Raw genomic sequence first — 230,686 nt, 5'->3', positions numbered from 1 at the left:
CGTCTTCGCCGGCTCCGATGCCAGCCGTTGCGGTACGGTCTCGCTGGTGTTTGACCGGATCGCGGGCACCGGCAAGCGCGATGCGCTGGCGACATCGCTGCGCACCATCCGGCGTCTCAATCCGACGCGTCACGACATGATCTTCCTGGTCGATGGCGACACACGGGTGCCGGCGTCTCTCGTGGCCAAGTCGGCGCCTTTCTTCACCGACGAGAAGATGGGCGCGCTCACCTCCGACGAGGTCTCCGATGCCACCGGCGGCCGGCTGTTTCAGGACTGGTTCCACCTGCGCTTCGCCCAGCGCCAGCTCATGATGAGCTCGATGGGGCTCAGCGAACGCGTGCTGACCCTGACGGGGCGCATGTCGGTGTTTCGCGGCGACCTTGCGACCCAACCCGGCTTCATCAGCGGTGTGCAGCACGACTTCATCGATCACTGGCGCTTCGGGCGGGTGAATTTCCTGACCGGCGACGACAAGTCGACATGGTTCTGGCTTCTGAAGCACGGTTACAAAATGGGCTATCTGCCCGATGTGAAAACCGTGTCCGTCGAAACCCAGCCGCGCGACAGCTTTTATGATTCCGCGATCGTGCTGATGCGGCGCTGGTTCGGCAACACGCTCAGGACCAGCAACCGGGCGCTGGCGCTGCCGGCCAGCCGGATCGGCTATTTCACCTGGTGGTCGATCCTGGACCAGCGCATGTCGATGTGGACGACGCTTGCAGGTCCCTGCGGCATGCTCTTGGCGGCCTATGTCTTCAACCCCTACGTCTTCCTCGCCTATCTCGCCTGGGTCATGGCATCGCGCTATATCATGTGCACGATGATCTCGACCTTCCGGGCCGGAGGGTTTCCGGTCACTTACCCCTTCCTTCTCTATTTCGGCCAGATCGGCGGGGCGCTGGTCAAGACATATGTGCTGTTTCGCCTCGACCGGCAGAAATGGACCCGCCAGAACACAGCAACCGGAACGGCCCGGCAGAAGAAGGGCCTTCTCGGATCCGACGGATTTTCTTTGTATCTTCACGCGCTCGCAGTAGCATGGCTGATACTGGGCATGATCTGGTTCGTCGATATTTCGGGCGCTTAGGAGCTTCGCATGCTTATGGAACATCACCCGAACGCCGATACCGACCTCGAGGAATCCGCGATCGAACTGCCCGACAACGGCCATGACACCGATCACCCCTCGATCTGGATGCCGTTTTCGGTGTTCATCGATGGGCATGAATTGGAAGGCATCGGCGTTTCGCTTGTCGCTGCCTATGTCGGCGGCTGGCATGGCGGGGACATGTCCGGCCATCGCGTGATCGCCCGGTTTAGCTTCCAGTTCGAAGGCTATTCTGTCGTGCTGCCGATCGAGGTGCGCGCCGAGCTGGAATCGGCAAGCGGCGGCGTCTACAAGCTGGTCTTCCTCAATCCCACCGGCCCGCATCTGGCGCATCTGCGTTACCTGATGAACGCCTATCTGGCGGGCGATCTGGTGCAGATCAACGAATTGCTGCGCGTGCCGCCGGAAGCGCGAACGAAAAATGTGGCCGCGCCGCCGCCGCGCAGGAGTTTGCGCGAAAGGATGCGGCGGATGGCGGGCGCGGGAATGGTGGCGGCCCTGACGCTGGGCCTGATCGCGCTCACGCTCTACACCATCCATTACCACATCTTCGTCCACCGGGTGCCGGGCCTTGCCACCGTCACGCCGGCGGGGCTGCCGCTGACGGCGCCTGAGGCCGGGCAGATCGCCTATGTCGATCAGAGCGCCGGCGAGGGAGACGTGGTGTTCTCGCTGCAGTCGGCGCGCGGCGGCATGCTGAACTTCTCCAATCCCTGTGATTGCAGGATCGTGCTGACCGAAAGCGGCGCCGTCGGCGCCACCGTTCTGCCCGGAACGCCGATCGCCTATGTCAGAACCGACGATTCCGGCCCGACGATCAAGGTCACGATGCCTGACGATCTGGCGAAACTGCTGCTGTTCGGCGCGGAAGCCCATGCCTCGCTGCCGAATGGCGACGACCTGCCGCTGACCGTCAAGGACGTCAAGGCGGAGGACGGCGCTTCGGGCACGACGGCGGCGGTGACGTTCAGCGCCGCGCCCGATGCCCTCACCGCAGACGATATCGGCAAGACGGTGGCGCTGACGGTGACCAGCAAGCCCTATGCGAATTTCCTGGAGAGAATCCGGACCCGTATTTCCCGGCTCACGGCCACAAAGGAACTGAGCGAACGGGCCAAGGCCTGGCCGCTGATCGGCAACGCGCAAGCTGCGACGGAGAGGGGCCGATGAAGCCTGTCTATCCGCTCATCATGTGCGGCGGCATCGGCATGCGTCTGTGGCCGCTGTCGCGGGCGGAGACGCCGAAGCAGTTTCACCGCGTTGCCGGGCGGGGATCGCCGAGCTTCTTCCAGGCGACGGTCGAACGCCATGCCGGTGCGGGCTTTCACGATCCCTATGTCAGCGTAAACAGCCGCTACGAAACGCTAGTGCGGGCGCAGCTTCACGCGATCGGCCGCACGGGCGAACTGATGATCGAACAGAGTTCACGGCACACCGGCCCGGCTGTGCTGGCGGCCGCATTCGCCATCGAGGCCCGCGACCCCGGCGCGCTGATGGCCGTGCTGCCGTCGGACCATCTGATCGACGGGGATTTCGGCGCGGTGGTGCTTTCGATGCGCGAGGCAGCCGAGAACGGGCGCATCGTGCTTTTCGGCATCCGTCCCGCCTACGCCGAAACCGGCTACGGCTATATTGTCGATGATGGGCCGAACGATCGTTTCGAGGGCGCGCGCAATGTGTCGCATTTCATCGAAAAGCCGCCGCGCGAAACGGCCGAGACGCTGATCTCGAACGGCAACGCCTATTGGGCGTCGGGCGTCAGCCTGTTTCGCGCGGATGTGCTGATTTCGGAATATCAGCGTCTCGATCCCGAAACGACGGAGACCGTCCGGGCGGCGGTGGAGCGGGCTGCGCGGGAGCCTGGCCGCACCGTTCTCGACGACCGCTGCTTCCGCGAGGCCCATGCCGCGGCAACCGAAAGCGTCGTGTTCGAGCACAGCGACCGGGTGCTGATGGCGCCGGCTGATATATCCTGGAACGATGTCGGAAGCTGGCGCTCGCTCTACGAGATCGGCCGGAAGGACGGCGATGGCAACGTGCTGAGCGGCGATGTCGTGCCGGTGGATACCGGCAATTCCTACATCCGCGCCGAGGATGGCAAGCTGATCGCGACGATCGGCGTCGACAATCTCGCCATCATCGACACCGAGGACGTTCTGCTGGTTGCCTCGCTTGAGCGCACCCAGGACGTGCCGCAGGTGCTCTCCGCGCTCAAGGAGCACAAGGGCGAACTGACCAAGCCGAAATGGGCGCATTCGGGAACGCCGTTGAAGACCGGTCCCGGTTTTCGCCTCGCCGAACACGAGATCATACCGGGGGCGGCGCTGACGATTGCGGCAGAGGAGAGCCGCCGCCGGGTGCTGACGGTCTGCGCCGGACATCTCCACCTGGAGCAGGGCGGGAGCCGGCGAAGCGGTGAGGCCGGAGACAGCTTTGCCATTCCCGCCGGCCATGGCGGCGTGCTGCGCAATCTTGGCGATGTCACCGCGACGCTGATCGAACTGCAATATGACGCCGACGACGTGAACGACGCGCCCTTTCTGGCGTCCGGAGGCGAGGCAAGATGATCCGCGTCGGGCGCGTTTATGGATGTTGCGCGGCTTTGCTGCTGCTCGCCTTCGCGCCTGTTGCCGACGCGCATGATCATAATCGCCTGGCCGAGATCAACCGCAATGCCGACAGCCTGCTCGAGACGCTGAAGAGAGACGCGGCGGGCATCGCGCCGACGCTTGACGCGGCGCGAAAGCTGCTGGACGAGGCCGGCGTCAAGCCCGCGCGGCAGCCCTCGGAGCCGGTCACCCGATCCGCCGAAGCGGGCGAAAGCGCGGCTCTCCCCGCCGAATTCGACACGGTGCTTTTCGCGCCGCTCCTGCAGCAGGTCGCGCTGGAGACCGGCAATCTCGGTCACCGCGAACTGCTGGAGGCGGCCTCGCCTTCGGGCGGACAGGCGCTGTTGCTGAAGCGCGGGTCGTTTACGCTCGCAAGCCTTGCCGATGCCTTGGCCGGCGACAGCGACGGCAACGGGCTTGCGGCCGCAGACAATGGTTACCGCCTCACGCTGCCGCTTTTCATTTCCGAAGGTGCCGCGCTTGCTATGACGAAGGGCGACCGGCTGGAGATGGCGACGGAGAGGGGCGTCTTCATCATCAATGAGGGCCTGCTGACGATCCGCGATGCCGAGGTGAACGGAACGGATGCTGCGCCGAGGGTCGTCGATTTCCATCCCTTTATCCTGACGGTGCGCGGCGGTCGCGCGGAGATCGAAGGCAGCCGGCTTTCCGGTCTCGGCTATGACGGCCAGCCGCTGATGAGCGGCATCAGCTTCGCCTCCAGCCGCTTTGCCGGAAAACGCAGCAGCGGTCGCGTCACAGGCAATATCCTCAAGGATATCCGCTCGGTGGAAGTGACCGGCGTTGCCGATTTCCGTTTTTCCGGAAACCGGATCGATGGCGCGCGCGGCATCGGGCTCAGGCTCGAGCGGGCCGATCAGGGCGTCATCAACGACAATCTTATCGTGGCGAGCGGACAGCATGGTCTGCTGATGATCGGCGGCAAGAACACTGTGGTGAGCGGCAACGTAATGGCGGAAAACACCGGTCGCGGCATATTCGCGCGCGACGGCGTCGGCCATGCAACGATTGCGAACAACGTCCTTTTGGCAAACGGCGTTGAGGGGATTTCGGTCGCCGGCGGGGCCTGTGTCGATATTTTCTCCAACGCCGCCATTCGCAACCGAGCTGACGGCATTCGCGTGGCGCAAAGTCTCGGCGTTCGCATTTCCGGCAACCTGCTTGCCCGCAACCAGGGGGCGGGCATCGCCGTTACCGACGCGATCTCTCCCGACGACGAGACCGAGATCACCAACAATATCTTCCTCGCCAATGTTTCCGGCATTTCAGCCGAGCGCTTCTCGGGTCTGCTACTGCGGCAGAACGACTTGGCGAACCAGTTGCCGGTGATCTTCGCCGGCGCGCTGCAATATGAAACGCCGCGCTACCTCACCTTCCTGCGCGCTCTCGACAAGGCGTCCGATGCCGGTTTTCGGATATCGGCCGACGCTTCCGCGCCGCCATCGCTTTTCCGCGGCAATCGCGGCCAGTTCCGTCTTGCCGATTTCACCGGCTGCCACCCCGGGGAGGGCGAGTGATATGGCGAAGGCCCATGCGATTTTTGCCCTGTTGATGCTCTTGCCCGCCATCGCTTTCGCGGGCGACGGATCGGTCCAGACAGCGGCCTCGATCTACGACAATGCGCCGCGGCTCAAGGATATCCGGGCGCGGATCGTCGCCGATGAGCCTGTCACAATCACGGAGCTCCAGATTCTCGCCGATGTCGGCGATGGGCTGGCCGCCTACCGGCTCGCCCAGCGGCTTCTCGCGATGAACCGGCCGGAACTGAACGGCAAGGCGGCGCACTATCTTGCGATCGCGGTGAATGATGGCCGCACTTACGCCGTGCCCCCGCTGTTCGATATCCTGTCGGACCGGACGACCGATATTTCGCCGGTGCGGCTCGCCCATATCGAAAACGCGCTCAACCGCCAGGCGAAGGCCGGAGAGCCGGCATCGGTGATCGCGCTGGCGCGGCTTTATTTGCAGGGCTATCCGTTCGGCGCAAAGCCGGAGAAAGCCAAGGCGCTGTTGCGGGCCGCCGTCGACCAGCAATTTGTCGATGCAGCGCTCGCCTTGCAGATGGCGATGCTGATTGCCTCCGCTGCGCCATTGACAACGGAGGATGCAGCGGCGGTGCGCGCCTATCTGCAGGTGGCGCAGCAAAGCCCGGATATTGGAACGCGCACGGCGGCGGAAAACCTGCTGCGCGCATTTGCGGAACCGGAAGCTCTCTCGGGGGAGGATGAGCATGGATAGAGTGAAAACGATAGCGGCATTGTGTATCGCGGCCGGGCTTGGTTGCGGCATTGCCCATGCGGAAGAGGCGCAGTCGCTGTATGGCTGCACCAATCTGGCGGAGAAGGGCGAACCACAGGCGCTGGAGGGCAAGGACGGGTATTTCTTCACCGTGATGGACGATATCGCGATGAAATCAGTGGCCGATCCGGCGCTGGCGGAGAGCGTCGCGGGGTTTTCGAAGGCCCTGAAGGCGCAGGGCACCATTCTGGTGTTCGTGCCCATTCCCACGCGCAGCCAGGTGCTCGCCGACAAGGTGCCGCAATCGGCCTGGCTCTATGGCTATAAGGAAAACATAAACGCCGAAATCTATCAGGAAGCGATCAAGCGGCTGAATGATGCCGGCGTGGTCACGGTCGATCTATTGACGCCGCTGAAGGCCAAGGCCGCCGGTGACAGCCCTGTCTACCAGAAGGCCGATCCGCTGTGGACCACCGAGGGCGCGCGACTTGCCGCAGAGGCGATCGCGCAGAAGGTTACGGCCATGCCGGAGTCGCGCAAGGCCAATCTGATGACCTTCACCACCACAAAAGGCGAGGATTACACCCGCCGTTCGGACCTGCGCGAGGCGATCCAGGTTCATTGCAGCGAAAGCCTGCCGCCGGTGACCGAAACCCGCTACGAGACCGTGGGCGAGGAGGCCTTTGCCGCCGACCGGCCGTTCAATATTTTGGGGTCGGATGCGCCGGCGCCGATCGTGCTTGTCGGGTCGCGGTTTTCGGCTGATGGCCAGAGCCACTTCGACGGGTTTCTGAAACAGTTCTCAAGCATGGATGTCGATAACCGGGCGAGCGCGTCGCGCAGTCCATTCAAATCGATCACCGACTATCTCCGGTCCGGCGATTTACAGGCAAAGCCGCCGCTGTTCCTGATCTGGGAAGTGCCGCCCGGCAGCAATCTCGCAAGTTTCGGTCCCGAGCCGTGGGAGACGCTTAAGACAAGCGCTGCCAGCGATTGCGGACCGGACGGCTGCGGCGCGGCGGCGAAAGGAAACGAATGACGCGGTTCAGCATTCCCGGATTGCGATACACCGGACGCGCTCGCGCCCGGTCACTACTGTTGGCGCTTGCGCTATCGGCGGCTGCGCCGGCGGCGATGGCGCAGCAGCCCGTCATCGATTTCCGCCCGCCCGATATCGAGGCGGCTAAGGTGTGCGCCGACCGCAAGTCCAACGACGCGCTTGAGCTGCAATGGTCGAACTGGAACGGCGGCCAGTTGCCGAGCGGCGTCGAATATCGCGATCTTGACCGGGAACTGATGCGGCTTCGCAATATCGACGCGAACAAATATTTCGACACGGTGAAGGCCGCTTATGACCTGCGCCGCCAGGAAGACCCCTATTACAGCAGGGCGGCCTATCTGCTGGATGTCGTGGCGCTCTACGTCGAGGCCGAGCGGTTCGACGAATTGAAGGCGACCGGCTTCGTCACGGAACTGGAAACCATCGGGCCTTCAGCGACGCCGGGCACCATCAACTTCCTCGCCGACCTTTATCTTGAAGGCAAGGCGGTGCCGCAGGATATCGATCGCGGCATCCAGCGCAAACTTCAGGCAGCCTATAACGGCGATCCCGACGCGGTTCTCTATCTCGCCGAAAAGACCAGCAAGGGGGAGGCGGTTCCGGGCTGGGACATGGACCCGCAACTCGCCTTCACACTCGGCTTTTCCTCTCTGCTTGGCAATCTCGACAATGCGATCTGCGGTCGGGTGCGCCGCATCGCGCGAGCGTTCGAAAGCGGGGACGTGATCGCGCAGGACCATGCGCTCGCCGAGGCATGGTATCGTTTCGCCGCCGATCTCGGCGACGACCAGTCCGCCTGGCAGACGGCGCGCTATCATCTTTCCGGCGAGGGCATCGCGAAGGATAACACCACGCTTCTGCGTTACCTCCAGCAGGCCTTCGACGCCGGCATCGTTCCGGCGCAGGTCCAGATGGCGAAGCTCTACGAGGAAGGCGACCTGGTGCCGCCCGATCCCGGACGGGCGATGGCGATCTATGAGGAGCTGACTGCCGAAGGGGAGCCCGTGGGCTACGAACGCGCAATCCAGCTCCTGGCGCGCCGTGGCCTCGATACCCCGGAGGACCGACAGAAGTATCAGGACATGCTTGAGGCCCTGACGAAACTTCCCGATGCGCCGGGCTGGGCCTTTTCCAGACTCGGCGCGCTTACCCAGGAACAAAACGGCCTGTGGACGGATCAGGAAGCGAGCCGGCAATTGTTCGAGGCGGCCGCGGCGCGCGGCGATGGCGAAGGCAGGCTTCAACTCGCCCGTCTCTATCTGCGCGACGGCGACGAGCAGGATCGCCTGAAGGCCATCGGAATGCTTGAGGACCTGATCTCCACGGAAGCCAAACCGGGCGCGATCGACGCGCTGAGGAATGGGCTTCTCTGCAAGGCGCCGGATGGGCCGCAGATTGCCGCGTGGGCGCGGTGGAAATCGCTCGAAAGCGAGGACTGGTGGCGGCTGTTCGAGAACGCGACAGAAGCGCAGCTGACCGACAAGGCCGACGCCTTCGCCGATCTGCAGGCCTCCGCGATCGCTGGCAGCATGAAAGATGCCGGCGGCGTCGCAGCCATCCTGACCGAGCTTGAACCGGACCGCGTCGACGAGATCGTCGAACACTGGCGGGCCCTCATGCGCGATCATGAGGGCGGAGAGGCCAGCGTTCTGGAAGGCGCCTATACCGCGGTTGATACCGACGCCCGCCGCGAGAAGATCCGCGCCGCGCTGCAACAGCTCGCCGATGGCGGCGACATTGCCGCGATGGCGGCGCTCGCCGAAATCTACATGAATGAAGGCGATGCCGCATCGCTCACGAAAGCGACGGCGCTGGTCGAGGGCGCCGGCGGACGGATGAAGGGCTCTGCCCTCTGGCATCTCGACGATGCCTACCGGGAGGCCGGCAAGGGCCGATACCAGCCGTCCGAGACCCTGCTGAACGAGATCGCCGCCTTTGGCGATTTCGAGGCGCTTCTGTTCGCAGCCGACAGGGTGACAAGCGACGACCGGCGGGACTTCTATTACGGCCGTGCGGAAATGATCATGCCCTGCGATATCGATGCGCTCGGCGTGAAGGCCGGCTACGCGCTGGACGCGGGACGACCGGACACCGCTGACGAGGCGCTCACGGTCGCGTTGGCGCTTTCGCCTGAAGAGGGCTGGCAGCAGGTGAAGCTTGGCGATATCTACCTGACGCTCGGTTCGATTGCCGATCGCGAGGCAGCTTTCAAGCTCTACACGGAGGCCTATGAGCAGGGCTACAGGCCAGCCGCGTGGCGGCTTCTTGACTGGTATTCCGATCCGGGGAGCCGGTTCTATCAGGAAGACGACCATGTCAAGCTTCTGACCGAACTGCTCAACAGTGCTGCGCCCGACGAGCTTTACAGCATCGCCAGCCGGTTGAAGAAGGCGCCGGACAGCGTAAAGGCCAAGGTCAGCCAGGTTTTCGACTTCAAGGATGCCTATCGTCAGGCAGCAGGCACGGGCAATCCCGTCGCCATGCGCGAACTCGCCAAGCTGTTGCGCAATGACGGCTCCGTGGAAAGCGAGAAGAGCGAGGCGATCGATTGGCTGGAAAAGGCCGCCAAGGCCGGCGATGCCGAGGCAATGCTGATGCTCGCTCAGGCTTATGCCTTCGGCGTCGGCGTTGAGCAATCGGCGGAGAAGGCCAACGAATGGCTGAAGGCGGCGGCCAGCGCAGGCGACGAGACCGCCGCCAACCTGTTCTCCGGCCTGGAATCAAACTGAATACAGCCAACCGAAAGGCTTGCGATTTGCCCGAGATTTTATCGTTCCCCTCGTTTCTGCGACAGACCGGTCTTCTGCTGGCCGGCGCGTCTTTCCTGGCGCTCGCAGGGTCTACGGCCCTGGCCCAGGAGGGCGAAAAGGCGTGTCCGGACTTTCCGCGGCCCACGGTAACGCTCGATTACGGCAGCCGCTATGACGAAAGCAGCGCCGATCGTTCAGAGCTCGATGAGGAAAGCGACGCCGCAGTGGATGCGGCGCTGAAGGACGCCGATGATTTTATCCGGGAGATCGCCGTCCTTGCCAATGACGCCCAGGCCAATCCCGGCGTGGCGGCGGCCAACGCCGCCTGCGTTATCAACGGCGTTCATGCCTGGGCCGCGGCCGATGCCTTCGGTAAGCTGGAGAGCGACAACGCGAAGATGACCTATGCCGCCCGTGTCGGCGGCATTGCCAGCGCCTACCGCCAGGTGCGAGATCTGGCCGATGGCCTGACCGAAGAGAAGGCGACGATAGAGGCGTGGCTGAAGAAGAATGGCGATTTCCTGATTGCCTATTGGGACAATGATGCCCCGCCCAAGGCGAAGCTCGGCAATCTGCGGCTATGGGCCGCCTATGCGGTGACGGAAATCGCGCTGATCGTAAAAAGCCAGGATTACATCAACTGGGCCTTCGCAAGCCACCGCGCCGTGCTGGAAACGGTCGCCGAGGATGGCAGCATGCCCTATGAAATGCGCAGGGGAAAATACGCGCTGCATTATCAGCTTCATGCGCTCGCGCCGCTGTCAGCTTCCGCCGCGCTGATCTGCCACAATGATTACAGCTATACCCCGGACGAGGAAGCCGTGATTACCAAAGCTGTCGGCTTCGCGCTCGCCGGGATCGAGGACCCGTCGAAGGTTGCCGAAATCGCCGGCGTGCACCAGTCGGTGCCGCAGGGGCTTTCCGAACAGGAGCCGTTCACGATTGCATGGCTGGAGGCCTATCTGAGCCTTGTCAGCGATGGCGATCTCGACCGCAAGCTTGCACCGCTGCGCCCGCTTTCCAATTCGAAGCTCGGGGGTGATCTGACCCTGCTTTATCGCAACAACCCGGCCATGCAGCCGGGATGTTTCGGGAAGCAGAAGTGATCAGGAGCAGCGCCGAAGCTGTGCCTCGTAGATCTGGGTCATCTTCTGGGCGCGCGCTGCGCCGCTCTTGGCCACCGGCCGGTTCTTCCACACGCCGCGGGAATAACCGCTGTGGCCGGAGTGATAGGCGAGGTAGAGATTATAGGGATCGTTGAGCGCGATGCCGTTCCGGATATGGCTCTGATAGTGATACCAGGCGATGAAATAGATCGCATCGCCGAAATCCGTGCGGCTTGCGCCGCGCTGGCCGGCGCGGGCTTGATATTCCGCCCAGGTGCCGTCCAGCGCCTGCGAATAGCCGAGCGCGCTGGAGGCGCGCGGTCCGGGGATGAAGCCGAGGATTTTCTTGCGCGGCGGGCGGGCATGGGAATCGAAGGAGGATTCGACATAGATCGTCGCCATCAGCACCGACACAGGCACGCCGTAATCGCGCGAGGCCTTTTCGGCATCGCGGCGCCAGTTTTCAAAGATTCCGTTCTTCTGCGCGAAGATCGCGCAGCTGTTCCCGACATTGCTGACCGTGGTCGAGCAGGAGGCGAGCGCGGCAAGCGAAATCACCGCAAAGAGCGTGATGAGGCGACGAATAGACATGGAACCAGCATCTACCCGGCAGGATTTAAGAAAGGGTTCTTAAAAATGGTTAACGTCGAAATTGGAGGTTTTTGCCAGCTTGCGCCGCTGTCCGGAAAACGATGAACTTAGCCTTTGACAGACGGACGGCATGACGATAAGGGACCGCCTGATGCAAAAGCGCACAGGCGCTGGTGATGCCAGCCTTCAACCGCAACATGAGAGGTCGATCGTGGCGAAAGCGGAACTCGGAACCAAAAGAACATGCCCGGATACGGGCAAGAAATTCTATGACCTGAACAAGGACCCGGTGGTTTCGCCCTATTCGGGCGGTTCGTGGCCGCTTTCCTATTTCGAGGATACCGCCTCGATCGCGGTTGTCGAAAGCGAGGAAGAGGAAAACGACGTCAAGGAAGTCGATACCGAGGAGGGCGATGTCGAACTGGCCTCGATCGAAGCCTCCGACGACGACAGCCCCTCCGACAACATCCCGGGCGACGATGACGACGATGTCGACCTCGATGACGATGACGACGATACCTTCCTCGAAACCGACGATGACGAAGACGACGACGTCTCCGGCATTATCGGCGTCTCGGACGATGACGACGACAGCTGACGCGACAGCAAGCGGTCTTTGACGATACAGGCGACGCCGGGTCAACGCGACCCGGCGTTCTGTTTTTATAAGACGTGTCGGGCTTCGTTTTTAGGGCAAGTCGGGCGGCGGATCGGGCCCAAGGGATTTTTTTCAGGGCTTTGATTTTTTGGGGCTTGCATCGTGCGAAAAACCACAGTAACAAGCCGCCACCCGACGCGAAAACGTCGCTTCGCACCGCCCCGGCGGTCTCGAAGATTGGGGCTATAGCTCAGCTGGGAGAGCGCCTGCATGGCATGCAGGAGGTCAGCGGTTCGATCCCGCTTAGCTCCACCAAATTTCCTCGTTTCAGGATTTAGTCAGGCTTTTCTGCCGCCGGATGCGCGTGTTGCTTGGCGAAATCGGATTGCCCGGTCAATGCGCTCGCTGCGCAACGCTTGTCGGAACAAGCAAGCCTATCGGGCGTTTCCGTGTGCATGAAACACACAGCATATTCCGCCATATGCGCCCTCGGTCTCATCGTCATGCTTTCGGCATGTTCGCCCGGAGCAATGCCGCCGGATGATGCGGGTCAGGTTCGTCCGGCGACGGTCCCCGTCAATGCGCCGGTTTCCGGGAAGGTGCGTTCGGAAAAGATCATCGGGCTTCAGGGGCTTGGCGATCTTCGGCTCGGCGCGCCAGTGCCCGCCGGTTCCTCATTTGCCGAGCGCGGGGCTCAGACAAGCGATTCCTGCCGCACCATAACCTCTCCGGATTATCCGGGCGTCTACGCGATCGTCACCGATGGCAAGGTGATGCGCATCACGGTCGGATCGAATTCAGACGTCAGGCTCGCGGAAGGTATCGGCGTGGGCGCGAGCGAGGCGGAGGTGCGGAGCTGGTTCGGCGGCTTTCGCGAGAAACCGCACAAATACCAGGCAGCGCCGGCAAAGTATCTGACCGCGCCCAATGCCGAAAGCGGCGAGCCGGCGGTGCGTTTCGAAATAGGCAGTGACGGCGACGTCATGCTGATCCACGTCGGCATCATGCCAGTTTTGGCCTATGTCGAGGGGTGTGCCTGATGCCTCCTTGGACTTCCTGAAACGCAAAAAAAAGCCGCGGCGGGCTGCCGCGGCTCTCGTCTCCGATGATTGCTTCGAAAATCAGAAATCGCGTTCCAGACGCAGCCAGCCGAACCAGTTCTGCTGGTTCCAGTCCTCGTCGATAAAGGCATAGTTGAGGTTGGCGCGGACGTGGAAATTGTCGACCACTTGCCAGTCCGCCGTGGCGCCCGCTTCCCAGAAGGCCTTGTCGTTGCTGGCGACATTGTACTGGGTCTGCGGCGCCAGAATCAGGTTTTCCGTGACGTTGAAATAGTAGTTCGCGGCCACCGCGTATTTCATGTAGGTGCCGGCAATTGGTGAATCGTTCCAGTTGTCGGCGGTGAAGTCTGGCGCGTAGGAAATGAAGCCGCTTTCGTAAAGACCGGCGATTTCAAATGTGCCGGGGCCGATGCCGATGCCTGCCCAGGGACGGATGGCGTAGTTTTCGCTGTCGGTGTCATAGGCGACATCGAGCTTGATATAGTTCGAGTCGGAGGGCGCCCAGGCAATGCGGCCCGACAGGCCGAGCTTCGGGTCGTCGCTATTGTCCTTGGTGAGCGCATCGAGTTCGAGCGCGATCTGGAAACCGTCCGAGGGGAAGTAGCCGAGACGCATCGCATTGTAGCGGCTGACATTGTCGATATTGTCGAGTTCGCCCCACAAATCCTCGTTCCAGAAACCCTTGATGTAACCTGCCCGGAACTGAACGGCGTCGCCAATGTCGATATAGGCCTGGTCGAACTTGAAGTCGTCCCCTGACCCGTTGGAATAATAGTAGAACTCGGGTGTCATCACCGAGGTCAGCGTGCCGAGTTCGGTGTCGGTCTTGGCGGTAAACTGGAGATTGGCCTTGACGTAGGGGTACCAGTCGCTGTCATCGGCGGAGCCGGTCTGGATGCCGCCGAACTTGGTCTCGAAGCGGACATAGCCGTCGATGCTGAGGCAGGTCTCGCTGCCCGGAATGTAGAAATAGCCCTTGCCGAAAGCGTCGCAGACTTCGACATAATTGGCGGGCGCCGGCTCGATCGCCATCACGGGATCCGCGGCCCGGGCCCCGGTGGCGGAAAGCGCCAGCAGCGAAGCGGAGCCAATAAGCAATACGTTGATCTTCATGAACGGAATCTCCAACAATTGGAACGTAATGTGAATGCAGGTCGCCACGACGCACTCGTTGTTATTCGATCAACCGATTATTGGCGATTGCGTGCCCCACTATACGTTTACGAATTGTTAAGGCAACTGCCGAGCGAGGAGACTTCACACGGTTGACGCGCATTCGTCCCGGTTTCGCCTCGACTGTGTTGATTGCGCAACTTTTTGAGGCCGGTTGCTTTACAAGCGATAGCGATATCAAGCGGAAACTTTAAAAAATATATATAAAACAGTAATTTGCTTGTCATCCTGCTCCATTGCCGGATGGCTGCAATTGAGAGTGGCTGGGCCGCCCGCGGCGCAAGCAGGCATTCGCCGCGCCGCCGGACGGGCGCGGTTCAGAAGCTGGACCGTTCAAAGCGGACCGATTTGCAACCGAGAAATTCGTATCCACGACGCTTGCTCCGGGCGCTGGATTGGAGTATCAGCGCTGATGTCATTGGGGCCGTAGCTCAGCTGGGAGAGCGCTGCAATCGCACTGCAGAGGTCGGCGGTTCGATCCCGCTCGGCTCCACCAAATTTCTCCGCGATCACGAAAATTTTCCGCTCAGTTCTTGTCGTCCGGCAGGATTGGGAGCGGCATGATCTCGATGCCTTCCTCCAGAAGGTCGCGCACGTCGTCCGCATTGGCTTCGCCGATAATGCCGCGTTCCTCGCTCTCGCCGTAATGAATCTTGCGGGCTTCGTCCGGGAAGCGTTCGCCGACATCCTCGGCATTGGCGCGAATTTCGGCGACGGCCTTGCGCAGCTTGTCCATCGCCTCGCGCTGGGCCTTGTCGACCAGGGCGGCCTTGCGGCTTTCCTGCTTGCGGGCGGTGGTGACCTGCGGGGCCATCAGGCTTTTGGAAACTCTGGCGGAATTGCAGACCGGACAGGTGAGGAAACCGCTTTCGACCTGCTTGTCGAAATCGGCGCTGCCGGCAAACCAGCCATCGAAATCGTGGCCGTTGTCGCAACGGAGGGAATAGTGGATCACGGCCTTCAGACTTCCGCAACAGCCCGCGCTTCTTCCAGGGTGAAGGCGCGGATATTCTTCAGGTTCGGCACCTTGCCGCGCGCCGCCGTCACGGCGTCGGTATCGATCTCGGCAATGATTGCGGCCTCGCCCTCGTCTCCGGCCTCGGCGATGATCTTGCCCCAGGGGTCGACGATCATCGAATGGCCGAAGGTCTCGCGGCCGTCCTCGTGCGTGCCGGCCTGGGCCGCCGAAATCATGTAGGCGCCGTTTTCGATCGCCCGGGCGCGCTGCAGCACATGCCAGTGGGCAAGGCCGGTCTGCTTCGTGAAGGCGGCGGGCGCCGTCAGAACCTCGGCGCCGGCAAGCCCGTAGGCGTTGTAGAGATCGGGGAAGCGCACATCATAGCAGATGCCGAGACCGATCGCGGCAAAGGGCAGGCGGGCAAGCACGGCCTTTTCGCCGGGACGATACACCGCGCTCTCGCGCCAGCTTTCGCCATTGTCGAGATCGACATCGAACATGTGGATCTTGTCATAGCGGGCGAGAATATCGCCCTTGGGAGAAAACAGCAGCGCGCGGTTGGCGATCATGCCGCCATCAAGCGCGATCGCGGTCGACCCGATGTGGAGGTGAATGCCGTGTTCGCGGGCAAGTTCGGCCGCGGTCTTGACGATGACATCGTCCGCCTCCGGCTTCAGCACGTCCATCAGTCCCTTGCGGTTCTTCTGCACCGCGCCGGTCATCTCGGGCGTCTGGATATAGATCGCGCCATGGCCGGCGGCCTCGCGCACGAGGCGGGCAAGCGTTTCGGCGTTCTTTTCAGGATCGGTGCCCGAGCGCATCTGCAGGGCGGCGGCCTTGAAGCGGGTCATCGTGTTTTCCTATGCGGCAAGCAGCGGATCGAGCTGGCCCGCCGCGTCCAGAGCGTAAAGATCGTCGCAGCCGCCGATATGGCGATCGCCGATGAATATTTGCGGGAAGGTGGATCGGCCGCCTGCGCGGTCGATCATCTTGGCGCGGACATCCGGCGTCTCGGTGGCGTTGTATTCGGTGTAGGCAACGCCCTTCTTGTCCAGCAGCGACTTGGCGCGGGCACAGAAACCACAGAAATCGCGCGTATAGATGTCGATATTGGCCATGTTCGCTCGTGCCTCCTTGTTTCAGCGTGTCCGGTATAACCGGCTGGCCTTCATATAGTTTCATCAAGCACGCGTGCAAAGGTCAAAATGCTGACATCGGCCGCGCCCTTGCGCTTCAGGAGCCGCGCCGCCGCCGAAACCGTGGCCCCGGTTGTGTAGACGTCATCGACAAGCAGGATGCGCCGGCCAAACACCAGGTCCTCGCTGTGCGGGGAAAGCACGAAGGCGCCGCGCACATTGTCCTCGCGGGCCGTGCGCGTGAGGCCCACCTGCTGGATGGTGCGCTTCTTGCGCCGGATCAGCCCCGGCAGGAAAGGCTTGCGGGAAAGGCGGGCGAGATGGCGGGCAAGCTCTGCCGACTGGTTGAAGCGGCGCGCCATCATCCGTGTTGGATGCAGCGGCACGGCGGTGATGCCGTCGCATTCCTTCACCATGCCGTCTTCGGCGCGCAGCATCCAGTTCGCCATCATCACCGCCAGATGGGTGTTGTCGCGATATTTCAGCGCGTGGACAAGATTGCGCACCGTGCCGGAATAAAACGCCGCCGAGCGCAGCCGGTCGAAATCCGGCGGATGGGCGAGCGCCTCTGCGCTCAGGATGCCTTCGCCGAGATCATGGGAAAACGGGGTGCCGAGCACCGCGCAGAAGGGCCGCTCGATAAAGCGAATATCGCTCCAGCAGGTCATGCACAGGGCCCGGTGCGAGCCGGTATTGCGCCCGCAGGCGGCGCAGACCGGGAGATAGATCAGATTGCCGAGCTGATTGAGCGCGCCGAGCGCGATCGCCTCGGAGCGGGCGGCGAGGTTTTTCAGAAGCGAGGGTTCGGGCGCGTCCATGTGCTTGACACTAGCGCGTTTCCGGGTGCATTTCGAGGCCGATTTGCGGGAAAGGACATTCAGCCATGGAACAGGTTTTCGATACCGCCCGCGTGGCGAGAAACCGGCTGCGCGCTTTCCGGAAAGGCCAGAAGGGTGCGGATTTCCTGCTCAATATCGTGGCCGAGGAACTGGCGGACCGGCTGGCCGTGGTCGAGCGTCGTTTCGACAAGGCGGTTGAACTGCATGGCGTCACCGGCGTCGTCGCCAATGCCGCGCAGGCGACGGGCAAGGTCGGCGAGATCGCGCGGATCGAGACCGATGCGGATTTTTTCGGCGAGGGGGAGGCGTTTTCGCTTGCGCCGCTCGAGCTGCCGGGGCTGGACGACCAGTCGCTGAACCTCGTGCTCTCGCCGCTTGCGGCCCATCTCATCAACGACCTGCCTGGCTATTTCATCCAGATCCGTCGGGCACTGAAGCCGGATGGCCTGTTCCTGGCGGCCATTCCCGGCAGCGGCACGCTTGCCGAACTGCGCGACTGTCTGCTGGCGGCGGAGGTCGAGGTTTATGGTGGCGCGAGCCCGCGGGTGATCCCGTTTGCCGATGTCCGCGATATCGGCGGCCTGCTCCAGCGCGCCGGCTTCACGCTGCCGGTGGTCGACCAGGAAACCTATACGGTGCGCTACGACACACTGTTTACGCTGATGGCCGATCTCAGGGCGATGGGGATGACCAACCCGCTTCTCGGCCGTTCCAACAAACCGGTCAGCCGAAGGTTCTTCCTGCGCGCAGCTGAAATCTACGCCGAACGCTACGCCGACCCCGACGGCCGCATCCGGGCCAGTTTCTCGGTGATCTACGTTTCCGGCTGGAGCCCGCATGAAAGCCAGCAGAAACCGCTGAAGCCGGGCTCCGCAAAAATGCGGCTTGCCGACGCGCTGAACACTGAAGAGATCAAGCTCAAGCGGTGAAGCGCTATAGCAGGTCCTGCAGGATCGGGATCAGCGGTTCGTCGGCGGGGGGCATGGGATAGTCGCGCAGGTCCTTCGCGCGAACCCATTTGATGGCCTGTCCTTCCTGGCCTTTGGGAATGCCCTGGTAGCGGCGGCAGACGAAGAGCGGCATCAGCAGGTGGAAATCGTCATAGGTGTGGCTGGCGAAGGTCAGCGGCGCGAGGCAGGCCACCTTGGTGGTGATGCCGAGTTCCTCTTCCATTTCGCGGATCAGGCACGCCTCGGGCGTCTCGCCCTGTTCGACCTTGCCGCCGGGAAATTCCCACAGCCCGGCAAGCGCCTTGCCCTCCGGCCGCTGCGCCAGCAATATCCGCCCGTCGGCGTCGATCAGCGCGCAGGCGGCGACCAGTAGCAGTCTTTTCGATCCATCCGTCATTGTTGTTCCCGCCAGTACCTGTAGCGATAGGCCTCGGTAAATCCGAGGCTCTGATAAAGAGCGATTCCAGCCGTATTTTGCGCGGTCACCTGAAGCCAGGCCATGCGCGCGCCGCGCCCCTTGGCCCAGCGCAGCATCGCGGCGGCGAGCTTGCGGCCGTGGCCCTGTCTGCGGGCGTCTTCGGCAACCGCGAAGGCCTCGATGCCGGCCATGTCGAAATCATGCACCGCAAGACCGACCGCATAGGGCTTGTCGTCTTCGCGGATGAACAGGCCGTGGGCGGGCTTGATGGCGGTTACAACCTCGGCAAGCCCAGCCTTTGTCAGCCCCTCAACCGGGTTGATCGCGAGCGAGGCATCGACGAAGCGCCCGACATCCTGGCTCGGCAGTAGCTCCACGGCGTCGGCGGTCTGAAATTCATTCAGATCGAGGGTCATCACCACGCTCTCGTCGAAAGCCTCCGCGCCTTCGGCGACGAGATAGGCGCCGATCTCGGGGGGCGTCAGCGGGGTTTCGCGGATCAGGAGCGGGCGGCCGAAAGCGGCATAATGGCGCTTTGCCTTTTCCAGCCGGATTTCCATGTCGGCGATATCCGACCGGTCGAGCACGGCGAGGCTGTTGAGCCGCTTGGAGGGGTGCCCGGCCGTAATCCGAAGCTGCCACGCGCCGTCATAGAGCACGTTCTTCGCCGGCCAGGCGCGCAGGCCCATGGCTTCCAGTCTGCGGACAAGCGGAAGATCAACGTTCAAGACGATTCCGATTCAGTGACGATCCATTTCGGTGGATGTAGTCGCGGGGAGGTGGGCTGTAAACACACCGGCCCCTCGTGAAGCGGTCTGTGTTGCCCTGGGGCAACGCAGGCCTCAGCTGCGATAATCGCCGTTGATCGCGACATATTCCTTGGTCAGGTCGCAGGTATAGACGGTCGCCTGGCCCTCCCCGATGCCGAGATCGGCGCGGATCGTGATCTCGTCCTGCCGCATCACGGAGGAGGCGTGTTCTTCCGAATAGTCCGGATCGCGTTCGCCCTCAAAGGCGACTCGGATATCGCCGAACCAGATCGCAAGCCGGTCGCGGTCGGCCTTTTCGCCGGCCTTGCCGACGGCCATGACCACGCGGCCCCAATTGGCGTCCTCGCCGGCAACGGCGGTCTTGACTAGCGGCGAATTGGCGATCGAGCGGGCGATCTCGAAGGCGGCGCGGTCGCTCTCGGCGCCGGTGACGTTGACGGTCACCATCTTGCGCGCGCCCTCGCCGTCGCGCACGATCTGGAGCGCGAGGTCCTTCATCAGCGCGTGAAGCGCGGCGCGGAAATCATCGAGGCGGGGATCGGTTGCGTCGGTGACGGGGTCCTGCCCCGGGGCCTTGCCGGTGGCGAATACCAGAACGGTGTCGGAGGTCGAGGTGTCGCTGTCGATCGTTATTGCGTTGAAGCTGTTCCCGACGCCCTCGGAAAGCAGAGCCTGAAGGGCAGGGGCGGAAATCGCCGCGTCGGTGGCGATGAAGGAGAGCATGGTCGCCATGTCGGGCGCGATCATGCCGGCGCCCTTGGCCATGCCGTTCAGCGTCACCGCGACGCCGTCGATCGTCGCGCCGCGGGTGGCGACCTTGGGATAGGTGTCCGTGGTCATGATCGCCTTTGCGGCATCCTGCCAGAAATCCGGCTTTGCCTGTCCGGCCATGTCGGCCAGAACGCCGGCGAATTTGGAGGCGTCGAGCGGCTCGCCGATCACGCCGGTGGAGGCGAGGTAGACGTCGCCCGTGTCGCAGCCGGCCGCCTCGGCGGCGGTCTTGGCGGTCAGCGTGGTCGCCTCCTTGCCTTTCTTGCCGGTAAAGGCGTTGGCATTGCCGGAATTGACCACCAGCACCTTCGCCGTGCCGTTTGAAAGATTGGACCGGCAGAAATCGACAGGGGCGGAGGGGCAGCGCGAGCGGGTGAACACGCCTGCAACGGCGGCGGGCTCATCGAAGATCATCATCATCACATCGGTGCGGCCCTTGTACTTGATCCCGGCGCTGGCGGTCGCCAGGCGCACGCCGTCGATGACGGGCATGGGGGTAAGGGATTTGGGCGCGAGCGGAGATACGGCAGACGACATGATGACCCTCTTCTTTGGCCGCGAATGTTTGTCGCGGCCGGATAAGAAACCGGCCCGCAATGGCGGGCCGGAAACTGGTTATTGCTGCTGCATTTTATTGACGGCGTCGTAGCTTTCTTGCAAGTCCTTATCTTCGATAACGACGGTATCGCCCTTTTTCAGCGCGTTGACGGCTTCATTGTATTTCTCGCCGGCCACGAGCTGCTGAAGCTGCGGCTTGATCTGCTCGAAGGGAACCGGCGCCTTCTCGCGCTTGTCCTCGACTTCGATCACGTGATAGCCGAAATCGGTTTTGACCGGAGTCTCGGTATACTGGCCGGGCTCCAGCGCGAAGGCCGCTTCCTCGAACGGCGGCACCATCTGGCCCTTGGCGAAGTAGCCAAGATCGCCGCCATCGGGACCGCTCGGGCCGGTGGAGTGCTCCTTGGCGAGTTCGGCGAAATCGGCGCCGTTGTCGAGTTCCTTGATGATTTCCTTGGCCTCATCCTCGCTCTCCACGAGGATATGGCGGGCATGGATTTCTTCCTGCTTCGGCGCCTTGGCGATTTCCTCGTCATAGCGCGCCTTCAGCATCTCGTCAGTGATCTGGGCATTGATCACCTGGTCGAAATAGGCGTTGTAGAGTTCCTGCTGCTGCAACTGCTCCATGCGGGTCTTGAACGCTTCGCTCTGGTCGAGACCTTCCTCCTTGGCGGCATCCGCGATCAGCTTCATGTCCACAAGGCTCGAAAGCGCGATGGCGCGCATCTGCTCTTCCGGCATCTGGCCGAACTGGCCCTTGAACTGATCGACGGTGCTCTGAAGCTCTTCCTCGGTGATCGGGGTTCCGTCGACGGTCGCGACCACGGTCTGGCCGGCATCGGTGTCCTGCGCGAACACCGGCGCTGCAAAGCTGACGGTCGTTGCGAGCAGCACTGCGGCTGCCAGGGTTCTTTTCTGCATAAGTTCACCTTTTCTATTGTTGAACGTGATCGTTGCGGCCCGTCGATATGCGCCGGTGATTGAGCGGGAATGTGGTCGCCGCTTCTCTGTCCGTCAACGCAAAACGCTGCTTTCCGTTGCAACCTTTCCACTTTTTAATCTGAAGAGAAGCTGAACGCCGGCCGGTTTTCCTCCGGTTTGGGGCCATCGCCGCGCGGCGTTCGACGTTGACATGGCGTGCCCCCCCTCTTATCTGTCTGCCAAGCCAGCGTCCTTCGACGTCCGGGCGTGCATCTATGCGAACAGGGCGCCATGTAGAGTTTAAATATGACAACTTTCGGAAAGAGCTATTGAAATGGTCTCACTCGGTGGCGTAGCCCGCAAATTGTTCGGTTCGGCCAACGAGCGCCGCGTCCGTGCCTACAGACCCCGCGTCGTCGCGATCAATGCGATGGAAGAGCAGATTTCGGCGCTTTCGGATGAGGCGCTGAAAGCCAAGACCGACGAATTCAAGAAACAGCTCGAAGACGGCAAGACGCTCGACGATATCCTCGTTGAGGCTTTCGCGGTGGTGCGCGAGGCCTCCAAGCGGGTTCTCGGTCTCAGGCCCTTCGATGTTCAGCTTATCGGCGGCATGATCCTCCATGAAAATTCGATCGCCGAAATGAAGACCGGCGAGGGCAAGACCCTGGTCGCGACCCTTCCGGTCTATCTCAACGCGCTTGCCGGCAAGGGCGTTCACGTCGTCACCGTCAACGATTATCTCGCCCGGCGCGACAGCGAGCACATGGGCAAGCTCTACGGCTTTCTCGGCATGACCACCGGCGTGATCCATCATGGGCTCGACGACCGCCAGCGCAAAGAGGCCTATGCCGCCGACATCACCTACGCCACCAATAACGAACTCGGCTTCGATTATCTGCGCGACAATATGAAGATGCAGCGCGCCGAGATGGTGCAGCGCGGCCACAATTACGCGATCGTCGACGAAGTGGACTCGATCCTGGTCGACGAGGCGCGCACGCCGCTGATCATCTCCGGCCCGCTCGACGACCGCTCTGACCTTTACGTGTCGATCGACAAGATCATCCCGATGCTGGAAGAGGGCGATTACGAGCTCGATGAAAAGCAGCGCTCGGCCAACTTCTCCGAAGACGGGATGGAAAAGCTCGAAAAGCTTCTGACCGAAAACGGCATGATGAAGGGCGCCTCGCTCTATGACGTCGAAAACGTCGCCGTGGTCCATCATCTGAACAACGCGCTGAAGGCCCACAAGCTGTTTTCGCGTGACAAGGATTATATCGTCCGTGACGGCGAGGTCGTGATCATCGACGAATTCACCGGCCGCATGATGCCGGGCCGGCGCTATTCCGACGGCCAGCACCAGGCGCTGGAGGCCAAGGAAAACGTCAAGATCCAGCCGGAAAACCAGACGCTCGCCTCGATCACCTTCCAGAACTACTTCCGCATGTATGACAAGCTGGCCGGCATGACCGGCACGGCGGCGACGGAAGCCGAGGAATTTGCCAATATCTACGGCCTCGACGTTGTCGAAGTGCCGACCAATGTGCCGATCGCGCGTCTCGACGAGGACGACGAGGTCTACCTGACGGTCCAGGAAAAATACATGGCGATCGTCGAGGAGATCAAGGAAGCCAAGGCCAAGGGCCAGCCGGTTCTGGTGGGCACGACCTCTATTGAAAAGTCCGAGCTTCTGGCCGCCGCCCTGAAAAAGGACGGCATCACAGATTTCAGCGTGCTCAATGCGCGCTATCACGAGCAGGAAGCCTTCATCATCTCGCAGGCCGGCGTGCCGGGCGCGCTGACGATCGCCACCAACATGGCCGGTCGCGGCACCGACATCCAGCTCGGCGGCAATCTGGAAATGCGCATCGAGGCCGAGCTTGGCGATACCGAGCCGGGCACCGATATCGTGACCAATGAGCAGGGCGAGCGGGTGGAAGTCGCCCGCAAGTTCACGCCGCCCGGTCCCGAACGCGACGCGAAGGAAAAGGCGATCCGCGAGGACGTTGCCCGGTTGAAGGCCGAGGCGCTGGCCGCCGGCGGTCTTTACGTGATCGCCACCGAGCGTCACGAAAGCCGCCGCATCGACAACCAGCTCCGCGGCCGTTCCGGCCGTCAGGGCGACCCCGGGCGCTCGAAATTCTACCTGTCGCTTCAGGACGACCTGATGCGCATCTTCGGTTCCGATCGCATGGAGAGCATGCTCACCAAGCTCGGGCTGAAGGAAGGCGAGGCGATCGTCCATCCGTGGATCAACAAGGCGCTTGAGCGCGCGCAGAAGAAGGTCGAGGCTCGCAACTTCGACATCCGCAAGAACCTGCTGAAATATGACGACGTGCTGAACGACCAGCGCAAGGTGGTCTTCGACCAGCGCAAGGAACTGATGGATTCGGAAGACATTTCCGAGATCGTCAGGGAAATGCGCGAGGAAGTGATCGAAAACGCAGTCAAGCGCCGCATTCCCGAGCGCGCCTATGCCGAACAGTGGGACGTCGCCGGCCTCAAGGAAGACTGCCTGCGCATCCTCAACCTCGACCTGCCGATCGAGAAATGGGCCGAGGAAGACGGCATTGCCGAACCGGAAATCGAGGAGCGAATCAACGAGGCGGCAAAGCAGATCGAGGAAAACCGCGCAAAACAGGCCGAGCAGTTCGGTCCCGACGTGGCGAAATATGTCGAGCGGCAGGTGACGATGCAGGCGCTGGATCACCTCTGGCGCGAGCATATCGTCAACCTCGATCATCTGCGTTCCGTCATCGGCTTCCGCGGCTATGCCCAGCGCGACCCGCTTCAGGAATACAAGGCCGAGGCATTCGAGTTGTTCCAGGCGCTGCTCGGCAATATGCGCGAGGTCGCGATCTCGCAGCTTTCGCGCGTCCAGCTCGTGCGCGAGGCCCCGCCGCCGCAGCGCGAAATCAATCCCGCCGAGGTGCGCGCCAGCCATATCGATCCCGCAACCGGCGAAGACGAGATGGCCGGCGAACAGGTCGCCTCCGGCGATGCCGCTGCCATGCCGGAAGAATGGAAGCACACCGGCCGCAACGAGCCATGCCCGTGCGGCTCCGGCAAGAAGTTCAAGCACTGCCACGGGCAGTTGATTGCCTGATTTCCGATCCGCATCTGAGGGTTGCAAGGCAGCCGGTGCGCCGGCTGCCGAATCCGCGCTTGCCAGTATCTGGCGGTTGCGCTACACATCCAGCATGACGATCACGATGAACAACATTGCAAACTGGTGGTGGGCTCGCTAACGGCGGCCGCGATCACGCATGTTCAGTTGATCTGACGAAGCCGCCCTCCAACGAGGCGGCTTTTTTGTTGGGTGCCGTCTTTGCAAGGGTTGAGAATGACCAGCATGCGGCGAGGCCGCATCACCGAGGTGGAGCAAGGAATATGAGCCTTCATGAGCGGCCCGATGGCGGCGAGAGCTATCTGACCAGAGGCGGCGTCGAGATTACGCGTACACGGCGCTTCGTGCCCTATGACGACGCGATCTCGAGCTATATCGAACGGCTGGATTCGTGCCGCGGCGCGGTGCTCTCCTCCAACTACGAGTATCCGGGCCGCTATACCCGCTGGGATACCGCCGTGATCGATCCGCCGATGGCGATCTCGTGCAATGGCCGCAATGTCTGGCTCGAGGCCTTCAACGGTCGCGGCGAGGCGCTGCTCGAACTGATCCTGCCCGCGCTGGAGGCCCTCGACGCCGTCACGATCCTAGCCCGCGAGGCCCGCCGCATCGATCTCAAGGTCGCCGAGCCCGACCGGCAGTTCACCGAGGAAGAGCGCTCCAAGGCCCCTACCGTCTTCACCGTGCTTCGGGCGATCACCGACCTGTTCTTCTCCGAGGAGGATGCCAGCCTCGGCCTTTACGGCGCGTTCGGCTATGACCTCGCCTTCCAGTTCGACGCGGTCCCGTTGAAGCTCGAACGTCCGCTCGACCAGCGCGATATGGTGCTCTACCTCCCCGACGAGGTGCTGATGGTCGACAACCATGCCGCCAAGGCCTGGATCGACCGCTATGATTTCGAAAAGGACGGCATTGCGACCGAGGGACGGGACGGCGCGATCGAGTCCGAGCCGTTCCGTCCCTCCAACAGCGTGCCCCCGAAGGGCGATCACCACAAGGGCGAATATGCCGAACTCGTCACCCGCGCCAAGGAAAGCTTCGTGCGCGGCGACCTGTTCGAGGTCGTGCCGGGCCAGCAGTTCATGGAACGCTGCGCCAGCAAACCCTCGGCGATTTCCAAGCGGCTGAAGGCGACCAATCCCTCGCCTTATTCCTTCTTCATCAATCTCGGAAACCAGGAATATCTGATTGGTGCTTCCCCGGAGATGTTCGTGCGGGTCACCGGCCGCCGGGTCGAGACCTGCCCGATCTCCGGCACCATCAAGCGCGGCGAGGACCCGATTGCCGACAGCCAGCAGATCCTGAAACTGCTCAATTCGCAGAAGGACGAGTCGGAACTCACCATGTGCTCCGATGTCGACCGCAACGACAAGAGCCGCGTCTGCGAGCCAGGCTCCGTCAAGGTCATCGGCCGGCGGCAGATCGAGATGTATTCGCGCCTGATCCACACCGTCGACCATATCGAGGGCCGGCTTCGCGCCGGCATGGATGCGTTCGACGCCTTCCTCAGCCACGCCTGGGCGGTCACCGTCACCGGCGCGCCGAAGCTCTGGGCGATGCGCTTCATCGAGAACAACGAGAAGAGCCCGCGCGCCTGGTATGGCGGCGCGATCGGCATGGTCGGCTTCAACGGCGACATGAACACCGGGCTGACGCTGCGCACCATCCGGGTCAAGCAGGGCGTGGCAGAAGTTCGCGCCGGGGCAACCCTGCTTTATGATTCCGATCCCCATGAAGAAGAAGCGGAGACCGAATTGAAGGCTTCAGCCATGTTGGCCGCGATCCGCGAGGCGGATGCGGAAACCCGTGCACCAGCCGTGCGCGCCGTCGAAAAGGTCGGCAAGGGCCTGAAAATCCTGCTGGTCGATCACGAGGACAGCTTCGTGCACACGCTCGCCAATTATTTCCGCCAGACCGGCGCGGAGGTCGCGACCGTGCGGTCCCCCGTGGCCGACGAGACGTTCGACCGCGTGGCACCTGATCTGGTCGTGCTGTCGCCCGGCCCCGGCATGCCGAAGGATTTCGATTGCAAGGCGACAATCAAAAAGGCGCGCGAACGCGGCCTGCCGATCTTCGGCGTGTGCCTGGGCCTGCAGGCGCTGGCGGAAGCCTATGGCGGCACGCTCCGGCAGTTGGCGGTGCCGATGCACGGCAAGCCCTCGCGCATCCGCATTCTCGAGCACGGCCGGCTCTTCGATGGCCTGCCCAATGAAATCACCGTCGGTCGCTATCATTCGATCTTTGCCGATGCGGTGGCGCTGCCGACCGATTTCACGATTTCGGCGGAGACCGATGACGGCATCGTCATGGGCATCGAGCATGTCAGCGAGCCGGTCGCCGCCGTCCAGTTCCATCCCGAATCGATCATGACGCTCGGCGGTGATGCCGGCATGCGCATCATCGAGAATGTCGTCGGCAAGCTCGTCGGCCATGCCGATGTTTCAGGCAGGAAAGCTGTCGGCTGAGACTTGCGGACGGGGACGTGATTGAGTAGCAATGCGATGCGGGCCTTCTCCGGCCCGCTTTGCATTTGACCCCGGTGGTCTCGAAAAAGTCTGCAATTTCACATCGTCATCAAGGAAGCCTCCCGGTTTCCTGAACGGTCCTACGCTATGGGAGCGCGCAATGAGCACAGGCCATGCCCATGGATCAAGCATGCCCCGCAAGCTTGCCATCGCCACGATCCCGCTCTCGCTCCTGGTGCTCGCGATCAAGCTCGGGGCCTGGTATCTGACGGGGTCGGTCGCGCTTCTTTCCGATGCGATGGAATCGATCGTCAACGTCGTCGCCTCGGTCGCGGCCCTTGTCGCCATCATCTACGCCTCCAAGCCCGCCGATCACGATCATCAGTTCGGCCACCACAAGGCGGAATATATCTCGGCCGTCATCGAGGGCGTCGCGATCGTCGTGGCGGCGCTCCTGATCTTCAAGGAAGCGGCGGGCGAATTGCTTGATCCGACAATGCCGACCGATATCTATATCGGTCTCGGCGTCAATGTGGTTGCAAGCCTGATCAACGGCGTGTGGGCCTATGTGCTGATCCGCGCCGGGCGGGCGGCGCGCTCGCCGGCGCTGATCGCCGATGGCAAGCATATCCGCACCGACGTGGTGACCTCGATCGGCGTGGTCATCGGGCTCGGGCTGGCGCTCGCCACCGGCTATCCGATCTTCGATCCGCTGCTCGCGCTCGCGGTCGGCGCGCACATTCTCTATGCGGGCTGGGGGCTGATCAAGGAGTCGCTCGGCGGGCTGATGGATACGGCGCTCACCCAGGAAGAATCCGACATGATTCGCCAGGCGATCATGGACAATGCCGCCGGCTCCTCCGGCGTTCACGATCTGCGCACCCGCAGGGCGGGTTCGGCGGCCTTCATCGATTTCCACCTGGTGGTCAGCGAGGACATGCCGGTGGGCGAGGCCCATGATATCTGCGACCGGTTGGAGGCGGCGATCAAGAGGGCGATCCCCGGCGCCTCGCTCGCCATTCATGTGGAGCCGGAAGGCGTAAAGCCGCACGGGGTGAGGGTGCGGCTTTCATGATGCTCGGTTCGATGCGGAGGCGGCCTTTCGGCGACCGCCCCGCACGCAGAGACTATTTTAGCGAGCGCGGCTCGGTCTTCACCTCGTTGCCAGACTGACGTTCAAGCATCCAGCCCGGATATTCGCGGGGCAGGGCGGAGACGGCGTTGAGGCGCTCCATTTCCTCGGCGGTGAATTCCACCGCGGTCGAGGCGATGTTGTCCTCAAGCTGCTCCCTGCGCTTGGCACCGACGATGACGCTGGTGACGGCAGGCTGGTAGAGCAACCATGCAAGCGCGATCTGGGCGACAGAAACACCCTTGGCGTTTGCGATCTCGCGCATTACGTCGATTGTCGCGAAGCCGCGTTCCTTGTCTACGGGCGGAAAGTCGAAGGCGACGCGGCGGCCTTCGCCATCCGTCTGGTTGTCGCGGTCATATTTGCCCGACAGGAAACCGCCGGCGAGCGGCGACCAGACCATCAGCCCGACGCCTTCCGATTTCAGCATGGGCACGATCTCGCGCTCGAGGTCGCGACCGGCAATTGTGTAATAGGCCTGCAGTGACTGGAACGAGGCCAGCCCCTTGCGTTCGGAAATGCCGAGCGCCTTGGCGATCTGCCAGGCCGCCCAGTTTGAAACGCCGATATAGCGAACATGGCCGTGGCGGACGAGCGTGTCGAGCGCCTCCAGCGTTTCCTCGATCGGCGTGGTGTTGTCGAAACCGTGGAGCTGGTAGAGGTCGATATGGTCGGTCTGCAGCCGGGCGAGGCTTTTCTTGACCTGCTCCATGATGTGATAGCGCGACGAGCCCCGGCTGTTCGGCCCTTCGCCCATGCCGCCGAACACCTTGGTGGCGATGACGATCTCGTCCCGGGGAATTTTGAGGTTCTTCAGCGCCTGGCCGGTAATTTCCTCCGACAGGCCTTCGGAATAGACATTGGCGGTATCGAGAAAATTGATGCCGGCGTCGAGGGCGGCGGAGACGAGTTCCTCGGAGGCCTTCTGGTCGAGTTGGCCGATGGCCGTCCACATGCCTTTGCCGCCGAAGGTCATGGTGCCGAGGCAGAGTTCGGAGACCTTCAGGCCGGAGTTTCCAAGTCGATTGTAACGCAAGGGAGTGTCCTTTCGCGTATGCAGAGTGCCGCGAATGCGAGCGGGAGGCACGTCATGCGGCAGAATGTTTCAATGATGATTGGATTTTGACAATGATAGCGTGGCCGTTGCCGATCACACCTTTTATCTGGTGTCGCGGACTTGATTTTTCAAGTGCCGGCACCGAATCCGGGCTTCATCGCGGCCTTTGAAGGCGCGGTCATTGTATTGCCGGTTCATTGGCATTAAGTCGGGAGATAACAATCCTGATTCCCGGAGTTGCAGATGAACGACGAAGAAGACGACAAGAAGACCGAACTGCCCTTGGGCAAGGAGGCGGAAGCCAATCTGTTCAAGTCGCGCTCGATCTTCATCTACGGGCCGATTACCCAGGAACTGGCGCAGCGGGTCTGCTCGCAGCTTGTCGCGATGGCGGCGGTTTCCGACGAGGATATCCGCGTCTTCGTGAATTCGCCGGGCGGGCATGTGGAATCGGGCGATTCGATCCACGACCTGATCAAGTTCATCAAGCCACGGGTGGTCATGATCGGTTCGGGCTGGGTCGCCTCAGCCGGCGCGCTGATTTATGCCGCCGCGCCGAAGGAAGATCGCATCTGCCTGCCGAACACCCGCTTCCTGCTGCACCAGCCCTCCGGCGGCACCCGCGGCCCGGCTTCCGATATCGAAATCCAGGCCCGCGAGATCATCAAGATGAACGAGCGGCTGATCAAGATCTTCTCGAAGGCCACCGGCCAGCCCGAGGAAAAGATCGCCAAGGATATCGACCGCGACTACTGGCTCTCGGCCGAGGAAGCGATCGAATACGGCCTGGTCTCGCGCATCGTGACGAGCCAGAGTGACATCTGAGCGTTTTTGCCAGTGATGACAAAAGAGCGGGTCCGTATTTGACCGCAATGCGGACCCGCTCTTTTTTGGCTGACGCCGCTTTTCCTATTCGGCCGGCGTCTCCGGCTTCTGTTCCGCCCACGTCAACAGTGCGTCGAGCGCCGGACAAAGCGCCTGCCCCCAATCGGTGAGGCGATATTCCACCCTCGGGGGCACTTCCGGGTACACGACCCGGCGCACGATGCCGTCGTTTTCCAGCGCGCGAAGCTGCTGGATCAGCATTTTCTGCGAGACGTCGGGGATCGCCCGTTCCAGCTCCGAAAACCGCATCACCCTGCCGCCGAACAGGTGGAAGAGGATCACAAGTTTCCATCGCCCCTCCAGAAAGCGCAGCGCCGTCTCCACGCCTGCGGCGGCGGTCTGGCTCGTGTACTTACTTTTGGGTTCGTACCCTACTTTTTTGTCCGTACTTGTCATTTATTCAGATTAGCCCACATCTTGCCGGCTCGCAACGAAACCAAGGAGACCATCATGCACGATTTACCCAAGGCGATCGCAACCTATCTGGCTACCGATCCCGGCGATACCGACACCGTCGCCCACTGCTTCACGGAAGATGCCACTGTGCGTGACGAAGGCAAGACCCATTCGGGACGGGCCGCGATCGGCGCATGGCGGGCGAAGACCGCGACGGAATATCAATATACCAGCACGCCGATTGCCGCCAGAAGCGAAGACGGCAGGCTCATCGTCACGGCTCATGTCAAAGGCAATTTCCCGGGCAGCCCCGTCGATCTGGACTATGCCTTCACCCTCAGGAATGACCTCATTCATACGCTGGAGATCAGTTGATGGGCATGTTCGAAGAAAAGCGCGCGCTCGTCACCGGCGGAACGCGCGGACTTGGGGCGGCGGTGGTCGCTCATCTGGCCGCGCGCGGCGCTGATGTGGTGACGACGGCCCGGTCGAAGCCGAAGGATGCGCCAGAAGGCGTCGCCTTTATCGCGGCCGATATCGCGACCGCCGAGGGGTGTGCGAGGGTGGCCGCCGAGACGATACGCCTTCTCGGCGGCATCGATATCATCGTGCATGTCGCCGGCGGTTCATCGGCGCCGGGCGGCGGTTTCGTCGCGTTGACCGATGACATCTGGAGAAACGAGATCGACCTGAACCTGATGCCCGCGGTTCGGCTCGATCGGCAGCTTGCGCCGCAACTCAGCCAGGGCGGCGTCATCGTGCACGTCACTTCGATCCAGCGACAGCTGCCGCTGCCGGAATCGACCACGGCCTATGCCAGCGCCAAGGCCGCGCTTTCGACTTACAGCAAGAGCCTGTCGAAGGAGCTGGCGCCCAAGGGTGTCCGGGTGGTGCGGGTATCGCCGGGCTGGATCGAGACCGAGGCCTCGGTGGCCCTTGCCGAACGCATTGCCGAGAGTTCCGAGACGGACTACGAGGGCGCGAAGGCGATCATCATGAGCGCGCTGGGCGGCATTCCCCTTGGCCGTCCGGCCCAGCCCGAGGAGGTCGCCAATGTCATCGGCTTTCTTGCCTCTCCCGCTGCCTCGGCGATAACAGGCGTCGAATACGTCGTCGACGGCGGTACGGTGCCAACAGTCTGAATCACGGTCGTCCGGCGCATTTTTTTGAACCTCCCGCATATTTCGCGCGTTTAGTAAAACCTAAACAAGCCGTTAATCCTGAGTTCAGGTGACAGGTTTTATGGTTGTCACATAGCGTACGAGGCCAATCCGGGCTTCGGCCTTAAAGAAAGAACGGGAGATGCAGATGTTGAATCGGGCAAAGAAAATGGTAGCCACCGCGCTCGCCTCGATTGTCGTGGCGACAAGCGCCATCCCTGCACAGTCCATGCCGATTTCCGTAAACCCGGCCGGCGCGGATGCGAGAATCGAACGCGTCGATGGTCGGAACTGGAACGGCGACCGGGGTGGCCGCAATTGGGATCGCCGTCATGGCTATGATCGCCGTCCCGGTTATGACCGTCGTCATCACGCCTATAATGGCAGGGGCGGCTATTACAATCGCGATCGCTACTACCGCTATCCGCCGGGCTACCGCCCGCCGCGCCCGGGTCCGAACTATCGCTGGGACAATAACGACAATGCTTGGGTTCCGCTCGCGGTTCTGGGTGCCGGGGCACTGATCATCGGCGGCGCGCTTGCGGCCGGCAACAACAACCGCCCGCAGCAGACCAACGGGCTGAACCCCAAGCATTATTCCTGGTGCGAGAACCGTTATCGTTCCTATCGCAGCTACGATAACACCTTCCAGCCCTATAACGGCCCGCGCCAGCAGTGCCTGTCGCCTTACTACTGAGTGCACGCTATGGCGTGACATCGAACCCCGGCGGTTTTCCGCCGGGGTTTTATTTTGCCCGGCTGAGAAGTGCCACGGCCTCCACGTGATGGGACCAGAGGAACTGGTCGATCGGGATCACCCGCTCAATCCGGTAGCCGCCATCAACGAGAAGCCGGAGATCTCGGGCAAGGGTGGCGGGGTTGCAGGAAACAGCGGCGATCTTCGCGAGTTTCGTGCGGGCGAGCTCCTCGGCCTGCTCGCGGGCGCCGGCGCGCGGCGGGTCGAACACCGCGCCGTCGAAGTCGGCAAGTTCGCGCGCAAGCAGCGGGCGGCGGAAGAGGTCGCGCCGTTCGCTTGTCACCGGCTTCAGCCCCTGGCGGTTGCGCACCGCGATATCGAGCGCGGCGAGCGCCTTCGCGTCGAACTCGACGGCGTGAACCTTCGATCTCGCGGCCAGCCTCAAGGCAAATGTGCCGAACCCGCTGAAGAGATCGGCGACATATTTGGCGCTCTTCAGATGCTTCACCACCAGCGCCGCCATAGCCTCTTCGGCCTCGCGGGTTGCCTGGGCGAAGCCGGAGGGCGGCGGGTTGACCGTCGTTCCGGCGATATCGAGGGCAGGGCGCACCGGCTCGACGATGATTTCGTCCTCATATGTCAGGCGGGCGATGCCCTTGACCGCCATCACCGCGCGGGTCGCGGCCTGCCGGCGCTTTTCTGACGGCGGCTTGAGGCCCGAGAAACTGATGTCGAGGCCCGTCTCGGTCTCCAGCACGGCAATCCGGAACGGGTCGCTTCCGCTCGCCAGAATGCCGGCCAGAAGCCTGAGAGCCGGCAGCCGCGCAAACAGCGCCGGCGAAAGCACCGGACATTCCTCGATCTCTACGATGTGATGGCTTTCGGGACTGGAAAAGCCGAGCACGATGCCGGCTTCGGTCTTGCGCGCGGAAAAGGTCGCCCGGCGGCGCTGGCCGGGAGCCGCAACAACGAGCGGCTCGACCGGACAGTCGAGACCGTGGGCGGAAAGCGCGTCGATCACGACCTGACGCTTGAACTCCTGATAGGGCACCGGGGCCAGATGCTGGAGCGAACAGCCCCCGCAGGTGCCGTTCTTGCCGTCCGGCCCGAAATGCCTGCAGGCGGGTTCCACGCGTTCGGCCGACGGTTCCAGAAGCGCGAGCATGACGCCTGCCGATTTTTGTCGGGCAATCGTGATGCGCTCTCCCGGCAGGGCGAAGGGCACGAAGACCGGCCCCTCGGGCGTCTGCGCAATGCCATCGCCCTTGGCGCCCAGCTTTTCAATGGTCACGGTTTCGGCGGCCATGGGATTTTATTCCTCTTCTTTGCCGGGTTTGCGCCCGGCGAGCAGAAATTCGCGGTTACCGTCGCCGCCCTCGATCGGCGAGGGCGCGATGCCTAGACTGTGCCAGCCCATCTCTTCGGTGAGCCACTTCTCCAGATCGGCGGTGATCACGGGGCCGAGCGCCGGGTCCTTCAGCAGGCCCTTCTTGCCGATATTCTCCTTGCCCGCCTCGAATTGGGGCTTCACCAGCAGCACGCAGACCGCGCCCGGTTCGGCGAGATCCAGAGCGGGCGGCAGAGCGAGCCTCAGCGAGATGAACGAGACATCGGAGACGACCCACTGCACCGGTCCGTAGGTGATATCGTCGCGGCTGAGGTTTCGGGCATTCAGCCCCTCAATATTGGTGACGCGCGGATCGTCGGCGATCCGGTCCGCCATCTGGCCGTGGCCGACATCGATGGCGGTGACGTGACGCGCGCCGCGTTCCAGCAGCACCTGGGTAAAGCCGCCGGTCGAGGCACCGATATCGAGCGCATGCGCGCCCTCCGGCGACAAGGCGAAGTGATCGAGTGCCGCCGAAAGCTTCAGCGCTGCACGGGAGACATAGTGTTCCGCCGGATCGTCAATCGCGATCACGGCGTCCGGGCTGACTGTTGCGCCCGGCTTTGCCGCCTTTTTGCCGTTGACCATCACCGCCCCGCGCGCAATCGCGTCGCGGGCCCGCGAACGGGTCTCGAAACGGTTAAGCGCGACCAGCAACTGGTCAAGGCGCATGGGGTCTGAAGGAGCGGTCATGGCCGCTCCATGGACGCTTTTGGCTTTCGGCGCAAGGTAATCTATTGAATCGACGCATCGTGCTTTCCGAAAATCGTAACTGATTTTCGGGCCGATGCGGTCAGCCGACCGTGCCGGTGGAAACGCCATGACGGCCGAGCGCGCGGAACACGGTTTCCACGATCCCGTCGCGATCAAGGCCGGCCTTGGCATACATGTCCTCGGGCTTGGCCTGTTCCATCCAGATATCCGGCAGCACCATCTGGCGCACGCGAAGCCCATGGTCGAGCAGGCCCTCATTGGCGAGGAACTGAACCACATGAGCGCCGAACCCGCCGACCGCGCCTTCCTCGATCGTCACCAGTACCTCGTGATGGGCGGCAAGCTGGCGGATCAGGTCGTGGTCGAGCGGCTTGGCGAAACGGGCATCGGCAACAGTCGTCGAAAGGCCGGCGGCGTTGAGCACGGTCGCCGCCTCGCGACATTCTCCCAATCTGGTGCCGAAGGACAGCAGCGCCACCTTGGAGCCCTCGGAAATGATCCGACCCTTGCCGATTTCGAGGATTTCGCCGCGCTCCGGCAATATCACGCCGGTGCCTTCGCCGCGCGGATAGCGGAACGAGATCGGACCCTCATCGTAGGCGGCGGCGGTGCGCACCATATGCATCAGCTCGGCCTCGTCGCCCGCCGCCATCACCACGAAGCCGGGCAGGGTGGCGAGATAGGTGGTGTCGAAGGAGCCCGCATGGGTCGGCCCGTCGGCACCGATGAAACCGGCGCGGTCGATGGGAAAACGCACCGGCAGTCCCTGGATCGCGACATCGTGGACCACCTGGTCGTAGCCGCGCTGGAGGAAGGTGGAATAAAGCGCGCAGAACGGCTTGATGCCTTCGCTCGCAAGCCCTGCGGCAAACGTTACGGCATGCTGCTCGGCGATGCCGACATCGAAAATCCGGCTCGGATAGATCTCCTCGAACTTGTCGAGACCGGTGCCGGACGGCATGGCGGCGGTAATCGCCACCACATCCTCGTCGTTGCGGGCTTCCTCGATCAGCGCCTTGGCGAAGACGGAGGTGTAGCTCGGCGCATTCGGCTTGGCTTTCGCCTGGTGGCCGGTGACGACATCGAAACGGCTGACAGCGTGCAACTTGTCGGACGCTGCTTCCGCCGGCGCATAGCCCTTGCCCTTCTGGGTCACGACATGGATCAGCACAGGGCCGCGGGCATTGTCGCGGGCGTTGCGCAGCACCGGCAGGAGATGGTCGAAGGAATGGCCGTCGATCGGGCCGATATGGTAGAAGCCGAGCTCCTCGAACATGGTGCCGCCCGTGACATAGCCGCGCGCATGGCCGACGGCGCGGGAGATCGCGCTTTCGATCGATTTGCCGAGATAGGAGGTGAGCCGCTTGCCGAAATCGCGGACCTCGAGATAGGTCTTGCCGGAGGCAAGCCGCGCCAGATAGGCGCTCATCGCCCCTGTCGGGCGCGCAATCGACATGTCGTTGTCGTTGAGGATCACGATCTGGCGCGCGCCAAGCGCGCCGGCATTGTTCAGCGCCTCATAGGCCATGCCGGCCGACATCGCGCCGTCGCCGATCACGGAGATCACATTGCGGGGATGGTCCTGCAGCTTGGAGGCGACCGCCATGCCGAGACCGGCGGAGATTGAGGTGGAGGAGTGGCCGGCACCGAAGGGGTCGTATTCGCTTTCGGCGCGGCGGGTGAAGCCGGAAATGCCGTTTTCCTGGCGCAGCGTCCCCATTCGCTCGCGCCGACCGGTCAGGATCTTGTGGGGGTAGCACTGATGGCCGACATCGAAAATCAACCGGTCGTCCGGCGTATTGAACACCTTGTGGATCGCGATCGTCAGCTCGACCACGCCGAGGCCAGCGCCCAGATGCCCGCCGGTGCGCGACACCGAGGATATCATCTCCGCGCGCACTTCTTCGGCAAGCTGCGGCAGATCGCGGTCGTGGACTTCGCGAAGGTCCTCGGGCAGCCTGATCCGGTCGAGAATGGAGGTTTTTGACGGTAGCGTCACTGTGGAGCCTCTTATACCAAGGACCGATGATTAGAACCCATATGACCGGCGCGATTTTGAAAGCCGGCTAGGCGAAAGCCGCAGTCGTAGCCATAGCTACGGCGAGGATTTTCAACGACGCCGGCTTTCAAAAGCGCCCGGCCCCGAAGGGGTGCGGCTGGAATGGCCCCCGAGGGCGTCAAAATCCTCGCGCGATGCTCTGGCATCGCTCTGCGGTATTTTCCTACTCGGATGGCCATTCCAGCGCGCATCATATGGGTCCTAATCATCGGTCCTTGGTATTCCGCCCTGAAAGACGTTGTTCCTGCCTGAAGCACCTGCGGCGCAAGCCGGAAATGCTCCCTGTCCTTGTTTTCGCGCGCCAGTGACCGGAAAACCGGCAACGGCTTTAGCGCGTCCTAAATCGTTTCTAGCGAATTTCAGCGTTCGGGCAAAGGAACAAATTCCTTCTCGTCTCCCGGCACTAGTCCGAACCGGCCCTGCCGCCAGTCTTCCTTCGCCTGTTCTATCCGTTCCTTCGAGGAAGACACGAAATTCCACCAGATATGGCGCGGTTTTTCCAACGCCTCACCACCAAAAAGCATGAGACGGCATCCGTGTTCCCCCGCGCCCTCGATTGTGATCGGGTCATTGGGGGCAAGCACCAGCAATTGCTCGGCATCGAAGGTATCGCCGGCTACGCCCAACTGGCCTTCCAGAATGTAGATCGCGCGTTCCTCATGCTCGGCGGGAAAGGAGAGCCGGGCGCCGGGGCGCAGCGCGATATCGGCCAGAAGCGTATCGGTATGGGTCTTCACATCGGCCTTCATGCCACAAAAATGGCCGAGCACGAGGCGTCCGCTGACGCCGGCCTCCGAAATGGTCGGCAGCGCGTTCTTCTCGGTATGGCCGAATGTCGGGTCGATTTCCTCGTCGCGTTCCGGCAGGGCAAGCCAGGTCTGGACGCCGGACAGGGCGTGCGGGCGCAGGCGCAGATCGTCGGGCGTGCGCTCGGAATGGACGATACCGCGCCCCGCCGTCATCAGGTTGACGTCGCCGGGGCGGATGACGGTGTGGTTGCCGAGCGTGTCGCGATGGCCGATCTCGCCGGAGGTGAGATAGGTGACGGTGGAGAGCCCGATATGGGGATGCGGCTTGACGTCGAGCGCCTCGCCATGGCCGCCGAACCGGGCCGGGCCCATGCGATCGAAGAAGATGAAAGGGCCAACGAGGCGGCGCTTGATCGTCGGCAGCGCGCGGCGCACCTCGAAGCCGCCGATATCGCTGGTGCGCGGGATGATCAACTGGGTGACGGCATTGCAGCTTGCGGCATCGCCGAATTCGGGGTCCTTGCCGGGAAAAAACGACATGTCCGATACTCCGGGCGCCGGTTTGCGCCGATTGCTATTGTGGGTCCAGCGGTTCCGCTCCCGCCGGCCGGCCATCGCGATCGAGGCGGATTTTCTCGACCCTGGCTTCCGCCGCGCTCAGCAGCTTTTCGCAGTGCTTCTTCAAGGCCTCGCCGCGTTCGTAGATCTTGATCGATTCTTCCAGCGCGACATCGCCGCGCTCCAGCCGCGCCACGATCGATTCGAGTTCCTCGACCGCGCGCTCGAAGCTGAGGCCGGTCACGTCGGTCGGTTTCGTTGCTTCCGTCATGGTCTGGCCCCTCGAGTTTTCGCGCGCATTTCGTTTCGGCAAGGTAATGCGCCCCGGCGCGATTGCAAGTCAAGCCGCGCGCTTGCTAACCATCAGATAACCATATCATGGCGTTTGACTTGGAAAGGTTCTATAGAGTGCTGAGCTTTTCCGCATTGCAGCGCGGCTGCGCCCTTGCGAAGAGCCGGTGAAAACGTGCGTAACGGCGTTGCTTAGCGCCGGGAAGGTGTGGCTGATGGATGAACTTCATCCTGAAAGAACGGAACTTCGCGTTCCCTATCGCGATATCGACATGCATGGGCGCATGCACACCGCCGCCTATATCGAGCATGCAGAAGAAGCCCTTGCGCGGTTCTGGCAGTATCGCCCGGAGGTGGAAAACGAACCCGCCTATGTCGTGCGCAAGGTCGGCTGCACGTTTTATCGCGGGCTGAAGAACGGCGAGACGGCGGATCTGGTGGTGCGCGCGGCCAAGATCGGCGGCAAGTCGATCGGCTTCAACGTCGCGGTGCAGGCCGGCAATCACATCGCCGCCGAGGTCGAACTGCTGTGGACAGCCGTCAATCGCGTGAACGGAGAACCCGCGCCCCTTCCGGAAGCGACGCGGGACTGGCTGTTCTCGTTTCTGGACTGAAGCGTAAACGGCTGATGCCGGCCCCGCGATCAGGCCTCGCTCGAGAGGCTTTTCGGCAGCAGCGGATAGCCGAGCATGACCGCGCGCGCGGCGAGCGCCGCCAACACCGCCTTTATGATATCGCCCGGGATGAAACCCATCGAACCCGCGACTGCGGGGGAGATGCCCATGCCGATGCCATAGGCGAGCCAGGCGATGCCGAAGAAATAGACGACCACGATGCCGCCCGCGAAGGCCGCGATGAAGAAGCCGAAGGTCTGTCGCAGCGCATTCTCGGTCTCCGCCGCATATTCGGCAAGCGCGCCAGAGACATAGGCCGCCGGCAGCCAGCCGATCAGGAAGCCGGCCGTCGGCGCCGCGAAACTGCCAAGACCGCCGCGCCCGCCGGCAAGTACGGGAAGCCCGATCGCGACCAGCACGAACACCACCAGCACGGCGGCCGCGCCGCGCCTGCGGCCAAGGATCAGACCGGCAAGCATGACGCCGAGCGTCTGCGCGGTGATCGGCACGGGAATGAAGGCAAGCGGTATGGCCGGCAGCAGGCCGAGCGCCACGATGATGGCCGCAAACAGCGACACGAGAACCAGATCACGCGAGTTCATTTGCTATTCCTTCTGTCTTCACCGCGAATGCCGCGGGCATCGATGGCATCGGCGATACTGTCGGCGTTGCGCAGGGTCAAGATGATCAACGGCACGATTGCGCCCGTCGGACGAAACCTTATGCCCCGGGCGCGATGGGCATCGCGGATCGCGCCGTAGAAGGAGAGAATATCCGGCACGAAGCGGATGACAAGGCCGACCGCAAGCCCGATATCGGCGGCGCGGACAAGCCCGATCTTCTCCAGCGGCCGGGCGGCGCGCGTAATGGTGTCGATAAAGGCCGGAACGGGCGTGGTGGCGGTAATGGCGGCCGCCGCCAGCATCAGTGCGGAAAGTCGGAGTACGGAGACCAACGCCTGCTCCCAGGGATTGAAGATCAGGCTGAAGCCGCCGACGAGCAGGATCGCAAACGCCATCGGCACCAGCCGGACCAGCGCCGGGTGCAGGCGGATCGGCAGGGTGAAATAGACGAATGTGGCGGCGGAGGCGAAACCGGCGAGCCCCCACAGGTTTGTCGTGAGAAAGACGGCCAGCGAAAAGCCGACCAGCCCCCCAAGCTTCACGCCCGGCGACATGCGGTGGAGAATGCTGTCGGCTTCGACATAGAGCGATTGCATCAGCGGTTCATCGCCTCATATTGCGCGATCACATCATGCGGCTGGCCGTCACCGACAAGCCTTCCCTCGTGAAACAGCAGCACGCGCTCGAAATTCTCCAGTATGGCAAGGTCGTGGGAGATGATGATGACATCCTCGTCAAGCGCCGCGATCGTCTCGGCGACTCGGCGGCGGTTCTGGAGATCGAGCTGGTTGGTCGGCTCGTCGAGGATCACCAGCGAGGGCCGGGTGGCGAGCACGGCGGCAAGGGCCGCAAGCTGAAGCTCGCCGCCGGAAAGCTCATGGGCGCGGCGTCTGGCGAGGCGAGCGATGCCGAGCCGGGCAAGCGCTTCCTGCGCGCGCTCGGGCACCTCCGCCTTGGCAACGCCGCGCGCCTTCAGCCCCAGTTCGATATCGTCCTGAAGGATCGGCAGGATGATCTGGTTCTGCGGCGACTGGAACACGAACCCCGCATCCGCCATCACCGCCTGTGTATCGGTCACGGTATCGCGGCCGTTGACCGCGACAGCGCCGGTCGTGGGCTTGGTCAGGCCGTTGATCAGCCGCGCGAAGGTGGTCTTGCCGGAGCCGTTGAGGCCGATAATCCCGATACGATGCTCGTTCAGCGTCAATGTCAGCGGATGAAGCGCCATACGGCCCTCAAAACGCACGCCGGCTTCGGTGAATTCGATCTTCAAGACTACGCCCCTGGTAAAGACCGCATTCTTATAACTAGCGAATTCTTTTTCCGATAGGGCCTCAGAGGCTGGGCTGGACGGCAGAGCTTACATGATCTTTATTGGTGGCGCGTTGAGCATGCAGGGCGCCGGATTGTGCCGGCGCCACTGGGTCTGCGGGTATTCTCACGGCAACGTGAAGCGATCGGTTGGCGATGATGTAGTGCCTGGATTGCCCGCGGTATCGATCAAAGAAGCAAATGCGAACGCCTGATGGCCTGCAGTGCAACCGAATGTCGCCTGCCACGTGCCATCGCTATTGACCGGAACAGCGGGGTGGGTAAGATTATTACCGGTGCTCATGTCAAAAATTTGAATTACAACGGAATCGCCGTTCGGAAGACCGCTGAGATCTTCCGTCCCGTTGACTTGCGCTCCATGCTGTTTGAAAAAGGTGACCGGTTCAACACTTACAATTTTCGGCTGTGCCGGCACAAAATCACTTGGCATCGTTATTTCTCCTTAAAGTTTTGACGTCCTGAGTTGTACTATCTGCAACCTATGGTAGCAATATTGCTTGTCATTTTTTGATTCTCCGGGCGCGATTATGCCGATCTCAGTTGTTGGCCTTCAGTGGCTGTCTAGGAACATTTGTTCCTATTTTGTCCGAATCGCTCTACCGTTGCCTGATGGTAGAAACGATTTCCAACGCCGAAGCCCGGCGCATCTTCCTCGCCCGACAGGGCCTGTCCGCGCCGCCCGGCAGGGCGATGGACAAGGCCGGGCTTCTCGACCTTATCGAGGCGATCGGTTTCGTGCAGGTGGATTCGATCCGCACGGTCGAGCGCGCCCATGACCTGATCCTGTTTTCGCGTAACCAGACGTTCCGCCGCGAGCATCTCACGGCTTTGCTGGAGCGGGACAGGGCGCTGTTCGAGCACTGGACCCACGATGCCTCCATCATTCCGATGCGGTTCTACCCTTACTGGAAGCACCGCTTCCGCCGCGAAGAGGAGCGCCTGCAGGAACGCTGGCGCAAATGGCACGGGGAGGATTTTGCCGCCGCGTTCGAGCACACTTATGATCAGGTGCGGGCGAACGGCCCGATCTTCGCGCGCGAACTGAAGCAGGACGATCACGTGTCCGGCGGCTGGTGGAACTGGCATCCTGCGAAGACCGCTCTGGAATATCACTGGCGCACCGGCCATTTCGCGATCTGCCACAGGCATAACTTCCAGAAGGCCTATGATCTGGCCGAACGGGTGATCCCGGATCACTATCGTCTCGCCGAGATCGATCACGCGGAATTTGTCGACTGGGCCTGCAGCGCCGCGCTTTCCCGCCTCGGCTTTGCGACATCGGGCGAGCTTGCCGCGTTTTTCGCTGTCATTTCCCCGCAGGAAGCGAAGGCCTGGGTGGATGCCAATGCGGACCGGCTTGTCGAGGTGCAGGTCGAAACCGTCGACGGCGGCAGGCCGCGCGCGGCGGTGGCGCTTGCCGACGAACTGCCGACCATTTTCGATGTGCCGGAACCGCCCTCGCGTGTGCGCGTCTTGAGCCCGTTCGATCCGTTGCTGCGCGACCGGGCGCGGGCGGAGCGGTTGTTCGGCTTTTCCTATCGCATCGAGGTCTTCGTGCCGGAGCCGAAGCGGCAATATGGCTATTACGTGTTTCCGCTGATCGAGGGCGACCGCATGATCGGACGGATCGACATGAAGGCTGACCGCAAGCGGAGCTCGCTCGATGTCCGTAGGCTGTGGCTGGAGCCGGGCGTGCGGGCCTCGGCGGGCCGCTTCGAAAAACTCGACGCCGAGCTTTCGCGCCTCGCCCGCTTCACCGGCGTCGATAAGGTCGAATACCTGCCGGGCTGGCGGGGCGACGCCGGCTGATGACGGCAAAAGAAGGTGGCGACCGGCTGGGTTGCCGTCGCCGTGTGCCAGCAGTTTATAAGTACAATTAAAAGTGGTCTTTTTGCTTTCTTTTTTTCGGTTACTTCGGTTTTCAGAATCGGCAGGAAATGGTGCGGTTTATATTTGATGTAGATAAATATTTATTTTAGCATAGGTCTTCATCGTTCCGGATAATCGGGCGATTTTCGGGTGGAGGGATCTTTATGAAGAAGCTTCTGGAAATAATGTTAGCAGCGGCGATCTTCGCGCTGCCGGCCGCGGCGTTCGCGGAATCCAATGTCGCCGTCGCCTATAGCAGTTCCACCCAGGATGTCGGCTTCGCGGAGGCGGACTCCGAGTCCGCGGCCAGCGACAAGGCGATGTCGGAATGCGGCAAGGGCGGCGCCGGCGATTGCACGATCGCCTTTTCTGGCGCGGATATGTGCGTGTCGCTTGCGCGCGCGACGAGCAAGGAAGCGATGGGCATCGGCGCTGGCTCCAGCCGGCAGGCCTCGCAGGATGAAGCCATGGCCAAATGCGCCGAGGGGGGCGCTGAGGGCTGCAACATTCACGACACCTATTGCGCGCCTTTGAACCTCGAATAGGTCTGACTGGCAAATTTTGGCTTTTCCTGAGGGCGGGTGTGATGATGCCGGGCGGACGTTTCTGTTTCGGGCTCAGCGGTCGAATTTCGCGCATGGGTCTCGTGCTTGGCGGGCTTTCCGCCATACCTTCCGCCGCGTTTGCGGAGTATTGGCCGGACTACGTGGCGGGGAAGTCGAGCTATACGATCGAGGCGGCTTCCGGCAGCTCGGATTCGGTGCTGAAATTCGCGCTCGGGCTCACCACCAAGCCGGGCACGTCTGACGCGCACGCCAGCCAGCCGATCGAGTTTCTGATGGATACCGGTTCCACCGGCATCGCAGTCGATTACAAGCTTCTCGCTGACAACGAGAACCTGGTGGTCACCGACCAGCGCGGTTGGGTCTACTACAATTCGACAGGGCTTCTGGCGGTGGGCTATATCGTCGAGGCCGAGGTCGAATTTCTGGATGCCGTGGGCGCTAAGGTCACCGCCACCGTTCCCATCCTGGCGGTGGATGACAAGCAGTGCCTGGGCAGCGGCGCGAATTCGGCCGCTTGCGAAACGGCCAGGAATACGCCGATCACTATGATGGGCGTCGGCTTCGGCCGCAACACGCTCGGCGAAGACAGCGCCGCGATGCCGGTGTCGTCGCTGGTCAACGACCAGTCGCAATACACCTATCTGGCTGGCCTGCTCAACAATGCGGCCCAGACCTCGCAGGATCTCAACCCGCTGCTGCATATCGACAATGCCGGGGTGGCGTTTCAGCCTGGCTACATCATCAACTGGAACACCGCTGCTTCGGGCGGCGTGGGCGGACCCGGCGCGCAGGTGACGGTGACGGTGGGTTTGACGCCGCAAAACACCAGCGGCTTCGCCTATGGACAGCTCGCATCGGTCAACGATGCTGCGGGCCAGCCGGCCTGGACCATGGCCGCCATGGGGGTCCAACTCACCAATGGCGGCGCGGTCGCCGGGCCGCAGACCGGGATCTTCCTTGCCGATACCGGCGTTACGGATTCCTTCGTCAATGCCGCCACCAATGATCCAACCGCATTCTACACCAAGACGGTCACCGGCGATGTCGTCAAGGATCAGACCTCGGTCTATGTCCAGCTTCTCGATGCCGGCGACAATATCACGCTGGCCTATCTCTATGATTCCGCCTGCGCGGGGTCGCCGCCGCCGTCCGGCTGCAATCAGGCGACGCCCAACCCGCTCAAATGGGTCAGCCCCCATGATGGTAATGCCTTTCTCAACACCGGCCTGAATTTCTATCGTCAGTTCGCCTACATGTTCGACCCCACCAACGGGTATCTGGGGCTGAAGCCGAACAATCTCGATGCCAATTCGGGCATTGTGTTCACCCCGGTCATCTCCGCGATCGGGCAGATCAATTTCAGCGCCGACATCACGACCGACATCCCGGTCTATCTGCGCGCAACCAACGCCAACAATCCGACGGCCAACGCGACCCCATCGATCGCGGCGGCATCCGGCGTGACCGCGACCTTCAACAACGCCTTTTCGGGGCCGGGCGATCTGGTTCTGAACGGCGCCGGCAGCGTGGTGCTGAACGGCGCCAACACCTATAGCGGTGAGACCACGGTCCAATCCGGCACGTTTACGATCACACGGTCTTCGATGAGCCCGGTGACGGTGCTGGCGTCCGGCGCGTTTGCGCTTTCGGGTGCGCTTGCGGGCAATGTCGTCAACAGCGGCACAACGACCGTAACCGCGACAGGCGCAATCACCGGCGATGTCTCGACCACCGGCAGTTTCGTCCATAATGGCACGGTGAGCGGAACGGTGACGGCGAGCGGTCGGCTGTCGGGCACCGGCAGCATCGGCCGCCTCTCCATCGGCGAAAACGGCACGCTCGCCACGGGCAACTCGATCGGCACGATGACGGTTCTCGGCGACTATGATTTCGGGCCGGGCGCGACCCGCGAGGTCGAGATCGGCGCCGATGGCGCGATCGACCTGCTCCTGGTCGGCGGAACGGCCTATCTCAACGGCGGCACGGTGGAGGCGATCGGAGAGGAGGGGTTCACGCCCCAGCTCGGCGCCGGCTATGTCTTCCTTCATGCTGACGGCGGGATTGTCGGCATGCATGACACGCTGGAGGGCGGGCTGTTTGCCGACAGCGATTACCCGTTCCTGACCACCGGCCTTGCCTATGGTCCGAATGACGCGGCGCTTATCGTGGAAGGCAGCGGCATCACCTATGCCGAGGCGGGGCTGACGCCAAACGAGGTGGCGGTCGGCGCGGCGCTGGACAGCTTCGTGCCGGCAAGCGCGCTCGATCTGCCTCTCACCCAACTGACCGCCAGCCAGTATCAGGCGGCTGCCGGGCAACTCTCCGGCGAAATTTACGCCTCGGCAATGACCACGCTGCAAAACGACGCCAACATGGTGCGTTCCACGCTGCAGACCCGTCTTGTCGCATCGGGCGAAGGCGTGGCCCGCTCCGCGGCAGGCGCGGTGAATGCCGCGCCGGTGCCAGGCCTCGACGCCAGCGCCTGGATTTCGGGCTACGGCAACTGGACCACCACGGACGCCACGGCCAATACGGCCGAACTCAAGAGCAGCGTCGGCGGCATGCTGGCGGGGCTGGATATCCCGGCCAATGACTGGGGACGGGTGGGGCTTGCCGCGGGCTACGGTTCCGACAGCTTCAAGGCGACGAGCCAGTCCGCCTCGGGCACCGCCGACAGCATCACGATTGCGGCCTATGGCGGCGGCGAATTCGGCGCCTTCAGCGCCAGTCTGGGCGCAAGCTGGTCCTGGCACGATGTCAGCATCGATCGGGCGATCAGCTTTCCCGGCTATTACGCCAGCGAAAGCGCGGATTATAGCGCGACCACCGGCCAGGTCTTCGGCGAGGCGGCGGTTGATCTGGCGACCGCCCCGTTTTCTATCGAGGCTTTCGGCGGCCTTGCCTATGTCGCGACGTCGACCGGTTCGTTCTCGGAAGGCGGTAGCCTGACGGCGCTTGAGGGCGGGGACGAGAGCCAGGCCAACACGCTCTCGATGGTCGGCTTCCGCTTTGCCCAGACCTTCCCGATGGGCGAGGGGGCGCTCAGCGCCAATGCGATGATTGGCTGGCAGCATGCCTTCGGGGATATCGATCCGAGCGCTTCGCTCGCTTTTGCCCAGAGCGGCGCGGGTTTCACCGTGCTCGGCGCGCCGATTGCCGAGGATGCCGCCGTTCTGGCGTTCGGCCTCGATTTCGCGTTTACCGAACGCGCATCGCTGACGCTTGGATATAACGGTCGGATCGGCAGCGGCGTCTCGGAAAACGCCGCTTTCGCCGCCCTGTCGGTGTCATTCTGAGACGGTCGTCCGACAAGCTCTAGCGATAAGAGGAATGCCTTCCTTTGCCTTGATCAGGCCGGAGAGAGGCTGGAAAGTCGGGCGTAATAAGCCTCGAGCCGTTCGCCAAGCGGCACCTGGTAGCGGGGCTGCCAGCTCAGCACGTAATAGGCGGCGGCGTCCGGGAGGGTGAAGCGTTCGCCCATCAGGAAATTCTGGTCGCCCAGTTCCCTGTCAAGCTGCGAAAGCCCCCTCTCAACGGCCTGCCGGCCCATCGCCTTTACCTCTACCTGCGCCTCGGCGGAGCTGGCGAAAGCCGTTGGCCGCTGCACCAGCGCCGTGCCGCGCATGTGGATCGACGAGACGATGAAATCGAGCAGTTCGAGCGCCCTTGCCTCGCCATCGGCATCTGCCGGCAGCAGTTCGGCCTCGGGATATTTGCGGGCGAGCCAGAAGGCGATCGCGGGAAACTCCGTCAGCAGCCTGCCGTCGTCGCGCAGGAGCGCCGGAACCTTGCCCTTCGGGTTGATCGCGAGATAGTCGGGCTGGCGCTGATCGCCCCTTTTCACGTCGAGCTCGTGAATTTCGTAAGGCTCGCCGATGATATCGAGCAGCAGCTTGATACCGACGGAACAGGCGCCTGGCGCGTGGAACAGCTTCATGAATGTCTCCCGAAAAGCTCAGTGATCGTGATGATCATGGCTGCAATATTCGTGATGTACCGGCGGTTTGCCAAGGCTTTCGCGCATATCCTTCATCTGCTCGAAGAAGGGAATGGGCACGCGGGTGGGCCGGACCGGCGCATTGTCGAAATCGTCATAGAGCGTTCGCAGCGTCACGACAACGCGCTCTGCGTCGTTCCAGTCGCGATATTCGCCGAGATCGATCTTGTAGGCCGCATCGAGATAGTCCACGCCCTGTTCGTAGAACGGCCGGGCCTTCTCGGTGATGTCGAGCAGGTAGTCGCGCATCTTGCGCACGTCTTCCTTGGTGGACAGCGGGCCGTGGCCGGCGACGATGATCTCGACATCCATGTCCAGCACCATGTTGCAGACATTGATCCAGCGGGCGATAGGCCCGTACCAGGCGATCGGCGTGCCGGCGGAAAACAGGATGTCGCCGGTGTAGAGCACCTTGTCCTCCGGCACGTAGATCAGCGCGTCGCCGAGCGAATGGGAGGGGCCGACCTCGATCAGTTCCACCGTCTTGTTGCCGACCTTGATGGTCATGCGGTCCTTGAAGGTCTCGGTCGGCGGTGTCAGCTCGATGCCGGAGAAATCGAACGGGCGGAAGCATTCCGCCATGAATTCACCGGCGCGGCCGAATTGCGCCGGATCGTTTTGCACCGCGAGCAGAACCTTGGGGTCGAAGCGGTTGAAATCGGCGACCGTGCCCTCGGTGCCGATGATGCGCGCGCCCTTGACCAACTGGTTGCCGAAGGTGTGGTCGCCGTCGGCATGGGTATTGACCAGGACGCCTATCTTTTCCGACGCCGGCACGGCGTTGCGCATCTCGGCCAGCATGTCGCCGGTGCATTTCAGGTCGAACAGCGTGTCGACGAGCAGGGTGGCCTCGCCATCGGCGATAAGGCCTGCATTGGACCAGCCCCATGAACCGTCCGGCACCAGATAGCCCCAGCAGCCATTGCCGAGATCGTGCAGTCCCTTGGTGTATTTCCATTTGGTCATAGGTCTTCTCCTATAGTAATGCAGTGGCGATGGCGGGGAAGGCGAATACGAGCGCGAGCACGAACAGCATCATCAGCGCGAACGGGGCCGCGCCGCGGAAGATCTGCCCGAGCGTGATGTCGCTTTCCGGACCGAGCGTTGATTTGATGACGTAGACGGCGATGCCGAAGGGCGGCGTCAGGAGCCCGATCTCGACGGCGAGGATCGCGATCACGCCGAGCCAGATCAGGTCAACGCCGAGGCCGTTCAGGATCGGAACCGCAATCGGCAGCACCAGAAGCATGATCGAGGAACTGTCGAGAATGGTGCCGAGCAGCACCATCACGACGACCGTGGCCACCACCACGCCCTCGGTCGAAAAGCCGGCTTCCAGCACCGTGCGGCCCAGCCAACCGGGCATGCCGGTGAAGGCGAGCATGCGCGAATAAAGGCTCGCGCCGATGATCAGGAAACAGATCGAGGCGGTGGTGTGGCCGGTCTGGACCAGCACCTGCCAGAAATCGCGCCAGGACAGGCGGCGCTTGACGAGAGCGATCACCAGTGCGCCCGCAGCGCCTGCGCCACCGGCTTCCGTCGGCGTGAACAGGCCGCCATAGATGCCGCCGAGGACCAGCGCCACAAGGGCCGCGATCGGCAAAAGCTTTGCGGCGATCTCGCCCCAGCCCATATGCGGGGCGTCGAATTCCTGCGCCGTCTGACCGCCGACGAAGCCGGGCCTCAGATGCGCCATGGCGACGATGCCGATGCTGTAGGTCACCGCCAGGAGCAGGCCGGGCAGCACGCCGGCGATGAACAGGGAGCCGACGGACTGCTCCGTCAGAATACCGTAGAGAATGAACAGCAGCGATGGCGGGATCAGCATTCCGAGCACCGAGGAGCCGGCCACCACGCCGACCGAAAATTCCGGCGTGTAGCCCCTGGCGCGCATCTCCGGCACCGCGACCTTGGTGAAGACGGCGGCGGATGCGATCGATATGCCGGTAATCGCCGCGAACACGGCGTTTGCCGCGACGGTCGCGACCCCGAGCCCGCCGCGAATGCGCCGGAACGCCTGCTGCGCGACATCGAACGTGTCGCGCCCCATGCCGGAGATCGAGACCACCAGCCCCATCAGCACGAACAGCGGCACCACGCCGAACAACTGGTCGGTGATCGAATCCTTGAAGGCGACGACCAGCATGTTGGCGGCGAGATCGAAATTGTCCTTCAGCACCCAGACGCCGACGAAGCTGACGAGGATCAGGGCGATCGCGACATGCAGCCCGGCATAGATCAGAACCAGCATGAGTGCGACCGAGCCGAGCGCGATTTCCACGCCGCTCATACGTCTTCTCCCTTGAGCGCCGCGAGCGAGTTCGCCAGGAATTGCAGGATGGTCGCCGCCATGCCGATGCTCATCAGCCCGTAAAGCGGCCATGTCGGGATCTGGAAGAAACCGGGATTGCCCATGAAATGCCGCTCCGGTCTGTCCCAGGCGCTGAGGAATGACGGCAGGAAGTGCCAGAGCGCGATCGCCAGAATGGCAGCGCCTGCGAGATTGTAGAGCGCCAGCAGAAACCCTTTCAGCCGCGGGCTGTGGCGCTCGGCGACGATCAGCAGCAGATCGGACCGGGTCAGCGAGCCGCTACGCAGCGTGTGGGCGAGCTGCAGGAACACGATGCCGACGATGGAAAAGGCCACCATTTCGGCAACGCCGGCGATCGGCGCGTTGAAGACGCCGCGCATGATGATGTCGGCGCAGATCAGCAGCATAAGGCCGAGGATCCATGCCGAGCCAAGGGCATTGAGCCCGGCGACAACGGGGCCAAGCAGCAGGCCCGACCGGCCGCGTGCATTTGCCATGATACTCTCCAGATTGGTCTTCGGACGGCCCGGCAATGAAGGCCGGGCCGCGCGGGATTATTCGGCGAGGTAGTCGCGCGGGAAGGTGAAGCCGTCTTCGGCAAGCGTATCGCGGTAGATTTCGAGCATCTCGTCCACCGGCTCGCCGCGGGCGAGTGCCGCATCGCGCCATGCGGTCAGCGGGTTGTCCATCCCGTCGATCCAGGCCTGGCGTTCGGCCGGCTCCATCTCGATCTCCTCGCCGCCGCCCTCGATCATGGTCTTTTCGTTCGCCGCGTATTTCGCCGCCTGCTCCTCGAAGAAGGCTTTCGAATAGGCTTCAGCACCCTTGCGGAAGGCGTCCTTGGTGTCGTCGGAGAACTCGTCCCAGAGCCGTTCGGCAACGCCGAGGCCGCCGATATACATCGCGCCGAAATCGGTGCGGTTCCAGTAGGGCGCGACCTCGTAGATGCGGGCCGGCACATTGGCGGTCATCCAGCCGATATTGCCGTCGTAAACGCCGGTCGAGATGTCGTTGTAAAAGGTGACGTAGCTGCCCTGCACGCCGACCGCGCCGGTGGAATTCAGCCAGGCGAGGTTCGGCCCGGCGCCGCCGATGCGCATGCCGTCCATGTCCGCGCGGGTCTTGATCGGGCGCTTGGCGGCGATGTTGTAGCCGTCGATCGCCACGCCGCCGCCAATATAGACAACGCCGGTTTCATCCGTGAGCTGATCGATCAGGCCCTCGGTGCCGTAAAGCGCGTCCTCGACCGCCGATGTGACCATCTCCGGATCGATCGGGCCGAAGGGCATGGCGTAGGTGATATTGAGGATGCCCATGCCCGCGGGATCAAACACGCCGGAGGCCATCGCGACATCGGCGATGCCGGTTTCGAGCGCTTCCGCCTCGGAGCCGAGCTTCATCAGCGTGCCGCCATAGGCCTCGGTCCATTCAATTTGCACATCACCCTTTTCGGCAAGCGCGGCATTGACCGTGGGAATGAAGGTCTCGTGCATGTGCTTGACCCAGAGAAACACCTCCGGATGGCCGGATGCGATAGTGAGACGCAGCGTCTCCTGCGCCATCGCCGGCGAGAGCGCGGCAAGCGCGACGCCGCTTGTAAGCGCAAGTGTGGTGATAATTCGGTTCATGAAATCCTCCCTGATTGCCACCGTTGCCGGTGCCTCCAAAAAAAAGGATAATGGCACTTGAACAACTGTTCAAGCTTTTTTATTGTTTGTTCAATTCAAGTCGGGAAAGCATAGTGGAAGAGCCAAAAACGCAAGAAAAACAAGGCGCGACGTCGAAGGAGAAGATTCTTTCGGCCGGCGAGGCCGTGTTCGGCAAATACGGATATGACGCGACCACGGTGCGCAAGATCGCCGCCCGAGCGGACGTGCCGGTGGCGCTGATCAACTATCATTTCGGCTCCAAGGAAGGGCTTTACCGCGCCATCTTCGAGACCCGCTCGCCGGCGATCCGCGGTCAGCGCGTGGTCGGGCTTCAGCTCGCCCGCTCGGAGCCGGACTGGGACAGGCGTGTGGAGCTTGTGGTCAAGGCGCTGATCGTGCCGATGTTCGGCCTGCGCGACGACGCCAATGACGGCGCCTTCGGACGCATTCTGGCGCGCGAACTGTCCGATCCGAGTTCGGAGGGGCGCGGTATCTTCCGCGAAACCTTCGATCCGGTGGCGGAAATGATGCTCGACGCGCTCGCGGAATGCTTTCCGGACTGGACCCGGGCGGAGGTGAACTGGGCCTACCAGACCATGCTCGGCGCGATGATGATCGTGATGATGGACAATGGCCGCATTGCGCGGCTTTCGGGAGGGGCGGCTGATTCAGCAGATACCACGTCAGCGGCCACCCATATCGTGGCGATGCTGACTGCCGGCCTGAAGCACCGCGACCGGAGCCAGACCGCAAACAGTTAGAAGTTGTTTCTTGGGAGGAAATTCAATGAAACTGGTAACTTATGATCGCGGTGACGGCGTTGGCCGTCCCGGCGTGCTTCTCGGCGATGGCGAACGCATCCTCGATCTTGCCGCTGCCACCGATGGAGCCATTGCCTCGGTCCAGGGGCTGATCGAGGGCGGTGACGCGGCGCTTGAGCGCGCCCGAGACGCCGAAGCATCGGCATCGAACGGCCATATCGTTAACCGGAGCGCCGTTCGGCTGATGGCGCCGATCGAGCCGCCGATCCAGATGCGCGACTGCCTGTGCTTCGAAACCCATCTGAAACAGGCCTTCCAGCAGGCCCGCAAGCTGCGCGCCAGGCAGTTCGACAATCCGGAAGAGGCGGAGGCGGAAATGGCCCGCAAGGGCATCCTCTCGGTCCCGGAAACCTTTTACGAACAGCCGATCTATTACAAGGCCAACCGTTTCTCCGTCGTCGGCCACGAAACCGATGTGATCTGGCCGCGCTATTCCAAATTCATGGATTTCGAGCTGGAGTTCGGGATTTATATCGGCAAGACCGCCAAGGACGTGAAGGCGGCCGATGCCCGTCCCTATATCTTCGGCTACACGATCTTCAACGATTTCACCGCCCGCGATGCCCAGACCGCCGAAATGGGCGGCCAGCTTGGCCCCGCCAAGGGCAAGGATTTCGACACCGCCAACCCGATGGGCCCGTGCCTGGTGACGGCCGACGAATTCGGCAATCCCAATGACAAGACCATGATCTGCCGCGTCAATGGCGAGGAATGGGGCCGCGGAAATACCGGCACGATGTTCTGGAGCTTCGAGCAGGTGATCGAGCACGTCTCGGCCTCCGAAACACTGCGCCCCGGCGAGTTCCTCGGCTCGGGCACCGTCGGAAACGGCTGCGGGCTGGAGCATATGCGCTTCCTGTCGCCGGGCGATGTCGTCGAGCTGGAGGTCGAGGGAATCGGCATCCTGCGCAACCGGCTGGTCAAGGTCGACTGACATGGCGCGCATCATCGGTTGGGGCCATACGCCCTTCGGAAGGCTTGCCGAAACGTTGCCGGAACTGGTGGTCGCCGCCGGGCGGGAGGCGCTGGATCATTCCGGCGTTCCCGCCGCCGAGATCGGCGGCATCTGGCTAGGGCACTTCAATTCCGGCATGGTCGGCGACGCTTTCGCCTCTTCGCTGGCGCTCGATATCGATCCTGACCTGCGTTTCACGCCCGCGACCCGGCTTGAAAACGCCTGCGCCTCCGGGTCGGCGGCGCTCTGGGGCGCGCTCGATGCCGTCGAGGCGGGCAGGGTGGATGCGGCGCTGGTGATCGGCGTGGAGAAGATGACCCATCTGACCACGCCTGAGGTGACGGCCGGGCTTGCCGGCGCGTCCGACCAGAGGGAGGGGGCCGGCGTTTCTTTCCCCGAAATCTTCGCCCGTTTCGCGCGGGCCTATGCCGCCGCCTATGGCGACAGGACCGATGCGCTTGCCCGCATCGCGGTCAAGAACCACGCCAATGCCATGGCGAACCCGTTGGCGCAGATGCACAAGCCGCTCGATTTCGACTTCTGCCGGGAGGTTTCCAACCGCAATCCGATGATCGCCGATCCGCTGAAGGTCACCGATTGCTCGCTGATTTCCGATGGCGCGGCCGCACTCGTGATCACCCGCGACGAGGCGGCGCGGGGTGCCGCAAGGGCGGTCGCCATCCGGTCGCGCTCCCAGGTCAGCGATTTCCTGCCGATGTCGCGCCGCTCGGCGACGGAACTGACGGGTGCTGCCCGCGCGATCCGTCAGGCGCTGGAGATGGCCGGACTCGGCATTGGCGATATTGATGTCGCGGAAGTGCATGACTGCTTCACCATCGCCGAACTGATGGTCTATGAGGCGATGGGGCTGGCCGCACCCGGCGAGGGCCATCGGGCGATCGAGGAAGGCTGGGTCGCGCGGGACGGCATCCTCCCCGTCAATCTCTCCGGCGGGCTGAAGGCCAAGGGCCATCCTGTCGGGGCCACCGGGGTTTCGATGCATGTCATGGCCGCAAGGCAGGTTCTGGGCGAGGCGGGCGAGATGCAGCGTGCCGGCGCCGAGCGCGCGCTGGTCTTCAACATGGGCGGTTCCGGCGTCGCCAATTACGCCTCGGTGCTGGAGGCGGCATGAATATCGCGCACTGGCTTGATCGCGCGGCGAAGCGCTGGCCGGAAGCGCCCGCCTTGCTCGTGGGCAACGAAATTGTGGCGGATTATGCCGCGTTTGACGCGCGCGCTGGCGGTTTCGCGCGCTTTCTTGCCGAGGAGGCGGGCGTTGCGCCGGGTGATCGGGTGGTGCTGTTCATGAAGAACTGTCCCGACTATCTGGTCGCCCTCTTTGGCATCTGGAAGGCGGGGGCGGCCGCAGTGCCGGTCAACGCCAAGCTCCACCCGAAGGAGGCGAACTGGATCATCGAAAATTCCGGCGCGCGGCTGGCGCTGGTCTCCGAAAGCCTGGCGGAGGGCATCGAAGCCCCGTCAATGCTGACTGCGCCGGGCGAGATATTTGCCCGCGCGTCGCAGATGCTGGTTCTGCCGACCCAAGAACGTGGGCCCGGCGAACTGGCATGGCTGTTCTATACGTCCGGCACCACCGGCCGGCCGAAGGGCGTGATCATAACCCACGCCATGCTCGCCGACATGTCGCTCAGCTATCTCGCCGATGTCGATGATGTGACCCGCAGGGACGCAGCGCTCTATGCAGCGCCGATGAGCCATGGCGCGGGGCTCTACGCCTTGGTTCATGTGCTGCGCGGCGCGGGCCATATCTGCCCGCCCTCCGGCGGCTATGATGAAGATGAGTTTCTGGCAATCGCCGCCGCCCATGGCTCCGTCAGCGCGTTTCTGGCGCCGACCATGGTGCACCGGCTCACGCAAGCCGCCAAAGACTCTGGCAGCAGGGGCAAAGGGCTGCGTACTGTCGTTTATGGCGGCGGGCCGATGTACCGCGCCGATATCGAAGCGGCGCTCGATCACTTCGGCCCCAAATTCGTTCAGATTTATGGCCAGGGCGAATGCCCGATGGGTATCACGGCGCTTTCGCGCGCCGAGATCGCCGTCCGGGACCATCCCGACTGGCCGATGCGGATCGCGTCGGTCGGACGGGCGCAATCAGCGGTTACGGTGAATATCCTGCGCGACGACGGCACACCCGCCGCGCCGGGCGAGATCGGCGAGATCGTGGTGCAGGGCGCGCTCGTCATGCCCGGCTACTGGAACGCGCCGGAGGCAAGCGCGGAAGCCCTTGTCGGTGGCTGGCTCAGAACCGGGGATCGCGGCGCGATGTCGGCCGATGGCTACATCACCATGCACGATCGCTCGAAGGACGTGATCATCTCCGGCGGCACCAACATCTATCCGCGCGAGGTGGAGGAGGCGTTGCTGACCCACCCCGCGGTGGACGAGGTCGCGGTGATCGGCCGTCCCTCGGCGGAATGGGGCGAGGACGTCGTGGCCTTCGTGGTGACCGCGCCCGGCGCGGCATTGAGCGCGGCGGAGCTTGACGCGCATTGCCTCGCCTCGATCGCCCGCTTCAAGCGCCCCAAGGCCTATCGCTTCGTGGACGCGCTGCCGAAGAATGCCTATGGCAAGGTTCTGAAAACCGAGCTGCGGCTGCGCGAACAGGGCTGACATTCAGGGTGCTTTGGTCTCCGCCCGGCGCAAACCCGATCAGCCTTTCCTGGCCGCATCAATCGCCGCGACGTCGATCTTGCGCATCTGCATCATGGCCTCAAAAGCCCGTTTGGCCTCATCGCCGCCTGCAGCCAGCGCCTCCATCAGCGTGCGAGGCGTGATCTGCCAGGACAGGCCCCATTTGTCCTTGCACCAGCCGCAGGCGCTTTCTTCGCCGCCATTGCCCACGATCGCGTTCCAATAGCGATCGGTCTCCGCCTGATCCTCCGTCGATATCTGAAACGAGAAGGCCTCGGTGTGGCTGAAGGCCGGTCCACCATTGAGGCCGAGGCAGGGAATGCCGCAGACGGTGAATTCGACCGTGAGCACGTCGCCCTTCTTGCCCGAAGGAAAATCGCCCGGCGCGCGATTGACCCGCGTCACCGCGCTGTCGGGAAACACCTCCGCATAAAAGCGCGCGGCTGCCTCGGCGTCCTTGTCGTACCAGATGCAGATCGTGTTCTTGTGCAATGTTCTTCCTCCCGTGATTGAAATAGGTTGATATCATCCTATTGTGAGATTGCCGAAATGCAAGCCCCATGGCAATACTGTTGAGATGGAAATGCGGTGGAGCAGGGGACAGCGACATGAGAGCCGTTATTTTTCGCATTCTTTTCATTCTGACGATTGTTTTCCAGGCCGGCGCGGCATGGTCGAACTGGCTGGATTACCGCGAGGAACACGCGATCGTGCCTTATGACGAGGTGAAGGGCTGGCGGGTTTATGCCATCGATCATTCCATGTCGGGCTTTCTGGGCTGCGGCGCGGTGAAGGCGGAGCCAGCCGGGCCGCTGGTCGTCGAAAACTATCAGGACAAATGGCAACTCGTCGTGCCGACCGGGCGCAGCGATGCGGACCGTTATGATGGCGCGCTGATCTCCTTCGATGATCGCGCTATCGACTCGCAGTTCGGCTTCGAGGGTGGACACGCGGTGTCGCACCTGACCCGCGACGAGATCGGCTTTCTGATGCAGGCGTCGTCGCTGAAGGTCGCGGTCAACGATGAGAAGCCGCTCCGCTTCAACCTTTCCGGCTCGACCGCGGCGGTTCTGAAGATCCGGGAATGCCTCGAACGTCGGGGCGCGCCGCCCTCAGCCGGCGCGATGCCGCTCGCTGCCGCCGATGCCACGACCTACGTGCCTTCGGTCGAAGCCTGTCTCGGCGGCATCCGTACGGACGCGACCGGCGCGACGCGCAAGATCCGGTTCACCGCCGACCGCTCGCTCGATTTCCCCTTCGATCTCTACTGGATCGATTTCGACGGCAAGCGGCAACCCTACGCCCGCCTCGCCCCCGGCCAGTCGATCGAGATGGAATCCTATGTCGGCCACCAATGGGTCGCGGAATTGGACAAGGATGCTTGCGCCTATGCCGAGATCACGCCCGGCCTGAAAACCGTGATCTTCAGATACGAAGATTTCTGAGGCATTTCCGCGGAACCCGGTCTCTTTCACCTGACGCTTTTGGCCGCGCATTTCCGACGCATGAAAATAGTCTGGACACGACTAGACCACTGGTCTAATCGTGTCCAGACTAAAGACGGCTCTCGTGAATTCCCAGGAATCATGGAGTTCAGACCCGCACGTTGCCGGATGCGCAACGCCTGCCGTGACGGCGCCGTCGCCCGCTGTAGCGCCATCGTAAAAGGACAAATCGAATGTCATCCTCCCGCTTCGTCATCACCGCGCTTTTGGTTGCCTCCGCCTTGAATCTGGCGCTTATGGTGCCCGGAGGCTTTGTTGAAACGCGCGATTTCAGCGCCTATCCCGCCATCGTGCTTGGCGCGTTCAATATTTTCCTGACAGTGCTTGGCCTGGGAAGCTTCGTGCTTGCCTATATCGTCTCCAAAACCGGCAGAGGCTTTGGCTGGGCCGGACTCGCCGGTCTCGCCTTCACTGCCGTCTATGTGCTCGATCTGGGCCGGATTTTCCCCGTGACGCCCAATCCCATGTCAACGCTTCTGTCGACACTGGAGTGGATCGGCACGGGGCTGGGGGCTGCGCTGACGATCTCATCGATCGCGCTTCGCGGGGCAGGAAACGCCACAAGCTCTCCCAGGACAGGGCTTCCCATGCCAGTCATTCTGGGCCTTATACTCGTTGCGCTGATTATCGTGGCATTCGCAACCAAGTCTGCCATGGGCGTTTAGAATACCGCGCAATCGATCGGCATCGCCCCGTCGCTCTGGACAGGCGATGCCCGGCGCGTCGGGGGCGGAATTCCGGACCTAAATTAAGGCGGGGACGGGCTATTTGAAACGAAGAGAAAATGGCGCGCCCGACAGGATTCGAACCTGTGACCTTTGGAATCGGAATCCAACACTCTATCCAGCTGAGCTACGGGCGCTTCGGGCAGGCGGTGGCCGCCTGCGCGGATTGTTTAACCCAGCTTGCGGGCGGCATCAATCGCAAAAATCGCGCGATGCCAAAAACGATGCCGATCGAGGCGGTGCGGGAGAGGGAGGCCCGGGGGACGCGCCTGTTAGACCAAAGGATAAGGCGCCGCCGCTTCGGTCTCGTTTTCGCGCAGCCGGGTGGGCTGGAAATTCAACGGCTTAGATAATGTGCCGACTGCAAATATAGCAGAATTGGTATATCAGCTTCGTTGATCTCAATTTGACACTGGCATCGTTCTGATAACACCCTTCCCTCGCGATCTGCGTTTTGCAACCGCACGGGTTGCGAAGGGGAGGACCTGAGCGCCGGCACACCGGCCGAGGCGCGGAGCGAACAGATATTCGCGAATTGGGAGAGAGATATGAAATTGTTAGTTTCCGCATTTGCCGTTGCGGCAGTGACGGTTGCGTCGTTTGCCGTGCCGAGCTTTGCGCAGGACAAGGGCACGATCGGGATCGCGATGCCGACCAAATCCTCGGCGCGCTGGATTTCGGATGGGCAGTCCATGGTCGAGCAGTTCCAGGCGGCGGGCTACGACACCGACCTGCAATATGCAGAGGACAATATTCCCAACCAGCTGTCACAGATCGAAAACATGATCACCAAGGGCGTTGACGCGCTGGTGATCGCCTCGATCGACGGCACCACGCTTTCCAACGCGCTGGCAAATGCCGCCGCCTCGGGCATTCCGGTGGTCGCCTATGACCGGCTGATCCGCGAGAGCCCGGATGTCGACTATTACGCCACCTTCGACAATTTCCAGGTCGGCGTGCTTCAGGCCGAAAGCCTTGTCGATGGCCTAAAACAGCGCTTCCCCGACACCAAGCCCTGGAATGTCGAGCTGTTCGGCGGTTCGCCGGACGACAACAACGCCTATTTCTTCTATGACGGCGCGATGTCGGTGCTGCAGCCGCTGATCGACTCCGGCGATATCGTGATCCCGTCGGGCCAGATGGGCATGAACCAGGTCGGCACGCTGCGCTGGGACGGCGCGGAAGCCCAGGCCCGCATGGATAACCTTCTGTCCGCCAACTACACCGACAAGCAGGTCCATGGCGTGTTGTCGCCCTATGACGGGTTGTCGATCGGCATCCTGTCCTCGCTGAAGGGCGTGGGCTATGGCACCGGCGACCAGCAGATGCCGATCGTGACCGGCCAGGATGCCGAAATTCCCTCGGTCAAGTCGATCATCGCCGATGAGCAGTATTCGACGGTGTTCAAGGACACCCGTGAGCTTGCCCGCGTGACCGTCGGCATGGTGGATGCCCTTCTTCAGGGCGGCGAGCCGGAAATCAATGACACCGAGACGTATGACAATGGCGTCAAGGTGGTCCCGTCCTATCTGCTGTCGCCGGTCTCGATCGACGCCTCCAACTGGGAGGAAATCCTGGTCGACCAGAGCGGCTACTACACCCTTGACCAGCTCAAGTAATCACCACAAGGGCGGGCGTTGCGGCGCCTGCCCTTTCCGGTGCGAAGGCTTTTTCTTCGTTCCGTTTTGACTTACGTGCCTCAAATGTCGCCGGCTACTGCCGGCCTGGGGCGAAATTCCTCCGCAAGGGCGGAGGCGCATTCATGAGATGGGCCATATCGGCCCTCAACGGGAGAGAGACATGAGAAAGATTATCTCCATTTTCGCAGCCGCCTCCGTCGCGGCAATTTCTGTCGCCGCGCCGGCGCTTGCCGCCGACAAGGGCTATGTCGGCATCGCCATGCCGACCAAGGGCCTTGACCGCTGGAACAAGGACGGCGCGTCCATGGTCGAGCAGTTCGAGGCCGCCGGCTACAAGACCGACCTGCAATATGCCGAAAACGAAATTCCCCAGCAGTTGTCGCAGATCGAAAACATGATCACCAAGGGCGTCACCGTTCTGGTGATCGCGGCGATCGACGGCGGCTCGCTCACCGGCCCGCTCGCCAATGCGGCCGCCGCCGATATTCCGGTGATCGCCTATGACAGGCTGATCCTCAACACGCCCGATGTCGATTATTACGCGACCTTCGACAACTACAAGGTCGGCGTCCTGCAGGGCAACAGCCTGGTTGAGGGCCTGAAAGAGCGCTTCCCCGACACAAAACCCTGGAATGTCGAGCTTTTCGGCGGGTCGCCGGATGATAACAACGCCTATTTCTTCTATAACGGCGCGATGTCCGTGCTCCAGCCGCTGATCGATTCCGGCGATATCGTGATCCCGTCGGGTCAGATGGGCATGGACAAGATCGGCACGCTGAACTGGTCGAACGCCGCCGCCCAGGCGCGCATGGATAACCTGCTTTCGGCCTATTACACCGACAAGCCGCTGCACGGCGTCTACGCTTCCAATGACGACCTCGCCATGGGGTCGATCTCGTCGCTGAAGGGCATCGGCTATGGCTCCGGCGACATGAAGATGCCGATCATCACCGGCCAGGATTCCAACCTGCCCAACGTCAAGGCGATCATCGACGGCGACCAGTATTCCTCGATCTTCAAGGATACCCGCAAGCTTGCCGGCGTTACTGTCGGCATGGTGGAAGCGATCGGCGAGGGCAAGGAGCCGGAAGTCAACGACACCAGCACCTACAATAACGGCGAGAAGGACGTGCCGTCCTACCTGCTGGAGCCCGTGATCGTGACCCAGGACAACTGGAAGCAGATCCTGGTCGACGACAGCGGCTACTACACCATGCAGCAGATCGAGAATTGATCGTCTGAGGTGAGGTCAACGGGCCCGTCGCCGGCATTTCCGGCGGCGGGCTGACGCGCGCGAGCCCCAAGGGCTTGTCGGTAACGCGTCGAAGGAATGGGTGGCGCTTGACGCGCGATCCGGTGCCAAACGGTGACAGGTGTCATGACAACATTGCTCGAAATGCGAAAGATCACCAAGACCTTTCCCGGGGTGAAGGCGTTGAGCGACGTCGACCTGAAGGTCGAAGAAGGCGAGATCCACGCGCTGGTTGGGGAGAACGGCGCAGGCAAATCAACCCTGATGAAGGTTCTCTCCGGGGTCTATCCCCACGGCTCCTATGAGGGCGAAATCTATTATGCCGGCGAACTGGCGACCTTTTCCGGCATTGCCGACAGCGAAAAGAAGGGCGTCATCATTATCCATCAGGAGCTGGCGCTGGTGCCGCAATTGTCGATCGCGGAGAATATCTTCCTTGGCAACGAGGTTTCGCGGGCCGGCGTGATCGACTGGCCGGAAACCTTCGACCGCACCGAAAAACTGCTCCGCAAGGTGGGGCTGAAGGACCCGCCGGCGACGCTGGTGGAAAAGATCGGCGTCGGCAAGCAGCAGCTTGTCGAGATCGCCAAGGCGCTGTCCAAGGATGTCCGCCTTCTCATTCTCGACGAACCGACGGCTGCGCTTTCGGAATCCGATAGCGCTAAGCTTCTCAAACTGCTTCTGGACCTGAAAAAGCAGGGCATCACCTCGATCCTGATCTCGCACAAGCTGAACGAGGTCGAACAGATCGCCGACAACATCACGGTGCTGCGCGATGGTTCGTCGGTCGCCGATATCGACTGCTCCACGGAGGAAGTCAGCGAGGCCAGGATCATCCAGGCCATGGTCGGCCGGACCATGGAAAACCGCTATCCCGACCGCGAACGCAAGTTCGGCGAGGAGTTGATGGCGGTGAAGGACTGGACCGTCTGGCATCCCGAGCAGGCCGACCGCAAGGTGATCAAGAATGTCGCCTTCAACGTGCGTGCCGGCGAGATCGTCGGCATTGCCGGCGTGATGGGGGCAGGGCGCACCGAGCTTGCCATGAGCATTTTCGGCCACAGCTACGGCCGCAATATCTCCGGCGAGGTCTGGCTCGGCGGCGAGAAAGTGGACGTCTCCACCGTTCCGAAGGCCATCCATGCCGGCCTTGCCTATGTGACGGAGGACCGCAAGGGGCTGGGGCTGATCCTGGACGAGCCCATCACCCGCAATGTGACGCTCGCCCATCTTGGCGGGGTTTCCAAATATGGCGTGCTGAACACCGCCGAGGAAACCAAAACCTCCGAGCATTATCGCAAGGCCATGAACATTCGCACGCCGACAGTGGCCCAGCGCGTCGTCAACCTTTCCGGCGGCAACCAGCAGAAGGTGGTGCTGTCGAAATGGCTGTTCACCCAGCCCGACGTGCTGATCCTGGACGAGCCGACGCGCGGCATCGATGTCGGCGCCAAATACGAGATCTACACGCTGATGAACGAGCTTGCGGCCGAAGGCCGCGGCGTCGTGATGATCTCATCGGAAATGCCGGAGCTGCTGGGCATGTGCGACCGCATTTACATCATGAACGAGGGGGCATTGGTGGGCGAACTGAGCGCCGCAGAGGCGAGCCAGGAACGCATCATGTCCTTCATTGTCAGGAAATGAGAAAGCGATGAATATACCCGAGGAAACCGCCGCGGACGAGCACAAGCCCTCGATCCGATCCTATCTGACTCTCCGGATGCGCGATTACGGCATCCTGCTCGCTTTGATCGTCATCATCGCGTTTTTCCAGATCGTCACCGACGGCGTGCTGATGCGACCGGTCAACATCACCAACCTGTTCCTGCAGAACTCCTATGTGATCATCATGGCGCTCGGCATGCTTATGATCATCGTGGCCGGGCATATCGATCTCTCGGTCGGCTCGATCGTGGGCTTCATCGGCGCGCTGGCCGCGGTGATGATCGTCCACTGGCAGGTGCCGGTCGTGGTCGCCTTCTTTGCCTGCATCTTCGCCGGCATGCTGATCGGGGCGTGGCAGGGATACTGGGTCGCCTATTGGCGCATTCCGTCCTTCATCGTCACGCTCGCCGGTATGCTGATCTTCCGCGGGCTGTCGCTCTGGATCCTCAACGGCCAATCGGTTGGCCCGTTCCCGGGCTCATTCCAGCTGCTGTCGACCGGCTTCGTGCCCGATCTCTTCGGCGTCGGCCGGCCTAATATGACGGCACTTGTGGCCGGCATCATCGCTGCTGCCGCGATCGTCTATCTCGCCTGGCGGTCGCGGGTGCGCAACGTTGCCTACGGTATCGAGGATGAGCCGCTGTCCTTCTTCCTGGGCCGCAACATCATCGTTGCCGGCGTGCTGGTGTTCGTGGCCTGGAAGCTCGCCTCGTTCCGCGGCCTGCCGAACGTGCTGATATCGATGGCGATCCTGACGGTGATCTACACCTTCATCACCGAAAGCACGACCTTCGGGCGCAGGGTCTATGCCATCGGCGGCAACGAGAAGGCGGCGGCCCTTTCAGGCATCAATACCAAGCGGCTGAACTTCATCGTGTTCGTGAACATGGGCATGCTGGCAGCACTTGCCGGTCTCGTGTTCGCCGCCCGCCTCAACATCGCCACGCCCAAGGCCGGCAACGGTTTCGAGCTTGATGTGATCGCGGCGGTGTTCATCGGCGGCGCGTCGATGTCCGGCGGGGTCGGCAAGATCGTCGGCGCTGTGGTCGGCGCATTCATCATGGGCATCATGAACAACGGCATGTCGATCATGGGCATCGGCATCGATTACCAGCAGGTGATCAAGGGCCTGGTGCTGCTCGCCGCCGTCGTCTTCGACGTCTACAACAAGAACAAGGCCTGAATTTCCGGAAGAAAGGCAGGGCGACACAGCCCTGCCGCTTTGCGCGCCATGCGTGCCCCCGACACGAAAAACCCCGGCACATCGGGGGATGATGTGCCGGGGCACGGGGCGCACCCGCTTTTTCCAGACTGCCGGACAAGCCGGCACCTTGGCGCGTCTGGATAGGGCATTAACGCGTCATCTCGCAAAATGGACCAAAAGAAAAGTAAAAAATTTAACAATTGGGTCCAGCGCCCCAATATTCGGGTTCTTACGACCATGCCGAGCGGCAGCGCCCGACAGGCGCAACCTCCTTTGAAATAGGGCGCTGGCGCCTGGCGTCTACCTGAAAGACGAATGCGGATTTGCGTTTCCGCCGTCCGGCAAGGTCAAAAGCCTCGCGCGGCTGGATCATCGGGCGGTTGGTCTGAACCGCCCGTTGCTCTCCGGGAAATGGATGGCGTAATGGCAGGGACCGATGATTTCAGGCCCGTGCGTCGACCGCGGCTTTTTCCGGGATCGACGGCTGGGCGCCGGGCTTGAGGCAGGCGAGCGCGCCTGCGACAGCGGCGCGGTGCGCGGCTTCCGCGAATGGCAGCCCCTGATCGAGCCCGCTTGCGAAATAGCCGCAGAAGGTATCGCCGGCGCCGACGGTATCGACCGGGTCGATCTTCAGCGCGTCGATGCGGTGGAAGTTGCCCTCATGCATGGCGATGACGCCCTCTGCCCCGAGCGTGATCACGATGGTCTGGCCGGTTTCGTCATGGCGGGTTTTCAGCATCGCGATCCGCCCCTCGCTGCCGAGTTCCTCGGCCCCGACGAGCCGCTCGAACTCGGTCTCATTGGCAATCACGATATCGGCGAGCGCGCCGAGTTCAGCCGCTTCCGGCGTCAGCGGCGCGGTGTTGAGGATCGTGCGGATGCCCTTTTCGCGGGCGCTCTTAAGCGCGGCACGGATGGCACTCGCCGGGATTTCGAGCTGCAGCACAAGCGTGTCCTCCGGCGACATTTCTGCCACGACCGCCTCGGCGTCCGCTTCGGTGACCTTGCCGTTGGCGGCGGCGTTGATGACGATGACATTTTCTCCGTCGCCGCCGACAAGGATCATCGCCGTGCCGGTGGGGCCATCGGTTGTCTTCACCGCCGAAAGGTCGACGCCGGCGTCCGAAAGGAGGGCGGTGGCGGCGGAGGCGAACTCGTCATTGCCGACGGCACCCGCCATGGCGACTTTGGAGCCGGCACGGCGCGCGGCAAGCGCCTGGTTTGCGCCCTTTCCGCCCTGGGCGGTGGCAAAGGAGGTGCCGGCCACGGTTTCGCCCGGCTTCGGCAGGCGCGGTGTGGTGGCGATGAGGTCCATATTGATGGAACCGAAGACCGTGATCATGGCATTACTCCCGTCAGCTTCGCTTGGTCGGTGCGAAGCCTCCGCCGGAGGGCGAGGCCGTCCGTCGCGCCTCGCCAGTCCGGCACACTCAAACATCGCATCCAGTCGGCCGATCGCGAAACCGGCCGCCGGTGCTCTCTCTTGCGCTTTTATTGCGCGCAAGCCGCGATGGCAATCAGTCCTCGTCGACGACGCGCAGTTTCATGCGGCCGAGCCCCTGCTGTTCCTCATCAGGCGTGGAAGACGGCTCGGCCTCCTTTCGGCCGGTCTCGAATTCCAGCGTCGCGATCCGTTCGCCGCGCCGGGCGATCTTGCCCGTGGATATCCGGATCGTCTCGACATCCTGACGGGCCTGGTTGAAATGGCTTTCCAGTTTTGCCACGCGCTCGTTGAGGCGGGTGAGGTCCGCCAGCAGATGGGCCACCTCGCCCTGTATCAGATGCGCCTGTTCGCGCATGCGCTGGTCCTTCATCACCGCCTGCACGACCTGGATCGACAACAGCAGCAGCGTCGGAGAGACGATCACCACGCGCATGGCGTGGGCGCGCTGGACGACCGCTTCGTAGTGCTCGTGTATATCGGCGAAAATCGATTCGGAGGGAACGAAGAGGAAGGCCGTGTCCTGGGTTTCGCCGGGCAACACATACTTGCCGGCGATATCGCGGAGATGGGTGTCGAGATCGCGGCGGAAGCGCTGGCTGGCGGCGCGCGCCGCCTCGTCGCTGTCCGCCGCGCGCATGGCGTTCCATGATTCCAGCGGAAACTTGGCGTCGATGATCAGGGGCGGCGCGCCGTTCGGCATGTCCACCACGCAATCGGGCCGGGTCCCGTTCGACAGCGTCGCCTGGAACCGGAAGCTGCCGGCGGGCAGGGCATCAGCGATAATCGCCTCCATCCGCCCCTGGCCGAAAGCGCCGCGGGTCTGCTTGTTCGACAGAATCGCTTGCAGGCCCACCACATCCTTGGCCAGCGACTGGATATTGTTCTGCGCCGCATCGATGACGGCGAGCCGCTCCTGCAGGCGGCGAAGGTTCTCGTGGGTGGTCTGGTGCTGCTGGTGCAGCGTGGTGCCGATCCGCTGCGAAAGCCCGTCGAGCCGAGAGCCGAGCGCGGCATTCAGCTCCGACTGGCGGCTGCCGAACAGCTCCGCCATCGTCGCCATGCGGCCCTGCATCTCACTTTGCGCCTGCACCAGTTGCTGCAGCTCGCGTTCGAGGCCCTTGTCCTGCCGCGCACCGCCGCGCCGGGCCAGGAGAATGACGAGGGCGGCAATCAGAATGCACAACGCGCCGGCCATGGCGAGCGTCGCCGTGTCCATTGCCGCCAGTCGGGCCATCGCTGCATCCATAACGTCACCTCTCTTATCGCGAGCCTAGCGCAGATTTTTCTTGAAATAAAGATCAAAACGTGAACAAAATGGTTGACGGGTGACAAAGAGGACGGGAGGTTTGGGGTAGACCGTATGAAAATATTTCCCCCGGCGCGAACATGCGCTATGGGGTGGGCATGACCACGATGCCATTGATTATTTTGCCGGACCCTCTGCTGCGCACGGTCTCGAAGCCGGTCGAGCGCATAGACGACGACCTGAAGAAATTTGCCGACGATATGCTGGAGACCATGTATGAGGCTCCGGGCATAGGCCTTGCCGCGATCCAGGTTGGCGTGCCCCGGCGCATGCTGGTTCTGGATGTCGCCAACAAGGACGAGGGCGAAAAACAGCCCATGGTGGTGATCAACCCCACCGTGCTGCACACTTCCGACGAGCGCTCGGTCTATGAGGAGGGCTGCCTGTCGATACCGGAGTTTTATGCCGAGGTGGAACGTCCGGCGAACGTGCGGGTGCGTTATACCGACCTCGCCGGCAAGGAACAGGAAATCGAGGCCGACGGCCTGCTCGCCACCTGCCTGCAGCATGAGATCGACCATCTCGACGGCGCGCTGTTCATCGATTATCTGTCGCGTTTGAAGCGCGATCGGGTGATCAAGAAGTTCACCAAGGCGGCCAAGCACAAGCTTTAGGATATGCCGAATCGATGCGGCATGCCTGCAGAGCGCCTCGATACGGCATGGTGAGAGCGGGCCCGTGCTTCCGTTGATTGGCGAACCCCTGATTGGCGAACCCTTGAAGGCCGGCTTGCGACAACGAACCACGTCGTTTCGGTCCGCCGGGAGGCCACTACGGTTCGATGTATTTCCGGGTGCGGCAGATTTGTCTTTGGCAGCACGGCGGCTGCGTTCTATCTGTCCGGTTGCCGCGGTTTCGCGGTTGCCGCATTGCGTAGGCCGGAAGGAGTGATCATGACCCTCAGAATCATTTTTATGGGCACGCCCGAGTTCTCCGTTCCCACCCTGAGGGCGTTGAAGGAGGCGGGCCACGAGATTGCCTGTGTCTATACCCAGCCGCCGCGGGCGGCCGGCCGGCGCGGGCTGACAGAGGTGAAGTCGCCGGTGCATCAGGCGGCCGAGCTGCTCGGCTTGCCGGTGCGCACGCCGGAAAATTTCCGCGCTGACGAGGAGCGTGCCGCCTTCGGCACGCTCGATGCCGATGTCGCGGTGGTGGTCGCCTATGGCCTGTTGCTGCCGGAGGCGATTCTGAACGGCACGCGGCTTGGCGCTTATAACGGCCATGCCTCGCTTCTGCCCCGCTGGCGGGGCGCAGCGCCCATCCAGCGCGCGATCATGGCCGGCGACAGCGAGACAGGCATGATGGTCATGAAGATGGAAAAGGGGCTCGATACCGGGCCTGTGGCGCTGACGAAACGGGTCGCGATCGGTCCGGACATGACGGCGGGCGGGCTGCACGACCGGCTGATGCATGATGGCGCGCGGCTGATGGCAGAAGCGATGGTAAAGCTCGAGGCGGGCGATCTGCCGCTTTCGCCGCAGGCCGAAGACGGCGTGACCTATGCGAAGAAGATCGACAAGGGCGAAACCCGGATCGATTTCAGCCGTCCGGCCGCCGAGGTGCATAATCATATCCGGGGGCTCGCGCCGTTTCCGGGCGCCTGGATGGAGGTGCCGGCGGGCAAGCGGCTGGAGCGGGTCAAGGTGCATGAAAGCGCGCTCGGGGCGGGCGAGGGCGCGCCCGGCACGGTGCTTGCGGGGCCAGACCTCACGATCGCCTGCGGAAACGGCGCGGTGCGGCTCCTCCGGCTGCAGAAGGCCGGCGGCAAACCGCTTTCGGCCGAGGATTTCCTGCGCGGCACGCCGCTTGCGCCGGCAACGGTGCTCGCCTGATGCCGCGTTACCGCCTGAAGGTCGAATATGACGGCGCGGCCTTTGTCGGCTGGCAGCGCCAGGCCGAGGGGCGCTCGGTGCAGAGCGCGCTGGAGGAGGCGATCGCCGGGTTTTCCGGCGAGACCGTTTCCATTCGCGGGGCGGGACGCACGGATTCGGGCGTTCATGCCCGCGGTCAGGTGGTGCATCTCGATCTCGCCAAGCCCTGGAGCCCGTTCACGCTGCTGAATGCGGTCAACGCCCATCTTCGGCTTGCCGGCGATGGCATTTCGGTGGTCGATGTGGTCGAGGCCGAGCCGGATTTCGATGCCCGGTTTTCGGCGCTCAGGCGGCATTATCTCTATCGCATCATCAACCGGCGCGCCCATCCGGCGCTGGAATGGAAGCGCGGCTGGTGGGTGCCGAAGCCGCTGGACCACGCGGCGATGCATGCGGCGGCCCAGATGCTCGTCGGCAGGCATGATTTCACGACCTTCCGCTCGGTGCAGTGCCAGGCGAAATCGCCGGTGCGCACGCTCGACCGGCTCGATGTCACGCGCGACGGCGATATCATCGAGATCCGCGCCAGCGCCCAGAGCTTTCTGCATAACCAGATCCGCTCCTTTGCAGGCACGCTGAAACTTGCCGGCGAGGGCAAGATGTCGGCGGAAGACGTGCGCCAGGCGCTGAAGGCGCGCGACCGCAAGGCCTGCGGTCCGGTGGCCCCGCCGGAAGGGCTTTATTTCATGCAGGTGGACTACCCGGGCGATTGAGCGACATCCGGACGGGGCTTGCGTCATTCGGTCTTCCGATATATCTATATTTCCAGCTTTATGGATATGTTTGAGGTTCCGATGTCCGTCACCATCTACCACAATCCCGCCTGCGGAACGTCGCGCAACGTTCTGGCGATGATCCGGCAATCCGGCGAGGAGCCGGAGGTCATCGAATATCTGAAGACCCCGCCGACGCGCGAAAAGCTTCAGGAATTGATCGCGGCGATGGCAATTCCGGTGCGTGCTCTGCTGCGCCGCAAGGGTACGCCCTATGACGAACTCGGGCTTGACGATCCGGCTCTTTCCGACGACGAGCTGCTCGACGCCATGATGGCGCATCCGATCCTGATAAATCGCCCGATCGTGGTGACCGAGAAGGGCGCGAAACTGTGCCGTCCGTCGGAGACCGTGCTTGAAATCCTTCCGAACCCGGAAATCGGCGGCTTTACCAAGGAAGACGGCGAGGTGGTCTCGCCGCAGGGCAAAAAGTGAACCTGCCTGACGCGGGATCACTGCCCGCGCTGGATGAAACGGCCTTCCGCCCTGTCGACCCCGAACGCCTGTTTTCCGGCAACCGGATCGCGCATCCGCCAAGGGTGCTGATGCTGTACGGTTCGCTGCGCGAACGCTCCTATTCCCGGCTTTTGACCGAGGAGGCGGCGCGTTTGCTTGCGGCATTCGGCGCGGAGGTGCGGATTTTCGATCCGCATGGCCTTCCGCTGGTCGGCAGCACCGATGAAAACCATCCGAAGGTGCAGGAGTTGCGGTCCGCTTCGATCTGGTCCGAGGCGCATGTCTGGTGCTCGCCCGAACGGCACGGCGCGATGAGCTCGGTCATGAAGACCCAGATCGACTGGCTGCCGCTTTCTGCGGGCGGCGTGCGGCCGACTCAGGGGCGGACCCTGGCGCTGATGCAGGTGTGCGGCGGATCCCAGAGCTTCAATACCGTCAATCAGATGCGCATTCTCGGCCGGTGGATGCGGATGTTCACAATTCCCAACCAATCCTCCGTCGCCAAGGCCTACAACGAATTCGACGAGAGCGGTCGGATGCAGCCGTCACCGTATTATCGGCGCGTCGTCGATGTCATGGAGGAACTGGTGAAGTTCACCCTTCTGCTGCGCGGGCAGAGCGGATACCTGACGGAGCGCTATTCCGAGCGGATCGAGGCGGCCGAGAAACACGCGCGCCAGGCCGGCGCCTGACGCCGGAATGCGCGGCGTCACTGCGTTGAAACGGTCTGGCCGGTGACGCAAGTAAGCTCGCTGAGCGGCGGCTGGGCGACCTGCATCTGATAGGCGGCGCGCTCTTCCTTGGTCTGGCAATAGGGTATCGTGACGTCGGAAAACCCCTTGTCTGCAAGGCAGCGGTTGATCAGGCGCTGGCGCAGTTTTTCATTGGTGTCGTAGCTATAGCTTTCCACCGGCGTGGTGTAGCCGCCCACTTCGCCGCATATGGTTGTGTCGCCATTGGTGTCGCAGCTCACAACGCCTGGATAGCTGTAGCCTCCGGTCACTTCGGTCACCATGTTCTGCGGCACATCCTTCAGCGCGGCGATGAAGCACTGGTCATAGGCTTCCTGCCGCTCGGCGCGGGTGGAGCCTTCCTTGTACAAAATCGAAACCGGCCCCGTCTGGCAGGCGACGAGCCCCAGCAGAACGGTGAGCGCCAGCGCTTTTCTGGTCATGACATATCCCCCGATGCATACAATCTTTGCGTGAGCGGCAGCCCCTGTCAAGTAAGGTCCCTTTCACCCGCCCACGATATAGCGCGTGCCGATATCGGTGACCAGCAGCGCGGTAATCGCCGAGGCGATGATCGCCGCCGCCGTCGGCAGCACTTTTTCATCCATCAGCATGTAAACGATCCGGATTTCGAACAGAAAGGCGCCGAGCAGCACGGTCTGGAACACGATCAGCACGATGGTCGCCAGCGGCTGCAGCCCGGTGGCGATCAGGAAGATCGCGAGTGCTGCGAAGATGTTCACCGGCAGGCTCAGCCAGTTGGTGGCGACGATGATCTTGAGGAAGGCGCGCGGCAGGCCGGAGACCATGCAGACGACGCCGAGCACGACCAGCGGCGCCATCCAGCTCAACCCCTGGATCAGCGTGGTGCGCAAAAGGGTGACGAGCGTGAGGTCGATCGGAGGCTGCACAAGGCGGGTAAGGCTCACCAGCTCGCTCGCCACCATCAGCGGAAGGCAATAGGCAAGCGCCCAGAACGAGCGCGCCACGCCTCGCTCGGTGAAATCCAGATAGCGCGCATGGGCCGGGTCGGCCTTGAACAGCAGCCAAAGTCCGCGCAGGTAGAAAAGGACCTCAGCAAGCAGCGGCAAGCGTGAACCACCTCTCTATGAAATGCCGGTAGATCTCGGTCAGCTTTTCGAGGTCGGCGACCGCCACGCGCTCATCCACCTTGTGCATGGTCTGGCCGACAAGGCCGAACTCGACAACCGGGCAGTAATCCTTGATGAAGCGGGCATCGGACGTGCCGCCGGTGGTGGAAAGCTGCGGCGTTTTGCCGGTGACCGCCCCGATCGCATCGGACAGGCTGCCGGCAAGCTGTTCGTCACGCGTGAGAAACACGGGGCTGACCCGGCCGAGCCATTCGACCGAAAACCGGGTGGTGCCCTTTCCGCCGGCGGTGACGGCGCGGCTGATCCGGTCGAGGAGCTCGGCCTTCAACGTTTCCTCGCTCCAGAGATCGTTGAAACGGATGTTGAAGGTCGCCGTTGCCTTTTCCGGTATAACATTGGTCGCCGGGTTGCCGGTATCGACCGAGGTCACTTCCAGATTGGTCGGCGGAAACAAATCCGTGCCGTTGTCGAGCGGCGTGCCCATCAGCGCATCGAGCGCGCCGGCCATGGTCCTGAGCGGATTGTCGGCAAGGTGCGGATAGGCGACATGGCCCTGAACGCCGGTCAGGGTCAGCCGGCCCGTCAGCGAACCGCGCCGACCGACCTTGATCATGTCGCCGAGCGCGTCCGGATTGGTCGGCTCGCCCACAAGCGCCGCGTCCCAGTGCTCGCCGCGCGCGGCCGCCCATTGCAGTAGTTTGTCCGTGCCGTTGATGCCCGGGCCTTCCTCATCGCCGGTGATCAGCAGCGAGACGGAGCCTGCCGGCTTGCCATTCTCGCCGATGAAGCGGGCGAGTGCGGCAACGAAGCAGGCGATACCGCCCTTCATATCGACGGCGCCGCGACCGTAAAGCAGGCCGTCCGCGATCTCGGCGGCAAAGGGCGGATGGGTCCAGGAGGTCTCGTCGCCGGGCGGAACCACATCGGTATGGCCGGCAAACATCAGATGCGGGCCGTCCGCGCCGAGCCGGGCATAGAGATTTTCGACATCCGGCGTGCCGTCCCCGCGCGCCGTCATCCGCGTGACGGAAAAGCCGAGGGGCGCGAGCATCGCTTCAAGCGCCGTCAGCGCGCCGCCTTCTTCCGGGGTCACGGAGGGGCAGCGGATCAGGGCTTGCAGGTTTTCGACGGGGTCGGTGGCGCTCATCATTTCTATCTGGATATTCCTGATGCGATTGCCAGTGGTCAGTCGCGCAGAAGCTCGTTGATGCCGGTCTTGGAGCGGGTCTTTTCATCGACGCGCTTGACGATCACCGCGCAGTAGAGGCCGGGGCCGGGCGCGCCGTTGCCCATCGGCTTTGCTGCCGGCAGCGTGCCGGCGACGACGACCGAATAGGGCGGGATTTCGCCATAGCTGATCTCGCCCGTGGCGCGGTCGACGATCTTGGTCGACTGGCCGATATAGACGCCCATGCCGAGCACCGAGCCCTCGCGCACGATGCAGCCCTCGACCACTTCGGACCGCGCGCCGATGAAGCAATTGTCCTCGATGATGGTGGGGCCCGCCTGCATCGGCTCCAGCACGCCGCCAATGCCGACGCCGCCGGACAGATGCACATTCTTGCCGATCTGGGCGCAGGAGCCGACCGTGGCCCAGGTGTCGACCATCGTGCCTTCATCGACACGGGCGCCGAGATTGACGAAGGAGGGCATCAGCACCACGCCGGGCGCGATATAGGCCGAGCGGCGCACGACCGCATTGGGCACGGCGCGGAAGCCTGCGGCGCGGAACTGGTTGTCGCCCCAGCCCTCGAACTTGGAGGGCACCTTGTCCCACCAAGTGGCATTGTCGGGGCCGCCCTTGACCACTTCCATGTCGTTCAGGCGGAACGACAGCAGCACCGCTTTCTTCAGCCACTGATTGACCTTCCAGGCGCCGTGCTCCTGCTTTTCGGCCACGCGAGCCTCGCCGCTGTCGAGCAGGTTCAGCGCCTCTTCGACGGCATCGCGCACCTCGCCCTTGGTCGAAACCGAAATTTCGCCGCGGTTTTCGAAGGCGTTGTCGATGGTTTTCTCGAGGGATGTGAGATCGGTCATGCTGGTATCCTGTGCCGGTCGCGCCGATGGGCGCAAAGATAAGCCTTGGTCTGAACGATCTAAGCGAGGCCAGCCACGGCGTCAATCTTTGCCGCCCGTTCTTCCCGGACAAGCCGCCGTCATGCCAAACGAAAATGCCCCCGCAGGGGCGGGGGCACTTCGATGGAGGTCTGTAAGCTGCCGATCAGCGCATCGGGCGGCGATCCGGAAGGTCCTCGATCGTGATCACCATGTCGCCATTGCGGTCCATGCGGGAAAACATCTTGGCGGCGAGCTGAGCGAATTCTTCCTGGCTCACCTGGCCGCTGCGGTCGGTGTCGGCGCGCACGAAGAAGATGCGCTCTACATTGCCGGGACGTCCGCCCCACTTCTTGCCGTCCCGGTTCTTGCCGTCGTGGTCCCGGTCGCCCATGCGGTGCTGCGGGCCTTCGCCGTTCATGGCCATGCGCCGCGGGGCATCCTCGTTCATGCCTTTCTGGCCGGCTTCATTGTTTGCCATCTTGCGGGCGGGCTTGCCATCGGGGCCGGGCATGCCGCCCGGTCCACCATTCTGCGCCGCCATTTTGCCGCCTGGGCCGGGCATGCCGTCCGGACCACCATTCTGCGCTGCCATCTTGCCGCCGGGGCCGGGCTTGCCAGGCGCTGCGTCCGTCGCGGCCATCTTGCCTTGCGGGCGCGGATTGGCGTCGCGGAAGGCCTGCCGCTCGGCCTTGCGGAAATCGGAAAATTCGCCGGGCGTGATCACGCCGTCGCCATTGACGTCGATTTCCTCGAACCGGCCGTCCTGGAAGGCCACGACCTCGTCCTCGGTGATCTTGCCGTCCTTGTTGGCGTCGGAGGTTTTCAGCAGATAGATGAAGCCGCGCTCGGGAGCGGGGCCGCGCATGTCGCGGGCAAGGCTCGGGGTTGCGGCAGCGCCGAGCGCCAGCGTCGCGGCAAGGGCGGAGACGGTGAGTTGCTTGCGATTCATGACTTCTTCCTCGTGTTGGGGGCTACGAGGAAAGAGTAGGTGAGCGCCTGCTGAAAGACGACTTAATTTACGGAAAGGTAGCCTGAATAATCGGTAATTAATACTCTGTTCATCGTAGTAGTCCTGTCACGAAACCTGCCAGGTCTTCCGTCACGTAATCGATGTGGCCGGTCTCGTCGCCAAGCTGCTCGAAAGCCTCCGCGAACCCATATTCCAGATTGGGCGGCACGATCAGCACGGTGCGCATGCCGAGCGCCTTCGGCTCCCGCAGGTTGCGGGGCAGATCCTCGAACATCGCCGCATGACTGGTGTCGACGCCGGAGCGGTCGAGGAACTTGCGATAGGCTATCGCATCCGGCTTCGGAACAAAGCCGGCGGCGACGATATCGAAGATGTCGTCGAAATGATCGCGGATGCCGAGTGCGGCGGCGGTCTTTTCGGCGTGCGGCACGGAGCCGTTGGTGAAGATGAACTTGCGGCCCGGCAGCGCCTTGATCGCCTCGCCCAGCACAGGATTGGGCTCGATCACCGTGTAGTCGATCTCGTGCGCCTTTTCGAGAAAGTCGTTCGGGTCGATCTGGTGGTTGATCATCAGCCCCTGCAGCGTGGTGCCGTGGTCGCGGTAATACTGCTTCTGCAAGACACGCGCCTCGTCATGCGGCAGCGAAAGCAGCCGGGCGACATAGTCCGTCATGTTGCGGTCGACCTGCGAGAACAGGTTGACGTGATGCGGGTAGAGCGTGTTGTCGAGATCGAAAACCCAGTCGCGGACGGTTTCGAAATCGGATTTGTTCGGATGCGTCATCGGTGTTGTCATGCCTGCCTTATGGCAGAGTGCGGGCGGGAAGGGAACGGGCTTTGCGTTTCGACCCAACTGGCGCCGGGGCAAAGGGCGTGGTAGACAGGGTCTATGTCGACATGCATTCGCCAGAGCCCGATCATCCTGCAGGACCGCAAGCGCCTGCCGGTGCGGTTCTTTGCGGATTTCTGCACGACGGTGAACGGACGACTTTGAAGCGGTAAACGGCGGCTTGCGCCGTCAGAGATACCCCTTTCATCCTCTTCAAGGTCAAATCCCATGGAACTCTGGATCGGCATCACCTTTGCGGCCGCATTCCTGCAAAATCTGCGTTCATCCCTTCAGAAATATCTGAAAGGGCGCATGGCCACGCTTGGCGCCACCTTCACCCGTTTCGGTTTCGGCGTGCCATTTGCCGCGCTCTATTTCGCGATTCTCGCCTATGGCCTCGACCGGCCCGTGCCCTCGGTCACCGGCGATTTCCTGTTCTGGTCGGTCATCGGCGCGGCGGGTCAGATCGCGGCGACATTCCTGCTCGTCCACCTGTTTTCCTTCCGCAATTTCGCGGTCGGCACGGCCTATTCGCGCACCGAGCCGGCGCAGGCCGCCATCCTCGCCTTCCTGTTCTTCGGCGCGACGATCTCGCCGGTCGCGGTGATCGCCATCCTGATTTCGATTGCCGGCGTCATGCTGATATCGTTGTCGCGCAGCGCCGTCAGCTTGTCTGCGCTGGTGGCGGGGCTGATGACCCGAACGGCACTGATCGGCATTGCGTCCGGCACGCTGTTCGGGCTTTCGGCGGTGTCCTACCGCGCGGCCTCGCTGGCGCTGGCGCCCACTCTGCCACAGCCCGACAGCATCATGCAGGCGGCCTTCACACTGCTGGTGGTGATCGTGATCCAGGCAGCGGCGATGATCGCCTACATGCTCGCCTTCGACCGGGCGGAATTGGCCAAAGTGGTGCGGGCATGGCGTCCCGCCCTTGTAGTCGGCTTCGTCGGCGCGACGGCATCCTTCGGCTGGTTCATCGCCATGACCCTGCAGCAGGCCTCTATTGTCAAGGCGGTGGCGCAGGTCGAGATGCTATTCACCATCGCCACCTCGGTGCTGTTCTTCAGGGAAAAGATCACCCGCGTGGAATTACTGGGTTGCGGACTGGTGGTCTGCGGGGTGCTCGTGCTGCTGTTTGCGTGAGGCATGCCCTCACGGCCACACGACGAGCGCTGCTTGAGCGCTCTGCCGGAGCCAACAGCGCTTCGGAAATGCGCACACAAAAAAGAGGCCGGGACGAACCCGGCCTCTGCATTCCGATAGGCGCAGGGTCGCTTACAGCAGCTTGCCCATGGCGACGGCGACGTCGCCCATGCGGTTGGAGAAGCCCCATTCATTGTCGTACCACGACAGGATGCGCACGAGCTTGCCTTCCAGAACCTTGGTCTGCTGGGCCGAGAAGATCGAGGAGGCCGGGTCGTGGTTGAAGTCGCGCGAAACCAGCGGCTCTTCGCTGTATTCCAGAACGCCCTTCAGCTTGCCTTCGGCGGCTTCCTTGATGGCGGCATTGACTTCTTCCTCGGTCACGTCGCGGCTCGGCACGAACTTCAGGTCGACGACCGAAACGTTCGGGGTCGGAACGCGGATCGAGGAACCGTCGAGCTTGCCCTTCAGTTCCGGCACGACGAGGCCGATCGCCTTGGCAGCGCCGGTCGAGGTCGGGATCATGGAAAGGGCGGCCGCGCGGGCGCGATAGAGATCCTTGTGCATCGTGTCCAGCGTCGGCTGGTCGCCGGTGTAGGAGTGGATTGTGGTCATGTAGCCACGCTCGATGCCGAACTTCCCATGCAGCACATAGGCGACGGGCGCCAGGCAGTTGGTGGTGCAGGAGCCGTTGGAGACGATGATGTCGTCCTTGGTCAGGCTGTCGTGGTTGACGCCGTAGACGATGGTCTTGTCGGCGCCGGCCGACGGTGCGGAGACCAGAACGCGCTTCACGCCGCTTGCCAGCAGCATTTCGGCCTTTTCCTTGGCGGTGAAGATGCCGGTGCATTCGAGCGCGATGTCGACGTCGCTCCAGGGGAGATCCTTCGGATCGCGAATGGCGGTGACGCGCATCGGGCCGAGACCGGCGTCGATCGTGTCGCCATCCACCTTGACCTTATGCGGGAAGCGGCCATGTACGGAGTCGTATTTCAGCAGGTGAGCATTGGTTTCGACCGGGCCGAGATCGTTGATGGCGACAACCTCGATGTCCTTGCGGCCGGATTCGATGATGGCGCGCAGAACATTGCGGCCGATGCGGCCAAAGCCATTGATGGCAACTTTTACAGTCATGTAAGAAACTCCCTATTCGCGAATAGTTTCACAAAGTCCCAAGGCCGCACATCTCTGAAAGCTTCCGGGAGGGGAGCGGAGAAAACGGTCTTGCGAGGCCTCGGCCCCGATATAAGCGGTTGTGGCCGGAATTTCAGCAAACATCTTCGGTTTGCGGCAATTTCCGGCGCACCGCCCGGCTTTGGGGCCGGGCGGCTTGCGTTTCGTCAAATCAGGCGCGCTTCTTTTCCACGGCCTTGACCACGGCATCGGCGGTGATGCCGAAATGTTCGAACAGGGCTTCGCCCTTGCCCGACGCGCCGTAGCCGGTCATGCCGATGAAGATGCCGTCGGTGCCGATGAACGCGTCCCAGCCCATGCGGATACCGGCCTCGACGCCGACCTTGATCGGCGAGTTGCCGATGATCGCCTTCTGGTAGTCTTCCGGCTGCTCGAAGAACAGTTCCATGCACGGCACGGAAACGACGCGGGTGGCAATGCCCTTGTCGCTCAGCTTCTTCCGCGCCTCGACGGCGAGCCCGACTTCGGAGCCGGCGGCGAAGATCGTGACCTCGGCGTCATTGGCCGGGATCAGATCGTAGGCGCCGGTCGCGCACAGGTTCTTCTCGGAGTAATGCGTGCGTACCGCCGGCAGGTTCTGGCGGGTGAGCGCGATGCCGGAGGGGGCGTGCTTGCTTTCCAGCGCAAGCTGCCAGCATTCGGCGGTTTCCGTGGCATCGGCCGGGCGGAACATCAGAAGGTTCGGCACGGCGCGCAGCGACGCCATCTGCTCGACCGGCTCGTGGGTCGGGCCGTCTTCGCCGACGCCGATCGAATCATGCGTCCACACGTGGATGACGCGGATACCCATCAGCGCCGCCAGACGCACCGAGGTGCGGCAATAGTCGGAGAAGATCAGGAAGCCACCGGAATAGGGGATCAGCCCGCCATGGAGCGCGATGCCGTTCATGGCAGCCGCCATGGCGTGCTCGCGGATGCCCCAGTGGATGAAGCGGCCGGAGAAATCGTCCGGCCGGATCGGCGCGGTCTGGCTGGTGTTGGTGTTGTTGGAACCGGTCAGGTCGGCCGAGCCGCCGATGGTTTCCGGCACAACGCCGTTGATGACTTCAAGCGCGTTCTGCGAGGATTTGCGCGAGGCGAGCGTCGGCTTTTCCTCTGCAAGTTCCTTCTTGTACTTCTGGATCGCGCGATCGAAGGAGCCGGGCAGGTCTCCGGCGAAGCGGCGGTTGAACTCGGCCTTCACGTCCGCCTTGGCGGCGTCGAGCTTCTTTTCCCACTCGACGCGCGACTTGGTCGAGCGCAGGCCGGCAACGCGCCATGCATCGAGGATTTCTTCCGGTATTTCGAAAGCGGGGTATTCCCAGCCAAGCGCCTTGCGGGTGGCCGCGATTTCCTCGTCGCCAAGCGGCGAGCCGTGAACCTTGTTGGTGCCGGCTTTCTTGGGCGAGCCGTAGCCGATCGTAGTCTTGCAGGCGATCAGGGTCGGCTTGTCGGACTTGTGGGCTTCCTCGATCGCGGCCGCGATCTCATCGGGATTGTGACCGTCGATATCGATCGTATGCCAGTTGCAGGCCTTGAAGCGGGCGATCTGGTCCGTCGAATCGGCAAGCGAAACCGCGCCGTCGATGGTGATCGAGTTGTTGTCCCAGAACAGCACGAACTTGTTGAGCTTCAGGTGACCGGCGAGCGAGATCGCCTCCTGGCTGATGCCTTCCATAAGGCAGCCATCGCCGCACAGCGCATAGGTGTAATGGTCCATCAACTCGTCGCCGAATTCATTGGCGAGCTTGCGTTCGGCGATCGCCATGCCGAGCGCATTGGCAATGCCCTGGCCGAGCGGACCGGTGGTGGTCTCGATGCCGGAGGCGTGGCCGTATTCGGGATGGCCGGCGGTCTTGGAACCAAGCTGGCGGAAATTCTTGATATCCTCGATCGTCATGTCCTCGTAGCCGAGGAGATAGAGCAGCGAGTAGAGCAGCATCGAACCATGACCGGCCGAGAGCACGAAGCGGTCGCGGTTGGGCCAGTTCGGGTTCTTGGGATCGAAACGCATGAAGCGGGTGAACAGCACCGTGGCGACATCGGCCGCGCCCATCGGCAGGCCGGGATGGCCGGAATTGGCCTTCTGCACGGCGTCCATGGAGAGGAAGCGGATCGCGTTGGCCATCCGGTTATGTTTATCAAGAGAAGTCATGTTCTTCTTCGCTTTTCTTGAGTCTGTGGGAATGACATCGGTCTTCGGGAGTGACACTGGTCGACGGATTACCGGCGAAATCGCCGGACGGCAATGCTGCCGCGAAAACTATTATGTTGATCCGGACGACAAGGCAGCCGTCCTCAGGCGCCCCCTTGCCCGGAAACGTCGGGACCCTACACCATTTCATACGGGCCTGCCACCGCTTAAATCGGCAAGTTTGCGGGCGTCGCGGATTATGGCCGGAGCTTGCGGCGCGGCGCGGGGCGGGATATTTGCGAATGTCGGAGGCGGCGAACCATGTTTCCTATTGACAACTATCAGGCTGCGTTGACCTCGGCTGTTAACTCTCCCTAAGATCATGATGAAAATTAGAGCATCTTGGCGATTCGCTTTCGACGCCGCGACGGTTTGCCGAAGATGCCGGGTCAAATTCCATCACGGGGTGGGGTTGTAAGAATGGTCGCAAACACTGACCGGTTGGACGCCGCGCTGGCCGCGCTGGAAAAGGCATTCTCGACGCTCGAGAATGCGATCGACGCCCGCGCCGAAAACCTCCAGAACCGCGAGGAGCTCGAAAACGAGGTCCGGATCGTGCACGAGGACCGGGCGGGTCTCGCGCGCGAACTTGACCAGGCGCAGTTCCGGGCAAACCGGCTCGAGGAAGTCAACCGCGAGGTTTCCGGTCGGCTGGTGGCGGCGATGGAGACCATACGCTCCGTTCTCGCCCACGAGAAATAAGAGGCGAGGCAGATGGCGCAAGTCACGGTCAATATCGACGGCAAGGCCTACCGCATGGCCTGCGAGGAAGGCCAGGAGGAGCACCTGCTGGACCTCGCCGCCCGCTTTGATTCCTACATCTCCAATCTGCGCGGCAGTTTCGGCGAGATCGGCGATCTGCGCCTGACCGTGATGGCCGGCATCATGATCATGGACGAACTCCACGACCTGCAGACGGCGGTGGACGCCAATGCCGCCGAGCTTGCGGAATTGCGCCGCGCCGCCGGCTCCGCCGACGAGACCCGGGCCGCCGAGGCCGATGCGCTTGCCGACAGGCTGGAAAACCTCGCCGAGCGGATCACGACGCTGTCGCGCAAGGTTTCCGGCGTCACCAAGTAGGCCTGCGATGAATGCCGCTCGGGCCTGCGAAGCGGTGGTGAACAGCACCGCTCTGGTTGTCGAATATCACGGCTTCCGCCGGATCATCGAGGTCCATGCCGTCGGTCGCGGCGCGAACGGGCAGGGGCTAATGCGGGTGTTCCAGGTGGCGGGCGGCTCAAAGTCGGGAACGCTCGGCTGGAAGTTGTTTCATACTGAAGAAGCGACGCTGGTCGGCATTGCGCCCGACCCCTCCTGCGCTCCGCGGGCCGGCTTCAACCCGGCCGATCCGGCAATGACGGAGGTTTTCTGCCGGGCTTGAGATGGCGACGCAGCGCGGAAAATATTCCTTCCGACTGATCGGCAAAGTTTTGCCAGCCCACCCGAAAATATCGCTATGCCTCCCCCTTCCAGCGGGCCATCGGACGCTCTATATAGGGATTACGGTCTGCGCTTCTCGACAGGAATCAACACGAATCCCCGGGGCCTTACTCGATCCTAAGGGAGCTGTCCCTGACCCGGCCCGTGGGCTGGGTTATATGGCGCCCACCTACTTCTGTAGGCGCCCAGGATCCAACCGATTCCATCGGTCGCCGTGGACCGCACTTCTCACCGGGGAAGAACCCTCTTGGCCCTTCCGACAAAACCCGAACTGCGCAATGAAAGCCTGAAACGGCGCGACGCGCTGTCCGTTGACGAGCGGCAGGAAAAGAGCCTGGCGATCGCCACGCATGGCGCCGAGGCGCTGTCCGGGCTTGCCGCCGGCAAATGCGTTGCCGCCTACCACCCGATCCGTTCCGAGGTCGATGTCGCGCTGCTTGCCCATATGCTGGAGGATGCCGGTGCGCGGCTTGCGCTGCCGGCGGTGATCGACCGCGAGACCATCGTCTTCCGCGCCCACAGCGCTGCCGGAACGCTGGTGCCCGGCGGCTTCGGCACGATGGCGCCGGGGGAGGAGGCGGAGATTGTCGACCCGGATATTCTGCTGATGCCGCTTTCCGTGTTCGACCGGCAGGGCAACCGCATCGGCTATGGCGCGGGTCATTACGATCGCGCGATCGAGCGGCTTGCCGCCAAGGGCCGCAAGCCGCTGCTGATCGCCGTCGCCTTCGATTTGCAGGAAGCGCCGGCGGTGCCCGCCGAAGCCCATGACATGCCGCTCGACGGCGTGATCACCGAGACGGGGCTCGCCTGGTTCGGCGATCCGCCGGACGGTCTCTGAGCCGCTGCGCGCGCTTTCGCGGCACAAAATCATTGCCATGACCGCCTCAACGGCTCTAAACCGGCCGCAAAACCAATGCGCGGCGCGCGCGGCAGGATGGATTTTCATGCGTTTGCTTTTTCTGGGGGATATGGTCGGCAAGACGGGGCGCACGGCGGTGTGGGAACGGCTGCCCGGCCTGATCAGCGATCTGAAGCTCGATTTCGTGATCGTCAACGGCGAGAACGCCGCTGGCGGTTTCGGCATCACGGAGACGATTTTCCAGAATACGATCGATGCCGGCGCGGATGTGGTGACCACCGGCAATCATGTCTGGGACCAGAAGGACGCGATCATCTTCGCCGACCGGCACGAGCAGTTTCTGCGCCCCGCCAACTATCCGGCCGGCACGCCCGGCCGTGGCTCTTCGCTCTATTATGCCAGGAACGGCGCGCGCGTTCTGGTCGCCAACATCATGGGTCGCGTGTTCATGCATCCCGAACTGGACGACCCCTTCAAGGCCGCCGAGACCATTCTGGAGGCCTGCCCGCTGAAGAGCGAGGCCGATGCGATCGTGTTCGATTTCCATGCCGAGGCGACCAGCGAGAAACAGGCCTTCGGCCATTTCGTCGATGGCCGCGCCAGCCTCGTCGTCGGCACCCACACCCATGTGCCGACCGCCGACTGCCAGATCCTCAACGGCGGAACGGGCTTTATGTCGGATGCCGGCATGTGCGGCGATTACGATTCCTCGCTCGGCATGGACAAGGAAGAGCCGCTCAACCGCTTCATCTCCAAAATGAACAAATCCCGCTTCGAGGCCGCCACCGGCCCGGCCACCATCTGTGGCCTCGGCATAGAGATTTCGGATCGCACGGGGCTGGCGGAGAAGATCGCGCCGCTCAGGCTCGGGCCGCGGCTTGAGGAAACGGTGCCGGCGTTCTGGGCTTAGCGGGTTCTCAGCCGCCCAGAAGGAACCGTCCGCCCATCCAAAGGCCCATCAGGATCATCATCAGGTTCTCGGTCAGCGAGATGAAGCCGAGCGGAACGGAAGAATTGCCGCCGACACAGGCGCATTTCAGCTCGCGCTTGTCGATATAGACGGCCTTGAACACGCTGATTGCGCCCACCGTCCCGATGAACAGCGCCACCGGCGCGGAGAGCCAGGGCAGCAGGCCGGCTGTCATCAGGATGCCCGCAAGAGCCTCGCCATAGGGATAGACCTTGCCATAGGGCACCCACCGTCTGGCGAGCAGGTCATAGTTCAGGAACATGATCGAGAACTGCTCCACATCCTGCAGCTTCTGGATCGCGAGGATCGTCATCGAGAGAGAGATGAACCAGATCACGCTCTGCCATGTCAGCACGGTGCCATATTGGTGAAAGGCCAAGCCAAGCGCGAGCAGGGCCGCGACCGAAAAGATCGCGATCACCGGGCGATAGCTGGTATCGGATTGCTCTTCCTCCGGCGGATCAACGCCGAGAAACACCCTTAGATCGTCATAGCCGCCGATCCGCTCACCATCGATAAAGGTCTGCGGCGTTGTCTCAACATCATGTTCGCGCTGAAAGGCGTCGGTCTCCTCGCGCGTCTTCAAATGGTGATCTTCGACCTGATAGCCGTGCCGCTCCAGCATGTCCTTGGATTTCAGGCCATAGGGGCAGATGTGATCGGGCATCACCATCCGGTAAAGTCTGGCGGTTTTTCCGTTTTCGGCCATTCCTTCCCTCCAATCCTGCAGGCGTTGTGGCCGTGCCCGCTAAAGAGATCGGGAAACGGCTCTTTCAGGTCCAACGAAACGCCGTTGGTTATGTTCCCCTGTCTTTCCTGGGGGGAAACGAAAGCCGATTTCCAGAAATCCCGACTGGGACTATCATGTGAGCCGGCGCCGCGATGGGCGGCGGAGAGAGGGAGGGCCGGATGGCCGCTGCGATCACCTTTGCGCTTTCGAACTTCACATTGACCTGCTTCGTCTTCGGCCTGATCGCCGCAGCGATCGCGCTTGCCGCTCAGCGACCGCCGCGTCCGCAAGGCGCCGTGGTCGAGGCCTTGCTCGCGTGGTTCCTGTTCTTCTCGATTGGCGTCTCGCTGTTCTACAATTTCATCATGCATGTCTTTTTCGGCAAGATGACGGCTTCTTTCATCGGCTGGGCGGACAGCCCGTTCCAGGCGGAAGTCGGCTATGCCAGCCTCGGCTTTGCCCTTGTCGGGTTCATGGCCTTTGCCGGCAACCGCGGCATGAGGATCGCCGCGATCGTCGGCCCCACCTGCTTCCTCTGGGGGGCCGCGGTCGGCCACGTGATCGATATGGTCCGCACCCACAATTTCGCACCCGGCAATGCCGGCGTCGTGTTCTGGACGGACATCCTGCTGCCGGTTTTCGGGCTGGCACTACTGGCGTTGAGCCGGGAGGGGGCGCATCGGTCCGCGTGAACACGCCGGTCTGAACGGATCGCGGCCGCGTCGCGAAGACCCGGCCGCCTATTGTATCAGCCCTTCTCTGCGATGGCGTGGGGCACGATGCCCGGAGGCTGCCAGTCGCCGTCGAGGACGGCCTGTTTCGGCCAGTAGATTCGCATCGCGACATAGAAGGGCCCGTCGGGCGCGGGCAGCCAGTTGGCCTTTTTCGCCGGGTCCGTCGGCGCGTCTTTCTGGATGTAGAGGGTCAGCGAGCCATCGGCATTTTTCGTCAGCTCCGGCAGCATCGGGGCGTTGATGAGGTAGCGGTCGATCGGGTTGGGCGCGAGATGCTGGGTCTTGCCATCATACATCGTGACCGACCAGAAGGCGTTGGCGGGCGGCAGTTCGCCGGACTTGAAGGTGATCGTGTAATCCGATTTCGAGCCGTCAAGTTTGTTGTGGTCGATGTCGATATTGGTGATCGGATAGACCGCCTCGGCGGTGTCATTTGCGAGCAGTCCAGCCACGGCCACGGCCGCGCGCAGACCCCAATTGCCGTCATAGCCATCGCGGTTGCCCTGAATGCCCGTGCTCACGCTCCAGCCGTTTTCGATCTTGCCCATGGATTTGATCGCGTTCGCGACGTCGGCGTGGGCAGCCTTCACGCCCTGTTCGATCGCCGCAAGCTCGGCCTCGCCGGCATCTGCCGGGGGGAAGGGCTTGCCGACCTCAAGGCCGATGCTCGCAAATTTTTCGCGCAGCGGTTTCTCGACCGCCGCCGGGCCAGTTGCCGGCGCGAACTGAAGCAGGAAGGCGAGATAGCCGAGGGGATTTTCCTTCGCCAACTGGTCGTCGATCTTCGGCCAGTCGATGGCAGGGGCCGGCGCAGGCGCCGGCTCGCCGAGGAAGGCGGAAAGCGGCTCGACCGTGTAGCCGGCCTGGATCTTGCGGACATTGTCGATATCGGCCGGGTTGAAGAGCTGCGTGCGATAGAGCGCGGTCGCGAACTCGGTCTCGGACTGGAACATCTTGGCGATGCCCTTCGGCGCATCGCCCTTCCAGTCGGGCCCGGCCACGGCGTAGCAGGCGGCGTCGTTGCCGGTGGTTCGCGAGCCGATATAGCCGAAATTGAAGGTGTAGAGCGAGGTCAGCATCACCGAGTAGTAGCGGTCCTTGTCGATTGCGGGCACGCACAGCACCAGCGGCTCGGCGCGCAGGTCCATCCAGAGCTCCGAATAGGGCGTGTCGCTGTTGGGCGTGACGATCGAGGTATCGGCCGGCGTGAACACGTTGGACTCATTGTGCAGCGTGTTGAACGGCGCCTTGAACTGCGAATTGTCCGTGTCGATCGCCTGATCGTACATCAGCTTGTAGAGGTCCACCATCGGCAGGCCGTACACGGTCGCCTCCTCGGCGATCCTGGCGGTATCGGAAGGTTCGGCGGCAATGCCGCTGACCGGGGCAAGAAGAAGGCCTGCGATTGCAAAGCCTGTGATGAAGGGCTTGTACATCTGTATCTCCTGTTGCGCACAATGCCGTCGCAAGCTGCGCGTGCCGGCAGCGGTTTCAATCCTGGCCTCTATACAACCTGAAATATGAATACAGCATGGCCGAACACTTGTGATGCGGGAAAAGCAGGGCGCGACATTTTTGCGCGGGCTTCAGGCTTTGGTAACCAAACTCGCGGAGAATCCGGTTCGTCACCAGTTTTCGAGTATGTGTAAAAAGCGAGTATCACATGGTTCCGGTTTCCGCCCTTCAGGCAAAGGCGGCGCGTCCCGCGCCGTGGCTCGACACCATCATCAAGGGCGATTGCGTTGCAGCGCTTGAAAACCTGCCGGATCACTCGGTCGACGCGATCTTCGCCGATCCGCCGTACAATCTCCAGCTTGGCGGCGTGCTGCACCGTCCCGACCAGTCGAAGGTCGATGCGGTCGATGATGCCTGGGACCAGTTCGCTTCGTTCGAGGTCTATGACGCCTTCACCCGCGCCTGGCTGCTTGCCTGCAAGCGGGTGCTGAAGCCCACCGGCACGATCTGGGTGATCGGCTCCTATCACAATATCTTCCGCGTCGGCGCCAAGATGCAGGATCTCGGCTTCTGGATCCTGAACGACATCGTCTGGCGCAAGACCAATCCGATGCCGAATTTCAAGGGTCGCCGGTTCCAGAACGCCCATGAGACCATGATCTGGGCCAGCCCCAATGCGGAAACCAAGGGCTACACCTTCAATTACGATGCGATGAAGGCGGCCAATGACGATGTGCAGATGCGCTCCGACTGGCTGTTCCCGATCTGCTCGGGCGGCGAGCGGCTGAAGGATGAGGAGGGCCGCAAGGTCCACCCGACCCAGAAGCCGGAGGCGTTGCTGTCACGCATCATCCTGTCCTCCACAAAACCCGGCGATGTCGTGCTCGATCCGTTCTTCGGCTCCGGCACCACCGGCGCGGTCGCCAAGAGGCTCGGGCGCCATTTCGTCGGCGTCGAGCGCGAGCAGGAGTATATCGACGCGGCGCAGGCGCGCATCGACGCGATCGATCCGCTTTCGGCGGACATGCTGAAGCCGCTGCCGAGCAAGAAGTCGCTGCCGCGCGTCGCCTTCGTTTCCTTGATCGAGAGCGGCCTGCTTTCGCCGGGCGACCGCCTGACCTCGCCCAAGGGCGACCATGTGGCGCTGGTGCGCGCCGATGGAACGCTGGTCAGCGGCCAGACCGCCGGCTCGATCCACCGGCTCGGCGCTCAGGTGCAGGGCGCGGAAGCCTGCAATGGCTGGACCTTCTGGCACTATGAGGAAGCCGGAAAGCGCCATCCGATCGACCGGCTGCGCGGCGAAATCCGCGCGGCGACGGCGGCAATCTGAGCGGCCTTGAAGCACAACCTATATTAGCAAAGATGCAGCTAAATATAGATTTTGTTTAGGATTTTTGTTTAAAGGTTGTTAGGCAAACCCTGCAGCAGGCGTCATGACCTCCAGCCAAGACGCAGTATACGGGCCCGGTCCCTGCCGGGCCCGAATTGTTTCACACGGTGATGCCGTATTTGGCGAGGTCGCGTTCAAGCTGGGCCGCGTCGATGAAGCGGATGCCGTGCCAGCCGGCGGTCTTCGCCCCCTCGATGTTTTCCGCCTTGTCATCGATGAACAGCGTTGCTTCCGGCGTCAGGCCGAAGGTCTCGGCGTGGCGCTCGAAGATGTCGCGGTCGGGCTTTACCATGCCGATCTCGCCGGAAACCGTGATGCCCCTGCCTTCCTCCAGAAACGGATAGCGTGCGCGGCAGATGCTGAACGTATCGGGCGCGAAATTGGTCAGCAGGGTGACGTCGTGCTCGGAGGCGGCGAGCTTGCGGAACAGCGCGACGGAATCATCATAGCAATAGGGGATCATCTCCGGCCAGTGGGCGCGGAAGGCACGGATATTGTCGGCCTCTTCCGGATGGCGGGCAATCGCCTCGGCCTCTGCTTCAGCCCACGGGCGACCGCGATCCTGCTCGTGGTTCCAGGCGCCGGTGCAGACTTCTGCAAAGAACCGGTTGCGCTTTTCCTCGTCCGGGATGATGCGCTTGAACGGGATCAGCGGGTCGTAATGCACCAGAACCTGGCCGATGTCGTAGACGATATGGCGGATTTCAGCGGTCATGGGGTCTCCGTTTGAATGCATCGGGAATGGCCTTGGAAATGGCCTTCTTCATTACACTGGGAAGCGCTTTTTCGCCAAGCCCGGTTTCCCAGCGTCCGCCCGCAACGGGCCGTTCCGGGGTTACCGCGTGCCAGACGGAAAGCCGCAGTTCGAAATGGGTGAAGACGTGGGTGATCTCGCCGGCATGGCTCCAGTCGGCGCTAAAGGGGGCGGCGTCGCTGCCGGTTGCGCCATCTTGGCGGGCCGTCCAGCCGGTGGTCGGCGGTTCCGCCATGCCGCCGAGAAGACCCGTGCCGGGCCGGGTGCGCAGCAGCACGCGACCATCCGGCGTTTCGGCCACGAAGGCAGCGCCCCGACGCACCGGGCGGGCGGCTTTCGGCATTTTCAGCGGAAACCGTTCGGGGTCGTCATTGGCAAGCGCCAGACAGTGCCCGCGGAACGGACAGAGCGCGCAGGCCGGGCGCTTCGGCGTGCAGATCGTGGCGCCGAGATCCATCATCGCCTGGGCGAAGTCGCCGGGACGTTCCGGCGGCGTCAGCCTCGCGGTCCATGACCGGATTTCGGGCTTGGCGGCGGGCAGGGGCGTTTCAATTGCAAAAAGCCGCGTAACGACACGCTCGACATTGCCATCGACCACCGTTTCAGGACGGTCGAAGGCGATCGCGGCGATTGCCGCGGCGGTGTAGTCGCCGATGCCGGGCAGCGCTTTCAGTCCCTCAAGCGTGTCGGGAAACACGCCGCCATGATCCCGCGCCACCGTTTCGGCGCATTTCTTCAGGTTGCGGGCGCGGGCGTAATAGCCGAGCCCCGCCCAGGCGGCCATGACCTCGTCGGTCTCGGCAGCGGCGAGGTCCTCGACCTTCGGCCAGCGGGCGAGGAACTTTTGGTAATAGGCCTTTACCGCCTGCACCGTGGTCTGCTGCAGCATGATTTCGGAGAGCCAGACATGATAGGGATCCGCTCGTTCGCCCTTCAGCCGGTCACCGGGGCCGGTCCGCCAGGGCAGGTCGCGGTGGTGGCGGTCGTACCAGGTGAGCAGGTCGTGAGAAAAGTGATCCATGAAATTCCGGTGCTGCGCTTTGCCTCCTGATCGCGTACAGTGCCGGGCGCGAACGGGCAATATCTGCCGCCAGTTTTCATATTTATTGTTGAAAGAGCATGATGCGTTCCACCCGTCCCAGAAGCGCCAGCCAGATTGCCGATGTCGCCAACGGCCTTATCGATCCGATTCTCGCAAAGCGGGCCGGTATCTCCACAGCGCTTCTTAATGCCTGGCCGGAGATTGCCGGCGAAACCTATGCCGAATTCTCCCGACCCGAGAAAATTGCATGGCCGAAACGGTCGGGCGCGGAGGAGGATGGCGGTTTCAAACCGGGAACGCTGACGATTGCCTGCGAGGGCGCGCGGGTTCTGTTTCTCACCCACGCCCAGGACGAGCTGATCCACCGGGTCAACGGCTTCTTCGGCTATGTGGCGATCGAGCGGGTGAGGGTGGTTCAAAAGCCGGTGCAGCCGCTCGGCGGAAACCGTCGTCCCAAGCCCACGCTCTCGCCATCGGAAAAGCGTGATCTCGAAGCGCGGCTCGCCGGCATCGAATCCGAGGCACTCAGGAAAGCGATCATGCGATTGGGCGCCGGCGTCATGAGCGAGAAGCGCAAGGGGCGCCGCTAATTCAGCCATCGTTCAGCATGCTCAGGTCACATTTGTTTGAAGCCTTGGCGCGGCGGGCGGCTTGTACATTCGGGCCGCGGTCGCTAGTGAGAGTTACGGGAAACAGACGAGGTAGAGACTATGCCTGAATTCGAGATCACAAAGCGGAACCTGCTGCGCGGCGCGGCTGTCGGCGCGGCAATCGGCTCCATGGGCTTCTCATCCGCCATGGCGCAGGACCTGCCGAAGAGCCAGGGCAGCGTCGATATGGATAAGGCGCTGGAGCCCGGCAGCCTTCCCGATATCGCCCTCGGCGAGCCGGATGCACCGGTCAAGATCATCGAATATATGTCCATGACCTGCCCGCATTGCGCGACCTACCAGGAAGAGACCTTCCCGGCGATCAAGGAAAACTTCATCGACACCGGCAAGGTCTATTACATCTTCCGCGAGTTTCCCTTCGATCCGCGCGCCATGGCGGCCTTCATGCTGGCCCGCTGCACGCCGAACGACAAGTATGTGCCGTTCATCGACATGATGTTCCAGCAGCAGCGCACCTGGGCGACCGCAGAAGACGGCAGCGCCGCCATGCTGCAAATGGCGAAACTTGCCGGTTTTACACAGGAAAGCTTTCAGGCTTGCTTGACGGACCAGAAGCTGCTTGATGACATTAATGCAGTCAGAACGCGCGGTGCGGATGAATTCGGGGTCAACGCCACGCCGACCTTCCTGATCAACGGAAAGAAATATGCGGGGGATATGTCGGTTGACACCATGTCGGCCCTCATCAACAGCATGCTTTGACCGTACGTTCGAAGAGTTTCGGGCGCGCGCCTGCGATGGCGCGCGCTTTTTTGTGTTTGGGGGAATGTATCTGGCTTTGCGGCTTGCTCCCAATACTCTCTCCCGCTTGCGGGAGAGATGCCCCGAAAGGGGCAGTGAGGGTGAAGCAGCGTATCCAATCGTGAGGGCGACCGAGAGGAAAGACTCCCCCCTCACTGTCGCTTTCGCGACATCTCTCCCCTCCGGGGCGAGAAGATTTGGGGGCTATGCGGCGACCACAGGCACGGTTGGCGGCGGCGCGCTGGTCGCTCCTCGGGGTGGCACCCCATGAAGTTCACCCGCCTGCGCCTTATCGGCTTCAAATCCTTTGTCGAGACCAGCGATTTCATCATCGCGCCGGGGCTGACCGGCGTCGTCGGGCCGAATGGCTGCGGCAAGTCGAACCTTGTCGAGGCGCTGCGTTGGGTGATGGGAGAAAATTCCTACAAGAACATGCGCGCCTCGGGCATGGACGATGTGATCTTCTCCGGCTCCGGCAATCGCCCGGCGCGCAACGCCGCCGAAGTCGGCCTTCACATCGACAATTCCGACCGCACCGCGCCCGCCGCTTTCAACGACAGCGACGAAATCCAGGTCACGCGCCGGATCATGCGCGAGCAGGGCTCGCAATATCGCATCAACGGCAAGGAGGCGCGCGCCAAGGATGTGCAACTGCTGTTCGCCGACGCCTCGACCGGGGCGCGGTCTCCGGCCATGGTCGGGCAGGGGCGGATCGGCGAGCTGATCCAGGCAAAGCCGCAGGCGCGCCGCCAGCTTCTGGAAGAGGCAGCCGGGATTTCCGGGCTCTATTCCCGCCGCCATGAGGCGGAACTGCGCCTGCGCGCGGCCGAAACCAATCTGGAACGGTTGGAGGATGTCACCGGGCAGTTGACCAGCCAGATCGAAAGCCTGAAGCGCCAGACCCGGCAGGCCACCCGGTTCAAGATGCTGTCGGCCGATATCCGCGCCCATGACGCGATTCTGCTCCATCTGCGCTGGGTCGATGCCAAGACGGCGGAGGCCGAGGCGACCAGCGCGCTCAACCAGTTGACCGCGAGTGTTGCCGAGCGCGCCAACCAGCAGATGGAAGCCGCCAAGGCGCAGGCGATCGCGGGGTTGAAGACGCCCGAACTGCGCGACGAGGAAGTCAAGGCCGCGGCTCTGCTGCAACGCCTGCAGATCGCCCGCCGCCAGCTTGAGGACGATGCCTCGCGCCTGACGCAGCGCCGCGACGAACTCTCCCGCCGCCTGCTCCAGCTTGGCGAGGACATTCGCCGCGAGGAGGCGATGATTGCCGATAACAGCGCCATCCTCGCCCGGCTTGACGAGGAAGAGGCGGAGCTTAACGAACTTCTCGGCTTTTCCGGCGAGGAACTTGCCGAGGCGCGCGAGAAGATGGACGAGGCCGCGGCACGGCTTGGCGAAAGCGAGGCGGTGTTCACCGCACTGACCGCCGAGCGCGCCGAGGCGGCGGCCAATCGCAGCCAGCTTGAGCGCACCATCGCGGACCTCACCGACCGCCGTCAGCGGATCGAGCGCCAGATCGGCGACGCACAATCCGAGTTTTCCGCAATCAGCGAACGCATTGCCGGCCTGCCGGACCCGGCGGAAAAACAGGCGGCGCTGGAAGAAGCGACGGTCGCTGAGGAAGAGGCGCTTGCCGCCGCCGAGGAAGCCGACGAGCGGCTTGCCGAGGCGCGTCGCAACGAGGCGCTGACCCGCCAGCCTGTGGAGGCCGCGCGCGCAAGGCTTTCGGAGATCGAGACGGAGGCGCGCACGATCGACAGGATGCTGGCCGCAAGTGCGGCCGCCGGCGATTTCACCCCGCTTGCCGAAATCCTGAGCATCGAGCAGGGGTACGAGACCGCGCTCGGCGCGGTGCTGGGCGACGATCTCGACGCGCCGCTGGAGGCCGATGCCCCGGCCCACTGGCACGGCAATGGCGATGGCGATGGTGACGCCGCGCTTCCCGAGGGCTGCCGTGCGCTGAACACGCTCGTCGATGCGCCCGCCGCCGTGCTGCGCCGGCTGCGGCAGGTGGGGCTTGTCGCGGACGATGCCGCTCTCACCCTGATGGTAAAGCTCGCGCCAGGACAGGAACTGGTTACCGAGGCGGGCGCGGTCTATCGCTGGGACGGCTTCATCAAAGGGGCGGACGCCCCAAGTGCCGCGGCCCTCCGGCTTTCCCAGAAGAACCGGCTTGCAGCGCTGGAAGAGGAGCGCCGGGAGGCCGAGGTGGCGCTGGAGGATGCCCAGGCGGCGCAGGCCGAGGCCGGCGAGACCGTTCGCGCAAACGAACAGGCTGTGGCCGCAGCGCGCGAGGCGGTGCGCATGGCGGGCCGCGCCGTGGTCGATGCCCGGGCAGCACTTGCCGAGGCCGAGCGCGCGTCCGGCGAACTGGTGCGCCGCCGCGATGTCGCCGCCGAGACGCTGAGCCAGTTGCAGGCGCAGGGCGAGGATATCGTGCTCAGCTTCGAGAATGCTTCTGCGGCACTCGCCGAAGCGCCGGATTACTCCGCGCTCGAAAGCCGCTTGACAGCGCAGGGCGCGGAGGTGGCGCGCCATCGCGGCGAACTGGCCGAAGCCCGCGCCCGCCATGACGGTCTGTTGCGCGAAAACGATTCCCGCCAACGCCGCCTGACCGCTATCGGGCAGGAGCGGGCAAGCTGGCAGAACCGCGCCAGAAGCGCGCAATCGCAGATCGAAATCCTGAAGGCGCGCGAGGAGGAAGCCCGCGCGGAGCTGGAAACCCTTGAGGAAGCGCCGGAGGAATTCGAAGAAAAACGCCGGCAACTGACCCGCGAACTGGAGCAGGCCGAAGAGGCCCGCAAGGCCGCCGCCGACCGGTTGGCCGAGGCCGAAACCGCCCAGCGCGAGGCCGACAGGGTTGCCGCCCAGGCGCTTTCAAATCTGGCTGAGGCGCGCGAGCAGCGCGGCCGCGCCGAGGAGCGGCTGGTCTCCGCCCGCGAGCGCCGCGAGGGCGCGGAAAAGCGTATTTCCGAGGTGCTGGAAGTTGCCCCCCACGAAGCCTTCCGCCTGACCGGCCTTGCTCCCGATGCCGAGCTTCCCGAGCCGGCGGCGGTCGAGCGCGCGCTGGAGCGGCTGAAGATCGAGCGCGAGCGGCTGGGCGCGGTCAACCTGCGCGCCGAGGAGGAGCAGAGCGAGCTTTCGGCCCAACTCGACGTTCTGGTCAACGAGCGCGACGATATCATCGAGGCGATCCGCAAGCTGCGCGGCGCGATCCAGAGCCTTAACCGCGAAGGGCGCGAACGGCTCCTGGCCGCCTTCGACGCTGTCAACGATCAGTTCCAGCGGCTGTTCGTGCATCTCTTCGGCGGCGGCATGGCGGAACTGCAACTGATCGAATCCGACGATCCGCTGGAGGCGGGGCTTGAAATCCTCGCCCGCCCGCCCGGCAAGAAGCCGCAGACCATGACGCTGCTTTCCGGCGGCGAGCAGGCGCTGACGGCAATGGCGCTGATCTTCGCCGTGTTCCTCACCAACCCCGCGCCGATCTGCGTGCTGGACGAGGTCGACGCGCCGCTCGACGACCATAATGTCGAGCGCTACTGCAACCTGCTGGACGAGATGGCGGCAACCACCGAAACCCGCTTCATCGTTATCACCCACAATCCGATCACCATGGCGCGCATGGAGCGGCTGTTCGGCGTCACCATGGCCGAACAGGGCGTCTCGCAACTGGTTTCGGTCGACCTGCAGACCGCCGAAAAACTGGTCGAGGAGGTCTGAGAGCCGTCTCGCCCTCAGCTATCGACCAAAGAATGGCGTTCGCGCTGCTTTTTTCGCAAGTCCCCAATTCTCATTTCGCCCGCGATGCTCTAACGTCTCGCAGCAGAAGAGGAATTCGCGCTTTCCGGGAAATGGTGGAGATGATCCGGAAGGCGCATGAAGGCGGATGCATGGCGAATTGGGTTTACGGCTTCGGCGCGGGAGATGAGCACGAGATTGACCGCGACCGGCTCGGCGGCAAGGGCGCGGGGCTCGCCGAAATGGCGCGCATGGGCCTGCCGGTGCCGCCCGGCCTCACCATCATCACCGATGTCTGCCGCTATTTCTACGATAACGGCCGCAGCTTTCCCGACGGCCTGAAGGACGAGGTTGCCGCAGGGCTCGCCGCCGTCGAGGAAGCGACCGGCCGCCGCTTCGGCTCTGGCGACCGCCCGCTTCTGCTTTCGGTCCGCTCCGGTTCGCGCGTTTCCATGCCGGGGATGATGGACACGATCCTCAATCTCGGCCTCAATGACGACACCGTGCTCTCGCTTGCCCGCGACACCGGCGATGCCCGGTTTGCGTGGGACAGCTATCGCCGGTTCATCCAGATGTACAGCGATGTCGCGCTCGGGCTCGATCAGGAAGTGTTCGAGGAGCTTCTTGAGGAGCGGTTGTCCGAGCTTGGCCACCAGGCAGAGACCCAGCTGACTGCCGGCCAGCTCGAGGATATTGTCACAAGCTACAAGGAACTGCTGAGCGAAGAGCTCGACTGCGACTTCCCGCAGGACCCGTTCGAGCAGCTCTGGGGCGCGATCGCGGCGGTTTTCGCAAGCTGGACCAGCGCGCGCGCCATCGCCTACCGCACGCTTCACAATATTCCGACCGAATGGGGGACGGCGGTCAATATTCAGGCGATGGTGTTCGGCAATCTCGGCAATGGTTCGGCCACCGGCGTCGCCTTCACCCGCAACCCCTCTACCGGCGAGAACGCGCTCTACGGCGAGTTTCTTGTCAATGCCCAGGGCGAGGACGTCGTCGCCGGCATCCGCACGCCGCAAAGCGTCACGGAAGCCGGGCGCATCGCCTCGGGCAGCGAAAAGCCCTCGCTTGAAAAGCTGATGCCGGAAGCATTCGGCGAGCTCGTGACGATTTCCGCGCGGCTCGAGCGCCAATATGGCGACATGCAGGACATGGAATTCACCATCGAGCGCGGCAAGCTGTGGATGCTGCAGACCCGCAGCGGCAAGCGCGCGGCGGGCGCGGCCGTCAGGATCGCTATGGATATGGCCGATGAGGGACTGATCAGCCGCGCCGAGGCGATCATGCGCATCGATCCAGCCACGCTCGATCAGATGCTGCATCCGACGATCCGGCCGGAATATCGCGGCACCCAGATCGGTTCCGGCCTGCCGGCCTCGCCCGGGGCCGTGACCGGCGAGATCGTGTTCACCGCCGAAGAAGCGATTGCCGCCAAGGCGGAAAAGCGCAGCGTCATTCTGGTGCGCACCGAAACCAGCCCGGAGGATATTCAGGGCATGACGGCGGCGGTCGGCGTGCTGACCACGCGCGGCGGCATGACCAGCCACGCGGCGGTTGTCGCCCGCGGCATGGGTGTTCCCTGCGTCACCGGCGCCGGAAACATGCGGGTCGACCGTTTCGACAATATCCTCCACGGCACTGGCGGCGTCATGCTCCATGCCGGCGACAAGGTGACGATCGACGGCGCCACCGGCCGGGTGATGAAGGGGGCTGCGCCCACGCAGAAGCCCGCGCTATCGGAGGACTTCCAGCGGCTGATGGTCTGGGCCGACGATGTGCGGCGGATGAAGGTGCGCACCAATGCCGACACGCCGGCCGATGCCCGCGCCGCCCGGGACTTCGGCGCCGAGGGGATCGGCCTTTGCCGCACCGAGCACATGTTCTTCGAGGGCGGCCGCATCCACATGATGCGGCGGATGATCCTGGCTGAAACGGAAGAGGGCAGGCGCGCCGCGCTCGACCAGCTCCTGCCGATGCAGCGGGACGATTTCGAGGCGCTGTTTTCGATCATGCACGGCCTGCCGGTCACGATCCGCCTGCTCGATCCGCCGCTGCATGAGTTTTTGCCGAAAACCGAAAGCGAGGTCGATGACGTTGCGGCGGCGCTTGGGATGGACAAGCAGGCGCTCCGGCATCGGCTCGATGCGCTCTACGAATTCAATCCGATGCTCGGTCATCGCGGCTGTCGGCTGGCGATTTCCTATCCGGAGATCACCGAAATGCAGGCGCGGGCGATCTTCGAGGCTGCCGTTGCCGCAGCCCGCGCCACCGGCGAGGCCGTGGTGCCGGAGATCATGGTGCCGCTGGTGTCGCTGCGCGCCGAGCTCGATTATGTGAAGGAACGCATCGATGCGGTTGCCCGCGAGGTGATGACTGAAGCCGGCATGGAGATCGAGTATCTCGTCGGCACCATGATCGAGCTGCCGCGCGCGGCCCTTCGCGCCCACAAGATCGCCGAAACCTCGGCCTTTTTCTCGCTCGGCACCAACGACCTGACCCAGACGACGTTCGGGATGTCGCGTGACGACGCGCCGGGCTTCATCGGCACCTATCAGAAGAAGGGCATTATCGAGCGCGACCCCTTCGTCTCGCTGGATTTCGACGGCGTCGGCGAGTTGATGCGCATGGCCGCAGAGCGCGGCCGCCAGACCCGAGGCGATCTGCAGATCGGCATATGCGGCGAGCATGGCGGCGACCCCGTTTCGATCCGCTTTTGCGAGGGGCTGGCGCTCGATTATGTGTCCTGCTCGCCCTTCCGCGTGCCGACCGCCCGGCTTGCCGCCGCCCAGGCGACGATCGGCCAGTCTCAGCTGGAAAGCCGGTAGCGGTTGTCGAGCATCGGCGCGCCATCCGTTTCCACCCGGCCGCGCTCGACAAGATCTTCCAGATGCGCCAGCACCGAAAGCGCTGCCGCGCCATGGAGTTTTGGGTCCGTGGTGCGGTAGATCACCTTGACGATCTCGGCGATGGTCTCGTCTCCGGTCGCGATCCGTTCGAGGATCGCCTTTTCGCGCATGCGTCGGTGCGAGCGGGTGGCCCGCAACACGCCCTTGGCATCGCGGATCGTGTCGCCGTGGCCGGAGAGGTAAACGGTTTCCGGGCGCTCCAGCAGTTTCTCGATCGAAGCCATGTAATCGCCCATCGAGCCATCGGGCGGGGCCACGATCGTGGTCGACCAGTCCATCACGTGATCGCCGCAGAACAGATAGGGCGTGCCCTGAAGCGCGAAGGCGAGATGATTGGCGGTGTGGCCCGGCGTGTGCACGGCCTGAAGCGCGAAGCCATTATCGGCAACGATCGCGTCGCCATCGCCGAGAACGATATCCGGCTGAAACGCGCTATCGGCGCTTTCGGCAAAGGGATTGACCTCGCCGGCAAAAAGCGGGCGGGCGGTCTCATGCGGACCGAAGCCGGCGATCGGCGCCCCGGTCTCAGCTTTCAGCCTGCGGGCCATCGGCGAATGATCCATATGGGTGTGGGTGACGGCGATGAAGCGCACCCTGCGCCCGCCGATCGCTTCAAGCCAGTGCGCCAGATGTCCGTCGATATCGGGACCGGGATCGATGATGCCCACCTCGTCGCGGCCGACGAGATAGCCGTTCGTGCCATAGAAAGTGAACGGCGAGGGATTGTTCGCCGTCAACCGCGCAATGCCTTCCGCCAGCGGCACGGCGCGTCCATAGGCCGGATCGAATTCGGGTATGCCCATTCGCATTTCCTTCAACTTCTGCCCTGCCTGTCTGACACCATGCGCGCAAAATGCAAGGCCAGAGCACCGGCCCGAAGATCGGAATGAAACTCCGGAACACACGATGCATGGGGTCGCCCAACATCAGAGCGCTCCAAGCGTGCGAACCAAGGCACGGTGCTCAATGCCGTCCGTGTCTGTCGCCGGCCGGAGCGCCCTCTGCGAACCCATTCGGATGCACAAAGGGGCTCAAACTTTTTGAATCCACGCATGGGGCGAAAAAATGGAATCCGGTTTTCGATCAGCAGATGGATCAAAACAATGAGCTGGATCATCGGGCGCTGCAGGCTAACCGCCTGATGATCCAGAATCTCTTCAGGCGGACAGATTTAGACGTTGAGACCCGGCGCGAGCTTTGCTAAGAGGCTGTGCGCACCGCAGGCCCCGGCCCGCGGGCCCTTGCTGGGGTGTAGCCAAGCGGTAAGGCACCGGTTTTTGGTATCGGCATGCGCTGGTTCGAATCCAGCCACCCCAGCCAATTTGATATTCAAATGGGGAGGGTATGATTCCGTTCGATCATCGCTTTCCGCTCAAAAAGATCGTGTCCCGCAGCGTCGTGTAGCTGGATCGGTAGGTCACCACTGGCAGGCGCGGCGTAGCGGCGGCAGTATGTCAGCGAGATTGCCCATTTCGAACAGCAGAGCGCGGTTTTCGTTACCGATGCCGAGCGACAACTGGATGCGCGGGGCAGTGCGCCACCGGGTAATGTCGGCGATGCTGGTGAGGCCGCGGGCGTTCATAAGCACGGCGCCATCGGCGACGGCCTGCCAGGTCTCGGTTTCCGGCCGACCGCTCGCCGTTCTGATCTCGATTGTGTGGGGACCCAGCGAAAGGGGTTGCGGGAGGATCAGGCGCGCGGTGGTGATATTGGCCTCGCATGAGAGCATCAGGATGGCGCGGTCGGCGGGTCCCGTCGCGTCGGCGGGCGGCGTTTCGGGCATGGTCAGGTAGACGTTTGCCGTGCCGGGCTGAAGCAGATCGCCGGGGTTTTGCGCCGCGTAGATGGCCGCGCTCTTTTCCGGCAGCGCGCCGTTTTCGGCCGGCGGTGGCGGGGCCGCTGGTGCTGCGGCGGCTTCGGCCATCAGTTCCGGCAGTGTTAAAAGATCGTTGGAGCCGACCCGTGAATAGCGGAATTGCCAGCCCTCATCGCCTGCCATGCGCGCCTGTTCCATGGCATGCGCCAGCGCGGCGATGGGCGGTTTTTCGTGAAAAGAGCTTGCAGGCGCAGTGGTTGGCGACCAGCCGCCGGACAGCACCGATATCGGCGTGCCCAGCAACTTGTCGAAACAATCGAGCCGGTTCAGCCGGTCGACGGTTTGCAGGCAGGCATCGAGCCCCGCCTTTGGCACCGCCACGGTGTCGGCCGCGGCCGCCGGGTGAGCGGTCAGCAGAACGCCGCTTATCAGGGAGAGCAGAACCGGCTTCTTCATGTCGAACCTCGTGTGTGTGGCGGTCATCGCTCAGACCTCCTCCCTCTGCGTTTCGGTTATGCTTTCGTCACCGGCGCAAATGCCGTAGCGCGCCAGCTTTCGTGACAGTGTCCGGCGCGGAACATCGAGAGCCAGCGCCATGTCCGCCTGATTGCCGTGGAAGCGGCGAAAGCAACGCGCAAGGATATCGGCCTCGGCCTTGCCGACCATTTCCTTGAGCCCGCCTTGATCGGCATCTGCGTCATCGGGGGCGTTCGCTGCCGCAGGGGCGGCGCCGGCAAGCATCGAAGCATGCGCCTCGCGCAACTGCGCCAGAGAAATCTCGGCCTCGTCGCGGGCCAGCAGCACGCAGCGCAGCAGAAAATTCTGCAATTCGCGCACATTGCCGGGGAAGGTGTGGGTCTGCAGTTCGGCCATCGCCTCGGCGGTGAACGTCTTCGCCGGCTCGTCCTCACGGGCTGCGATTTCGGCGAGAAAATACTGGGCGAGGTAGGCGATATCGCCCTCGCGCTCGCGCAATGGAGGGAGCTTGATCGCGAGCTGGGCGATGCGGTGGTAAAGATCGGCGCGGAAGGTTCCCTGACCGACGGCGGCCTTGAGGTCGCAATGGGTGGCGGTGATCAGCCGGAAGTCGACATCCTGCTCGGCGTCGGCGCCGAGCGGGCGCAGCTTCCGCTCTTGAAGCACCCGCAACAGCTTGGCCTGAAGGGCAGGGGGCAGATCGCCCATTTCATCGAGAAACAACGTGCCGCCATCGGCCTTCTTGATCAGGCCTTCGCGCGGGGAATCGGCACCGGTGAAAGCGCCTTTTTCGTAGCCGAACAGCTCGCTTTCCATCAGGTTTTCGGGAATGGCGGCGCAGTTTTCGGCGATGAAGGCCTTGTCCTTGCGCGGCGAAAGGCGGTGCAGCGCGCGGGCGGCGAGTTCCTTGCCGGTCCCGGTTTCCCCCTCCAGCAGCACGGCGTAGTCGCGGCCGGCATAGCGCGCGATCTGGCTGCGCAGATTGGCCATTTGCGGTGACTGCCCGACCAGCCGTTCGGCAAGCGCGTCATCGAGCCGCTTCCAGCCGTCCTCGGCGCGCTTGCCGGTCTGGTCGTTGGCCCGGTTTGCAAAGGCATCAATCAGCGGGCGCAGTGCAATGAAGGCCTGAAACAGCCAGGATAACTCTGCCGCCTTTTGCGATAAACCGGTATCGGGAAGAGCGCGCACGTTGAAAAAGGCGATTCCCGCGCCGGGGCGGAAGCCGGTTTTTGCGTCCGCGTTGACGCCGGCATCGAGACGGAAGGCCAGCAGGCGGCCATGGGTTTCGAACAGGCTTTTGCGCAAGGCCTCGTCATCGCCGAACGTTGCCTTGCCATGGCAATAGGCATTCTGGCGCTGCATGGCGAGGATGGCGGCCGGCGGCCTTCTGTCCAGCCCGAGAGCAAGCTGCGGCAACCGGCCGGCCGGCATCGTGCTGTCGCTGGCAAGCGGCATTAGCGCGCGTCCGGTCGCGTCGACGGCATAAACCGCCATGCCAACGGCCGGCTGGATATCAAGCGCCGCCTTGATGAACTGGCTGCGCAACTGGCCATCGGTGCGCGCCGTCATCATGCGCAGGCTCGCCTCCATGATATCGCCAGCCACAGCCTCCATCGTCAGCCACCATCCGCCAGTTGGGGAGATCGCTCGCGCGCCTCTTCCCGCGCAATCGTTTCGAACGAGAAGCCGTGCTCCTCGTCGTAGTCGACGATGATGGCCCCGAGCGCGATGCCCTGTTGGCCGGCCTCCAGAATTTCGAGCGAAATGGTCGGCAGCAATTGCCGCTGGATGATCTGGTCGACGAAGCGCGCGCCATTGGTCGAGAAGCCGCACATGGAGCGGATGCGCGCGGCGGCTTTGTCGGTGACCGTCAGGGCAATACGCTGGCTGTCGGCAAGGAGTTCCTTCAGACCGGCGAGCTTCATGTCCACGATCTCGGCCATGATCGCTTCGGAAAGCGGCAGGTAGACAATCGGCTGCATGCGGGCGAGCAACGCCGGCTTGAAATGCTGGGCGAAGACCGGTTGCAGCGAGCGCGCCATGGTCTCGGCCGATGGCGTCTTGCCGTCCTCGGCGATTGTCACCCAGTTTTCGATCTGGTCCGAGCCGAGATTGCTGGTGAGGAAGAACACGACATTCTTGCAGTCGATGGCGCGGCCTTCGCCATCGGCAAGTTCGCCTTTGTCGAAGGCCTGATAAAAAAGGTTGAGGACGTTGGCGTCGGCCTTTTCGACCTCGTCGAGGAGTACGACCGAATAGGGCTTCTTGCGGATGGCTTCCGTCAGAATACCGCCCTCGCCATAGCCGACATAGCCGGGCGGCGAGCCGATGAGGCGCGAGATGGTGTGGCGTTCCTGATATTCCGACATGTTGATCGTGGTCAGGAACTGCTCGCCGCCGAAAAGCTGGCGGGCGATTTCAAGCGCCGTTTCGGTTTTGCCGACGCCGGATGGGCCGGCGAGGAAGAACACGCCCAGCGGCTGGCCCTTGCGGTGAAGGTCGAGGCGGGAGGCTCTGAGCCGCTCCTCGATTGCCTTCAGCGCATGGTCCTGACCACGGATCGTCTGCCCCATGGTTTCGGCCAGCGACAGCAGTTTCTGATAATCGTCGGCCACCATGGCGGTGACCGGAATGCCGGTCCAGTCGCCGATGACGGCGGCGATTTCGGCAGCGCCCACATCGACGGGCACCAGGCGGTCGGCAAGAGCGATGCGACTGAAGCGTTCGGCAGCATCGGCAAGAACCGGCTGATGTGTGTCGGGCTGCGGGGCTGCGGCGTCGCCTGAAGTGGTTCCAAGGAGGCTGCGTCTTTGCTCCAGCAGCGCGCCCGCGATTTCGCTCTGTTCGGAGAATTCCTTCTCCATCCTGCCGATTTCGTCATCCAGCATGCCGAGACGGATTTCGACAATGGTGAGGCGCTCGCTCTGCTCCGGGTCGAGCGTTCCGAGCGCCTTGTCGCGCTGCAGCCCATCACGCTCGCGTAACAGGGCGGCCCGCTCCTCGCCATGCCGTTGCAGCACCGCCGGAATTGCCGAACGCGCGGCTGAAACCCGCGCACAGGCCGTATCGATCACATCGAGCGCCTTGTCGGGCAGTTGCCGGCCGGTGATATAGCGGGCGGAAAGGCGGGCGGCGGCCTCCAGCGCGGCCTCGGTGATATAGACGCCGTGGGCTTTCTCATAAGCTGCCTTCAGCCCGCGCAGAATGATGACCGCCTCGTCCACGGTCGGTTCATCGAGCTTGATCAACTGGAACCGGCGGGTGAGGGCAGGGTCCTTTTCAAAATACTGCTTGTATTCGCTCCACGTGGTGGCCGCGATCGTTTTCAGTTCACCGCGCGCCAGCGCAGGCTTCAGCAGGTTGGCGGCATCCGAGCCGCCCTTGTCGCCGCCGGCACCGATCAGCGTATGCGCCTCGTCGATAAACAGCACGATCGGCGTGGGGCTGGCCTTCACCTCGTCGATCACGGATTTCAGCCGCTTTTCGAACTCGCCCTTCATCGAGGCGCCCGCCTGCAGCGATCCGATATCGAGACCCCAGACCTCAACGCCCTTGAGCGGTTCGGGCACGTTGCCCTCGGCGATCTTCAGCGCGAAACCTTCGGCCAGCGCCGTCTTGCCGACACCGGCCTCGCCGACGCAGATCGGGTTGTTCTTGCGGCGCCGGCACAGGATTTCGATGATCTGGCGGATTTCGGCGTCGCGGCAGAACACCGGGTCGATGCCGCCATTGCGCGCCAGTTCGGTGAAATTGGTGCCAAAACGGGAAAGCGCGCTGTCGGATGTATCGGGTTCCGCTGCGCTGGCCTGCCCGCCGGAACCTGCGGCTCCTTGCGTTTCGACCGAACCGGCCGTCAGCGTTTCGAAGCGCTTGAGAATGTCCTCGGCGGAGAGCGTCTCCAGCATATTGTAATAGGAGAAATCGAGATAGCGGCTCGGATCGGACAGCATGGCGATCAGCACGGCGCCGGAACGGATCGTAGGTTCCTTCAATTGCACCGACGCGACGATCCATGCGTCCTGCAGCAGATCGAGGAGGAGCGGCGAGAAGGTTGGCGTGCGATCGGCCTCGCTCTGGCGCAGCCGCGCGAAAGTGCCTTCAACAGCCTCTTTCAATTGATCGGGCGAAAGGCCGTTTTCCTGCAGTATGACGCGGATATCGTTGCCGGGCTGGCCGAGAAGGCAGAACAGAAAATGTTCTATCGTGACTTCACGGTGATACCGCGCCACGCAAAGCGAGCCGGCCTCCTCGATTGCAAGCCGCGAGCCCCGGTTGAGCCTTTCGATGATTGCCCGGATATCCAGACGCGCCATGTCGGTTCCCCGTCGTTAAAGAATGTTCTGCAATTGCTGGATAACCTGATCCGTGTAGCGACCCAGGCTGATGTAGAAGGCGGCGAAGGTGCCGATGCACAAAATCGCAAACAGGATCCATATCAGCGACACCGGCGTCTGGCGGCGGATGATATGGGCCTTGCTGATGACCTTGTCGCGAAACGAGGTCAGCACTTCCGGCGGATCGCCGCGCTCCTTGCGGATGGCGTCGTGGACTTCGCGGATTACGGTCTCGAGCTGGCTGCGGCCGTTGTGCATGACCCGGTATTTGCCTTCAAAACCGAGGCAGAGCAGCAGGTACAGAAACTCGATGAGTTCGATATAGCGTTCCGGGTCGCGCATCAGCCGCGCCAGCACGATGAAGAATTTCTCGCCGCCCCAGGTCTCTGAATGATATTGGGCAAGCAGGCTGCGCTCCGACCAGTCGGAATCCTGGCCCCAGGGCGAACACATGACGGCTTCGTCAACAGCGGTGCAAAGGCAGTAGCGATGGGCAAGGATCGTCGCCCGGTCGTAGCCCTCGCGGTGGAGCTCCAATTCGATGGATTCGATTTCGGCGCTGATATCGTGATGAAGATGATCGACGCTGTCGAAGTTGCGGACATCGGGAATACGCGCCAGAAGCGCCAGCAAAGGCTGGCTGGCATCGACAATCTTGTTGAGGCTGTTGCCGCGGAGCGGGAACGAAAGACGGGACGGCGTGTAGGTTCTTGCCGAAACCGTCTTCATTTCCGGAGTCTCGGTGGCCTCGATCAGCCGAGCTTCATCGACATCCGTGCCGGACCCGAATACGCCCGTTTGGCCCTCGGTCAAATCGCTCATGTCATTGCCCTCTCATTGCGGATGGCCCAGAACTGCATTTCGAGATCGGGAAAATTGCCGGTCACGTGGAAGGCGAAGCCGCTGGCATTCTCCAGGTATTGCCAACCCGGAGAATTTTCATCGAGCTGGAAATAGGTGAACCCCGCGTGATAGGGCAGCTGGCGCGGCGGCGCAGGCAGGCGTTGCAGCACCACGCCCGGCAGTTGCACGTGGATCAGTTCGCGGATCTTCTCGATCGACGACACCTTGGTCTGCGCCGGGAACTCCAGCGACAGTTTTTCCAGTTGAACGCTCGCCTTCACGGCAATCACGAAAATCGCGGTCTTCAGCAGCGAGCGATCGTGCAGGGGCGTGGTGTAAACCCCGTATTTCTGCTTGTTGAGCGGCAGGGCGACTGCATTGGCCTCGAAGATCGCCGTCAGGGATTGCCGCAATGAGGTGATCACCGGTTCGAAGCAGATTGCCGGCTCCTCGTGGTGGTACGGGGGCCACATTTCAGGCATTCGCTTTTCATGGGTGAAGGTCGCAAGCTCGCCCGCCGCTCTCGCCAGGACCATATAGAGGTCGCGCAGGTGCACGCCCTGAACCGTGGCGAGATGCCTAAACTCCGGCCACAGCCTGTTGATGGTCTGCAGCATGAGAAAGTCCGAGACATCCGAGACGCCGCGTTGGCCGGGCGTGCCCAGCCGCTCGGCAATCTGTCGGGCGCGCTGCTGCAACAGGCCGACGAAATCCTCAAGCGTTTTCTTCAGTTGCGGCGTGGCTTCGAGCGCCGATGCCGTCGGCAGGAAGCGATCGTCGAGCACCAGGCTGCCGTCAGAGCGCTTCTCGCGGATGCGGGCGACCGGCAGGCAGGTATAGGAGGAGCGATCCTCCTCCTCGAGCATCAGCCGCAGGCGGTATTGCGCCACATTGATATCGAAGGGCTCGGTTTCGGCGGAGGCATTGTCGCGCACCTCCTGCAGCACCGCGCTCATGCGCACGTTGGATTGCGGCTGATCGGAATCCTCGATTTCCGGAACGCCGTTGAGCCTGAGCGGCAGCGCGAGATAAACGCGCTGGTCGACGATATTGCGACCGCTGACATCAAGTGCTGCCGGCGGCTTGGTCTCACCGGGAATGTCGAGCACGGAACCATCCGGGAAAACCCCGCGCGCACTGTCGATCACGACCTTGCCATGCAGCAGGTTCTCGGGACTGATCTCGACCTTCGACAGGCCGGTCTGATAGGCGTCGACGCCTTCGACCCGCGTTCTGATCAGATATTCGATATAGCGCTGTTGCTGCTGGAAATGATGGGGTTTCAGAAAAAGCCCGTCGCGCCAGACAACATGATTTCTCAATGACATTTTTTGCTTCGATCCATTCTGCCTAAAGCCTAGCGGTGCAGGTTCGTGATGATTTGCGTTGGCGTGATCGCGGTGAAGAGCTGATAGGTTTCTCCCTTGGCATTCACCTGAACGGTCGTGCGCCAGTTGATGTCCTGGTAGTTCACATAGCCGGCGACGATGCCGATGAAGGTCGTGTCCTTTTTCAGTTCGATGTTTTCGATGGGCTTGGACTGATCCGGCGTGACCTGGACCTGCTTCATGTCGACATAGGTTGATTGCAGCGTGCCTTTCGGATCGTTGGTCAGCGACTCGAAATCCGACTGCATGAACTGACCGTCGTCGGAGAGCTGGAAAACCCACACATCGATCGGCAGGGACTGGCCGTCATCGCCGCGATTGGCGCCCTTTTCTTCGAAGATCATCATGTTGAGCGTGCTCGGCTGCTCCGTCGCCTTACCGACCGGAATGTCGGGATTGGCGATAACCTTGATGATTTTGCCCGTCGCCTGCGGGATGCCGCAGGACGACAATCCGGCCACGACAAACAGCAACGCAACAAACGCAATACGCCGACGCCCACGCCCACACCCACACCCACACCCACACCCACACATATGCCTACCGCTCCTCTCCCAAGCCGGCGAGCGCCTTGCTGCGCATCTCGCGGTCATAGACCTGTCGGAAGATTTCCCAGAACATGCGGGTGAGACCGCGCTGGCGGTCGGACTTCATTTCTTCGTAGTAGTGGCGGTACATCTGCCAGTGCCAGGCATCCTGGTCGCCAACGCGCGGCGCATGGCCCTTGTAACGGGCGAAGCGGCGCGACAGCTGGTCCGGCGCCAGTGCGGCCAGTACCGCGCCCAAGGCCGCATCAATCGCCACCCGGCTTGCCTGTTCGTGGGCGCTGATCTGTTCGAGGCTTTCCTCGACGGCGGCGGTGGCGTTCAGATGGACCGGGCTTTGAACGAGAAACAGGTCGCGCATCGCCTCCTCGGTGCTCATGTCGAGACGAAGCGGATTGTCTTCGACGGGATGCAGATGCGTATCGCTGAGATTGTTGCGGTCCTCGCCCTGAAGGCTGTGAATGGCCATCAGGCCGGAAACGGCCGTCTTCAGCGCGGCGCCCGCCTCGCGCGCGAGCCGGTTCGCTTCCGGAACCGGCATATCGGCCACCGGCAGCCCCATGGCCTGCATCAACGGGCGGAGCACGACGTGGTCGACCTGCTCGTCCTCTTCCAGCTGTCCCGTTCTGGCGGCGGCAGGCCATTCCTCCCGCTCGCGTATCTCCTGAAGGCCGTTCTCGACGGAGCGGTTTGCCAGCTCGTCGAGATAGTCTTCCAACTCCTCGCCTTCCTTCCTGACGCCAGGGCTTGCGAAATTCGCATGTTCTGCCATCGGATCATCGACGCCGAGCGCCTTCTTGCTCGACTTCGGCTGGAGGCTCAGGTCGTCGATCAGATCTTTCTTGTCTGGCATGGCTCTCATTCCTCGTTGGCTGTCGAACAGAACGACCGGGTCGTTGGACAAATCCATCTCCCTGCTTGCGGTTCGGTCGAGATGCGTCACCGGATCGATCCCCTCGTCGAGATCGGTTTCGTCGCGTTCGAAAAAGTCGCTTCCGCCGTCGTCAGCGTCCGAGGCATCGGCAAGCAGTGCGGCGGCATTGATCTGCTCATCGGGATTTTCGCCCTTGAGCGTGCCGGGGATGATCGTTTCCACGGCGGAAAAACGCTCTTCCCAGCCCTGAAAGCTCTCACCCTTGCCTCTGCGTCCCGCCGTTTCGGCCGAGAGATAGACGGAGACATCGAAGTCGCCGATCTTCCATCGGTCGCCGTCGGAGATCGAAAACGCGGTGCCTGTCGGGAGCGGCCGCGAAGAACCGTTGATCACCATCCCTTCATCATTCAGGGGCGTGGCGCAGAAGTGGCCGTCCTGAAGGTATATGCGGACATGATGCGGACTGACGGTGCCGGCGCGATCTGCAAGGCGCCAGCCGGCATCCTCTGCCGAGCCGATGGTTCCGCCATGCTCGGTAAAGACGGCGGTGGCGACGATGCCGCTTTCCAGATTGATGGTGTTGTTGACGGCGAGGATTAGGCGCATTGTCAAAGCCTCCCCGTCACGCGGACATCGCGGCGGCTGGCCTCGCCGACGCCCAGAAAGGAGGACCAGCCGAGATGCGAGCGATAGCCATCGGCCTCTGCCGGTGAGATGTCTTCGTTTGCGTGCAGGCAGAGCGGCCTGGCCTCACCGGCTGCAAGGCCGAGCTTGATGTCATAGGCATGCTGGTCACGCAGCATGAACTCGATGAGCTGTTTCAGCGCCTCATGGCTGCTGCCGCGCGGCAGGAATTCCTGGAAACGGTGGAAACCGAGATTTTTCAGGTAAACGTTGAATTTCGAGGCGATGTCGGGAACGCGGTCGCCGATGACGGCGCTTTCGCCCAGGACCGCGTTCAACTGGCCAAGAGAGAATTGCTGCTCGGCGGGAATGTCGACCTTGCGCCGGATCCATTCCTCGACCTCGACGTCCGGATGGAAGAAGGCATGAGCCACGACGGAAGACACGACCTGTGGCGATCTGTTGCGCGAGGCGAGCAGGCCGGTAAAGGTCAGGAGCCTGGCCCAGTTGATCGGCGACAACTCGCGCGCTTCCCGGTCGGCAAGGCCGAACAGGCAGAACATCGCCTGGGAAAAATCGTCTATCGCGCCCGGCTTGTAGCGCACATAATAGCGGTATTTGCGCATCGTGCGATGCATCAGCCCGACAAGCCGGTTGTGGAAGAAATCGAAGAAGCCCTTGAGCAGGGAGCCCTCGGCATCATAGCGGGCAACCGTTTCCTGATAGTAGGAGGGCAGGGGGGAGCCTGCGCCATGGAGGCCGAGAAACGTCACTTCCATGCGGAACCGGCCGCGCCGTCTACCCGGGGGCGTTTCTTTCTTGTCATCGGTGCTGCGATCATCGACCGGCGGCGTGTCCTCCAGAACGATATCGTTGATATCGGAAACCGGAAAGCCGAGGCGGTTGTCGACGCTGAAGACGATCTTCTCGTCTGTCGGAAGCAGGTGGGTTCCCACCTCCGTCCCGTCGTCGAAAGCGCGTTGCGTCTGCTCGACCGCCTGGAAGAAAGACCAGGCGCGCGCATCGCGGACCAGAAGGTCCGTCAGATGATCGGCTGCCGGCCTGTCTTCGCTGGCCATTGGTAAACCTCGTTGTTTTCCTCGCCCTCCACGATGAGCTCGTGGAAGGAGTTGATGCTGGCATAAAGGGTGAAGAATTCCGCAAGCACGCTGGCGAACAGGTACATGTCGCCCTCGCTCTGAAAGCACGACTCCCGGATAGTCATGCGCGTCAGAAGTCCGCGGATGGGCTGGCCGCGAAACAGCTTGTCGAAAGGCTTGGTGTCGATCGCGCGGATGCCATCCATGCGCTGGCGGCTGGTGCGCTCGGCGCGGCGATCGGCATAGGCCTGAAAATCGTAGATCGCGATCACCGCGCCAAGTGCATCCTTGTCGAGAAGCGACACGTAATTCAGCGCAAGATTGGAGATCATCGTCCAATAGAGCGAGCCATCGAGCGGCGGGTAGATTGGAGCAGTCGGCTGACGCAGATTGCGAAAGTCGACAAAGGCGGGCGTATCCTCGGTCATCACGCAGATATCGCCGCCGCCGAGTTCGCGCGCATGGCGGGCGTTGAAGCAGCTCAGCTCCGCTGAAACCACCTCGAAATCCGGCACGGCGCTGGAATTGTCGTGCCGGACGAAGGAAATGAGGTGATCGGCGCCGGCCTGTTTCAACGACTCCCGCATTCTGAGCCGGTAGTAGATCTGCGTCAGGTTCTGCTGGCGTTCGACCTCGTGATGAAAGGATTCGAAGGCCGGATATTCACGCAGATGCTGACCGGTTGCTGGTTCGCCCTCGGAACGCCAGCTCACCACCCGGTCGATCGAAAAGATTGCCTTGGCGCCGTCGCCATTGGAGGATGGTCGCAGGGGATAGTGAAGCCGGCGATGATCGACCTTCATCGGCTCGCCATCATGACGGAACAGGTTGACGGCCGGCGTGCAATAGAGTTGCACGGTGTCCGGGCGCACCTTTACATCTGGAGGAAGGGGACGCTCGAACTGAACCGAAAGGCGAAATGTCATGCCGCTTTCATTGCCGAGGTTTTCGCCGAAGCGGAGAAGATCGAAGCACTGGAATTTCTCCGGAAATACGAAGTACTCCTGCAGCAGGCGATAGCCTTCGTAGGCTGTATTGCCTGACGGCAGTATCGCCTCGTTCGCCGCGAAACCGCCGGGCTGGACGTTCCGCAGTGGAAAGGACACGGTTCGACCGCCGCCTTCTCCGCCCGTGACCGTGATGTCGATGGATTTCAGGTAACGCCCGAACCACAGGTAAAGCATCTGCGCGGTGTGATCGCCGCTGGCAAACCAAAGCCGCAGATCGCGGAGATCGATCATGCCGAGCGGCAGACCGGACAGCGTTTCGAAATCGATATGCAGCGTGGTCGACTGTCGCGATCGCTCAAGATATTGCTCGGCGATTTCGAGCGGATAGACATGGGTTTCGGACGTTGTTCGGAACGGGCAGACCGTACCGGATACCGGCCGCGACAGGATGATCGTGCCGTGCGGCACGACTTGCCGTTCGGTGATAGACTTTTCCTGCGGCGTAAGCTTCATCAGCGCCGTGGAGGGAAACGGCCGGAGGAAATTCGGCAGCAGCAGATTGACGACGGAATGGGTGAGTTCCGGCAGTTCGTCATCCAGCTTCTCCCGGAGCCGCGACGTCAGAAACGCAAACCCCTCAAGCAGACGCTCGACATCGGGGTCCGTCGACTGTTCGGAAAGATACCGAGCGAGTTTGGGATTGTTTTCAGCAAAGAACCGACCGCTTTCCTTCAGATAGGTCAGTTCGTCCTGAAAATAGCGTGAGCGCGCCGAGTTTGCCAATTCTGGCTCCTGCAACTACTTACATTACTGTTTCGGCATGCCATCAGGACGCGCTGGCGAACTGCTTCTCTCTCTTCGAGCAGGTCCGTCCGCCATGGCGATCTTCAGGCATTGTCCTCCCGCAAGAGCGCGGCCTCCCGGACGCGTTCTAGATAATTTGCGTGGCGTGTCCGTCTCGCATCAGCAAATCGATCTCGACCAGTTCCTGCCGCGATTTCGCCGGCACCAGCGCCTGGATTCTGAATTTCAGATCCAACGGCCGATCCGGATCGTGCATGCACTCGACGGCCTTGACCTCGACACGCGGTTCAAAGGTGTTGATGCAATCGCGGATCGACGCTGCGATATGCCGGGTCAGGTCATTGGATTCGATCGACGACTCGTTGAAATCGGCAAGACCGAGGCCGGGGGCGGACTGGGACGCGCCGCTGCGCGCATTGAGCAGGCGGATAAGGTGGCGTTTGATCGAACGCACGGTTGCCGAGGCGGCATCGTCCGTACGTTCGATCGCCATATTCTCCTCATCCAGCACAAGGCGCTCGAACAGGCTGCCAGCCGACCGGCGATCGATGCTGTCCCGGATATCGTGTTCGCGGTCCCCTCGCATGGCCGATCTAGTCGTCCTTGTCGAGCTTGCCCACCAGGGACAGTTCGAAATTGGCGCCCATATATTTGAAGTGCGGACGGACCTTCAGCGTGACCTGATACCAGCCGGGATCGCCCTCGACATCGGAAACCTCGACGCTTGCCGCGCGCAGCGGACGACGCGAACGCACATCCGAAGGCGGGTTCTCCTGATCGGCGACATATTGCTTGAGCCAGACATTGAGCTCGCGCTCAAGGTCTTCCTTCTCCTTCCAGCTGCCGATCTGCTCGCGCTGCAGCACCTTGATGTAATGCGCCAACCGGTTGATGATCATCATGTAGGGCAGTTGCGTGCCGAGCTTGTAGTTGGTCTCGGCGGCCTTGCCTTCCTTGGTGTTCTGGAAAATTTTCGGCTTCTGAACGGAATTGGCCGAGAAGAAGGCGGCGTTATCCGACCCCTTGCGCATGGTCAGCGCGATGAAGCCTTCCTCGGCGAGTTCATATTCGCGCCGGTCGGTAATCAGAATCTCGGTCGGGATCTTTTCCTCAAGCTGCCCGAAGGCCTCGTAGACATGGACAGGCAGATCATAGACCGCGCCGCCCGACTGCGGGCCGATGATGTTCGGGCACCAGCGGTATTTTGCAAAGCTTTCGGTCAGCCGCGTGGCGAGCACGAAGGAGGTGTTACCCCACAGATAATGCTCGTGGTCGTCGGTCACGCTTTCCGAATAGACGAAGCTCTTGACCGGATTTTCCTCCGCATCATAGGGCTGACGCAGCAGGAAACGCGGGCAGGTCAGGCCGACATAGCGGGAATCCTCGCTCTGGCGGAAGCCCATCCACTTGCGGAAGCGCGGACCTTCATAGATCGAGAACAGGTCCTTCTGCGCCGGCAGATCGACGAATTCATCAACGTCGAACATCTCCGGAGAGGCGGCCGCTATGAACGGCGCATGCGCCATGGCGCCAACTGAGGCAACGAACTGCAACAGCTTGACGTCGCGTGCGCCGGGGCCGAAATCGTAATTGGCGATCATCGCGCCGACGGGCTCGCCGCCGAACTGGCCGTAGCCGGAGGAGTAGATGTGCTTGTAGAGACCGGACTGCACCACTTCCGGCGCGGTCTCGAAATCCTCCAGCAGCTTCTCCTTGGAAACCGGCAGCAGGTCGATCTTGATGTTTTCACGGAAATCCGTCTGGTCGATCAGAAGCTTCAGCCCGCGCCAGGCCGACTCCATTTCCTGAAATCCCTTGTCGTGAATGATTTCGTCAACCTGCCGCGAAACTTTCTCGTCAAGCTGGGCAATCATCTGGTCGACGAGAACGCGATTGATACGCTCGCCGGGTTTGCGGCTTGAGAGCATGTCGGCGATGAACGCTTCCATGCCCTTGCGCGCGATGGAATAGGTTTCCGTATCATCCGGACGGATCCGGGTTTCTTCCATGATCTGGTCCAGAAGCGAGAAGCTTTGTGTTTCGCCGGACTTTTCCTTGAGAGCAGCACCTGATTGGGCCATGTTTTTCAACTCCGAACTACGCGCCGATGATTTCGGCAGGTCAAACTGCATTCCGGTATTCCTTCAGGAAAACGGGGACGTCTTCAGCCTTTGCCGCCTGTGGTATCGTCGCCCTTGACCGAGATATCGCCATCGGGCTTGCCGGCCAGATCGGGCTTCGGCGCTGCGGCCAGTTTCTCCGCCTCGCGGGCTTCGATCGACTGCAGCTCCTCCATGAGCTTCTTGCGGGCATCCTCATCTTCCAGGATCTGTTCAAGACGCTGACGGAAGGCCGGCATGTTGCCGAGCGGCCCCTTCAGCGCGACAAGCGCCTCGCGCAGCTCGATAAGCTTTTGCAACTCCGGTACCTGCCGCACCACGGCATCGGGCGAGAAATCCGCAAGGCTCTTGAACTCAAGCGTGGTGCGAAGGCGCGCGTCCTCGTCGCCGGAGAGCGTGTCCTTCACCTCCATATCGCGCTTCAGTCCGGCCTCCTTCATCACCGAGGCGAAGCTGTTCTTGTCCACCGAGAGCATTTCGCGCTCTTCCAGCGGCAGGCCGTCATCATGACCCAGATAGTCGCCGAGCATGACGAGACGGAGAGGCAGTTCCACCTCTTCCTGCTGGTCACCCGTTGCAGGGACGTAACGGATATTGATGCGCTCCTTGGGAGCGACTGAACTGTCTTTTCCAGCCATTTTGTCTTGCCTCCTGTGTTCACTCAGGCCCGTCGGAAACGCGCTCGACTACGACCTTTACGGGTATTCAGACGAAATTCGCCCAAATTAAGGTAACCTCTAAAAGTGGTATTAATTACTATCTATAGTATCTTTGGTTGACAAGTCGGGATTTGAAAAATATCGAATACAAAGATGTAATGCGTGATAAATCCTAAATTATATTATGCTAATATATAAAATTACTTAATTTATATTGAGGGTTAAGATGGCGCGTACGCAGGAGTGCAACCTTGAAGCGAATCTTTAGGCTGGTAAAATTTCTCTCAGGCGGTTCTTTTCGGGTGCTGAAAAGCCTAGTAAAATCATATGGCATGGCCAGCCTGGTCATCGCCTTCGCGCTTTGCGCTATTATCTGGTTCGTCGGACCACGGCTGAAGGTCTACGGTTTCCAGCCTTTCGGGCCAGTCACGTTCCGATTGATCGCAATTATCGCGATTATATTTTTCTGGGGTGTCAGCAATCTTCTCTTCGGCGCCGTGAGCAGACGCAGGCAGGAACGTGCCTCGGAAGAAGAGGTGACGAAGGCGCCGAGGGATCCGGTGAAGGATCGCGTCGATGCGTTCGACCGCAGTTTCCGCAACGCTATGTCCGCCATTGCGAAGCACTGGATCGGCTCCGATGGCAAGCGCGGGAAACGCTCGGTCTATTCACTGCCCTGGTATATGATGCTCGGCTTTCCCTCTGCCGGGAAGACGTCGTTTATCGTCGAGTCCGATCTCAAGTTTCCTCTGGCGCATCTCTTCTCGCAGGAAGACGCCAAGTCTGTGACCAAAACCGAGGATGTCGATTACTGGGTTACGGATGACGCCGTCGTCTTCGATGTCGCCGGCCAGCTACTGACCCATCAGCGCAACCGTGAGGACGACAATGTCCTCGATGTTTCCCGGCTTCTCTGGGACAAATTCCTGGGCTTGCTGAACGAGTACAGGCCCCGCAGGCCGATCAACGGCGCAATCGTCTGCATCGATCTCGTTGATCTCATTCAATCCTCGCCCGAAGTGCGTGAAAACAAGGCCGCCCTTCTGCACGCCCGTCTGGTGGAGATGTCGGAAGCGCTCAGCACGCGCTATACCGTGCACGTCATTTTGACAAAGCTCGATCTCCTCGACGGCTTTCACGAATTCGTATCGGGCCTCACCAAGGCGCAACGTGCCGAACCTTTCGGCTTTACCTTCTCGGTCTATTCGGAAAAATCCGGCGACAGCTGGGTGGAGGAATTCGAGGCGGCCTATGACGGTTTTCTCGAGCGTCTCAACAATCTGATGCTGGACCGTATCGCCGATCAGCACTCTTCCGAAGCGCGGCGCAAACTCTATACCTTCACGCGCCAGCTTTCCGGCCTGAAAATGCTGATCCGGGAATTCCTTGGAACCAGCCTCCATCAGGACAAGTTCTCGACGGCGCCGCTGGTGCGCGGCGTTTTCATGGCCTCCTGCCGTCAGGAAGCCGTTCCGTTCAATGCCGTCCTGACGGCGGCCTCGCAGAAATACGAGATCCGTCCGCCCGTACTTGCCGTCCATGGCGATCACTCAAAGCACTATTTCTCGGCCAATGTGCTGAAGTCCGTGATCTTCGAGGAAGCAGGCCTTGCCGGCGACAATATCCGCCTCGAGCGCTCCAAGCGGGTGCGGTTCATTCTCTCGGGTGCTGCTGCCTCGGTTCTGTTCATCGGTTTCGTCGGCTTCTACTGGCAGGCCTATGAAAGCAACCGCGCCAAGATGGACGAGGTTGTCAGCATCGCCAAGGCCTACAAGGCGGACGGCGAAACGCGGGCCGTAAACGCGGCAGACGCCGGCCAGTCTTTCCTCAAGCCGCTGAATGCGTTGCGTTCGGCCGGGACGATTTTCGGCAATTATGACCGCTGGGGCGTCGTGCCGTCCTTTCTGACGCTGTCGCAAGGGCGAAGGATCGGGCCGGTCATCGACAAGACCTATATCGACGTGTTGCAAGACGGCTTCCTTCCCGATCTTGCAGGCTACGTCGAGGCGGAGGTGGTGAAGCTCGGCAAGGCGGAAGACACACGCGACGGCGATGAGCGCCTTGAGGATCTGCGTATCTATCTGATGCTCGGCGACACCTCGAAACGCAACAATGCGCTGGTGGAAGAATGGTATGGCGAGGTCTGGCAGACGCTCTATACCGGCGACGACCAGACGCAGCAGGACCTTTCCTCGCATCTGAAATTCGCCATTGAGGATGCCGACCTCGAAGTCCCGCTCAACCAGAGCGAAGTGGCCTCGGCGCAGGCGGATCTGCGCGCCGTGCCGCGCGATCTGCGGCTCTACCGCAATATCGAGCAGCTCGCCAAAAGCCAGCTCGTGTCGGCCGTCAACTTCAGAAACGAGATCGGGCCGGCCTACAACATCATTTTCAAGCAGCCGGCCGATGCCAACGGCAAGCCGGAACCGGTGGAAATCCCGCCCTTCTTCACCAAGACCGGCTTTACCGACTTTTTCGTCAAGCAGAACGAGGCGCTTTCCGTCGTTGCCATCGAAGATGCCTGGGTGGCCGGCGAGCGCGATACGGTAAGCTATTCCCAGGAGGATCTGGAAGCGTTCCGCAAGCAGGTCGCCGAGCGCTATGCGACCAATTATATCGATACCTGGACGAACGCCCTGAACCGCCTCGATATCGTCGATTTCGGCAGCCTCGACAAGGGCGTGGACGTGCTTGAGGAAATCACCGGGCCGGACGATCCCTTCGCCCGGCTTATCGCGCTGGTGAAGGCGCAGACGCAGATCTATGAGGAGAAAACCGTCGCCCAGACGCCGGATCAGGCAGCCGATGCCAAACAGCCCTACGACCTTTACCGGGAGCAGGGCATGCGCATCAACCGCGCCTTTGCCCGGCTCGATGCGCTGGATGATCCGCGCGACAACAAGGGCAGCTACCTTGAAGACCTCGAGGCTTCGCTGTCGAAGCTCTACGAATACCTCAAGGAGGTTCGCCAGGCCGGCGACCGCTCGGGCGAAATGGCGCTTGCCAAGGCCAAGGCGCGGGTGAAGCTGGAGGGCGACGACCCGATCTATGTGGTCGAGCGCCAGGGCGTCGACCTGCCGGAACCGATGAGCCGGTTCTTCGCAACCATTTCCGACCAGAGCTGGGCGGTGGTGCTGGACAAGGCCAAGGAAGAGCTTCAGCGCGCCTGGAACGACGATGTCTACGGCGAATACAATCTTTCGCTGGCGACCCGCTATCCCTTCACCATGGACGCTCAGGAGGATGTGCCGCTCAAGGAATTCACCGACTTCTTCGGCCCGAACGGCAAGATCGAGAATTTCTACAACGACAACCTGACTCTCTTCATCGACGAGGCGACCGGCAAGCCGAAGGTGATTGACGGGCAAAGCCTTGTCATCAACCCGGAATTCCTGTTGCAGCTGAAGAAGGCGCTGGCCCTGCAGGATACCTATTTCAGCAATGACGGCGCGCTTGGCGTGAACTACACCGTGGAGCCGAAAGGCCTGTCCGGACGCTTCGGCCGCTCGGTCATGAATGTCGAAGGCCAGCTCGTGCCCTATTCGCACGGACCGCGCTTTCCGGTGCGCATCATCTGGCCGAACGAACTTTCGAAAAAGGCCGAAAGCGTGCTGACGCTGTTTCCAAGCGGCGGCGGCAAGCCGCGCACCATGTCCTTCAGCGGGCCGTGGTCGGGCTACAGGCTTCTGAACTCCGGCAAGATCGTCAATTATGATGCCAATGGCATGGTGGTCGAGTTCGACGTCGGCGGCGGTACCGCGAGCTACACGATCACCCAGCAGGGGCAGAAGAACCCGGCCCGGCAGGATCCGCTCGCGGATCTCGTTTTGCCCGCTCGTCTGTGACCGCGGGCAGGAGAGACCGATGGCGAACGAGTGCTTTCTGGAGGCGATCAGCGCCACGCTTGCGGATCCCTATGATGGCGACATCGAGGACCTGCCGGCCTATGATGTGATCGGCGACGCACTGATCCGCCGCGGCACGCCCAGTCAGGCCTCTGTCGACTGGCAGGGCGTCGAAGAGGCGGCCGCACGGCTTCTCGCCCGCAATGCCAAGGATATCCGGCTGGTCGAGGCCATCTGTCTGGCCAGGTTTTCAAGCCGCGATCGCGAGAACCTGCTTGCCTGTCTTGAGGGGCTGAACGCCTTTCTGAGGCTGGAAGAATCGCAGCGGCGGCCTGCGAAGAAGGCACAGTTTCAATCGGTTCTGACCCGGCTGATGGGCTTCCTGCTGCGCGATGAGCCGCCCGGGCCGGCCGGCGTGCTGGCCGAGGAACTGACCGTGAGCTTACGGCTGCTTGGCGAGAACGAGGCGGTGCAGGAGGCAGGACAGTCACGGGCGATTTCGAGCTTTCTCGACCGGCTGGCCAGTGATGCCGATGGGGTGACCGCGGATCGCGGCGAGGGCGCCAAAGCCCAGGCTCAACCCGCTTCACGGACGAACAGCAAGACGGCGGAGGCGAGGCAGACTGAGCCTCCTTCTTCAACGGCGGTCGATTTCCGGCTTCTGCGCCGCCAGGCTGGAGAGCTTGCCGATCTTCTGTTCGATCTCGATCCGTCAGCACCCGTCTCCTATCTTCTGCGCCGGCACGTGACCTGGCTCGACGTGACCGCGCCGCCACCGATCAAGGAGGGGCGGAACACCATCGTTCCGCCGGTCTCCATCGAAAGCGTCGAGCGTTATGAGACCGCATTGCGCGAAAATCCGGATGACCCGGCGCTTGCCAAACGGCTGGAGCGAACGCTTCAATCTCTGCCCTTCTGGATCGGCGGGCATGTTATCGCCGCGCGACTGGCGCAAAAATGCGGGCGCTCCGCCGCAACTGCGTCCATCGCCGCGGAAACGCGTCATTTTCTGGCGCGCCTGCCGGTGCTGACGGACCTTAACTTCCTTGACGGCCAGCCACTTGTCGCGATCGAGGACCTGACGACCCTCGGTCAGCTTGCCGGGCATGCAGCAATGACCCGGCTGCAGGGCGGGGACGAGCCTTCCCAGGAAAACCTCGGCGTGGAGATGCCGACGCTTGAGAGCATGGCGGCGGATCCCGCTAAGGCCAGCGAATGGGATAAAAATTATCGGCAGGCCCCATCACCGCGCATGCGCGCCTTTCTGGAGCTTGCAACGCTGGAGATGCTGGCAGCCTCCGGTTTTGCCGCGATCACCGCCGATCAGGCCATCCGCCTCGAACGGGCGGCAGAAGGCATCGGCGTCAGGGAATGGGACCCGGAGCTTTTCCGAAGGCTGGAGAAGTTCAGAAAATGAAGAGCGATAAGGTTTTGAATCAAAACAGAAATTTTGGTACTCAACGGTACTGGCCAAAAATGGCCGAGCCTGGCCATTTTTGGCCGAGACGGATTCGCGCTTCTGGATCAAAGGGTTATGCCGGATTTTGGCATTATGTCCGTACTTTTCCCGGCCATTTTTGGCCGAAGCGTCTTGGGTTCACTTACATAAATACTCGCTCATATGGGCATGTTGTTACTCATTGCGATAAAAATATCCTTTTAATATCAGTATACTTTCGTTTTTTTATTCAGAGTTACCGCCTCTGGCACGGTTTATGCAAGATAAGGCTTGCCCGCCGCGGTTTGCCGCTGACGGGCCTGAACCCGCCAACGGCATGGTGCCGCGGCATTTGAGAACACGGAAAAGAAGACGTCTGCCGAATCTTGCATGTTTGGCGACAGGCGCAATGGCAGGAAGACCGGTTTTCCGTCCGTCCATTGCGCAAGGCAAAAGTCCGGCAGACGTCTCTAGAACAGGCAGGAGTAACCCATGCCCACACCCGCTTATATCACGATCGAGGGCGCAACGCAGGGCCCGATCACCCAAGGCGCCTTTACCGAGGATTCGGTCGGCAATGTCTGGCAGGAAGGCCATGAGGACGAGGTCATGGTCCAGGCCATCGACCACACCGTCGTCATTCCCCGCGACCCGCAGTCGGGCCAGCCGGCCGGCCAGCGCGTGCACACGCCGTTCAAGTTCACCTGCACGCTGAACAAGGCCGTGCCGCTGCTCTATAACGCGCTGTGCACCGGCGAGATGCTGACCAAATGCGATGTCAAATGGTACCGCACCAACACCGCCGGCAAGCAGGAGCACTTCTTCACCACCACGCTGGAAGACGCGCTGGTGACCGACATGGACTGCACCCTGCCGCATTGCCAGGACCCGAAGAATGCTGACTTTACCCAGCTGGTGAAGGTGGAGCTTTCCTACCGCAAGATCACCTGGGAACACACGGCCTCGGGCACATCCGGCTCCGACGACTGGCGCGCGCCGGCCGCCTGATCGGGCAGGCGACAAGCATCTCCGGGGTAAAATGGCTCCGGAGGTGCGTCTGAAGCCACAATCATAGGTAATTATCTCTGTGGATATGCGCCTTATTGAGGTGACGGCATCCGCGAGACAGGAGGCAAACATGTTGCGTTACGCCGTCGGGAAAACCCGAAAAGCCCGCGATTTTCTGCTGGGGCTCTGGCAGCACGGGCGTCTGCGCCGCACCGGAGGTAGCCGCAGTGAGACCGCCGAAAGCGCCCGGGAAGCAGCCGTCCCCTCAGGCGCATCGCTCGATGTTTCCGGCGAACGCGGCGTGGTCGGTGTCGCGATCGGCGGGCGTGGCGCCGTGTCGCATCGCGTGCACGCCGCTTCTTCCGCGGATGAACTCGACCCCGGCATCAGCTTCCTCGACCGCTTTGCCGACCATTCGCTGCTTGCCGAAAACGAACGCCGCGCGGCCCGCAAGGCTACCGCTGCAACGGCATTGCCCGAGGTGGTCGCAGCAAGAACGGCGGAGGCGAGGCCACGGGCCCCGGCGCCGCGCACAGATCAGCGGCCCCGGGCCGACAGGATAGGCAACAGGAGGTCTTCATGAACGCGATCATGGACATACCGGCTCTCTATCAGAACCAGGACATCGCCTTCACCTTCGAAGCCCCGGCGCTGAAAGATGCTCAATTCCTGGTGCATGGTTTTGAAGCGCGGGAAAAGCTGTTCGGCCTGACGCAAGTGGATATCGAGCTGGTCTCCGAGGACCCGGATATCGACCTCAATGCCCTGCTCGACACGCCGGCGACGCTCACCATCCACCACAAATATGCCGGTATCCGGCACCTCTCCGGCGTGATCGCCGAGATCGCGCGGGCCGATGAGGGCTTTCACCGCACCTTCTACACCGTCACGCTTTTGCCGATGCTGCACCGGCTCGACCATGGTTCGGACTGCCGCATCTTCCAGCAGAAGACCGTGCCCGACATCATCCGCGAAATCCTGAAGGAAAACGGCGTCGAGGATGTGCAGTGGCACATGGCGGGCGAGCATGTGGCGCGCGAATATTGCGTCCAGTATCGCGAGACGCATCTGGCCTTTGCCGAGCGGATCGCGGCCGAGGAAGGCATCTGGTACTACTTTACCTATGGCGAGAACGGCCAGCACACGCTTCACTTCATCGACATGCCGCAGATCGTCGGCAAGCTGCCCGACCTGCCGGAGCTGGAATACAACGCCAATCCCGGCGGCGCGGTGAAGGGCGTGTTCTGCAACCGCTTCGCCTTTCACGAGCGGCTACGCTCCACCGTCTATACCCAGCGCGACTACACCTTCAAGAACCCGCCCTATACTCAGGAGCACAAGGCCGAGCGGCAGGAGGATAACGGCGCCAAGCGCGACTATGCGCTTTACGACTATCCGGGCCGCTACAAGCGCGATGTGGCCGGCAAACCGTTCACGAAATATCGGATGGAGGCAACCCGCACCGACGCCACCACGGCCGATGGCCAGACCAACGCCATCCATCTGATGCCGGGCTTCCGCATGGCGCTGACGGACCATCCGAACAAGGCCTGCAATATCGATTGGCATCTGCTTTCCGTCAGCCACAGCGGCGAACAGCCGCAGGCCTTGAAGGAAGAGGCTGGCTCCGGCGCCACGACCTATTCGGCAAGCTTTTCCGCCATGCCCGCGCGTCTGCCCTATCGCCCGCCGACGACGAAAAAGCCGATGGTCGATGGCCCGCAGATCGCCCGCGTGACCGGGCCGGAGGGCGAGGAAATCTATTGCGACGAATTCGCAAGGATCAAGGTCTGGTTCCCGTGGGATCATCGCGGCGAACAGAACGACAAATCCTCCTGCTGGATCCGCGTCGCCAACAACTGGGCTGGCGCCACCTGGGGCCACATGGCCATCCCGAGGATCGGCCAGGAAGTCATCGTCGACTTCCTCGAAGGCGACCCCGACCAGCCGATCGTCACGGGACGGACCTACAACGCGATGAACAAACCGCCTTACAAGCTGCCCGAAAACAAGACCCGCATGACCATCAAGAGCCAGACTCACAAGGGAAATGGCTATAACGAACTGCGCTTCGAGGACGAGAAGGACCACGAGGAAGTCTTTGTCCATTCACAGAAGGACCGCAACGAAAAGACCAACAACAACCATTCCGAACGCATCAACAACAACTGGGTCCAGTCCGTCGGCCACAACAAGGGCATCGAGGTCGAGAACAATCATACCGAGGTGATCGGCGGCGATATGGCGCTTTATGTCGGGCCGACGCAAAAGGGGATGTTCACGCCGACTGGAGCCGACAGGATGGTCGACGGCATTCCCGGAACGCCCTATGGCCTTGGCGAAAAGGGAACCGGGACCGGCGAAGGGTCGATGCAGCTCAGCATCGAGAAGAACCGCAATGAGAGCATCGGCAATAATGACTCTCAGTTGGTCCAGAACACAAAGAACGTCAATGTCCTTAAGAGCTACTATCTCGATGTCGGCGAGGAACTGATGATCACCGCTGGCAAGCGGATTCTCCTGAAGAGCGGCGACAGCGTGATCGTGCTCAATTCCGATGGCTCGATCCATATCAACGGCAAACACCTGAGCCACAACGTCGATCAGCTGATCAAGCTCCTGTCCGATGTCGTAAAGGTCAACTAGGTGAAGCCATGACCCGCCGCCGGATTCTCATCAAATTTGCCGTTCTCGCCTGTGTCATCCTCGCAGGGCTTTGGGGCTATGGAAGGATTTTGGATATGAATGCGGAACCGACCTACACCACCGACCGGCTGTTCAAGCCGTATGGCGAGGATGTCTACCATCTAGCGCAGAGGATCGAGCGCGGCGAGCATATCAGCGCGCGCGACGTTGAGGCGCTATCGGGCGGCGCCAACAAGCGTTATGGCGACGAGATCACATTCCTGTTCCTAGCTCTCAAAGCGCACAATCTGCAAGCTATTGACACGCTGCTGGCGGCTGGCGCCGACCCCTATATGGTCGATCATCCCCCGAGCGGCTCGGAGCGTAATTTCGTCTACTATCTCACACTTCCGGGGCCAAGCACGGGGCCGGTACAGGGCTTCGATTTCGAAAACCGGATGATCGAAAGCTATCTCAAACATGGCGGCAAGGCCAATGTTCAGCTTCTCGGCGACGGAGGAGAATGGCTGATAGAGCAGGTTGCGCTCAACGAAAATTACCAGGGTGTCAAAATTCTGCTCGAAGCCGGGGCCGATCCTTGGGCGGAGGATAATAGTGGAGATACGGCAATGGTGAAAGTTGCCCGCAAATATAACAAAAACGCCGTAAGGTTTTTGAACTATTTGATAGAGCAGGGAACTTTCAAGGACGTTGAGTTGCCGAGACTACAAGCTTTCATGCGGTCACTCGCTGGCTATGAACAAAGAGGCGATGCGATCAGCCTCGCAAATCAACAAATCGCCCTTCGCGTCTTGAAGCGCAATCCAGACTATCCTCCCGACCAGAACACACAGGATCTCTTCGCCGGCCCCATCCCGTGGCAAGAGGTGCAAGATGCCGACTGACAAGGACTTCGTGGTGAAGATCCCGCCGATGCGGGATACAGACAATATTACCCCGCCGAAGATCGATATTCCGCCCATCCCCCCGGACACGCCCAACACGACCGCTGTTCATGGTCGCGCGTCCTGGAAGCCGTGCTGGCGGCAAGCCTGCTATTTGTCCAAATTCATCTACAAGGACCCGCCACCTTCCAGTGGGTTCTATACAGTATTCGAGAAGGAGATGGCGAAGGTCGATAAGCACTGGGAACCTTGGGACAACCTGAACTACCAGCAAAAGAGTGGCCTCGTGGCGCGTCTTTACAAGGTCAAGGGCTATGATCCGGGCAAGAAAACCGATGTCTGCCCGCCAACGCTGGTGTTTCGCGGCACGGACGCGGATGACCTGCGCGGCCTGTCCTGCGGCATCACCTTGCACCTTGCTGGCCTGTTCACGCGCTTCATCCTGCTGAATGACGAGAAACCGAATTTCCATATTTCAAAGGGGCTTGGCGTGCGTCATCAATTGATCGCATCAGGTTCTACACCCATCGTGCTGATAAAGGATACCGATACGATCTATCCGAAAGTCACATCATGGGGATTCAAGCTCCCGATCAAGGTCGAATTGACGCTGGAATATTTCGCGAAGGAGAATGGCGATTGGTACAATAATATCAATCAAGGTTTAGGGCGTCCGAGCGCGCAATACACTGAGGCAATGGACTTTGGGGGGAAAGTTGTCGAGACGAAAATTAAAACAACAACAGACCAACGCCTTGAAGTGGCTGGTCATTCGCTTGGCGGAGGGCTTGCTGCCGCAACCTGTGCCGTTTTGGAGCGTAACTACCCTAGTATCGATATTCACGGCACAACCTTCAACGCAGCCGGGGTTCACCCCAACACCATCGCTCCGGCCACTGGCGCCAGCGTCAATGCCTTTTACGTCGGGGGCGAAATCCTAACGACCTTGCAAAGCAAGGCCAGCACGATCCCCTTTATCGGGACGGTGTTCAACTGGGCAAAGGCGGAAATAAACGAGACCGGTCTGCCGTCCGCGCTTGGCAACCCCATTCCCATGCCGCCTTATGAGCTGACGGAAGACATCCCCGATGCCAAGCCGCTGCCCGTTCTCTGGCCGCTTTCGCAGGAAACACTGGTTCTGCCGCGCCCCAACGACTTCGCGACGATCACTACCCTCAACAATCTGTTGGCGTCTTCCGCCGCCCCCGTTCCAGCCATGCGCAAGCTGATCGATTATCTCGACAGCAACTATCGCGCTAAAGCCAAAAAGGAAATGGAAAAGAGCGGGAAGTCCGGCACGCTTGAGACGTATGAGGAGGAAGGCGACCTCTGGATGGGAAGCGCACAAGATGAACTCTCGGCTCTTCAGAAAATCGCAGGAGAGTCGTTTGCCTATCACGGCATGGATTATGTAATCGCCGCCTACGAACATCGTCTTCTCGAGAAGGGTTCGTCGCCATGATCCCACTCGCCCCTTACAAGAGTCGTGCCTCGATCCGGCGATTTTACGCGGTGGTTTTCGTGACCTTTGCTGTGGTTGTCATCCCGCTTTCGTGGTGGGGCATGGAAAGGTATGCACATTATTTAGCGCAGCAGGGCATGATCGATAGCTCTCCAGATACGCCGCTTTCCAACAGGCTGATCCTGCCCTATGGCGAGGAGCCTTATCGTCTGGCGCAGAAGATCGAGCGCGGCGAAGCGATTTCAGAGGCGGACGTGAAGGCGCTGCCCGAGGGCGTCGACCAACGCTATGGCGATGAGATCACCATGCTGTTTCTGGCGCTCGGCGCCCATAATCTCCAGGCGATCGACACGTTGCTGGCCGCAGATGCCGATCCCTATCTGATCGACCGGCCGTCGACAGGCTCTGCCAGAAATTTTGTTTATTATCTGACAATGCCCGGCCCGAGTTCCGGGCCCGTGCAGGGCTTCGATTTCGAAAACCGCATGATCGAGAGCTATCTCAAGCATGTAGGCAAGGCGAATGTGCAGCTTCCGGGCGATCAAGGGAACTGGCTTGTCGAACAAGTCGGACTGATCGGCAATTATGAGGGTGTGAAGATCTTGCTGAAAGCCGGTGCGGACCCTTGGGCGGAAAATGCTGCCAAGGATACGTTGATGAGTACGCTAGCAATATCATCGGCAGATACAGGCGCGATTGATTTTATCAATTGGCTCATTCAGCAAGGTTATCTCAACAGCCCAATGATGGGAAAGCTGCAGAAATTCATGAGATATCTTGCTGCTTATACCCAGCGTGGTGACAAGATTAGCGAGGAAATACAGCAAACCGCTCTTCGAGTTCTGAAACGCAATCCCGACTACCCTCCCGACCAGAACACGCAAGACATCTTTGGCGGACCGATCCCGTGGAAGGAGGTGGAGAATGCCGACTGACAAGGATTTCGTCGTCAAGATTCCTCCGATGCGGGACACAGACAATATCACCCCGCCGAAGATCAACATCCCGCCCATCCCTCCGGATACGCCCAACACCACGGTGATCCACGGACATGCCAATCCGAAGACCTGTCGCCGGCAGGCGGCCTATCTGTGCAAGCTGATCTACAAGGACCCGACGCCAACGGGTGGTTTTTCAACGCTTTATCCGGACAAGATCGCCCAGAGGCATTGGAGTTTCACCGATGACCACGCCTGACAAGAAGCAAGCTTCGATCCGGCGGTTTTACGTCATCGTTTTCGTGGCCTTTGCCGTTATCGTCACGCCACTCGTCTGGTGGGGCTATGGCAAATACGAAACCTATCGAACGGAGCAGGACATGATCGAGAGTTCTCCGGATACGCCGCTTTCCAACAGGTTGATCCTGCCCTATGGCGAGGAGCCTTATCGTCTGGCGCAAAAGATCGAGCGGGGTGATGTGATTTCCGAGGCCGAGGTGAAGGCGCTGCCGGACGGCGTCGACCAGCGCTATGGCGACGAGATCACCCTGCTGTTTCTGGCGCTCGGCGCCCATAACCTTCAGGCGATCGACACACTTCTGGCCGCGGGTGCCGATCCCTATCTGATTGACCGGCCGTCGACAGGCTCCGCCAGAAATTTTGTTTATTATCTGACAATGCCCGGCCCGAGTTCCGGGCCCGTGCAGGGCTTCGATTTCGAAAACCGCATGATCGAGAGCTATCTCAAGCATGGAGGCAAGGCGAATGTGCAGCTTCCGGGCGATCAAGGGAACTGGCTTGTCGAACAAGTCGGACTGATCGGCAATTATGACGGCGTCAAAATCCTGCTGAAGGCTGGGGCGGATCCTTGGGCTGAAGACAAATCAGGTGAAACGGCTATAAGTACCATCGGGGATATGTCGGGCACAAACGAGTCATTCAAACTTATGAATTGGCTACTCGATCAAGGTTATTTCAGCAATGTTTCAATGCTGAAGTTGCAGAACTTCATGAATGCCATCGCAGGATATACTCAAAGAAAAGATAAGGTTAGCAGGGAGTATCGCGATATCGCGCTGCGCGTACTTAAGAGGTTTCCCAACTATCCTCCGGATCAGAACACGCAAGACATATTCGGCGGACCAATCCCCTGGAAGGAGGTTGAGAATGCCAAATGACCAGCAGCATGTGGTCAAGATTCCGCCTTTGCGGGACACCGACAATATCATCCCGCCTAAGATCGATATTCCGCCCATCCCCCCGGATACGGCCAACACCACCGTGATCCGCGGGCACGGCAACCCGAAGACCTGTCGGCGGCAGGCGGCCTATCTGTGCAAGCTGATCTACAAGGACCCGCCGCCGACTGGTGGTTTCTCGACGCTCTATCCCGACAAGATCGCCGAGGCGGAAAAAAACTGGGAAGAATGGGATCACCTGAACGAACAGGCCATTACCGGGCTTGTCGCCAAGCTCTACAAGGTGAAAAGTTACGACCCGAACAGCAAGACCGATGTCTGCCCGCCGACGCTGGTGTTTCGGGGGACCGATTTCGATGAAATGCGCGATTTCGCCTTTTGCATCCTCCTCAAGATCATGCATGGCGCGGGCGAGACCCCGGTGATCGATCTTCAGGAAGTGCTTGAAAAGCAGTATCCCGGCGGCGAGATCATGTTTGCCATGGACAAGCGGCTGAAGGGCAAGAGCCGAAAGGAACTGATCGCCGACAACTTCATTCCCATCACGCTTTTGAACAGTTCTGGCGCGTTCCGGCTGTTGGGCGTTCCGTATCAGGCCAGCCTGCAACTGATCTTTCTCGGCGGGCCGAATGGCGACTGGGCCAATAATGTTGAGCAGGGGCTGGGGAAGCCGAGCAAACAATATGAGAACGCAAAAAACTTCGGGATCAAAGTTACTCGCGAGAAAATCAAACCCGGAAAGGACCGTCGGTTAAATATCGCTGGCCATTCGCTCGGCGGTGGGCTGGCAAGTGCCGCAGCGACAACAGTGGAGCACCGCTTTCACACCGACATCACCACCCTCTGCCACACCTTCAATCCCGCCGGCGTCAATACCGAAACGGTCAAGCCCGCCTCGCTCGGAGAGGCGACGATCAATGCATTCGGTGTGCGCGATGAAATCCTGACGACGATCGAGACCCGCGCCGGGCAATTGCCGTTTCTCGGCGCCATTCTGCGATGGGCCAAGGCGGAGGCGAATATCGACGGATTTCCCGCGCCGGCGGGCAATTTCGTCCCGAGGAAAGGCATCAGTCCCGGCCCCTCCGGCGATCCGCCGCAAACGCGGCCTGTCGTCTTGCCGACCGGCGGTATCGGCCAGCAAATCATCCCCACCTGGCAGCCGCCCGCACGCGGCGCGGAACTGCCCGTCGTCTGGCCGATCACTGCGCAGACCGTCTTTCCAGCCGCAACGGCCAATAACTTTCGTCTGACCCTTGCGCTGGACGGGATTCTCAACAGCTCGACCTCGTCCGTGCAGGCGCTCAACCTTCTCTCCGCCCGTATTCCCGGCTGGGTGGAGGACGCGGTGAATGCCAATTCGAAGATCAGGGTGCCGCCGCCCGGTCCGAACACATCCTATCAGCCCTGGGTTTATGACAAGTTCACCTTCGGAGACTTGCTTGGAAAGATGGCACAGGACCGAACAAGGACCGTTGCCAAAGCCTACAGAGGCTTCCTCGATGCACAGGTCGTTCTTCCGGTGGTGGCACCCGCGCTCGTCACCTTCGCCCTGGAATTTTCCTGCTTGCAGACTCTCTTCGAAGTGTCATCGGCCTATCACGGTATGGACTATGTGATCGCGACCTTCGAGCAATATCTGGATACAGAGTAATGATCCCCGAAATCTCGCTTCCTTTCCCATGCCTGTTCTTCCGCCACTGGTATTTGGATGGCAGTGAAATGGGGGTGCTGGTGGTGCGGGCGGTGTTCGAAATCCACGAGGGCAGACGCGCGTTGTTGCCGAAGGCGCAGCCGGGGATGGCGCTCTCGGATGTGTTTTTGGGGGAGGCGAATGTCTCGTCGCTGAAAGCCGAAAGCGAGATCGCGCCGTTCAAGCCGAAAACTGACCTGACCTTTTCCGCCATTGCCCGCTCGCCGGAGGAAAAGCAGCTTGCGAGCTGGCCGGTGCGGGTCGATATCACCCGGCCTGCGGAGGATGGCGCAGCGCCGGAGATTATCGGCAGCCACGGTTTTCATGTCTTCGGCGAAAGGCTGATGGAGCCGGAGACGGCAAAGGGCGGAAAGCGCTGGCGGCTTTCGGATGCGACGCCGGCTACCGAGGTGCCGCTCGTCTACGAGCGCGCCTATGGCGGCACGGCGAGGATCGATGAGGAGGTCGAGGACGCCCATGTGTTCAACCCGGTCGGGCGCGGCCTGGTCAGCGACTATCTGCTGGAGACTGGCGAGGCATTGCCCGCGCCGCAGATCGGCCTTGCGGGCGAGTTTGCCGCCTGGGCTCCGGGTGCGGAGATGACGGTCTGCGGTCTCGGCCCGCTGACGAAATCCTGGCAACCGCGGCTTGCGCTCGCCGGCACGTTTGACGATGCCTGGCTGAGGGAGCGCCATCCGCGCATGCCTGAGGATTACAATTACGGCTTCTGGAATGCCGCGCCGCAGGCCCTGCAGTTCAAGCCGTTCCTCACCGGCATGGAACAGATCACCGTCCACGGCATGCGTCATGACCCTGCGCCCTACCGATTTTCTTTGCCGGAAGGCGGGCTGAAGGCTGTAGTGCGTTATGACAACGCGGATGATCGCAGGTTTGTCATGCGGCTTGATACCGTCCATTGCGACATCGCCGATCCGGACCCGAGCAAACATCAAATGACGCTGGTCTGGCGGATGGCGATCGAGAACCCCGACGATGTGACGGCGATCGAGGTTCTGCCGCATGCCTTGAGAAAGGAGACATCATGAGCCGCAGTGCCGCCCGCAATACAGGAAAGGCCAACAGTATCGTCTGTCTTTCGCCCTGCGTCTGCCTGACGCCGCGCGGCCCGAAAATGGTGCCGGTGCCCTATATGATTGTCTCTAAGCTCGAATGGAGCACGAAGACGATCTCCAACACCGGCTTCGGCGGCGATCAGGCCTTCACCATGGAAAGCCGCACGGAGAAAGTGACCGGCAACGAGCCGGGCACCGGCGGCGGGGTTTCGTCCGGCGTCAACGTCGGCTGGTGCCGGCCGCAATCCAACAAGTCGAGCTTCCTCGTCGAAGGCCATCAGGTGCTGCAGGACAATTGCGTCTACGAGATGAACTGCGCCGGCCCCGACGGGCCGTCGAACACGCTCGGCAAGCTGAATTATGACGATGCGTGAGCGCGCTGTCGCACTCGATCCTGCTGTCCGTTAAAGGTTCGTTGGACGGTTCACGTTGATCTTGTGCGCAAAGATTGTGACTTCACGGAAAGCCGGACATTGTCCGTAATTAACAGGGCTAACTCATAGACGCGGACAAAACGGGGAACCGGTCACAATGCCAATCCCGGCGGCGCGGTGAAGGGCGTGTTCTGCAACCGCTTCGCCTTGCATGAGCGGCTGCGCTCCACCGTCTATACCCAGCGCGACTACACCTTGTTATCGCATCAGCCAGGCAATGCGGTCGCTATTCTCTTGACACCTTCCGGGTGATTCAGCGTCCGAACCGGGTCCGCGCTGCTCGCAACCTGCCCGCCGCATGGCGGCGCTTCTTACCCCGAAAAGTCGCGACTATCTGCGGCTCGCCTCGATAAGCGTTTGCGCGCCCGACGTGAGCAACAGCGCGCCGTCGGGGCCGAAGTCGAAGCTTTCGCTTGAATCCAGCGCCTCAAGGACGGCCTGTTCCTGCTTCATCAGGGCGTCGTCGCAGGCCATCCGCGTTGTCGCCAGCGGGCCGATTGCGATGCCACCCTCGCCATTGACCGAGAACGCGCCGGTGAAGCGGTTGCAGCCGGTGGTTCCGAAGATCTGGCCTTCCTCGCTGATCGAGAAGGCGGGACGATCGGCAGCCTCATCGAGCGCGCTGCCCTTAAGACTGTCGACGGACCATTCGGGGCCGATGAGGAGATCGAGCGTGTCGCCGCCGCAGCCCTTCAGCGTTCCGGTTGCCGTTTCCAGTTCGACGCTTTGCGGAAACAATCGGCCGCTCATGTCGTCCTGGCACATTTCGGCGCGCACGCTGAAGGCGAGGGCGTATTGGTCGAAATCGTAGCGATGGGCCCCGTCGACCACCTGAGGTTCCGGCAGGCGGAGGTCGAGCCGGTCATCGCCGTAATTCATGTCCAGCATAAACCGGTCGCCTGCGATGACGGCGCGCCAGCCGGGTTCATTGCCCTGCGCCGACCATGAATTTTCCGCCTCGGCCGGCATCATGAAGCAATCCGGCAAGTCCTCGCCATCGAGCGTCACCAGCGCATCGTCGCCCTTGCTCCAGAAGACGTTTCGGCCGTCCTCGGACTGGTACTTCGCGCCATCCGCGGAGATCGCGGGGGCAAGGTGGTAAATCCTCTCATCGGTCTCGACCACCGCTTCCTCGCCCTGAAAGCCGAGCTGAAGGCGGATATCGCCGCACATAAAGGTGCTGCCGAAGGCCGCGGGCGTGAACGCCGTCAGCATAACGCCTCCGATATCGGCATCATTGTTTCCCGCCGCGATCATCACCGGTTCGCTCACAAACCGGTTGGCGCCATCGATCCGGATGGCGGCGGAGAGATCGGCCGTAACGCCGGCGGGGATGGCGAGCGTGAACGGCCATGGCACCTGCCGGCCGTTCGACTCATCGCTGTGCATCGCCAGGGGGGCGTTTTGGAAACCGCGCGCTTCCACCACGAGTTCGGCATCATCCGGCAGCGCCAGGCGTTCGCGCATCATGGCCTCGCCGGTGATCTCACGCATGTCCTGCGCATGGGCGGTCGTTGCCGCAAGGAGGCTTGCCAGAAGTGTCAGAGCTGAACGGGACATGGTGTTTCCTTCGTCGTCTTTACGGGTGGACGGTATAGCGCGCCGGAGACGCTCCCCGTTTCGTACCAGAGCAGGCGGAAGACCGGCGGGGGCCGCTGGGCGACCAGGCACGCGCGCCGTTGCGGTTGCACGGCCCGGCTAATCTAACACGATATTTGTAGGTGGCCGCAACCGGGCGAACAACATGTCAGAGCGCAGCCCTCTGGCAGGAGGTTGCGATCACGGGATCGTTGCCCATTTTTTGAAATCCCGTTCCAGACGATGAAGCGCCATGGACAATTCCGCAGACGAACTCGAGCAACCCGGAAGCCGGAAAGCGCGGATCCGCTTCGTCGCCCTTGCGGCGCTGACGGGAATTCTGACGGGATCCGTCGGGTCCGTGTTTCACCTGCTGATCGACCGGCTGCAGACATGGCCCCGCGTCCTTGTCGCCCACGTCGATGGCAACACACCCGCTTGACCAGGACGGATACTTGTCTCTGCCGGAAGGCAAACACCGGCCGTTTTAGCAATGCCTATGAAGAACGGTGGTCAGCTTCACGCAGCTCTCGGCGATATCACACGATACCGCCGTCGGCGCGGATGGTTCTGCCGGTTACCCAGCGCGCGTCCTCGGATACCAGCATGGCGATCACGCGGGCGATGTCCTCGGGTTGGCCGACGCGGCCGAGCGGGGTCTGGGCGGCGACCGCGTCGCCCCGTTCGGCAATCGCCTTGCGTGTCATGTCGGTCTCGGTCAGGCCGGGGGCGACCGAGTTGACGCGGATGCCGCGCCCGCCCAGTTCCTTGGCGAAACCCTCGGTCAGCGCGATCACCGCCGCCTTCGAGGCCGCATAGAGCGCGACGCCCGGCTGAACATTCTGCGCGAAGCGCGAGGAGAGCGTGACGATCGAACCGCCGTCAGTCATCCTGGCGGCGGCGGCGCGGATCGCCTGCAAGGTCCCGCCGACATTGACGTCCATCACCGCCGTCACGTCCTCGCCGCTGATGCCCTCGAGCTTCGACCAGTGATTGACCCCGGCGGCCGTCACCAGAATGTCGAGCCTGCCGAAATTGTCGATCGCCGCACTGACGGCCGCACCCGCGGTCTCGCTCTTGCGGACATCGCCGCCCGATATCACGGCCCGCCCGCCGGCGCGCGTGATTACATCGGCCACGGCCTCGGCTTCCTCGCGCGCATTGCCGTAGCCGATGACCACCGAAGCGCCCCGTCGGGCGAGAAGCTTCGCCGTTTCGGCACCTATGCCGCGCGAGCCGCCGGTGACCCATGCGACCTTTCCGTCAAGCGTTTCCATCGTCATTGCCTCCTACCTGTTGGCGGTAATTGCGCTGTCGGGCACACGCGACAGCGGATCGGTGATGCCTTGTCCGCGATCGACCGGCCGCGCCGCGGCTTCGAGCAGGCGGTTGGCGAATGCATCAAGATAGGCGGCGCGTTGGGCGGCATCGACACGGGGCGCGCCGTAGGCGACGAAGGGCCGCTCGAGCGTATAGCCCATATATTCGAGCACCAGATGCTGGATCTGCCAGAGCACCTGGTCATCCAGCTCCCCATAGGCCGCGCCGCGCCCGAAACGCTGCGGCAGGCCGCCGGTGGTCATTGACACCATGGCCCGGCGCCCGCGAAAGACACCCTTCTCGTAGCGCAGCCCGTCCGCATAGGCGAAACCATAGGCCAGAACGCGCTCGATCCAGCCTTTTACGACCGCCGGCACGCCGCCCCACCAGAGCGGAAACTGGAACACCAGCAGGTCGGTGTCCATTACCCGCGCCTGTTCGCGGGCGATCTCGTCGCAAAAACCTCCGGTGCGCACCGCATGGGCCTGTTCACGCTGATAGTGGAAGCGCGTCGCATCCGCCGCGCCGGTAAAATCGTGCCGCCCGGCGCGGGGATCGAAATCCTGCGCGACGAGATCGGAGATCGTCACTTCGTGGCCCGCGTCGCGAAGAGCCGCGGCGCCATGGGCGGCAAGCGCCGCGTTGAACGAGGTTGGTTCTGGATGGGCGAGTATAATCAGGACCTTCATGAGATCAAAACGCCACCCGGTCGGCGCCCTTCAGGTCCAGGATTTCCCGTGCCTCATCCGGCGTCGCAACCTCCATTCCAAGCGACTCCACCATCTGCCGGGCGAGGGCGACCTGCTCGGCGTTGGACTTGGCCAGCCGGCCCGGACCGATCCACAGCGAATCCTCAAGCCCCACCCGCAGGTTGCCGCCCATCAGCACCGACTGCATGGCGATCGGCATCTGGTTCCGGCCCGCTCCAAGCACGGACCACTGATAGGCATCTCCGAAAAGGCGATCGGCGGTTCTCTTCATGTGGATAACGTCTTCCGGATGTCCGCCGATGCCGCCGAGAATGCCGAAAACGCTCTGGATGAACACCGGCGGCTTGATCAGCCCGCGCTCGACGAAATGGGCGCAGGTATAGAGGTGCCCGATGTCGTAGCATTCCACCTCGAAGCGGGTTCCGTGCTCGGCGCAGGTGGTCAGGATGTTCTCGATGTCGCCGAGCGTGTTGCGGAAGATGCGGTCGCGCGAGCCTTCGAGATAGTCGCGTTCCCAATCGTGCTGGAACTCGGTGAAGCGCTCCAGCATCGGATAAAGGCCGAAATTCATCGAGCCCATGTTCAGGGAGGCGATCTCCGGCTTGAATTGGGCGACCGGACGAAGACGTTCCTCGACCGACATTGTGGGCGCCCCGCCCGTCGTGATGTTGATGACGCAATCGGTGCGTTGCTTTATCACCTGCAGAAACTCGGAATAGCGTTCCGGCGACTGGTCGGGCGCGCCGGTTTTCGGGTCGCGCGCATGGAGATGAACGACGGATGCCCCCGCTTCCGCCGCGCCGATCGCGGCATCGGCGATTTCCTGCGGCGTCACCGGAAGATGCGGCGACATCGAGGGCGTGTGGATCGACCCGGTGACCGCGCAGGTCACGATTACTTTGCGGCGCTTTGCCATGGTGGCTTAACTTCCTTCTCGTGGACTGGCTTCTAATGGACTGGGATGAGCGCGTTCGGCAGCGCGAGCGTCAGGGCCGGGATGAAGGCGACCAGCATCAGCACGACCAGGCAGATCGCGATGAGCGGCAGCGCCTCGCGGATGATCCGCGGCAATGGTTCTCCCGAAACCCCCGCAACGATGAACAATTGGATCCCGACCGGTGGGGTGGCCATGCCGATGACGACGTTGAGGACAACCATCGCGCCGAACTGAACCGGCTCCATGCCGACCAGACCGCTCATTTTCAAAAGGATGGGCATCGTCAGGATCAGGATAGAAATCGGTTCGAGGAACATGCCGAGCAGCAGCAGGAACAGGTTCAACAGAAGCAGGATCGCGATCTTGTTGTCGGTGATCGCAAGAATGGATTCGGTGATCCGTGTCGGCACCTGTTCCAGCGTGAAGACGAAGGCGACGATCGAGGCCATCGACGTGATGAACAGGATCGAGGCGGAGATGATCGCCGTCGACACCAGCGCGTTCCATATCCGCGACGGCGTGAGATCGCGATAGGCCAGGCCGACCACCAGCGCATAAGCGACCGCAACGGCGGCCGCTTCCGTCGGGGTGAAGATGCCGGCCTTGATGCCGACGATGATGATCAGCGGCAGGAACAGCGCGGGCAGGGCGCGAAAGACGGCGGCGCCGCGTTCGGCCATCGGCACGCGCTCGGAAACCGGGAAATCGTCCCGCGCGGCGCGCCACGTCGCATAGGCCAGAAAGCCGCAGATCAGCAACACGCCCGGCACCACGCCGGCCATGAAAAGCTGTCCGATCGATGTTCCCGACAAGACGCCGTAGATGATCATGGTGATCGAGGGCGGGATGATCGGCCCGACGATCGAGCACACCCCGACCAGCGCCGCGGCATAGGCCGCCGGGATGCCCTGCTTTTTCATCGTTGGGATGAGGATCGACCCGAGTGCGGCCGCCTCGGCGTTGGCGCTGCCGGAAATGCCGGCGAAGAAACCTGCCGAAAGCACCGTGACATTCGACATTCCGCCCCGGCGGTGGCCCACGCAAACCTTGGCAAACGTCACGATGCGATCGGTAATGCCGCCGACGTTCATCAAGGCGCCGGCCAGCAGGAATAGCGGGATGGTCAGCAACACGAACTGATCGACCCCGGCCATCATCCGCTGCGGCAGCGACAGCATCATAGCGCCATTGCCGGAAAACCATAAAAAGGCCATGCCGCCAATCCCGAGCGCCAGCGCGATCGGAACGCCCGTTACCAGAAGCAGGGCGAATATTCCAAAAAATCCGGTCATTTAAAGCTGTTCCCCCATGTCGACTGCGGGCGGCGGGTCGTCTATGCCCCGGCGATGGCGAAGGGTCGACACCACAAGATCGGCGACGACGTGCAAGGCGAGAAGCGCCGCTCCGATCGGCACGCAGATATAGACCCATTTCACCGAAACCCCGGCGTTTGCGCCGGTGAGCGATGACCAGATGAAGTCGAGCGCCGGAATCTTCTGACGCTCGAAGCGCGAGGCGTAATCGAAACCCTTCACGACGATCACGGCGAGAAATATCAGCACCGGGATGGCCGTCGCACATTTGAGGACAAGCCTGGCCCGCGAACTCAGCATGTAAGGCAAGAGGTCCAGCATCACGAACTCGCCGCGCTGATAGGCGACGCCGAGCAGGAGAAAGGTCTGCCACAACAGGAGATAGCGACAGGCCTCCTCTGCCCAGATGATGGAGCCGGAGAAAAGGTAGCGCGCAGCCACCTGAACGATCATGATAACAAGGATAATGGCCATGCTGACGCCCGCGACGCCCTCAATGGTACGGGTATATATCCCGAACCATCGGAACCAGCGCGGGAGGTCCGAAGGACCGGCGGTTGACTGCGCTTGCATTTTTCCTCCCCTTCCTGCAACAGCCTAGGACGGCTGCTGCGCGACGCTCACGAAGTCGGCGATCAGAGGCGATTTCGTGCTCCATTGCTCGACGATCGGAGCAACCTTGGCCTTCATCTGATCGAGCCCCTCCAACTGGAGGATTTCCACGCCCTTGGCCTCCAGCTCCGCGCGGCCATCCATGTCCTGCTTGGCGGTATATTCCAGCGTCGGTATCACCGATTCCCGCCCGGCAGTGCGCACCGCCTCCTGCAGTTCGGGCGACAGGCTTTCGAAGAAGGCGGCGTTCACGCAGGTGACATTGTGCCAGGGGTAGTGCCCGGTCAGCGTGAAATGCTTGGCCACTTCCCAGAGGTTTTCGCCCAGCATCGACGACACATTGATTTCGCAGGCGTCGATGGTTCCGGTCTCAAGCGCGCCGTAGACTTCGCCGTAAGGCAGACCAACGGGATTGACGCCGACGGTCTCCCAGATGACCTTGTGCAATTCGAGCGGAACGATGCGGGTTTTCAGCCCGGTGAAATCGGCAAGCGTTCTGACCGGTTTGCTCACGGTCGCGAAGTGGCGCTGACCGATGTCGGTGGTCTGGAGACCGAGTATGCCGCCCACCATGAGGCTCTCGTTGATTGCCTCGCCCTCAGGGCTGAGCGCCATGCGCGCGAAGTGGTCGTAATCCCTGATCAGGAACGGCAACTGGTAGGCGTCCAGCGCCACCTGGCCGGTGACGATAGAGATCGTCGAACCGCTGCCGCCGCAGAATTCCAGCGTGCCGGCAACGCAGCTTTCAACGCCCTGCCGGTCGTCGCCCAACTGCCGGTTGGGAAAGATCTGCAGGTCGAAGGCGCCGGGGACAAGGGCTTCAAGTGATTTCTTGAATTCAAGCGCGGCAATGTGGCCGGGGTGAATTTCATTGGCGGCATGGCCCATGCGCACCTTCATCGGCTGCGCCCGCGCCAGGCTCGGGGCAGCCAGCGTCGCCGCAACGGCGGCGCCGGTCTTCATCAGTCTACGTCGTGTAATCATATCTTCCTCCCAGTGGTTGATTGCCTGCGCCTCCCACAGGCGTCAGGTCAGGTTCAACAGTTTCGCGGCGTTGTGTCCGATCAGTGTGCGGATGTCGTCGTGCGAGAACTGCAGGTCCAGCAACATCCGGACGATGGTGCGGTACCCCTCGATGGGGCGCGGCGAACCGCGCAGGCCAAGATCGGAAGAAAGCACGGTGTGATCCACGCCGGCCACCTCGATGTAGTGGGCCAACTCCTCCGGCCCGAAAATCTTGCCCGATCCTTCGCTCCACATCGCAATCGAGTGCTCCATGTAGGCGCCGAGCTCCACCATGGCCCGCATGTCGTCATCGCTGGCGCCGACGATATAGGTCGGGTGGTTGACCAGCATCTTGGTGACGCCGCGCTTGCGCGCCTCCTCGAAGATCATGATCAGCTCGCTGGCAGGCAGATGCCCGCCGGAAAGGATGATGTCGCCCTCCGCGATCAGGTCCAGCACCTGCTTGACGGAATCGAGCAGTTGCCCCGAGCCGTCCAGCGCCGAAAGCCCTTCGGGCGGCAGCATCCGTTTTGCCGTTTTGGGAAAGGTCTTGCCCTGTCCTTCCTGCTGGTCGAGGTGGTTTTGCGCCGACAGCGTCGGCAGCCAGACGATCTTCGCGCCGATATTGATGGCGTGGTTGACCGCATGCGGGTTGATGCCGCCGCTGGCATTGTTGAGCGCGATGCCGGAATAGAGCTTCACATCGGTCGGGACCAGCTTCTCCAGCATCGCGCAGTGCGAGACGCCGAGATAAAAATGGTCCTTGAAGAGCAGGGCGCGGAAGCCGGCTTCGGCGGCATCCAGCAGCGCCTCGTGATGGTCGAGGATGCGCGGCATCGCCGCAGGTCCCGAGTGGCAGTGCAGGTCAATGGCGCCTTTGAGCAGTTCGGCGATTTCGGCGTCGCGGTTGTCTTGAATTTCGTCTTGCATGGTATTCCTCCCTACACGTCCTCAGGCATCGGATAGTCTTCAGCGTTCAGCACCCAGCCCGGCTTTTCGGAAAAGTCCGTGCGGGGCGGGCAGAAGATGTCCACGAGCTGGTTGCGCCCGGCCTCCATTGCGCGGGTGGTGTGAATGACCGGGGGCGGGATCACGTAGGCCGAGGGCGACTGGACGTGATCGGCCCGGTCTTCGCGCCAGTCGTCCATGTCGATGGTCCAGGTCCAGCGCAGATAGTGGATGAAGGACCCCGATATCGCCAGCGAACACTGTTCGAAGTCGTCGTGATGGTGGGGCGACAGGTTGTGCGGATCGCGCGGCCCATCATTCGGCTCTAGATAGTTCACCATGAAGGTGGTGCAGCGGAAAATCCGGCCGAAACGGCCTTCCTGCTTCGGCACGTCGAGCGAATAGTGCCGCACCTTCCAGCCCGCCGGCGGCTCCGGCCAGGGCTTGAATTCCGGAATATGGGTGCGCTTGCGCGCATAAGCGTCGCGATTGGTGCACAGCGGAACGAGATCCCTGGAATTGATCGAGAACAGCCGGCAGAGTTTTCCGCCTTCGGGCAGTTCCACCCGGCTGTCGCCGTGCGGCACGAAGGCAATCGAGAAGCCCGGAACATCGACCGTCTCGCCGTTCCAGGTGATCTTCGCGCCGGCTTCGGGCAGCAGAACCACATATTCGTCCGGCTGGTTCCTGCGTTCGAAAACGGCACCCGCTTGGGCTTCGCTCCAGGACAGCACGAAATTGTGCCCGCGCGTGTACCAGCTCTTGCTGCCCGGGCCCGTCTCGGCGGGGTCTTCCTGGTAGAAGAGACCCAGCTGAGGTTCGGCGACCAAGCCTTTGGGCGCCGGCCCGGCTCCCGATTTCAGCGCCAGTGCGGAGCGCGGATCATTCTTGTCGTACATTGTGTCTCTCTCCCGAAAATCAGTTCAGAGCGCCGGCAAAACGGGCCAGCGTTTCCTTGGCGCCCTGGCGCAGGAAGCCCTGGTCGGATGCCATGATGAAACCGGTCGCGCCCCGGTCCGAAAGCGCTCTGGCGTCGTCGGGAGCGCCGGACATCACGAAAACCTTGCGCCCCGCGCGCGATGCCGCGGACGTGATCGCCTCCACCGCCCCGACCACGTCGGCGGCGGCCTGGCTCTCGGCCTCGAAGGCAACTGTCAGGTCGCCGCGGCCGATGAAGAATGCATCGACGCCTTCCACGCTGGCGATTTCGTCAAGCCGGCCGATGGCCGAGCGATCCTCGATCATCGCGATCACTGCAACGCCGCTATCCTGGGCGGCGATATGATCGCCCATCGCGACCGAGCCATAGCGTCCGGCGCGCGTGGTATTGGAAAAGCCCCGCGCCCCGCCGCGGTAACGCGCGGCGGCGACGACCGCCTTCGCCCGCTCGGCGCTGTCGACATGCGGCACGAGAACGCCGTCGGCGCCGCTGTCGAGGACCCGCAGAATGTCCTCGATCCGCGACACGCGCACGACGCCGGCGATTCCGGCGTGGCGGCAGGCCATCAGAATGCGATCCGTTGTTTCCGGATTGAAGGGCGCATGCTCCTCGTCGATGACGACGAAGTCGTAGCCCTCCTGCGCGAGTATTTCGGCGGCGTGCGTCGTCGGCGTCTTCAGGAAGGTGCCGAACAGCTTGCCTCCGCCCAGTACGCGATTGCGAAATCCCCTGGCCAAATCCTGAGCCACCTCCACCTCCCATTTTCCTCTTGCGTATCGCTGACCGCAACATTATATTGCTTACCGAAACACGGTTACTGCGGCCTATCCCGATTGTCAAGCGGGTGAATTTCAGGCGCCTAAAAGGAAAAAGTCAGAAAGATGCCCAAGATCAGCGGTGAAGGAAGCGATGGCATTCAGGGTGTCGTGCTCACTCTGCGAACACTGGAGGCCGTTGCTCGCGCGAAGGGGCCGATTGGCGTTACCGAACTTGCCGAAAAGCTCGGCACCACGAAAACGCGTGCTCACCGCCATCTTCGCACCCTCCTTCAGGAGGGCTATGTGTGCCAGCACGAGGAAACCGGACGATATCGTGCGGGCGGGCGGCTGATATCGCTCGGCCGCCATCTGACCGAAGCGTCCAATCTGGTCGACCTGGCGCAAAATGACCTGCGACAATTACGCGAAACCCTGGGCCAATCCTGTGTTGTATCCCAGTTCGAACACAGCGGAGCGCGGATCGTGATGGCGCTTTCTGGCCGTTCGCCGATCGAAATCGGCGTGAAGCCGGGCTCGCTTCTCCAGTTCCACAACTCCGCCCAGGGCCGGGTCATGCTGGCCTATGCCGACCCCGAGTTCCGGGAGGCGGTACTGGCCCGTCCTATGACTGCGCCAACCGCGGAGACGATCACCACGGTCGCAGGCGTCAACGCCGAACTCGAAAAGATCCGCAAGCACGGTTGGGCGACGGCGGCAAACCAGACCGCGATCGGGTTGAATACCCTGGCGGCCCCGCTGTTCGACGCCACGGGCGGCGTTGTGGGCGCCGTCGGCATCGTGGATCTCGTCCAGTTCCTTCCGCCTCAGCCCGACCAGACAAAAATCGACGCCGTCATGCGCGCCGCGCGCCAGATTTCCAGGAGACTCGGCTATGAGGGTGGTGAGGAAGAAGACGGCGCGTCGGCCGATTCCGTACCGTCCGGGCTCTGAAGCTTCACTGCGGTTTTCATCGCCGTAATAGCGCGAAGCGCTGTGCGCGAAAGCTCATCTTTCGGGTCAGTATAGGTCTGCCCCGATGGTTCCCGGCGCGGCAAGGACACGATTCCATCAGGCGCTTCCTTCCATTGCGGCGCATCTGCGATCAGGTCCGCGGGCGGCTTGGCGGAACCTGCTTCAAATGGTTATGCTTCCCGGGTCGGGCGGACGGGATGAGCCCGGCGCGCTGAAACGGGTAGCGGACATGGATGCATATGGACATTTGCGGATATTGGTCAGCCTCATCCTCGGGCTGGCGATCACGCGCGTGCTGTCCGGTCTTTCCCGCCGCCTGCAGGAGCCGATCAAGACGGACGGCATGCATGTCCAGATCGTCTGGTCGCTGGTGCTGCTTCTCGGCGCCGTGCACTTCTGGTGGTGGGAGTTCGCGCTTCGCCTGATCACCCAATGGAACTTCTGGATCTACATATTCGTCCTGTCATACGCCTCGCTGTTTTTCCTGATGTCGACCCTGCTTTATCCCGACCACATTCAGGGGCAAGTCGATCGGGAAGATTTCTTCTTCCGGCGGCGGTCCGCCTTCTTTGCCCTGTTCGCGATCTCCTTCGCTTTCGATCTGGTCGACACGCTCATCAAGGGACGAGAGCACCTGACGTCCCTCGGCGTCTGGTATGGCTTCCGCCTCGTTGCCGGAACCGTGATCGCCCTGATCGCGATGAGAACCCAAGAGAGCCGGAAACTGATGTGGCTGGGATTGGTCTGGCTTGCAGGCAATATCGTCTGGATTACCATGCTCTACGGCGTTTTGAGCTGACTCCCGTGATGCGGAACAGCGGTTGCGTGTCAACTTGGCAAGTTTCCGCCAGTTTCCCCGGTTTGTCGGCGGATTCTTGCCGAAGGGAAATCGGGCGAATGGTCTAAATTATTGTATTTGATATGATTTCTTATGTGGGACTGGCGCCGGTAAGATCATTTGCAGCGCTGAAATCGGGAGACGGCGCTCACAAATTTGGAGGAGAAAAATGTCTTACCATTTCCACAGATATGCCTTCGCCGCTGCAACTGCGCTTGCGGTCTCAGTTGCCTCGACTTCGGCAAAGGCGGATGAATTCATCAATATCCTGACCGGTGGCACATCGGGCGTTTATTATCCGCTTGGCGTGAGCCTTTCGAAGATCTACGCAGAGAATATCCCCGGGGTCCGCACGCAGGTGCAATCGACCAAGGCGTCGGTCGAAAACCTAAACCTGCTGCAGCGGGGCAAGGGCGAACTGGCCTTCGCGCTCGGCGATTCCGTCCAGCTTGCCTGGGAAGGCGACGCGGAAGCCGGCTTCAAGGAAAAGCTCGACAAGCTGCGCGGCGTCGCGGCCATATACCCGAATTATATCCAGATCGTTGCCGCCAAGGAGAGCGGCATCACCGATTTCGAGGGTCTGAAAGGCAAGGCGCTCTCGGTCGGGGCGCCCAAATCCGGAACGGAACTGAACGCGCGCAAGATTTTCGAAGCCGCGGGCATGAGCTATGATGACCTCGGCAAGACGGAATACCTGCCCTATGCCGAATCCGTGGAGCTGATCAAGAACCGCCAGCTGGATGCCACGCTGCAGTCGGCTGGACTGGGCGTTGCGTCCATCAAGGATCTTTCGACCTCGGTCGACATCACTGTCGTGGCTGTCCCCGAGGATGTCACGGCGAAGCTCGGACCGCCCTATATCGCCGGCACCATTCCGGCCGGGACCTATCAAGGGCAGGATACTGATGTTGCAACGGTCGCGGTCGTCAACTTCCTCGTCACGAGCGAGGACGTGTCTGAAGAGACGGTCTATCAGATGACCAAGCAGATGTTCGAACACCTTGACGAACTGCAGTCGGCGCACGCGGCCGCAAAGATGATCAAGCTGGAAAACGCGACCCAAGGCATGCCTGTGCCGCTTCATCCGGGCGCCGAGCGTTACTACAAGGAAAAAGGCTTGCTGTGAACCTCCCCTGGAGAGCAAGCCGGGGCCGACTTTCGCAGCCGGCCCCATCCGCACTGAATCGCCCTGGGAGGACGCGATGCTGCATGATTCCTTGAAACATGACATGCCGGAGGAGGCCGGCGACCTCGGATTGCACGATCCGTTGGCCGAATCCTTTCCCCGGTCTCTTGAAGGCCGGTTGCTGTTCTGGATAGCCATCGCATTTTCGGCCTTCCAGATCGCGACCGCGGCCCATTTTATCGACTTTGCCAGCCAGATCGTAAGGGCGGTTCATGTTGGCTTCCTGATGCTGCTGACCTTTCCCTTGATCGCGCTGGCGCGCCGCAAGTCCGGCGCATGGAAAGCGGCCGCCTGGGCACTGGCGCTGGCGGGTGTCGCGGTTGCCCTCTACCAGTATGTGGAATATCTGCCGCTGACCCTTCGCGCCGGCGATCCGCTGCCGCGCGACATCGTTTTCGGCGTCATTGCGCTCACCACCGTGTTCGTGGCGGCCTGGGTGGTGATGGGTCCGGCGCTGCCGGTCATCGCGGGCCTGTTTCTGGCCTACTGTTTTTTCGGCCAGTATTTGCCGTCGCCGCTCAACCATCGCGGCTATGATTTTTCGCAGGTCATTGACCACATGGCCTATGGAACGGAGGGGATCTACGGCATTCCCATCTATGTTTCCTCGACCTATATCTTCCTTTTCATCCTCTTTGGCGCGTTCCTTGAGAAAGCGGGGATGATCAAGCTGTTCACCGACGTCTCGCTCGGCCTGGTGGGCCATCGCACGGGCGGGCCTGCGAAGGTCTCCGTCATTTCCTCCGGCCTGATGGGAACGATATCCGGCTCCGGCGTCGCCAACGTGGTCACGACCGGTCAGTTCACCATCCCGCTGATGAAGAAGTTCGGCTATCGTCCGGCCTTCGCCGGCGGGGTCGAGGCAACGGCATCGATGGGCGGGCAGATCATGCCGCCGGTCATGGGGGCGGTCGCCTTCATCATGGCCGAGACGCTCGGCGTCGAATATCACGAGGTCGTCAAGGCCGCGATCATTCCGGCCATTCTCTACTTCGCATCCGCCTTCTGGATGGTGCATCTGGAGGCCGGAAAACACGGCCTGGTCGGCATGGGAAAAACCGAACTGCCATCCGCCGTCAAGGCCCTGAAGGATGGCTGGTTTCTCGTTCTGCCCCTGGTCGTTCTCGTCTACTTCCTGTTTTCGGGTTATACGCCGCTCTATGCCGGAACCATCGGCCTCGCACTTACCGTGATGCTCATCCTTGGCGGCTCGATTGCGCTCGGGCTTCCGCAAGGCGTTATCCGGCTTATCTTCTGGGTCGGTCTCGGCCTGGTCGCCGCCGCCTTCCTCGCCTACGGAAACCGGGTGATGCTTGTTGCAGTCGCCGGGCTGATTGCCTGGAACGTGCTGTCGAAGGGCGGCCGCGAATCCCTCGTCATCTGTCGCGATGCGCTGGCGGACGGGGCTAAGACGGCGCTTCCCGTCGGCGTTGCATGCGCGGTTGTCGGTATCATTATCGGCACCATGACCCTGACCGGTGCCGCCAACACATTCGGGCAGTTCATCGTGTCCGTCGGGGAAAGCAACCTGTTCCTGTCGCTCGTACTCACCATGATCACCTGCATCGTGCTGGGCATGGGAATACCGACCATACCGAACTATATCATCACCTCGTCGATCGCTGGGCCGGCCTTGCTGGAACTGGGCGTGCCGCTGATCGTCAGCCATATGTTCGTGTTCTATTTCGGCATTCTCGCGGACCTCACCCCGCCGGTGGCGCTGGCCTGTTTCGCGGCGTCGCCGATCGCGAAGGAAAACGGTCTCAAAATCTCGTTGGAAGCCGTCAAGGTCGCTGCCGCCGGCTTTGTGATCCCGTTCATGGCAGTCTATACGCCCGCCCTGATGCTACAGGACGGTGGGCCGCTGGCGACGACGATCGGTTATGCGCCGGCGGTCGCCTACATCGTCTTCAAGACCGCGCTCGCGATCGGCCTTTGGGGAACCGCCGTCATCGGATATGCGGGAGCGCGCCTGAACCCGTTCATGAGGCTCATGGCCGCGGCTGCGGCGGGAAGCCTGATCGTTTCCTTGCCGATAACCGACGAGATCGGCTTTGCGCTGGCGGTCGTCTTTGCGTTCCTGGTCTATCGCAAGATCAGACGCAGCAGCGTTTCGCAGGCGGCGGGCACGTGAGCCTGTGCATTCTCGCTGGCGGCAAGGTGACCGTCATCGCCGCAACCGCGTTCTCGCTTTCCTGGGTTCACTCGGTCGAAAAGATCGAGTGGCAAGAGGACTGGGCGATCGTTGACGCCGAGCTCGTGCTGACTGAGGCGAGGGTGAAGGGATCGGGCGCGGGGATGGACCCCGGCGCCGGCGCCCGCCTTGTCGATGGATGGTGGACGTGGCATCCCGAAACGCCGCCAGTCGGCACGCTTCATCTTGCCGCCTCCGGCGCCACCGTTTCGGGTTGGAAAATCTGCTACGGGCGGCAAAACGATTGCATCTTGCTTGGCGAAGCGGAGGGCGACACGATTGCTCTTGCCGAGTGCGGGCCTGAAGACGGATAAATAGCCTGGAGCAATGCTTGGCCCGGTACTGTCGATGAAACGCTACAAGATTTCCCTGGTTTCGATCGCCGTCGTGTTCGTGTCGGCCGTCGTCGTGTGGTTTCTTGTCGAGGACAGGGTGAGAAAAACCATCCTGGTCCGGCTGGAGCAATCCGCCTTTCTCGCAGCCAGAAGCGTGGAAGCCGAGATCGACCGCTTCAGATACCTGCCGACGATTGCAGGCGAAGACGAGCGGGTGAGGGCGCTCCTGCGCGCGCCGCAGGACCCGGAGCGTATTGCGGCGGCCAACGCCTATCTTTCGACCGCGGTCGCCGCTTCCGGCGCGACCTATCTTTACCTGCTCGACAGCGAAGGTCTGACATTGGCCTCCAGCAACTGGGATCAACCCGATAGTCTGGTCGGCAGGAATTACGGTTTCAGGCCGTATTTCAAGGACGCGATGAAAGAAGGCGATGGCAGCTATTACGGGATCGGCGTTACAACCGGAAAGCCCGGCTATTTCATGTCCCGGCGGATTGGCGCAGGACCGGGCGAACAATCCGGGGTCGTGGTCGTCAAGATCGATCTTCTGCCGCTTGAGGCAAGCTGGAAATCGGCGGCACAGAATCTCTCGCTCGCGGATCGCTACGGCATCGTGTTTCTCACCGGCAACAGCGACTGGAAATACCGGCCGATTGCCGCTCTGACGCAGGCCGCGCTCGACACGCTGATCGCCTCGCGCACCTATGAAGGCGTCGATCTGGGAAGCCGCCGGCCGATCGCCGCCGGCGATAATGCCAGTGATCTCCTCGCAAGCGGCGAAGACCTGTTCGAGAGGATCGACGACAATCTTCTCTCCGCTTCGGTAAGGCTGCCGAGGGAAGACTGGACGCTTTTCGCCAGCACCGATCTGGCGCCCGCCAGAGACAGCGCGACCGTCTGGAGCCTGATCACGGTTCTCGTCGGCATGCTTCTCACCGGCGCGCTTCACTTTCTTCTGCAGCGCCGCCAGCTCGTGGCGCTGCGGCTCCAGCAGAGTGAGATGCTCGAACGCAAGGTCGAGGAGAGGACCCGCGATCTGGCGCGTGAGATCGAGGTGCGCAAGGCGGCGGAACACGATCTCAAGGTCGCCCAGGACGGGCTTGTCCATGCGGAAAAGATGGCGGCGCTCGGCCGCATGTCCGCGGCCATCGTGCATGAGGTCAGTCAGCCGCTCGCGGCGCTGGAGACGACGCTGGCGAGCACCAGCCTGCTGGCGCGATCGGTTGAGGAAAAGGGCGTTGCCAGCAGGATCGAGTCGGCGCGCAATCTCGTCCGGCGGATGCAGAAGACCGTGAAGCATCTCAAGACGTTTTCGAGAAAGGACAGGGCGGAAATCGAAGTCTTCGATTGTGTCGAAAGCCTCAAGGCTGCCGTCGAAATCGCCGGACCGCGGGCGCAAAGGATCGGCGTGAAGCCGAAGATCGAGGCCCCCGATGCAGTATATGTCTCCGGATCGTCCATCCGGCTGGAACAGGTCTTCGTCAACCTGCTGCTGAATGCGATCGACGCTCTTGAGGAAAGCCCGTCACCGCGGATCACGGTCACCGTGAACGCATCCGATGCTTATGTGGATATTGCGGTCGCCGACAATGGCCATGGCATCAGCCCGGAGGATTTCGACCAGGCCATGGAGCCGTTTTTTACCACCAAGGCGGGTAGCGAGGGGCTGGGCCTCGGCCTCTCGATCTCCGCCGCCATCGTCGAGGATCACGGCGGCGCGCTGCGCCTTTCGCCCGATCCACAAGGGGGAACCAGGGCGACTGTCCGGCTGCCGCTGCATGTCGAGAAAGTGAGGGCCGCGGAATGAATAAGGACCATGTCTTCCTTGTCGATGACGACCGTGACCTGCTTGCGTCGGCTTCCGACTGGATCGAGATGAACGGGTTTCAGGTCACCGGCTTCAGCAACGCCGTCGACGCATTGAGACAGCTCGACAACGTCGTTCCCGATGTTCTCGTCTCGGATATCCGGATGCCCGGCGTCGATGGCATGACATTGCTGTCGACTGTGAGGAAGAGCCATCCGGGCTTGCCGGTCATCCTGCTGACGGGGCACGGCGAGACCCAGCTTGCAGTGCAGGCGATGAAGGCCGGCGCGGAAGACTTTCTGGAGAAGCCCTATGACGCCGACCATCTCATCGCAGTGCTCAACAGGGCCATCAAACGCAATACGATGAGCGCCGAGATCAGGCGTCTTCAAAAAGTGGTTCTCAGCTCGCCGGAGGGCGTGGGTGAGATCATCGGCAACCATCCATCGATCGTCCGGTTGAGAGAGAGAATAGCGACGGTCGCTTCGCTGGACGTCAATGTCCTCATCGTCGGCGAGACGGGAACCGGCAAGGAACTTGTCGCCCGGACCCTTCACGCGCAAAGCGACCGTGCGGCGCGGCCGTTCGTGCCGATCAATTGCGCGGCCATACCCGACGCGGCCTTCGAAACCGAGCTGTTCGGCTTCGCCAGGGGCGCGTTTCAGGGCGCGGATAAGGATCGTTCTGGAAAATTCGAATATGCGTCCGGCGGCACTGTGCTGCTGGACGAGGTCGATGCGCTTGCCCCGCCGCTCCAGGCGAAATTGCTGCGCGTCCTGCAGGAGAGAATGGTGGAGCGGTTGGGCGAAAACCGGTCCCGCCCGATCGATGTCCGGATCGTGGCGACGTCCAAAACCGATCTGCAGAGTGCGATCGCGAACAATGAATTCCGCGCGGATCTGTTCTATCGGCTCTCCGGCGTGACCATCTCGGTCCCGCCGCTCAGGGAGCGCGCCAGCGACATTCTTCTGCTTTACGCCCATTTCGCGCGCCTGGCCGCCCGCCGCTATGGCTCAAAGCCCAATGAGATCGAGCCCGAGCACGGCTTTCGCCTCCTCGCGGAAGCGTGGCCGGGCAATGTCCGCGAACTCAAGAACAGGGCCGAAGCACAGGCGCTCGGGATCGACTGGGCTCTCGAAGCCGCATCGCGCGGTGATGCGCAAACAACGCCGACTGCCGGCCTGAATGACGAAATCAGGCAATATGAAAAGTCCCTGATCCAACGTGCACTGACGACCTCCGGCAACAATGTCGCGGAAGCCGCACGGATTTTGCAGATCCCGAGACGAACCCTGAGCGAAAAGATTTCCAAGTTCGGTTTGTGATGATCTGCGGCCTCCCCAAGGGGTGGAGCGCCGCAGCAAAGGCAGATTGTCGGGCGTGTCGCTATACAGGCCGCCAGAAAAAGCCGGCAGGCTCGATCTCGACCAGCGGTGATCAGGATATCGCTCCGGCCGTTCGCGCCAGGCACGATATTAGAACGGCCATCGCGCCGCTACGGCAACGTCACCGCATTCCGGTCCGCGACCCGCTGAAAGGGCAGCGGCGGCGGGTAATTTTTATTCTATTATTTGGACTAAATGAAACAAAACAATTATTCTGCGGTCCGACATCATTCGACACGTAGTCGGGACAATGCGCTACGGCGGCGCGGGAGGCTTGCATATGAGATCTATTGGTATTGGGCTGATCGGAACCGGCTATATGGGAAAATGCCATGCCCTGGCGTGGAACGCCGTCGGCCCGACCTTCGGCGATTGCCCGCCTGTCCGGCTCGTGCATCTGGCCGAGGTCGATCGGGACCTCGCGCGCGATAAGGCGCGGGCCTTCGGCTTCGAGAAGGCGACAGGCGAGTGGCGCGATCTTGTCGCGGACCCCGACGTCGATGTGATCTCGATCGCCGCGCCGAATGCCTTTCATCCGGATATGGCGATCGCGGCGCTGGAAGCCGACAAGCACGTCTGGTGCGAAAAGCCGATGGCGCCCAAGTTCGAGGATGCGCTGAAGATGCGAGACGCCGCACGGGCCGCGGGCCGCGCCGCCGTGCTCGGCTACAACTACATCCAGAACCCGGTGATCCGCCAGATCGCGCGCTTTCTGGAGCAGGGGGCGATCGGCGCGGTCAATCACATCCGCATCGAGATGGACGAGGACTTCATGGCCGATCCGGACCAGTTCTTCTACTGGAAGAGCGAGGCGAGTTCCGGCTATGGCGCGCTTGACGATTTCGCCGTGCATCCGCTGTCGCTGATCCGAATGCTGTTCGGCCGGTTGGCACGCGTCACCACGGACATGGCCAGGCCCTATGCCGAACGTCCGCTGAAGACCGGCGGCAGCCGCGCGGTGGAAACCTATGATATCGCCAGCGTGCTGTTTCGCATGGAAAGCGGCGCTTCCGGCGTGCTGATGGCCAACCGCGCCGCCTGGGGCCGCAAGGGCCGGATCGCGATCCAGATTTTCGGCTCGGCCGGATCGATCATCTATGATCAGGAGCGCATGAACGAGGTGGAGCTCTACCGCGCCGGCGGGCCGGCCGAGGAGGCCGGCTATGCTCGGATTCTCGCAGGCCCTGCTCACCCGCCCTATGGCCAGTTCATTCCCGCGCCCGGCCACGGCCTCGGCTTCAACGACCTCAAGGTGATCGAATGCCGCCACCTGATCGCCGCGATGGCCGAAGAACCCGCCCATGTGATCGACTTCGAGAAAGGCGTCGAAATCGAACGCGCGGTCCACGCCATGGCCGAAGCGCATGAAAAGCGCGGCTGGGTCGACATCGGCTATGATTGAGGGCAATACGCGACTATCGCCGTCAGGCTCCAGCGAGAGCTGCCAGAAGAAGACGGAAAAGACTGGTTCTCCTTCCTAACCGGCTTTGAAAACAGAGCCGTTGTCCACGCGTTGGGCGGGCTTTCGGGGACGACCTTGACGAGGTCTTGGCTTCGCTCGCTCAACTTTTCCAAGGAGCGTGTGCTCGGAATCAGGCGACCGTGCCGCCCAGAGCGAGGGTCAGCGAATTGTCTATATGCTGCTGCAAGGCGCTTTTAGCCGCTTCCACACGCCCTTCGCGCATCGGGATGAGGAAGGCGAGGTGCTCGCGTCTGACGCGTTCGGCGTTGAACGGCGTAACGCGCAACCGGTATTGCACGGCCATCCGGATCTTGATCGCCGTGACCCGATAAACGTTGAGAAATAGCCCGTTATGCATGCTCCCGATCAGCGCGTTGTGCATAGACCAGTCCAGTTTCTGTAGCGCATCCGCGTGTTCCTGCTCCTGGCCGGGTGCGGCGTCCTCTGCCCGTTCAAACTCTCTGATCCAGAATTCGAGCGTCTCCTTCGGAATGTTCCGCATCGCCGCCTCGACGGCGGCCAGTTCCAGCACCTTGCGCAGCTCATAGGCCTCACGCACGAATTGGATATCCATGCTCGGCACCATGAGGCCGCGCTTCGGCAGCGGAATCAGCAAACCTTCAGTCTGGAACCGGGCGATCGCCTCACGGATCGAGCCAAGCGTGGTCCCGGTGAGTTTTACCAGTTCGCGCTGGGAAACGAGTTGTCCAGGCTTCAGTTCGCCGGAATTGAGCAGCGCCTCGATCCGCTCATAGGCCTTTTCGCGCATCATCTGTTCGGGCGGCTCGGAGCTCGGTTCGGGGGAGACCGAATTCGGGGGCGTTTTAGCGGGCATGTCGTCTCTTTTGATGATCAAGCGGATTGCGAGAGGCTGGGGCAAATCGAATCCGATCTTAACATGTCAGGTGCATGTCAACAATTGCGATGCTGCCCGCAATGCGATGCTGAATTGAACAGGAGAGGGAGTAGACGGGCGCAGCGCATAGCTGGCATGCGTCTGAGTGTTGACTAACATGTCAGTTGCATGTAGAGATCTCCGAACATTTTTGAATGTCGTGTTTTCCGACACTGGCGCCGGCCAGCAGCATCAAAAATGGCACGGCTCCATCTTGAGGGCCGGAACCAACGATTGAGCGGGCGGCTTCAGCAATGTCTGATCGTCGTCGGGCGGTTTGGAGAGAGGCTCCGGCCTGCCGTCAGTCGCTATAAACAAGTCTTAGGGAGGCTTCTATGAACAAGATTTTGGCTGCTGCCGCCGGCGGCATTTTGATCGCCACATCCCACGTTTCGCTCGCGCATGCGGCGGATTACAACATGGTCCTGTCGATGCAGGTCACCGATCCCGACAGCCCGATCTATCAGGCCTTCGAATATATGGAATCGGAGATCAACAAGCGGAGCGACGGCCGCATTTCCGCGAAACTCTACGGCGGCGGCGCGCTCGGCGGCGACCGTGAAGTGGCCGAGAGCATCGCGCTCGGCGATGTCCAGCTCACCACGATGAGCACATCACCGCTGGTTCCCTTCGTAGAACAGCTGGCTGTCTTCGATATCCCGTACATTTTCCCGGCCGACCCCAATCTGCAGAAGCAGGTCCTGCTAGATAGCGAGTTTTCCAAGAGCCTTGAAGGCTACATGGAGCCCAGCGGTTTCCGCCTCGCCGGCTTCTTCAACATCGGCTTCCGCCAGTTGACCACTTCCGATGTTCCCGTTCACTCGGTCGAGGATATCGAGAAGGCCAAGCTCCGCATCCGTGTTCAGGAAAACCCCTATCACATCGAGATGTGGAACCTTCTTGGCGCCGCGCCGACCCCGATTGCCTACACCGAACTTTACGGCGCGCTGCAGCAGGGCGTTGTTGATGGTCAGGAAAACCCCTACCTCAACATCCTCTCCGGCAAGTTCTATGAAGTTCAGGACTACCTGACCGAGACCAACCATATTCTGCTCGCAAACCTCATTCTGATGGACAATGCCTGGTACCAGAGCCTGCCCGAAGACCTGCAGGAGGTCGTGGACGGTGTTCTCGACGATGCCATCGAAACGCAGTGGGATGCGCAGAATGCAGCGCTTGCTGATCAGCGCGCCGAACTGGCCGAGCATATGGAAATCATCCCGCTGACGCCGGAGGCGCTGGCCGAATTCCAGGAACGCACCGCGCCGATGATCGACCAGATTCGCGCCGATGTCGGCGACGATATCGTTGATGGTCTGCTGAACGCGATCGATCAGGCGAATACCGCCAACTGATCTGTCCTGACGGATGCGGGGCGCGTGCGTGGCGCGCGTCCCGTTTTCGACATTGCAGGATATGCATCTGAAATACCGCGCATCTGGGCGAAGGGCCGCATCTCGCGTGATTGCAGGCGTGCCACCGTGGAGACACTCATGATCAAGGAAATGTTCGACCTCAGTGGCAAGACCGCGTTTGTCAGCGGCTCCAGCCGAGGGATCGGATTTGCGATTGCCGAGGCTTTTGCCGATGCCGGCGCAACGGTCGTCATCAATTCCAGAAAGCCGGAAAGTCTGGCGGAAGCGCAGGCGAAGCTTGCGGACAAGGGCTACGCCGTCCACGCCGTTCCCTTTGATGTCACGGACAGCGAGGTAGTGGCGGCCGGCATAGAGAAGATCGAAACCGAGATCGGCGCCATCGATATCGCGGTCAACAATGCAGGCATCCAGCGCCGGTCGCCGTTTACCGAAATCACGGACGAACTCTGGCGCGACGTGATCGAAACCAATCTCAACGCGGTTTTCTTCGTCGGTCGCGAGGTTTCGGCGCGCATGGCGGAACGCAAGCGCGGCAAGATCATCAACATCTGCTCGCTTGCCAGCGAAGTCGGCCGGCCGAGTATTGTTCCCTACACCACCACCAAGGGCGCCGTGCGCATGCTGACCAAGGGCATGTGCTGCGAGCTCGCAGGCCACAACATTCAGGTCAACGGTATCGGCCCCGGCTATTTCCGCACCGAGCTCAACACCGATCTCTTCGAGAACAAGGAATTCAACGACTGGGTCTGCGCGCGCACGCCCGCCGGTCGTTGGGGAGAGCTGGACGAGTTGAAGGGCGTTGCCGTGTTCCTGGCCTCCGAAGCCGCGAGCTTCATGAACGGCCAGGTGCTCTATGTCGACGGCGGCCTGCTGAGCGGCATGTAGATGCCGCCGACCGTCGCGCCGGGCCCAGCGCCCGCAGCCGCAAATTCCAACCAGAATGCCTGGACGCATCATGACTGAACACAAGAAAATACTGGTCAATACCGAGCAGTTCAAAAACGGCGATGCCCTGTTTGATCCGCTGAAGGAGGCGGGCTTTACGGTCGAGGTCAATGAGACCTTCCGTCTTCCGAGTGAGGGCGAACTTATCGAAAAGCTGCAGGATGGCGTTGTCGCCACCATTGCCGGCGGCGAGCCCTATACGGCGCGTGTGCTGCAATCGGCGCCGTCGCTGCGCATCATCGCGCGCTGGGGCGTGGGGTATGATAAGGTCGATGTGGACGCGGCAAGCGCTGCCGGCGTTCCGGTTGCCATGGCCTTTGGCGCCAATCACGAAAGCGTGGCCGAATACGCCCATGCCATGGCGCTGACGCTGGCCTGCCGCATCGTTCCGCGCGATCAGATGGTGAAGTCCGGCCAGTGGTTCTTCGATGGTTTCCACCCCGGCCTCTGGGGGCGCACCGCCGGTATCATCGGCCTTGGCCGGATTGGCGGCGCCATGGCGCGGCGTTGCGTGGCAAGCCAGATGGACACGCTCGTCTACGATCCCTTCGCCAGCGACGAACAGATCGAAGGCCTCGGCGCCAAGCGGGTTGAAAATCTGGAAGAGCTGTTTTCGAGGGCAGACCTGATCTCAGTCCACGCACCCTCGACGCCCGAGACCCGCCATCTTGTCAATGCCGCGCGGCTGGCGCTCGTCAAGCCAACGGCCATTCTGGTGAACACCTCGCGCGGTCCGCTGATCGACGAAGCAGCGCTTGTTGCAGCGCTGAAGGAAGACCGCATTGGCGGCGTCGGCCTCGACGTGTTCGAAACCGAGCCCCTTCCGGCCTCTTCACCGCTGCGCGAATTCTCCAACGTGCTCCTGTCGCCGCACGTCTCGGGCATGGACAAGATGGCCGAAAGGCTGGTCACCGAGCGCTGCGTCTCAAACATTCTCGACTATCTGTCCGGCCACCACCAGAGGATCCGTCCTTATGTGGTCAACCCCGGCGTACTCAAAGGCGAAAGCAATGACTAAGCGTATCGAAGGCATCATTCCGGTGATGATTACGCCGTTCAAGGACGACGGCACGATTGATTATTCGGGACTTTCGCGGCTGATCGAATGGTATATCGCCAATGGCTGCGATGCGCTTTTCGCCGTCTGCCAGTCGAGCGAAATGCTCTTTCTCAGCCTCGAAGAACGGGTTGCGCTCGCAAAATTCGTCGTCGAAACCGTGGGCGGCCGTCTTCCTGTCGTCGCTTCCGGCCATGTCAGCGACAAGCTGGAAGATCAGGCGCGCGAACTCAGTGCCGTCGCCGAAACCGGCGTCGACGGGCTGGTGCTCGTCACCAACCGTCTTGACGCAGGCCAGAAGGGCGGGACCGCCTTTATTGACGATCTTGGCTGGCTGATGGAGAAACTGCCGGAGGACCTGCCGCTTGGTCTTTACGAATGCCCGGCACCATACCGGCGGCTTTTGAGCGACGACGAACTGATGTTCTGCGCGCGCTCGGATCGTTTCGGCATCCTGAAAGATGTCTCCTGCGACCTCGAAACGGTGCGCCGGCGCGTGGCGTTGACAGCAGACACCTCGCTTGCCATCGTCAATGCCAATGCAGCGATTGCGCATCAGGCGATGCTCTCGGGCTCGAACGGTTTTACCGGGGTGTTCACGAATTTCCATCCAGACCTCTATAAATGGCTATTGACCAAGGGGCCGCAACACAGCGAACTCGCTGACGAACTGGCTGTTTTCCTTGCGCTCGCCGCCATGGCAGAGCCGATGGGCTATCCCAAGCTTGCCAAGCTCTATCACCAGCGCCTGGGGACGTTCGGAGGCATCGCCAGCCGGGCTGTTGACTTCGACATCGCCGAAAAATACTGGGCGCTGGAAGCGCTTCTGGGGCACATCGAAACCGGCACGGCGCAATTCCGCGAAAAGGTGGCAAAAGCCGGATGAACTTGCCGATGGCGCGGCTGTCACGACCGCGCCCGGCTTCCTCGTGAAGAGATTGGGAGGTGAGCATGAAAGCCCTGCGTTTCCTGGAACGCTATTTTGAGCGCATCCTTTTGACGGGCGCGTTGCTCGTCATGTCCGTGGTCCTGTTTGCGCAGGTGATCATGCGGTACTTCCTGCGTTCGCCGTTCACATGGTCGGAGGAACTGGCGCGCTATGTGCTGGTCTGGTCGGCGATTGTCGGGGTCAGCCTCGCCGTGCGGGAAAGACGGCATATCAGCGTCGATTTCCTGCCGTTGCTGTTCGGTGAAAAAAGCTATCGGGTGTTTGCGGTCATTGCCCATATCGGCATGCTCGTCTTCAGCTCCATCATGATTTCGGCCAGCATTCCGTTGATCGAGCGTCTTGCCATGCTGGGCCAGACGTCGCCGGCGCTCGGCATTCCGATGTGGGTTGTCTATGCCGCCATTCCGGTGGGTTTCAGCCTCACCTTGGTCAGAACGATCCAGGCGCTGATCGTCGATTTCGTCGCCAAGCAGATCCCGCTAAACGAGCATGGAGACATCTGATGTATCCGGCGCTGTCCATCATTTCGTTTTTTGTTCTGCTGCTGCTCACCGTGCCGGTTGCCATTGCGCTCGGCTATGGCGCTATCATCCCGGGGTGGTTCGGCGCGCCGGTCAACACCGGACAGACCGTTCGAACGATCGTCACCGCAATCGATTCCTTCCCGTTTCTGGCTGTCCCGCTGTTCATGATGGCGGGCGACCTGATGACCAAGGGCGGCCTTGCGCGCCGGCTGTTCAGCTTTGCCGATGCCTTGATCGGCGGGCTGAACGGCGGTCTGGCGATCGCGACCGTGATGGCCTGTATGCTGTTCGGCGCGATTTCGGGTTCCTCGCCCGCAACGGTCGCCGCCATCGGTGCCATGGCAATCCCGCTCCTGACCAAGCAGGGCTACGATCTCAGATTCGCCACTGTGCTGGTGACGACGGCCGGCACGCTCGGCGTGATCGTGCCGCCCAGCATTCCGATGATCATCTACGGCATGTCGGCGAATGTCTCCGTCAGCGCTCTGTTCATCGGCGGCGTGTTCCCGGCGCTGCTGATCGGCGGCCTTTTGATGTGCTATGCCTTCTGGTATGGCACGCGCCACAAGGACAGGATCGAAACCGATGCGGGCCGGGTGTCGAAGTTCAGGGCCTTTATCGACAGCTTCTGGGCGCTGCTGGCCCCTGTCATCGTGCTCGGCGGCATCTATTCCGGTGTCTTCACGCCCACTGAAGCGGCCGCGATCGCGGTTGCCTACAGCGCCTTCGTTTCGATCGTCGTGTTCCGCGAGCTGACGCCACTGGGCGTGGTTCGAACCGTCGCCGGAACCGCATTGACCATCGCGCCAATCCTCATTCTGGCCGGAACCGGCGCGGCGATCGGACGAACGCTCAACCTGCTCGGCGTGCCGACCATGCTCGGCAATCTGATTGGCGGAAACGTTTCGAACGAGCTGGTTCTGCTGCTGTTGATCAATGTGATGCTGCTGGTGGTCGGCATGGTCATGGAGACGCTTGCCGCGATCATCGTCCTCACGCCGATCTTGTTGCCGCTGATCTCTCAGTACAACGTTGACCCGATCCACTTCGGTCTGATCATGACCGTCAACCTGGCGATCGGCTTCATCACCCCGCCCGTGGGCTCCAATCTCTATATCGCCAGCGGCCTGACCGGCCTAAGCGTGGTCAAGATCGTGCAGGGTTTGATGGTGCCCCTCTGCCTGCTTCTGGTCGGTCTTCTCATCATCACCTTCTGGCCACAGCTCACGCTCTGGCTGCCCTCGGTGGTCGGCAATTAGAGTATCCGTCTTGATCAAGCTGCATTTTTGACCATTTTCGAACATCGCGGATGAGCGCGTTTGACCCGCTCATCCGCTGCCGCGATCACGAGGCCTTGCCCTTGCAGCAAAGCGCGATGGCTGCCTCCAAGGATGATTGGCCGTAAACAGCCTTATAAGCTCTTCGGGCAGAGACTTCTCGGGACATGTCCTCCTCCTTGAAGAGGCATGTCTAAAACACATAGCAGAACTGTCGTAGCGCCTTGTTGCCACCAAGCAAAATAACCTTTAATTGGTATTTTAAATGCCAATTAAAGGTTATGGCGGATCATGCGACTGACGAGCTTTACGGATTACGGGCTGCGCGCCCTCATGCGGATGGCAAGCGATCCCGAACGGGTGTTCTCGACGGCGGAGATCGCCGAGGAGTTCAGGGTCTCCCGCAATCACCTGAACAAGATCATGCAGCGGCTTGCCCATCACGGCATCGTCGATACCCGCAGAGGAGCGGGCGGCGGGGCGATCCTCGCGCGCGCCTCATCCGAGATTGGACTTGGCGAGATCATTCGGCTTCTCGAAGAGGGTCAGTCTCTCGTTGAGTGTTTTTCGCCGGACGGCGATTGCAGCGTCACGCCGGTCTGTCGCCTCAAACATACACTTGCTGCTGCTGAAGCAGCCTTTCTGGCCGAGTGTGATCGCAAGACGCTCGCCGACATTGCCCTGCCGGCAGAAAAGCCGGCAATTGCCTGACCAAAGGAGGCACTCCATGTTTTCCCCCAACCAAAAAAACAACCGATTCCTTGCCGGGCTTCTCGGCATGGGCGCCGCCCTGGTTCCGGTTTCGGCCTCCGCCCATGTGAAGTGGTTCGCGCCCTATATCGTCGACGCGGCGCCAGCGCCGCTCACGCGCACACTGAGCGATCCCTATTTCTGGACCGGAATCGTCCTGGTCCTGGTCTTTTTCATCGCCGCGCGGCTGATCGAGCGCAGCGCCGCCGGTACCGCGACACTGGATGTCATGGACCGGGTGACCGATCCGCTGTGGCGGCACCTTGACGCCTTTATGCGCATCGTCGTTGCCGGGTTCTTCGTGGCGATTTTTGCCGTCGGCGGTATTTATCTGACGCCAGATCTGCAGACGCCCGCCGAATGGGTCAGTTGGCTGCAGCTTCTGATCGCCGCCGGCATCGTGTCGCGCAAGACCATGCCGCTTTCGGCGGCGGGCATCATCTTCCTTTGGGTTCTGGCGCTGCGCGATTACGAGTTCTTCCATCTGCTCGACTATCTGGCGCTTGGCGTTGCTGTCGCGGGCTATCTGGTGCTTGAAAGCTCCAACCGCCCGGACTGGCGCAAGCATCGCTTCGAACTGCTGCGCTGGGGCGTCGCCATCGCGCTGATGTGGTCGAGCCTCGAAAAATTCGCCTATCCGGAATGGTTCTATCCGCTGGTGGTCGAAAAGCCCTTCCTGACCTTTGGCATTCCGCGCGACATGTTCATCCCGATGGCGGGTGTTGCCGAATTCACCATGGGCTTCGGCCTGCTGGCGACGCCGCTCATCCGCAGGCTTTCGGCCATCGCGCTTTTCGTGATCTTCAATGCCGCCGTTTACCCCTTCGGGCGGATCGACCTGATCGGCCACGCGCTGATCATGGCCATCATCGTCGCCATCGCAGTCGACCATACTCGGGAGCTGCATTTCTGGGGCTGGATCCGGCGCTCGCTTGTCGGCGTTCCGCTCGGCCTTGCGTCGGCGCTGGTGATTTTTGCAACCGCCTATTGGGGCCTTCATGCCGCCTTCTTCGGCCCGGATGCGCAGACGATGGCCGAGCTGCGCACCGAACAGACCGAAATGGCGACCCACACCTTCTCGCTTGAGTATCCGCACGGTCCGATCGCCTCTCCGGATATGAACGGTGACAATAGCGGGCAGGGAACGGAAGCCCCGGACGCCGGCGCGCTGACGGTGACCGAAGCCTATGAGCAGTCGATGATGGGCATGCATGAAGAGATGATGGAAGGTCTCCGCCATGACGATCCGGACGTTGCCTTTGTGCTCGGCATGATCCCGCACCACCAGGGCGCCATCGACATGGCCCGCATCCAGCTCGCTGCCGGATCGGATCGCGTCAATATGGCACTGGCGCAGCATATCATCGCCGAGCAGCAGAAGGAGATCGACGCCATGCGCGCCTGGCTGCGTCAGCGTGGTATCGAAAGCGAGTGATCGCAAGGCCACACTTTGGTCATTGAAGGGGCGGGCGATCCTCCGCCCCTGCATCCGCGAGGCGGCAAGACGGATTGAAAGCCGCCTTGCCGCCTCGCCTTATGGCGGAGAGGGCAGGGGGCCGGCGCGAAGCCCTTTGAACGCGACAGAATGGAAGCCGGCATCGCCATGAAGCGCTGGCGGCGTCATTTCGGATCTCGGTGATCTTCCGACCTATGGCAGCGTTCTGGCGACGGGGCAGGCATCCTTTCTGCGCAATCGCAAGAATAGCGTTCTCGATACCCATCCCGAAGTCAAGGAACTGTTTGACAAGCGCTGGCTTCATCTGTTCGCCCTGCAAGACAGAGAGATTGCATAGCGATATCACGCGAAGGGCGGTTGGAAAGAGGAGCGACCGGCCGAACCGACGTCCCAATAAACTGCCGATGAATAGTCCCTAGGCCGTGTCCGTTTCCGGATACTCGACCGGCTCTTTTTGCAGCGCGGGCGGGTGGGTTTCGGTGTTCATGGTCATGATGCTGGCGGCAAGGCCGATTTTTCTGAATTCCGTGGGGCTGACGCGGAAATAGCGGCGGAACACCTTCGCGTAATAATTCGGGTCGGCAAAGCCGGACATGCCGGCTACCTCTTTGATCGTATGGTCGCCGCTTGCCAGCAGCCGTGTCGATTGTTTCAGGCGGCGCAGGAGCACGTATTCTGCGGGCGGCATGCCTTCCGACTGGGCAAAGAGCCGCGAGAAATGCGCGCGGCTGAAGCCGGATATTTCGGCCAGCCTGTCCACAGGCAACGGCTTTTCCAGATTGGCATCGATATAATGGGTCACCCGCTGCATCGCCCGGCTTTCCACCGGGGGCATGGTGTGAACGCCGAAAACGTCGTCATACAGCAGCATTGTCACCTCATAGGCGACGGCAGAGGCCCGGGCCGGGGTGTCGGTTTCCGAAGAGATCAGTCGACCGAGACAATCGGCGAGCTGATTGACCGTCTCCTCCTTCAGTTTCAGTACGGGACCGGTGGTTGCCAAAACCGCCCTTTGGATGCGCATCGCCTCCTCGCCATTGAGCGAGATCCAGAAGAACTCCCACATGCCGCCCTCTTCCAGCCAGTAACGGTGATTGTGCGGGATGAGGGTGAGCATGGTTTCACCCGGCCGGATTCGGTAGGTCTGGTTTTCAAAACGCAGGTTTCCCGCACCGGCGATCGTGTGCTGGATCACCGAGTATGGGCTTTGCCCGCGGCGCCTTCCATCCCACTGATAGTCCGGCTTGGTGCGGATCTCGTAGCCGGCGCTGACCGGCATGGCATGCAGATCCTGATGGCCCCGCGGCAGCGAAATCAGACGTCCGATGGGCGCTTTCTCTCGCAATTCCTGCAGCACAAAATTACCCATGAAAGCACAAATCCCTCTCTGTGATGTTCCGCAGAGTGCTGCATAATGCCGGCCGGGAGTTTGAAAAACAAGCATAGCAGGCAGAGTATATCCGTCAGGCCAACCTTTTCGGTAAGGCCTTTCCGGAAGTGGCGAACCTGTGTGTTGCGTTTGATTTTACCCTGTGTGTAGTTCCTGTTTCAGGGAGGCGGCTATGAGCGCTTTCAAAATAGCCATTATCGGCGCCGGCAGCGTCGGTTTCACCAAGACGCTGTTCAAGGATATCCTGTGCGTTCCGGAGTTCGCGGACATCGAGGTCGCGCTGACGGATATCAGCGAGAAGAACCTGACGATGGTGAAAACCATCCTCGAGAAGATCGTTGAGGCCAACGGCCTGCCGACCACCATCACCGCGACCACGGACCGCCGAAAGGCGATCGAGGGCGCGCGCTATGTGATTTCCTGCGTTCGCGTCGGTGGGCTTGAGGCTTACGCCGACGATATCCGCATTCCGCTGAAATACGGCGTCGACCAGTGCGTCGGGGACACGATCTGCGCCGGCGGCATTCTCTACGGCCAGCGCAATATTCCGGTCATTCTGGATTTCTGCAAGGACATCCGCGAGGTGGCCGAGCCCAGCGCCCGCTTCCTCAACTATGCCAATCCGATGGCGATGAACACCTGGGCTGCCAATGAATACGGCAAGGTCGATACGATCGGCCTTTGCCATGGCGTCCAGCACGGCGCGGAACAGATCGCGGAAGTGCTCAGCGTTAAACAGGACGAACTCGATTATATCTGCTCCGGCATCAACCATCAGACCTGGTTCACCGATCTGCGCGTCAACGGCCGCAGAATCGAAAAGGACGAACTGATCGCCGCCTTCGAGGCGCATCCGGTGATCTCGAAACAGGAAAAGGTCCGCATCGACGTGCTGAAGCGTTTCGGCGTCTACTCGACCGAAAGCAACGGCCACCTGTCCGAATACCTGCCCTGGTATCGCAAGCGCCCGGAGGAAATTACCCGCTGGATCGACATGTCCGACTGGATTCATGGCGAAACCGGCGGCTATTTGCGCTACACGGCGGAAAATCGCAACTGGTTCGAGACCGAATATGACGGCTTCCTTGAAGATGCGGCAAAGCCGATCGACCCGAAGAAGCGCTCGAGCGAACATGCCAGCTATATTCTCGAAGGGCTCGAGACCGGCCGGGTCTATCGCGGCCATTTCAACCGCAAGAACAACGGCGTGATCACCAATCTGCCGGATGACTGCATCATTGAATCGCCCGGCTTTGTTGACCGTTTCGGTCTCAACATGGTCGCCGGCATCACGCTGCCGGAAGCCTGTGCTGCTACCTGCATGGCCTCGATCAACGTGCAGCGCATGTCGGTTCATGCGGCCGTCACCGGCGATCTCGATCTTCTGAAACTGGCCGTCCTGCACGATCCGCTGGTCGGCGCCGTCTGCACGCCGGAGGAGGTCTGGCAGATGGTGGACGAGATGGTTGTCGCCCAGGCCGCATGGCTGCCGCAATATGCGCATGCCATCGACGGCGCCAAAGAGCGGCTTTCTAGGGCCACGGTCAAAACCCGCGAATGGGATGGGGCGGCTCGCCGGCATATTCGCTCGGTCGATGAAATGCGCGCGGAAAAGGAAGCCGAGCGAGCGGCGGCCAACGCCTGACGTTTTAATCTCGACCGGTCCGGCGGCATGCCGGTCCGGTCTTTCCTGTTCCGGCGGCCTTGTGGGTAGGAGCCTTGCCGGCGGAACAACCGGCGAACGGCCATGCGCCTTCGCATTCAGTGTCAAAACGGGAGGACGACACGATGACACCGCACCTTTCTGCCCGACATCTGGCCAGTGTCCTGGCCGCCGGGATTTCAAGCCTCGCCCTTGTTTCCGGAGCACTCGCTTCGGAAATGACGGTCGTGCCGCCGCAGCCGGATTTCCCGGCCCAGGCCAAGATCACCTATGTGCCGCGCAACGCGATCGAGGAATTCAGATCGCTGCCATCCTATTCCGAACCGGAATGGGTGACGGAGCAATTTGTCGACACCGGCGCGCTGCCGCCCGTCGAGGAACGGCTGCCGAAGGAGCCACTGGTCTTCAAGACCGGCAACATGCCGGACGGCATGGGCGTTTACGGCGGCACGCTGCGCCATGTGATCGGGGGCCGGCCGGAAGGCTGGAACTATCAGGCCGGCCAGGCGCAGGGATGGGGCGGCATCGACATCGGCATGTATGAGTGCCTGACCCGCACCGCGCCGCTCTATCAGGTTGAGGCGAGTGACATGGAGCCCTTGCCCAACCTTGCCAAGAGCTGGGAGTGGTCGGAGGACGGGCACACGCTGACCATGCACCTGATCGAGGGTGCGAAATGGTCGGATGGCGAGCCCTTTACCTCCGAAGACGTTATGTTCATGTGGGAAGACAATATCGTCGACCCGAATGTGTCTCCGCTCAATGGCGCAACGCGCGAAACCTTCGGCTCCGACACGACACTGAAGGCCGTGGACGACTACACGGTCGAATGGACCTTTGCCGAAGCCTTCCCGCGCCAGTATCTGTTCAACATGGCCTATGGCGATTTCTGCCCCGGCCCGGCGCATATACTGAAGACCAAACACCCGAAATATGCCGATACGACCTATGACGAGTATCGCAACGGCTTTCCGCCGGAAATGATGAACTGGCCGGTCATGGGCGCCTGGGCGCCGGTCGAATACCGGCCCGACGATATCATCGTTCTGCGCCGCAATCCCTATTACTGGAAAGTCGATGAGGACGGCCACCAGCTGCCCTACATCGATGAGCTGCAGTACAAGCTGTCGACTTGGGCCGACCGCGACATCCAGACGATTGCGGGTTCCGCCGATCTTTCCAACCTCGAACAGCCGGAAAACTTCGTCGTGGCACTGCGCCGCGCCGCCGAGGAGGATGCACCGGCAAGACTGGCATTCGGCCCGCGCCTGATCGGCTACAACATGCGCATGAACCTCTCCGGCAATGGCTGGGGCGATCCTGACGAACGCGCCCAGGCCGTGCGTGAGCTCAACCGCAATCCGGACTTCCGCAAGGCCGTGACCATGGCGCTCGACCGTCAGGCGATTGGGGATTCGCTGGTGCGCGGCCCGTTCACCGCCATCTACCCCGGCGGCCTGAATTCCGGCACCAGCTTCTATGACCGGGAATCGACCTATTACTATCCTTATGACCCGGAAGGCGCGAAGGCACTGCTTGCCTCCGTCGGCCTTGAGGACACGGACGGCAACGGTTTCGTCAACTGGCCTGCCGACACGCTGAATGGTGCGGATGTGGACATCGTGCTGCTGGTCGGATCGAACTACACGACAGACCTAAACCTTTCGGAAGCCGTGATCGGCCAGCTCCAGCAGGTCGGCCTCAGGGTCATTCAAAACGCAGTCGAAAACAATCAGTATGACTCGATGCGCTATGCCGGTGACTTTGACTGGCACATCCTGCGCAATCCGCCCTCTCTTGCATCTGTGGTTCAGGGCACGACGCAGCTGGCCCCGGTCGGCCCCCGTACCAGCTGGCATCACCGCGCCGGCCCGGACGGAACCGTCGACCTTATGCCTTATGAGAAAGAGATGGTTGATATCGTCAACCAGTTCATCGCAACCGACGATGACAATGAGCGCGCCGAGCTGATGAAACAGTATCAGACCGTCGCAACGCAGAACGTCGACATGGTTGGACTGACGGAATATCCGGGCGCGCTGATCGTGAACAAGCGTCTCGACAATGTCGCCGCCGGTGCGCCGATCTTCATGTTCAACTGGGCGGAAGACGCGATTATCCGCGAGCGCATGTTCGTTCCGGCGGACGAGCAGCAGGACTATCAGCTGTTTCCGCAAACGCTTCCCGGCAAGCTGGGCGGCGACGGCCCGGTCGAAGGCTGACACCCGAAAGCGTCGCGGCGGCTCTTGCGAAAGCGCCGCCGCCAACCTCGCGGACCGGCGACCCTGTTCTCCTCCAGTTGCCGGTCCGCACAGCCAAGGGACGCAAGGATAAAATGGCACGATTTCTGTTCAACCGGATCATGTCGGGGCTGATGCTGCTGTTCGTGCTCAGCATCGTGACCTTCGCCATCATCCAGGCCCCGCCGGGCGATTACAGCGATTATATCCGCTCGCAGGCGATCAATCAGGGCGGAGCCTCATTCGAGCAGGCAGATGCGCAGGCTCAGGCCTATCGGAAAGCCCATGGTCTCGACGATTCCATGCCGGTCCAGTATCTGAACTGGGTAAAGGGCATCGTCTTTCACGGAGATTTCGGCCAAAGCCTCTACTACAACAAGCCGGTTTCCGACGTCGTCGCCGAGCGGCTGCCGCGCACGCTGGCGCTGGCGCTGACCTGCCACATCCTCGCCTCCATTCTCGGCATCGGCTTCGGCATCGTGGCGGCGACACGCCAATATAGCTGGATCGATACGGCGCTCTCGGGCGTCGCCTTTCTCGGCATGACGGTGCCGCGTTTTTTGATGGCGCTGATCATCGTCTACGTCCTCGTCTTCCATTTCGACGTCAACGAAGTGGGCAGTTTCTTCTCGCCGCAATATGGCGGGGCGCCCTGGTCCTGGGGCAAGTTCGTCAATCTGGTGCAGCACATCTGGCCGGTCGTCGCGATCGCCACTTTTGGCGGGCTCGCCTACAATATGCGGGTCATGCGCGGCAACCTGCTCGACACGCTGAACATGCAATATGTCGAGACGGCGCACGCCAAGGGGCTTTCGGAGCGCAAGGTGATCATGCGCCATGCCGTGCCCAATGCGCTGCATCCCCTCGTCATGTATCAGGGCGTTGTCCTGCCCTACATGCTGACCGGCGAAATCGAGGTCGCCATCATCTTCGCGCTACCGACCGTCGGCCCGGCCATCGTCGGTTCGATGCAGGTGGGCGACGTCTATGTCACGGCGACCTTCATGCTGCTGCTTTCGGCCATGCTGCTGATCGGCAATATCATCGCCGACCTTCTGCTTGTGGCCCTTGATCCGCGCGTCAGACAGACCGGGAGGGCCGCGGCATGACCGACAACATCCTGCAAACCGTCGACACGGTCAAAGAACCGGAAGCCGACAAGAACGAAACCTATCTGGCACTGGTGTGGCGCAGGCTGAAGCGGTCGTTTTCCGGCATGATGGGCCTGATCCTGGTCGTCTTCCTGCTGTTCGTCGCCGTGTTCGCCGATTTCCTGTCGCCCGCCGATCCGCGCGTCACCGGCGATTCCTATCAGCCGCCGCAGATGGTCACTGTGTTTGGCAAGGACGGCGAATTCGTGTTTCCGCCGCGCGTCTATCCGCTTGGCGATACCGGCGAACTCGACCCGGTCACCTTCCAGCCGCTTGTCGGCAAGGATTACGACAATCCGCAGATCATCGGTCTGTTCGTGAAGGGCGCGCCCTACAGGCTGTTCGGCTTTATTCCGGCCAACCGCCATTTCATCGGCGCGACCGATGGCTCCGTGATCCATTTTCTCGGCACCGATAAGCTGGGTCGCGACGTGCTGTCGCGCATTCTCTACGGCTCTCGGATTTCGCTTCTGATCGCCCTCACCGTGGTCACCGTCGTCACCATTGTCGGAACATCCGTCGGCATGACGTCCGGTTATTTCGGCGGGCCGGTGGATTCGTGGATCCAGCGCTTCGTCGAGCTGGTGCTCGCCTTTCCGCAACTGCCCTTCTATCTGGCGCTGGCCTCGCTCATTCCCGTCACCGCCCCGACCAAGGTGTTTCTCGGCTTCGTCATCGCGGTGATGTCCGCGCTTGGCTGGGCGCAGATGTCGCGCGAGGTGCGCGGCAAGACGATGGGGCTGGTGCGCATGGATTATGTGCGCGCGGCGATTGCCGTCGGCGCCACCGACAAGCGCATCATCTTCCGCCATATCCTGCCCAATGTGATGAGCCATGTGATCGTCGCGGTCACGCTTGCCATCCCCACGGTCGTGCTGCTCGAAGCCTTTCTCGGCTTCCTCGGCTTTGCGGTCAAACCGCCGATGATTTCCTGGGGGCTGATGCTGCGCGACACCTCCAATTACGCGGTGATCGGCGCCTATCCCTGGCTGCTGTCGCCTGTCGCCTTCGTGCTTCTGACCGTCTTCGCCTTCAACGCGTTCGGCGACGGTCTGCGCGATGCCATCGACCCCTATTGAGAAGGAGACGCTTTCAATGACTGACGACCTCAGACATGACACGGCGCCTTCCACGCGGCGCGACCATGGCGAACAGCAGGGCGCGCCGATCATCGACGCCCGCAATGTCGCTGTCGATATCGCGGTCGAGGATGGCACGGTGAATGCCGTGCGCGATGTCTCGTTCCAGCTCTATCGGGGCGAGACCATCGCCATCGTCGGCGAGAGCGGCTCCGGCAAGTCCGTCACCGCCAGAACGGTGATGGGCCTGCTGCCAAAGCGCGCGCGTGTCGGCAACGGTGCCACGATAAAATACAATGGAGAGGACGTGCTCAAGTTCTCCGAACGCCGGCGTCGGGATATGCGCGGATCGCGGATTTCGATGATCTTTCAGGAGCCCATGAGTTCGCTGAACCCGATCTACACGATCGGCTCCCAGATCGTCGAAGCCATCCAGACCCACCGCCGCGTGAGCAAGAAAAAGGCGGAAGAGGAAACCATCGAGCTCCTGCGGCAGGTGCAAATCCCGGAACCGGAGGCGCGCTTAAAACAATACCCGCACCAGCTTTCCGGCGGGCAGCGCCAGCGCGTGATGATCGCCATGGCGCTTGCCAACAAGCCGGACGTGCTGATCGCCGACGAACCGACTACGGCGCTCGATGTCACGGTTCAGGCGCAGATCCTCGGGCTGATCCGGGAATTGCAGCTCGAACTCGGCATGGCCGTCATCCTGATCACCCACGACCTGACCGTGGTCCAGCATTTCTCGGATTATGTCTATGTGATGAGCGAAGGCGTGGTGCGAGAGCACAACACGACCAGGGCGCTCTTCACCGACCCGCGGCACCCCTATACGAAAAAGCTTCTCGGCTCCGAGCCCTCGGGCGAGGCCAATCCGCTGCCGGAAGGCTCGCAGACCATTCTGGAGGGCCGGGACGTTCGGGTTGCCTTCACGCTGAAAACCGGCACCTTCTTCAAGTCCAGCTACAGCCAGCTTCTCGCGGTCAATGATCTGTCGATCACGCTCAAGAAGCACGAAACGCTGGGGCTTGTGGGGGAAAGCGGATCGGGAAAAACCACGTTCGGCCAGGCATTGATGCGTCTGATCCATTCCGATGGCGGCACGGTGCTCTTCGACGATAAACACATCGAGGGGCTTTCCCGCGAACAGATGCGGCCCTTGCGCTCGCGCATGCAGGTGGTGTTTCAGGATCCGTTTTCCTCGCTCAACCCGCGCATGACGATCGGCCAGATCATCGAGGAGGGGCTGATCGTCAACAATATCGGCTCGTCCGGCAAGGACCGCAACGAGCGGGTGCGCGATGCGCTTGTCGATGCCGGCCTGCCGGGCTCCATCACCCACCGGTTTCCGCATGAGTTTTCCGGCGGCCAGCGCCAGCGCATCGCCATTGCCCGTGCGGTGGCGCTTGAGCCGGAGTTCATCCTGCTCGATGAGCCGACCTCGGCGCTCGACCTCTCCGTGCAGGCGCAGATCATCGAACTCCTTCGCAAGCTCCAGAGCGAGCGGGGCCTCAGCTACCTCTTCATCTCGCATGACCTGAAGGTCGTGCGGGCGCTCTGCCACCGTGTCTGCGTCATGCAGCACGGCAAAATCGTTGAACAGGGTCCGGTGCGCGATGTGCTGGAGAACCCGCAGACAGACTACACGAAGCGACTGGTCAAGGCCGCCTTCGAAGTTGCCGCCTGAATTTGAGGAATTACACCATGGCAAGACAACCCAAGATCACCTTCATCGGCGCCGGCTCCACGGTTTTCATGAAAAACATCATCGGCGACGCCTTGCAGCGTCCCGCCCTGAAGGATGCGTCCATCGCCCTGATGGACCTCAATCCGGAGCGGCTTGCCGAAAGCGAGATCGTTGCCGGCAAGCTCGCCCGCACGCTTGGCTCGAAATCGGTGATTACCACGCATACCAACCAGCGCGCGGCGCTGGAGGGCGCCGATTTCGTCGTCGTCGCCTTCCAGATCGGCGGCTATGAACCGGCCACCGTGACCGATTTCGAGGTGCCGAAGAAATACGGGCTGCGCCAGACGATCGCCGACACGCTCGGCGTCGGCGGCATCATGCGGGGCCTCAGAACCGTGCCGCATCTCTGGTCGATCTGCGAGGACATGATGCAGGTCTGCCCCGAGGCCATTCTGCTGCAATATGTGAACCCGATGGCGATCAACACATGGGCGATTGCGGAAAAGTATCCGAAGATCAAGCAAGTCGGGCTTTGCCATTCGGTGCAGGGCACGGCCGGCGAACTCGCCCGCGATCTGGACATTCCCTACGAGGAAATCCGCTATCGCTCGGCCGGCATCAACCACATGGCCTTCTTCCTGAAATTCGAACATCGCCAGAAAGACGGCAGCTACCGCGACCTCTACCCCGATCTGGTGCGCGGTTACCGCGAGGGCCGGTTCCCGAAACCGTCAAGCTGGAACCCGCGCTGCCCCAACAAGGTGCGCTATGAAATGCTCACGCGGCTCGGCTATTTCGTCACCGAAAGCTCGGAGCATTTTGCCGAATACACACCCTATTTCATCAAGGAAGGCCGCGAGGACCTGATCGAGAAATTCGGCATTCCGCTGGACGAATACCCCGTCCGCTGCGTCGAGCAGATCGCCAAATGGAAGGATCAGGCGGCAGAATACAGGAAGGCCGATGAGATCAAGGTCGAGCAGAGCAAGGAATATGCCTCCTCGATCATGAACTCCGTATGGACCGGCGAGCCGTCCGTCATCTACGGCAATGTCCGCAACAATGGCTGCATCACCTCGCTGCCGGAAAACTGCGCGGCGGAAGTGCCGTGTCTCGTGGACGCATCCGGTATTCAGCCGACCCATATCGGAGATCTCCCGCCGCAGCTGACGGCGCTGATCCGCACCAATATCAATGTGCAGGAACTGACGGTGGCAGCCCTGGTGAACGAAAACCGCGAACATCTCTATCACGCCGCGATGATGGACCCGCACACAGCCGCCGAGCTCGACCTCGACCAGATCTGGTCACTGGTCGATGACCTGCTGATCGCCCATCACGACTGGATCCCGGAATGGGCACGGATCGTCCGACCGGCGAAATCGGCCTGAGCGGCACGGCTATCGTGGCCCGGAGCCAATAGGGGGCGCCTCCTGCATCACAAGGGGCGCCCCTGATTCGGCTATGATCGCGCAGCGATCGTTCAAAGGCATTTCTCCACGTTTCTGTTCAGTCATTCGACGGCTCTCGTGAAAGCGGCGCATGCGCTGCTGGAGCGGCGGCGCGTCACGCTCGAAAGGGCTTGCAAAGTCCACGCGTCCTGTAATATGACCTATACGTCATATAGTTTACCTATATGTAATTTCGGCGTGGGAAGCTATTGGCGCCGATAGGATAGATTTCTATCCGTACTGGGAAAACGGAGGATGTGCGGCCATGAAAGTGCTTGTACCCGTCAAGCGGGTGATCGATTACAATGTGAAGGTGCGGGTGAAGCCGGACGGGTCCGGTCCCGATCTCGCCAACGTCAAGATGTCGATGAACCCCTTCGATGAGATCGCTTTGGAAGAGGCGATCCGGTTGAAGGAGAAGGGCGTGGCGCAAGAGGTGGTCGCCGTGTCCATCGGCGTTCGCCAGGCGCAGGAAACGCTGCGCACCGCGCTCGCCATGGGCGCCGACCGGGCGATCCTGATCGTGGCCGCCGAGAGTGCTGCGACCGATATCGAGCCGCTCGCCGTCGCCAAGCTGCTGCAGGGCGTCATCGAGGCCGAGAAGGCCGATCTGGTGATCGCCGGCAAGCAGGCGATCGACAATGACATGAACGCGACCGGGCAGATGCTGGCGGCGCTGCTCGGTTGGCCGCAGGCGACCTTCGCCTCCAAGGTGGATATTGCCGATGGCCGTGCGGAGGTCACGCGCGAGGTCGATGGCGGGCTGCAGACGATTTCGGTTGCGCTGCCGGCGATCATCACCACCGACCTGCGCCTCAACGAGCCGCGCTATGCTTCGCTGCCCAACATCATGAAGGCCAAGAAGAAGCCGCTGGAGGAGAAAACCGCCGCGGATTACGGCGTCGACATCGCTCCGCGACTCGAAATCGTGCGCACACGTGAGCCGGAAGGGCGCAAGGGCGGCATTAAGGTCGATTCCGTCGATGCGCTGATCGAAAAGCTGAAAAACGAAGCGGGGGTTCTGTGATGTCTGTTCTGCTGCTTGCCGAAACCAGCGGCGATACTCTGGTTCGCGATGCGACCGCGCGCGCGGTCAGGGCCGTCTCCGACCTCGGGGATGTGACCCTGCTTGTTGCCGGCGCGGGTCTTTCCGCCGCCGCTGATGAGGCCGCGCGCATCGACGGCGTTTCGAAGGTGCTTGTCGCCGACGCCGATACGCTCTCCCACCGGCTGGCGGAAGCGACCGCCGAACTGATCGTTACGCTTGCGGGCGATTACGACGTCATCGCCGCGCCGGCGACCAGCGACGGCAAGAACATCCTGCCGCGCGTCGCCGCCCGGCTCGATGTCATGATCATTTCCGATGTCGTCGCCGTTCTCGACGCCGAGACCTTCGACCGGCCGATCTATGCCGGCAATGCGATCCAGACGGTGAAGTCGCGCGATCCGGTGCGGCTCGTGACCATCCGCACGTCCGGTTTCGAGGCGGCGGGCGAGGGCAGTGCGGCACCCGTCGAGACGGTGAGCGCGCCGGATGCGGCGGTTGCGTCCGAGTGGGTTGCCGACAAGGTGGCCGAAAGCGACCGGCCGGAGCTGACCTCGGCCCGCATCGTGGTTTCCGGCGGACGTGGCGTCGGTTCGTCCGAACAGTTCGCGGTCATCGAAAAGCTGGCCGACAAGCTCGGTGCGGCCGTCGGCGCCTCGCGCGCCGCCGTCGATTCCGGCTATGCCCCGAACGACTGGCAGGTCGGCCAGACCGGCAAGGTGGTGGCGCCGGATCTCTACATCGCCTGCGGCATTTCCGGCGCGATCCAGCATCTGGCCGGCATGAAAGATTCCAAGGTGATTGTCGCGATCAACAAGGACGAGGAAGCGCCGATCTTCCAGATCGCGGATTACGGCCTTGTCGCCGATCTCTTCAGTGCGGTTCCGGAACTGACCGAGAAGCTCTGAGACTTTCAATGCAAGGCCGGCCGGAACGATGGTTCCGGCCGGGTTTCAGAGTCGAGCGCAAGCAGCGCGATATTCGGCATCGAACCGGTCGACGAGCGCTTCCACCGTCAAAATGTCGTCAATCGCGCCAATCCCCTGGCCGGCGGACCAGACCGCCTTCCAGGCCTTCGCCTCGGAGGCGAGGTTCATGGCTTTATGCGGCGGCAGATTGTCCGGGTCGAGCCCGGCGGCCATGATGCTGGGTCTCAAGAAATTGGCCGGAACGCCCGAGATCGCTGGCGTGTAGACGATATCGGCAGCGCGCCCTTCAACGATCATCTGCTTGTGAGCGCCGGGGGCGATCGCTTCGCTTGTCGCCAGAAAGCGGGTGCCGATATAGGCGAAGTCGGCCCCGAGCGCGCGCGCTGCCGCAATATGCGCGCCGGTCGAGATCGCGCCGGAAAGCGCCAGCGGGCCGGAGAAGAACGAGCGGATTTCCGATACCAGCGCGAACGGGCTCAGCGTGCCGGCATGGCCGCCGGCCCCGGCCGCGACCGCGATAATGCCGTCGACGCCGGCCTCCACCGCCTTTTCCGCGTGCCTCCGATTCGTGACGTCATGGAAGACCAGCCCGCCATAGGAATGGACGGCGTCCACCACCGCCTTGACCGCGCCGAGCGAGGTGATCACCAGCGGCACCTTGTGTTCGACGACGATCTTCAGGTCGGCTTCAAGGCGGGTATTGCTCTTGTGAACGATCAGATTTACGCCGAAGGGGGCAGGATTGTCATAAGCGGCGAGGTCTGCCTCGATCGCGCGCAGCCAGTCGGCGAACCCGTCGCTGGTGCGCTGGTTGAGGGCGGGAAAGGTGCCGCAGATGCCGGCGCGGCAGCAGGCGGTCACGAGATCTGGTCCCGAGGCCAGAAACATCGGGGCAGCGATCACCGGAAGGCGCAGGCGCGCCGAAAGCGATGTCGGGTTCAGCATTGGTTCCTCCTCCTCGGAAAGGTCATCCGAGCCGTGCGTTTTGCGCTTTTGCGTCCTCGCCGCTGCGCGCCCTTGCCCGTTCCTCCGGCGACATCAGCAGCGCGCAGGCTTCCGGAAGCGGCGGGCTTTCCGGGAGCGGGCCGAGCGGGGAGAGCATTTCGGTCGCGGGCAGCTTTCGGCCATCCTTGAGCATCACCGCGCGCACTGTCGCCGTCACCGCGACTTCATCCTTGTGCCGGCCGCTGAGCGGGATGATCTTGTGCTCCATGAACAGCGAGTTCTCCGTCCAGCCGGCAACCCTGGTTTCGAGCCGGAAGCGCTGAAACACGCCAAGCGAACGCCGGTAACGCGCGTTCACCCCGGTCAGAACGGGCTGCCATTTCTCGCGCAAGACCTGTGCGCCGAGCCCGGATCGTGCCAGCAGATCGAACCGGCCGATATCCATGAAGGCCAGATATCTGCCATTGTTGACGTGCATATTGATGTCGAGGTCCTGGGGCCAGACCCTCAGGGTAATCGAGGAGATATCTTCAGGCGGGTGGATCGTCGGTGCGAATTTCGCCTTGATCATGGCCCTGATCAGTCGTCCCCAGACATACATGTTGTTCCCCAAACCCTTCTGGAACCATGGAAATACGCCGTTTTCCAGATCTCTGCCGGACCCGTCAATATCGGCCTTGAATAATATGACGTATACGTTTATAGGGTATCGTAATGGTCATGTCGAAGGAAAATTGCGCGGACAGAAGCCTTGAGGAGGGTGTCCGCGCAAGAAGGAGGAGGCGTGCAAGAGGATTTCGATACTGCAGTCCCGAGCGAGGGAGCAAAGCCGCCCAACCGCGCTGAGACCGGCGCGGCCGACGACGCCTTGAACCTGAGCGCTGGCACGCTGACGGCTTTCCTGGCAGAATCGGTCGCGCGCTTCGCCGATAAAACGGCCGTCGAGTTCTTTGACCGAACCTGGACATATGGCGAGATCGATGCCTTGTCCGACCGGTTTGCAGCCGGGCTTGCCTCCATTGGCGTTCGCAAGGGCACGCGCGTCGGGCTCTGCCTTCCCAATTCCCCCTATTCGGTCATTGGTTTCTTCGCCGTGCTGAAGGCGGGCGGCATCGTCGTCAACTTCAATCCTCTCTATACCAGCCGCGAGATTCGCGATCAGATTCGTGATTCCGGAACCGAGTTCATGATCACGCTCGATCTGGAGGCGGTTTACAAGAATCTCGGGCCCATCGTCGGCGAGACGGATCTGAAACGGGTGATCGTCTGCCCGATGGCAAAGGTTCTGCCGCCGCTGAAGGGGTTGCTGTTTCGCCTGTTCAAGCGCTCCGACCTGGCGCGTATTCCCGAGGATAAGAAACACTTGCGCTTCGATGCGCTGATCCGGGATGCTGAAAACGCGCCCGTTCCGGCAATCGAAACCGTCCCGTCCGATATCGCCGTCCTGCAATATACCGGCGGCACGACCGGGGTGCCGAAAGGCGCGATGTTGTCGCATGGCGCGCTGGTCGCCAATGCGCGCCAGCTGGTTCACCAGGGCGACCAGTGCGGTCTGCTGGTGGAGGGCGAAGAGATGGTGATGTGCGTGCTGCCCTTCTTCCACGTCTTCGCCATGACCGTCTGCATGCTCTATGCGGTTGAGATCGGCGCTTCGATGCTTCTGGTGCCCCGTTTCAACCGCGATGAACTGATCCCGCTGATGGAGCGGCGCAAACCGACGCTGTTCCCGGCCGTTCCCACCATCTATGGCGCGATCAATGCCGTTGCGCTGACGCGCAAGGTGAATCTCAGTTCGCTCAAACTGTGCATCTCGGGCGGCGCGCCGCTGCCGAATGAAGTGCGCATCGATTTCGAAAAGCTGACCGGCTGCCGGCTCGCGGAAGGTTATGGCCTGACGGAGTGCTCGCCGGTCGTCTCCGTCAATCCGCTGGACGGCAGTTCGGGCCGTCCTGGGTCTGCCGGTCTTCCCATGGCCGGGACGACGCTGGAAATCCGGGATTCCGAAAATCCGGCCGTACTGCTGCCGAAAGGCGTCAAGGGCGAGCTGTGGGTGCGCGGTCCACAGGTCATGTCGGGCTACTGGAACCGTCCGGACGAGACTGCCCATGTGCTGCGCGACGGGGCGCTTCGAACCGGCGATGTCGGCTATCTCGACGAGGACGGCTATCTCTATCTCGTCGACCGGCTGAAGGACCTGATCATCTGCTCGGGCTACAACGTCTATCCCCGCGTCATCGAGGAGGCGTTGTACGAGCATGATGCGGTGGCCGAAGCGATCGTCATCGGCGTGTATGACGCGTATCGTGGCGAGCGGCCGAAGGCTTTCGTTTCGTTGCGCAAGGATGCGCAGGTCACGGTCGAGGAACTGCATGAATTCCTGGTTCCACGCCTCTCCAAGATCGAGTTGCCGCGCGACATCGAAATCCGCGACTCGCTGCCGCGAACCATGATCGGCAAGCTTTCGAAAAAGGAATTGATCGAGGAAGAACGTCGTGCCTCTCATGACGGCGAAAAGTCCAAGGCCGGGGAGGCAGACAGTCATGTTGACGCGTAGGTCAGGGGGCCGCTATGGTGAATCGTTCAGGAAAGAGAAAGTTTTACGTGGCGGATCAGTTTTTTACCGTGACCCAGTTGGCCGAAGAGCTCGGGCTCACGCCGCGGGCCTTGCGGTTCTACGAGACCAAGGGATTGATAACGCCGGGGCGAGCCGGCAAGACGCGCATATACACGCAGCGCGACCGGGCACGCCTGATCCTGATTCTGCGCGGCAAGCGGCTCGGCTTCTCGCTGGAGGAGATCAAGGAGTTTCTGGACCTTTACAAGGCCGACCATACCCAGCAGGAGCAGCTGACGGCGCTTCTGCGGGCGGTGCACGAGCGTATCCAGCTTCTGGAAGAGCAGAAGGTTGCGATCGATCTAACCCTTTCGGAGCTGAAAACCGTCGTGCGCGAGACCGAAGAACAGCTGGCGCAAAAGGCGGGCAAGCTCGCCAGTTGATCCGCGTCAGCTGCGCCGGGGCATCGGGCGATCATATGGCCGCCGGTTTTTCCGCCCCTTTCAAACGGATGCCAGCGTTCCTGTTTTCTGAAATCACTGCCACAGTTTCACGGTCGGTTGCCCGCTCATGGGGAACCGGCGGACACCGCATTGTGCCTGACGGCCGAAAGGCGCGGGCTTTTGCGGATCGATTTTCAAATCAAAACATCACCTTTCTTGGGAGTATGCCATGACCAACGTCGTCATCGCGGGCTATCAGCGCTCGCCGTTTTCTCTTGCCACAAAGGGCGAACTGGCCCGTGTCCGTCCGGACGATCTGGCTGCCCAGGTGGTGCGCGGGCTGGTCGAGAAAACCGGCGTCAAGGTGGAGGATATCGAGGACCTGATCCTCGGTTGCGCCTTTCCGGAAGCCGAGCAGGGCTTCAACCTCGGCCGTCTCGTCGTGCTGATGGCGGATCTGCCGCAGACGATCGGCGGCGTCACGGTCAATCGCTTCTGCGGCTCCTCGATGCAGTCGATCCACATGGCCGCCGGCCAGATCCAGCTCGGCGCCGGCGAAGTGTTCATCTGCGCGGGCGTTGAAAGCATGAGCCGGGTGCCGATGACCGGCTTCAACCCGCTGCCGAACCCGGCGCTCTATGCCAAGATGCCCGGCGCCTATATCGGCATGGGCGACACGGCGGAAAACGTCGCGACCAAATGGCAGATTTCGCGTGAGCAACAGGAAGCCTTCGCCGTGAAGAGCCACGAGAAGGCCACCGCTGCCCGCAGCGAAGGGCGGCTGAAGGACGAGATCGTGCCGATCAGCGTGAAGGGCGGAACGGTTTCTGAAGACGGCTGCATCCGTCCCGAAACCACGGCCGAGGCGCTGGCGGGCCTGAAACCGGCCTTCTCGACAGACGGCACGGTCACCGCCGGCACCTCCTCGCCGCTGACGGACGGCGCATCGGCCGTGCTGGTGTGCTCGGAGGACTATGCGATGAAGAACGGCCTGACGCCGCTCGCCCGCCTGACTTCCGTCGGCATCAGCGGCTGCGCGCCGGAAATCATGGGCATCGGCCCGGTCGGCGCCAGCCGCAAGGCGCTGGAGCGCGCGGGCCTCGATGCCGGCGCGATGGATGTGATCGAACTCAACGAAGCCTTCGCCAGCCAGTCCCTGGCCTGCATCCGCGATCTCGGCCTTGCCGAAGACCGGATCAATATCGATGGCGGCGCGATCGCGCTTGGCCATCCGCTTGGCGCCACCGGCGCGCGCATCGTCGGCAAGGCGGCATCGCTGCTGCAGCGTGAGGGCGGCAAATATGCGCTCGCCACCCAGTGCATCGGCGGCGGTCAGGGCATCGCAACCATACTGGAGCGCATCTGATGTCTGATACGGAATTCAAGATCAACACGGTCGCCGTCATCGGCTCCGGCGTGATGGGATCGGGCATTGCCGCCCAAGTCGCCAATGCCGGTCACAAGGTGCTGCTGCTCGACATCGTTCCGGAGAGCGCGGCCAACCGCAATGTGATCGCGGAAACCGCGCTCGCCAGGATGAAGAAGGCCGATCCCGCGCCGTTCATGTCGAAACGGGCCGCGAAACTGGTGGAAACCGGCAATATCGAGGACGATCTCGAAAAGCTGGCTGGCGTCGACTGGATCATCGAGGTCGTGGTCGAGAAGCTCGACGTCAAGCAGGCGCTCTATCGCCGGATCGACGCGGTGCGCAAGCCGGGCACGGCGATTTCCTCGAACACCTCGACCATTCCGCTCGCCCGCCTAGTCGAGGGCATGCCGGAGGCGTTCGTCCGTGATTTCATGATCACCCACTTCTTCAATCCGCCGCGCTACATGCGGCTGATGGAACTGGTGACGGGGCCTGATACGAATGCGGCGCTCGCCGCGGCCGTCACCGATTTCGCCGACCGCAAGCTCGGCAAGAGCGTTGTCGTCTGCAACGATCGTCCCGGCTTCGTCGCCAACCGCCTCGGCGTCACCTGGATCCAGCTTGGCGTGCTGAAGGCCATGGAAGAGGGGCTGACGGTGGAAGAGGCCGACGCCGTGATGGGCAAGCCCTTCGGCATACCCAAGACCGGCATTTTCGGCCTGATCGATCTGGTCGGCCTCGACCTGATGCCGCATATCGGCGCAAGCCTGAAGAGCGCGTTGCCGGACGGCGACATGTTCCACGCGACCAACCGCGACCTTCCGCTGGTCAACCAGATGATCGCCGACGGCTATACCGGCCGCAAGGGCAAGGGCGGCTTCTACCGACTGAACCGCGAGGGCGGCCGGAAGATCAAGGAGGCGATCGATCTCGGCAGCGGCCGCTACAGCACGTCCGCAAAGGTCGAGAGCCCCGAACTGAAGGCGGCGCGCAAGCCGCGCCAGGTGATGGAGATCGACGGCCCGATCGGCCGCTATGCCTTCGGCGTTATGGCCAATACGCTCTCCTATGCCGCAAGCCTTGTCGGCGACGCCGCCGATGATATCGCCGCGATCGACGAGGTCATGCGGCTTGGCTACAACTGGCGCTGGGGACCGTTCGAACTGATCGACATGATCGGCGCGCCGTGGCTGGTTGCGCGGATGCGTGAGGAAAATATTCCTGTCCCGGACCTCCTTGAAAAGGTCGGTGAGCGCACCTTCTACCGCATCGAGGACGGAAAGCGTCAGGCTCTCCAGCCGGATGGCAGCTACCGCGATATCGAGCGTCCCGAGGGCGTGTTGATGCTCGAGGATATCAAGCGCGTCAGCAAGCCGCTTCTGAAGAACGGTTCGGCCTCGGCCTGGGATATCGGCGACGGCGTTGTCTGCTTCGAGTTCACCTCGAAGGCCAATGCCATGGACGACCAGATCATGACGCTGCTCGACAAGACCATCGGGCTTGTGAAGAAAAACTACAAGGCGCTGGTGATCTATAATGAGGGCACCAATTTCTCGGTCGGCGCCAATCTGGGCCTCGCGCTGTTTGCCGCCAATATCGCCGCCTGGGGCGAGATCGAGAAACTGGTCAGCAACGGTCAGGCCACCTATCGCAAGATGAAATACGCGCCGTTCCCCGTGGTTGCCGCACCCTCCGGCATGGCGCTTGGCGGCGGCTGCGAGATCGTGCTGCATTCCGATGCGGTGCAGGCGCATGCCGAAACCTATATCGGCCTCGTGGAATGCGGCGTTGGCCTGGTGCCGGCCTGGGGCGGATGCCGGGAAATGCTGACCCGTTGGCAGAACAATCCGGCAGCCCCGAAGGGCCCGATGCCGGCAACGGCCAAGGTTTTTGAAATGCTGTCGACCGCGACGGTTGCCAAGTCGGCCGAGGAGGCGCGGGAACTCCTTTTCCTCGGCAAGGATGACGGCGTGACCATGAACCGCTACCGGCTTCTGGCCGATGCCAAGGCGCGGGCGCTTGCCATGGTCGATGGCTATCAACCGCCGGAACCGCAGGAGATCGTGCTGCCCGGCCCATCTGGCAAGATCGCTCTGGAAATGGCCGCCGAGGGCTTTGCCCGGCGCGGGATCGCCACCCCGCACGACCTGACGGTGGCGCGCGAGCTCGCTACCGTCTTGACCGGCGGAGACACCGACATCATTGACCCGGTGGATGAGGACACAATTCTCGAACTGGAACACGAAAGCTTCATGCGTCTCGTGAAGACCAAAAAGACGCTCGACCGGTTCGAGAGCGTCATCGAAACCGGCAAACCCTTGAGAAACTAGGAAAGAGGACGAAAACCATGCAAGTCTATAATGCGCCCATCCGGGACATGCGTTTCGTTCTGCAGGAACTGATCGGCATCGGCGATTACCCCGAGATTCCCGGTCTCGAGGAGGTCACGCCGGACCTGGCCGAAGCCATTCTCGAGGAATCCGGTAAGTTCTGCACCGAAGTGCTGCTGCCGCTGAACGCGACCGGCGACGAGGAAGGCTGCGTTCTGGAAAACGGCGTCGTACGCACGCCGAAAGGCTTCAAGGAAGCCTACAAGGCGTTTGCCGAAAGCGGCTGGACGGCGATGGCCTCTGCTCCGGAATGGGGCGGACAGGGCCTGCCGGAATCCATCAACAAGCTGGTGGAGGAAATGAGCTGCGCGGCCAACCTCTCCTTCGGCCTCTATCCGGGCCTCACCCACGGGGCCTATCAGGCGATCGTCGACCATGCCAGCGAGGAGCTGAAGCAGACCTATCTGCCGAAAATGGTCGAGGGTACATGGTCGGGCACGATGTGCCTGACGGAGGCCCATTGCGGTACCGATCTCGGCCTGCTGAGGACCCGCGCGGAGCCGCAGGATGACGGTTCCTACAAGATCACCGGTTCGAAGATATTCATCTCCGCCGGCGAGCATGATCTTACCGAAAACATTATCCATCTGGTGCTGGCGCGCCTTCCCGATGCCCCGAAGGGCGTCAAGGGCATCAGCCTGTTTCTGGTGCCGAAATTCCTGCCCAATGCCGATGGCACGCCGGGCCAGCGCAATGGCGTGACCTGCTCGGGCATCGAGCACAAGATGGGCATCAAGGCGTCCGCCACCTGCCAGATGTCGTTCGACGAGGCTACCGGCTGGCTGGTCGGCGAGCCGCACAAGGGCATGCGCGCCATGTTCACGATGATGAACAGCGAGCGGCTGTCGGTCGGCATCCAGGGGCTGGGTGCTGCGGAAGCGGCCTATCAGGGCGCCGTCGCCTATGCCAAGGAGCGGCTGCAGGGCCGTTCGCTTGCCGGCGCCAAGCACCCGGACAAGCCCGCCGACCCGATCATCGTCCACCCCGACGTTCGCCGCATGCTGATGACCATGCGCGCCAATGTCGAAGGTTGCCGCGCGCTTGGCGGCTGGGTGGCGCGCAATCTCGACATGATGAAGCACCACCCCGATCCGGAAACGCGCAAGGAAGCGGAAGACTTCACCGCGCTGATGACCCCGATCGTCAAGGCGCTGTTCACCGATCTCGGCTTTGAAACCGCCTCGATCGGCATGCAGGTCTATGGCGGCCACGGCTTCATCCGCGATCACGGCATGGAGCAATATGTCCGCGACAGCCGCATCTCGATGATCTACGAGGGCACCAACGGCGTGCAGGCGCTCGATCTCGTCGGCCGCAAGATGCCGGCGCATATGGGCCGCTATCTGCGCGCGTTCTTCCATCCCGCGCTCGCGGAGATCGATGCCGCGATCGATGACGACCGGCTTTCCGATCTGGTTCAGCCGCTCTCGAAGGCCTTTGGCGGGCTGCAGCTCTGCACCGCCGAGATCGCCCAGAAGAGCCTGAGGGACCCGGAAGAGGCCGGTGCGGCCGCGACCGAATATCTGCGTCTCTTTGGCCTCGTCGCGCTCGGCGTGATGTGGTTGCGGACGGCCAAGGTCGCCCATGCCGCGCTCGACGGCGAATGCGACGATCCCGAGTTCTACAAGGCCAAGCTCGTCACCGCGAACTTCTACATGACCCGCATCCTGCCGCAGGCGGCCGGCCTCGTCGCCGCGATCCGCTCCGGCAAGTCCGCGATGATGGCGCTCGACGAGATGGCGTTTTGATGCGGCGGAGCGTCGAACAGGAAAGGAACGACAATGGCTGAGATCGGCGCGCTTATCGCGGCAATGGAAGCAAAGTCCGGTGCGCTCGAGGAGCTGGGCTACCGGGTCCGCTTCGACATGAAGGATGCCGGGTCGATCTTGCTCGATGCCACGGATGGCGATGTCGAGATCGAAGAGGATGAGAGCGGCGAGGCCGAGGCTGATACCGTGCTCATCCTCACCTCCGACAATCTCGAAAAGCTGATCAAGGGGAAGCTGAACCCGATGCTGGCCTTTTCGACCGGACGTCTGAAGGTGCGCGGCTCCCAGGGCGTGGCGCTGAAACTCGCGGGCCTTCTGGAGGAGGCCTCCTAAGGCAGCCTGAAACACGAAAGGCAGCGCCTGTTCAGGGCGTTTGCCTCCAGGCTGCTGACAAAGCTCGCCCCGCTCTCCTTCGTCACCCTCGGGCTTGTCCCGAGGGTCTAAGCACGTCTCAAAACGACAGGCGTCTCAGACGAATTCAAAACAGTCTATTACGGTCCGCCAACGCCGCTCGTGGGGAGCGGTGGTTAGATCCTCGGCACAGGGCCGAGGATGACGCCCGTAAAATAGGATAAGGTTTGGCAACAAACAGAAGGCAGCGCCTGTTCAGGGCGCTGCCTCGATCTTGCGCGACCGGCCTTGCCTTTCGGCGGCCGGTCGTCTGTTTTTGTCCTGCTACTTCGTCCGGCGCCAGGTCTGGCTCTTGCAGATCACGCCGCCCATGATGCAGCCGGAGAGCTTCAGCGTGTTGGGGTCTGTCAGCGCCATCTTGCCGGTATAGGTCTTGCCGTTCTCGAAATTGTAGAGCTTGCCTTTCCACGCATTGTCGCCATCCGCCGAGAGGCCTGAGAGCATCTCAGTCCCGACGAGCGGGCGGTTGCGCTTTGCGGCATCGGGGTTCTTGACGTCGTTCGACGGGGTTTTCTGCCAGACAATTGTGCCGCAGTAATTGCCGCCGCAAGGCGCGATCTGGACCTGTGTCTTGCCGCTTTCCGTCAGCCATTTGCCGTCCGGCGAGGCGGCGGCGGCCATTGAGGCCGTCATCAGGCTTGCTGCGAGTGCAGCGCCGAGAACTTTTCTGATCATGAAACTCCTCCCGTTTCGTGTGTCCGGACCGTCGGCCGGTGCGGCGCATTCCTCCTCAGGATCCGTCACAGGCCGTGCCGCCCCCGGTTTCAGCCGGGAGCGGCGCTATCTCTTTGTTTTTACGCAATTCCGGACGGGGAACCGGTGTCCACTTCACCTGGAATTGCTGTAAGCCTCAGAAGCGATAGCGCAGGCTGGCCGATACGATATTGACGTTCGCATCGACGTCGCCGAAGAAGGCGAGACCCGCGTAATGCGGATTGTTGGCGTCGAGCTGGATGTCGGTGTCGCCGGTTGTGAAGATGTGCTCATAGGCGAAGTCGAGCGACAGCTTGTCATTCCAGCTATAGGTGCCGCCGATCGAGGCGTGAACGCGATCGCTGTCGGGCAGGCGCAGGTCGCGGTTGGTGGTCGAGATCGGCGACCATTCATAGCCGACGCCGCCGCGCACCGTGAACCGCTCGTTCATGGCATATTCGAGACCGACGGAGAGATAGTAGCCGTCATCATATTCGAACGGCAGATCGGTAAGCTGCATGCCATTGGTGAAGCCGGACGTGCCGTAGACCGGGAAATTGTCGAAGACGCTCCAGTGGGTCCATTCGAAGCCGGCATTCAGGGTCAGCTGATCGGTAAGCGCCTGGCTGAGGCCGACCGTGATCTGATCGGGCAGGGTGAGGTCGGACTTCACCGGATAGGAGCCCGGCGGAAGCGGTCCCATCATGGCGCCGAGATCGAGATGGCCTTCGAGGTTCTGCTTGATCTGCGAGCGATAGCCGACGCCGATCACCGTGCCGTCCATCGGGGTCAGCGTGAAGCCGAGCGTGAAGCCGACGCCCCAGGAATCGCCTTCAAGTTCGGCCGAGGGCGCACCCGGGAACGGGCTCATCGCCTGCGTCAGCCGGGTCTTGAAATACATCGCCTCGATGCCGCCGCCGATCGCCAGCCAGTCATTGACCTGCCAGGCAATGGTCGGGTTGATGTCGTAGCTGAGAACTTCCGAGGTGCGGGCGTAAATCTGGCCGGAATAGTTGAACGGATTCTTCGTCTCAAGACCGAAGGGCGTGTTGAGGCCCAGGCCTATCCAGACATCGTCACTGACCTGATAGCTCACATAGCCGGCCGGCAGCGCCGCATCGAGCGCCATATCGCCGGTCGAACCGGTGCCGCCCAGAAGAAGAAGTGCCGGTGCGGTGCCGCTTGTCGGGGTGATGTCGGAATAGGGGAAGATGCCCGAAAGGTCGACTTCGACCTGAAATCCGTCAAAGGCGGCCATCGTCGCCGGGTTCCAGTACATCGAGCCCAACGCGGCCTGTCCGGCGGCTGCGCCTGCAAAGGCCTGTCCCTGACCGACCGCACTTTGTTCACGCAACGCGAACGAGCCGGCGGATGCCGTTCCCGCGCACAATACCGTTGCTGCGCCAAGCATTAGAAGATGTATTCGGCTGGATTTGTTCATCGCTTGCTCCTCCTCACGCTAAACCGGAACGCTCTTCGCTCCTCGTCCCAATTGGAAAGATATATGACGTTAAGGTAATGCAATATCCTAATAAGGAAGGGAGGGTATGAATTTCCCAGCCTGTGGCCGAATGGTCACACATTTTGCGCGCCAGATAGCATACGCACTCATGCTGGCGCGCCTGCTCCGGCAACATTACGACTGTCGATTTTGTGGACTCAAACCAGCGTCACATTCTCGCGGTGGCTGAAGCGCCGGCGTATTTTCGCGCGCAGCAACCTCAAAGGCTGGGGCATCGTGAACAGTCCGCCACGTCCCGACCCGTGGAATTGATTCTGAATAATGATCAATGAGAGTTTTCGGCGGACGTCCGCTCGGAAAAAATCCCGCCGAGAAAAGCGTCATAGGCATCGCGGATACCGTCCTCAAGGCTGATCTTCGGCGTCCAGCCCATGGCGCTCAGCTTGTCCGCGCTCATCAGCTTGCGCGGCGTGCCGTCGGGCTTGGAAAGGTCATGGACAATCTCGCCCTCAAAGCCGACCACCTTGCAGACCAGCTTCGTCAGGTCGAGGATCGAGATATCCGTGCCGGAGCCGACATTGACGTGCTCTTCCCCGGAATAATTCTTCAGCAGGAAGACCAGCGCGTCGGCGCAGTCATCGGCATGGAGGAATTCGCGCAACGGCGTGCCGGTGCCCCAGACCACGATCTCCTTGGCGCCCGACGCCTTGGCCTCATGCGCCTTGCGGATCAGCGCCGGCATGACGTGGCTCGAATTCAGGTCGTAATTATCGCCCGGGCCATAGAGATTGGTCGGCATCGCCGAGATATAGTCGCGGCCATGCTGCCGGCGATAGGCCTGGGCGAGCTTGATGCCGGCGATCTTGGCGATCGCATACCATTCATTGGTCGGCTCCAGCGGGCCGGTGAGCAGCGCGTCCTCGCGGATCGGCTGTTCGGCGAATTTCGGATAGATGCAGGATGATCCGAGGAACAGGAAGCGGTTGACGCTGTTCCGGTGCGCGGCCTCGAAAATGTTCGCCTCGATCATCAGGTTGTCATAGAGAAAATCGGCCGGATAGGTGTCGTTGGCGAGAATGCCGCCCACCTTGGCGGCGGCCATCACCACGGCATCGGGCTTCGCGTCGGCCATGAACGCCTCGACCTCGACCTGCCGTTTCAGGTCGACGGTGTCGCGCCCGGCGGTGATCACCTCGCAGTTTTCGCGCGCCAGCCTGCGCACGATGGCGGAGCCGACCATGCCGCGATGGCCGGCGACCCAGATTTTCTTTCCCGCGATATCGAAGGACATGAAACCCTCTCTGGTTTTCCAATGAGGACGGCTCAGCCTTCGAGGCTGACCGGCAGGTCAAGGCCATGCGCCTTCAAAAGCGCATAGCGGCGCGCGGCCTTGTGATCCTCGACCACCATCTCCCGACACATGTCGCGGGCGGTGATTTCGGGCACCCAGCCGAGCTTTTCCTTCGCCTTGGTCGGATCACCGAGCAGCGTATCAACCTCGGCGGGGCGGAAGTAGCGCGGATCGATCCTGACGATTACATCGCCCGGCTTCACATTGGGCGCAAGGTCGCCGATCACCGATTCCACCGTGCCGACCTCGTCAACGCCGGATCCGGAAAAGGCGATGGTGATGCCAAGATCGGAGGCCGCCCAGGTGATGAATTCGCGCACCGAATACTGCTTGCCGGTGGCGATCACGAAGTCCTCGGCGCTGTCCTGCTGCAGCATCATCCACTGCATGCGGACATAATCCTTCGCATGACCCCAGTCGCGCAGCGAGCTGATATTGCCCATATAGAGGCATGGCTCCAGCCCCAGCGCGATGTTGGCGAGGCCGCGGGTGATCTTGCGGGTCACGAAGGTTTCGCCGCGGCGCGGGCTCTCATGGTTGAACAGGATGCCGTTGCAGGCATAGATGCCATAGGCCTCGCGATAGTTGACCGTGATCCAGTAGGCATAGAGCTTGGCGGCCGCATAGGGCGAGCGCGGGTGAAACGGCGTGGTCTCGCGCTGCGGCGTTTCCTGCACGAGGCCGTAAAGCTCCGACGTGGAAGCCTGGTAAAACCGCGTCTTGTTCTCCAGCCCGAGAAAGCGGATCGCCTCCAGGAGCCGCAACGTGCCGATCGCGTCGACATCGGCGGTATATTCCGGCGCCTCGAAGGACACCGCGACGTGGGATTGCGCGCCGAGATTATAGACCTCGTCCGGCTCGATATCGCGGATGATGCGGGTCAGGTTGGAGGTGTCCGACAGATCGCCGTAATGCAGCCTGAGCTGCGGGTTCGAAACATGCGGATCCTCATAGAGATGATCAATGCGCTGGGTGTTGAACGACGAGGCGCGGCGCTTGACGCCATGCACTTCATAGCCCTTCTCCAGGAGCAATTCCGTAAGGTAGGAACCGTCCTGACCGGTAATCCCGGTTATCAAAGCCTTCTTTGTCAATTCGTCTCTCTTTAACCGATTTTGACAACCATGTTAGCCGCGATCGTTTCGCAACGCGAGACTCTGGTAAACCCAAGTGCCGTAGTTGTCATCAGGGTCGAATCTGGTCAGACGACGTGCAGCAACATACACTATGCTGCTGTCATTGCACTGGATGTTGGCCTACGCCAGATCGCTTGGATACTGGGACCGTAAGCCGTGCTGCGTTTTTCAAGAACGCCGACGCTATTGTTGCGGTGTGATCTTGCTATCTTCGACCCAACCCGAAAATGCGGAAGCGGCGGGTGCGGGCGGGCGCAGTGGAAGGGCCTGCGGGGTGAAACTGCTGCTCTTCCGGCGGTGCGCCTTCCGGCGGAAAGTCAAGGCTGTCTTTTAGAGTGTTCACCTCATCGACCGTGAGGTTGGGGAAGGGCAGGTCGCCGGACTGTCGCCATCCCGAAACCTGCTCTTCCGCCTCGGCGCCCTTTTCGCTGTCGATACCGTGATCACGCGCCATGTAAAGGGTCTGTGCCGGATAGGCGAAATCTGTACCCGCCTTGGCAACAAGTTCCATCATCCTGAGAATGATATCTTCCTGAATGGCCAGGAATTCGGAATAATCGACCGTGTTGACATAGGCGAATATCTCGTACTCGACGCGGTTTTCGGAAATGCCGAGCAACCGTACGCGGGCGGGCTCCTTGAGCACGCGGGGGTGGGCAATCAGAAGCCGCCTGATTTCGGTTAGCACATAACGCAGCTGATCAAGGCCGGTCTCGGGGCGCAGCGCAAAGGTCCGGCGCATCAGAATGCTGTCACGGCGTGTGAAATTCTCGATATCGGAACTCATGAAGTCCGAATTGGGAATGGTAATCAGCGTGCGCTCCAGCGTGCGCACGACAGTGGCGCGCAGGCCGACATGCTCGATCGTTCCTATCCGGCCGTCGAACCGGCCGAGATCGTTGACATCAACCGGCCGGTCAATGAACAGGATAAAGGCGGAGATCACGTTTTCAAGCGTCGAGCGCGCGGCGAACGCGATTGCAATGCCACTGATGCCCAGGCCAGCAACAGCGGCGCCATAAGGAATTCTGAGCGCTTCCGCGAACAGCAGTACGCTCCCGCATACGATCAGGACCTTGACCACGCCGACGAGCAAGGTGGCGAGAAATTCGCCGCGCGGGGTGATCAGGCCGGCATTGGAGACGATGTTGCGGAACCGGTCGACAAGCCAGAACGACAGCGGCACCGAGCCGACAATGATCGTCAGAACGGCCAGCGATTTGATGGTGCCGCCAAACTCGGAAGGCAAGCCAAGCACCGCGAAGCCGATATAGTTGATGACGCCGAAGACCAGAAGCCTTATGCCCCATATCGCCAGATATGCGCTGTTGGAAATCTGGCTGTTGCGCCGGAAAAGCCTCTGCGGCAGCAGCAGGATTATGCCAGTCAGGACACTGGCAAGCACCGCGATGATGATAAGCGCCAGCAGGCTCAGCCATTGCCAGGCTTCAAGCGGACCGATTGGCTGAAGCCATTCTGGGGTCAGTCCCGATATCCAGGCGCGGATGCGGAAATAGAGCGCCTCGGAATGGGCGTCATATGGCAGGATGCGCGTTGCCTGCGGCAGGTCTTCCGTCGCAGCATAGAGCGAGCGTATGGTGCGTATCGTCTCGGGCGTGAACTTCCACCTGACTCCGTCGTCGGTCTCGGTCGGGGCCAGAACGATGTCGCCGGCCGGGTGCACGAAATAGATGAACGGCTCTCGTGAACTCGGGTCGTTCGGAATTTCCTGGAATACGACTTCGCCTATCCGCGCGATGACCTCGTTCAGATATTCCGCGACCAGCACCGACTGGCGATCGCGCACCACCGGCGGCATCTCGGAAAGATCCAGGGCGGCAATCGCGGTGTCCTGCATGGCAGGGCCGGCGCGCATGGCGTCGATGAAGCTTTCCATCGCCGCGCGCGGCGTGGAGCCGTCGAAATGGCCGCCGGTATGCACGGCCGACGGCGTCTGCGCCGATATTTCGGCCAGCAGGCTCTTCACCTCGGCAGCCGGCGGGGCGATCATGAACCAGTCCTGATTTGCACGGCGGAACCGCAGCGTAAGCGTCCGCCCGTCATAGCGCGTCAGCGTGATCTCCGCTTCGCTGCCCTCCGGCGCCTCGCTTTCAAAAATATGCGGATCGACGGTGAACTGGTCGAGAAGCAGCGCAAGCGGCGCCAGTTCCCGTCCATGGTTTTCCCGCCCGCCTTCCGGAAAGATCAGAAGCGAAAGAAGATCGTCCTGATATTCGAGCCGCCCGCTTTGCAGCGCTTCCGCCGCAATCAGGAAGGTCCGCAGCGTTTCCGCGGGCGATGACTGGAAAGCCCTGAGCGCCGTGTCGTGGCCCGGGAGGATGCGCGATCCCGTCCACCACTGCTTGTTGCCCAAACGGCCGATAAAGCTTTTTCCGTCTTCGGAGAGAACGAACTCAAACGAGCCGCTGGCCTTCGGCGTGTTCCATGTTCCCGTCAGCCGGTTGCCTTCGACTTCGCCTTCCAGCCGCCCTCTGTAGGCAGGGTAGCGACCGGTCACATGGTTTTCGGTTTGCTGCATGTAGACACGCGCGCCGCCGTCGAACCAGCGCGAATCCCACGCGCCCGTCCAGTCCGGCGCGGCCGCCAGCGTCGCCGTCGAAAAGCCGTTCAGCAGAAAAAGGCCGATGCCCAGCAGCAACAAGCGCATAGTCAAAAGCGGCGATCGCGTCATTTCGCGCATGGAACTGCTTTCTGCAACAGCGATCTGGCCTCCTTTTGCTTCCCAAATCACGACCGGTTCCAAAGACCGGGTGCCGGGGGAACGATTAAGGGGGAACAGGCCTGCGAGGTCAAGGGCGGGCCTGACGAACTTGGTCGTTCGCGTCAGGCAAGCGGGTGCCTGCGGTGCCAGTGCGTTGCCTTCTGGAACGCCATGCCGGCGCGCGCCAGCGCGGCTTCGCCGAACAGCGGTCCGATCAACTGGATATTGATCGGCATGCCGTCGGAATGAACGCCGCCGGGCATGGAGAGCACGGGATGGCCCGACATGGTGAAGGGGCATGTGAAGCGGTGAATGCCGGAGATCATGTCGTCCGAGAGGTTTTCCATCGCTTCATTGGCTGGCGGCGAGAAGGCCATGGCTGGCGAGAGAATAAGGTCCAGACCGGCGAACACCGCTTCGAAATCGCCGCGAAAAGCGTTCGCACGGTTGATGACCACCTGATAATCGGTGCCTTTCAGCGCCCTGCCGCGCGCGACCAGCGCTGTAAGCGCCGGGCCAAGCGCGCCCGGCTGCTCATCGATGACGGGGCCATTGACCAGCGCGTTCTGGACCGCGCAGACATCGAACCAGTCCCAGATGATCTGCCCGGAATCCGGCAGTGTGATGGCGATTGGTTCGGCGCCCAGGTCCCGCAGCGTGTCGGCTGCGGCCAGCATGGCCGAGACGTGTTCCGGGTCCGTACCGGTGTAGGAGAATGCCATGTCGATGCCGATCCGCATCCCCTTCAAAGAAGCGTCGGCCTCCGCAATATAGTTTTCGACGGGCCGGTGCGACGATGTCGGATCGGCGCTGTCCCGGCCGGCGATGATGGAAAGCACGGCGGCCGCGTCGGTGGCGCTGCGGGCGATTGGTCCGGCATGGTCGAGCGAAGCGGCAAGTTGATAGATGCCCGCGCGGCTGACGCGGCCCCAGCTCGGTTTGAAGCCGGTGACGCCGTTCATGGCCGAGGGAATGCGGATCGAACCGCCTGTCTCGGTCGCCAGCCCGGCGAAGAACAGGCCGGCCGCAACGCCGACGGCGCTGCCGCTTGACGATGCGCCGCACCAGCGATCGGCATTCCAGGGGTTGACCGGCGTTTTAAAGGGCGCGCGATGTTCGGCATAGGCGCCCTCCGTCAGAGAGGTCTTGCCGAGGATGACCGCGCCGGCGTCGAGCAGCCTTTGGGTGACCGTCGCATTGGCAACGGCGATCGCCTCGCGGCGTGACGGCATGCCGGCGGTCGTGGGCGTGCCCGCGAGATCATAGAGGTCTTTCAGCGCGACCGGGACGCCGTGCAGCACGCTGCGTCGCATGCCCGCGGCGATGTCGCGGTCGGCCGATTCAGCCTGGGCAAGCGCGCGCTCGGCCAGCAGGGTGATGAAGGCATTGAGGGAGGCGAGGTCTTGGCAGCGCTCAAGCTGATGCCGCGTCACCTCGACGGCGGAAACCTGCCGGTTGGCGATCATCTCGCCGATTTCGACAAGGCCTTGATAGTGCAGAGCCGTCATCGCTTTGTCCTGATCGCCTTACCATCTGACGTTGTTGGCGTCAGCTTTTACCGCCGGCCGGCGTCTGCTCGAGGAGGGCGAAGGCGGCATGGACGAACAGGCGGGTGCCCATCGCCAGCGCATCCTCGTCGATGGTGAACGCGGCGTCATGATGCGGGGCGGTGATCCCCTTTGCGGCATTGCCGGCGCCCAGCAGAACGAAACAGGCCGGTGCCTCGTGGGCAAAGGCGGAAAAGTCCTCGCCGGGCATGATCGGCGGCAATTCCCCGACGCCATCAGAGCCGAACAGGTCAGTGGCCACGGCAGACATGATCGCCGCGGTTTCCGGGTCGTTGATCACAGCGTCATAGATGCGGGTATACTTGTAGTCGCAACTCGCCCCGTGGGCGGCGCAAAGACCTTGCGCAACCTCGCCGATGCGGCGTTCGATCAGGTCGCGTACATCCGGATCGAACGTGTTCGTACCGCCACTGATTGTGGCGGTCGCCGGAATGACGCCGACCGAACGGCCCGAATAGAATTCGGTGACGCCGACCACGGCGGCATGGAGGGGATCGACCTCGCGTGCGGCCAGATGCTGCAGGTTGGTGACGATCTGAGCGCCGATGGCGATCGGATCGATCGCCGTGTGGGGCGTGCCGATATGGCCACCCTTGCCCTTCACCTCGATCGAGAAAATATCGCAGGCCGCCATAACCGCGCGGGCGTTGATCTGCACCACGCCGGTCTCATAGGGCGACCACAGGTGCAGGCCGATGACGCGGTCGACGCCTTCCATCGCGCCATTGGCGACCATGCCCACAGCGCCGCCCGGCGGCTTTTCCTCGCCGTTTTCGAACAGAAAACGGATCTCTCCGGCAATCCGGTCCTTGAGGCCGGCCAGCACCGCCGCCGTGCCGAGAAGGATAGCCGTGTGTCCGTCATGACCACAGGCATGCATGACGCCGGAATTTTTTGAGGCAAAGGGAAGGCCCGTTGCCTCGCTGATAGGCAATGCGTCGAAATCGGCGCGAATGGCGATCACCGGTCCGGGCCGCGCGCCCTTCAGCCGGCCGACGACGCTGGTGCCAGACGGGCGCGTTATCTCGATGCCGCCAAAGCTCTCCAGGGTGCTGGCGATAAACGCGCCGGTCTGGTGCTCCTCGAAGGACAGTTCGGGATTGGCATGCAGATGGCGTCGCCATTCGATCACCTTGGCCTTCAGGTCATCACAAAGCGCGTCGAGCTGGTCTTTCATCTCTATCTCCCTGATTCCCGTGGCCGGCTTCAGCCGAAATCCGGTGCTTCCAGCCGCATGCAGACCGCGCGCGGTTCGGTATAGGCATGCACGACTTCGCTGCCGAATTCGCGGCCGAGCCCGGAAAGCTTGGTGCCGCCAAAGGGCATGGCGGTATCGAGGATGTTGTGGGTGTTGATCCACACCGTTCCGGAATCGATCTGGCCGGCGAGCAAATGCGCCTTGTTGATGTCGCGCGTCCAGATGCTGGCGCCGAGCCCATATTCCGTGTCGTTGGCCAGCGCCTTGATCTGGCGCGGGTCCTCGATCGGCATTGCCAGTACTACGGGTCCGAATATTTCCTCGCGAGTGATGCGCATGTCGGCGCGCGCCCCCGTCAGCACGGTGGGCTGGTAGAAATACCCCTTGCCGTCCGCGGAGGCGGCCCCGCAGAGCGGTTCTGCGCCTTCTTCCACGCCGCTGGCCACCAGCGAGGACACCCGATCCATCTGCCGCGATGAAATCAGCGGCCCCAGCTGGTTGGACGGATCGAAGCCGCTGCCAAGACGCAGTTCTTTCGCGATCTGGGCGACGCCCCTGGTTACCTCGTCAAAGATCGAGGCTTCAACGAAAAGCCGGGATCCTGCGGTGCAGACCTGCCCGGAGTTGGGGAAGATCGCATTCGCGGCGCCGGGGATCGCCTTGTCGAGATCGGCGTCCGCGAGCACGATCGCCGGAGACTTGCCGCCGAGTTCAAGCGTCACGCGTTTCATCTGGCTGGCCGAGGATTGCAGAATGCGCTGGCCGGTCGCGGTCGAACCGGTAAAGGCTATCTTGCGCACCAGCGGATGGTCCACGATGGCCTGGCCGGCATTGTGGCCGTAGCCGGTGACGATATTGATCGCGCCCTCGGGAATGCCGGCTTCGAGAATGAGTTCCCCGAGCCGCAGCGTTGTCAGAGAAGCTTCCTCCGAAGGTTTCAGCACGATGGTGCAGCCGAACGCGATGGCCGGCGCAATCTTCTGGATCGCCTGGCCGAGCGGGAAGTTCCAGGGCGTGATCCCACCGACCACGCCGACCGGCCGGCGCTCGGTGTAGGCGCGATAGGTACCGCCGTCATCGAAGAAAGGCGAAAGCTGGATATATTCGCCGGCGATCTTGGATGCCCAGCCGCCGTAATAGCGCAGGGCATCGACGGTGAATTTCAGGTCGACGTTTTTCGAAACGAAATAGGGCTTGCCATTGTCGAGCGTCTCGAGACGGGCGAGTTCCTCGGCATCGCGTTCGACAAGAAGCGCGAGCTTTTCCAGCAGCCGGCCACGGTCGAGCGGGCGCATCTTCTGCCAGAGCGCGCTTTCGAAGGTTCGGTGGGCGGCCTGTACGGCGAGGTCGACATCGGCTGCTGTCGCCGCCGCTATGTCGGCGATCTTGTCTTCCGTGGCCGGATCATAGACCGCGATCGTCTTCCCGTCGGCGGCGTCGCGCCACTTGCCGTCAATCAGCATCTTGCCTTCAGGAATGCGGATAGACGACCCGCCAGGCCTTTCGATCATCTCAAGCATGTGTTTACTCCCGGTGCGGCCGGACAGTGCATTCCGGCCGGATATTTCAGGTTCCCAAGAAGCGGCTCTGCGGCCTATACCGGTCGCGAACCGTTCCATCTCATTGCTCTAGGGCATTTTCGCAGACATCGGATGCTTGCGTCCGTCAGCGAAAAGCCATGGCGGCGTTGCCGCTCGTCTTGTTCTGTTTGTTGATAAAGTCATCACCGGATGCGGCTGTGGGTCCAATAGTATTGAAGCGGCGGACCAATCGCAAAATGCTATTGCGTGACCTTCATGACTATTGTCTTTGCTCTTGAATGGGCTGTTTCAGCCCTTCAGCAATGTCAGGAAACGGCGTAGCGCCGGCACTGACTGGTTGGCGCGATAGATCAGCGCGAGATTGAGGCCGACGTCCAGACCTTTTACCGCCAGAAACTCGATGCCCTGGGGCTTGCGCCATCTCTGGCATTCGTTGACCAGAGCGTTGCCGAGTCCTGTCGTGACCAGCGCCAGCATCTCCGCCTCGTTTTCGGCTTCGTGGACCACATCAACGGTGACGCCGGCCTGGAACAGACCGCGATGTATTTCATCGTAATAGGCCGGGCTCTCGCGCCGGTGAAACAGGATCATCGGCTGGCCGGTCAGTTCCGACACGTCGATGGATTTCCGCTGGGCAAACGCCGAGTTAGAGGACACCGCGAGCATTACGGCGTGGCGCGTTATCGGCAGGATCGTCAGCAGCGGATCACTGGGCGGGTTGTAGATAAAGCCGGCGTCAATCCGGCCGTCATAAATGCCCTCGATCTGACCGAGACTTGTCATCTGGCTCAGCACCAGGCGGACATCCGGATTGGCGCGGCGGAACTCCATGATCGTCTCGGGGATGACGCCGCTCCACGCCGCGACTTCAATAAAGCCGAGCTTGAGCATGCCGGCCTCGCCGCGCGCAACCGCCTGGGTTTCGCTGACCGCGTGGTTGAGGTTGACAAGAATCTGGCTGCAATGTTCGCGGAAAGTGTGCCCGGCAGCCGACAATTTTACCCCGCGCGGCAGGCGATCGAAAAGAGTCACGCCCAGTTCGGCCTCAAGCAGCTGAATCTGCCGGCTCAGCGCCGGCTGGGCAATGTGAATCCGCTCCGAAGCACGCCCGAAATGCTCGTCTTCGGCAACGGCGATAAAATATCGAATTTGTCTCAGATCCATGGTGATTGATAGCAATTCGTTATGTGTCGTGGCAAGCGATAATATTGGACCCGAAAGGTCGGCTGCCACTATCCGTTAGGGAAAACATGTCCTTGGCGGCACCCGTTGATTGCCGCGACAACGGCAAAAGGGACCATCCATGCATTCCCCCTTCTCCGCTTTCCTGGCCCAGTCGAATGTGCGACCGGACGCCACCATGCTGCTCGCTCCGGCAAGCGCTAGCCTGTCCTACGCCCCTCAGGGGTTTCGCATCACCTATGGTGAAATGCGGGACACGGTCGAGGTGGTCCGCAAACGGTTCGGCGATGCCGGATATGGCGTTGGTCACCGGGTGGGGTTGCTTTTGGAGAACCGGCCGGAATTCTTCAGCCACTGGCTGGGGCTTAACGCGCTCGGCGTTTCGATCGTGCCCATCAATCCGGATCTCAGGCCCGGCGAATTGGACTATCAACTCGATATGGCGGACGTGGATCTGATCGTCACCCATTCGAAAGAGGCTCCGACGCTTTCCGCTCTCGACCGTAGCCGCATCCGGGTGGTCGAGGTTGGAGACGCCGTGCCTGCGGCGGTAGCGCCGGCGCTGCGCCAGAGCGGCCTTGCCGGTGATGAGTGCGCGCTGCTGTTCACCTCGGGCAGTACCGGCAAGCCGAAGGGCTGCATCCTGTCCAACACCTATTTCATGATTCTCGCCAACTGGTATGTCACGCAGGGCGGTATCGCCGCTGTCGTTCCCGGCGAGGAGGTAGCGCTGACGCCGCTGCCGATGTTCCACATGAATGCGCTGGGCTGTACCGCGCTCGGCATGATCGTGTCCGGCGGCACCATCGTGCCGCTCGACCGCTTCCATGCCAGCCGCTGGTGGCAGTCGGTCAGCGATTCAGGGGCGACCATCATCCATTGCCTTGGCGTTATTCCGGCGATCCTTCTGCGCCTGCCCGAAAGTCCCTACGATCGCAACCATCGGGTCAAATATTCGCTCGGTCCCGGCGTTGATGCCAAGCACAAGATCGAGTTCGAGGAGCGCTATCGCATCCCGATCGTCGAAGCCTGGGCGATGACGGAAACCGGCGGACGGGCGACCACGACGACGGCGTGTGACGATTATACACCGGGTCAGCGCTGTATCGGCCGGCCGCGCGAGGGCATGGCGTACCGTATCGTTGACGATGCGGGTAATGATGTCGAGCGGGGAAAGCCGGGCGAACTGCTCGTGCGCGCCGAAGGCGACGATCCGCGCCAGGGTTTTTTCAGTGGCTATCTCAAGGACGAGCGGGCGACGGAGGAGGCCTGGGCGGGTGGCTGGTTCCATACCGGCGACGTGGTCTATGAGGATGAGGGCGGACTTCTTTATTTCTTCGACCGCAAGAAAAGCATCGTTCGCCGCAGCGGCGAGAACATCGCGGTTCTGGAAGTGGAGGCGGCCCTGGCTGGCAATGACGCAATCGAGACGGTGGTGGTGACGCCGGTAGCCGATGACCTGCGCGGGGAGGAGGTCTTTGCCTTCTTCGTCCGGGCCGGAGACGGTGCGAGCGGCGACGATGCCAGCCTGGCGGAGAATGTCATACGGTCAGGCGCCGAGCGGCTCGCCTATCACAAGCTGCCGGGCTATGCGGCCTTTATAGATGCTCCGCCGTTGAGCTCGACCCAGAAATTGCAGCGCGGCGAGGTCAAGGCCATGGCCGCGGAGTTCATCCGAACCGGAAAGGCGCTCGACTTCCGGGAACTCAAGGCCGGCATGCGACGTAAGACGGAGCATGGCTGAAGGGTTTCGGCGCAAAGCCGGACTAATCCTGACAGTTAACTGTTATCAAGGCTTCAATCCCCGATCGATCATTTCGGCCCCCCGGTTAATCGCAAACCGTTATGAAAAGCCGGCACCTATTTTATTGGATGCCTGCGCGAAATTCCGTTCTTCTGGTTCCAAGCAAAGCGCTGGCCGAATGCCGCGCATTTGCCCGGTGCGGCCGGAAAATGAGGAATATCGGCGGTCGCGAACGACATCAAAAAACGAAAAGGGGAATTCAATGACCATGAAATGTCTGAAAACACTTCTCGGGACGACAGCGATCCTGGCGGCAGGCGCGTTTGGCGCCCATGCCGAAACGCTTGTCGGTTACATTTCGCCGATCGCCGCTCAGCCCGGCCAGCAGATGATCAACCAGGCGATCGAGGCCGCCGCCGCGGAAAACGGCTGGACCTATCGCGTGCTTGATGCAAACCTGTCCGCCGACCGCCAGGTCTCTCATGTCGACACGCTGCTGACGATGGGCGCGAAAGCCATCGGCTCCTGGTCGCTCGACGCCAATGCCGTCGCGGGCGCCTATTCCCGCGCCAATGCGGCGAACGTTCCCGTCATCGGCCTGAACTCGGTCGGCCAGGGCGTGACCAACACCGTCTGGTGGGAAACCAATCTCTGCGAGCCGGGCGGGGCCTACGATCAGCAGGCGGCTTGGATTGCCGAGCGCAAACCGGGCGCCAAGGTCATCGTGTTTGGCGGCCCGCCCGTCGAATCGATCATCAACAACAAGAACTGCTTCACCGCCGCCGCCAAGGCTGCCGGCCTGGAGGTGATCGACCAGGTCGACAACACCAAGGATTCGACGGCCAATGCTGCGACGCTTGCCGCCGACGAACTGTTGAGGTTTCCCGATGTTCAGGTGTTCTGGGCCTATAATGATTCAAGCGCGCTCGGTATCGCCGCTTCGGTCTTCGCCAATGGCAAGTCGATATATAACGGCGAGAATGAAGACGGCATCATGGTCTTCGGCATCAATGGCGATCAGGATGCGATCACCGCGGTCAAGGAAGGCCGTCTGACCGGCACCTGGGATCCGGATTCCTATGCCACCGGGCTTGCCGTTGCGACCGCGATGAAGCGCGCCATGGCCGATCCCTCGGCCGAGCAGGAGGATATCGTCGTCGCGGCCAAGCTGTTCACCTTCGAAAACATCGATAGCTGGAAGGACGGCACGGAGCGTGGCTACACGGTGGACGACTTCCCGCTGGCGAAGTAGCCGCTTCCGGAAGAAGTGGTGACCTGTTTGCGTCCGGAAATACTCCGGACCGAAACTGAAAAACTGAAGTGAGCGGGGCCCGGAAGCATACTTCCGGGCTCTTTTTCGCGGAAAAGGCGAGGGGCGCTGCGGAAGATGTTGGCGGAGACAAAGACGCCGGCTCGTGGCCGACGCGGAGAGAATCCGAAATGTCCTGTCGGTTTCATCTTTTCGCGGAAGAGAAGTGTCCCGCCTGAATGCGAAAGTGCACTCAGGCGGGAGGACGCGCGCTTTGGGGGGAACACCGCGCGCGAGGGAGGATCATTCCACGGCGGATTGACGCCGGCGTTTCAGAAGCTGGCGCAAGCCTCCGAGCCAGACCGCCAGGATCAGGATGCCACCGCTGACCATGCCTTGCCAGAACGAGGAGACGCCGCTCAGCGTCAGCCCGTTCTGGATAACGCCGAGGAACAGCACGCCGATCATCGTTCCGAACACCCCGCCTTCGCCACCGGTAAAGGCGGTGCCGCCGATCAGGACGGCCGCAAGCACCGTCATCAGCAGCGTCGGATCGACATCTGCCGAAGCCGAAGTCAGCCGTCCGACCTGCACGATGCTCCCGAGGGCGGCCATCAGACCGGCGATGATGAACACCGCGAGCACGACGCGCCGGACGTTGATGCCGTTGAGCCGGGCCGCCTCCTGATTTGAGCCGATCGCATAGAGCGCGCGGCCGAAGGCGGTATAACGCAGGATCCCGCCGGCGATCAGCAGCAGGGCGAGATCGAAGACCAGGATGATCGGAAACGGGCCGATGCTGCCATTGACGAATGTGTTGAGCGGCTTGAAGCCGGCGGTCGCGAACACGCTGACGCTGGTGCCGTCATTGATGATCAGCGAAAAGCTCTGAAACATTGATAGCGTGCCGAGCGTCACCACGAAAAACGATATCTTCAGATACGAGATCGCAAAGCCGTTGATCGCTCCCAGCAGCGCCCCGAAGGCGAGCGCGGCGACGATCGCGATCGGCGCGGAGACGCCGGTCAACAGGATCAGTCCGAAGATCATTGCCGAAGCCGCCGCCGCACTCGCCACCGATAGATCGACGCCGCCGGAAATCACCACATAGGTCGCCCCCAGCGCCAGCACGAACACCACGCTGTTGGACTTGACGATGTTCATCAGGTTCGGCCAGGTGAGAAAGACCGGCTGGGTGAGGCTCAAAAACAGGCCGACGATCACAAGGCTGATCAATGCGCCGGCGTAACGGTTCTGGAAGATGCGGGCAAGAATGGAGGGCGCCGGCGTATAGCGCGCGGCCGCCTGCGGCTTTTCTAGAGGGGTGGCGGTCATTGACGTGCTCCGGATAGATGGTTTGTTTGATCGGGTTTCCTGGCGCCGGCCACGGCGACATGGGCGATGGCCTGCTCGGTTGCTTCGCTGCGGTCGAACTCGGCTTGTAGATCGCCCTCGAAGAAGACGGCGATACGGTCGCAGATGCCAAGCAGTTCCGGCAGTTCCGAGGAGATGACGATAACGGCGGCGCCGGCTTCGGCCGCATCCTGCAACATGCGGTAGATTTCGCTTTTGGCGCCGACATCGATGCCCCGCGTCGGCTCGCTCAGCACCAGCACATCCGGCGCGCGAACGAAGGTGCGACCGAGGATGACCTTTTGCTGGTTGCCGCCCGAAAGGGTGACGATCGATGTCGCATGCGATGAGGTCGCAACCCGATATTTGTCGATGGCGGCGGTCACATCGCCGCGCTCGCGTTTTGTGTTGAGAATGCCGCCGGAACACAGCCGGTCCATCCAGGCGATCGAGAAGTTCTCGAGCACGCTGCGCACCAGCAGCAGGGCCGAGGCCTTGCGATCATCCGGCACATAGCCGATGCCGGCCGCAATGGCCTTGCGTGGATCGCCGAGCGCCACGGGCTTGCCGCCGACCCTGACCGTGCCCGCGCCCTCGATCGCACCGCCAAGCACCATGCCGAATTCCGACTTTCCGGAGCCGACAAGACCGGCAATGCCGACAATTTCACCGCGTTTCACATCGAGCGTTGTCGGCTTCAGCAGACCCTGCGGCGTGTGGAGGTCGCGGATTTCGATCACGGTTTCGCCGGCGGGGATTTCGCGTTTGCCGTAGAAATCGGTGATCTCGCGTCCGACCATAAGCCGCACCAGATCTGTTTCCTGCGTCTCTGCCAGTGGCACGGTGGCGACCAGTTGGCCGTCGCGCAGCACCGTGGCGATGGAGGCGACGGCATAGATCTCCGGCATGCGATGGGTGATCATCAAAATCGCCATGCCCGCATCGCGCTCCTGGCGAACCAGGGCGAGCAGACGTTCGGTCGCCGCCTCGGACAGGGAACTGGTCGCTTCGTCAAGGATCAGCAGCCGGGCATTGGACGACAGCGCCCGGGCGATCTCGATCTCCTGGCGCAATTCGACGCTGAGATCGGAGACGATGGCCCGCGGCGAGACATGGACGTCGAGCCGGTCGAGCGCCTCGGTGGCCGCCTGTTCCAGCCGCGGCCAGTCGATCAGGCCGAAACGCGTGCGCGGCAGACGACCGAGAAAGATATTCTCCGCCACCGTCAATGTCGGCGCCAGCGTCAGCTCCTGGCTGATCATCACGAAGCCCATTTGCAGCGCATGGGCTGGGCTTTCGATGTGACAGGCCGCACCGTCAACGAAAATCCTGCCGTCGTCGGGCTGGATCAGGCCGGCGATCAGCTTGGAGAGCGTTGATTTGCCCGAACCGTTCTCTCCGGTCAGCGCGTGCACCTCGCGGGCCCGCACGGTGAGGCTGACATCGCTGAGCGCCTTAACGCCCGGAAAGCTTTTGGATACGCCCTCCAGACGGACGATGACATCGTCCTCCGCCGCTCGCTCTTTCTGTCCGCCGAACGCGATTGTCTCACTCATGCTGCCCGCCTCCGGATAAGGTCCGCCGCCTTTTCGGCGATCATGATGGTCGGTGCGTTGGTATTGCCGGAAATCAGTGTCGGCATGATCGAGGCATCGACCACGCGCAGCCGCTCCACGCCGTGCACCTTCAGTTCCGGATCGACCACCGCCATCGCATCGGTGCCCATCTTGCAGGTGCCGACTTGATGCGAGACGCAGCCGCCGTTCTCGACTAGATAGGCCTCGATCTCGGCATCGCTCGCCGTCTTAGCGCCCGGCAGATGTTCCGCGATCACGAAATCGGCAAGCGGTTTGCTTGCAGCCATGCGCCGGGCGAGTTTCAGCCCCTCGACCGCGATGCGGCGATCGCGTTCGTCGGAGAAATAGTTCGGCGAAAGTTTCGGCTGGTCGAACGGGTCGGGCGAGCGCAGTGTGATTTCACCGCGGCTTGCCGGGCGAACGGGGCAGAGGAAATTGGCAAAGCCTGAAAACTTGAACAGCCCGTCCTCGTAATAGCCGCCGGAAAAGGTCTGGAACAAGAATTGCAAATCCGGCGAGGCCGATTCCGGCAGCACGCGGGTAAACAGGCCGGCCTGTCCCGCAGGCACCGATAGCGGGCCCTTGCGCGTCAGCAGCCATTGAAGCCCGACGCGCAGCTTGCGAAACCGGCTCATCATCACATCGTTCATGGTGATAGGCTGGTTGCATTTCCAGGTGATCTGTCCGCCGTAATGGTCCTGCAGGTTCTTGCCGACGCCGGGCAGGTGATGAACGCTGGCGATGCCGTGCCCGGAAAGCGCTTCCGCGTCGCCGAGGCCCGACAGCATCATCAATTGCGGTGACTTGACCGAACCGGCGGCGAGAATGACCTCTCGGCGCGCATTTACCGTCACCGGGACGCCATTCCGGCGAAAGCGCACGCCCGCGGCAACACGGCCGTTGAACAGAATGCGTTCCGCCTCGGCATGGGTGATGACGGTCAGGTTGGACCGGGTCATCGCCGGCTTGAGATAGGCCGTCGCCGCCGAAGCGCGCTGCCCGTTTTTGACCGTTGCCTGGAAATAGCCGGCGCCTTCCTGTTCGGCGCCGTTGAAATCGTCATTGCGCGGAATGCCTTGCGCGCCAGCGGAGCTAATGAAGGCGTCGCATAGCGGGTTGCGCTCGGTGAGGTTGGTCACAGCCAATGGACCGCCCCGGCCGTGATACTCGTCGGGCCCGTTTTCCTGGTCCTCGGCCTTGCGGAAATAGGGCAGCACGTCGTCATAGGACCAGCCCGGATTGCCGAGCTGGCGCCAATGATCGTAGTCCTCCGCCTGGCCGCGTATGTAAATCAGGCCGTTGATCGACGACGACCCGCCGAGAACGCGGCCGCGCGGCCAGTAGATTTCGCGACCGTTCAGCGCCGGATTGGGGGCGGTCTTGAACTTCCAGTTGACATTGGGGTCGGTGATGGTCTTGCCGTAGCCGACGGGAATGTGAATCCAGAAACTGGAATCCTTGCCACCGGCCTCCAGCAGCAGCACTGTCGCGTTGGGGTCTTCGCTCAGCCTTGCTGCGAGCACGCAGCCAGCCGAGCCGGCGCCCACGATGATATAATCGAAACTCTGCCCGTCGAGCACGGATATTCTCCCGGTAGTCCGGCGCTCTTGCGCCGGTGCCACGTTTCAATCCCCGAGCGCTGTTCCCGCTTTTCCGGCTTTTGTTTTCGACCGGGGACCTTGTATGTGTCAGTTTGCGCAGGCCGGTGTTCAGGCGGCCTGACCGCGGATCATGTCCGCGGCTTTTTCAGCGATCATGATCGTTGGCGCATTGGTGTTACCGGAGACCAGCGTCGGCATGATCGAGGCATCGACTACGCGCAATCCGGAAAGACCGTGAACCTTGAGCTCATTGTCGACCACGGCCAGCGGATCCTGGCCCATCTTGCAGGTGCCCACCTGGTGGGCGATCGAAAGGCCGGTCTCGCGGGCATAGGCGAGGATCTCGTCGTCGGAGCGCACCTGGTCGCCGGGGGCATATTCGGCGATGATCTGGGCGGCGATCGCGCCTTTTTCCGCAACCTTGCGCGACAGCTTGATGGCTTCGACGAGAACCCGGCGATCGGTCTCGGAGGACAGGTAGTTCGGCTGCATCAGCGGCATGTCGGCCGGGTTGGCGGAGCGCAGCCTGAGCGTTCCCCGGCTCTCGGGCCGGACAGGACAGACGGCATTGGCAAAGCCCGAAAACGGGTGCAGACCGTCATCATATTCGTCATGGCTGAAGGTCTGGAACAGGAACTGGATGTCGGGCGTGGCGAGCCGCGGATCGGATTTCGCGAAGGCGCCGACCTGTGCGGCGGAAATCGTCAGCGGCCCGCTGCGCGTCAGGATATACTGAAGCCCGGCCCGCAACTGTTTCATCCGGCTCATCATGATATCGTTGACGGTTACGGCAAGGCGGCTCTTGTAGGTGACCAGCGCACCGTAATGATCCTGCAAATTCTCGCCGACGCCCGGCAGGTCGTGGACGGTTTCGATGCCGTGCCGCGCCAGCTCGGCTGCGGGGCCGACGCCGGAAAGCAGCAGAAGCTTCGGCGAGTTGATCGATCCGGCGCTGACGATGACCTCGCGACGCGCCTTGATCAGCGAGCGTTTGCCAGCGCGCTCGAAAAACACCCCGATGGCGCGCTTGCCGTCAAACACGATGCGCTGGGTTTCCGCGCGGGTGATGACGCGAAGATTGGGCCGCTTCATCGCCGGCTTGAGATAGGCCACGGCCGCCGAGCAGCGGCGGGCTCTGCGCGTCGTGGTCTGGTAGTAGCCGACGCCCTCCTGGACAGCGCCGTTGAAATCGTCATTTCGCGGTATGCCGGCCTCGACGGCACTGGCGATGAAGGCCTCGCACAGCGGATTGCGTTCCTTTAGATTGGTAACCGCCAGCGGGCCGCCGACGCCGTGAAATTCGCTCTCGCCGTTTTCCTGATCCTCGGCCTTGCGGAAATACGGCAGCACATCGTCATAGGACCAGCCGGCATTGCCGAGCTGGCGCCAGTGGTCATAATCCTCCGCCTGGCCGCGGATATAGAGCAGGCCATTGATGGAGGAGGAGCCGCCAAGCACCTTGCCGCGGGGCCAGTACATCGGCCGGTTGGCGATCTCGGGGCCCTTTTCGGTTTCGTAGCGCCAGTTGAGGCGCGCGTCGACGATGGTCTTGCCGTAGCCGATCGGGATATGAATCCAGGGATTGGTGTCCTTGCCGCCGGCCTCCAGCACGGTCACCTGTCTATGGCCATCCTCGCTCAGGCGTGCGGCCAGCGTGCAGCCTGCCGACCCGGCGCCAACGATCACAATATCGGTTTCAATGGATTCCGGGTGGTTTTGCATGGGGTATCAAGTTGCCCGATCTCTGCCATGGCAAGTGCGGTCATGGTCCGCCCAGGCCGTTTCTGTCGTTATCCCGGTGAGGTTTGTCGGCAAGCTGCCCTCCCACACGCTACCTACAAGAGAACTACAGAGACCGATAGAATTCCAATAAAAACATTGGGGTCGATTCATGCCGGAATGATATTGGTGTCTATGTAAAGACTGCGTTTCTGTCTGCCGTGGCGGACAGACGAAACGTCACAGGCCGATAGACCTTTCCACCAACGCTGAGGCCGTGCAGGGGGGCTAAGGGGCATCGCTGCTATGAGAAGGTTTTTCGAAAGTGCGTTCGGCGCAGACGTATTTGCGCGATAGCTTGGTTGATCGCCTAGGCCAAGCTTTCGCGAGATCGGGCGGAATGCCGTGATAAAAGGGTTTCGGGTTTCAGCCGTCCTGGCATTGTCGCCGAACGAGATGCCAACGGGACAATCTTCGCCAACTTTCAGTCAGGCTGCACGCGCCGGTCAATCCGGCGGGGTATAACCGTCGGGGAACTGCATCAGGCGGTCGCAGGCGCCGCGATTGCCGTAAAGGGTCTGGTACTGGTCGGCCTGCTGGCGGGCGCGCAGGCGCGCGGCTTCGATGTCGGCTTCGGTGGCGCCCGCCTGCAGCGCCTTGGCGAAGGTCGCGTCAGCGGCGTCGTTGAGGCGGCGGGTGGCGCGCAGGCCGCCATAGGACTGGCAGTCCGCGGCGCCGAGTTCGGCGCGGGCAGCCTGATCGAGCATGATCTCGTCCGGCGTTTCCGGCGCGGCCGTCTGGCAGCCGGCGAGCGCAAGCATCGCGGCGAGCGGAAAGGCAATACGGAATGGGACGGTCATCTGGCACCTCCTGAAATCGCCCGCCGGCGGGCAGGGCATTGCCGCGAATATCCGATACTCGCGGCGCGAGCGCAAGCGTCCCCGTAAAATGATTGTTCTATCCGCGCGATGCCGCCTTGAGGGCTGAAGCGCAATCCTCGCGACCGGCACCGCTTGCAAGAAGAAGCTGCAGCAGCAGTCGCGCCTTCAGACCGCCGAGCCTGCCGGCACCGATGAGGCCTTTCGAAAGCAGGTCGATCTCGCCGCCCTTGTAGCCGTATGTGTTGCTGAAAACCGGCCCGTTTCCGGTCCGGCTGGCAAGCACCACGGGCATGGTCGCGGCCAGCGCGCCGAGCGGCTCCGACAATCGTTCCGGCACGTGGCCCGCGCCCATCGCCTCAATGACGGCGCCCTTGTAGCCAAGGCCCGGCAATGCCTCCACCAGCCTGGTATCTTCGCCAAGCCCAGGTTTCAGCAGCGCGACCGGCGGGACGGGCGCCAAGGGAGGCGCGATGGCCGGCAGCGGTCGCGGCGAGGGCGGCGCGAAGAAGAAGGCGCGTCCCTCCATGATTTCGCCGGCGGGGCCGAGCGCGCCCGAAGTAAAGGCCGAGCAAAGCCCGGTATGGGCTTTTGTCACGGCGCGGGCGCTGTGAATGCAGTCATTCATCACCACCAGCGCGCCGCGCGAACGGGCTTCGTCGGAGGATGCGGCGATGACCGAGGCGAGGATATTGGCAGGACCATCGGCGCCGGCCGCTTCCGGCCCGCGCATCGCGCCGGTGACGATGATGGGGGCGGCCTCTCCCCACATGCAGTCGAGCGCGAACGCGCTCTCCTCGATCGAGTCCGTTCCCTGCACCACGACCACGCCGGAAGCGCCGCCTTCCACCGCACGCCTGGCAGTCCGCGCCACCTCGCCGAGTTGCTCGAGCGTGAGCGATGCGCTTGGTAACTTGAACGGTGAGAGCGGCTCCACATTTGCGATCTCGGCCAGACCGGGCACGGCGTCGATCAGCGCCTGCGCACTCAGCTTCGGCGTGATGCCGCCGCCGGCGTCGGCGGTCATGGTGATCGTGCCGCCGAGGACGATCAGCGTAACCTCGGCCTTGGTGTTCTGAGCTGTTTCGCTCATCGGTGTACCTTTCTTTTTGTGTCGTCGCCGCGTCCCGGCTGCATCAGATCCGCTGCATGGCCTCAATGAACTGCTTCGCCTTTTGCGCAATCGCTGCCACGTCCGCGCCGGGCTTATAGAGCGCGCCGCCGATGCCGAAACCGGATGCGCCGGCCTCGACATAGGCTTTCATATTGTCCGGCGTCACGCCGCCGACGGCGAAGACCGGGATGTCCTTCGGCAGGACGGCTTTCCAGGCCTTGATGGCAATCGGCGGTATGGCCTCGGCGGGAAAGGCCTTGATGCCGGTGGCGCCGGCCGCAATGGCGGCGAACGCTTCCGTCGGCGTGGCGACGCCCGGCAGGCTGATCAGGTCCCGCGCGGCGGTCGCTTCGATCACGGCCGGGTTGGCGTTGGGCGAGATGATGACGCGCGCGCCGGTGGCGGCCACATCGGCAACCTCAGCCGGCGTGAGCACCGTGCCCGCGCCGATCAGCGCGCGGTCGCCGAAACGAGCCTGAAGCCTCTCAATGCTCTTGAGCGGTTCGGGCGAGTTGAGCGGCACCTCGATGATGCGCCAGCCGGCTTCGATCAGCGCCTCGCCGATCGGCTCCGCTTCCTCCGGCCGGATGCCGCGCAGGATCGCGATAAGATTGCAGGCTTCAAGCGCTTCGTTGAAATTCATCATGTTCGTTCCTGTTCCGTGGAAGGCAGTTTGCCGGTGATGCGCTGGACGCCAAGCGTTGCGGCATCCTCCGGGCCGGGTTTGATCGCAAGATCGAAAAGCGGCGCGACGCGCCCGTAGCGCTCTGTCAGCGCCGAATTGCCGATGATACCGATCGCTTCGCCGGGACGCAGCCAGCCGGCGGCGCGCGCCTGCCGGAATTCCGAGGCGATCAGCAGGCCCGAGACATAATCCCCGACCTCTTCGGGCTGAAGCGTGCCGGCCAGAATGCCGCTGCGGGCGCTGAAGACTGCCGAAAGCAGGGCTTCGGCGGCGGGCTCGTCGCTTGCGGCAAATTCCGCCGCGCGATCGAAAGCCGACCAGATCGGCTCACTGCCGGGCACGGGCTCGGCGGCCCGGGCGATGAAGGAATGCCGGGTGAGAAGGGCATAGATTTCGCCGGTGGCATAGGTCTGGAAGGCGGCGAGGCGGCTGTTTTCGATGCGCGCCCATTTGCTGTGGGTGCCAGGGAGCACCAGCGTGCGGTCTTCCGCAAGTCCGTAGCCGACGATCTGCGTTTCCTCGCCGCGCATGACGTCGGGAAACGGCTTTGCCGCAGGGTCGCGCAGGCCCGGCAGGAAGGTCACGGTTGCGCCGTTTTGCAGCGTGATGCGTTTCGCGCCCGCTGCGAGTTCCGCAATTCCCGCCGGCGCATCCACATACGGCACCTCGACCCAGCCGCTGCGGCTGGTGATCATGCCGCAGGCGGTGACCGGGAAGGGGCCGTGCTCGTCAAACCACGCGCCGATCGCCGCCATCAGCGCCGCCTCGAACGCGCCGCCTTCCGCAAACTGGATGCCGCCATTGCGGCTTTCGCGTCTGTCCAGCACGCGGCCATCGGCCGCAACAAGGGTGGCGCGGAGCGAACTGGTGCCCCAGTCAACAATGGCGGAGACGGTTTGGGTCATGTGTCAGGTCTCGTTTCGGTAGCAGGCGATTTCGTGGTTCACGGTCATATCAGCTTTCTTTTGCGCGCCCGTGCTCAAGCCAAAAGTCTGGCGTTTATGTATGATCTTTTGTGTGATTTCTAATCGACCTGTTGGGTTTTGGCGGCGATCCGCGTTCTGCGCAGTGCATCGGTCATCTCGCTTCTCGCGACGCCGATGAGCTGCTCCATGGCGTGGCGCGCGGCATCCGGGCGGCGCATCCTGATGGCCTCAAGCACATCCTGATGGGCGAGGATTGCCTGCTCATGCGACTGGCTGGCGCGGTTCGTCAGGCGGAAGCTCGCCAGCAGAGCGGCGCGGATGGCGCTGGCGAACTGACGATAGACCCAGTTGCCGCTGGCATTGATGATCGCGGTGTGGAATTCGAGGTCGGCGCGGCTCCATTCCTCGTTGTCGCGTGAGTTGGCCTCGACCATATCCTCGAAGGCCTTGGCGATCTGGTAGAGCTGGCGCGCATTGGCGTTGGCTGCAGCCTGGGCGGCGGCGGCCGGCTCCAGCAGTTGCCGGGCGTCGATCAGCGAGGAATAAAAGGCATCGTCGGCCCCGACGGACAGCATGATGTCGAGCACCGTGGGGTCGAGATAGTTCCAGTTTTCGCGCGGCAGCACGATGGTCCCGGCGCGGGTGCGCGACCGCACCATGCCGAGCGCGGAGAGATATTGCATCGCCTCGCGCAGGCTGGTGCGGCTGACTCCGAATCTCTCAGTCAGTTCTGCTTCATTGGGCAGTGTGGCGCTCTCGGGAAACGTGCCGTTGACGATCAGCTCGACGAGCGAATGGAGGAGGGCTTCCCTTACGCTGCGCTTGCCCCGCTGGGCAATAGGAGCGCCGTGTTCCGTCAATATCTGAGTCATTGCTTCACTTTTCACTGTATCCCCTCGCGCATGGCGCTTTTCGCACCGGGCGCTTCGTTGCCGGTAATATGATCGATATAGCTTCCTCATTCAAATTGAAAAATAAATCATATTTATAATTGACATTGGTCCGACGTATTATAAATATCGTGCCGCCGGGATGGCGTGACCTCCGGCAGGGAAAACGTCCACAGGGAGGAGCACAATGAAGCTCATCATCAAGGCGGCCTTGTTGGCCGCCGCCGCATTGTCGAGTGCGACAGCCGCATCCGCGCAGGAAGACCTCAAGGTCGGCGCAATCTACATGGATGCGCAGGGCTTTTATGCCGGTGTCCGCAAGGGCATCCAGGACGGCGCTGAAGAGGCCGGCCGCAACCTCGTCATCGTCGAAACCAACGCCCAGGGCGATGTCAGCAAGGAATCCTCCTTCATCGACTCGCTGATCTCGGCCGACGTCCAGGCGATCATCGTGTCGCCGGTGTCCGCCGACGGCTCCTACCGCGCGATCCGCCGCGCCCATGATGCCGGCATTCCGGTTGTCTGCTACAATACCTGCCTCAACGAAGAGGACATGAAGGAATACATCTCCGCCTATGCCGTCGGAGACCCCTATGATTTCGGCCACAAGCTCGGCGATGCCGCCGCCGACTACTTCATCGCGGAAGGCAATGACACGCCGAAGATCGCGGTCTTGAACTGCGAATTCGTCGAAGTCTGCGTCACCCGCAGAGAGGGCTTCGAGGAAGCGTTGATGGCCAAGGTGCCGAACGCCGAGATTGTCGCCAATCAGGAAGGCGCGATCCTCGACAAGGCCGTTTCGGTTGCCAGCACCATGCTGACCTCCAACCCTGAAATCGACGCCTTCTTCGGCGAAGCCGGCGGCGCGACGCTGGGTGCCGCCCGCGCCGTGCGTTCGCAGGGCAGGGAAGGCGAGGTTGTCGTCTTCGGCGGCGACATGACCACCGAAATTGCCCAGGAGCTTGCGGACTTCACGGTCATCAAGGGCGTCGTCGATATCTCCGGCCAGGGCCTTGGCAAGCTGGCGCTGGCGCAGGCGATCAAGTCGATCGATGGCACGCCGCCGGAAGGCATCGAAGTCCCCTATGAAATCGATCTCTACAAGTCGTCGGAAGATGGCAAGGGATGGCTCGAGGCTCACGCCGACGGTATTCCGTGATCGGCAGTTGGCGCTGCTGCGCTGCCGAGGCAGCGCGCTGAAGGCAAACACCGATGCCGCCGCAACCCGGCGGCATCGCTATCAACGGGAAGAGCAATGACGTCTGCATCTCAGATCAAAAGGCCGGAAGCACCAGCGCTCGTCTCCATGACGGGGTGCACCCGGCGTTACCCCGGCGTGCTGGCGCTCGACAATGCCGATTTCGAGGTCGCTCCTGGCGAGGTGCGTGCGCTTCTCGGCAAGAACGGCGCGGGCAAATCGACCCTCATCCGCATGCTGACCGGCGCCGAAGTGCCCGACAGCGGAACCGTCCTCATCGACGGCGATGAGCTGACCCATGTGGGCTCCGCCCGCGCGCAGCAGGCGTTTTCGCATGGCGTCCGGGTGGTCTATCAGGAGCTCAGCCTCGTTCCGGGCATGTCGCTGGCCGAGAACCTGTTTCTCGGACGGTGGCCGCGCAAGGGCGGCGTCATCAGCCATCGCGCCATGATCGCCGAGGCGACCGAGGCCATGCACCGTCTCGGTCTCGACCTTTCGCCCGATACGCTCGTCTCAACGCTCAGCCCCGCCGAACGCCAGCTTCTGGAGATCGCACGGGCGCTGCTCGGCAATCCCAAGCTGGTGATCCTCGACGAGCCGACAAGCTCGCTGGCGGCAGCCGAAGCCGAAAAGGTGATGGCGGCGGTAACGCGCGTCGCCGCTGAAGGCATCTCGGTCATCTATGTCAGCCATCGCATGAACGAGATCCGCCAGATCGCCCATTCAGCAACGATCATGCGCGATGGGCGGATCATCGACACCGTCGATGTGCAGAATGCCGACACGCGCGAGATCGTCCGCCTGATGCTGGGTTCGGAAGGCGCTGAAGCCGCCGTGCTGGAAGATGCCAGCCAGCCCGAGACCGTGCTCGAGGTCAAGGATCTGGCCGTGGCGCCCAAGCTCTCCTCCGTATCGTTTTCGTTGAAGAAGGGCGAGGTTCTGGGAATTGCCGGCCTGCTCGGCTCCGGCCGTACCGAACTGCTTCAGGCGATCATGGGCGTGCGCCGCGGCGAGGCGGGCGAGATTTACGCAAACGGCAAGCCGGTGACATCGCTCGGCTACAAACAGATGATCAAGCTCGGCTTCGGCTATACGCCGGAGAGCCGCAAGGAAGAAGGCATCGTTCCCCTGCTCGGCGTCGACGAGAATACGCTTTCGACGCGCTTTGAGGGCGTGACCGTCAACGGCGTGCTTTCGGCCCGGCGGATGGCCGAGGCGACGCGCAGGATCATCGATCGGCTGCACATCAAGACCGCGCGCACCGACACGCCGATCGGCACGCTTTCGGGCGGCAACCAGCAGAAGGTCGTGATCGGCCGCTGGGTCTATGCCGGCAGCCGCATCCTTCTGCTCGACGAGCCCACGCGCGGCGTCGATATCGAGGCCAAGGCCCAGATCTATTCAATCATTCGCGAACTCGCCGCCGAAGGCCGCAGCATCGTTTTCGTCTCCAGCGAGATCGAGGAACTGCCGCTGGTGTGCGACCGGGTGCTCGTTCTCAGAGACGGCGCGCTCCGGGAAGAGTTCCGTTCCCCCAACATCGATCAGGACACCTTGATGGCGGCCTGCATTTCAGGACACTGACGGAGACGATGATGTCGCAGAATAACGCTGCCGATACGGCCGCCCCGAAGAAGAAAAGCGGTTTCGGCGTTTCGAAGCATATCAACGAGCTCAGCCTGTTCCTGGCGATTGCCTTGCTCTACGTGATATTCGGCACCACCGCCTACGGCTTTCTGTCGTTCAACAATCAGGTGAATATCCTTCGTGATGCGGCGACGATCGGTATCGCGGCCTGGGCGATGACATTCATCATCATTTCCGGCGAAATCGACGTCAGCGTCGGCCCGATGGTCGCGTTCATTTCCGTGGCGCTCGCCTATCTGCTGCAATGGGGCTTCCCCACGCCGATCGCCTTCCTGCTGGCGGTGGCGCTCGGCGCCGGGCTCGGCGGCATTTCCGGCGTCCTGCGCGCCTATTTCGACGTGCCGTCCTTCGTGGCGACGCTCGGCATGTGGAGCGCGTTGCGCGGGCTGGCGCTGTTCTTCACCGATGCCTTGCCGGTTTCGATCGGCCGCAACGACGTGCTGGACGCGCTCGACCGTTCGGTGCTCGGCATTCCGCCGGCTGCGATCATCATGCTCGTGCTCTTCGCGGTGTTCGCCTTCGTCAGCCGCAAGACGGCGTTCGGTCGGTCGGTGTTTGCGATCGGCGGCAATGCCCATGCGGCCTATCTCAGCGGCATCAATGTTGCGCGCATCCGGGTCGCGATCTTCGCGATTGGCGGCGCCATGGCTGCGATCTCGGGCATCCTTCTGGTCTCGCGTCTCGGCTCGGGCAATGCGACGGCGGCAAGCGGGCTGGAATTCGATGTGATCGCGGCCGTGGTCGTCGGCGGCACGGCGCTTTCCGGTGGTCGCGGCTCCATGCTGGGCACGCTGCTCGGCGTGCTGGTGATAACGCTGATCGGCAACGGGCTCGTCCTACTGGGCATCAACCCGTTCTTCCAGCAGGTTGTCCGGGGCCTCATCATCGTCATCGCCGTGCTCGCCAACATGCAGGCGATCAAGCGCAGCCTGGCCCGCAACAAGGGGTAAGGGGCATGGCGGTCGTTGATATCAGGTCCGGCGACTTTTCGCTTCGAGCATCGACCGCTGGCGGGTTGATCCTCGGCTTCTGGCGGGATGGTGCGAATGGCCCCCTGCCGCTCCTGCGCGAAGCGCCGGATGGGGCGGACGCGCTGTCGTCCTCCTGCTATCCGCTGGTGCCCTTCGGCAACCGGGTGCGGGATAACCGCTTTACATTCAATGGCCGGCACTACGCCCTGACCGCGAATACCGAGTGGGATCCGCATTACCTCCATGGCGAGGGCTGGCTCTCGCAATGGTCGCTCGAAGAACACGAGGCCGACCGGATGGCGATGCGTTTGAGGCATGCAGGCGGCGGTACGCCCTATGTCTACGAGGCCTGGCAGAGTTTTTCGCTCGACGACGGTGAATTGCAGATGACGCTGAGCGTCGAGAACCAGGGAAACGAGGCGATGCCTTTCGGTCTCGGATGGCATCCCTATTTCCCGATGACGCCGGAGACCACGCTTGAGGCGCCGGCCCGGAAATTCTGGACCGAGGTTGAGGGCTGGCTGCCCGGCGAGGCCACGGATATTCCCGCCGACCTTGATTTCAGCAAACCGTCGCCCCTGCCGCACCGCTGGGTCAATAACGGCTTCGAGGACTGGTCCGGCGAAGCGGTGATCACCTGGCCGGAACGCGCGACGCGGCTTTCGTTGCGGGCGGAGCCGCTGTTCAGGCACGCTTTCCTGTTTGTCTCGGATACCGCCTTCGATCCGGATTTCGAGCGGGACTATTTCTGTTTCGAGCCGATGTCGCATCTGGCGGACGGTCACAACATTCCCGATCTCGGCGGGCTTCGCATTCTTCAGCCCGGCGAGAAACTCTCGGGCAGCATCTGGCTTGGAGCGCAGGACCTATGAGCACGGTAAGCGGCGGTCGGTACGACTTCATCATCGTTGGCGGCGGCAGTTCGGCCTGCGTGGTCGCGGCCGGCCTCGTGAAGAGCGGCGCGAGCGTGCTCGTGCTGGAACGCGGTCCGGCGAAAGCCAATCCGATCATGCATTTTCCCGCCGGCTATATGAAGTTTCTGGCGAAGGATACCTATCTTTCGATGCACAGCACCGCGCCGCAGCCCCAGCTTGACGGGCGCGGGCCGATTGTCCCGCAGGGCAAGGTGCTGGGCGGCGGCAGCACGGTCAACGCCATGGTCTACATGCGCGGCCAGGCGGCCGACTTCGATCTGTGGAACGAACTGGTGGCGGACGGCGAAGGCGATGATGCCTGGAGCTATCGCGATCTTCTGCCCTATTTCAAGGCGCAGGAGGACAATGACCATCTCGCTGGCAAGTATCATGGCGTGGGCGGTCCGCTGAAGGTCTCCCATCTCGGCCACACCAGCCCGATGACCCGCACCTATGTCAAAACCCTGCAGGGCATGGGCATTCCCTATAACCCGGATTTCAACGGCGAAAGCCAGTTCGGCGTCGGCTTCATGCAGCACACCATCGATTGGCGGACGCGCCGGCGTTGCAGCGCCGTGGACGCGTTTCTGGCCCCCGTCATGGACGACCCGCTGCTGACGATCGTGACCGGGGCAACCGTGACCGCCATCCGCATGGAAGGGGACCGCGCCGTCGGCGTCGATTACGTGGAGCGCGGCGACCGGAAATCCGCCTTTGCGGACAGCGAAGTGATCCTGGCGGCCGGCGCATACCAGACGCCCAAGCTTCTGATGCTGTCCGGGATCGGACCGGAGGACGAGCTTGCCCACCATGGCATCGGGGTCAAGGTCGCTTTGCCCGGCGTCGGGCGCAATCTGCAGGATCACTATGAATGCCCGGTGGTCGCCACCACCAAGGGGTCGTTCGGCTATTACGGGCAGGATCGCGGCTGGCCGATGATCAAGGCAGGCCTGCAATATCTTTTGTTCAAGTCCGGCCCGGCCTCCACCACGGGCGTCGAAACCTGCGCCTTCCACGATCCGGAAGGCAAGAGCGACCGCCCGACGATCCAGATGTTCTGTGTGCCGACCGTCTATCTCGACCGCGATGTCATGGGCACGGAACCGGGCGATGGCGTGACCATCAATTCGCTGCTCCTGCGTCCGAAATCGCGCGGCTCGGTGACGCTTTCCTCCAGCGACCCGTTCGCCGATCCGGTGGTCGACACGCAGATTTTCAGCCATCCGGATGACCTGAGGGTCACGATGGCCGGTTTCCGCTACGCCCGCACCGTGCTCGCCGCCTCGCCGATGCGCGAACTGATCGACAGGGAAATCTTCCCCGGCGCCGAAGTGACCAGCGACGAGGCGATCGCGGCGCATTGCAAACGCACCGTCAAAACCGGCTATCACCCGGTCGGCACCTGCAGGATGGGGCATGACGGCGATCCGGAAGCCGTGCTCGATAGCCGCCTCAGGGTAAGGGGCGTGCGGGGGCTTCGGGTCATCGACGCCTCGCTGATGCCGACCATCGTCAGCGGCAACACCAATGCCGCCGTTCTTGCCGCCGCCGCCAAGGCGACCGACCTCATACTTCCCTGATCGGAACAAGTCATGAAGATCACCAAGCTCACCACCTATCTGGCCCCGCCGCGCTGGCTGTTCCTGAAGATCGAGACCGATGAGGGCATTGTCGGCTGGGGCGAACCGGTTGTGGAAGGGCGCGCGCTCACCGTTCAGGCGGCGGTCAACGAGATGGCGGATTATCTCGTCGGCAAGGACCCTTTCCTGATCGAGGATCACTGGACCGTGCTTTATCGCGGCGGGTTCTACCGCGGCGGCGCGATCCACATGTCGGCGCTGGCCGGCATCGACCAGGCGCTGTGGGATATCAAGGGCAAGGCGCTCGGTCAGCCGGTCCATGCGCTCCTCGGCGGCCAGTTGAGGGACCGCATCAAGGTCTACTCCTGGATCGGCGGCGACCGTCCCTCCGATGTGGCGGCCAATGCAAAAGACGTGGTCGCGCGCGGCTTCAAGGCGATCAAGCTCAATGGCTGCGAGGAAATGCAGATCGTCGATACCAATGAGAAGGTGGAAAAGGCGGTCGAGACCATCGCGATCATCCGTGAGGCCGTCGGCCCGCATATCGGCATCGGCGTCGATTTTCACGGCCGGGTCCACAAGCCGATGGCCAAGGTGCTGGCAAAGGAGCTCGAACCCTACAAACTGATGTTCATCGAGGAGCCGGTGCTTTCGGAAAACAGGGAAGCCCTGAGGGAGATCGCCAACCATTCCTCCACGCCGATCGCGCTTGGCGAGCGGCTCTTTTCGCGCTGGGACTTCAAGCCGGTTTTCGAGGGCGGCTATGTCGATATCATCCAGCCGGATCTGTCCCATGCCGGCGGGATTACCGAATGCCGCAAGATCGCGGCCATGGCGGAGGCCTATGATGTGGCGCTTGCGCCGCATTGTCCGCTCGGGCCGATCGCGCTTGCCGCCTGCCTTCAGGTAGATGCCGTCTCCTACAATGCCTTCATTCAGGAACAGAGCCTGGGAATCCACTATAACGAGGCCAATGACATTCTCGATTATATCTCGAACAAGGACGTGTTCGAATATGCCGACGGCTTTGTCGGCATACCGCAGGGGCCGGGGCTCGGCATCGAGATCGACGAGGCCTATGTGATTGAGCGCGCCAGGGAAGGCCACAACTGGCGCAATCCGATCTGGCGTCATCCGGACGGCAGTTTCGCCGAGTGGTGAGGAGATTAAGATGACGGGACGGCTGTCAGGCAAGCGCATATTCGTCACCGGCGCGGCCCAGGGCATCGGCCTTGCGATCGCCTGGGCCTTCGTGAAGGAAGGCGCGGCGCTGTTCATGGTCGACCGGGACGGCGCGCTTCTGGAGCGCGAGGCGAGGGCGCTTCACGGGTCTGATGCGGCCATTGGCTGGGCTGCCGCCGATATAACGGATGCCGGGGCGATCGCCGTCGCCATGGAACAGGCGGCTGATGAAATCGGACCCGTCAATGCGCTCGTCAACAACGCCGGCGTCAATGTCTTTTCCGCACCGCTCGAGACGACCGACGAGGACTGGAACCGGTGTTTCGACATCAACCTCAAGGGCGCGTGGAACTGCTGCAAGGCGGCGCTTCCGGGCATGATCGAGGCCGGCGGCGGCGTGATCCTCAACATCGCGTCGACCCACGCCTTCACCATCATCCCGCATACCTTCCCTTATCCGCTGGCAAAACATGCGCTGCTCGGAATGACCAAGTCGCTGGGCCTGGAATATGCCGGCAACAACGTCCGCGTGAACGCACTCGCGCCGGGTTATGTAGCGACGCAGAAGGTCATCGACTACTGGAACAGTTTCCCCGATCCCGAGGCCGCGAAGGCCGAGACGCTGAAGCTCCATCCCGGCGGACGGATCGCCACGCCAGAGGAAATCGCGATGGCGGCCGTGTTCATGATCTCCGACGAATGCCCGTTCATGAACGCGACCTGCCTGACCGTGGATGGCGGTCTCAGCGTCCAGCAGCATCCCGCCTGAGCCAGACCGTTCAGCAGAGGCTTTAGCAGGGGATGCTTATGACGGCGCGCAGGCCGCCGAGGGGGCTGTCGCCGAGGGTGACATTGCCGCCGTGCGAGCGGGCGATGTCGCGGGCGATGGCGAGGCCGAGGCCAGTGCCGGAGGAATCGAGGTTGCGGGCGTTGTCGAGCCTCAGGAACGGCTTGAACACTTCCTCGCGCATCTCCGGCGCAATGCCCGGCCCGTCATCATCGAAGGTCACTGTCAGCCATTTCTCGCCGTGCTCGGCTGTGATTTCCAGACTGTCGGCGTGGCGCTTGGCATTGGAGGCGAGGTTGGCGATCAGGCGGGCGAAGGCATTGGGCCTGACCGTCACCTCGTCCGGACCGATCACCACGTAGTGCAGCGATTTTCCGGAAAGCTCGAAATCCTCCTGCTGGCGGCGGAACAGCGCCGAAAGGCTGGCCGTGCCGGTGGTTTCCTCGGCATCGCCGCGGGCGAAGTCGATATAGCCCTGCAGCATCTTCTGCATTTCCTCGATATCCTCGTTGAGGGCCTCCACCTCCGGGCTCTCGCCGATCAGGGCAAGCTGCAGCTTGAAGCGGGTGAGGATGGTGCGCAGATCGTGGCTGACGCCGTTCAGCATGGTGGTGCGCTGTTCGATCTGGCGCTCGATGCGCTCGCGCATCAGGATGAAGGCGAGGCCCGCGCGCCGGATTTCGATCGCCCCGCGCGGCGTGTAGGGCACCTCGGAGCGATGGCCCTTGCCGAAATCCTCCGCGGCCTGGGTCAGCTTCAGGATCGGCCGGATCTGGCCACGCAGGAACAAGGTCGCGATCCCGATCAGCACCAGCGAGGTGCCGACCATCCACAGAATGAAGATATGGGTGTTCGAGGCATAGGTCATCGAACGGCGCGCGAAGATGCGCAATATGCCGTCATCGAGCTTGATGCGGATTTCGACGAAGCGGGAATCGCCAAGCGTGTCGATCCAGAACGGTCGGCCGATCTTGGCCGAGATCAGCTCCGCCAGCACCTGGTCGAGCAGGCCGAAAAACGGCTTTGGCAGCGGCGGCGGGAGCTTCGCGCCCGGCTCGAAGGCGACCCTCAGACCCATGTCGCGCGACGCAATCGAGACGATCTCGCTTTCATATTCGTCGCCGGTCGCGTCGATCAGGTCGATGATCGCGGCAATGTCGCCGGTGACCGCATCGGCAAGGCGGCGGGTCACCATCTGCCAGTGGCGCTCCATGAACACCGTGGCGACCACCGCCTGCAGCAGCAGCATGGGGATGATGATGATCAGCAGCGAGCGGGCGAACAGGCCGCGCGGAAGCCGGTGATGGGTCCAGCGGGCGATAACCTTGTAGGCGCCGGCGATATGGCGCAGCCCCGGCAGCCGCTCGAGTTCGCGCGTGCGTCGCTTGAGGGCGTGCGCCGCTCTTTCACAGGCCGTTTGAACGCTTGCGGGCCAGAGTTTCAATGTCGGGTCCTAATCCCGGCTCAGGCGGTAGCCGATACCGCGCACGGTCTGAAGATAGAGCGGGTTCGCCGGGTCGTTCTCGATCTTGCGGCGCAGCCGGTTGATCTGCACGTCGATGGTGCGCTCGTTGATCTCGCTGGCGCTGCTGACAAGATCGTAGCGCGCGACGGTCTCGCCGGCCTTTTCGGCGAGCATCGTCATGATGTCCTGCTCGCGGTCGGTGAGCCGGATTGGCGTTGTCCCCTTCTTCAGCTCGCGCCGCGCAAGCGAGAAGGAATAGGGACCGAACACCACCTGTTCGATCGCCGGCGTCTTCGGCGCGTCGGCGCGGCGCAGGATATTGCTGATCCTAAGAAGCAGTTCGCGCGGTTCGAACGGCTTGACAAGATAGTCGTCGGCGCCGGCCTCCAGACCGGCGATGCGGGCATCCGCCTCCGCCTTCGCCGTCAGAAGCAGCACCGGAACCGGGCGAATTTCCCTGAGGTGCCGGGTCAGTGACACGCCATCCTCGCCCGGCATCATCACGTCGAGCACGAGAAGATCGAAGTCGAGCCCTTCCAGCTTGCGCCGCGCCTCGGCGGCATCGGCGGCCGTGGAAACCCGATAGCCGTTTTCGCCCAGATAGCGCTTGAGCAGCGTACGGATACGGGTGTCGTCATCGACAATCAGAAGGTGGGCCGCGTCATCGTCGACCGCTCTGGCTTCAATCATACTTTATCCCCTTTCCGCACCAGGGCTTCTGCGCCGGCCCGGGGATCATGATCGCACATTCGTGTCAGAAATTCGCCAACCGCCCGGCGTTCGTCCTCGCCCATCGCCGCAAACGCCCCGTCGATGCGCCGCAATTGCGGCGAAAGCAGTTCCGCGCGCAGCCGCTCGCCTTCCGGCGTCAGAAACAGCCGGCGCTGACGCCGGTCTTCCGGACCCGCCGTCTGGCGGATATAGCCGCTGTCGATCAGCTGTTTCAGCACGCGTGCAAGGCTCTGCTTGGTGATGCGCAGGATGTCGAGCAGGTCGGCAACGCTCATCCCCGGCCGGCTGCCCACGAAATGGATAACCCGGTGATGGGCGCGGCCGAAGCCGATCTCGCCGAGGATCGCGTCCGGATCGGCGGTGAAGTCGCGATAGGCGAAAAACAGAAGTTCGACCACCGCCAGGTCCGAAACCTCGCTCTCGGGCGCCTGTTCGGGCATGATCGCCTGATGTTTCACTCCCAAAGCCTGCTTCCTTTCGCCCGCCGGGCTTTTGTAATCAAATCCAGTCTGACATAGATATCGTATCAGGTTTAAAACGGACGCGGGCGAAATGGAAGTCGTAGAGGCTCTCCGTCCGCAAGGGAGATATCAGTTCATGGCGCAGCTTCAGGCCGGGATCATACCCGTCACTCCTCTCCAGCAGAACTGCACCGTGCTGTTCGATCCCGCGTTGGGCGAGGGCGTCGTGGTTGATCCCGGCGGGGATGCCGATGTCATCATCCAGACCGTTGAGGAGAATGGCATAACGCTGAAGGCGATCTGGCTCACCCACGGTCATCTCGATCACGCCGGCGGTGCGATGGAGCTGAAGGAGCGCCTGGGGCTGGAAATCATCGGTCCGCATGAGGACGACCGGTTCATTCTGGAAAACATCGAGGCAAGCGCCGAGCGCTTCGGCATGACGGGCATGGTGCGCAACTGCTTCCCCGATCGTTTCCTGAGCGAAGGCGAAACGGTGGGTTTCGGCGAGCATGTGTTCGAGGTCTATCACACGCCCGGCCATGCGCCTGGCCATGTGATCTTCTTCAACCGCGCCCAGAATTTCGCTCATGTCGGCGACGTGCTGTTTCACGGCTCGGTCGGGCGCAGTGATCTGCCGGGCGGCGATCACGATACGCTGCTCGCCTCGATCCGCGACAAGCTGTTTCCGCTGGGCGACGATGTCGGTTTCATCTGCGGCCATGGGCCGGGCGGCCGCATCGGCGAAGAGCGCCGCAACAACCCGTTTCTGAAGGGGCTCTGAGCGGCCTCAATCCCGCGAAAACGGGATGGTCTTCTGCTCCGCGCGGCCAAGCGCCTTCAGCAGGGCGATCCGCGTCTTGCGCCGGCGGCGGTTCAGCTTGTTTGCAAGGCCGGCCAGCGCGCGCCTGACCGGGCCCTTGCCCTCATGCGTCAGGGGAGGGCTTGCATGGCGATCGTAGATCACCGAGGCGATGCCAAGTTGTTTGGTTCCGGGCCCTTCCAGATACTGGTCCTGCACGCAGATGGCCGGGTCGATTTGATAGGCACCGAGCCCGCCGAAGATCCTGTAATGGGCGCCGAAGATAACATCGTCCACCGGCAGCGGCAGCGGATCGCTGGCCGCGCACAGGCGCTCCATCGCCCGCCGGCTGACAATATAGCCCGCTGCGCCGTAGTGGCTGCTCAACAGCCTCTTCAGCCGGTGCGGTGTGTCCATCAGCGCGTCGCCGCTGCGCGAAACATCGGTTGGCATCGCAAGCGTTTCGAGCTTGATCAGGTCCGCGCCGTCCGGCAGCCATTCGGAGGCCGCTGAAAGGAGCTTGCCCGCATCCGGGGCGAGGTGGATATCGTCCTCGAAGATCGCCGCGTATTCGAGACCACGCGAGAGCGCCAGTTCCCAGACCTTCTTGTGGCTCAGATAGCAGGCGACTTCGCTCGGGGTCAGGTTGCGGGCATATTTGCTGACCGGGGGCACGAGGATGTTTCTGACGAAATCCTCGGAGAGCGTGGCGGCGTCGACCGCATCGATCCGCTCGAAGGCAAGGCCCTGGGCGTTGAAAACCGCGCGCATGTGCGACAGTCGGTCATGGCTTCTGGCGAGATTGATGAGGAAGATGTCCAAGTCGGTGCGAGCCTCCTTTTTGGGCGGCGTTCTCTCCGGTGGCAGCGTCCTGCCCGTTGGACGCGGGGGCTACCCCGCGATTAGAATCTGCTCGGCGCCGTCAGTGACGCCGGTTGCGAAGACGGCGCGGCCGTTTTCCATGCGCACCTCGCCGGCGGCAAGCCGCCTGAGTGCGGCGGGATAGAGCCTGTGCTCGACGGTCAGTATCCGCTTTGCCAGCGCATCGGCATCATCGCCCGGCATCACCGGAACCACCGCCTGGCCGATGATCGGCCCCTCGTCCATGCCCTCGGTCACGAAATGCACGGAGCAGCCGGCGACGCGCATGCCGGCGTCGAGCGCGCGCTGATGGGTGTCGAGGCCGGGAAACAGCGGTAGCAGCGAGGGGTGGATGTTGATGATCCGGGCCTCATAAGCGCGGATGAAATCGCCCGAGAGCAGCCGCATGAACCCGGCAAGGCAGATGAAATCGGGCGCGAGGCCGGCGAGCAAGCTTAACATCGCGGCCTCGTGGGCTTGCTTGCTGTCGTAGTCCTTGCGCGGCAGAGCGTGGGTCGCGATGCCCCGTGCCTTTGCCTTTTGAAGCCCGCTGGCATCCGGCTTGTCGGATATGACGGCGATGATTTCGGCCGGAAAATCGGGAGCGGCGCAGGCGTCCGCCAGCTTTTCCATGTTGGAGCCGCTGCCGGAGATGAAGACCACGACCCGCTTTCTTCCGCTCATAGCGCGATCATGCCCTTGTAGACCGTTCCTTCCATGTCGTCCTTGCGAGCGACGATGCGGCCAAGCCGGAAGGCGTTTTCGCCTTGTTCCGCAAGCGATGCGAGCACGGCTTCGAGCTGATCTTCGCGGCAGACGCCGATCATGCCGACGCCGCAATTGAAGGTGCGCATCATTTCGGCAGGGGCAACGCCGCCCGCGCGCGCGATCCAGGAGAATACGGCAGGCACGGTAATCGCCTCGAGATCGATCTCGGCGGAAAGCGTTTCCGGCAGGACGCGCGGAATGTTTTCCGGAAAGCCGCCGCCGGTGATGTGGGCGAGCGCCTTGATCGCGCCGGTTGCGCGGATCGCGGCCAGAAGCGGCTTCACATAGATGCGGGTCGGCTCCAGCAGCGCCTCGCCGAGGCTCTTGCCCGGCGCGAAGGGGGCAGGGGCCTGCCAGCCGAGGCCGTTCATCTCGGCCACGCGGCGCACGAGAGAAAACCCGTTGGAGTGAACTCCGGACGAGCTGAGGCCGAAGATCACGTCGCCTTCTTCGAGGCTTTCGGAAGGCAGCAGCGCGCCACGCTCGGCCGCCCCCACGGCGAAGCCTGCGAGGTCGTAGTCGCCCTTGGCATACATGCCCGGCATTTCGGCGGTCTCGCCGCCGATCAGCGCGCAGCCGGCCTGCCGGCAACCCTCGGCAATGCCTTCGACGATCACCGCGCCCTCATCGGGGTCGAGCGCGCCGGTGGCGAAATAATCGAGGAAGAACAGCGGCTCCGCGCCCTGGACCACGAGATCGTTGACGCACATGGCGACCAGATCGATGCCGACCGTGTCATGCTTGCCGGCCTCGATCGCGATCTTCAGCTTGGTGCCGACGCCGTCATTGGCGGCGACCAGAACCGGATCGGTAAAGCCCGCCGCCTTCAGGTCGAAAAGTCCGCCGAAACCGCCGATTTCGCCGTCCGCGCCGGGCCGCCGGGTCGATTTCACCGCAGGCTTGATTTTCTGGACCAGAAGATTGCCGGCATCGATATCGACGCCTGCGTCGGAATAGGTCAGGCCGTTTCTACGCGTCTCGCTCATGGGGCGGTCCCTCATGCAATAGTCAAAGCCGGGCATTGCATGGAGTCTTGCGCGATGCAAGTCTGTAGCGGGTCCGCCGCGCCGATATCGACAACTAAGGCATGTCGCGGTGGATATCGGGGAGGGGCGCAGGGCGAGCGCCTTGTCGCTTGACGCTGGCGGCGGTTTGCTGAACAAACGCTATGGGCCTTCATCGCTTTTGCGGGCCCTGATGCCAAATTGTTTGAGCGCGAAGCGGAGCGGGAGTTTTTCATGGCGGGTCGGATCAGTGCCGCGGGATTGCGCAGGCAGGTCTATTTCTGGCTGCTGTTTGCCGCCTTTGTCGCGCTTTTTCTCTATGTTTTCCGCAGCATATTGCTGCCTTTCGTCGCCGGCATGGCGCTGGCCTATTTCCTTGACCCGATTGCCGATCGGCTGGAGAAACTTGGCTTCAACAGGCTGTGGGCGACCACCACGATCATGCTGTCCTTCCTGGTGATCGTCATCGCCGTGCTGTTGCTGTTCATTCCGCTTCTGGTGTCGCAGGCCTATGATGTCGCCCAGCAGGTGCCGAAATACATGCACCAGCTTGAGCAGTATCTGGAGACGACCGAGTTTTCCCGCCTGATCGAATGGGGTAACGACCAGTTGGCGTCGCTCAGCGAAAATATCGGCAAGATGCTGTCGGGCGGCGCCTCGATCGCCGGTCAGGTGTTCGGCAGCATCTGGAACTCATCGATGGCGGTGGTCAACCTCGTGTCCTTCTTCGTGCTGGCCCCGGTGATCGCCTTCTATCTCCTGCTCGACTGGGACCGGATGGTGCAGAAGATCGACCAGTGGGTGCCGCGCGGCCAGGTGGACGATGTCCGCTATCTCGCCCATGAGATCAACGCGGTGATTTCCGGTTTCGTGCGCGGGCAGGGGTCGCTCTGCATCATCCTCGCGGTCTACTACGCCATCACGCTCAGCCTCGCGGGGCTCAATTTCGGCGCCCTGATCGGGATTTTCGCCGGTCTTGTCAGCTTCATTCCCTATCTTGGCTCGACCTCCGGCCTGATACTGTCCATGGGCGTGGCGCTGTTCCAGTTCTGGCCGGATTTCTGGATGATCGCGCTGATCTTCGGGATCTATCTGTTCGGCCAGTTTCTGGAAGGCAATGTGCTGCAGCCCAAGCTGGTCGGCTCCAGCGTCAGGCTGCATCCGGTCTGGCTGATGTTTGCCCTGTTCGCCTTCGGCGTGCTGTTCGGCTTCGTCGGCCTTTTGGTCGCGGTGCCGGTGTCGGCGGCCGTCGGCGTGCTGGTGCGCTTCGCGATCGACCGCTATCTCACCAGCGATCTCTACTGGGATGGCATCGAGCACCATGCCGAAGAGCCTTCGCCGGTCGTTGAAGAGGGGAAGTGAGCCTGACCGTGTTGCGTGAAAAAGCGATGCAGTTGCCGCTGGAGCTCGGTCACGACCCCGCGGCCGACCGCGATCACCTGTTGATCTCGCGGTCGATCATGCCGGCGATCGACCTGATCGACCGCTGGCCGCACTGGCACACGCCGGTTACCGTGCTCGTTGGCCCGCCGGGCTCGGGCAAGACCCATCTTGCGACGATCTGGAAGGGGCTCAGCCAGGCCCGCCCGGTGACGGCGGAATTGAGGGAAGGGCGGCCGGTTGGCGCCCGCCACGGCGCATTCCTGTTCGAGGATGCGGACCGCGAGGCCTTTGACGAGACCGGCCTGTTTCACCTGATCAACACCGTGCGCCAGCATGGCGGCAGCCTGTTGATCACCGCCCGTTCGCTGCCGCAGCTCTGGTCGATCACGCTGCCCGATCTGAAATCCCGGCTTGCCGCCGCCACCACGGTGGAGATCGGCGCGCCGGACGATGTGCTTTTGCAGCAGGTCATCTTCAAGCTGTTCGCCGACCGCCAGCTTGAGGTCGACGACCGTCTCGTCGCCTACATCGTCACCCGCATGGAGCGCTCGCTCGATGCCGCAAGCCAGATCGTGGATGCTATCGACAAGCTCGCGCTGTCACGCAACCGCCGCATCACGCGTGCGCTCGCCGCCGAGGTTCTGGCCGCGCGCGAAGCGTTCTGATTTCGTTTATTCGCCCTGATCAAAGAGCCGGAACTGGGTGAGATCGGCATCCTTCGGGGGCGTGAGGCCCAGATGTTTCCAGGCGGTCGCCGTCATCACCCGCCCGCGAGGAGTGCGTTGGATCAGACCCTGCTGGATCATGTAGGGCTCGATGATATCCTCGATCGCGTCGCGCGGCTCGGAAAGCCCCGCCGCGATGGTCTCGATCCCGACCGGTCCCCCGCCGAAATGCTGGCAGATCATGTTGAGATAGCGCCGGTCGAGCTGGTCGAGGCCCATATGGTCGACCTCAAGGCGCGTCAGCGCCTCGTCGGCGATCGCGCGGCTCACCTCGGTCGCGTCCGCCACTTCGGCGAAATCGCGCACCCGGCGCAGCAGCCGGCCGGCGATGCGCGGCGTTCCGCGCGCGCGCCTGGCGATCTCGCGCGCGCCGTCATCGCTCATGCCGAGCCCCATCAGCCGCGCGCCGCGGCGGATGATCAGCTCCAGCTCCTCGACGGTGTAGAAATTGAGCCGGACGGGAATGCCGAAACGGTCGCGCAGCGGCGTCGTCAACAGCCCGAGACGGGTGGTAGCGGCCACGAGCGTGAATTTCGAAAGGTCGATCTTCACCGAGCGCGCCGCCGGGCCCTCGCCGATGATCAGGTCGAGCTGGAAGTCCTCCATCGCCGGATAGAGGATTTCCTCGACCGCCGGGTTAAGCCGGTGGATTTCGTCGATGAATAGCACGTCGCGCTCTTCGAGATTGGTCAGCAGAGCCGCCAGATCACCGGCCTTGGCGATCACCGGGCCGGAGGTGGAGCGAAAGTTGACGCCGAGCTCCTTGGCCATGATCTGGGCAAGCGTGGTCTTGCCGAGCCCCGGCGGGCCGACGAACAGCACATGGTCCAGCGCCTCGCTCCGCCTTTTGGCGGCCTCGATGAACACCTTCAGATTGGCGCGCGCTTCCGCCTGGCCGGTGAAATCATCCAGCGTCTGCGGCCTCAGCGCCGCATCGAGGTCTTCCCCGCGCTTGTCCGGCGAAATCAGGCGGTCGGCTTCACTCATGTCAACAATTCCATTCCCGGTATGGCGGCGGCTACGGCGCGGTCGAGCGTCAGCGTGGCATGGCAGCCGGATTTTGCGTTTCGAAGCGCGATCAGGATATTGGGAAACTCGGCAGACGTGCGGTTCATCAGATCCAGCGCCTCTTCAACCTGCCATTCATCCTCGACCTCGATATCGCGCGCTTCCAGAAGATCTGCGATTGCGGCTGCAAGTTCGGCGCGTCCCACCCGCAGCCGCTTCCTCAGGAACCAGGAAAACTCCATCAGCGTGATCGCGTTGATATAGCCCGGTCCCCGCACCGGCAAGCTTTCCATCAGCCGGTCCACCCGCCGGCACTGTTCGGCGTCGTCCTGCAGCACCAGCCGAAGCAGAATATTGGTATCGAGGCCGATCATGATCGCTCGGCAACATGTTCGGCAACCGCCTCGCCAACGGCGTCCTTCATGTCCTCCAGCGACATAGGCTCCCTGTCGGCATCGTGGAAGCGACCCTTGAGGTCGCTCGCCTTCCTGTTCTTTGCCCGCACGATGATTTCGCCGTCACGGATAATGTAGCGGATACGGTCGCCCGGTTTCAGATTCAACATCTGGCGCACTTCAACGGGAATCGTGGTTTGTCCCTTGGAAGTCAGGGTGCCGTAGTAGACGCTCATTTCGGATCTCCTTACTGGAAGGAATTTGTAAGGAATATGCTATCATGAAAGAATTACTGCGACAATTCCTTCAGTCCGAGCCTTATCAGCGTCGCGCTCGGGGCCTCCTCTCCAACCTGTTTCAACGCGGCGGAGATGGCGCCTGCGGCCTGATCGCGGGAATAGCCGAGATTGGTGAGCGCGGAAATTGCATCGGAAACGGCGGCGGGCGCGGCGCCTTCCCCAACCTCCTTGCGGAAGGAAATCGCTTCGCTGTCGCCGAGTGAAAGCCCGGCCGGGACCTTGTTCTTGAGTTCGGTGACAATGCGGGTCGCGACCTTCGGCCCGACGCCCGGCGCGCGCGATACCGCGGTCTTGTCGCCAAGGGCGATCGCATTGGCGACCTCGCCTGCCGACAGCGTGGAAAGGATCGCCAGCGCCACGCGAGCGCCGACGCCCTGCACGCTCTGCAGCAGGTTGAACCAGCCGCGCTCTTCCGCGCTCATGAAGCCGTAGAGGCGCAATTGGTCCTCGCGCACGAAGGTCTCGATGAACAGCACCACCGCCTCGCCGGGCGACCCGATGCGCGACAGCGTGCGCGCCGAACAGTAGGCGACGTAGCAGACGCCATGAACGTCAACCACGACATGATCGTCGCCGATCTCGTCAACCACGCCCTTGAGCTTGCCGATCATGCAGTTCTTTCCTTTTGACGTGCCGCCTTCACGCGTATGCCTCTTGTTCTCGCAGCGTGTGCTGCTTGCCGTTCACTCGCCGCATAGCCCCCAAACCTTCTCGCCCCGGAGGGGAGAGATGTCGCGAAAGCGACAGTGAGGGGGGAGTCTATCCCCTCGGGCGCCCTCACGAGACGAGATGCCGCACCACCCTCACTGTCCCTGTCGCGGCATCTCTCCCGCCAGCGGGAGAGAGGAATGGGAGCAAGCGTCACTTTTCACAACCAATCATTCATTCAGTGCCTGCCGAATCTATCGACAGACCGGCAGGTATTACCCCGCCGCCATCGCCGCCTTCATCATCTTGTTGCCGCCGCGATTGTGGCTGTGGCAGATGGCGATCGCGAGCGCATCCGCCGCGTCGCTGCCCTTGAACTGCACGCGCGGCATCAGGACTTTCAGCATCATGTGGATCTGCTGCTTGTCGCCATGGCCGACGCCGATGACCGCCTTCTTCACGGCGTTGGGCGCGTATTCGGCGACCGGCAGTCCGGCAAGCGAGGGCACCAGCAGTGCGATGCCGCGCGCCTGACCGAGTTTCAGCGTCGCCACGGCATCCTTGTTGACGAAGGTCTGCTCCACCGCTGCCTCGTCCGGGCGGAAGCCGTGCACCACTTCCGACAACCCGTCGTGAAGCTGGCGCAGACGTGAAGGCAGGTCCAGATCGCCATCGGATGTCACCGTGCCGGAATCGATGAACTTCAGCGAATTCCCCAATGTCTCGATAACGCCCCAGCCGGTGCGCCTCAGTCCGGGATCAATGCCTATGATGCGAATCGTCTTTTCCATGTTTTCACCCTATCGTTCTTGCCCCAAGGCTTCCAGATAAAAGTGAACAAAACAAAAACATGCGGAGGGCCGAGCCGGGCCATCCGCATGTTTTTCGTCGGCTGAAGCGGGTGGCGTCAGGCCGCGATCGCGTCAAGCCGCTTCAGGTGCTCGTCGCCGAGCGTCAGTTCGGCGGCGGCGATATTATCACGCAGATGCGCGCGCGACGACGTGCCGGGAATGACGAGGATGTTCGGGCTGCGCTGCAGCAGCCAGGCGAGCGAAACCTTCTGGATGGAGGCATCGAGTTCGTTTGCGACCTGATCCAGAATGTCGGCCTGATAGGGCAGGAAGCCGCCGAGCGGGAAATATGGCACATAGGCGATCCCCTGTGCGGCGAGGCTGTCGATCATCGCATCGTCGGCGCGGTGGATGAGGTTGTAATGGTTCTGCACGCAGACGATCGGGGCGATGTCCTGGGCAATCCTGATCTGGCTTTCCGTGACGGTCGAGATGCCGATATGCTGGATAAGGCCTTCCTCCTGCATCTTTCGCATCGCCTCCATCGGCGCGGCGATTTCGCTATCCTGGCTGAAACCGGTAGCGCTGCCCATGCGCAGGTTGACGATCGCGATCCGATCCAGCTTCAACCGCTCGAGATTGTCCTCGACCGATTTGCGCAGGAAATCCGGCTCGTGGTTCATGTTCCAGCCGCCCTCGTCATCGCGCCAGCCGCCGATCTTGGTGACGAGCGTGAGGTTGTCGGGGTAGGGATGAAGCGTTTCGGCGATCAGCCGGTTGGTCACGTAGGGACCGTAGAAGTCAGATGTGTCGATATGGTCGATGCCGAGCGCAAGCGCCTCGCGCAGCACCGCGCGGCATTCGTCGGGGTCCTTCGGTTCACCGAAAACATGGGGACCAGCGAGCTGCATGGCGCCGAAGCCCATGCGGTTGACGGAAATGTCCGTTCCGGGAAAGGTGAAACGGCCGGCGGCCGAGGCTGGAGAGGTCATTGAAGTGCTCCTTGTGCTTTCATGGAGCGGATATAGGCGTCAGGCGTTCGCTTGATAATCCGCACAATTGCGAATACCGTGATCGGCATGCCGAACAATAGACCCTTGCCCTCTTTCGATGATCTGTTGACCTTCCTGGTGATCGCCCGCACCGGCGGATTTCGCGCCGCAGCCAGGCGGCTCGGCAATTCGCCCTCCACGGTCAGCGAGACGATCACGCGGCTGGAGGCCGAGCTCGGCGTACCGCTGATTATCCGCACCACGCGCAGCGTTCACCTGACCGAAGCTGGCCGGGCGCTGGCCGAGCGGCTGGAGCCGGTGGTTGCCGAAACCCGTTCAGCCATCGCCGATGCCACCAGCAGCGAGGGTGCGGTGCGCGGGCGACTCAAGATCCAGGTGCCGGGCGCCGTGATGGAGGATATCCTTCCGCCGATCCTCGACGGTTTCGCGAGGGCCCATCCGGAGGTGAGGGTGGAAATCCTCGTCGATGACCGTTTCACCGACATGATCGCCACCGGCTGCGACGCGGGCATTCGCTATGGCGAGCATCTGGCGCAGGACATGATCGCGACGCCGATCGGTCCGGCGCGGCAGCGCTTCGCACTCGCGGCTGCACCTGAATACCTCGCGCGTCATGGCACTCCAATTCATCCACGTGATGTGCTGGATCATGACTGCATCCGGTTGCGGTTTGCGTCAGGTGCGCTGACGGAGTGGGAGTTCGAGAAGGATGGAGAAATCCTGCGGCTCGACCCGGCGGCCCGACTCATCATCGCCACCGCCGGCTGGCGCGCCGCCGTCAAGCTGGCGATTGCCGGCCACGGGCTTATCGGAAGCTTTCGCAACTGGCTGGAGCCGCATTTCGAAACCGGCGAACTGGTGCCCGTCCTGGAGGACTGGTGCCCTGATTTCGAAGGTCCTTTCCTCTATTATTCCAGCCGTCTGACCCCGCGCCCGCTGCGCGCCTTCATTGATTTCGCGGCGGCCCATAGGCGAATGGCCGGCGAGACAGGGTAGCGAGCGGTTTCTTCGGCGATTGCGACAGGCAGACTTTGCAAATCAGCCGGCCAGTTCCTAA

204 protein-coding genes, 4 tRNA genes and 1 other RNA gene (1 of these 209 running past the window's edge) are annotated in these 230,686 nt (G+C 62.2%); 110 read left to right on the top strand and 99 right to left on the bottom strand.

What is annotated here, in order from left to right; all coding sequences use genetic code 11:
- The 8 genes in view from V6765_RS18350 to V6765_RS18315 are tightly spaced (at most 26 nt apart) and all read left to right on the top strand, a layout consistent with a single transcriptional unit that may run on beyond the window.
- On the top strand, positions 1 to 1,090 hold the 3' portion of the coding sequence (locus V6765_RS18350) for a glycosyltransferase (RefSeq protein WP_448431415.1). Its footprint begins 383 nt before the window's first position; 1,090 of the gene's 1,473 nt are visible here — the last part of the coding sequence; its start codon lies off the left edge, out of view; the stop codon is at positions 1,088 to 1,090.
- A gap of 9 nt (positions 1,091 to 1,099) precedes the next feature.
- Positions 1,100 to 2,281, top strand: coding sequence for a hypothetical protein (locus tag V6765_RS18345; protein WP_448431413.1), 1,182 nt, complete (start codon positions 1,100 to 1,102; stop codon positions 2,279 to 2,281).
- Positions 2,278 to 3,678: a mannose-1-phosphate guanylyltransferase gene (locus V6765_RS18340; RefSeq protein ID WP_448431411.1), complete on the top strand. Its 1,401-nt coding sequence runs from the start codon at positions 2,278 to 2,280 to the stop codon at positions 3,676 to 3,678. Before V6765_RS18345 ends, V6765_RS18340 begins: the two co-directional genes overlap by 4 nt.
- Entirely contained in the window at positions 3,675 to 5,258 is a 1,584-nt protein-coding gene (locus tag V6765_RS18335) for a right-handed parallel beta-helix repeat-containing protein (protein WP_448431409.1), read from the top strand. The genes V6765_RS18340 and V6765_RS18335 overlap by 4 nt, the downstream gene beginning before the upstream one ends.
- 1 nt (position 5,259) lies before the next feature.
- Positions 5,260 to 5,979, top strand: a complete 720-nt coding sequence (locus tag V6765_RS18330) for a hypothetical protein (RefSeq protein ID WP_448431407.1) — start codon at positions 5,260 to 5,262, stop codon at positions 5,977 to 5,979.
- A complete protein-coding gene (locus V6765_RS18325; protein WP_448431405.1) occupies positions 5,972 to 7,018 on the top strand; it encodes an alginate O-acetyltransferase AlgX-related protein in 1,047 nt (348 codons plus the stop codon). Before V6765_RS18330 ends, V6765_RS18325 begins: the two co-directional genes overlap by 8 nt.
- Positions 7,015 to 9,768: a tetratricopeptide repeat protein gene (locus V6765_RS18320; RefSeq protein ID WP_448431403.1), complete on the top strand. Its 2,754-nt coding sequence runs from the start codon at positions 7,015 to 7,017 to the stop codon at positions 9,766 to 9,768. The genes V6765_RS18325 and V6765_RS18320 overlap by 4 nt, the downstream gene beginning before the upstream one ends.
- Before the next feature lie 26 nt (positions 9,769 to 9,794).
- Positions 9,795 to 10,895, top strand: coding sequence for an alginate lyase family protein (locus V6765_RS18315; RefSeq protein ID WP_448431401.1), 1,101 nt, complete (start codon positions 9,795 to 9,797; stop codon positions 10,893 to 10,895).
- On the opposite strand, the gene V6765_RS18310 is transcribed toward V6765_RS18315, so the two are convergent.
- A complete protein-coding gene (locus V6765_RS18310; protein WP_230722757.1) occupies positions 10,896 to 11,486 on the bottom strand; it encodes a transglycosylase SLT domain-containing protein in 591 nt (196 codons plus the stop codon).
- A gap of 211 nt (positions 11,487 to 11,697) precedes the next feature.
- Between V6765_RS18310 and V6765_RS18305 the strand changes: the two genes are divergently transcribed.
- From V6765_RS18305 to V6765_RS18295, 3 genes are all read left to right on the top strand, one after another.
- Complete coding sequence (locus tag V6765_RS18305) at positions 11,698 to 12,084, top strand: TIGR02300 family protein (RefSeq protein ID WP_448431527.1); 387 nt, start codon at positions 11,698 to 11,700, stop codon at positions 12,082 to 12,084.
- Positions 12,085 to 12,323: 239 nt separating this feature from the next.
- Positions 12,324 to 12,399, top strand: a tRNA-Ala gene (locus V6765_RS18300).
- A 140-nt stretch (positions 12,400 to 12,539) separates the two neighbouring features.
- Entirely contained in the window at positions 12,540 to 13,124 is a 585-nt protein-coding gene (locus tag V6765_RS18295) for a hypothetical protein (RefSeq protein WP_448431399.1), read from the top strand.
- Between the two features lie 81 nt (positions 13,125 to 13,205).
- On the opposite strand, the gene V6765_RS18290 is transcribed toward V6765_RS18295, so the two are convergent.
- Entirely contained in the window at positions 13,206 to 14,258 is a 1,053-nt protein-coding gene (locus V6765_RS18290; RefSeq protein WP_448431397.1) for a porin, read from the bottom strand.
- A gap of 480 nt (positions 14,259 to 14,738) precedes the next feature.
- On the opposite strand from V6765_RS18290, the gene V6765_RS18285 reads away from it, so the two are divergent.
- Positions 14,739 to 14,814: transfer RNA gene (locus V6765_RS18285), tRNA-Ala, on the top strand.
- Between the two features lie 30 nt (positions 14,815 to 14,844).
- Here the strand turns inward: V6765_RS18285 and V6765_RS18280 are convergent.
- Genes V6765_RS18280 through V6765_RS18265 form a run of 4 tightly spaced genes read right to left on the bottom strand, consistent with a single transcriptional unit; the run spans position 14,845 to position 17,230 of the window.
- The gene (locus V6765_RS18280; RefSeq protein WP_448431395.1) at positions 14,845 to 15,273 is read right to left on the bottom strand and encodes a DUF1178 family protein; all 429 of its coding nucleotides are present in this window, start codon (positions 15,271 to 15,273) and stop codon (positions 14,845 to 14,847) included.
- A 5-nt stretch (positions 15,274 to 15,278) separates the two neighbouring features.
- Positions 15,279 to 16,127, bottom strand: coding sequence for a carbon-nitrogen hydrolase family protein (locus V6765_RS18275; RefSeq protein ID WP_448431393.1), 849 nt, complete (start codon positions 16,125 to 16,127; stop codon positions 15,279 to 15,281).
- A gap of 9 nt (positions 16,128 to 16,136) precedes the next feature.
- Entirely contained in the window at positions 16,137 to 16,394 is a 258-nt protein-coding gene (gene grxC, locus V6765_RS18270; protein ID WP_448431391.1) for a glutaredoxin 3, read from the bottom strand.
- Positions 16,395 to 16,444: 50 nt separating this feature from the next.
- The gene (locus tag V6765_RS18265; RefSeq protein WP_448431389.1) at positions 16,445 to 17,230 is read right to left on the bottom strand and encodes a ComF family protein; all 786 of its coding nucleotides are present in this window, start codon (positions 17,228 to 17,230) and stop codon (positions 16,445 to 16,447) included.
- A gap of 65 nt (positions 17,231 to 17,295) precedes the next feature.
- Between V6765_RS18265 and V6765_RS18260 the strand changes: the two genes are divergently transcribed.
- Complete coding sequence (locus tag V6765_RS18260; RefSeq protein WP_448431387.1) at positions 17,296 to 18,180, top strand: methyltransferase domain-containing protein; 885 nt, start codon at positions 17,296 to 17,298, stop codon at positions 18,178 to 18,180.
- A gap of 4 nt (positions 18,181 to 18,184) precedes the next feature.
- Here V6765_RS18260 and mutT read toward each other — a convergent pair whose 3' ends face one another.
- The 4 genes from mutT to V6765_RS18240 all read right to left on the bottom strand — a co-directional run bounded on the left by mutT (position 18,185) and on the right by V6765_RS18240 (position 21,639).
- On the bottom strand, positions 18,185 to 18,598 hold the full coding sequence (gene mutT, locus V6765_RS18255) for an 8-oxo-dGTP diphosphatase MutT (RefSeq protein ID WP_448431385.1): 414 nt from the start codon (positions 18,596 to 18,598) through the stop codon (positions 18,185 to 18,187).
- Positions 18,595 to 19,347, bottom strand: coding sequence for a GNAT family N-acetyltransferase (locus tag V6765_RS18250; protein WP_448431383.1), 753 nt, complete (start codon positions 19,345 to 19,347; stop codon positions 18,595 to 18,597). Before V6765_RS18250 ends, mutT begins: the two co-directional genes overlap by 4 nt.
- Before the next feature lie 114 nt (positions 19,348 to 19,461).
- A complete protein-coding gene (gene argJ / locus V6765_RS18245; RefSeq protein ID WP_448431381.1) occupies positions 19,462 to 20,697 on the bottom strand; it encodes a bifunctional glutamate N-acetyltransferase/amino-acid acetyltransferase ArgJ in 1,236 nt (411 codons plus the stop codon).
- Positions 20,698 to 20,775: 78 nt separating this feature from the next.
- Complete coding sequence (locus tag V6765_RS18240; protein ID WP_448431379.1) at positions 20,776 to 21,639, bottom strand: peptidylprolyl isomerase; 864 nt, start codon at positions 21,637 to 21,639, stop codon at positions 20,776 to 20,778.
- A gap of 334 nt (positions 21,640 to 21,973) precedes the next feature.
- Between V6765_RS18240 and secA the strand changes: the two genes are divergently transcribed.
- The 3 genes from secA (at position 21,974) to V6765_RS18225 (ending at position 28,309) form a co-directional block, all read left to right on the top strand.
- Positions 21,974 to 24,748, top strand: a complete 2,775-nt coding sequence (gene secA / locus V6765_RS18235) for a preprotein translocase subunit SecA (protein WP_448431377.1) — start codon at positions 21,974 to 21,976, stop codon at positions 24,746 to 24,748.
- A 284-nt stretch (positions 24,749 to 25,032) separates the two neighbouring features.
- Positions 25,033 to 27,234, top strand: coding sequence for an anthranilate synthase (locus V6765_RS18230; protein ID WP_448431375.1), 2,202 nt, complete (start codon positions 25,033 to 25,035; stop codon positions 27,232 to 27,234).
- A 160-nt stretch (positions 27,235 to 27,394) separates the two neighbouring features.
- On the top strand, positions 27,395 to 28,309 hold the full coding sequence (locus tag V6765_RS18225) for a cation diffusion facilitator family transporter (RefSeq protein ID WP_448431373.1): 915 nt from the start codon (positions 27,395 to 27,397) through the stop codon (positions 28,307 to 28,309).
- Positions 28,310 to 28,361: 52 nt separating this feature from the next.
- Here V6765_RS18225 and V6765_RS18220 read toward each other — a convergent pair whose 3' ends face one another.
- The gene (locus V6765_RS18220; protein WP_448431371.1) at positions 28,362 to 29,402 is read right to left on the bottom strand and encodes an aldo/keto reductase; all 1,041 of its coding nucleotides are present in this window, start codon (positions 29,400 to 29,402) and stop codon (positions 28,362 to 28,364) included.
- 264 nt (positions 29,403 to 29,666) lie between these two features.
- Here V6765_RS18220 and V6765_RS18215 point away from each other — a divergent pair, with 264 nt between their 5' ends.
- Positions 29,667 to 30,248: an ATP-dependent Clp protease proteolytic subunit gene (locus V6765_RS18215; protein ID WP_448431369.1), complete on the top strand. Its 582-nt coding sequence runs from the start codon at positions 29,667 to 29,669 to the stop codon at positions 30,246 to 30,248.
- An 84-nt stretch (positions 30,249 to 30,332) separates the two neighbouring features.
- On the opposite strand, the gene V6765_RS18210 is transcribed toward V6765_RS18215, so the two are convergent.
- Positions 30,333 to 30,704: a winged helix-turn-helix transcriptional regulator gene (locus tag V6765_RS18210; RefSeq protein WP_448431367.1), complete on the bottom strand. Its 372-nt coding sequence runs from the start codon at positions 30,702 to 30,704 to the stop codon at positions 30,333 to 30,335.
- A 54-nt stretch (positions 30,705 to 30,758) separates the two neighbouring features.
- Between V6765_RS18210 and V6765_RS18205 the strand changes: the two genes are divergently transcribed.
- The 3 genes from V6765_RS18205 to V6765_RS18195 all read left to right on the top strand — a co-directional run bounded on the left by V6765_RS18205 (position 30,759) and on the right by V6765_RS18195 (position 32,561).
- A complete protein-coding gene (locus tag V6765_RS18205) occupies positions 30,759 to 31,079 on the top strand; it encodes a nuclear transport factor 2 family protein (RefSeq protein WP_448431365.1) in 321 nt (106 codons plus the stop codon).
- Complete coding sequence (locus tag V6765_RS18200; RefSeq protein ID WP_448431363.1) at positions 31,079 to 31,846, top strand: SDR family oxidoreductase; 768 nt, start codon at positions 31,079 to 31,081, stop codon at positions 31,844 to 31,846. The genes V6765_RS18205 and V6765_RS18200 overlap by 1 nt, the downstream gene beginning before the upstream one ends.
- 166 nt (positions 31,847 to 32,012) lie before the next feature.
- Positions 32,013 to 32,561 carry a BA14K family protein gene (locus V6765_RS18195; protein ID WP_448431361.1) on the top strand — a complete coding sequence of 183 codons (549 nt, stop codon included), beginning with the start codon at positions 32,013 to 32,015 and terminating at the stop codon, positions 32,559 to 32,561.
- A 49-nt stretch (positions 32,562 to 32,610) separates the two neighbouring features.
- Here the strand turns inward: V6765_RS18195 and V6765_RS18190 are convergent, their stop codons facing one another.
- From V6765_RS18190 to V6765_RS18170, 5 genes are all read right to left on the bottom strand, one after another.
- Positions 32,611 to 33,867 carry a class I SAM-dependent RNA methyltransferase gene (locus V6765_RS18190; RefSeq protein ID WP_448431359.1) on the bottom strand — a complete coding sequence of 419 codons (1,257 nt, stop codon included), beginning with the start codon at positions 33,865 to 33,867 and terminating at the stop codon, positions 32,611 to 32,613.
- 6 nt (positions 33,868 to 33,873) lie between these two features.
- Positions 33,874 to 34,641 (bottom strand): TlyA family RNA methyltransferase, encoded by a 768-nt coding sequence (locus tag V6765_RS18185; RefSeq protein WP_448431357.1) that lies wholly within the window; start codon positions 34,639 to 34,641, stop codon positions 33,874 to 33,876.
- A gap of 100 nt (positions 34,642 to 34,741) precedes the next feature.
- A complete protein-coding gene (dxs, locus tag V6765_RS18180; protein ID WP_448431355.1) occupies positions 34,742 to 36,661 on the bottom strand; it encodes a 1-deoxy-D-xylulose-5-phosphate synthase in 1,920 nt (639 codons plus the stop codon).
- Between the two features lie 419 nt (positions 36,662 to 37,080).
- On the bottom strand, positions 37,081 to 38,010 hold the full coding sequence (locus tag V6765_RS18175) for a pirin family protein (protein WP_448431353.1): 930 nt from the start codon (positions 38,008 to 38,010) through the stop codon (positions 37,081 to 37,083).
- Positions 38,011 to 38,044: 34 nt separating this feature from the next.
- Positions 38,045 to 38,299, bottom strand: a complete 255-nt coding sequence (locus V6765_RS18170) for an exodeoxyribonuclease VII small subunit (protein WP_448431351.1) — start codon at positions 38,297 to 38,299, stop codon at positions 38,045 to 38,047.
- 235 nt (positions 38,300 to 38,534) lie between these two features.
- Here V6765_RS18170 and V6765_RS18165 point away from each other — a divergent pair, with 235 nt between their 5' ends.
- Positions 38,535 to 38,933: an acyl-CoA thioesterase gene (locus V6765_RS18165; RefSeq protein ID WP_292058511.1), complete on the top strand. Its 399-nt coding sequence runs from the start codon at positions 38,535 to 38,537 to the stop codon at positions 38,931 to 38,933.
- A gap of 29 nt (positions 38,934 to 38,962) precedes the next feature.
- On the opposite strand, the gene V6765_RS18160 is transcribed toward V6765_RS18165, so the two are convergent.
- The 4 genes from V6765_RS18160 to V6765_RS18145 all read right to left on the bottom strand — a co-directional run bounded on the left by V6765_RS18160 (position 38,963) and on the right by V6765_RS18145 (position 41,318).
- Positions 38,963 to 39,535 (bottom strand): biotin transporter BioY, encoded by a 573-nt coding sequence (locus tag V6765_RS18160; RefSeq protein ID WP_448431349.1) that lies wholly within the window; start codon positions 39,533 to 39,535, stop codon positions 38,963 to 38,965.
- Positions 39,532 to 40,152, bottom strand: a complete 621-nt coding sequence (locus V6765_RS18155) for an energy-coupling factor transporter transmembrane component T family protein (RefSeq protein ID WP_448431347.1) — start codon at positions 40,150 to 40,152, stop codon at positions 39,532 to 39,534. Before V6765_RS18155 ends, V6765_RS18160 begins: the two co-directional genes overlap by 4 nt.
- Positions 40,152 to 40,829: an energy-coupling factor ABC transporter ATP-binding protein gene (locus V6765_RS18150; protein WP_448431345.1), complete on the bottom strand. Its 678-nt coding sequence runs from the start codon at positions 40,827 to 40,829 to the stop codon at positions 40,152 to 40,154. The genes V6765_RS18155 and V6765_RS18150 overlap by 1 nt, the downstream gene beginning before the upstream one ends.
- A 165-nt stretch (positions 40,830 to 40,994) precedes the next feature.
- Positions 40,995 to 41,318, bottom strand: a complete 324-nt coding sequence (locus tag V6765_RS18145; RefSeq protein ID WP_448431343.1) for a hypothetical protein — start codon at positions 41,316 to 41,318, stop codon at positions 40,995 to 40,997.
- 179 nt (positions 41,319 to 41,497) lie between these two features.
- On the opposite strand from V6765_RS18145, the gene V6765_RS18140 reads away from it, so the two are divergent.
- The 3 genes from V6765_RS18140 (at position 41,498) to V6765_RS18130 (ending at position 46,619) form a co-directional block, all read left to right on the top strand.
- Positions 41,498 to 42,697, top strand: a complete 1,200-nt coding sequence (locus V6765_RS18140) for a winged helix-turn-helix domain-containing protein (RefSeq protein ID WP_448431341.1) — start codon at positions 41,498 to 41,500, stop codon at positions 42,695 to 42,697.
- A gap of 224 nt (positions 42,698 to 42,921) precedes the next feature.
- Positions 42,922 to 43,302, top strand: coding sequence for a DUF4189 domain-containing protein (locus V6765_RS18135; protein ID WP_448431339.1), 381 nt, complete (start codon positions 42,922 to 42,924; stop codon positions 43,300 to 43,302).
- 92 nt (positions 43,303 to 43,394) lie between these two features.
- Complete coding sequence (locus V6765_RS18130) at positions 43,395 to 46,619, top strand: autotransporter outer membrane beta-barrel domain-containing protein (RefSeq protein WP_448431337.1); 3,225 nt, start codon at positions 43,395 to 43,397, stop codon at positions 46,617 to 46,619.
- 53 nt (positions 46,620 to 46,672) lie between these two features.
- Here the strand turns inward: V6765_RS18130 and V6765_RS18125 are convergent, their stop codons facing one another.
- The 5 genes from V6765_RS18125 to dctP are packed head-to-tail and all read right to left on the bottom strand — an operon-like array spanning position 46,673 to position 51,259.
- Positions 46,673 to 47,260 (bottom strand): glutathione S-transferase family protein, encoded by a 588-nt coding sequence (locus V6765_RS18125; RefSeq protein WP_448431335.1) that lies wholly within the window; start codon positions 47,258 to 47,260, stop codon positions 46,673 to 46,675.
- Between the two features lie 18 nt (positions 47,261 to 47,278).
- Positions 47,279 to 48,286: an MBL fold metallo-hydrolase gene (locus V6765_RS18120; protein ID WP_448431333.1), complete on the bottom strand. Its 1,008-nt coding sequence runs from the start codon at positions 48,284 to 48,286 to the stop codon at positions 47,279 to 47,281.
- A 10-nt stretch (positions 48,287 to 48,296) separates the two neighbouring features.
- Complete coding sequence (locus V6765_RS18115; protein ID WP_448431331.1) at positions 48,297 to 49,610, bottom strand: TRAP transporter large permease; 1,314 nt, start codon at positions 49,608 to 49,610, stop codon at positions 48,297 to 48,299.
- Positions 49,607 to 50,128: a TRAP transporter small permease subunit gene (locus V6765_RS18110; protein ID WP_448431329.1), complete on the bottom strand. Its 522-nt coding sequence runs from the start codon at positions 50,126 to 50,128 to the stop codon at positions 49,607 to 49,609. Before V6765_RS18110 ends, V6765_RS18115 begins: the two co-directional genes overlap by 4 nt.
- 57 nt (positions 50,129 to 50,185) lie before the next feature.
- Positions 50,186 to 51,259, bottom strand: coding sequence for a TRAP transporter substrate-binding protein DctP (gene dctP, locus V6765_RS18105; protein WP_448431327.1), 1,074 nt, complete (start codon positions 51,257 to 51,259; stop codon positions 50,186 to 50,188).
- A gap of 113 nt (positions 51,260 to 51,372) precedes the next feature.
- On the opposite strand from dctP, the gene V6765_RS18100 reads away from it, so the two are divergent.
- From V6765_RS18100 to V6765_RS18085, 4 genes are read left to right on the top strand one after another with little or no spacing between them, the layout of a single operon-like run.
- Complete coding sequence (locus V6765_RS18100) at positions 51,373 to 52,041, top strand: TetR family transcriptional regulator (RefSeq protein ID WP_448431325.1); 669 nt, start codon at positions 51,373 to 51,375, stop codon at positions 52,039 to 52,041.
- A gap of 25 nt (positions 52,042 to 52,066) precedes the next feature.
- A complete protein-coding gene (locus V6765_RS18095; RefSeq protein WP_448431323.1) occupies positions 52,067 to 53,035 on the top strand; it encodes a fumarylacetoacetate hydrolase family protein in 969 nt (322 codons plus the stop codon).
- A 1-nt stretch (position 53,036) separates the two neighbouring features.
- On the top strand, positions 53,037 to 54,188 hold the full coding sequence (locus tag V6765_RS18090) for a thiolase domain-containing protein (protein WP_448431321.1): 1,152 nt from the start codon (positions 53,037 to 53,039) through the stop codon (positions 54,186 to 54,188).
- A complete protein-coding gene (locus V6765_RS18085; protein WP_448431319.1) occupies positions 54,185 to 55,687 on the top strand; it encodes an AMP-binding protein in 1,503 nt (500 codons plus the stop codon). The genes V6765_RS18090 and V6765_RS18085 overlap by 4 nt, the downstream gene beginning before the upstream one ends.
- 39 nt (positions 55,688 to 55,726) lie before the next feature.
- Here the strand turns inward: V6765_RS18085 and V6765_RS18080 are convergent, their stop codons facing one another.
- The gene (locus V6765_RS18080; protein WP_448431317.1) at positions 55,727 to 56,200 is read right to left on the bottom strand and encodes a VOC family protein; all 474 of its coding nucleotides are present in this window, start codon (positions 56,198 to 56,200) and stop codon (positions 55,727 to 55,729) included.
- Between the two features lie 116 nt (positions 56,201 to 56,316).
- Between V6765_RS18080 and V6765_RS18075 the strand changes: the two genes are divergently transcribed.
- Positions 56,317 to 57,153, top strand: a complete 837-nt coding sequence (locus V6765_RS18075; protein WP_448431315.1) for a VHL beta domain-containing protein — start codon at positions 56,317 to 56,319, stop codon at positions 57,151 to 57,153.
- Positions 57,154 to 57,386: 233 nt separating this feature from the next.
- Positions 57,387 to 57,878 (top strand): hypothetical protein, encoded by a 492-nt coding sequence (locus tag V6765_RS18070; RefSeq protein ID WP_448431313.1) that lies wholly within the window; start codon positions 57,387 to 57,389, stop codon positions 57,876 to 57,878.
- Between the two features lie 120 nt (positions 57,879 to 57,998).
- Here V6765_RS18070 and V6765_RS18065 read toward each other — a convergent pair.
- Positions 57,999 to 58,075, bottom strand: a tRNA-Arg gene (locus V6765_RS18065).
- A gap of 411 nt (positions 58,076 to 58,486) precedes the next feature.
- Between V6765_RS18065 and chvE (V6765_RS18060) the strand changes: the two genes are divergently transcribed.
- The 4 genes from chvE (V6765_RS18060) to mmsB all read left to right on the top strand — a co-directional run bounded on the left by chvE (V6765_RS18060) (position 58,487) and on the right by mmsB (position 63,681).
- A complete protein-coding gene (gene chvE / locus V6765_RS18060) occupies positions 58,487 to 59,557 on the top strand; it encodes a multiple monosaccharide ABC transporter substrate-binding protein (RefSeq protein ID WP_448431311.1) in 1,071 nt (356 codons plus the stop codon).
- Positions 59,558 to 59,738: 181 nt separating this feature from the next.
- Positions 59,739 to 60,812, top strand: coding sequence for a multiple monosaccharide ABC transporter substrate-binding protein (gene chvE / locus V6765_RS18055; RefSeq protein ID WP_448431309.1), 1,074 nt, complete (start codon positions 59,739 to 59,741; stop codon positions 60,810 to 60,812).
- A 144-nt stretch (positions 60,813 to 60,956) separates the two neighbouring features.
- On the top strand, positions 60,957 to 62,477 hold the full coding sequence (mmsA, locus tag V6765_RS18050) for a multiple monosaccharide ABC transporter ATP-binding protein (protein WP_448431307.1): 1,521 nt from the start codon (positions 60,957 to 60,959) through the stop codon (positions 62,475 to 62,477).
- Positions 62,478 to 62,484: 7 nt separating this feature from the next.
- On the top strand, positions 62,485 to 63,681 hold the full coding sequence (mmsB, locus tag V6765_RS18045; RefSeq protein WP_448431305.1) for a multiple monosaccharide ABC transporter permease: 1,197 nt from the start codon (positions 62,485 to 62,487) through the stop codon (positions 63,679 to 63,681).
- A 463-nt stretch (positions 63,682 to 64,144) separates the two neighbouring features.
- Here mmsB and V6765_RS18040 read toward each other — a convergent pair whose 3' ends face one another.
- The gene (locus tag V6765_RS18040; protein ID WP_448431303.1) at positions 64,145 to 65,044 is read right to left on the bottom strand and encodes a ribokinase; all 900 of its coding nucleotides are present in this window, start codon (positions 65,042 to 65,044) and stop codon (positions 64,145 to 64,147) included.
- A 175-nt stretch (positions 65,045 to 65,219) separates the two neighbouring features.
- Positions 65,220 to 66,380 carry a DNA recombination protein RmuC gene (locus V6765_RS18035; RefSeq protein ID WP_448431301.1) on the bottom strand — a complete coding sequence of 387 codons (1,161 nt, stop codon included), beginning with the start codon at positions 66,378 to 66,380 and terminating at the stop codon, positions 65,220 to 65,222.
- Positions 66,381 to 66,550: 170 nt separating this feature from the next.
- Between V6765_RS18035 and def the strand changes: the two genes are divergently transcribed.
- From def to arsH, 5 genes are all read left to right on the top strand, one after another.
- Positions 66,551 to 67,066 (top strand): peptide deformylase, encoded by a 516-nt coding sequence (def, locus tag V6765_RS18030; protein WP_448431299.1) that lies wholly within the window; start codon positions 66,551 to 66,553, stop codon positions 67,064 to 67,066.
- A gap of 279 nt (positions 67,067 to 67,345) precedes the next feature.
- Positions 67,346 to 68,284, top strand: a complete 939-nt coding sequence (gene fmt, locus V6765_RS18025) for a methionyl-tRNA formyltransferase (protein WP_448431297.1) — start codon at positions 67,346 to 67,348, stop codon at positions 68,282 to 68,284.
- Entirely contained in the window at positions 68,284 to 69,036 is a 753-nt protein-coding gene (truA, locus tag V6765_RS18020; protein ID WP_448431295.1) for a tRNA pseudouridine(38-40) synthase TruA, read from the top strand. Before fmt ends, truA begins: the two co-directional genes overlap by 1 nt.
- An 81-nt stretch (positions 69,037 to 69,117) precedes the next feature.
- Positions 69,118 to 69,531 carry an arsenate reductase (glutaredoxin) gene (arsC, locus tag V6765_RS18015; RefSeq protein ID WP_448431293.1) on the top strand — a complete coding sequence of 138 codons (414 nt, stop codon included), beginning with the start codon at positions 69,118 to 69,120 and terminating at the stop codon, positions 69,529 to 69,531.
- On the top strand, positions 69,528 to 70,244 hold the full coding sequence (gene arsH, locus V6765_RS18010; RefSeq protein WP_448431291.1) for an arsenical resistance protein ArsH: 717 nt from the start codon (positions 69,528 to 69,530) through the stop codon (positions 70,242 to 70,244). The genes arsC and arsH overlap by 4 nt, the downstream gene beginning before the upstream one ends.
- 17 nt (positions 70,245 to 70,261) lie before the next feature.
- Here arsH and V6765_RS18005 read toward each other — a convergent pair whose 3' ends face one another.
- The 6 genes from V6765_RS18005 to V6765_RS17980 form a co-directional block, all read right to left on the bottom strand.
- Positions 70,262 to 70,726, bottom strand: coding sequence for a hypothetical protein (locus tag V6765_RS18005; RefSeq protein WP_448431289.1), 465 nt, complete (start codon positions 70,724 to 70,726; stop codon positions 70,262 to 70,264).
- 63 nt (positions 70,727 to 70,789) lie between these two features.
- Positions 70,790 to 71,374, bottom strand: a complete 585-nt coding sequence (locus V6765_RS18000) for a hypothetical protein (protein WP_448431287.1) — start codon at positions 71,372 to 71,374, stop codon at positions 70,790 to 70,792.
- Positions 71,358 to 72,542, bottom strand: coding sequence for a succinyl-diaminopimelate desuccinylase (gene dapE, locus V6765_RS17995; RefSeq protein ID WP_448431285.1), 1,185 nt, complete (start codon positions 72,540 to 72,542; stop codon positions 71,358 to 71,360). The genes V6765_RS18000 and dapE overlap by 17 nt, the downstream gene beginning before the upstream one ends.
- Before the next feature lie 38 nt (positions 72,543 to 72,580).
- A complete protein-coding gene (dapD, locus tag V6765_RS17990; RefSeq protein WP_448431283.1) occupies positions 72,581 to 73,432 on the bottom strand; it encodes a 2,3,4,5-tetrahydropyridine-2,6-dicarboxylate N-succinyltransferase in 852 nt (283 codons plus the stop codon).
- A gap of 184 nt (positions 73,433 to 73,616) precedes the next feature.
- The gene (locus V6765_RS17985; RefSeq protein WP_448431281.1) at positions 73,617 to 74,402 is read right to left on the bottom strand and encodes a hypothetical protein; all 786 of its coding nucleotides are present in this window, start codon (positions 74,400 to 74,402) and stop codon (positions 73,617 to 73,619) included.
- Positions 74,403 to 74,511: 109 nt separating this feature from the next.
- Positions 74,512 to 75,207 (bottom strand): pyrimidine 5'-nucleotidase, encoded by a 696-nt coding sequence (locus tag V6765_RS17980; RefSeq protein ID WP_448431280.1) that lies wholly within the window; start codon positions 75,205 to 75,207, stop codon positions 74,512 to 74,514.
- A gap of 273 nt (positions 75,208 to 75,480) precedes the next feature.
- Between V6765_RS17980 and V6765_RS17975 the strand changes: the two genes are divergently transcribed.
- A complete protein-coding gene (locus tag V6765_RS17975; RefSeq protein WP_448431278.1) occupies positions 75,481 to 76,395 on the top strand; it encodes an EamA family transporter in 915 nt (304 codons plus the stop codon).
- A gap of 132 nt (positions 76,396 to 76,527) precedes the next feature.
- Here the strand turns inward: V6765_RS17975 and gap are convergent, their stop codons facing one another.
- Positions 76,528 to 77,529 (bottom strand): type I glyceraldehyde-3-phosphate dehydrogenase, encoded by a 1,002-nt coding sequence (gene gap / locus V6765_RS17970; RefSeq protein WP_448431276.1) that lies wholly within the window; start codon positions 77,527 to 77,529, stop codon positions 76,528 to 76,530.
- 211 nt (positions 77,530 to 77,740) lie between these two features.
- The gene (gene tkt / locus V6765_RS17965) at positions 77,741 to 79,723 is read right to left on the bottom strand and encodes a transketolase (RefSeq protein WP_448431274.1); all 1,983 of its coding nucleotides are present in this window, start codon (positions 79,721 to 79,723) and stop codon (positions 77,741 to 77,743) included.
- 459 nt (positions 79,724 to 80,182) lie between these two features.
- Between tkt and V6765_RS17960 the strand changes: the two genes are divergently transcribed.
- From V6765_RS17960 to V6765_RS17935, 6 genes are all read left to right on the top strand, one after another.
- On the top strand, positions 80,183 to 80,464 hold the full coding sequence (locus V6765_RS17960) for a DUF4164 domain-containing protein (RefSeq protein WP_230719379.1): 282 nt from the start codon (positions 80,183 to 80,185) through the stop codon (positions 80,462 to 80,464).
- Positions 80,465 to 80,476: 12 nt separating this feature from the next.
- A complete protein-coding gene (locus V6765_RS17955; RefSeq protein ID WP_448431271.1) occupies positions 80,477 to 80,842 on the top strand; it encodes a cell division protein ZapA in 366 nt (121 codons plus the stop codon).
- A 37-nt stretch (positions 80,843 to 80,879) separates the two neighbouring features.
- The gene (locus V6765_RS17950) at positions 80,880 to 81,143 is read left to right on the top strand and encodes a hypothetical protein (protein ID WP_448431269.1); all 264 of its coding nucleotides are present in this window, start codon (positions 80,880 to 80,882) and stop codon (positions 81,141 to 81,143) included.
- Between the two features lie 120 nt (positions 81,144 to 81,263).
- Positions 81,264 to 81,427: non-coding RNA, 6S RNA (gene ssrS, locus V6765_RS17945), on the top strand.
- Between the two features lie 22 nt (positions 81,428 to 81,449).
- Positions 81,450 to 82,043: a 5-formyltetrahydrofolate cyclo-ligase gene (locus V6765_RS17940; protein WP_448431267.1), complete on the top strand. Its 594-nt coding sequence runs from the start codon at positions 81,450 to 81,452 to the stop codon at positions 82,041 to 82,043.
- Positions 82,044 to 82,149: 106 nt separating this feature from the next.
- A complete protein-coding gene (locus V6765_RS17935) occupies positions 82,150 to 82,974 on the top strand; it encodes a TIGR00282 family metallophosphoesterase (protein WP_448431265.1) in 825 nt (274 codons plus the stop codon).
- A gap of 7 nt (positions 82,975 to 82,981) precedes the next feature.
- Here V6765_RS17935 and V6765_RS17930 read toward each other — a convergent pair whose 3' ends face one another.
- Positions 82,982 to 83,743, bottom strand: a complete 762-nt coding sequence (locus V6765_RS17930) for a MauE/DoxX family redox-associated membrane protein (RefSeq protein WP_448431263.1) — start codon at positions 83,741 to 83,743, stop codon at positions 82,982 to 82,984.
- A 200-nt stretch (positions 83,744 to 83,943) separates the two neighbouring features.
- Between V6765_RS17930 and V6765_RS17925 the strand changes: the two genes are divergently transcribed.
- Positions 83,944 to 84,456 (top strand): DUF6790 family protein, encoded by a 513-nt coding sequence (locus V6765_RS17925; RefSeq protein ID WP_448431261.1) that lies wholly within the window; start codon positions 83,944 to 83,946, stop codon positions 84,454 to 84,456.
- 56 nt (positions 84,457 to 84,512) lie between these two features.
- Here the strand turns inward: V6765_RS17925 and V6765_RS17920 are convergent, their stop codons facing one another.
- Complete coding sequence (locus tag V6765_RS17920; protein WP_448431259.1) at positions 84,513 to 85,934, bottom strand: DUF1254 domain-containing protein; 1,422 nt, start codon at positions 85,932 to 85,934, stop codon at positions 84,513 to 84,515.
- A gap of 227 nt (positions 85,935 to 86,161) precedes the next feature.
- Here V6765_RS17920 and V6765_RS17915 point away from each other — a divergent pair, with 227 nt between their 5' ends.
- Positions 86,162 to 87,283, top strand: coding sequence for a DNA methyltransferase (locus V6765_RS17915; protein WP_448431257.1), 1,122 nt, complete (start codon positions 86,162 to 86,164; stop codon positions 87,281 to 87,283).
- 160 nt (positions 87,284 to 87,443) lie between these two features.
- On the opposite strand, the gene V6765_RS17910 is transcribed toward V6765_RS17915, so the two are convergent.
- Complete coding sequence (locus V6765_RS17910; protein WP_448431255.1) at positions 87,444 to 88,058, bottom strand: HAD family hydrolase; 615 nt, start codon at positions 88,056 to 88,058, stop codon at positions 87,444 to 87,446.
- Positions 88,048 to 89,118, bottom strand: a complete 1,071-nt coding sequence (gene mutY / locus V6765_RS17905; protein WP_448431254.1) for an A/G-specific adenine glycosylase — start codon at positions 89,116 to 89,118, stop codon at positions 88,048 to 88,050. The genes V6765_RS17910 and mutY overlap by 11 nt, the downstream gene beginning before the upstream one ends.
- 101 nt (positions 89,119 to 89,219) lie before the next feature.
- Between mutY and V6765_RS17900 the strand changes: the two genes are divergently transcribed.
- The 4 genes from V6765_RS17900 to ppdK all read left to right on the top strand — a co-directional run bounded on the left by V6765_RS17900 (position 89,220) and on the right by ppdK (position 97,126).
- Positions 89,220 to 89,729, top strand: coding sequence for a DUF721 domain-containing protein (locus tag V6765_RS17900; RefSeq protein ID WP_448431525.1), 510 nt, complete (start codon positions 89,220 to 89,222; stop codon positions 89,727 to 89,729).
- 120 nt (positions 89,730 to 89,849) lie between these two features.
- Positions 89,850 to 90,512, top strand: a complete 663-nt coding sequence (locus tag V6765_RS17895; protein ID WP_448431252.1) for a DsbA family protein — start codon at positions 89,850 to 89,852, stop codon at positions 90,510 to 90,512.
- A gap of 306 nt (positions 90,513 to 90,818) precedes the next feature.
- Positions 90,819 to 94,280, top strand: a complete 3,462-nt coding sequence (locus V6765_RS17890) for a chromosome segregation SMC family protein (protein ID WP_448431250.1) — start codon at positions 90,819 to 90,821, stop codon at positions 94,278 to 94,280.
- 170 nt (positions 94,281 to 94,450) lie between these two features.
- The gene (gene ppdK / locus V6765_RS17885; RefSeq protein ID WP_448431248.1) at positions 94,451 to 97,126 is read left to right on the top strand and encodes a pyruvate, phosphate dikinase; all 2,676 of its coding nucleotides are present in this window, start codon (positions 94,451 to 94,453) and stop codon (positions 97,124 to 97,126) included.
- On the opposite strand, the gene V6765_RS17880 is transcribed toward ppdK, so the two are convergent.
- Positions 97,108 to 98,010: an MBL fold metallo-hydrolase gene (locus V6765_RS17880; RefSeq protein WP_448431246.1), complete on the bottom strand. Its 903-nt coding sequence runs from the start codon at positions 98,008 to 98,010 to the stop codon at positions 97,108 to 97,110. The two genes, ppdK and V6765_RS17880, sit on opposite strands and share 19 nt — an antisense overlap.
- A gap of 442 nt (positions 98,011 to 98,452) precedes the next feature.
- Between V6765_RS17880 and V6765_RS17875 the strand changes: the two genes are divergently transcribed.
- Positions 98,453 to 98,527, top strand: a tRNA-Gln gene (locus V6765_RS17875).
- Positions 98,528 to 98,624: 97 nt separating this feature from the next.
- Here V6765_RS17875 and V6765_RS17870 read toward each other — a convergent pair.
- From V6765_RS17870 to tssB, 12 genes are all read right to left on the bottom strand, one after another.
- Positions 98,625 to 99,506, bottom strand: coding sequence for a type VI secretion system-associated protein TagO (locus V6765_RS17870; RefSeq protein WP_448431244.1), 882 nt, complete (start codon positions 99,504 to 99,506; stop codon positions 98,625 to 98,627).
- 3 nt (positions 99,507 to 99,509) lie between these two features.
- Positions 99,510 to 101,114 carry a sigma-54 interaction domain-containing protein gene (locus V6765_RS17865; protein ID WP_448431242.1) on the bottom strand — a complete coding sequence of 535 codons (1,605 nt, stop codon included), beginning with the start codon at positions 101,112 to 101,114 and terminating at the stop codon, positions 99,510 to 99,512.
- Positions 101,115 to 101,116: 2 nt separating this feature from the next.
- Positions 101,117 to 103,813, bottom strand: a complete 2,697-nt coding sequence (tssH, locus tag V6765_RS17860) for a type VI secretion system ATPase TssH (protein ID WP_448431240.1) — start codon at positions 103,811 to 103,813, stop codon at positions 101,117 to 101,119.
- Positions 103,814 to 103,828: 15 nt separating this feature from the next.
- A complete protein-coding gene (gene icmH / locus V6765_RS17855; protein ID WP_448431238.1) occupies positions 103,829 to 104,656 on the bottom strand; it encodes a type IVB secretion system protein IcmH/DotU in 828 nt (275 codons plus the stop codon).
- Positions 104,653 to 106,005 carry a type VI secretion system baseplate subunit TssK gene (tssK, locus tag V6765_RS17850; RefSeq protein WP_448431236.1) on the bottom strand — a complete coding sequence of 451 codons (1,353 nt, stop codon included), beginning with the start codon at positions 106,003 to 106,005 and terminating at the stop codon, positions 104,653 to 104,655. Before tssK ends, icmH begins: the two co-directional genes overlap by 4 nt.
- Positions 106,006 to 106,034: 29 nt before the next feature.
- Complete coding sequence (gene tssJ, locus V6765_RS17845) at positions 106,035 to 106,601, bottom strand: type VI secretion system lipoprotein TssJ (RefSeq protein WP_448431234.1); 567 nt, start codon at positions 106,599 to 106,601, stop codon at positions 106,035 to 106,037.
- A gap of 4 nt (positions 106,602 to 106,605) precedes the next feature.
- Positions 106,606 to 108,090, bottom strand: coding sequence for a type VI secretion system-associated FHA domain protein TagH (gene tagH / locus V6765_RS17840; RefSeq protein WP_448431232.1), 1,485 nt, complete (start codon positions 108,088 to 108,090; stop codon positions 106,606 to 106,608).
- Positions 108,091 to 108,092: 2 nt separating this feature from the next.
- A complete protein-coding gene (gene tssG, locus V6765_RS17835) occupies positions 108,093 to 109,187 on the bottom strand; it encodes a type VI secretion system baseplate subunit TssG (protein WP_448431230.1) in 1,095 nt (364 codons plus the stop codon).
- Positions 109,151 to 110,941, bottom strand: coding sequence for a type VI secretion system baseplate subunit TssF (gene tssF / locus V6765_RS17830; RefSeq protein ID WP_448431228.1), 1,791 nt, complete (start codon positions 110,939 to 110,941; stop codon positions 109,151 to 109,153). Before tssF ends, tssG begins: the two co-directional genes overlap by 37 nt.
- A gap of 148 nt (positions 110,942 to 111,089) precedes the next feature.
- A complete protein-coding gene (gene tssE / locus V6765_RS17825; protein WP_448431226.1) occupies positions 111,090 to 111,548 on the bottom strand; it encodes a type VI secretion system baseplate subunit TssE in 459 nt (152 codons plus the stop codon).
- A 7-nt stretch (positions 111,549 to 111,555) separates the two neighbouring features.
- Positions 111,556 to 113,043 carry a type VI secretion system contractile sheath large subunit gene (gene tssC, locus V6765_RS17820; RefSeq protein ID WP_448431224.1) on the bottom strand — a complete coding sequence of 496 codons (1,488 nt, stop codon included), beginning with the start codon at positions 113,041 to 113,043 and terminating at the stop codon, positions 111,556 to 111,558.
- Positions 113,044 to 113,126: 83 nt separating this feature from the next.
- The gene (tssB, locus tag V6765_RS17815) at positions 113,127 to 113,720 is read right to left on the bottom strand and encodes a type VI secretion system contractile sheath small subunit (RefSeq protein WP_448431222.1); all 594 of its coding nucleotides are present in this window, start codon (positions 113,718 to 113,720) and stop codon (positions 113,127 to 113,129) included.
- A gap of 323 nt (positions 113,721 to 114,043) precedes the next feature.
- On the opposite strand from tssB, the gene tssM reads away from it, so the two are divergent.
- The 13 genes from tssM to V6765_RS17750 all read left to right on the top strand — a co-directional run bounded on the left by tssM (position 114,044) and on the right by V6765_RS17750 (position 130,301).
- Positions 114,044 to 117,586, top strand: a complete 3,543-nt coding sequence (gene tssM, locus V6765_RS17810; RefSeq protein ID WP_448431523.1) for a type VI secretion system membrane subunit TssM — start codon at positions 114,044 to 114,046, stop codon at positions 117,584 to 117,586.
- 19 nt (positions 117,587 to 117,605) lie between these two features.
- On the top strand, positions 117,606 to 119,003 hold the full coding sequence (locus tag V6765_RS17805; RefSeq protein ID WP_448431220.1) for a type VI secretion system domain-containing protein: 1,398 nt from the start codon (positions 117,606 to 117,608) through the stop codon (positions 119,001 to 119,003).
- A gap of 513 nt (positions 119,004 to 119,516) precedes the next feature.
- The gene (locus V6765_RS17800; protein WP_448431218.1) at positions 119,517 to 120,032 is read left to right on the top strand and encodes an Hcp family type VI secretion system effector; all 516 of its coding nucleotides are present in this window, start codon (positions 119,517 to 119,519) and stop codon (positions 120,030 to 120,032) included.
- A 130-nt stretch (positions 120,033 to 120,162) separates the two neighbouring features.
- Positions 120,163 to 120,615, top strand: coding sequence for a hypothetical protein (locus V6765_RS17795; RefSeq protein WP_448431216.1), 453 nt, complete (start codon positions 120,163 to 120,165; stop codon positions 120,613 to 120,615).
- Positions 120,612 to 122,678 (top strand): type VI secretion system Vgr family protein, encoded by a 2,067-nt coding sequence (locus V6765_RS17790; protein ID WP_448431214.1) that lies wholly within the window; start codon positions 120,612 to 120,614, stop codon positions 122,676 to 122,678. Before V6765_RS17795 ends, V6765_RS17790 begins: the two co-directional genes overlap by 4 nt.
- Before the next feature lie 8 nt (positions 122,679 to 122,686).
- Complete coding sequence (locus V6765_RS17785) at positions 122,687 to 123,562, top strand: hypothetical protein (protein WP_448431212.1); 876 nt, start codon at positions 122,687 to 122,689, stop codon at positions 123,560 to 123,562.
- Positions 123,552 to 125,024, top strand: a complete 1,473-nt coding sequence (locus V6765_RS17780) for a hypothetical protein (RefSeq protein ID WP_448431210.1) — start codon at positions 123,552 to 123,554, stop codon at positions 125,022 to 125,024. Before V6765_RS17785 ends, V6765_RS17780 begins: the two co-directional genes overlap by 11 nt.
- Positions 125,021 to 125,959: a hypothetical protein gene (locus V6765_RS17775; protein WP_448431208.1), complete on the top strand. Its 939-nt coding sequence runs from the start codon at positions 125,021 to 125,023 to the stop codon at positions 125,957 to 125,959. The genes V6765_RS17780 and V6765_RS17775 overlap by 4 nt, the downstream gene beginning before the upstream one ends.
- Positions 125,949 to 126,221, top strand: a complete 273-nt coding sequence (locus tag V6765_RS17770; RefSeq protein ID WP_448431206.1) for a hypothetical protein — start codon at positions 125,949 to 125,951, stop codon at positions 126,219 to 126,221. The genes V6765_RS17775 and V6765_RS17770 overlap by 11 nt, the downstream gene beginning before the upstream one ends.
- Positions 126,208 to 127,140: a hypothetical protein gene (locus V6765_RS17765; RefSeq protein WP_448431204.1), complete on the top strand. Its 933-nt coding sequence runs from the start codon at positions 126,208 to 126,210 to the stop codon at positions 127,138 to 127,140. The genes V6765_RS17770 and V6765_RS17765 overlap by 14 nt, the downstream gene beginning before the upstream one ends.
- Complete coding sequence (locus V6765_RS17760; protein WP_448431521.1) at positions 127,130 to 128,815, top strand: lipase family protein; 1,686 nt, start codon at positions 127,130 to 127,132, stop codon at positions 128,813 to 128,815. Before V6765_RS17765 ends, V6765_RS17760 begins: the two co-directional genes overlap by 11 nt.
- Positions 128,815 to 129,900: a DUF2169 family type VI secretion system accessory protein gene (locus V6765_RS17755; protein WP_448431202.1), complete on the top strand. Its 1,086-nt coding sequence runs from the start codon at positions 128,815 to 128,817 to the stop codon at positions 129,898 to 129,900. The genes V6765_RS17760 and V6765_RS17755 overlap by 1 nt, the downstream gene beginning before the upstream one ends.
- Complete coding sequence (locus V6765_RS17750; protein WP_448431200.1) at positions 129,897 to 130,301, top strand: PAAR-like domain-containing protein; 405 nt, start codon at positions 129,897 to 129,899, stop codon at positions 130,299 to 130,301. The genes V6765_RS17755 and V6765_RS17750 overlap by 4 nt, the downstream gene beginning before the upstream one ends.
- A gap of 390 nt (positions 130,302 to 130,691) precedes the next feature.
- Here the strand turns inward: V6765_RS17750 and V6765_RS17745 are convergent, their stop codons facing one another.
- Positions 130,692 to 131,921, bottom strand: coding sequence for an META domain-containing protein (locus tag V6765_RS17745; RefSeq protein WP_448431198.1), 1,230 nt, complete (start codon positions 131,919 to 131,921; stop codon positions 130,692 to 130,694).
- Positions 131,922 to 132,192: 271 nt separating this feature from the next.
- Here V6765_RS17745 and V6765_RS17740 point away from each other — a divergent pair, with 271 nt between their 5' ends.
- Complete coding sequence (locus V6765_RS17740) at positions 132,193 to 132,381, top strand: hypothetical protein (RefSeq protein WP_448431196.1); 189 nt, start codon at positions 132,193 to 132,195, stop codon at positions 132,379 to 132,381.
- Between the two features lie 97 nt (positions 132,382 to 132,478).
- Here the strand turns inward: V6765_RS17740 and V6765_RS17735 are convergent, their stop codons facing one another.
- The 9 genes from V6765_RS17735 to V6765_RS17695 form a co-directional block, all read right to left on the bottom strand.
- Positions 132,479 to 133,216 (bottom strand): SDR family NAD(P)-dependent oxidoreductase, encoded by a 738-nt coding sequence (locus V6765_RS17735; RefSeq protein ID WP_448431194.1) that lies wholly within the window; start codon positions 133,214 to 133,216, stop codon positions 132,479 to 132,481.
- 12 nt (positions 133,217 to 133,228) lie between these two features.
- A complete protein-coding gene (locus tag V6765_RS17730; protein ID WP_448431192.1) occupies positions 133,229 to 133,948 on the bottom strand; it encodes an NAD(P)H-dependent oxidoreductase in 720 nt (239 codons plus the stop codon).
- A gap of 4 nt (positions 133,949 to 133,952) precedes the next feature.
- Complete coding sequence (locus V6765_RS17725) at positions 133,953 to 134,885, bottom strand: 3-keto-5-aminohexanoate cleavage protein (protein ID WP_448431190.1); 933 nt, start codon at positions 134,883 to 134,885, stop codon at positions 133,953 to 133,955.
- 32 nt (positions 134,886 to 134,917) lie between these two features.
- Complete coding sequence (locus V6765_RS17720) at positions 134,918 to 136,198, bottom strand: TRAP transporter large permease (RefSeq protein ID WP_448431188.1); 1,281 nt, start codon at positions 136,196 to 136,198, stop codon at positions 134,918 to 134,920.
- Entirely contained in the window at positions 136,199 to 136,693 is a 495-nt protein-coding gene (locus V6765_RS17715; protein WP_448431186.1) for a TRAP transporter small permease, read from the bottom strand.
- Between the two features lie 123 nt (positions 136,694 to 136,816).
- A complete protein-coding gene (locus V6765_RS17710; protein ID WP_448431184.1) occupies positions 136,817 to 137,815 on the bottom strand; it encodes a TRAP transporter substrate-binding protein in 999 nt (332 codons plus the stop codon).
- 42 nt (positions 137,816 to 137,857) lie between these two features.
- Entirely contained in the window at positions 137,858 to 138,766 is a 909-nt protein-coding gene (locus V6765_RS17705) for a DUF6282 family protein (protein WP_448431182.1), read from the bottom strand.
- Positions 138,767 to 138,777: 11 nt separating this feature from the next.
- Complete coding sequence (locus tag V6765_RS17700; protein ID WP_448431180.1) at positions 138,778 to 139,683, bottom strand: hypothetical protein; 906 nt, start codon at positions 139,681 to 139,683, stop codon at positions 138,778 to 138,780.
- Between the two features lie 19 nt (positions 139,684 to 139,702).
- Positions 139,703 to 140,473: an HpcH/HpaI aldolase family protein gene (locus tag V6765_RS17695; protein ID WP_448431178.1), complete on the bottom strand. Its 771-nt coding sequence runs from the start codon at positions 140,471 to 140,473 to the stop codon at positions 139,703 to 139,705.
- Positions 140,474 to 140,605: 132 nt separating this feature from the next.
- Here V6765_RS17695 and V6765_RS17690 point away from each other — a divergent pair, with 132 nt between their 5' ends.
- The 8 genes from V6765_RS17690 (at position 140,606) to V6765_RS17655 (ending at position 150,601) form a co-directional block, all read left to right on the top strand.
- A complete protein-coding gene (locus V6765_RS17690) occupies positions 140,606 to 141,433 on the top strand; it encodes an IclR family transcriptional regulator (RefSeq protein WP_448431176.1) in 828 nt (275 codons plus the stop codon).
- Positions 141,434 to 141,620: 187 nt separating this feature from the next.
- A complete protein-coding gene (locus tag V6765_RS17685) occupies positions 141,621 to 142,253 on the top strand; it encodes a hypothetical protein (protein WP_448431174.1) in 633 nt (210 codons plus the stop codon).
- Between the two features lie 208 nt (positions 142,254 to 142,461).
- Positions 142,462 to 143,418: a TAXI family TRAP transporter solute-binding subunit gene (locus tag V6765_RS17680; protein ID WP_448431172.1), complete on the top strand. Its 957-nt coding sequence runs from the start codon at positions 142,462 to 142,464 to the stop codon at positions 143,416 to 143,418.
- Between the two features lie 76 nt (positions 143,419 to 143,494).
- Entirely contained in the window at positions 143,495 to 145,612 is a 2,118-nt protein-coding gene (locus V6765_RS17675) for a TRAP transporter permease (RefSeq protein WP_448431169.1), read from the top strand.
- On the top strand, positions 145,609 to 145,986 hold the full coding sequence (locus V6765_RS17670) for a DUF1850 domain-containing protein (RefSeq protein WP_448431167.1): 378 nt from the start codon (positions 145,609 to 145,611) through the stop codon (positions 145,984 to 145,986). The genes V6765_RS17675 and V6765_RS17670 overlap by 4 nt, the downstream gene beginning before the upstream one ends.
- 34 nt (positions 145,987 to 146,020) lie before the next feature.
- Positions 146,021 to 147,814 carry a sensor histidine kinase gene (locus V6765_RS17665; protein ID WP_448431165.1) on the top strand — a complete coding sequence of 598 codons (1,794 nt, stop codon included), beginning with the start codon at positions 146,021 to 146,023 and terminating at the stop codon, positions 147,812 to 147,814.
- Positions 147,811 to 149,139 carry a sigma-54-dependent transcriptional regulator gene (locus V6765_RS17660; RefSeq protein ID WP_448431163.1) on the top strand — a complete coding sequence of 443 codons (1,329 nt, stop codon included), beginning with the start codon at positions 147,811 to 147,813 and terminating at the stop codon, positions 149,137 to 149,139. Before V6765_RS17665 ends, V6765_RS17660 begins: the two co-directional genes overlap by 4 nt.
- A gap of 340 nt (positions 149,140 to 149,479) precedes the next feature.
- Entirely contained in the window at positions 149,480 to 150,601 is a 1,122-nt protein-coding gene (locus V6765_RS17655; protein WP_448431161.1) for a Gfo/Idh/MocA family protein, read from the top strand.
- A 190-nt stretch (positions 150,602 to 150,791) separates the two neighbouring features.
- Here V6765_RS17655 and V6765_RS17650 read toward each other — a convergent pair whose 3' ends face one another.
- Positions 150,792 to 151,430, bottom strand: coding sequence for a GntR family transcriptional regulator (locus V6765_RS17650; protein ID WP_448431158.1), 639 nt, complete (start codon positions 151,428 to 151,430; stop codon positions 150,792 to 150,794).
- A 461-nt stretch (positions 151,431 to 151,891) separates the two neighbouring features.
- Between V6765_RS17650 and V6765_RS17645 the strand changes: the two genes are divergently transcribed.
- The 8 genes from V6765_RS17645 (at position 151,892) to copM (ending at position 159,869) form a co-directional block, all read left to right on the top strand.
- The gene (locus V6765_RS17645) at positions 151,892 to 152,911 is read left to right on the top strand and encodes a TRAP transporter substrate-binding protein (protein WP_448431156.1); all 1,020 of its coding nucleotides are present in this window, start codon (positions 151,892 to 151,894) and stop codon (positions 152,909 to 152,911) included.
- 138 nt (positions 152,912 to 153,049) lie between these two features.
- Entirely contained in the window at positions 153,050 to 153,817 is a 768-nt protein-coding gene (locus tag V6765_RS17640) for a glucose 1-dehydrogenase (RefSeq protein ID WP_448431154.1), read from the top strand.
- A 70-nt stretch (positions 153,818 to 153,887) separates the two neighbouring features.
- Positions 153,888 to 154,895, top strand: coding sequence for a phosphoglycerate dehydrogenase (locus V6765_RS17635; RefSeq protein ID WP_448431152.1), 1,008 nt, complete (start codon positions 153,888 to 153,890; stop codon positions 154,893 to 154,895).
- Positions 154,888 to 155,820 (top strand): dihydrodipicolinate synthase family protein, encoded by a 933-nt coding sequence (locus tag V6765_RS17630; protein WP_448431150.1) that lies wholly within the window; start codon positions 154,888 to 154,890, stop codon positions 155,818 to 155,820. The genes V6765_RS17635 and V6765_RS17630 overlap by 8 nt, the downstream gene beginning before the upstream one ends.
- Before the next feature lie 65 nt (positions 155,821 to 155,885).
- Positions 155,886 to 156,386 (top strand): TRAP transporter small permease, encoded by a 501-nt coding sequence (locus V6765_RS17625; RefSeq protein WP_448431148.1) that lies wholly within the window; start codon positions 155,886 to 155,888, stop codon positions 156,384 to 156,386.
- Complete coding sequence (locus tag V6765_RS17620; protein ID WP_448431146.1) at positions 156,386 to 157,666, top strand: TRAP transporter large permease; 1,281 nt, start codon at positions 156,386 to 156,388, stop codon at positions 157,664 to 157,666. The genes V6765_RS17625 and V6765_RS17620 overlap by 1 nt, the downstream gene beginning before the upstream one ends.
- A 309-nt stretch (positions 157,667 to 157,975) precedes the next feature.
- Positions 157,976 to 158,395 carry an RrF2 family transcriptional regulator gene (locus V6765_RS17615; protein WP_448431144.1) on the top strand — a complete coding sequence of 140 codons (420 nt, stop codon included), beginning with the start codon at positions 157,976 to 157,978 and terminating at the stop codon, positions 158,393 to 158,395.
- Between the two features lie 16 nt (positions 158,396 to 158,411).
- Positions 158,412 to 159,869 (top strand): CopM family metallochaperone, encoded by a 1,458-nt coding sequence (gene copM, locus V6765_RS17610; RefSeq protein WP_448431142.1) that lies wholly within the window; start codon positions 158,412 to 158,414, stop codon positions 159,867 to 159,869.
- 436 nt (positions 159,870 to 160,305) lie between these two features.
- Here copM and V6765_RS17605 read toward each other — a convergent pair whose 3' ends face one another.
- Positions 160,306 to 161,259 carry a helix-turn-helix domain-containing protein gene (locus V6765_RS17605; RefSeq protein WP_448431519.1) on the bottom strand — a complete coding sequence of 318 codons (954 nt, stop codon included), beginning with the start codon at positions 161,257 to 161,259 and terminating at the stop codon, positions 160,306 to 160,308.
- A gap of 193 nt (positions 161,260 to 161,452) precedes the next feature.
- On the opposite strand from V6765_RS17605, the gene melA (V6765_RS17600) reads away from it, so the two are divergent.
- From melA (V6765_RS17600) to V6765_RS17565, 8 genes are all read left to right on the top strand, one after another.
- Positions 161,453 to 162,925, top strand: a complete 1,473-nt coding sequence (melA, locus tag V6765_RS17600) for an alpha-galactosidase (RefSeq protein WP_448431140.1) — start codon at positions 161,453 to 161,455, stop codon at positions 162,923 to 162,925.
- Positions 162,926 to 163,068: 143 nt separating this feature from the next.
- Entirely contained in the window at positions 163,069 to 165,165 is a 2,097-nt protein-coding gene (locus tag V6765_RS17595) for an ABC transporter substrate-binding protein (RefSeq protein WP_448431138.1), read from the top strand.
- A gap of 113 nt (positions 165,166 to 165,278) precedes the next feature.
- Positions 165,279 to 166,292, top strand: coding sequence for an ABC transporter permease (locus V6765_RS17590; RefSeq protein ID WP_448431136.1), 1,014 nt, complete (start codon positions 165,279 to 165,281; stop codon positions 166,290 to 166,292).
- Positions 166,289 to 167,413, top strand: a complete 1,125-nt coding sequence (locus V6765_RS17585) for an ABC transporter permease (protein ID WP_448431134.1) — start codon at positions 166,289 to 166,291, stop codon at positions 167,411 to 167,413. The genes V6765_RS17590 and V6765_RS17585 overlap by 4 nt, the downstream gene beginning before the upstream one ends.
- Before the next feature lie 16 nt (positions 167,414 to 167,429).
- Entirely contained in the window at positions 167,430 to 169,100 is a 1,671-nt protein-coding gene (locus V6765_RS17580; RefSeq protein WP_448431132.1) for an ABC transporter ATP-binding protein, read from the top strand.
- Positions 169,101 to 169,117: 17 nt separating this feature from the next.
- Positions 169,118 to 170,491 (top strand): alpha-galactosidase, encoded by a 1,374-nt coding sequence (melA, locus tag V6765_RS17575; RefSeq protein WP_448431130.1) that lies wholly within the window; start codon positions 169,118 to 169,120, stop codon positions 170,489 to 170,491.
- Positions 170,492 to 170,816: 325 nt separating this feature from the next.
- Positions 170,817 to 171,578 (top strand): electron transfer flavoprotein subunit beta/FixA family protein, encoded by a 762-nt coding sequence (locus tag V6765_RS17570; RefSeq protein ID WP_448431128.1) that lies wholly within the window; start codon positions 170,817 to 170,819, stop codon positions 171,576 to 171,578.
- Positions 171,578 to 172,504 carry an electron transfer flavoprotein subunit alpha/FixB family protein gene (locus tag V6765_RS17565; protein ID WP_448431126.1) on the top strand — a complete coding sequence of 309 codons (927 nt, stop codon included), beginning with the start codon at positions 171,578 to 171,580 and terminating at the stop codon, positions 172,502 to 172,504. The genes V6765_RS17570 and V6765_RS17565 overlap by 1 nt, the downstream gene beginning before the upstream one ends.
- A gap of 45 nt (positions 172,505 to 172,549) precedes the next feature.
- Here the strand turns inward: V6765_RS17565 and V6765_RS17560 are convergent, their stop codons facing one another.
- Positions 172,550 to 173,470 (bottom strand): NAD(P)H-dependent flavin oxidoreductase, encoded by a 921-nt coding sequence (locus tag V6765_RS17560; protein WP_448431124.1) that lies wholly within the window; start codon positions 173,468 to 173,470, stop codon positions 172,550 to 172,552.
- Between the two features lie 22 nt (positions 173,471 to 173,492).
- Positions 173,493 to 174,071, bottom strand: coding sequence for an acyl-CoA thioesterase (locus tag V6765_RS17555; protein WP_448431122.1), 579 nt, complete (start codon positions 174,069 to 174,071; stop codon positions 173,493 to 173,495).
- Positions 174,072 to 174,254: 183 nt separating this feature from the next.
- Between V6765_RS17555 and V6765_RS17550 the strand changes: the two genes are divergently transcribed.
- The 6 genes from V6765_RS17550 to V6765_RS17525 all read left to right on the top strand — a co-directional run bounded on the left by V6765_RS17550 (position 174,255) and on the right by V6765_RS17525 (position 182,328).
- Positions 174,255 to 176,024, top strand: a complete 1,770-nt coding sequence (locus V6765_RS17550; RefSeq protein ID WP_448431120.1) for a long-chain-fatty-acid--CoA ligase — start codon at positions 174,255 to 174,257, stop codon at positions 176,022 to 176,024.
- A gap of 47 nt (positions 176,025 to 176,071) precedes the next feature.
- Positions 176,072 to 176,467, top strand: coding sequence for a MerR family transcriptional regulator (locus V6765_RS17545; RefSeq protein WP_448431118.1), 396 nt, complete (start codon positions 176,072 to 176,074; stop codon positions 176,465 to 176,467).
- Positions 176,468 to 176,696: 229 nt separating this feature from the next.
- Positions 176,697 to 177,833 (top strand): thiolase family protein, encoded by a 1,137-nt coding sequence (locus tag V6765_RS17540; RefSeq protein WP_448431116.1) that lies wholly within the window; start codon positions 176,697 to 176,699, stop codon positions 177,831 to 177,833.
- Positions 177,833 to 180,166: a 3-hydroxyacyl-CoA dehydrogenase/enoyl-CoA hydratase family protein gene (locus tag V6765_RS17535; protein ID WP_448431114.1), complete on the top strand. Its 2,334-nt coding sequence runs from the start codon at positions 177,833 to 177,835 to the stop codon at positions 180,164 to 180,166. The genes V6765_RS17540 and V6765_RS17535 overlap by 1 nt, the downstream gene beginning before the upstream one ends.
- 17 nt (positions 180,167 to 180,183) lie before the next feature.
- A complete protein-coding gene (locus V6765_RS17530; RefSeq protein WP_448431112.1) occupies positions 180,184 to 181,974 on the top strand; it encodes an acyl-CoA dehydrogenase C-terminal domain-containing protein in 1,791 nt (596 codons plus the stop codon).
- Between the two features lie 33 nt (positions 181,975 to 182,007).
- On the top strand, positions 182,008 to 182,328 hold the full coding sequence (locus V6765_RS17525) for an SCP2 sterol-binding domain-containing protein (protein WP_448431110.1): 321 nt from the start codon (positions 182,008 to 182,010) through the stop codon (positions 182,326 to 182,328).
- Between the two features lie 342 nt (positions 182,329 to 182,670).
- Here V6765_RS17525 and V6765_RS17520 read toward each other — a convergent pair whose 3' ends face one another.
- The 9 genes from V6765_RS17520 to V6765_RS17480 form a co-directional block, all read right to left on the bottom strand.
- The gene (locus V6765_RS17520) at positions 182,671 to 183,081 is read right to left on the bottom strand and encodes a DUF2147 domain-containing protein (RefSeq protein ID WP_448431108.1); all 411 of its coding nucleotides are present in this window, start codon (positions 183,079 to 183,081) and stop codon (positions 182,671 to 182,673) included.
- 175 nt (positions 183,082 to 183,256) lie between these two features.
- Positions 183,257 to 184,540 carry an OmpP1/FadL family transporter gene (locus V6765_RS17515; RefSeq protein ID WP_448431106.1) on the bottom strand — a complete coding sequence of 428 codons (1,284 nt, stop codon included), beginning with the start codon at positions 184,538 to 184,540 and terminating at the stop codon, positions 183,257 to 183,259.
- A 346-nt stretch (positions 184,541 to 184,886) separates the two neighbouring features.
- Positions 184,887 to 185,852 (bottom strand): GDP-L-fucose synthase, encoded by a 966-nt coding sequence (gene fcl, locus V6765_RS17510; RefSeq protein WP_448431104.1) that lies wholly within the window; start codon positions 185,850 to 185,852, stop codon positions 184,887 to 184,889.
- A 32-nt stretch (positions 185,853 to 185,884) separates the two neighbouring features.
- A complete protein-coding gene (gene gmd / locus V6765_RS17505; RefSeq protein WP_448431102.1) occupies positions 185,885 to 187,006 on the bottom strand; it encodes a GDP-mannose 4,6-dehydratase in 1,122 nt (373 codons plus the stop codon).
- Between the two features lie 247 nt (positions 187,007 to 187,253).
- Entirely contained in the window at positions 187,254 to 189,749 is a 2,496-nt protein-coding gene (locus V6765_RS17500; protein ID WP_448431100.1) for a mechanosensitive ion channel family protein, read from the bottom strand.
- A 143-nt stretch (positions 189,750 to 189,892) separates the two neighbouring features.
- Positions 189,893 to 191,278 (bottom strand): amidase, encoded by a 1,386-nt coding sequence (locus V6765_RS17495; protein WP_448431098.1) that lies wholly within the window; start codon positions 191,276 to 191,278, stop codon positions 189,893 to 189,895.
- A gap of 40 nt (positions 191,279 to 191,318) precedes the next feature.
- Positions 191,319 to 192,515, bottom strand: a complete 1,197-nt coding sequence (locus V6765_RS17490) for an amidohydrolase (RefSeq protein WP_448431096.1) — start codon at positions 192,513 to 192,515, stop codon at positions 191,319 to 191,321.
- Positions 192,516 to 192,544: 29 nt separating this feature from the next.
- Positions 192,545 to 194,056, bottom strand: coding sequence for an aldehyde dehydrogenase family protein (locus V6765_RS17485; RefSeq protein WP_448431094.1), 1,512 nt, complete (start codon positions 194,054 to 194,056; stop codon positions 192,545 to 192,547).
- Positions 194,057 to 194,365: 309 nt separating this feature from the next.
- Entirely contained in the window at positions 194,366 to 195,241 is an 876-nt protein-coding gene (locus tag V6765_RS17480; protein ID WP_448431092.1) for a LysR substrate-binding domain-containing protein, read from the bottom strand.
- A 139-nt stretch (positions 195,242 to 195,380) separates the two neighbouring features.
- Here V6765_RS17480 and V6765_RS17475 point away from each other — a divergent pair, with 139 nt between their 5' ends.
- Complete coding sequence (locus V6765_RS17475) at positions 195,381 to 197,003, top strand: AMP-binding protein (protein ID WP_448431090.1); 1,623 nt, start codon at positions 195,381 to 195,383, stop codon at positions 197,001 to 197,003.
- A gap of 262 nt (positions 197,004 to 197,265) precedes the next feature.
- Positions 197,266 to 198,255, top strand: a complete 990-nt coding sequence (locus V6765_RS17470; RefSeq protein WP_448431088.1) for a sugar ABC transporter substrate-binding protein — start codon at positions 197,266 to 197,268, stop codon at positions 198,253 to 198,255.
- A 300-nt stretch (positions 198,256 to 198,555) separates the two neighbouring features.
- Here V6765_RS17470 and V6765_RS17465 read toward each other — a convergent pair whose 3' ends face one another.
- From V6765_RS17465 to V6765_RS17425, 9 genes are all read right to left on the bottom strand, one after another.
- A complete protein-coding gene (locus V6765_RS17465) occupies positions 198,556 to 199,587 on the bottom strand; it encodes an ABC transporter permease (RefSeq protein ID WP_448431086.1) in 1,032 nt (343 codons plus the stop codon).
- Positions 199,584 to 201,161 (bottom strand): sugar ABC transporter ATP-binding protein, encoded by a 1,578-nt coding sequence (locus V6765_RS17460; protein ID WP_448431084.1) that lies wholly within the window; start codon positions 201,159 to 201,161, stop codon positions 199,584 to 199,586. The genes V6765_RS17465 and V6765_RS17460 overlap by 4 nt, the downstream gene beginning before the upstream one ends.
- A complete protein-coding gene (locus V6765_RS17455; protein ID WP_448431082.1) occupies positions 201,158 to 202,762 on the bottom strand; it encodes a GMC family oxidoreductase in 1,605 nt (534 codons plus the stop codon). Before V6765_RS17455 ends, V6765_RS17460 begins: the two co-directional genes overlap by 4 nt.
- Positions 202,763 to 202,891: 129 nt before the next feature.
- Positions 202,892 to 204,505, bottom strand: a complete 1,614-nt coding sequence (locus V6765_RS17450; RefSeq protein ID WP_448431080.1) for a GMC family oxidoreductase — start codon at positions 204,503 to 204,505, stop codon at positions 202,892 to 202,894.
- A 503-nt stretch (positions 204,506 to 205,008) separates the two neighbouring features.
- Positions 205,009 to 205,362, bottom strand: a complete 354-nt coding sequence (locus V6765_RS17445; protein ID WP_448431078.1) for a hypothetical protein — start codon at positions 205,360 to 205,362, stop codon at positions 205,009 to 205,011.
- Positions 205,363 to 205,459: 97 nt separating this feature from the next.
- The gene (locus V6765_RS17440) at positions 205,460 to 206,473 is read right to left on the bottom strand and encodes an asparaginase (protein ID WP_448431076.1); all 1,014 of its coding nucleotides are present in this window, start codon (positions 206,471 to 206,473) and stop codon (positions 205,460 to 205,462) included.
- A 43-nt stretch (positions 206,474 to 206,516) separates the two neighbouring features.
- Complete coding sequence (locus V6765_RS17435) at positions 206,517 to 207,137, bottom strand: 2-dehydro-3-deoxy-6-phosphogalactonate aldolase (RefSeq protein WP_448431517.1); 621 nt, start codon at positions 207,135 to 207,137, stop codon at positions 206,517 to 206,519.
- On the bottom strand, positions 207,137 to 208,084 hold the full coding sequence (locus tag V6765_RS17430; protein ID WP_448431074.1) for a 2-dehydro-3-deoxygalactonokinase: 948 nt from the start codon (positions 208,082 to 208,084) through the stop codon (positions 207,137 to 207,139). The genes V6765_RS17435 and V6765_RS17430 overlap by 1 nt, the downstream gene beginning before the upstream one ends.
- A gap of 119 nt (positions 208,085 to 208,203) precedes the next feature.
- Positions 208,204 to 208,977 carry a FadR/GntR family transcriptional regulator gene (locus V6765_RS17425; protein WP_448431072.1) on the bottom strand — a complete coding sequence of 258 codons (774 nt, stop codon included), beginning with the start codon at positions 208,975 to 208,977 and terminating at the stop codon, positions 208,204 to 208,206.
- A 205-nt stretch (positions 208,978 to 209,182) separates the two neighbouring features.
- Here V6765_RS17425 and V6765_RS17420 point away from each other — a divergent pair, with 205 nt between their 5' ends.
- The 7 genes from V6765_RS17420 (at position 209,183) to V6765_RS17390 (ending at position 217,256) form a co-directional block, all read left to right on the top strand.
- Complete coding sequence (locus V6765_RS17420) at positions 209,183 to 210,154, top strand: substrate-binding domain-containing protein (protein ID WP_448431070.1); 972 nt, start codon at positions 209,183 to 209,185, stop codon at positions 210,152 to 210,154.
- Between the two features lie 96 nt (positions 210,155 to 210,250).
- Positions 210,251 to 211,777, top strand: coding sequence for a sugar ABC transporter ATP-binding protein (locus tag V6765_RS17415; protein WP_448431068.1), 1,527 nt, complete (start codon positions 210,251 to 210,253; stop codon positions 211,775 to 211,777).
- 11 nt (positions 211,778 to 211,788) lie between these two features.
- Positions 211,789 to 212,790 carry an ABC transporter permease gene (locus V6765_RS17410; protein WP_448431066.1) on the top strand — a complete coding sequence of 334 codons (1,002 nt, stop codon included), beginning with the start codon at positions 211,789 to 211,791 and terminating at the stop codon, positions 212,788 to 212,790.
- A gap of 5 nt (positions 212,791 to 212,795) precedes the next feature.
- On the top strand, positions 212,796 to 213,683 hold the full coding sequence (locus V6765_RS17405; protein ID WP_448431064.1) for an aldose 1-epimerase: 888 nt from the start codon (positions 212,796 to 212,798) through the stop codon (positions 213,681 to 213,683).
- Positions 213,680 to 215,305 carry a GMC family oxidoreductase gene (locus V6765_RS17400; protein WP_448431062.1) on the top strand — a complete coding sequence of 542 codons (1,626 nt, stop codon included), beginning with the start codon at positions 213,680 to 213,682 and terminating at the stop codon, positions 215,303 to 215,305. The genes V6765_RS17405 and V6765_RS17400 overlap by 4 nt, the downstream gene beginning before the upstream one ends.
- Positions 215,306 to 215,317: 12 nt before the next feature.
- Positions 215,318 to 216,466, top strand: a complete 1,149-nt coding sequence (gene dgoD / locus V6765_RS17395; protein ID WP_448431060.1) for a galactonate dehydratase — start codon at positions 215,318 to 215,320, stop codon at positions 216,464 to 216,466.
- A 10-nt stretch (positions 216,467 to 216,476) separates the two neighbouring features.
- Positions 216,477 to 217,256, top strand: a complete 780-nt coding sequence (locus V6765_RS17390) for an SDR family oxidoreductase (protein ID WP_448431058.1) — start codon at positions 216,477 to 216,479, stop codon at positions 217,254 to 217,256.
- Between the two features lie 22 nt (positions 217,257 to 217,278).
- On the opposite strand, the gene V6765_RS17385 is transcribed toward V6765_RS17390, so the two are convergent.
- The 3 genes from V6765_RS17385 to V6765_RS17375 form a co-directional block, all read right to left on the bottom strand.
- Positions 217,279 to 218,634, bottom strand: coding sequence for an ATP-binding protein (locus V6765_RS17385; RefSeq protein ID WP_448431515.1), 1,356 nt, complete (start codon positions 218,632 to 218,634; stop codon positions 217,279 to 217,281).
- Positions 218,635 to 218,727: 93 nt separating this feature from the next.
- Positions 218,728 to 219,429, bottom strand: a complete 702-nt coding sequence (locus tag V6765_RS17380) for a response regulator (protein WP_448431056.1) — start codon at positions 219,427 to 219,429, stop codon at positions 218,728 to 218,730.
- Entirely contained in the window at positions 219,426 to 219,911 is a 486-nt protein-coding gene (locus V6765_RS17375) for a MarR family winged helix-turn-helix transcriptional regulator (RefSeq protein WP_448431513.1), read from the bottom strand. The genes V6765_RS17380 and V6765_RS17375 overlap by 4 nt, the downstream gene beginning before the upstream one ends.
- A gap of 157 nt (positions 219,912 to 220,068) precedes the next feature.
- Here V6765_RS17375 and V6765_RS17370 point away from each other — a divergent pair, with 157 nt between their 5' ends.
- Positions 220,069 to 220,716: an MBL fold metallo-hydrolase gene (locus tag V6765_RS17370; protein WP_448431054.1), complete on the top strand. Its 648-nt coding sequence runs from the start codon at positions 220,069 to 220,071 to the stop codon at positions 220,714 to 220,716.
- Between the two features lie 6 nt (positions 220,717 to 220,722).
- On the opposite strand, the gene V6765_RS17365 is transcribed toward V6765_RS17370, so the two are convergent.
- The 3 genes from V6765_RS17365 to purM form a co-directional block, all read right to left on the bottom strand.
- Complete coding sequence (locus V6765_RS17365; protein ID WP_448431052.1) at positions 220,723 to 221,556, bottom strand: glycosyltransferase family 25 protein; 834 nt, start codon at positions 221,554 to 221,556, stop codon at positions 220,723 to 220,725.
- A 69-nt stretch (positions 221,557 to 221,625) separates the two neighbouring features.
- Positions 221,626 to 222,279 (bottom strand): phosphoribosylglycinamide formyltransferase, encoded by a 654-nt coding sequence (gene purN / locus V6765_RS17360; protein ID WP_448431050.1) that lies wholly within the window; start codon positions 222,277 to 222,279, stop codon positions 221,626 to 221,628.
- Entirely contained in the window at positions 222,276 to 223,349 is a 1,074-nt protein-coding gene (purM, locus tag V6765_RS17355; protein WP_448431048.1) for a phosphoribosylformylglycinamidine cyclo-ligase, read from the bottom strand. The genes purN and purM overlap by 4 nt, the downstream gene beginning before the upstream one ends.
- Positions 223,350 to 223,601: 252 nt before the next feature.
- On the opposite strand from purM, the gene V6765_RS17350 reads away from it, so the two are divergent.
- A complete protein-coding gene (locus tag V6765_RS17350; protein WP_448431046.1) occupies positions 223,602 to 224,729 on the top strand; it encodes an AI-2E family transporter in 1,128 nt (375 codons plus the stop codon).
- A gap of 26 nt (positions 224,730 to 224,755) precedes the next feature.
- Positions 224,756 to 225,415, top strand: coding sequence for a DnaA regulatory inactivator HdaA (hdaA, locus tag V6765_RS17345; RefSeq protein ID WP_448431511.1), 660 nt, complete (start codon positions 224,756 to 224,758; stop codon positions 225,413 to 225,415).
- Between the two features lie 6 nt (positions 225,416 to 225,421).
- Here hdaA and ruvB read toward each other — a convergent pair whose 3' ends face one another.
- The 6 genes from ruvB to V6765_RS17315 all read right to left on the bottom strand — a co-directional run bounded on the left by ruvB (position 225,422) and on the right by V6765_RS17315 (position 229,608).
- Positions 225,422 to 226,462 carry a Holliday junction branch migration DNA helicase RuvB gene (gene ruvB, locus V6765_RS17340; protein WP_448431044.1) on the bottom strand — a complete coding sequence of 347 codons (1,041 nt, stop codon included), beginning with the start codon at positions 226,460 to 226,462 and terminating at the stop codon, positions 225,422 to 225,424.
- Positions 226,459 to 226,857 carry a PIN domain-containing protein gene (locus tag V6765_RS17335; protein ID WP_448431042.1) on the bottom strand — a complete coding sequence of 133 codons (399 nt, stop codon included), beginning with the start codon at positions 226,855 to 226,857 and terminating at the stop codon, positions 226,459 to 226,461. The genes ruvB and V6765_RS17335 overlap by 4 nt, the downstream gene beginning before the upstream one ends.
- Positions 226,854 to 227,114 carry an AbrB/MazE/SpoVT family DNA-binding domain-containing protein gene (locus V6765_RS17330; protein ID WP_448431040.1) on the bottom strand — a complete coding sequence of 87 codons (261 nt, stop codon included), beginning with the start codon at positions 227,112 to 227,114 and terminating at the stop codon, positions 226,854 to 226,856. Before V6765_RS17330 ends, V6765_RS17335 begins: the two co-directional genes overlap by 4 nt.
- Before the next feature lie 53 nt (positions 227,115 to 227,167).
- Positions 227,168 to 227,788, bottom strand: coding sequence for a Holliday junction branch migration protein RuvA (ruvA, locus tag V6765_RS17325; protein ID WP_448431038.1), 621 nt, complete (start codon positions 227,786 to 227,788; stop codon positions 227,168 to 227,170).
- Between the two features lie 312 nt (positions 227,789 to 228,100).
- Positions 228,101 to 228,616: a crossover junction endodeoxyribonuclease RuvC gene (gene ruvC / locus V6765_RS17320; RefSeq protein ID WP_230719241.1), complete on the bottom strand. Its 516-nt coding sequence runs from the start codon at positions 228,614 to 228,616 to the stop codon at positions 228,101 to 228,103.
- A gap of 116 nt (positions 228,617 to 228,732) precedes the next feature.
- Complete coding sequence (locus tag V6765_RS17315; protein ID WP_448431036.1) at positions 228,733 to 229,608, bottom strand: oxidoreductase; 876 nt, start codon at positions 229,606 to 229,608, stop codon at positions 228,733 to 228,735.
- Positions 229,609 to 229,695: 87 nt separating this feature from the next.
- On the opposite strand from V6765_RS17315, the gene V6765_RS17310 reads away from it, so the two are divergent.
- Positions 229,696 to 230,625 carry a LysR substrate-binding domain-containing protein gene (locus tag V6765_RS17310; protein WP_448431034.1) on the top strand — a complete coding sequence of 310 codons (930 nt, stop codon included), beginning with the start codon at positions 229,696 to 229,698 and terminating at the stop codon, positions 230,623 to 230,625.
- Positions 230,626 to 230,686: the final 61 nt, after the last annotated feature.

It is taken from the genome of Martelella sp. FOR1707 (assembly GCF_053484265.1).
The sequence above is the reverse complement of the archived record's forward strand: the minus strand, read 5'-3'. Positions and strand labels throughout refer to the sequence as shown.

Coding starts and splice junctions, on each gene's coding strand:
- V6765_RS18345 (WP_448431413.1), top strand. CDS start 1,100: ATGCTTATGGAACATCACCCGAACGCCGATACCGACCTCGAGGAATCC.
- V6765_RS18340 (WP_448431411.1), top strand. CDS start 2,278: ATGAAGCCTGTCTATCCGCTCATCATGTGCGGCGGCATCGGCATGCGT.
- V6765_RS18335 (WP_448431409.1), top strand. CDS start 3,675: ATGATCCGCGTCGGGCGCGTTTATGGATGTTGCGCGGCTTTGCTGCTG.
- V6765_RS18330 (WP_448431407.1), top strand. CDS start 5,260: ATGGCGAAGGCCCATGCGATTTTTGCCCTGTTGATGCTCTTGCCCGCC.
- V6765_RS18325 (WP_448431405.1), top strand. CDS start 5,972: ATGGATAGAGTGAAAACGATAGCGGCATTGTGTATCGCGGCCGGGCTT.
- V6765_RS18320 (WP_448431403.1), top strand. CDS start 7,015: ATGACGCGGTTCAGCATTCCCGGATTGCGATACACCGGACGCGCTCGC.
- V6765_RS18310 (WP_230722757.1), bottom strand. CDS start 11,486: ATGTCTATTCGTCGCCTCATCACGCTCTTTGCGGTGATTTCGCTTGCC.
- V6765_RS18295 (WP_448431399.1), top strand. CDS start 12,540: ATGAAACACACAGCATATTCCGCCATATGCGCCCTCGGTCTCATCGTC.
- V6765_RS18290 (WP_448431397.1), bottom strand. CDS start 14,258: ATGAAGATCAACGTATTGCTTATTGGCTCCGCTTCGCTGCTGGCGCTT.
- V6765_RS18275 (WP_448431393.1), bottom strand. CDS start 16,127: ATGACCCGCTTCAAGGCCGCCGCCCTGCAGATGCGCTCGGGCACCGAT.
- grxC (WP_448431391.1), bottom strand. CDS start 16,394: ATGGCCAATATCGACATCTATACGCGCGATTTCTGTGGTTTCTGTGCC.
- V6765_RS18265 (WP_448431389.1), bottom strand. CDS start 17,230: ATGGACGCGCCCGAACCCTCGCTTCTGAAAAACCTCGCCGCCCGCTCC.
- V6765_RS18260 (WP_448431387.1), top strand. CDS start 17,296: ATGGAACAGGTTTTCGATACCGCCCGCGTGGCGAGAAACCGGCTGCGC.
- mutT (WP_448431385.1), bottom strand. CDS start 18,598: ATGACGGATGGATCGAAAAGACTGCTACTGGTCGCCGCCTGCGCGCTG.
- argJ (WP_448431381.1), bottom strand. CDS start 20,697: ATGTCGTCTGCCGTATCTCCGCTCGCGCCCAAATCCCTTACCCCCATG.
- V6765_RS18240 (WP_448431379.1), bottom strand. CDS start 21,639: ATGCAGAAAAGAACCCTGGCAGCCGCAGTGCTGCTCGCAACGACCGTC.
- secA (WP_448431377.1), top strand. CDS start 21,974: ATGGTCTCACTCGGTGGCGTAGCCCGCAAATTGTTCGGTTCGGCCAAC.
- V6765_RS18230 (WP_448431375.1), top strand. CDS start 25,033: ATGAGCCTTCATGAGCGGCCCGATGGCGGCGAGAGCTATCTGACCAGA.
- V6765_RS18225 (WP_448431373.1), top strand. CDS start 27,395: ATGAGCACAGGCCATGCCCATGGATCAAGCATGCCCCGCAAGCTTGCC.
- V6765_RS18215 (WP_448431369.1), top strand. CDS start 29,667: ATGAACGACGAAGAAGACGACAAGAAGACCGAACTGCCCTTGGGCAAG.
- V6765_RS18210 (WP_448431367.1), bottom strand. CDS start 30,704: ATGACAAGTACGGACAAAAAAGTAGGGTACGAACCCAAAAGTAAGTAC.
- V6765_RS18205 (WP_448431365.1), top strand. CDS start 30,759: ATGCACGATTTACCCAAGGCGATCGCAACCTATCTGGCTACCGATCCC.
- V6765_RS18200 (WP_448431363.1), top strand. CDS start 31,079: ATGGGCATGTTCGAAGAAAAGCGCGCGCTCGTCACCGGCGGAACGCGC.
- V6765_RS18195 (WP_448431361.1), top strand. CDS start 32,013: ATGTTGAATCGGGCAAAGAAAATGGTAGCCACCGCGCTCGCCTCGATT.
- V6765_RS18190 (WP_448431359.1), bottom strand. CDS start 33,867: ATGGCCGCCGAAACCGTGACCATTGAAAAGCTGGGCGCCAAGGGCGAT.
- V6765_RS18185 (WP_448431357.1), bottom strand. CDS start 34,641: ATGACCGCTCCTTCAGACCCCATGCGCCTTGACCAGTTGCTGGTCGCG.
- V6765_RS18175 (WP_448431353.1), bottom strand. CDS start 38,010: ATGTCGTTTTTTCCCGGCAAGGACCCCGAATTCGGCGATGCCGCAAGC.
- V6765_RS18170 (WP_448431351.1), bottom strand. CDS start 38,299: ATGACGGAAGCAACGAAACCGACCGACGTGACCGGCCTCAGCTTCGAG.
- V6765_RS18165 (WP_292058511.1), top strand. CDS start 38,535: ATGGATGAACTTCATCCTGAAAGAACGGAACTTCGCGTTCCCTATCGC.
- V6765_RS18160 (WP_448431349.1), bottom strand. CDS start 39,535: ATGAACTCGCGTGATCTGGTTCTCGTGTCGCTGTTTGCGGCCATCATC.
- V6765_RS18155 (WP_448431347.1), bottom strand. CDS start 40,152: ATGCAATCGCTCTATGTCGAAGCCGACAGCATTCTCCACCGCATGTCG.
- V6765_RS18145 (WP_448431343.1), bottom strand. CDS start 41,318: ATGCCAAGTGATTTTGTGCCGGCACAGCCGAAAATTGTAAGTGTTGAA.
- V6765_RS18140 (WP_448431341.1), top strand. CDS start 41,498: ATGGTAGAAACGATTTCCAACGCCGAAGCCCGGCGCATCTTCCTCGCC.
- V6765_RS18135 (WP_448431339.1), top strand. CDS start 42,922: ATGAAGAAGCTTCTGGAAATAATGTTAGCAGCGGCGATCTTCGCGCTG.
- V6765_RS18130 (WP_448431337.1), top strand. CDS start 43,395: ATGGGTCTCGTGCTTGGCGGGCTTTCCGCCATACCTTCCGCCGCGTTT.
- V6765_RS18125 (WP_448431335.1), bottom strand. CDS start 47,260: ATGAAGCTGTTCCACGCGCCAGGCGCCTGTTCCGTCGGTATCAAGCTG.
- V6765_RS18120 (WP_448431333.1), bottom strand. CDS start 48,286: ATGACCAAATGGAAATACACCAAGGGACTGCACGATCTCGGCAATGGC.
- V6765_RS18115 (WP_448431331.1), bottom strand. CDS start 49,610: ATGAGCGGCGTGGAAATCGCGCTCGGCTCGGTCGCACTCATGCTGGTT.
- V6765_RS18110 (WP_448431329.1), bottom strand. CDS start 50,128: ATGGCAAATGCACGCGGCCGGTCGGGCCTGCTGCTTGGCCCCGTTGTC.
- dctP (WP_448431327.1), bottom strand. CDS start 51,259: ATGAACCGAATTATCACCACACTTGCGCTTACAAGCGGCGTCGCGCTT.
- V6765_RS18095 (WP_448431323.1), top strand. CDS start 52,067: ATGAAACTGGTAACTTATGATCGCGGTGACGGCGTTGGCCGTCCCGGC.
- V6765_RS18090 (WP_448431321.1), top strand. CDS start 53,037: ATGGCGCGCATCATCGGTTGGGGCCATACGCCCTTCGGAAGGCTTGCC.
- V6765_RS18085 (WP_448431319.1), top strand. CDS start 54,185: ATGAATATCGCGCACTGGCTTGATCGCGCGGCGAAGCGCTGGCCGGAA.
- V6765_RS18075 (WP_448431315.1), top strand. CDS start 56,317: ATGAGAGCCGTTATTTTTCGCATTCTTTTCATTCTGACGATTGTTTTC.
- V6765_RS18070 (WP_448431313.1), top strand. CDS start 57,387: ATGTCATCCTCCCGCTTCGTCATCACCGCGCTTTTGGTTGCCTCCGCC.
- chvE (WP_448431311.1), top strand. CDS start 58,487: ATGAAATTGTTAGTTTCCGCATTTGCCGTTGCGGCAGTGACGGTTGCG.
- chvE (WP_448431309.1), top strand. CDS start 59,739: ATGAGAAAGATTATCTCCATTTTCGCAGCCGCCTCCGTCGCGGCAATT.
- mmsA (WP_448431307.1), top strand. CDS start 60,957: ATGACAACATTGCTCGAAATGCGAAAGATCACCAAGACCTTTCCCGGG.
- mmsB (WP_448431305.1), top strand. CDS start 62,485: ATGAATATACCCGAGGAAACCGCCGCGGACGAGCACAAGCCCTCGATC.
- V6765_RS18040 (WP_448431303.1), bottom strand. CDS start 65,044: ATGATCACGGTCTTCGGTTCCATCAATATGGACCTCATCGCCACCACA.
- V6765_RS18035 (WP_448431301.1), bottom strand. CDS start 66,380: ATGGCCCGACTGGCGGCAATGGACACGGCGACGCTCGCCATGGCCGGC.
- def (WP_448431299.1), top strand. CDS start 66,551: ATGACCACGATGCCATTGATTATTTTGCCGGACCCTCTGCTGCGCACG.
- fmt (WP_448431297.1), top strand. CDS start 67,346: ATGACCCTCAGAATCATTTTTATGGGCACGCCCGAGTTCTCCGTTCCC.
- truA (WP_448431295.1), top strand. CDS start 68,284: ATGCCGCGTTACCGCCTGAAGGTCGAATATGACGGCGCGGCCTTTGTC.
- arsC (WP_448431293.1), top strand. CDS start 69,118: ATGTCCGTCACCATCTACCACAATCCCGCCTGCGGAACGTCGCGCAAC.
- V6765_RS18005 (WP_448431289.1), bottom strand. CDS start 70,726: ATGACCAGAAAAGCGCTGGCGCTCACCGTTCTGCTGGGGCTCGTCGCC.
- dapE (WP_448431285.1), bottom strand. CDS start 72,542: ATGAGCGCCACCGACCCCGTCGAAAACCTGCAAGCCCTGATCCGCTGC.
- dapD (WP_448431283.1), bottom strand. CDS start 73,432: ATGACCGATCTCACATCCCTCGAGAAAACCATCGACAACGCCTTCGAA.
- V6765_RS17985 (WP_448431281.1), bottom strand. CDS start 74,402: ATGAATCGCAAGCAACTCACCGTCTCCGCCCTTGCCGCGACGCTGGCG.
- V6765_RS17980 (WP_448431280.1), bottom strand. CDS start 75,207: ATGACGCATCCGAACAAATCCGATTTCGAAACCGTCCGCGACTGGGTT.
- V6765_RS17975 (WP_448431278.1), top strand. CDS start 75,481: ATGGAACTCTGGATCGGCATCACCTTTGCGGCCGCATTCCTGCAAAAT.
- gap (WP_448431276.1), bottom strand. CDS start 77,529: ATGACTGTAAAAGTTGCCATCAATGGCTTTGGCCGCATCGGCCGCAAT.
- tkt (WP_448431274.1), bottom strand. CDS start 79,723: ATGACTTCTCTTGATAAACATAACCGGATGGCCAACGCGATCCGCTTC.
- V6765_RS17960 (WP_230719379.1), top strand. CDS start 80,183: ATGGTCGCAAACACTGACCGGTTGGACGCCGCGCTGGCCGCGCTGGAA.
- V6765_RS17955 (WP_448431271.1), top strand. CDS start 80,477: ATGGCGCAAGTCACGGTCAATATCGACGGCAAGGCCTACCGCATGGCC.
- V6765_RS17935 (WP_448431265.1), top strand. CDS start 82,150: ATGCGTTTGCTTTTTCTGGGGGATATGGTCGGCAAGACGGGGCGCACG.
- V6765_RS17930 (WP_448431263.1), bottom strand. CDS start 83,743: ATGGCCGAAAACGGAAAAACCGCCAGACTTTACCGGATGGTGATGCCC.
- V6765_RS17925 (WP_448431261.1), top strand. CDS start 83,944: ATGGCCGCTGCGATCACCTTTGCGCTTTCGAACTTCACATTGACCTGC.
- V6765_RS17920 (WP_448431259.1), bottom strand. CDS start 85,934: ATGTACAAGCCCTTCATCACAGGCTTTGCAATCGCAGGCCTTCTTCTT.
- V6765_RS17915 (WP_448431257.1), top strand. CDS start 86,162: ATGGTTCCGGTTTCCGCCCTTCAGGCAAAGGCGGCGCGTCCCGCGCCG.
- V6765_RS17910 (WP_448431255.1), bottom strand. CDS start 88,058: ATGACCGCTGAAATCCGCCATATCGTCTACGACATCGGCCAGGTTCTG.
- mutY (WP_448431254.1), bottom strand. CDS start 89,118: ATGGATCACTTTTCTCACGACCTGCTCACCTGGTACGACCGCCACCAC.
- V6765_RS17900 (WP_448431525.1), top strand. CDS start 89,220: ATGCGTTCCACCCGTCCCAGAAGCGCCAGCCAGATTGCCGATGTCGCC.
- V6765_RS17895 (WP_448431252.1), top strand. CDS start 89,850: ATGCCTGAATTCGAGATCACAAAGCGGAACCTGCTGCGCGGCGCGGCT.
- V6765_RS17890 (WP_448431250.1), top strand. CDS start 90,819: ATGAAGTTCACCCGCCTGCGCCTTATCGGCTTCAAATCCTTTGTCGAG.
- ppdK (WP_448431248.1), top strand. CDS start 94,451: ATGGCGAATTGGGTTTACGGCTTCGGCGCGGGAGATGAGCACGAGATT.
- V6765_RS17880 (WP_448431246.1), bottom strand. CDS start 98,010: ATGGGCATACCCGAATTCGATCCGGCCTATGGACGCGCCGTGCCGCTG.
- V6765_RS17870 (WP_448431244.1), bottom strand. CDS start 99,506: ATGACCGCCACACACACGAGGTTCGACATGAAGAAGCCGGTTCTGCTC.
- V6765_RS17865 (WP_448431242.1), bottom strand. CDS start 101,114: ATGGAGGCTGTGGCTGGCGATATCATGGAGGCGAGCCTGCGCATGATG.
- tssH (WP_448431240.1), bottom strand. CDS start 103,813: ATGGCGCGTCTGGATATCCGGGCAATCATCGAAAGGCTCAACCGGGGC.
- icmH (WP_448431238.1), bottom strand. CDS start 104,656: ATGAGCGATTTGACCGAGGGCCAAACGGGCGTATTCGGGTCCGGCACG.
- tssK (WP_448431236.1), bottom strand. CDS start 106,005: ATGTCATTGAGAAATCATGTTGTCTGGCGCGACGGGCTTTTTCTGAAA.
- tssJ (WP_448431234.1), bottom strand. CDS start 106,601: ATGTGTGGGTGTGGGTGTGGGTGTGGGTGTGGGCGTGGGCGTCGGCGT.
- tagH (WP_448431232.1), bottom strand. CDS start 108,090: ATGCGCCTAATCCTCGCCGTCAACAACACCATCAATCTGGAAAGCGGC.
- tssG (WP_448431230.1), bottom strand. CDS start 109,187: ATGGCCAGCGAAGACAGGCCGGCAGCCGATCATCTGACGGACCTTCTG.
- tssE (WP_448431226.1), bottom strand. CDS start 111,548: ATGCGAGGGGACCGCGAACACGATATCCGGGACAGCATCGATCGCCGG.
- tssC (WP_448431224.1), bottom strand. CDS start 113,043: ATGGCCCAATCAGGTGCTGCTCTCAAGGAAAAGTCCGGCGAAACACAA.
- tssB (WP_448431222.1), bottom strand. CDS start 113,720: ATGGCTGGAAAAGACAGTTCAGTCGCTCCCAAGGAGCGCATCAATATC.
- V6765_RS17805 (WP_448431220.1), top strand. CDS start 117,606: ATGGCGAACGAGTGCTTTCTGGAGGCGATCAGCGCCACGCTTGCGGAT.
- V6765_RS17800 (WP_448431218.1), top strand. CDS start 119,517: ATGCCCACACCCGCTTATATCACGATCGAGGGCGCAACGCAGGGCCCG.
- V6765_RS17795 (WP_448431216.1), top strand. CDS start 120,163: ATGTTGCGTTACGCCGTCGGGAAAACCCGAAAAGCCCGCGATTTTCTG.
- V6765_RS17790 (WP_448431214.1), top strand. CDS start 120,612: ATGAACGCGATCATGGACATACCGGCTCTCTATCAGAACCAGGACATC.
- V6765_RS17785 (WP_448431212.1), top strand. CDS start 122,687: ATGACCCGCCGCCGGATTCTCATCAAATTTGCCGTTCTCGCCTGTGTC.
- V6765_RS17780 (WP_448431210.1), top strand. CDS start 123,552: ATGCCGACTGACAAGGACTTCGTGGTGAAGATCCCGCCGATGCGGGAT.
- V6765_RS17775 (WP_448431208.1), top strand. CDS start 125,021: ATGATCCCACTCGCCCCTTACAAGAGTCGTGCCTCGATCCGGCGATTT.
- V6765_RS17770 (WP_448431206.1), top strand. CDS start 125,949: ATGCCGACTGACAAGGATTTCGTCGTCAAGATTCCTCCGATGCGGGAC.
- V6765_RS17765 (WP_448431204.1), top strand. CDS start 126,208: ATGACCACGCCTGACAAGAAGCAAGCTTCGATCCGGCGGTTTTACGTC.
- V6765_RS17760 (WP_448431521.1), top strand. CDS start 127,130: ATGCCAAATGACCAGCAGCATGTGGTCAAGATTCCGCCTTTGCGGGAC.
- V6765_RS17755 (WP_448431202.1), top strand. CDS start 128,815: ATGATCCCCGAAATCTCGCTTCCTTTCCCATGCCTGTTCTTCCGCCAC.
- V6765_RS17750 (WP_448431200.1), top strand. CDS start 129,897: ATGAGCCGCAGTGCCGCCCGCAATACAGGAAAGGCCAACAGTATCGTC.
- V6765_RS17745 (WP_448431198.1), bottom strand. CDS start 131,921: ATGTCCCGTTCAGCTCTGACACTTCTGGCAAGCCTCCTTGCGGCAACG.
- V6765_RS17740 (WP_448431196.1), top strand. CDS start 132,193: ATGGACAATTCCGCAGACGAACTCGAGCAACCCGGAAGCCGGAAAGCG.
- V6765_RS17735 (WP_448431194.1), bottom strand. CDS start 133,216: ATGGAAACGCTTGACGGAAAGGTCGCATGGGTCACCGGCGGCTCGCGC.
- V6765_RS17730 (WP_448431192.1), bottom strand. CDS start 133,948: ATGAAGGTCCTGATTATACTCGCCCATCCAGAACCAACCTCGTTCAAC.
- V6765_RS17725 (WP_448431190.1), bottom strand. CDS start 134,885: ATGGCAAAGCGCCGCAAAGTAATCGTGACCTGCGCGGTCACCGGGTCG.
- V6765_RS17720 (WP_448431188.1), bottom strand. CDS start 136,198: ATGACCGGATTTTTTGGAATATTCGCCCTGCTTCTGGTAACGGGCGTT.
- V6765_RS17715 (WP_448431186.1), bottom strand. CDS start 136,693: ATGGCCATTATCCTTGTTATCATGATCGTTCAGGTGGCTGCGCGCTAC.
- V6765_RS17710 (WP_448431184.1), bottom strand. CDS start 137,815: ATGATTACACGACGTAGACTGATGAAGACCGGCGCCGCCGTTGCGGCG.
- V6765_RS17705 (WP_448431182.1), bottom strand. CDS start 138,766: ATGCAAGACGAAATTCAAGACAACCGCGACGCCGAAATCGCCGAACTG.
- V6765_RS17700 (WP_448431180.1), bottom strand. CDS start 139,683: ATGTACGACAAGAATGATCCGCGCTCCGCACTGGCGCTGAAATCGGGA.
- V6765_RS17690 (WP_448431176.1), top strand. CDS start 140,606: ATGCCCAAGATCAGCGGTGAAGGAAGCGATGGCATTCAGGGTGTCGTG.
- V6765_RS17685 (WP_448431174.1), top strand. CDS start 141,621: ATGGTTATGCTTCCCGGGTCGGGCGGACGGGATGAGCCCGGCGCGCTG.
- V6765_RS17680 (WP_448431172.1), top strand. CDS start 142,462: ATGTCTTACCATTTCCACAGATATGCCTTCGCCGCTGCAACTGCGCTT.
- V6765_RS17675 (WP_448431169.1), top strand. CDS start 143,495: ATGCTGCATGATTCCTTGAAACATGACATGCCGGAGGAGGCCGGCGAC.
- V6765_RS17665 (WP_448431165.1), top strand. CDS start 146,021: ATGAAACGCTACAAGATTTCCCTGGTTTCGATCGCCGTCGTGTTCGTG.
- V6765_RS17660 (WP_448431163.1), top strand. CDS start 147,811: ATGAATAAGGACCATGTCTTCCTTGTCGATGACGACCGTGACCTGCTT.
- V6765_RS17655 (WP_448431161.1), top strand. CDS start 149,480: ATGAGATCTATTGGTATTGGGCTGATCGGAACCGGCTATATGGGAAAA.
- V6765_RS17650 (WP_448431158.1), bottom strand. CDS start 151,430: ATGCGCGAAAAGGCCTATGAGCGGATCGAGGCGCTGCTCAATTCCGGC.
- V6765_RS17645 (WP_448431156.1), top strand. CDS start 151,892: ATGAACAAGATTTTGGCTGCTGCCGCCGGCGGCATTTTGATCGCCACA.
- V6765_RS17640 (WP_448431154.1), top strand. CDS start 153,050: ATGATCAAGGAAATGTTCGACCTCAGTGGCAAGACCGCGTTTGTCAGC.
- V6765_RS17635 (WP_448431152.1), top strand. CDS start 153,888: ATGACTGAACACAAGAAAATACTGGTCAATACCGAGCAGTTCAAAAAC.
- V6765_RS17630 (WP_448431150.1), top strand. CDS start 154,888: ATGACTAAGCGTATCGAAGGCATCATTCCGGTGATGATTACGCCGTTC.
- V6765_RS17625 (WP_448431148.1), top strand. CDS start 155,886: ATGAAAGCCCTGCGTTTCCTGGAACGCTATTTTGAGCGCATCCTTTTG.
- V6765_RS17620 (WP_448431146.1), top strand. CDS start 156,386: ATGTATCCGGCGCTGTCCATCATTTCGTTTTTTGTTCTGCTGCTGCTC.
- V6765_RS17615 (WP_448431144.1), top strand. CDS start 157,976: ATGCGACTGACGAGCTTTACGGATTACGGGCTGCGCGCCCTCATGCGG.
- copM (WP_448431142.1), top strand. CDS start 158,412: ATGTTTTCCCCCAACCAAAAAAACAACCGATTCCTTGCCGGGCTTCTC.
- V6765_RS17605 (WP_448431519.1), bottom strand. CDS start 161,259: ATGGGTAATTTTGTGCTGCAGGAATTGCGAGAGAAAGCGCCCATCGGA.
- melA (WP_448431140.1), top strand. CDS start 161,453: ATGAGCGCTTTCAAAATAGCCATTATCGGCGCCGGCAGCGTCGGTTTC.
- V6765_RS17595 (WP_448431138.1), top strand. CDS start 163,069: ATGACACCGCACCTTTCTGCCCGACATCTGGCCAGTGTCCTGGCCGCC.
- V6765_RS17590 (WP_448431136.1), top strand. CDS start 165,279: ATGGCACGATTTCTGTTCAACCGGATCATGTCGGGGCTGATGCTGCTG.
- V6765_RS17585 (WP_448431134.1), top strand. CDS start 166,289: ATGACCGACAACATCCTGCAAACCGTCGACACGGTCAAAGAACCGGAA.
- V6765_RS17580 (WP_448431132.1), top strand. CDS start 167,430: ATGACTGACGACCTCAGACATGACACGGCGCCTTCCACGCGGCGCGAC.
- melA (WP_448431130.1), top strand. CDS start 169,118: ATGGCAAGACAACCCAAGATCACCTTCATCGGCGCCGGCTCCACGGTT.
- V6765_RS17570 (WP_448431128.1), top strand. CDS start 170,817: ATGAAAGTGCTTGTACCCGTCAAGCGGGTGATCGATTACAATGTGAAG.
- V6765_RS17565 (WP_448431126.1), top strand. CDS start 171,578: ATGTCTGTTCTGCTGCTTGCCGAAACCAGCGGCGATACTCTGGTTCGC.
- V6765_RS17560 (WP_448431124.1), bottom strand. CDS start 173,470: ATGCTGAACCCGACATCGCTTTCGGCGCGCCTGCGCCTTCCGGTGATC.
- V6765_RS17555 (WP_448431122.1), bottom strand. CDS start 174,071: ATGTATGTCTGGGGACGACTGATCAGGGCCATGATCAAGGCGAAATTC.
- V6765_RS17540 (WP_448431116.1), top strand. CDS start 176,697: ATGACCAACGTCGTCATCGCGGGCTATCAGCGCTCGCCGTTTTCTCTT.
- V6765_RS17535 (WP_448431114.1), top strand. CDS start 177,833: ATGTCTGATACGGAATTCAAGATCAACACGGTCGCCGTCATCGGCTCC.
- V6765_RS17530 (WP_448431112.1), top strand. CDS start 180,184: ATGCAAGTCTATAATGCGCCCATCCGGGACATGCGTTTCGTTCTGCAG.
- V6765_RS17525 (WP_448431110.1), top strand. CDS start 182,008: ATGGCTGAGATCGGCGCGCTTATCGCGGCAATGGAAGCAAAGTCCGGT.
- V6765_RS17520 (WP_448431108.1), bottom strand. CDS start 183,081: ATGATCAGAAAAGTTCTCGGCGCTGCACTCGCAGCAAGCCTGATGACG.
- V6765_RS17515 (WP_448431106.1), bottom strand. CDS start 184,540: ATGAACAAATCCAGCCGAATACATCTTCTAATGCTTGGCGCAGCAACG.
- fcl (WP_448431104.1), bottom strand. CDS start 185,852: ATGTCCTTCGATATCGCGGGAAAGAAAATCTGGGTCGCCGGCCATCGC.
- V6765_RS17500 (WP_448431100.1), bottom strand. CDS start 189,749: ATGCGCGAAATGACGCGATCGCCGCTTTTGACTATGCGCTTGTTGCTG.
- V6765_RS17495 (WP_448431098.1), bottom strand. CDS start 191,278: ATGACGGCTCTGCACTATCAAGGCCTTGTCGAAATCGGCGAGATGATC.
- V6765_RS17490 (WP_448431096.1), bottom strand. CDS start 192,515: ATGAAAGACCAGCTCGACGCGCTTTGTGATGACCTGAAGGCCAAGGTG.
- V6765_RS17485 (WP_448431094.1), bottom strand. CDS start 194,056: ATGCTTGAGATGATCGAAAGGCCTGGCGGGTCGTCTATCCGCATTCCT.
- V6765_RS17480 (WP_448431092.1), bottom strand. CDS start 195,241: ATGGATCTGAGACAAATTCGATATTTTATCGCCGTTGCCGAAGACGAG.
- V6765_RS17475 (WP_448431090.1), top strand. CDS start 195,381: ATGCATTCCCCCTTCTCCGCTTTCCTGGCCCAGTCGAATGTGCGACCG.
- V6765_RS17470 (WP_448431088.1), top strand. CDS start 197,266: ATGACCATGAAATGTCTGAAAACACTTCTCGGGACGACAGCGATCCTG.
- V6765_RS17465 (WP_448431086.1), bottom strand. CDS start 199,587: ATGACCGCCACCCCTCTAGAAAAGCCGCAGGCGGCCGCGCGCTATACG.
- V6765_RS17460 (WP_448431084.1), bottom strand. CDS start 201,161: ATGAGTGAGACAATCGCGTTCGGCGGACAGAAAGAGCGAGCGGCGGAG.
- V6765_RS17450 (WP_448431080.1), bottom strand. CDS start 204,505: ATGCAAAACCACCCGGAATCCATTGAAACCGATATTGTGATCGTTGGC.
- V6765_RS17445 (WP_448431078.1), bottom strand. CDS start 205,362: ATGACCGTCCCATTCCGTATTGCCTTTCCGCTCGCCGCGATGCTTGCG.
- V6765_RS17440 (WP_448431076.1), bottom strand. CDS start 206,473: ATGAGCGAAACAGCTCAGAACACCAAGGCCGAGGTTACGCTGATCGTC.
- V6765_RS17435 (WP_448431517.1), bottom strand. CDS start 207,137: ATGAATTTCAACGAAGCGCTTGAAGCCTGCAATCTTATCGCGATCCTG.
- V6765_RS17430 (WP_448431074.1), bottom strand. CDS start 208,084: ATGACCCAAACCGTCTCCGCCATTGTTGACTGGGGCACCAGTTCGCTC.
- V6765_RS17425 (WP_448431072.1), bottom strand. CDS start 208,977: ATGACTCAGATATTGACGGAACACGGCGCTCCTATTGCCCAGCGGGGC.
- V6765_RS17420 (WP_448431070.1), top strand. CDS start 209,183: ATGAAGCTCATCATCAAGGCGGCCTTGTTGGCCGCCGCCGCATTGTCG.
- V6765_RS17415 (WP_448431068.1), top strand. CDS start 210,251: ATGACGTCTGCATCTCAGATCAAAAGGCCGGAAGCACCAGCGCTCGTC.
- V6765_RS17410 (WP_448431066.1), top strand. CDS start 211,789: ATGTCGCAGAATAACGCTGCCGATACGGCCGCCCCGAAGAAGAAAAGC.
- V6765_RS17405 (WP_448431064.1), top strand. CDS start 212,796: ATGGCGGTCGTTGATATCAGGTCCGGCGACTTTTCGCTTCGAGCATCG.
- V6765_RS17400 (WP_448431062.1), top strand. CDS start 213,680: ATGAGCACGGTAAGCGGCGGTCGGTACGACTTCATCATCGTTGGCGGC.
- dgoD (WP_448431060.1), top strand. CDS start 215,318: ATGAAGATCACCAAGCTCACCACCTATCTGGCCCCGCCGCGCTGGCTG.
- V6765_RS17390 (WP_448431058.1), top strand. CDS start 216,477: ATGACGGGACGGCTGTCAGGCAAGCGCATATTCGTCACCGGCGCGGCC.
- V6765_RS17380 (WP_448431056.1), bottom strand. CDS start 219,429: ATGATTGAAGCCAGAGCGGTCGACGATGACGCGGCCCACCTTCTGATT.
- V6765_RS17375 (WP_448431513.1), bottom strand. CDS start 219,911: ATGCCCGAACAGGCGCCCGAGAGCGAGGTTTCGGACCTGGCGGTGGTC.
- V6765_RS17370 (WP_448431054.1), top strand. CDS start 220,069: ATGGCGCAGCTTCAGGCCGGGATCATACCCGTCACTCCTCTCCAGCAG.
- purN (WP_448431050.1), bottom strand. CDS start 222,279: ATGAGCGGAAGAAAGCGGGTCGTGGTCTTCATCTCCGGCAGCGGCTCC.
- purM (WP_448431048.1), bottom strand. CDS start 223,349: ATGAGCGAGACGCGTAGAAACGGCCTGACCTATTCCGACGCAGGCGTC.
- V6765_RS17350 (WP_448431046.1), top strand. CDS start 223,602: ATGGCGGGTCGGATCAGTGCCGCGGGATTGCGCAGGCAGGTCTATTTC.
- hdaA (WP_448431511.1), top strand. CDS start 224,756: ATGCAGTTGCCGCTGGAGCTCGGTCACGACCCCGCGGCCGACCGCGAT.
- ruvB (WP_448431044.1), bottom strand. CDS start 226,462: ATGAGTGAAGCCGACCGCCTGATTTCGCCGGACAAGCGCGGGGAAGAC.
- V6765_RS17335 (WP_448431042.1), bottom strand. CDS start 226,857: ATGATCGGCCTCGATACCAATATTCTGCTTCGGCTGGTGCTGCAGGAC.
- V6765_RS17330 (WP_448431040.1), bottom strand. CDS start 227,114: ATGAGCGTCTACTACGGCACCCTGACTTCCAAGGGACAAACCACGATT.
- ruvA (WP_448431038.1), bottom strand. CDS start 227,788: ATGATCGGCAAGCTCAAGGGCGTGGTTGACGAGATCGGCGACGATCAT.
- ruvC (WP_230719241.1), bottom strand. CDS start 228,616: ATGGAAAAGACGATTCGCATCATAGGCATTGATCCCGGACTGAGGCGC.
- V6765_RS17315 (WP_448431036.1), bottom strand. CDS start 229,608: ATGACCTCTCCAGCCTCGGCCGCCGGCCGTTTCACCTTTCCCGGAACG.
- V6765_RS17310 (WP_448431034.1), top strand. CDS start 229,696: ATGCCGAACAATAGACCCTTGCCCTCTTTCGATGATCTGTTGACCTTC.